223 protein-coding genes, 2 tRNA genes, 1 other RNA gene, 3 pseudogenes, 1 riboswitch and 1 other annotated feature (1 of these 231 running past the window's edge) are annotated in these 226,683 nt (G+C 53.6%); of the genes and pseudogenes, 112 read left to right on the top strand and 117 right to left on the bottom strand.

Translation table 11 applies throughout. The annotated features are described in order from the left end of the window. The 9 genes from miaB to JGC47_RS05555 form a co-directional block, all read left to right on the top strand. A protein-coding gene (gene miaB / locus JGC47_RS05595; protein WP_013035942.1) for a tRNA (N6-isopentenyl adenosine(37)-C2)-methylthiotransferase MiaB crosses the window boundary here: on the top strand, positions 1-1,248 show its 3' portion. The gene continues 177 nt to the left of window position 1, outside the view; only the last 1,248 of its 1,425 coding nucleotides appear in the window; its start codon lies beyond the left edge, outside the window; the stop codon is at positions 1,246-1,248. Positions 1,249-1,506: 258 nt separating this feature from the next. Beyond that, positions 1,507-2,556, top strand: a complete 1,050-nt coding sequence (locus JGC47_RS05590; protein ID WP_004156638.1) for a PhoH family protein — start codon at positions 1,507-1,509, stop codon at positions 2,554-2,556. Beyond that, positions 2,553-3,020 carry an rRNA maturation RNase YbeY gene (ybeY, locus tag JGC47_RS05585; protein WP_004156637.1) on the top strand — a complete coding sequence of 156 codons (468 nt, stop codon included), beginning with the start codon at positions 2,553-2,555 and terminating at the stop codon, positions 3,018-3,020. The genes JGC47_RS05590 and ybeY overlap by 4 nt, the downstream gene beginning before the upstream one ends. A 142-nt stretch (positions 3,021-3,162) precedes the next feature. Further along, positions 3,163-4,041 (top strand): CNNM family magnesium/cobalt transport protein CorC, encoded by an 879-nt coding sequence (gene corC, locus JGC47_RS05580; protein ID WP_004156636.1) that lies wholly within the window; start codon positions 3,163-3,165, stop codon positions 4,039-4,041. 8 nt (positions 4,042-4,049) lie between these two features. Continuing rightward, positions 4,050-5,579 (top strand): apolipoprotein N-acyltransferase, encoded by a 1,530-nt coding sequence (gene lnt / locus JGC47_RS05575; protein WP_004156635.1) that lies wholly within the window; start codon positions 4,050-4,052, stop codon positions 5,577-5,579. Between the two features lie 446 nt (positions 5,580-6,025). Continuing rightward, positions 6,026-6,955 carry an amino acid ABC transporter substrate-binding protein gene (locus JGC47_RS05570; protein WP_004156634.1) on the top strand — a complete coding sequence of 310 codons (930 nt, stop codon included), beginning with the start codon at positions 6,026-6,028 and terminating at the stop codon, positions 6,953-6,955. Positions 6,956-7,248: 293 nt separating this feature from the next. Next, positions 7,249-7,986 (top strand): amino acid ABC transporter permease, encoded by a 738-nt coding sequence (locus JGC47_RS05565; protein WP_004156632.1) that lies wholly within the window; start codon positions 7,249-7,251, stop codon positions 7,984-7,986. Then, positions 7,986-8,663 (top strand): glutamate/aspartate ABC transporter permease GltK, encoded by a 678-nt coding sequence (gene gltK / locus JGC47_RS05560; protein ID WP_004156631.1) that lies wholly within the window; start codon positions 7,986-7,988, stop codon positions 8,661-8,663. The genes JGC47_RS05565 and gltK overlap by 1 nt, the downstream gene beginning before the upstream one ends. Beyond that, a complete protein-coding gene (locus tag JGC47_RS05555; RefSeq protein WP_004156630.1) occupies positions 8,664-9,389 on the top strand; it encodes an amino acid ABC transporter ATP-binding protein in 726 nt (241 codons plus the stop codon). It begins immediately after the preceding gene. Positions 9,390-9,558: 169 nt separating this feature from the next. On the opposite strand, the gene JGC47_RS05550 is transcribed toward JGC47_RS05555, so the two are convergent. Then, positions 9,559-10,041: a zinc ribbon-containing protein gene (locus JGC47_RS05550; RefSeq protein ID WP_004164103.1), complete on the bottom strand. Its 483-nt coding sequence runs from the start codon at positions 10,039-10,041 to the stop codon at positions 9,559-9,561. A 216-nt stretch (positions 10,042-10,257) separates the two neighbouring features. On the opposite strand from JGC47_RS05550, the gene leuS reads away from it, so the two are divergent. From leuS to lipA, 13 genes are all read left to right on the top strand, one after another. Continuing rightward, positions 10,258-12,840 (top strand): leucine--tRNA ligase, encoded by a 2,583-nt coding sequence (leuS, locus tag JGC47_RS05545; protein WP_004156628.1) that lies wholly within the window; start codon positions 10,258-10,260, stop codon positions 12,838-12,840. A gap of 14 nt (positions 12,841-12,854) precedes the next feature. Continuing rightward, positions 12,855-13,454 carry an LPS assembly lipoprotein LptE gene (lptE, locus tag JGC47_RS05540; protein WP_004156626.1) on the top strand — a complete coding sequence of 200 codons (600 nt, stop codon included), beginning with the start codon at positions 12,855-12,857 and terminating at the stop codon, positions 13,452-13,454. Further along, on the top strand, positions 13,451-14,482 hold the full coding sequence (holA, locus tag JGC47_RS05535) for a DNA polymerase III subunit delta (protein ID WP_004156625.1): 1,032 nt from the start codon (positions 13,451-13,453) through the stop codon (positions 14,480-14,482). The genes lptE and holA overlap by 4 nt, the downstream gene beginning before the upstream one ends. Further along, entirely contained in the window at positions 14,475-15,155 is a 681-nt protein-coding gene (gene nadD / locus JGC47_RS05530; RefSeq protein WP_004156624.1) for a nicotinate-nucleotide adenylyltransferase, read from the top strand. The genes holA and nadD overlap by 8 nt, the downstream gene beginning before the upstream one ends. 110 nt (positions 15,156-15,265) lie before the next feature. Continuing rightward, positions 15,266-15,583, top strand: coding sequence for a ribosome silencing factor (rsfS, locus tag JGC47_RS05525; protein ID WP_004156623.1), 318 nt, complete (start codon positions 15,266-15,268; stop codon positions 15,581-15,583). 3 nt (positions 15,584-15,586) lie between these two features. Beyond that, positions 15,587-16,057: a 23S rRNA (pseudouridine(1915)-N(3))-methyltransferase RlmH gene (gene rlmH, locus JGC47_RS05520; protein WP_004156622.1), complete on the top strand. Its 471-nt coding sequence runs from the start codon at positions 15,587-15,589 to the stop codon at positions 16,055-16,057. 34 nt (positions 16,058-16,091) lie between these two features. Then, positions 16,092-17,996 (top strand): peptidoglycan DD-transpeptidase MrdA, encoded by a 1,905-nt coding sequence (gene mrdA / locus JGC47_RS05515; RefSeq protein ID WP_004156621.1) that lies wholly within the window; start codon positions 16,092-16,094, stop codon positions 17,994-17,996. A gap of 6 nt (positions 17,997-18,002) precedes the next feature. After that, a complete protein-coding gene (gene mrdB / locus JGC47_RS05510; RefSeq protein ID WP_004156620.1) occupies positions 18,003-19,115 on the top strand; it encodes a peptidoglycan glycosyltransferase MrdB in 1,113 nt (370 codons plus the stop codon). 11 nt (positions 19,116-19,126) lie between these two features. After that, positions 19,127-20,239 (top strand): endolytic peptidoglycan transglycosylase RlpA, encoded by a 1,113-nt coding sequence (gene rlpA, locus JGC47_RS05505; protein ID WP_004156619.1) that lies wholly within the window; start codon positions 19,127-19,129, stop codon positions 20,237-20,239. Between the two features lie 98 nt (positions 20,240-20,337). Further along, positions 20,338-21,552 (top strand): D-alanyl-D-alanine carboxypeptidase DacA, encoded by a 1,215-nt coding sequence (gene dacA / locus JGC47_RS05500; RefSeq protein ID WP_013035939.1) that lies wholly within the window; start codon positions 20,338-20,340, stop codon positions 21,550-21,552. A gap of 166 nt (positions 21,553-21,718) precedes the next feature. Further along, positions 21,719-21,982, top strand: a complete 264-nt coding sequence (gene ybeD / locus JGC47_RS05495; protein ID WP_004156617.1) for a DUF493 family protein YbeD — start codon at positions 21,719-21,721, stop codon at positions 21,980-21,982. Positions 21,983-22,062: 80 nt separating this feature from the next. Beyond that, complete coding sequence (lipB, locus tag JGC47_RS05490) at positions 22,063-22,716, top strand: lipoyl(octanoyl) transferase LipB (protein ID WP_013035938.1); 654 nt, start codon at positions 22,063-22,065, stop codon at positions 22,714-22,716. 196 nt (positions 22,717-22,912) lie between these two features. Beyond that, positions 22,913-23,878, top strand: a complete 966-nt coding sequence (gene lipA, locus JGC47_RS05485) for a lipoyl synthase (protein ID WP_004156615.1) — start codon at positions 22,913-22,915, stop codon at positions 23,876-23,878. 72 nt (positions 23,879-23,950) lie between these two features. Here lipA and tatE read toward each other — a convergent pair whose 3' ends face one another. The 10 genes from tatE to ltnD form a co-directional block, all read right to left on the bottom strand. Continuing rightward, entirely contained in the window at positions 23,951-24,139 is a 189-nt protein-coding gene (tatE, locus tag JGC47_RS05480) for a twin-arginine translocase subunit TatE (protein WP_004161917.1), read from the bottom strand. 104 nt (positions 24,140-24,243) lie between these two features. Then, on the bottom strand, positions 24,244-25,032 hold the full coding sequence (locus tag JGC47_RS05475; protein ID WP_004156613.1) for a deaminated glutathione amidase: 789 nt from the start codon (positions 25,030-25,032) through the stop codon (positions 24,244-24,246). A gap of 443 nt (positions 25,033-25,475) precedes the next feature. After that, the gene (gene cspE / locus JGC47_RS05470) at positions 25,476-25,685 is read right to left on the bottom strand and encodes a transcription antiterminator/RNA stability regulator CspE (RefSeq protein ID WP_004156612.1); all 210 of its coding nucleotides are present in this window, start codon (positions 25,683-25,685) and stop codon (positions 25,476-25,478) included. Positions 25,686-25,835: 150 nt separating this feature from the next. After that, the gene (gene pagP, locus JGC47_RS05465) at positions 25,836-26,405 is read right to left on the bottom strand and encodes a lipid IV(A) palmitoyltransferase PagP (protein WP_013035937.1); all 570 of its coding nucleotides are present in this window, start codon (positions 26,403-26,405) and stop codon (positions 25,836-25,838) included. 1,065 nt (positions 26,406-27,470) lie between these two features. Then, complete coding sequence (locus tag JGC47_RS05460) at positions 27,471-27,629, bottom strand: GntT/GntP/DsdX family permease (protein ID WP_274597123.1); 159 nt, start codon at positions 27,627-27,629, stop codon at positions 27,471-27,473. Positions 27,630-27,790: 161 nt separating this feature from the next. After that, the gene (locus JGC47_RS05455) at positions 27,791-27,958 is read right to left on the bottom strand and encodes a hypothetical protein (RefSeq protein WP_229023891.1); all 168 of its coding nucleotides are present in this window, start codon (positions 27,956-27,958) and stop codon (positions 27,791-27,793) included. A 198-nt stretch (positions 27,959-28,156) separates the two neighbouring features. Further along, positions 28,157-28,933 carry an HPr family phosphocarrier protein gene (locus JGC47_RS05450; RefSeq protein WP_004156603.1) on the bottom strand — a complete coding sequence of 259 codons (777 nt, stop codon included), beginning with the start codon at positions 28,931-28,933 and terminating at the stop codon, positions 28,157-28,159. 2 nt (positions 28,934-28,935) lie between these two features. After that, positions 28,936-29,559, bottom strand: a complete 624-nt coding sequence (otnC, locus tag JGC47_RS05445; RefSeq protein ID WP_004156600.1) for a 3-oxo-tetronate 4-phosphate decarboxylase — start codon at positions 29,557-29,559, stop codon at positions 28,936-28,938. Beyond that, a complete protein-coding gene (gene otnK, locus JGC47_RS05440) occupies positions 29,556-30,818 on the bottom strand; it encodes a 3-oxo-tetronate kinase (RefSeq protein WP_004156599.1) in 1,263 nt (420 codons plus the stop codon). The genes otnC and otnK overlap by 4 nt, the downstream gene beginning before the upstream one ends. Beyond that, the gene (gene ltnD / locus JGC47_RS05435) at positions 30,818-31,732 is read right to left on the bottom strand and encodes an L-threonate dehydrogenase (protein ID WP_004156598.1); all 915 of its coding nucleotides are present in this window, start codon (positions 31,730-31,732) and stop codon (positions 30,818-30,820) included. Before ltnD ends, otnK begins: the two co-directional genes overlap by 1 nt. 305 nt (positions 31,733-32,037) lie before the next feature. On the opposite strand from ltnD, the gene ygbI reads away from it, so the two are divergent. Together ygbI and JGC47_RS05425 are read left to right on the top strand one after the other, a co-directional pair. Then, positions 32,038-32,799, top strand: coding sequence for a DNA-binding transcriptional repressor YgbI (ygbI, locus tag JGC47_RS05430; RefSeq protein WP_004156597.1), 762 nt, complete (start codon positions 32,038-32,040; stop codon positions 32,797-32,799). Positions 32,800-32,968: 169 nt separating this feature from the next. Continuing rightward, the gene (locus JGC47_RS05425) at positions 32,969-33,217 is read left to right on the top strand and encodes a hypothetical protein (RefSeq protein WP_004156596.1); all 249 of its coding nucleotides are present in this window, start codon (positions 32,969-32,971) and stop codon (positions 33,215-33,217) included. Positions 33,218-33,405: 188 nt separating this feature from the next. On the opposite strand, the gene JGC47_RS05420 is transcribed toward JGC47_RS05425, so the two are convergent. Further along, the gene (locus tag JGC47_RS05420; RefSeq protein WP_004156593.1) at positions 33,406-34,506 is read right to left on the bottom strand and encodes a hypothetical protein; all 1,101 of its coding nucleotides are present in this window, start codon (positions 34,504-34,506) and stop codon (positions 33,406-33,408) included. 1,238 nt (positions 34,507-35,744) lie between these two features. On the opposite strand from JGC47_RS05420, the gene JGC47_RS05415 reads away from it, so the two are divergent. From JGC47_RS05415 to JGC47_RS05405, 3 genes are all read left to right on the top strand, one after another. Further along, positions 35,745-37,169: a cytochrome ubiquinol oxidase subunit I gene (locus JGC47_RS05415; protein WP_004156589.1), complete on the top strand. Its 1,425-nt coding sequence runs from the start codon at positions 35,745-35,747 to the stop codon at positions 37,167-37,169. A 1-nt stretch (position 37,170) separates the two neighbouring features. After that, entirely contained in the window at positions 37,171-38,178 is a 1,008-nt protein-coding gene (gene cydB, locus JGC47_RS05410) for a cytochrome d ubiquinol oxidase subunit II (RefSeq protein WP_004156588.1), read from the top strand. A gap of 191 nt (positions 38,179-38,369) precedes the next feature. Then, positions 38,370-38,624, top strand: a complete 255-nt coding sequence (locus tag JGC47_RS05405) for a glycine zipper domain-containing protein (protein ID WP_004156587.1) — start codon at positions 38,370-38,372, stop codon at positions 38,622-38,624. Between the two features lie 138 nt (positions 38,625-38,762). Here JGC47_RS05405 and arnF read toward each other — a convergent pair whose 3' ends face one another. From arnF to arnB, 7 genes are read right to left on the bottom strand one after another with little or no spacing between them, the layout of a single operon-like run. Continuing rightward, entirely contained in the window at positions 38,763-39,146 is a 384-nt protein-coding gene (arnF, locus tag JGC47_RS05400; protein WP_004156586.1) for a 4-amino-4-deoxy-L-arabinose-phosphoundecaprenol flippase subunit ArnF, read from the bottom strand. Beyond that, the gene (gene arnE / locus JGC47_RS05395; protein ID WP_004156584.1) at positions 39,146-39,481 is read right to left on the bottom strand and encodes a 4-amino-4-deoxy-L-arabinose-phosphoundecaprenol flippase subunit ArnE; all 336 of its coding nucleotides are present in this window, start codon (positions 39,479-39,481) and stop codon (positions 39,146-39,148) included. Before arnE ends, arnF begins: the two co-directional genes overlap by 1 nt. Beyond that, a complete protein-coding gene (gene arnT / locus JGC47_RS05390; protein ID WP_004156583.1) occupies positions 39,469-41,130 on the bottom strand; it encodes a lipid IV(A) 4-amino-4-deoxy-L-arabinosyltransferase in 1,662 nt (553 codons plus the stop codon). Before arnT ends, arnE begins: the two co-directional genes overlap by 13 nt. 10 nt (positions 41,131-41,140) lie before the next feature. Continuing rightward, positions 41,141-42,031 carry a 4-deoxy-4-formamido-L-arabinose-phosphoundecaprenol deformylase gene (gene arnD / locus JGC47_RS05385; RefSeq protein ID WP_004156582.1) on the bottom strand — a complete coding sequence of 297 codons (891 nt, stop codon included), beginning with the start codon at positions 42,029-42,031 and terminating at the stop codon, positions 41,141-41,143. After that, positions 42,028-44,010 carry a bifunctional UDP-4-amino-4-deoxy-L-arabinose formyltransferase/UDP-glucuronic acid oxidase ArnA gene (arnA, locus tag JGC47_RS05380; protein WP_004156581.1) on the bottom strand — a complete coding sequence of 661 codons (1,983 nt, stop codon included), beginning with the start codon at positions 44,008-44,010 and terminating at the stop codon, positions 42,028-42,030. The genes arnD and arnA overlap by 4 nt, the downstream gene beginning before the upstream one ends. Beyond that, complete coding sequence (arnC, locus tag JGC47_RS05375; protein ID WP_024015194.1) at positions 44,007-44,984, bottom strand: undecaprenyl-phosphate 4-deoxy-4-formamido-L-arabinose transferase; 978 nt, start codon at positions 44,982-44,984, stop codon at positions 44,007-44,009. The genes arnA and arnC overlap by 4 nt, the downstream gene beginning before the upstream one ends. 1 nt (position 44,985) lies before the next feature. Beyond that, a complete protein-coding gene (arnB, locus tag JGC47_RS05370) occupies positions 44,986-46,125 on the bottom strand; it encodes a UDP-4-amino-4-deoxy-L-arabinose aminotransferase (RefSeq protein ID WP_004156580.1) in 1,140 nt (379 codons plus the stop codon). 585 nt (positions 46,126-46,710) lie between these two features. Between arnB and JGC47_RS05365 the strand changes: the two genes are divergently transcribed. Continuing rightward, a complete protein-coding gene (locus JGC47_RS05365) occupies positions 46,711-47,178 on the top strand; it encodes a PNPOx family protein (RefSeq protein ID WP_004156578.1) in 468 nt (155 codons plus the stop codon). 43 nt (positions 47,179-47,221) lie between these two features. On the opposite strand, the gene JGC47_RS05360 is transcribed toward JGC47_RS05365, so the two are convergent. Together JGC47_RS05360 and pqqU are read right to left on the bottom strand one after the other, a co-directional pair. After that, a complete protein-coding gene (locus JGC47_RS05360) occupies positions 47,222-49,603 on the bottom strand; it encodes a glucose/quinate/shikimate family membrane-bound PQQ-dependent dehydrogenase (protein WP_004156572.1) in 2,382 nt (793 codons plus the stop codon). A gap of 166 nt (positions 49,604-49,769) precedes the next feature. Next, positions 49,770-51,911, bottom strand: a complete 2,142-nt coding sequence (pqqU, locus tag JGC47_RS05355; protein ID WP_004161914.1) for a TonB-dependent receptor PqqU — start codon at positions 51,909-51,911, stop codon at positions 49,770-49,772. A gap of 443 nt (positions 51,912-52,354) precedes the next feature. Here pqqU and JGC47_RS05350 point away from each other — a divergent pair, with 443 nt between their 5' ends. Next, entirely contained in the window at positions 52,355-52,729 is a 375-nt protein-coding gene (locus JGC47_RS05350) for a hypothetical protein (RefSeq protein WP_004156568.1), read from the top strand. A gap of 271 nt (positions 52,730-53,000) precedes the next feature. Continuing rightward, complete coding sequence (locus JGC47_RS05345; protein WP_004156566.1) at positions 53,001-54,470, top strand: leucine-rich repeat domain-containing protein; 1,470 nt, start codon at positions 53,001-53,003, stop codon at positions 54,468-54,470. Positions 54,471-55,048: 578 nt separating this feature from the next. Here the strand turns inward: JGC47_RS05345 and JGC47_RS05340 are convergent. The 10 genes from JGC47_RS05340 to ymcF form a co-directional block, all read right to left on the bottom strand. Further along, positions 55,049-56,632, bottom strand: a complete 1,584-nt coding sequence (locus JGC47_RS05340; protein WP_004156540.1) for an ABC transporter ATP-binding protein — start codon at positions 56,630-56,632, stop codon at positions 55,049-55,051. Between the two features lie 2 nt (positions 56,633-56,634). Then, positions 56,635-57,444, bottom strand: a complete 810-nt coding sequence (locus JGC47_RS05335; protein WP_004156539.1) for an ABC transporter permease — start codon at positions 57,442-57,444, stop codon at positions 56,635-56,637. Positions 57,445-57,513: 69 nt separating this feature from the next. After that, on the bottom strand, positions 57,514-58,503 hold the full coding sequence (locus tag JGC47_RS05330) for an ABC transporter permease (protein WP_004156538.1): 990 nt from the start codon (positions 58,501-58,503) through the stop codon (positions 57,514-57,516). A gap of 6 nt (positions 58,504-58,509) precedes the next feature. Next, complete coding sequence (locus JGC47_RS05325) at positions 58,510-60,054, bottom strand: ABC transporter substrate-binding protein (protein ID WP_004156537.1); 1,545 nt, start codon at positions 60,052-60,054, stop codon at positions 58,510-58,512. 54 nt (positions 60,055-60,108) lie between these two features. Beyond that, positions 60,109-61,011: a homocysteine S-methyltransferase family protein gene (locus tag JGC47_RS05320; RefSeq protein ID WP_004156536.1), complete on the bottom strand. Its 903-nt coding sequence runs from the start codon at positions 61,009-61,011 to the stop codon at positions 60,109-60,111. Positions 61,012-61,142: 131 nt separating this feature from the next. Then, positions 61,143-61,499, bottom strand: a complete 357-nt coding sequence (locus tag JGC47_RS05315) for a hypothetical protein (protein WP_004156512.1) — start codon at positions 61,497-61,499, stop codon at positions 61,143-61,145. A 256-nt stretch (positions 61,500-61,755) separates the two neighbouring features. Beyond that, a complete protein-coding gene (locus JGC47_RS05310) occupies positions 61,756-62,193 on the bottom strand; it encodes an RcnB family protein (RefSeq protein ID WP_004156510.1) in 438 nt (145 codons plus the stop codon). Between the two features lie 170 nt (positions 62,194-62,363). Further along, positions 62,364-62,795, bottom strand: a complete 432-nt coding sequence (locus tag JGC47_RS05305; protein WP_004156507.1) for an OsmC family protein — start codon at positions 62,793-62,795, stop codon at positions 62,364-62,366. Positions 62,796-62,965: 170 nt separating this feature from the next. Beyond that, complete coding sequence (locus tag JGC47_RS05300; RefSeq protein WP_013035926.1) at positions 62,966-63,199, bottom strand: hypothetical protein; 234 nt, start codon at positions 63,197-63,199, stop codon at positions 62,966-62,968. A 26-nt stretch (positions 63,200-63,225) separates the two neighbouring features. Beyond that, the gene (gene ymcF / locus JGC47_RS18085; protein WP_479684354.1) at positions 63,226-63,309 is read right to left on the bottom strand and encodes a cold shock small protein YmcF; all 84 of its coding nucleotides are present in this window, start codon (positions 63,307-63,309) and stop codon (positions 63,226-63,228) included. A gap of 405 nt (positions 63,310-63,714) precedes the next feature. Between ymcF and JGC47_RS05295 the strand changes: the two genes are divergently transcribed. Further along, positions 63,715-63,788, top strand: a tRNA-Gly gene (locus JGC47_RS05295). A gap of 29 nt (positions 63,789-63,817) precedes the next feature. On the opposite strand, the gene JGC47_RS05290 is transcribed toward JGC47_RS05295, so the two are convergent. Together JGC47_RS05290 and JGC47_RS17550 are read right to left on the bottom strand one after the other, a co-directional pair. Continuing rightward, positions 63,818-64,114 carry a hypothetical protein gene (locus JGC47_RS05290; protein ID WP_004156501.1) on the bottom strand — a complete coding sequence of 99 codons (297 nt, stop codon included), beginning with the start codon at positions 64,112-64,114 and terminating at the stop codon, positions 63,818-63,820. Positions 64,115-64,343: 229 nt separating this feature from the next. Further along, entirely contained in the window at positions 64,344-64,505 is a 162-nt protein-coding gene (locus JGC47_RS17550) for a YnfU family zinc-binding protein (protein WP_024015191.1), read from the bottom strand. Positions 64,506-64,741: 236 nt separating this feature from the next. On the opposite strand from JGC47_RS17550, the gene JGC47_RS05285 reads away from it, so the two are divergent. Next, positions 64,742-65,047: a hypothetical protein gene (locus JGC47_RS05285; RefSeq protein ID WP_004156497.1), complete on the top strand. Its 306-nt coding sequence runs from the start codon at positions 64,742-64,744 to the stop codon at positions 65,045-65,047. Positions 65,048-65,168: 121 nt separating this feature from the next. Here JGC47_RS05285 and JGC47_RS17545 read toward each other — a convergent pair whose 3' ends face one another. Further along, positions 65,169-65,429, bottom strand: a complete 261-nt coding sequence (locus tag JGC47_RS17545) for a hypothetical protein (RefSeq protein ID WP_004156494.1) — start codon at positions 65,427-65,429, stop codon at positions 65,169-65,171. Between the two features lie 1,570 nt (positions 65,430-66,999). Between JGC47_RS17545 and JGC47_RS17860 the strand changes: the two are divergent. Then, positions 67,000-67,338 (top strand): annotated as a pseudogene (locus tag JGC47_RS17860) (tyrosine-type recombinase/integrase); the annotation flags it as partial. A 25-nt stretch (positions 67,339-67,363) separates the two neighbouring features. Here JGC47_RS17860 and JGC47_RS05275 read toward each other — a convergent pair. Further along, a tRNA-Arg gene (locus JGC47_RS05275) sits at positions 67,364-67,440 on the bottom strand. Positions 67,441-67,621: 181 nt separating this feature from the next. Here JGC47_RS05275 and folD point away from each other — a divergent pair. The 3 genes from folD to adhP all read left to right on the top strand — a co-directional run bounded on the left by folD (position 67,622) and on the right by adhP (position 69,911). Further along, positions 67,622-68,488 carry a bifunctional methylenetetrahydrofolate dehydrogenase/methenyltetrahydrofolate cyclohydrolase FolD gene (folD, locus tag JGC47_RS05270; RefSeq protein ID WP_004156475.1) on the top strand — a complete coding sequence of 289 codons (867 nt, stop codon included), beginning with the start codon at positions 67,622-67,624 and terminating at the stop codon, positions 68,486-68,488. Next, positions 68,488-68,700 carry a ribosome-associated protein YbcJ gene (gene ybcJ, locus JGC47_RS05265; protein WP_004156474.1) on the top strand — a complete coding sequence of 71 codons (213 nt, stop codon included), beginning with the start codon at positions 68,488-68,490 and terminating at the stop codon, positions 68,698-68,700. The genes folD and ybcJ overlap by 1 nt, the downstream gene beginning before the upstream one ends. 194 nt (positions 68,701-68,894) lie before the next feature. Continuing rightward, the gene (gene adhP, locus JGC47_RS05260) at positions 68,895-69,911 is read left to right on the top strand and encodes an alcohol dehydrogenase AdhP (RefSeq protein WP_004156473.1); all 1,017 of its coding nucleotides are present in this window, start codon (positions 68,895-68,897) and stop codon (positions 69,909-69,911) included. Between the two features lie 77 nt (positions 69,912-69,988). Here the strand turns inward: adhP and cysS are convergent, their stop codons facing one another. Then, the gene (gene cysS, locus JGC47_RS05255) at positions 69,989-71,377 is read right to left on the bottom strand and encodes a cysteine--tRNA ligase (RefSeq protein WP_013035922.1); all 1,389 of its coding nucleotides are present in this window, start codon (positions 71,375-71,377) and stop codon (positions 69,989-69,991) included. A 235-nt stretch (positions 71,378-71,612) separates the two neighbouring features. Between cysS and ppiB the strand changes: the two genes are divergently transcribed. The 4 genes from ppiB (at position 71,613) to purK (ending at position 74,544) form a co-directional block, all read left to right on the top strand. Continuing rightward, on the top strand, positions 71,613-72,107 hold the full coding sequence (gene ppiB / locus JGC47_RS05250; RefSeq protein WP_004156470.1) for a peptidylprolyl isomerase B: 495 nt from the start codon (positions 71,613-71,615) through the stop codon (positions 72,105-72,107). Next, on the top strand, positions 72,107-72,823 hold the full coding sequence (lpxH, locus tag JGC47_RS05245; protein ID WP_004156469.1) for a UDP-2,3-diacylglucosamine diphosphatase: 717 nt from the start codon (positions 72,107-72,109) through the stop codon (positions 72,821-72,823). The genes ppiB and lpxH overlap by 1 nt, the downstream gene beginning before the upstream one ends. Positions 72,824-72,970: 147 nt before the next feature. Continuing rightward, positions 72,971-73,480, top strand: a complete 510-nt coding sequence (gene purE, locus JGC47_RS05240; RefSeq protein ID WP_004156468.1) for a 5-(carboxyamino)imidazole ribonucleotide mutase — start codon at positions 72,971-72,973, stop codon at positions 73,478-73,480. Beyond that, complete coding sequence (gene purK / locus JGC47_RS05235) at positions 73,477-74,544, top strand: 5-(carboxyamino)imidazole ribonucleotide synthase (RefSeq protein ID WP_004156467.1); 1,068 nt, start codon at positions 73,477-73,479, stop codon at positions 74,542-74,544. The genes purE and purK overlap by 4 nt, the downstream gene beginning before the upstream one ends. 53 nt (positions 74,545-74,597) lie before the next feature. Here the strand turns inward: purK and ybbP are convergent, their stop codons facing one another. Both ybbP and ybbA read right to left on the bottom strand, forming a co-directional pair. After that, the gene (ybbP, locus tag JGC47_RS05230) at positions 74,598-77,015 is read right to left on the bottom strand and encodes a putative ABC transporter permease subunit YbbP (protein WP_004156466.1); all 2,418 of its coding nucleotides are present in this window, start codon (positions 77,013-77,015) and stop codon (positions 74,598-74,600) included. After that, positions 77,012-77,698, bottom strand: coding sequence for a putative ABC transporter ATP-binding protein YbbA (gene ybbA, locus JGC47_RS05225; protein ID WP_013034851.1), 687 nt, complete (start codon positions 77,696-77,698; stop codon positions 77,012-77,014). Before ybbA ends, ybbP begins: the two co-directional genes overlap by 4 nt. On the opposite strand from ybbA, the gene tesA reads away from it, so the two are divergent. The 3 genes from tesA (at position 77,666) to JGC47_RS05210 (ending at position 80,034) form a co-directional block, all read left to right on the top strand. Beyond that, positions 77,666-78,319: a multifunctional acyl-CoA thioesterase I/protease I/lysophospholipase L1 gene (gene tesA / locus JGC47_RS05220; RefSeq protein WP_169799817.1), complete on the top strand. Its 654-nt coding sequence runs from the start codon at positions 77,666-77,668 to the stop codon at positions 78,317-78,319. The two genes, ybbA and tesA, sit on opposite strands and share 33 nt — an antisense overlap. An 840-nt stretch (positions 78,320-79,159) precedes the next feature. Next, positions 79,160-79,582 (top strand): hypothetical protein, encoded by a 423-nt coding sequence (locus JGC47_RS05215; protein ID WP_004164057.1) that lies wholly within the window; start codon positions 79,160-79,162, stop codon positions 79,580-79,582. Beyond that, a complete protein-coding gene (locus JGC47_RS05210; protein ID WP_127133420.1) occupies positions 79,537-80,034 on the top strand; it encodes a colicin-like pore-forming protein in 498 nt (165 codons plus the stop codon). The genes JGC47_RS05215 and JGC47_RS05210 overlap by 46 nt, the downstream gene beginning before the upstream one ends. A gap of 255 nt (positions 80,035-80,289) precedes the next feature. Here the strand turns inward: JGC47_RS05210 and cui are convergent, their stop codons facing one another. Continuing rightward, positions 80,290-80,826, bottom strand: a complete 537-nt coding sequence (cui, locus tag JGC47_RS05200; RefSeq protein ID WP_013035918.1) for a colicin immunity protein Cui — start codon at positions 80,824-80,826, stop codon at positions 80,290-80,292. A 637-nt stretch (positions 80,827-81,463) separates the two neighbouring features. Here cui and JGC47_RS05195 point away from each other — a divergent pair. From JGC47_RS05195 to JGC47_RS05180, 4 genes are all read left to right on the top strand, one after another. Continuing rightward, complete coding sequence (locus tag JGC47_RS05195) at positions 81,464-82,237, top strand: SDR family oxidoreductase (RefSeq protein ID WP_004156460.1); 774 nt, start codon at positions 81,464-81,466, stop codon at positions 82,235-82,237. A 69-nt stretch (positions 82,238-82,306) separates the two neighbouring features. Continuing rightward, positions 82,307-83,164, top strand: a complete 858-nt coding sequence (locus JGC47_RS05190) for a co-chaperone YbbN (protein ID WP_004156459.1) — start codon at positions 82,307-82,309, stop codon at positions 83,162-83,164. Positions 83,165-83,296: 132 nt separating this feature from the next. Continuing rightward, positions 83,297-84,211 (top strand): SPFH domain-containing protein, encoded by a 915-nt coding sequence (locus JGC47_RS05185; RefSeq protein WP_004156457.1) that lies wholly within the window; start codon positions 83,297-83,299, stop codon positions 84,209-84,211. Next, positions 84,211-84,663 carry an NfeD family protein gene (locus tag JGC47_RS05180; protein ID WP_004156454.1) on the top strand — a complete coding sequence of 151 codons (453 nt, stop codon included), beginning with the start codon at positions 84,211-84,213 and terminating at the stop codon, positions 84,661-84,663. The genes JGC47_RS05185 and JGC47_RS05180 overlap by 1 nt, the downstream gene beginning before the upstream one ends. Here the strand turns inward: JGC47_RS05180 and cueR are convergent. After that, positions 84,660-85,070 (bottom strand): Cu(I)-responsive transcriptional regulator, encoded by a 411-nt coding sequence (cueR, locus tag JGC47_RS05175; RefSeq protein ID WP_004156452.1) that lies wholly within the window; start codon positions 85,068-85,070, stop codon positions 84,660-84,662. The two genes, JGC47_RS05180 and cueR, sit on opposite strands and share 4 nt — an antisense overlap. Positions 85,071-85,165: 95 nt before the next feature. Between cueR and copA the strand changes: the two genes are divergently transcribed. The 3 genes from copA (at position 85,166) to ybaK (ending at position 89,217) form a co-directional block, all read left to right on the top strand. Then, a complete protein-coding gene (copA, locus tag JGC47_RS05170; RefSeq protein WP_004156450.1) occupies positions 85,166-87,673 on the top strand; it encodes a copper-exporting P-type ATPase CopA in 2,508 nt (835 codons plus the stop codon). A gap of 80 nt (positions 87,674-87,753) precedes the next feature. After that, a complete protein-coding gene (locus JGC47_RS05165; protein ID WP_004156448.1) occupies positions 87,754-88,557 on the top strand; it encodes a TraB/GumN family protein in 804 nt (267 codons plus the stop codon). A gap of 177 nt (positions 88,558-88,734) precedes the next feature. After that, entirely contained in the window at positions 88,735-89,217 is a 483-nt protein-coding gene (ybaK, locus tag JGC47_RS05160) for a Cys-tRNA(Pro)/Cys-tRNA(Cys) deacylase YbaK (protein ID WP_004156439.1), read from the top strand. A 70-nt stretch (positions 89,218-89,287) separates the two neighbouring features. Here the strand turns inward: ybaK and JGC47_RS05155 are convergent, their stop codons facing one another. Then, positions 89,288-90,154, bottom strand: coding sequence for a LysR family transcriptional regulator (locus tag JGC47_RS05155; protein ID WP_004156432.1), 867 nt, complete (start codon positions 90,152-90,154; stop codon positions 89,288-89,290). Positions 90,155-90,243: 89 nt separating this feature from the next. Between JGC47_RS05155 and JGC47_RS05150 the strand changes: the two genes are divergently transcribed. Continuing rightward, positions 90,244-90,693 carry a multidrug/biocide efflux PACE transporter gene (locus tag JGC47_RS05150; protein WP_004156431.1) on the top strand — a complete coding sequence of 150 codons (450 nt, stop codon included), beginning with the start codon at positions 90,244-90,246 and terminating at the stop codon, positions 90,691-90,693. Positions 90,694-90,812: 119 nt separating this feature from the next. Here the strand turns inward: JGC47_RS05150 and ushA are convergent, their stop codons facing one another. After that, a complete protein-coding gene (gene ushA / locus JGC47_RS05145) occupies positions 90,813-92,516 on the bottom strand; it encodes a bifunctional UDP-sugar hydrolase/5'-nucleotidase UshA (RefSeq protein WP_004156423.1) in 1,704 nt (567 codons plus the stop codon). Between the two features lie 167 nt (positions 92,517-92,683). Between ushA and JGC47_RS05140 the strand changes: the two genes are divergently transcribed. After that, positions 92,684-93,883, top strand: a complete 1,200-nt coding sequence (locus tag JGC47_RS05140; RefSeq protein ID WP_004156420.1) for an MFS transporter — start codon at positions 92,684-92,686, stop codon at positions 93,881-93,883. 287 nt (positions 93,884-94,170) lie between these two features. After that, positions 94,171-95,856, top strand: a complete 1,686-nt coding sequence (gene ybaL, locus JGC47_RS05135; RefSeq protein ID WP_004156419.1) for a YbaL family putative K(+) efflux transporter — start codon at positions 94,171-94,173, stop codon at positions 95,854-95,856. Positions 95,857-96,048: 192 nt separating this feature from the next. On the opposite strand, the gene JGC47_RS05130 is transcribed toward ybaL, so the two are convergent. From JGC47_RS05130 to JGC47_RS05095, 8 genes are all read right to left on the bottom strand, one after another. Beyond that, positions 96,049-96,591, bottom strand: a complete 543-nt coding sequence (locus JGC47_RS05130; RefSeq protein ID WP_013035916.1) for a hypothetical protein — start codon at positions 96,589-96,591, stop codon at positions 96,049-96,051. 226 nt (positions 96,592-96,817) lie between these two features. Next, positions 96,818-98,122, bottom strand: a complete 1,305-nt coding sequence (locus tag JGC47_RS05125) for an inosine/guanosine kinase (RefSeq protein ID WP_004156409.1) — start codon at positions 98,120-98,122, stop codon at positions 96,818-96,820. A gap of 97 nt (positions 98,123-98,219) precedes the next feature. After that, the gene (gene hemH, locus JGC47_RS05120; protein WP_004156400.1) at positions 98,220-99,179 is read right to left on the bottom strand and encodes a ferrochelatase; all 960 of its coding nucleotides are present in this window, start codon (positions 99,177-99,179) and stop codon (positions 98,220-98,222) included. Between the two features lie 117 nt (positions 99,180-99,296). Beyond that, entirely contained in the window at positions 99,297-99,941 is a 645-nt protein-coding gene (adk, locus tag JGC47_RS05115; RefSeq protein WP_004156392.1) for an adenylate kinase, read from the bottom strand. Positions 99,942-100,034: 93 nt separating this feature from the next. Then, positions 100,035-100,937, bottom strand: coding sequence for a DMT family transporter (locus JGC47_RS05110; protein ID WP_004156390.1), 903 nt, complete (start codon positions 100,935-100,937; stop codon positions 100,035-100,037). Then, positions 100,934-101,809, bottom strand: a complete 876-nt coding sequence (locus tag JGC47_RS05105) for a DUF6024 family protein (protein ID WP_004156388.1) — start codon at positions 101,807-101,809, stop codon at positions 100,934-100,936. Before JGC47_RS05105 ends, JGC47_RS05110 begins: the two co-directional genes overlap by 4 nt. Then, positions 101,809-102,207 carry an NUDIX hydrolase gene (locus JGC47_RS05100; RefSeq protein ID WP_004156386.1) on the bottom strand — a complete coding sequence of 133 codons (399 nt, stop codon included), beginning with the start codon at positions 102,205-102,207 and terminating at the stop codon, positions 101,809-101,811. The genes JGC47_RS05105 and JGC47_RS05100 overlap by 1 nt, the downstream gene beginning before the upstream one ends. 52 nt (positions 102,208-102,259) lie before the next feature. Further along, positions 102,260-102,964 carry a hypothetical protein gene (locus JGC47_RS05095; RefSeq protein WP_004156383.1) on the bottom strand — a complete coding sequence of 235 codons (705 nt, stop codon included), beginning with the start codon at positions 102,962-102,964 and terminating at the stop codon, positions 102,260-102,262. A gap of 205 nt (positions 102,965-103,169) precedes the next feature. On the opposite strand from JGC47_RS05095, the gene JGC47_RS05090 reads away from it, so the two are divergent. Beyond that, positions 103,170-104,045 carry a LysR family transcriptional regulator gene (locus JGC47_RS05090; protein ID WP_004156381.1) on the top strand — a complete coding sequence of 292 codons (876 nt, stop codon included), beginning with the start codon at positions 103,170-103,172 and terminating at the stop codon, positions 104,043-104,045. Between the two features lie 306 nt (positions 104,046-104,351). Here JGC47_RS05090 and htpG read toward each other — a convergent pair whose 3' ends face one another. From htpG to JGC47_RS05060, 6 genes are all read right to left on the bottom strand, one after another. Next, positions 104,352-106,220 (bottom strand): molecular chaperone HtpG, encoded by a 1,869-nt coding sequence (htpG, locus tag JGC47_RS05085; RefSeq protein ID WP_173340353.1) that lies wholly within the window; start codon positions 106,218-106,220, stop codon positions 104,352-104,354. A gap of 105 nt (positions 106,221-106,325) precedes the next feature. Then, positions 106,326-106,931 (bottom strand): recombination mediator RecR, encoded by a 606-nt coding sequence (recR, locus tag JGC47_RS05080; protein ID WP_004156377.1) that lies wholly within the window; start codon positions 106,929-106,931, stop codon positions 106,326-106,328. After that, entirely contained in the window at positions 106,931-107,260 is a 330-nt protein-coding gene (locus JGC47_RS05075; protein WP_004156376.1) for a YbaB/EbfC family nucleoid-associated protein, read from the bottom strand. The genes recR and JGC47_RS05075 overlap by 1 nt, the downstream gene beginning before the upstream one ends. Before the next feature lie 55 nt (positions 107,261-107,315). Continuing rightward, positions 107,316-109,247 carry a DNA polymerase III subunit gamma/tau gene (dnaX, locus tag JGC47_RS05070; RefSeq protein ID WP_004156374.1) on the bottom strand — a complete coding sequence of 644 codons (1,932 nt, stop codon included), beginning with the start codon at positions 109,245-109,247 and terminating at the stop codon, positions 107,316-107,318. Continuing rightward, positions 107,916-107,977 (bottom strand) — a sequence feature (DnaX frameshifting element). It overlaps the preceding gene by 62 nt. 226 nt (positions 109,248-109,473) lie before the next feature. Beyond that, positions 109,474-110,025, bottom strand: coding sequence for an adenine phosphoribosyltransferase (gene apt / locus JGC47_RS05065; protein ID WP_004156372.1), 552 nt, complete (start codon positions 110,023-110,025; stop codon positions 109,474-109,476). 160 nt (positions 110,026-110,185) lie between these two features. Beyond that, entirely contained in the window at positions 110,186-110,557 is a 372-nt protein-coding gene (locus JGC47_RS05060; protein WP_013035915.1) for a DUF454 family protein, read from the bottom strand. Between the two features lie 67 nt (positions 110,558-110,624). Here JGC47_RS05060 and priC point away from each other — a divergent pair, with 67 nt between their 5' ends. From priC to rsmS, 3 genes are all read left to right on the top strand, one after another. Continuing rightward, positions 110,625-111,161 (top strand): primosomal replication protein PriC, encoded by a 537-nt coding sequence (priC, locus tag JGC47_RS05055; protein ID WP_004156369.1) that lies wholly within the window; start codon positions 110,625-110,627, stop codon positions 111,159-111,161. 170 nt (positions 111,162-111,331) lie between these two features. Continuing rightward, the gene (locus JGC47_RS05050; RefSeq protein ID WP_004156367.1) at positions 111,332-111,577 is read left to right on the top strand and encodes a GlsB/YeaQ/YmgE family stress response membrane protein; all 246 of its coding nucleotides are present in this window, start codon (positions 111,332-111,334) and stop codon (positions 111,575-111,577) included. A 38-nt stretch (positions 111,578-111,615) separates the two neighbouring features. Continuing rightward, positions 111,616-111,765: a pleiotropic regulatory protein RsmS gene (gene rsmS / locus JGC47_RS05045; RefSeq protein WP_004156365.1), complete on the top strand. Its 150-nt coding sequence runs from the start codon at positions 111,616-111,618 to the stop codon at positions 111,763-111,765. Positions 111,766-111,772: 7 nt separating this feature from the next. Here the strand turns inward: rsmS and acrR are convergent, their stop codons facing one another. After that, the gene (acrR, locus tag JGC47_RS05040; RefSeq protein ID WP_004156362.1) at positions 111,773-112,411 is read right to left on the bottom strand and encodes a multidrug efflux transporter transcriptional repressor AcrR; all 639 of its coding nucleotides are present in this window, start codon (positions 112,409-112,411) and stop codon (positions 111,773-111,775) included. Between the two features lie 133 nt (positions 112,412-112,544). Between acrR and JGC47_RS05035 the strand changes: the two genes are divergently transcribed. The 7 genes and pseudogenes from JGC47_RS05035 to JGC47_RS05005 all read left to right on the top strand — a co-directional run bounded on the left by JGC47_RS05035 (position 112,545) and on the right by JGC47_RS05005 (position 119,362). Continuing rightward, on the top strand, positions 112,545-113,738 hold the full coding sequence (locus JGC47_RS05035; RefSeq protein ID WP_004156355.1) for an efflux RND transporter periplasmic adaptor subunit: 1,194 nt from the start codon (positions 112,545-112,547) through the stop codon (positions 113,736-113,738). Positions 113,739-113,754: 16 nt separating this feature from the next. Beyond that, positions 113,755-116,900, top strand: a pseudogene (acrB, locus tag JGC47_RS05030) (multidrug efflux RND transporter permease subunit AcrB). 147 nt (positions 116,901-117,047) lie between these two features. Further along, a complete protein-coding gene (locus JGC47_RS05025) occupies positions 117,048-117,329 on the top strand; it encodes a type B 50S ribosomal protein L31 (RefSeq protein ID WP_004156350.1) in 282 nt (93 codons plus the stop codon). Further along, the gene (gene ykgO, locus JGC47_RS05020) at positions 117,317-117,463 is read left to right on the top strand and encodes a type B 50S ribosomal protein L36 (protein WP_004156349.1); all 147 of its coding nucleotides are present in this window, start codon (positions 117,317-117,319) and stop codon (positions 117,461-117,463) included. Before JGC47_RS05025 ends, ykgO begins: the two co-directional genes overlap by 13 nt. A gap of 771 nt (positions 117,464-118,234) precedes the next feature. Continuing rightward, positions 118,235-118,588, top strand: a complete 354-nt coding sequence (locus JGC47_RS05015; protein ID WP_004156342.1) for a hypothetical protein — start codon at positions 118,235-118,237, stop codon at positions 118,586-118,588. Positions 118,589-118,734: 146 nt separating this feature from the next. After that, on the top strand, positions 118,735-119,124 hold the full coding sequence (gene tomB, locus JGC47_RS05010) for an Hha toxicity modulator TomB (protein WP_013035913.1): 390 nt from the start codon (positions 118,735-118,737) through the stop codon (positions 119,122-119,124). 19 nt (positions 119,125-119,143) lie between these two features. Further along, positions 119,144-119,362, top strand: coding sequence for an HHA domain-containing protein (locus JGC47_RS05005; RefSeq protein WP_004156337.1), 219 nt, complete (start codon positions 119,144-119,146; stop codon positions 119,360-119,362). Between the two features lie 69 nt (positions 119,363-119,431). Here JGC47_RS05005 and ffs read toward each other — a convergent pair. After that, positions 119,432-119,528, bottom strand: an RNA gene (gene ffs / locus JGC47_RS05000) — signal recognition particle sRNA small type. 133 nt (positions 119,529-119,661) lie between these two features. Between ffs and JGC47_RS04995 the strand changes: the two genes are divergently transcribed. Next, entirely contained in the window at positions 119,662-119,979 is a 318-nt protein-coding gene (locus JGC47_RS04995; protein ID WP_004156334.1) for an MGMT family protein, read from the top strand. A 22-nt stretch (positions 119,980-120,001) separates the two neighbouring features. Here JGC47_RS04995 and JGC47_RS04990 read toward each other — a convergent pair whose 3' ends face one another. Continuing rightward, a complete protein-coding gene (locus JGC47_RS04990; protein ID WP_004156333.1) occupies positions 120,002-120,559 on the bottom strand; it encodes a YbaY family lipoprotein in 558 nt (185 codons plus the stop codon). 224 nt (positions 120,560-120,783) lie between these two features. Here JGC47_RS04990 and tesB point away from each other — a divergent pair, with 224 nt between their 5' ends. After that, positions 120,784-121,644, top strand: a complete 861-nt coding sequence (gene tesB / locus JGC47_RS04985) for an acyl-CoA thioesterase II (protein WP_004156324.1) — start codon at positions 120,784-120,786, stop codon at positions 121,642-121,644. A gap of 74 nt (positions 121,645-121,718) precedes the next feature. Here the strand turns inward: tesB and amtB are convergent, their stop codons facing one another. The 5 genes from amtB to JGC47_RS04960 form a co-directional block, all read right to left on the bottom strand. Beyond that, positions 121,719-123,020, bottom strand: coding sequence for an ammonium transporter AmtB (gene amtB, locus JGC47_RS04980; protein WP_004172214.1), 1,302 nt, complete (start codon positions 123,018-123,020; stop codon positions 121,719-121,721). A gap of 17 nt (positions 123,021-123,037) precedes the next feature. Further along, positions 123,038-123,376, bottom strand: coding sequence for a P-II family nitrogen regulator (glnK, locus tag JGC47_RS04975; protein ID WP_004156319.1), 339 nt, complete (start codon positions 123,374-123,376; stop codon positions 123,038-123,040). A gap of 277 nt (positions 123,377-123,653) precedes the next feature. Continuing rightward, entirely contained in the window at positions 123,654-125,408 is a 1,755-nt protein-coding gene (locus tag JGC47_RS04970) for a SmdB family multidrug efflux ABC transporter permease/ATP-binding protein (RefSeq protein WP_004156318.1), read from the bottom strand. Beyond that, complete coding sequence (locus JGC47_RS04965) at positions 125,401-127,170, bottom strand: SmdA family multidrug ABC transporter permease/ATP-binding protein (protein WP_004156317.1); 1,770 nt, start codon at positions 127,168-127,170, stop codon at positions 125,401-125,403. Before JGC47_RS04965 ends, JGC47_RS04970 begins: the two co-directional genes overlap by 8 nt. Positions 127,171-127,215: 45 nt before the next feature. Further along, the gene (locus tag JGC47_RS04960) at positions 127,216-127,689 is read right to left on the bottom strand and encodes an Lrp/AsnC family transcriptional regulator (protein WP_004156316.1); all 474 of its coding nucleotides are present in this window, start codon (positions 127,687-127,689) and stop codon (positions 127,216-127,218) included. A 106-nt stretch (positions 127,690-127,795) separates the two neighbouring features. Here JGC47_RS04960 and JGC47_RS04955 point away from each other — a divergent pair, with 106 nt between their 5' ends. Then, positions 127,796-128,722: a DMT family transporter gene (locus tag JGC47_RS04955; protein ID WP_013035911.1), complete on the top strand. Its 927-nt coding sequence runs from the start codon at positions 127,796-127,798 to the stop codon at positions 128,720-128,722. 81 nt (positions 128,723-128,803) lie between these two features. Continuing rightward, positions 128,804-129,499: a 7-cyano-7-deazaguanine synthase QueC gene (queC, locus tag JGC47_RS04950; protein ID WP_004156314.1), complete on the top strand. Its 696-nt coding sequence runs from the start codon at positions 128,804-128,806 to the stop codon at positions 129,497-129,499. Positions 129,500-129,518: 19 nt separating this feature from the next. On the opposite strand, the gene JGC47_RS04945 is transcribed toward queC, so the two are convergent. The 6 genes from JGC47_RS04945 to clpX (JGC47_RS04920) all read right to left on the bottom strand — a co-directional run bounded on the left by JGC47_RS04945 (position 129,519) and on the right by clpX (JGC47_RS04920) (position 136,891). Then, positions 129,519-129,923, bottom strand: coding sequence for an acyl-CoA thioesterase (locus tag JGC47_RS04945; protein WP_004156313.1), 405 nt, complete (start codon positions 129,921-129,923; stop codon positions 129,519-129,521). Between the two features lie 104 nt (positions 129,924-130,027). Then, a complete protein-coding gene (locus tag JGC47_RS04940) occupies positions 130,028-130,360 on the bottom strand; it encodes a helix-hairpin-helix domain-containing protein (RefSeq protein ID WP_004156312.1) in 333 nt (110 codons plus the stop codon). 140 nt (positions 130,361-130,500) lie between these two features. Next, positions 130,501-132,372, bottom strand: a complete 1,872-nt coding sequence (ppiD, locus tag JGC47_RS04935; protein ID WP_004156310.1) for a peptidylprolyl isomerase — start codon at positions 132,370-132,372, stop codon at positions 130,501-130,503. 221 nt (positions 132,373-132,593) lie between these two features. Continuing rightward, positions 132,594-132,866 (bottom strand): nucleoid-associated protein HU-beta, encoded by a 273-nt coding sequence (hupB, locus tag JGC47_RS04930; RefSeq protein WP_004156308.1) that lies wholly within the window; start codon positions 132,864-132,866, stop codon positions 132,594-132,596. Positions 132,867-133,074: 208 nt separating this feature from the next. Further along, entirely contained in the window at positions 133,075-135,429 is a 2,355-nt protein-coding gene (gene lon / locus JGC47_RS04925) for an endopeptidase La (RefSeq protein ID WP_004156306.1), read from the bottom strand. A gap of 187 nt (positions 135,430-135,616) precedes the next feature. Then, positions 135,617-136,891, bottom strand: coding sequence for an ATP-dependent protease ATP-binding subunit ClpX (gene clpX / locus JGC47_RS04920; protein ID WP_004156305.1), 1,275 nt, complete (start codon positions 136,889-136,891; stop codon positions 135,617-135,619). 313 nt (positions 136,892-137,204) lie between these two features. Between clpX (JGC47_RS04920) and JGC47_RS04915 the strand changes: the two genes are divergently transcribed. Next, a complete protein-coding gene (locus JGC47_RS04915) occupies positions 137,205-137,801 on the top strand; it encodes an ATP-dependent Clp protease proteolytic subunit (RefSeq protein WP_004156303.1) in 597 nt (198 codons plus the stop codon). A 72-nt stretch (positions 137,802-137,873) separates the two neighbouring features. On the opposite strand, the gene clpX (JGC47_RS04910) is transcribed toward JGC47_RS04915, so the two are convergent. The 4 genes from clpX (JGC47_RS04910) to bolA form a co-directional block, all read right to left on the bottom strand. Next, entirely contained in the window at positions 137,874-139,148 is a 1,275-nt protein-coding gene (gene clpX, locus JGC47_RS04910; RefSeq protein ID WP_004156300.1) for an ATP-dependent protease ATP-binding subunit ClpX, read from the bottom strand. Positions 139,149-139,244: 96 nt separating this feature from the next. Then, the gene (clpP, locus tag JGC47_RS04905; protein ID WP_004156298.1) at positions 139,245-139,868 is read right to left on the bottom strand and encodes an ATP-dependent Clp endopeptidase proteolytic subunit ClpP; all 624 of its coding nucleotides are present in this window, start codon (positions 139,866-139,868) and stop codon (positions 139,245-139,247) included. Between the two features lie 335 nt (positions 139,869-140,203). Continuing rightward, positions 140,204-141,508, bottom strand: coding sequence for a trigger factor (gene tig / locus JGC47_RS04900; protein WP_004156296.1), 1,305 nt, complete (start codon positions 141,506-141,508; stop codon positions 140,204-140,206). A 347-nt stretch (positions 141,509-141,855) separates the two neighbouring features. Further along, complete coding sequence (gene bolA / locus JGC47_RS04895) at positions 141,856-142,170, bottom strand: transcriptional regulator BolA (protein ID WP_004156294.1); 315 nt, start codon at positions 142,168-142,170, stop codon at positions 141,856-141,858. 264 nt (positions 142,171-142,434) lie between these two features. On the opposite strand from bolA, the gene JGC47_RS04890 reads away from it, so the two are divergent. The 8 genes from JGC47_RS04890 to JGC47_RS04855 all read left to right on the top strand — a co-directional run bounded on the left by JGC47_RS04890 (position 142,435) and on the right by JGC47_RS04855 (position 151,329). Further along, positions 142,435-143,013: a lipoprotein gene (locus JGC47_RS04890; protein WP_004156292.1), complete on the top strand. Its 579-nt coding sequence runs from the start codon at positions 142,435-142,437 to the stop codon at positions 143,011-143,013. A 44-nt stretch (positions 143,014-143,057) separates the two neighbouring features. Continuing rightward, complete coding sequence (gene ampG / locus JGC47_RS04885) at positions 143,058-144,545, top strand: muropeptide MFS transporter AmpG (protein WP_004156291.1); 1,488 nt, start codon at positions 143,058-143,060, stop codon at positions 144,543-144,545. A gap of 523 nt (positions 144,546-145,068) precedes the next feature. Continuing rightward, a complete protein-coding gene (cyoA, locus tag JGC47_RS04880; RefSeq protein ID WP_004164042.1) occupies positions 145,069-146,007 on the top strand; it encodes a cytochrome o ubiquinol oxidase subunit II in 939 nt (312 codons plus the stop codon). Positions 146,008-146,011: 4 nt separating this feature from the next. Further along, positions 146,012-148,003, top strand: a complete 1,992-nt coding sequence (gene cyoB / locus JGC47_RS04875; protein WP_004156289.1) for a cytochrome o ubiquinol oxidase subunit I — start codon at positions 146,012-146,014, stop codon at positions 148,001-148,003. Then, positions 147,993-148,607 carry a cytochrome o ubiquinol oxidase subunit III gene (locus JGC47_RS04870; protein ID WP_004156288.1) on the top strand — a complete coding sequence of 205 codons (615 nt, stop codon included), beginning with the start codon at positions 147,993-147,995 and terminating at the stop codon, positions 148,605-148,607. Before cyoB ends, JGC47_RS04870 begins: the two co-directional genes overlap by 11 nt. After that, positions 148,607-148,936: a cytochrome o ubiquinol oxidase subunit IV gene (locus tag JGC47_RS04865; RefSeq protein WP_004156287.1), complete on the top strand. Its 330-nt coding sequence runs from the start codon at positions 148,607-148,609 to the stop codon at positions 148,934-148,936. The genes JGC47_RS04870 and JGC47_RS04865 overlap by 1 nt, the downstream gene beginning before the upstream one ends. A 13-nt stretch (positions 148,937-148,949) precedes the next feature. Beyond that, positions 148,950-149,837: a heme o synthase gene (cyoE, locus tag JGC47_RS04860; RefSeq protein WP_004156286.1), complete on the top strand. Its 888-nt coding sequence runs from the start codon at positions 148,950-148,952 to the stop codon at positions 149,835-149,837. A gap of 130 nt (positions 149,838-149,967) precedes the next feature. Then, on the top strand, positions 149,968-151,329 hold the full coding sequence (locus tag JGC47_RS04855; protein ID WP_004156285.1) for an MFS transporter: 1,362 nt from the start codon (positions 149,968-149,970) through the stop codon (positions 151,327-151,329). A gap of 76 nt (positions 151,330-151,405) precedes the next feature. On the opposite strand, the gene JGC47_RS04850 is transcribed toward JGC47_RS04855, so the two are convergent. Beyond that, positions 151,406-151,897: a YajQ family cyclic di-GMP-binding protein gene (locus JGC47_RS04850; protein WP_004156283.1), complete on the bottom strand. Its 492-nt coding sequence runs from the start codon at positions 151,895-151,897 to the stop codon at positions 151,406-151,408. A 137-nt stretch (positions 151,898-152,034) separates the two neighbouring features. On the opposite strand from JGC47_RS04850, the gene panE reads away from it, so the two are divergent. Both panE and yajL read left to right on the top strand, forming a co-directional pair. Next, positions 152,035-152,955: a 2-dehydropantoate 2-reductase gene (gene panE, locus JGC47_RS04845; protein ID WP_004156279.1), complete on the top strand. Its 921-nt coding sequence runs from the start codon at positions 152,035-152,037 to the stop codon at positions 152,953-152,955. Further along, positions 152,909-153,505 carry a protein deglycase YajL gene (gene yajL, locus JGC47_RS04840; RefSeq protein ID WP_004156277.1) on the top strand — a complete coding sequence of 199 codons (597 nt, stop codon included), beginning with the start codon at positions 152,909-152,911 and terminating at the stop codon, positions 153,503-153,505. Before panE ends, yajL begins: the two co-directional genes overlap by 47 nt. A 140-nt stretch (positions 153,506-153,645) precedes the next feature. On the opposite strand, the gene thiI is transcribed toward yajL, so the two are convergent. Then, positions 153,646-155,094 carry a tRNA uracil 4-sulfurtransferase ThiI gene (gene thiI, locus JGC47_RS04835; protein ID WP_004156274.1) on the bottom strand — a complete coding sequence of 483 codons (1,449 nt, stop codon included), beginning with the start codon at positions 155,092-155,094 and terminating at the stop codon, positions 153,646-153,648. A 252-nt stretch (positions 155,095-155,346) separates the two neighbouring features. On the opposite strand from thiI, the gene xseB reads away from it, so the two are divergent. Genes xseB through dxs form a run of 3 tightly spaced genes read left to right on the top strand, consistent with a single transcriptional unit; the run spans position 155,347 to position 158,372 of the window. Beyond that, positions 155,347-155,589 carry an exodeoxyribonuclease VII small subunit gene (xseB, locus tag JGC47_RS04830; RefSeq protein ID WP_004156273.1) on the top strand — a complete coding sequence of 81 codons (243 nt, stop codon included), beginning with the start codon at positions 155,347-155,349 and terminating at the stop codon, positions 155,587-155,589. Further along, entirely contained in the window at positions 155,589-156,488 is a 900-nt protein-coding gene (gene ispA / locus JGC47_RS04825) for a (2E,6E)-farnesyl diphosphate synthase (RefSeq protein WP_004156272.1), read from the top strand. The genes xseB and ispA overlap by 1 nt, the downstream gene beginning before the upstream one ends. 18 nt (positions 156,489-156,506) lie before the next feature. Then, positions 156,507-158,372, top strand: a complete 1,866-nt coding sequence (dxs, locus tag JGC47_RS04820) for a 1-deoxy-D-xylulose-5-phosphate synthase (RefSeq protein ID WP_004156270.1) — start codon at positions 156,507-156,509, stop codon at positions 158,370-158,372. A 67-nt stretch (positions 158,373-158,439) separates the two neighbouring features. On the opposite strand, the gene pgpA is transcribed toward dxs, so the two are convergent. From pgpA to nrdR, 6 genes are all read right to left on the bottom strand, one after another. Then, entirely contained in the window at positions 158,440-158,919 is a 480-nt protein-coding gene (gene pgpA, locus JGC47_RS04815; RefSeq protein WP_013034849.1) for a phosphatidylglycerophosphatase A, read from the bottom strand. Positions 158,920-158,923: 4 nt separating this feature from the next. Then, positions 158,924-159,901, bottom strand: coding sequence for a thiamine-phosphate kinase (thiL, locus tag JGC47_RS04810; RefSeq protein ID WP_004156268.1), 978 nt, complete (start codon positions 159,899-159,901; stop codon positions 158,924-158,926). A 50-nt stretch (positions 159,902-159,951) separates the two neighbouring features. Beyond that, entirely contained in the window at positions 159,952-160,371 is a 420-nt protein-coding gene (gene nusB, locus JGC47_RS04805) for a transcription antitermination factor NusB (RefSeq protein WP_004156267.1), read from the bottom strand. 15 nt (positions 160,372-160,386) lie between these two features. Then, complete coding sequence (gene ribH / locus JGC47_RS04800; protein ID WP_004156266.1) at positions 160,387-160,857, bottom strand: 6,7-dimethyl-8-ribityllumazine synthase; 471 nt, start codon at positions 160,855-160,857, stop codon at positions 160,387-160,389. An 87-nt stretch (positions 160,858-160,944) separates the two neighbouring features. After that, positions 160,945-162,048, bottom strand: coding sequence for a bifunctional diaminohydroxyphosphoribosylaminopyrimidine deaminase/5-amino-6-(5-phosphoribosylamino)uracil reductase RibD (gene ribD, locus JGC47_RS04795; RefSeq protein WP_004156265.1), 1,104 nt, complete (start codon positions 162,046-162,048; stop codon positions 160,945-160,947). Positions 162,049-162,052: 4 nt separating this feature from the next. Continuing rightward, positions 162,053-162,502, bottom strand: a complete 450-nt coding sequence (nrdR, locus tag JGC47_RS04790; protein ID WP_004156263.1) for a transcriptional regulator NrdR — start codon at positions 162,500-162,502, stop codon at positions 162,053-162,055. A 170-nt stretch (positions 162,503-162,672) separates the two neighbouring features. Between nrdR and lysM the strand changes: the two genes are divergently transcribed. Together lysM and JGC47_RS04780 are read left to right on the top strand one after the other, a co-directional pair. Beyond that, the gene (lysM, locus tag JGC47_RS04785; RefSeq protein ID WP_004156260.1) at positions 162,673-163,116 is read left to right on the top strand and encodes a peptidoglycan-binding protein LysM; all 444 of its coding nucleotides are present in this window, start codon (positions 162,673-162,675) and stop codon (positions 163,114-163,116) included. 23 nt (positions 163,117-163,139) lie between these two features. Further along, the gene (locus tag JGC47_RS04780; protein WP_004156259.1) at positions 163,140-163,703 is read left to right on the top strand and encodes a SadB/YajI family lipoprotein; all 564 of its coding nucleotides are present in this window, start codon (positions 163,140-163,142) and stop codon (positions 163,701-163,703) included. Between the two features lie 44 nt (positions 163,704-163,747). On the opposite strand, the gene secF is transcribed toward JGC47_RS04780, so the two are convergent. From secF to tgt, 4 genes are read right to left on the bottom strand one after another with little or no spacing between them, the layout of a single operon-like run. Further along, positions 163,748-164,716: a protein translocase subunit SecF gene (secF, locus tag JGC47_RS04775; protein WP_004156257.1), complete on the bottom strand. Its 969-nt coding sequence runs from the start codon at positions 164,714-164,716 to the stop codon at positions 163,748-163,750. Positions 164,717-164,726: 10 nt separating this feature from the next. Beyond that, entirely contained in the window at positions 164,727-166,574 is a 1,848-nt protein-coding gene (gene secD, locus JGC47_RS04770; protein ID WP_004156255.1) for a protein translocase subunit SecD, read from the bottom strand. Positions 166,575-166,601: 27 nt separating this feature from the next. After that, complete coding sequence (yajC, locus tag JGC47_RS04765) at positions 166,602-166,931, bottom strand: preprotein translocase subunit YajC (RefSeq protein WP_004156253.1); 330 nt, start codon at positions 166,929-166,931, stop codon at positions 166,602-166,604. Between the two features lie 17 nt (positions 166,932-166,948). Continuing rightward, on the bottom strand, positions 166,949-168,079 hold the full coding sequence (gene tgt, locus JGC47_RS04760) for a tRNA guanosine(34) transglycosylase Tgt (protein WP_004156251.1): 1,131 nt from the start codon (positions 168,077-168,079) through the stop codon (positions 166,949-166,951). A 322-nt stretch (positions 168,080-168,401) separates the two neighbouring features. Here tgt and JGC47_RS04755 point away from each other — a divergent pair, with 322 nt between their 5' ends. The 3 genes and pseudogenes from JGC47_RS04755 (at position 168,402) to JGC47_RS04745 (ending at position 171,085) form a co-directional block, all read left to right on the top strand. After that, a complete protein-coding gene (locus tag JGC47_RS04755; RefSeq protein ID WP_004156250.1) occupies positions 168,402-168,767 on the top strand; it encodes a GtrA family protein in 366 nt (121 codons plus the stop codon). Next, positions 168,764-169,692: pseudogene (locus JGC47_RS04750) on the top strand (glycosyltransferase family 2 protein). Before JGC47_RS04755 ends, JGC47_RS04750 begins: the two are co-directional and overlap by 4 nt. Continuing rightward, a complete protein-coding gene (locus tag JGC47_RS04745; RefSeq protein ID WP_013035910.1) occupies positions 169,682-171,085 on the top strand; it encodes a glucosyltransferase domain-containing protein in 1,404 nt (467 codons plus the stop codon). Before JGC47_RS04750 ends, JGC47_RS04745 begins: the two are co-directional and overlap by 11 nt. 160 nt (positions 171,086-171,245) lie before the next feature. Here the strand turns inward: JGC47_RS04745 and queA are convergent, their stop codons facing one another. Then, positions 171,246-172,316: a tRNA preQ1(34) S-adenosylmethionine ribosyltransferase-isomerase QueA gene (queA, locus tag JGC47_RS04740; protein ID WP_004156246.1), complete on the bottom strand. Its 1,071-nt coding sequence runs from the start codon at positions 172,314-172,316 to the stop codon at positions 171,246-171,248. A 103-nt stretch (positions 172,317-172,419) separates the two neighbouring features. On the opposite strand from queA, the gene JGC47_RS04735 reads away from it, so the two are divergent. Together JGC47_RS04735 and JGC47_RS04730 are read left to right on the top strand one after the other, a co-directional pair. Then, the gene (locus JGC47_RS04735; RefSeq protein ID WP_004156245.1) at positions 172,420-173,001 is read left to right on the top strand and encodes an ACP phosphodiesterase; all 582 of its coding nucleotides are present in this window, start codon (positions 172,420-172,422) and stop codon (positions 172,999-173,001) included. Positions 173,002-173,190: 189 nt separating this feature from the next. Next, positions 173,191-173,793, top strand: a complete 603-nt coding sequence (locus JGC47_RS04730) for a peroxiredoxin C (protein WP_004156242.1) — start codon at positions 173,191-173,193, stop codon at positions 173,791-173,793. A 621-nt stretch (positions 173,794-174,414) separates the two neighbouring features. Here JGC47_RS04730 and proY read toward each other — a convergent pair. From proY to phoB, 6 genes are all read right to left on the bottom strand, one after another. Beyond that, positions 174,415-175,767 carry a proline-specific permease ProY gene (proY, locus tag JGC47_RS04725; RefSeq protein ID WP_004156238.1) on the bottom strand — a complete coding sequence of 451 codons (1,353 nt, stop codon included), beginning with the start codon at positions 175,765-175,767 and terminating at the stop codon, positions 174,415-174,417. 56 nt (positions 175,768-175,823) lie between these two features. After that, positions 175,824-177,143: a branched-chain amino acid transporter carrier protein BrnQ gene (brnQ, locus tag JGC47_RS04720; RefSeq protein ID WP_013035909.1), complete on the bottom strand. Its 1,320-nt coding sequence runs from the start codon at positions 177,141-177,143 to the stop codon at positions 175,824-175,826. A 503-nt stretch (positions 177,144-177,646) separates the two neighbouring features. Continuing rightward, the gene (locus tag JGC47_RS04715; protein ID WP_004156230.1) at positions 177,647-178,747 is read right to left on the bottom strand and encodes a cobalamin-independent methionine synthase II family protein; all 1,101 of its coding nucleotides are present in this window, start codon (positions 178,745-178,747) and stop codon (positions 177,647-177,649) included. 269 nt (positions 178,748-179,016) lie between these two features. Continuing rightward, on the bottom strand, positions 179,017-179,940 hold the full coding sequence (locus tag JGC47_RS04710; protein ID WP_004156223.1) for a PstS family phosphate ABC transporter substrate-binding protein: 924 nt from the start codon (positions 179,938-179,940) through the stop codon (positions 179,017-179,019). Between the two features lie 18 nt (positions 179,941-179,958). Further along, positions 179,959-181,272, bottom strand: a complete 1,314-nt coding sequence (phoR, locus tag JGC47_RS04705; protein ID WP_004156221.1) for a phosphate regulon sensor histidine kinase PhoR — start codon at positions 181,270-181,272, stop codon at positions 179,959-179,961. Between the two features lie 22 nt (positions 181,273-181,294). Continuing rightward, on the bottom strand, positions 181,295-181,984 hold the full coding sequence (phoB, locus tag JGC47_RS04700) for a phosphate response regulator transcription factor PhoB (RefSeq protein ID WP_004156219.1): 690 nt from the start codon (positions 181,982-181,984) through the stop codon (positions 181,295-181,297). Between the two features lie 174 nt (positions 181,985-182,158). Here phoB and sbcD point away from each other — a divergent pair, with 174 nt between their 5' ends. Both sbcD and JGC47_RS04690 read left to right on the top strand, forming a co-directional pair. Then, a complete protein-coding gene (sbcD, locus tag JGC47_RS04695; protein WP_004156216.1) occupies positions 182,159-183,382 on the top strand; it encodes an exonuclease subunit SbcD in 1,224 nt (407 codons plus the stop codon). After that, positions 183,379-186,741, top strand: coding sequence for an AAA family ATPase (locus JGC47_RS04690; RefSeq protein ID WP_004156215.1), 3,363 nt, complete (start codon positions 183,379-183,381; stop codon positions 186,739-186,741). Before sbcD ends, JGC47_RS04690 begins: the two co-directional genes overlap by 4 nt. A 49-nt stretch (positions 186,742-186,790) precedes the next feature. Here JGC47_RS04690 and JGC47_RS04685 read toward each other — a convergent pair whose 3' ends face one another. Genes JGC47_RS04685 through JGC47_RS04675 form a run of 3 tightly spaced genes read right to left on the bottom strand, consistent with a single transcriptional unit; the run spans position 186,791 to position 188,482 of the window. After that, entirely contained in the window at positions 186,791-187,441 is a 651-nt protein-coding gene (locus JGC47_RS04685) for a DUF799 domain-containing protein (RefSeq protein ID WP_004156213.1), read from the bottom strand. Next, complete coding sequence (locus tag JGC47_RS04680) at positions 187,441-187,791, bottom strand: DUF4810 domain-containing protein (RefSeq protein ID WP_004156211.1); 351 nt, start codon at positions 187,789-187,791, stop codon at positions 187,441-187,443. Before JGC47_RS04680 ends, JGC47_RS04685 begins: the two co-directional genes overlap by 1 nt. A 16-nt stretch (positions 187,792-187,807) precedes the next feature. Further along, on the bottom strand, positions 187,808-188,482 hold the full coding sequence (locus JGC47_RS04675; RefSeq protein ID WP_004156209.1) for a CsgG/HfaB family protein: 675 nt from the start codon (positions 188,480-188,482) through the stop codon (positions 187,808-187,810). A 344-nt stretch (positions 188,483-188,826) separates the two neighbouring features. On the opposite strand from JGC47_RS04675, the gene JGC47_RS04670 reads away from it, so the two are divergent. After that, positions 188,827-189,183 carry a cell envelope integrity TolA C-terminal domain-containing protein gene (locus tag JGC47_RS04670; RefSeq protein ID WP_004156204.1) on the top strand — a complete coding sequence of 119 codons (357 nt, stop codon included), beginning with the start codon at positions 188,827-188,829 and terminating at the stop codon, positions 189,181-189,183. Position 189,184: 1 nt separating this feature from the next. Here JGC47_RS04670 and qhpR read toward each other — a convergent pair whose 3' ends face one another. After that, positions 189,185-190,249 (bottom strand): AraC-like transcriptional regulator QhpR, encoded by a 1,065-nt coding sequence (gene qhpR / locus JGC47_RS04665; protein WP_371410429.1) that lies wholly within the window; start codon positions 190,247-190,249, stop codon positions 189,185-189,187. 157 nt (positions 190,250-190,406) lie between these two features. Next, positions 190,407-191,411 carry a phosphotransferase enzyme family protein gene (locus JGC47_RS04660; protein WP_004156200.1) on the bottom strand — a complete coding sequence of 335 codons (1,005 nt, stop codon included), beginning with the start codon at positions 191,409-191,411 and terminating at the stop codon, positions 190,407-190,409. A gap of 224 nt (positions 191,412-191,635) precedes the next feature. On the opposite strand from JGC47_RS04660, the gene eat reads away from it, so the two are divergent. Next, positions 191,636-193,000 (top strand): ethanolamine permease, encoded by a 1,365-nt coding sequence (gene eat, locus JGC47_RS04655; RefSeq protein WP_004156198.1) that lies wholly within the window; start codon positions 191,636-191,638, stop codon positions 192,998-193,000. Between the two features lie 171 nt (positions 193,001-193,171). Beyond that, positions 193,172-194,083, top strand: coding sequence for a recombination-associated protein RdgC (rdgC, locus tag JGC47_RS04650; RefSeq protein WP_004156196.1), 912 nt, complete (start codon positions 193,172-193,174; stop codon positions 194,081-194,083). A 99-nt stretch (positions 194,084-194,182) separates the two neighbouring features. Here the strand turns inward: rdgC and ppnP are convergent, their stop codons facing one another. The 7 genes from ppnP to aroL form a co-directional block, all read right to left on the bottom strand. After that, positions 194,183-194,473 carry a pyrimidine/purine nucleoside phosphorylase gene (ppnP, locus tag JGC47_RS04645; protein WP_004156192.1) on the bottom strand — a complete coding sequence of 97 codons (291 nt, stop codon included), beginning with the start codon at positions 194,471-194,473 and terminating at the stop codon, positions 194,183-194,185. An 80-nt stretch (positions 194,474-194,553) separates the two neighbouring features. Then, positions 194,554-195,306: an AroM family protein gene (locus JGC47_RS04640; protein ID WP_004156190.1), complete on the bottom strand. Its 753-nt coding sequence runs from the start codon at positions 195,304-195,306 to the stop codon at positions 194,554-194,556. Then, positions 195,236-196,165: a DUF1177 domain-containing protein gene (locus JGC47_RS04635; protein WP_004164031.1), complete on the bottom strand. Its 930-nt coding sequence runs from the start codon at positions 196,163-196,165 to the stop codon at positions 195,236-195,238. The genes JGC47_RS04640 and JGC47_RS04635 overlap by 71 nt, the downstream gene beginning before the upstream one ends. A gap of 19 nt (positions 196,166-196,184) precedes the next feature. After that, positions 196,185-197,744, bottom strand: a complete 1,560-nt coding sequence (locus JGC47_RS04630; protein WP_004156186.1) for an OPT/YSL family transporter — start codon at positions 197,742-197,744, stop codon at positions 196,185-196,187. A 192-nt stretch (positions 197,745-197,936) separates the two neighbouring features. Beyond that, positions 197,937-198,728: an IclR family transcriptional regulator gene (locus tag JGC47_RS04625; RefSeq protein ID WP_004156184.1), complete on the bottom strand. Its 792-nt coding sequence runs from the start codon at positions 198,726-198,728 to the stop codon at positions 197,937-197,939. A 295-nt stretch (positions 198,729-199,023) separates the two neighbouring features. Next, positions 199,024-199,215, bottom strand: coding sequence for a YaiA family protein (locus JGC47_RS04620; protein ID WP_004156183.1), 192 nt, complete (start codon positions 199,213-199,215; stop codon positions 199,024-199,026). A gap of 144 nt (positions 199,216-199,359) precedes the next feature. Continuing rightward, complete coding sequence (gene aroL / locus JGC47_RS04615; protein ID WP_004156180.1) at positions 199,360-199,884, bottom strand: shikimate kinase AroL; 525 nt, start codon at positions 199,882-199,884, stop codon at positions 199,360-199,362. Positions 199,885-200,189: 305 nt separating this feature from the next. Between aroL and JGC47_RS04610 the strand changes: the two genes are divergently transcribed. Beyond that, on the top strand, positions 200,190-200,891 hold the full coding sequence (locus JGC47_RS04610; RefSeq protein ID WP_004156177.1) for a DUF2076 domain-containing protein: 702 nt from the start codon (positions 200,190-200,192) through the stop codon (positions 200,889-200,891). Between the two features lie 42 nt (positions 200,892-200,933). On the opposite strand, the gene JGC47_RS04605 is transcribed toward JGC47_RS04610, so the two are convergent. Next, the gene (locus JGC47_RS04605; RefSeq protein ID WP_004156173.1) at positions 200,934-201,383 is read right to left on the bottom strand and encodes a YaiI/YqxD family protein; all 450 of its coding nucleotides are present in this window, start codon (positions 201,381-201,383) and stop codon (positions 200,934-200,936) included. Positions 201,384-201,611: 228 nt separating this feature from the next. Here JGC47_RS04605 and proC point away from each other — a divergent pair, with 228 nt between their 5' ends. After that, positions 201,612-202,424 carry a pyrroline-5-carboxylate reductase gene (gene proC / locus JGC47_RS04600; protein ID WP_004156171.1) on the top strand — a complete coding sequence of 271 codons (813 nt, stop codon included), beginning with the start codon at positions 201,612-201,614 and terminating at the stop codon, positions 202,422-202,424. 35 nt (positions 202,425-202,459) lie between these two features. Here the strand turns inward: proC and lpxO are convergent, their stop codons facing one another. Both lpxO and JGC47_RS04590 read right to left on the bottom strand, forming a co-directional pair. Beyond that, entirely contained in the window at positions 202,460-203,371 is a 912-nt protein-coding gene (gene lpxO, locus JGC47_RS04595) for a lipid A hydroxylase LpxO (RefSeq protein ID WP_004156169.1), read from the bottom strand. 173 nt (positions 203,372-203,544) lie between these two features. Further along, positions 203,545-203,850, bottom strand: a complete 306-nt coding sequence (locus JGC47_RS04590; RefSeq protein ID WP_004156166.1) for a PsiF family protein — start codon at positions 203,848-203,850, stop codon at positions 203,545-203,547. A gap of 662 nt (positions 203,851-204,512) precedes the next feature. Between JGC47_RS04590 and JGC47_RS04585 the strand changes: the two genes are divergently transcribed. Further along, positions 204,513-207,593, top strand: coding sequence for a beta-galactosidase (locus tag JGC47_RS04585; protein WP_004156162.1), 3,081 nt, complete (start codon positions 204,513-204,515; stop codon positions 207,591-207,593). A gap of 143 nt (positions 207,594-207,736) precedes the next feature. Here the strand turns inward: JGC47_RS04585 and cspE (JGC47_RS04580) are convergent, their stop codons facing one another. Beyond that, entirely contained in the window at positions 207,737-207,949 is a 213-nt protein-coding gene (cspE, locus tag JGC47_RS04580; protein ID WP_004156160.1) for a transcription antiterminator/RNA stability regulator CspE, read from the bottom strand. A gap of 554 nt (positions 207,950-208,503) precedes the next feature. On the opposite strand from cspE (JGC47_RS04580), the gene JGC47_RS04575 reads away from it, so the two are divergent. Further along, a complete protein-coding gene (locus tag JGC47_RS04575) occupies positions 208,504-208,749 on the top strand; it encodes a biofilm development regulator YmgB/AriR family protein (protein WP_004156158.1) in 246 nt (81 codons plus the stop codon). 96 nt (positions 208,750-208,845) lie between these two features. On the opposite strand, the gene JGC47_RS04570 is transcribed toward JGC47_RS04575, so the two are convergent. After that, positions 208,846-209,142 (bottom strand): I78 family peptidase inhibitor, encoded by a 297-nt coding sequence (locus JGC47_RS04570; RefSeq protein WP_004156157.1) that lies wholly within the window; start codon positions 209,140-209,142, stop codon positions 208,846-208,848. A gap of 180 nt (positions 209,143-209,322) precedes the next feature. Between JGC47_RS04570 and JGC47_RS04565 the strand changes: the two genes are divergently transcribed. The 6 genes from JGC47_RS04565 to JGC47_RS04540 all read left to right on the top strand — a co-directional run bounded on the left by JGC47_RS04565 (position 209,323) and on the right by JGC47_RS04540 (position 215,089). Further along, on the top strand, positions 209,323-209,979 hold the full coding sequence (locus JGC47_RS04565) for a CPBP family intramembrane glutamic endopeptidase (protein WP_013035903.1): 657 nt from the start codon (positions 209,323-209,325) through the stop codon (positions 209,977-209,979). Positions 209,980-210,121: 142 nt separating this feature from the next. After that, positions 210,122-211,690 (top strand): ABC transporter substrate-binding protein, encoded by a 1,569-nt coding sequence (locus JGC47_RS04560; protein ID WP_004156155.1) that lies wholly within the window; start codon positions 210,122-210,124, stop codon positions 211,688-211,690. Continuing rightward, a complete protein-coding gene (locus JGC47_RS04555; RefSeq protein ID WP_004156153.1) occupies positions 211,690-212,745 on the top strand; it encodes an ABC transporter permease in 1,056 nt (351 codons plus the stop codon). The genes JGC47_RS04560 and JGC47_RS04555 overlap by 1 nt, the downstream gene beginning before the upstream one ends. Beyond that, entirely contained in the window at positions 212,742-213,593 is an 852-nt protein-coding gene (locus JGC47_RS04550) for an ABC transporter permease (RefSeq protein WP_004156151.1), read from the top strand. The genes JGC47_RS04555 and JGC47_RS04550 overlap by 4 nt, the downstream gene beginning before the upstream one ends. Beyond that, positions 213,583-214,431, top strand: coding sequence for an ABC transporter ATP-binding protein (locus tag JGC47_RS04545; protein WP_013035902.1), 849 nt, complete (start codon positions 213,583-213,585; stop codon positions 214,429-214,431). Before JGC47_RS04550 ends, JGC47_RS04545 begins: the two co-directional genes overlap by 11 nt. Next, complete coding sequence (locus tag JGC47_RS04540) at positions 214,424-215,089, top strand: ABC transporter ATP-binding protein (RefSeq protein WP_004156146.1); 666 nt, start codon at positions 214,424-214,426, stop codon at positions 215,087-215,089. Before JGC47_RS04545 ends, JGC47_RS04540 begins: the two co-directional genes overlap by 8 nt. A gap of 524 nt (positions 215,090-215,613) precedes the next feature. On the opposite strand, the gene JGC47_RS04535 is transcribed toward JGC47_RS04540, so the two are convergent. Beyond that, entirely contained in the window at positions 215,614-215,808 is a 195-nt protein-coding gene (locus tag JGC47_RS04535; RefSeq protein ID WP_004156145.1) for a hypothetical protein, read from the bottom strand. A 356-nt stretch (positions 215,809-216,164) separates the two neighbouring features. On the opposite strand from JGC47_RS04535, the gene JGC47_RS04530 reads away from it, so the two are divergent. The 3 genes from JGC47_RS04530 (at position 216,165) to JGC47_RS04520 (ending at position 217,772) form a co-directional block, all read left to right on the top strand. Further along, complete coding sequence (locus JGC47_RS04530) at positions 216,165-216,368, top strand: KTSC domain-containing protein (RefSeq protein WP_013035901.1); 204 nt, start codon at positions 216,165-216,167, stop codon at positions 216,366-216,368. Between the two features lie 25 nt (positions 216,369-216,393). Then, positions 216,394-216,660, top strand: coding sequence for a hypothetical protein (locus tag JGC47_RS04525; RefSeq protein WP_004156144.1), 267 nt, complete (start codon positions 216,394-216,396; stop codon positions 216,658-216,660). A 95-nt stretch (positions 216,661-216,755) separates the two neighbouring features. Then, on the top strand, positions 216,756-217,772 hold the full coding sequence (locus tag JGC47_RS04520; RefSeq protein WP_004161851.1) for an acyltransferase: 1,017 nt from the start codon (positions 216,756-216,758) through the stop codon (positions 217,770-217,772). A gap of 75 nt (positions 217,773-217,847) precedes the next feature. Here the strand turns inward: JGC47_RS04520 and JGC47_RS04515 are convergent, their stop codons facing one another. Further along, on the bottom strand, positions 217,848-218,078 hold the full coding sequence (locus JGC47_RS04515; protein ID WP_004156142.1) for a hypothetical protein: 231 nt from the start codon (positions 218,076-218,078) through the stop codon (positions 217,848-217,850). A 75-nt stretch (positions 218,079-218,153) separates the two neighbouring features. Continuing rightward, the gene (locus JGC47_RS04510; RefSeq protein WP_004156140.1) at positions 218,154-218,741 is read right to left on the bottom strand and encodes a class I SAM-dependent methyltransferase; all 588 of its coding nucleotides are present in this window, start codon (positions 218,739-218,741) and stop codon (positions 218,154-218,156) included. Between the two features lie 249 nt (positions 218,742-218,990). Between JGC47_RS04510 and JGC47_RS04505 the strand changes: the two genes are divergently transcribed. Further along, on the top strand, positions 218,991-219,182 hold the full coding sequence (locus JGC47_RS04505; protein WP_004156136.1) for a hypothetical protein: 192 nt from the start codon (positions 218,991-218,993) through the stop codon (positions 219,180-219,182). On the opposite strand, the gene iraP is transcribed toward JGC47_RS04505, so the two are convergent. After that, a complete protein-coding gene (gene iraP, locus JGC47_RS04500) occupies positions 219,179-219,472 on the bottom strand; it encodes an anti-adapter protein IraP (RefSeq protein WP_004156133.1) in 294 nt (97 codons plus the stop codon). The two genes, JGC47_RS04505 and iraP, sit on opposite strands and share 4 nt — an antisense overlap. A 303-nt stretch (positions 219,473-219,775) precedes the next feature. Here iraP and JGC47_RS04495 point away from each other — a divergent pair, with 303 nt between their 5' ends. Continuing rightward, positions 219,776-219,973 (top strand): hypothetical protein, encoded by a 198-nt coding sequence (locus JGC47_RS04495; RefSeq protein WP_004156131.1) that lies wholly within the window; start codon positions 219,776-219,778, stop codon positions 219,971-219,973. A 1-nt stretch (position 219,974) separates the two neighbouring features. Next, complete coding sequence (locus tag JGC47_RS04490; RefSeq protein WP_004156130.1) at positions 219,975-220,757, top strand: hypothetical protein; 783 nt, start codon at positions 219,975-219,977, stop codon at positions 220,755-220,757. Here JGC47_RS04490 and crcB read toward each other — a convergent pair. Then, a complete protein-coding gene (crcB, locus tag JGC47_RS04485; protein WP_004156125.1) occupies positions 220,743-221,120 on the bottom strand; it encodes a fluoride efflux transporter CrcB in 378 nt (125 codons plus the stop codon). The two genes, JGC47_RS04490 and crcB, sit on opposite strands and share 15 nt — an antisense overlap. Positions 221,121-221,202: 82 nt before the next feature. After that, positions 221,203-221,273: riboswitch (Fluoride riboswitch) on the bottom strand. Between the two features lie 87 nt (positions 221,274-221,360). On the opposite strand from crcB, the gene JGC47_RS04480 reads away from it, so the two are divergent. Continuing rightward, on the top strand, positions 221,361-221,789 hold the full coding sequence (locus JGC47_RS04480) for a YbaN family protein (protein WP_004156123.1): 429 nt from the start codon (positions 221,361-221,363) through the stop codon (positions 221,787-221,789). Positions 221,790-222,144: 355 nt separating this feature from the next. On the opposite strand, the gene proA is transcribed toward JGC47_RS04480, so the two are convergent. After that, complete coding sequence (proA, locus tag JGC47_RS04475; protein WP_004156121.1) at positions 222,145-223,398, bottom strand: glutamate-5-semialdehyde dehydrogenase; 1,254 nt, start codon at positions 223,396-223,398, stop codon at positions 222,145-222,147. Positions 223,399-223,407: 9 nt separating this feature from the next. Then, on the bottom strand, positions 223,408-224,511 hold the full coding sequence (gene proB / locus JGC47_RS04470; protein WP_004156119.1) for a glutamate 5-kinase: 1,104 nt from the start codon (positions 224,509-224,511) through the stop codon (positions 223,408-223,410). Positions 224,512-224,806: 295 nt separating this feature from the next. Between proB and JGC47_RS04465 the strand changes: the two genes are divergently transcribed. After that, complete coding sequence (locus tag JGC47_RS04465) at positions 224,807-225,961, top strand: porin OmpC (RefSeq protein ID WP_004156115.1); 1,155 nt, start codon at positions 224,807-224,809, stop codon at positions 225,959-225,961. The last annotated feature ends 722 nt before the right edge of the window (positions 225,962-226,683 follow it).

The raw sequence follows: 226,683 nt of genomic DNA, 5'->3' as shown, positions 1-226,683 counted from the left end.
TTCGGCCTGCTCGGGCGCTGGAAAAAGCTGAAAGAGGCTAACCCCAATCTGATTATCGGCGTTGGCGGCTGTGTCGCCTCTCAGGAAGGTGCGAAAATTCGACAACGCGCCAGTTGTGTAGATATCGTATTCGGTCCACAAACTTTACACCGTCTGCCGGAAATGATTAACAGCGTGCGCGGCAGCAAAAGCCCGGTGGTTGACGTCAGCTTCCCGGAAATTGAAAAATTTGATCGTATGCCGGAACCCCGTGCCGATGGACCGACGGCGTTTGTCTCGATTATGGAAGGCTGCAACAAATACTGCACTTTCTGCGTGGTGCCTTATACGCGCGGTGAAGAGGTCAGCCGCCCCGCAGACGACATTCTGTTCGAGGTCGCCCAGCTGGCAGCACAGGGCGTGCGCGAAGTTAATTTGCTCGGGCAGAACGTCAACGCATATCGCGGAGCAACCTACGACGGCGGTATCTGTTCGTTTGCCGAGCTGCTGCGCCTGGTGGCCGCCATTGACGGTATTGATCGCATCCGTTTTACCACCAGCCACCCGATTGAATTCACGGACGATATCATTGAGGTATATCGGGATACGCCAGAACTGGTCAGTTATTTGCACCTTCCGGTACAAAGTGGCGCCGATCGCATCCTGACCCTGATGAAACGTGCACACACCGCGCTGGAATATAAGGCTATCATTCGTAAGCTATTAGCGGCGCGCCCGGATATTCAAATCAGTTCTGATTTTATCATTGGTTTCCCTGGTGAAACCCAGGCGGACTTTGAACAAACGATGAAGCTGGTAGGCGAAATCAACTTTGATACCAGTTACAGCTTCATCTATTCTGCCCGTCCGGGAACCCCGGCAGCCGAGCTGCCAGACGATGTTTCGGAGGATGAGAAAAAACAGCGCCTGTATGTTCTGCAAGACCGCATCAGCCAGCAGGCTATGGCCTGGAGCCGCCGTAAACTCGGTACCGTTCAGCGTATTCTGGTCGAAGGCACGTCGCGTAAAAACGTGATGGAACTCTCCGGCCGTACAGAGTGTAATCGCGTGGTCAACTTTGAAGCAACGCCAGATCATATTGGTAAGTTCGTCGATGTAAAAATCACCGATGTCTACGCCAACTCGCTACGCGGCGTGTTACTGCGTGGCGAACACCAGATGGGCCTGCGTACCCTGGAGACTCCTGCTTCGGTGATTGCGCGTACCCGTAAAGAGGATGAGCTGGGCGTGTCGACCTGGCTTCCCTGACTTACTCAGAATGACTCGCGCTGGGGAAGGCGTCAAAGCTGGGCTTATGCAGCCAGACAATCGGATAAATGCGGCGAGTGTTCATGTCTCGCCGCATGATTTCATGACACGACACTTGCTTTCTGAAGAGCGCGCCCAAATATCTCACCAAACGTTTGCAGCTTTGCGCTCACTGATTTACCTTCCTCATGGCTCTGGCATTAGCCCGGACTGACATTTATTTTCTCAACCTGGCCCTGTGTGACCCCAAGGATTAGTTTGAATATTGAAACTCGTGAAATAACTCTGGAACCCATCGACAATGCGCGGCTGATGAGCCTGTGCGGCCCGTTTGATGACAATATCAAACAGCTGGAGCGCCGTCTGGGCATAGAGATTAACCGTCGCGATAACGCCTTTAAGCTGGTGGGCCGTGCGTTGTGCGTGCATGCAGCCGTGGATATTCTGCGCCATCTGTACGTCGATACGTCACCGGTACGCGGCAACATCCCGGATATTGACCCGGAACAAATTCACCTGGCTATCAAAGAAAGCCGGGTGCTGGAACAGACCGCCGAAAGCGTGCCGGAATTCGGCAAAGCGATACATATCAAAACCAAACGTGGGGTGATCAAACCACGCACGCCTAACCAGGCACAGTATCTGGCGAATATCCTCGACCATGACATCACCTTTGGCATTGGTCCGGCAGGTACCGGGAAAACCTATCTGGCCGTCGCCGCTGCGGTGGACGCGCTGGAGCGCCAGGAAGTGCGGCGTATTCTGTTGACTCGTCCCGCTGTTGAAGCCGGTGAAAAGCTTGGCTTTCTGCCGGGTGACCTCAGCCAGAAAGTCGACCCCTATTTGCGCCCGCTGTATGACGCGCTGTTCGAGATGCTCGGCTTTGAGCGGGTTGAGAAGCTGATGGAGCGTAACGTCATCGAAGTTGCACCGCTGGCTTATATGCGGGGCCGCACGCTAAATGATGCGTTTATCATCCTGGATGAAAGTCAGAACACCACCATTGAGCAGATGAAAATGTTCCTGACGCGAATTGGCTTTAACTCTAAAGCGGTAGTAACTGGTGACGTAACGCAAATTGACCTGCCGCGCAACCTGAAATCCGGGCTACGCCACGCGATTGAGGTGCTATCTGATGTCCCTGATTTGAGCTTTAATTTCTTCCACAGTGAAGACGTGGTGCGCCATCCTGTTGTGGCTCGTATTGTTGTTGCCTATGAAGCCTGGGAGGCTGCAGACCAAAAGCGGCGCGATGCACAGGCAGCAGAACGTAAACGTGAAGCCCTGACAGCCCAGGAGAATAAATGACTCAGGTAATTCTGGACCTGCAGCTAGCCTGCGAAAGCCAGCAGGGCCTGCCAACTGAAGCCGACTTCCAACGCTGGCTGGAAGCGGTACTGCCACAGTTCCAGTCGGAGAGCGAAGTGACCATTCGGCTGGTGGATGAAGCAGAAAGCCATCACCTGAACCACACATATCGCGGCAAAGAAAAGCCGACCAATGTGCTCTCTTTCCCGTTTGAAGCCCCGCCAGGCATTGAGCTGCCGCTGCTGGGTGACCTGATAATCTGTCGCCAGGTTGTCGAGCACGAAGCCGCCGAACAGGAAAAGGCGCTGGAAGCCCACTGGGCACACATGGTTATTCATGGCAGCCTGCACCTGCTAGGCTATGATCACATCGTAGATGACGAAGCCGAAGAGATGGAATCGCTGGAGACAGAGATAATGCTTGCTCTTGGTTATCCCGATCCGTACATTTCGGAGAAAGAGTAAGTCGTCTTTCAAGACGATTGGCACAGTTTCCCTGCCTTAGCGGGGATAATCCGTACCCGGCTGGGCCACCAGCCAACACGCCTGCCATGGCCCCTGTCGCGGCAGCCGATCCCATTAGAAGAGAGACAAACACAAAAACGCCATGAGCGATGACCATTCACAAAACAACGACAGTCCCGCCAGTAAAAAGGGATTTTTTACCCTATTCCTCAACCAGCTTTTCCACGGCGAGCCAAAGAACCGTGACGACCTGCTGGAGCTTATCCGCGACTCGGAACAGAATGACCTGATCGACCCGGATACCAGGGACATGCTCGAAGGGGTGATGGATATTGCCGATCAGCGTGTACGCGACATTATGATCCCGCGCTCTCAGATGGTAACGCTAAAGCGCAACCAGACGTTGGAAGAGTGTCTGGGGGTGATCATTGAGTCTGCCCACTCGCGCTTCCCGGTTATCAGTGAAGACAAGGACCATGTTGAAGGCATCCTGATGGCTAAAGATTTGCTGCCGTTTATGAGCAGTGGGTCAGCACCCTTCAGTATCGAAAAAGTGCTGCGCTCTGCCGTGGTAGTCCCTGAAAGCAAACGCGTTGACCGCATGTTGAAAGAGTTCCGTTCACAGCGCTATCATATGGCCATTGTGATTGATGAATTCGGCGGCGTTTCCGGGCTGGTCACTATTGAAGATATTCTTGAGCTGATCGTCGGCGAGATTGAAGATGAATATGACGACATTGAGGATCGCGATATTCGTCAGCTGAGCCGTCATACCTACACTATTCGTGCACTGACGCCCATCGAGGACTTTAACGAAGTTTTCGCTACCCACTTTAGCGATGATGAGGTGGATACCATCGGCGGTCTGGTGATGCAGGGCTTTGGCCATCTGCCCGCCCGTGGTGAAAGTGTTGAGATAGATGGTTACCAGTTTAAAGTAGCGATGGCTGATAGCCGGCGCATTATACAGGTTCACGTCAGAATACCGGAAAACTCGCCGCAACCGACTCTGGAAGAATAAAACACGCTATGGCAACGGCCTCTATCTACCAGCGTCAGCAGGTTCGCCTGCTTTTAGCGCTGATTACGGGTGCCATCGGCACCCTTAGCTTCTCCCCTTACGACGTCTGGCCAGCCGCTCTGGTTTCATTGTTTGGCTTACAGGCTCTGACGCTGAACCGTACCACCCGACAAGCCTGCGCCATCGGCTTTACGTGGGGTTTTGGACTGTTCGGTAGCGGAATTAACTGGGTCTATGTCAGCATCGCCACTTTTGGTGGCATGCCGGGTACCATTAACGTCTTTCTCGTCGTGCTGCTGGCGGCTTATCTGTCGCTGTATACCCTGTTGTTTGCGGGGTTGCTCAACCGCCTGTGTCCGAAGAGTTCGCTGCTGCGGCTTACGCTTGCTGCCCCGGCACTCTGGCAGCTTACGGAATTTTTGCGTGGCTGGGTACTGACCGGATTCCCGTGGTTACAGTTTGGCTACAGCCAGATTGATGGTCCGCTGAAGGGCCTGGCACCCCTGCTGGGGGTGGAGGGGATCACCTTCCTGCTGATGATCATTGCCGGACTGGCAGTCTATGCCGTACTGCTGCGTCACCTTGTCGCCGCAGTGGCTGCCCTGGCGCTACTGTGGCTGCCGTGGCCATTACGAACCATTGACTGGTACCAACCGCTGCGAGCGGTAGACGTAGCTTTGGTGCAGGGTAACATTGAGCAATCGCTAAAATGGGATCCCAATCAGCTAATTACTACCCTGAAAACTTACACCAGGCTCAGTCGCCCTTATGTGGGTAAAACACCGCTTATCATCTGGCCGGAATCCGCCGTTCCCGATTTGGAAACCAACCAGCAGCCATTCCTGAAAACAATAGATCAACAGCTGCGCGCGTCCGGCAGCAGTCTGGTGACCGGCATTGTTGATTCCCGCCTCGAGAATAATCGTTACCACGATTACAACTCGATCATCGTGTTGGGTGGTGCGCAGCCTTATGACTACTTTAGCAGCAGTCGTTACCAGAAAAACCATCTGGTACCTTTTGGCGAGTTCGTGCCCTTAGAGACGCTGCTGCGCCCACTGGCCCCCTTCTTTGACCTGCCCATGTCATCCTTCAGCCGTGGTTCATACATTCAGCCCCAGCTTCAGGTCGCCGGTTACAAACTCACTGCCGCCATCTGCTATGAAATTGTGCTCGGCCAGCAGGTACGCGATAACTTCCGCCCAGATACCAACTTCTTGTTGACCCTCTCCAATGATGCCTGGTTCGGCCATTCGATTGGCCCGTGGCAACATCTGCAAATGGCACGCATGCGTGCGCTGGAACTAGGGCGCCCCTTGTTGCGCAGCACTAACAATGGTGTGACGGCAGTGGTTGACGCCAGTGGTAACATTGCGCAGATCATCCCTCAATTCAAACCCGCTGTATTGGCGGCGAAGGTCTCCCCAACCATCGGGTTGACGCCATACGCCCGTTTCGGTAACTGGGGGATATGGGTAGTAACAATGGGGTTTGCCGTCACTGGACTGTTATTTGCCAGACGCTCGCGTCGCGCCTGATCCTGTCTCAACGCGTTTGATGCGCTCGTCTGCCGCATTAAAGGCCACTTTATCCGCACAGGGCATAAGCCCTGTGCCACTTCTGTACCACCCCCTCCCTGAAAACCCGATCTGCATACCTGTTACCTGTTGCCACTGGCACGATGCTTGCTAATAACAATGTGTAGCTGGCGCTGCGCGGGCTGAACCGTCGAAGACATGGCGAACGCACCATTATAAGCACACGACTCGCACCCTGATGAAACATCGCCAGCGGGACTGCGCTAAATTGGTGCGGCTTGAGTCGCAAAAAAGAAACTTTTTTGTTTCATAACATTAACATTCAGCTATGTTGGTTGAGGATCACAGCGGTTTTAGTTCGAATTTCAAACAAATAATTGGATGCAAAATAAACACATCTCGTCGGCGTCGATATGCTGAGCGCCCAAACTGCAAAGGAGTTGAATATGAAATTTCGAAAACTGGGGCTTTGCCTGGCCCTGGCAGGCATCGCCTCCGGTATTGCTCATGCTGAGGATGCTAAAGCACCAGCAACCGCCGATGCGCAACAGCAAACTCACACTCTGGAAAAAATTGCTAAAAATGGCGTGATCGTGGTCGGCCACCGTGAATCGTCCGTCCCCTTCTCCTACTATGATAATCAGCAAAAAGTCGTCGGCTATTCTCAGGATTACTCTGATGCGATCGTCGCCGCTATCAAGAAGAAGCTGAACAAACCCGATCTCCAGGTAAAAATGCTGCCTGTTACCTCACAAAACCGTATTCCGCTGTTACAAAACGGAACCTACGACTTCGAATGCGGCTCCACCACCAACAATATTGAACGCCAGAAACAGGCAAGCTTTTCAAACAGTATTTTTGTGGTCGGTACCCGTTTGCTGGTTAAAAAAGGCAGCGCGATCAAAGACTTCGCGGACCTGAAAGGAAAAACAGTGGTCGTCACTTCTGGCACCACCTCTGAAATCCTGCTGAACAAACTGAATGATGAACAGAAAATGGGCATGCGTATCGTCAGTGCTAAAGATCATGGCGACTCCTTCCGTACGCTGGAAAGTGGCCGTGCTGTCGCATTTATGATGGACGATGCCCTGTTAGCGGGGGAACGCGCTAAAGCGAAAAAACCGTCTGAGTGGGAAATTCTCGGTACGCCTCAGTCCCGTGAGGCCTATGGCTGTATGCTGCGCAAAGGCGATAGCGAATTCAAAAAGCTGATGGATGACACCATCGTGCAGGCACAAACCTCTGGCGAAGCAGCTAAGTGGTTTGACAAATGGTTCAAACAGCCTGTCCCGCCGAAAAATATGACCATGGACTTCGATCTGTCAGATGACATGAAAGCGCTGTTCAAAACGCCGAACGATAAGGCAATGAATTAATAAAACTAACGCCCAAAATAACTGGCGAGGCAAAACGCCTGCATCCTGCAGATGCCTGCATCACCTTCTGCACGTTAAGTATGGCGGGTCAAGGGCAGTAACTCGCCCTACGATTGTTGAAGCCAGGCTCGGACAGACACAGTTCGGCCGATATCGCTAAAGCCATACGGCCGGGCGAAGATGCAAACCGGTCGTTCCCCGGTGCGCATAAATACCCAAAACAAAATGGGTATGGGAGCCTCTCATCGATCTTCAGGGTAGCAGCCGCTACCCTTTTTTTACCGGAGTGTGTTATGTCTATCGATTGGAACTGGGGAATATTTCTGCAAGAGGCCCCGTTCGGTAATACCAGCTACCTCGGGTGGTTATGGTCGGGCTTTCAGGTCACTATTGCCGTCTCGGTCTGCGCCTGGATCATCGCCCTGTGCGTCGGCTCGTTTTTCGGTATCTTACGAACTGTACCGGGACGGCTATTTTCATCTCTCGGTACCTGTTACGTTGAGCTGTTCCGCAACGTGCCGCTTATTGTTCAATTCTTTATCTGGTATCTGGTGGTGCCGGAACTGCTGCCGGAAGCTATCGGCACGTGGTTTAAATCGGAAATTGACCCGAACATCCAGTTTTTTACCTGTTCGGTGCTCTGCCTGGGCCTGTTTACTGCCGCCCGTGTCTGCGAGCAGGTGCGTGCCGCCATTCAGTCCCTTCCCAGCGGGCAGAAAAACGCTGGTCTGGCGATGGGGCTGACGCTGCCACAAACTTATCGTTACGTCCTGCTGCCCAATGCTTATCGGGTTATTGTGCCGCCGATGACCTCCGAAATGCTCAATCTGGTGAAAAACTCGGCGATTGCTTCCACCATCGGCCTGGTTGATATGGCCGCTCAGGCGGGCAAACTGCTGGACTATTCCGCTCATGCCTACGAATCCTTTACCGCAATTACCTTAGCCTATGTTGCCATCAACGCGGTGATTATGCTGCTGATGGGGCTGGTTGAACGTAAAGTCCGCCTGCCCGGCACGGGAGGAAAATAATGTACCAATTCGACTGGAGCACTATCGTTCCCAATCTGCCGTGGCTGTGGAATGGTATGGTCATCACCCTGAAAATTACCTTTACGGCGATAGTTTTCGGCATCATCTGGGGCACTTTGCTGGCGGTTATGCGCCTGTCTTCATTCAAACCGTTGAGCTGGTTCGCCAAAATCTACGTCAACCTGTTCCGCTCGGTGCCGCTGGTGATGGTCCTGCTATGGTTCTACCTGGTCGTACCGGGTTTCCTGCAGCAGGTGCTGGGGCTTTCGCCCAAAACCGATATTCGTCTTATCTCGGCCATGGTGGCTTTCTCACTGTTTGAAGCCGCCTACTACTCTGAAATTATTCGCGCCGGTATCCTCAGTATTGCGCGCGGACAGGGCAACGCGGCGCTGGCGCTCGGGATGACTCAGTGGCAGTCAATGCAACTGATCATCCTGCCACAGGCGTTCCGGGCCATGGTGCCACTGCTGCTGACGCAAGGTATCGTCCTGTTCCAGGACACTTCCCTGGTGTATGTCCTGAGCCTTGCCGACTTCTTCCGAACCGCTGATACCATTGGCGTCAATAACGGTACTGAGATTGAGATGGTGCTGTTTGCCGGTGCGGTTTACTTTGTTATCAGCCTTAGCGCGTCGCTGTTGGTCAGCTATCTAAAGAAAAAAAGGACTGTTTAAATGATTACCCTGAAAAATGTTTCTAAGTGGTATGGTCACTTTCAGGTCCTGACCGACTGCACCACAGAAGTTAACAAAGGTGAAGTTGTGGTGGTTTGCGGTCCTTCCGGCTCCGGAAAATCGACGCTGATCAAAACGGTCAACGGCCTGGAGCCGGTTCAGCAGGGTGTTATTGAAGTTAACGGCACGACGGTTAACGACAAAAAAACCAATCTGGCACAGCTACGTTCGAAAGTAGGCATGGTTTTCCAGCATTTCGAACTGTTCCCGCATTTGTCGATAGTCGATAATCTGACGCTGGCACAGGTGAAGGTATTAAAGCGCGATAAGCAAGAAGCGCGCACAAAGGGGCTGAAACTGCTGGATCGCGTCGGCCTTGCTGCCCATGCCAACAAGTTTCCCGGCCAGCTTTCCGGCGGCCAGCAGCAACGCGTGGCTATTGCCCGCGCTCTCTGTATGGATCCTGTCGCCATGCTGTTCGACGAGCCAACGTCTGCTCTTGACCCGGAAATGATCAACGAAGTGCTGGACGTGATGGTGGAGCTGGCCAACGAAGGCATGACGATGATGGTGGTGACCCACGAAATGGGCTTTGCGCGTAAGGTGGCTAACCGGGTTATCTTTATGGATGAGGGTAAGATCATTGAAGATTCACCGAAGGATGACTTCTTCAATAATCCACAGTCAGAACGGGCAAAGGATTTCCTGGCGAAAATCCTGCATTAATTCCGCTGACAGCAGGGTGAGTCCGCAGCATCACTCACCTTAAAGCCTTATAGTGCAGCCAGAGTAACCCGTGAGGGGAGGGGTCAACAGCAGCCTGTGCGGAGGACGTCTTTGCACAGGCTGAGCGGTTAAACCATAAGATATTGGCAGAGCTGGAACGCGCTGAAAACTAAGGTTCAAATGGCTGACGCGTAAAGCGATGCTGGCCGCACTGCGGGCAACGTGTCAACACTTCCGGGGTGTAAATGGCCCGGGTAAACTGACATTGTTCGCAGACTAAATTTCCCAGCCCTACCACCTCTCCGCTGTGATAGACCCCGTGATGATTCAGGTCCTGAAACACTTCGCGCCACTCAAGCTGGCTTTTGTCGGTAATGTCTGCCAGCTCCTTCCACAAACTCTGACGGATCACGCGCATAAACACGCTTTCACCCAGCTCCTGCCGCTGTTCTGTATAGCTACGGGCGAACTCTTCCAGGTCGCGGCGCACGGCATGCGTCACGTCATCAATTTCACTTCGGGTTAATTCACCCCGGTTGAGCATACGCTGACGCGCACTTTCAACCAGAGCATCAATATCACGCTCACCGCGCTCCAGACGCGCCGTCAGCGAAGACACCAGCTCACGATAATACTGAGCGACCTTGTTCATTGACACTCCTTTATTGATAACGAAAGCGTATTTACTCATTCTAGTGCCTGTGAAAGATTTTCCGTTATTTTGCAGTCATAATTGCCAGCGCGCTTCCAGCTTACAGAGAAATGCCGTTCGGCTGGCCGCTTCCTGTTGTTGCGTCGGGGACGGATCGGCTATGCTATGCGGATCTGATCGAACACAAAAAATTGATACCAAGGACCACTGGCTACCATGCAAGAGCAATATCGCCCGGAAGAGATAGAATCCCACGTCCAGCAGCACTGGGACGACAAGCAAACGTTCAAAGTCATCGAGGAAGAAGGTAAAGAGAAGTACTACTGCCTCTCCATGCTGCCCTATCCTTCCGGACGCTTACATATGGGCCACGTGCGTAACTACACCATTGGCGACGTGATCTCCCGTTATCAGCGTATGCTGGGTAAAAATGTACTGCAGCCAATCGGTTGGGACGCTTTCGGCCTGCCGGCTGAAGGCGCGGCGGTGAAAAACAATACCGCGCCGGCCCCCTGGACCTATGCCAATATTGACTACATGAAGAACCAGCTGAAACTGCTGGGCTTCGGCTACGACTGGCATCGTGAGCTGGCAACCTGCCAGCCGGAGTACTATCGCTGGGAACAGTGGTTCTTCACTAAACTGTATGAAAAAGGCCTGGTCTACAAAAAGACCTCTGCGGTGAACTGGTGCCCGCATGACATGACCGTACTGGCTAATGAACAGGTTATTGACGGCTGCTGCTGGCGCTGCGACTCCAAAGTTGAGCGCAAAGAGATCCCCCAGTGGTTTGTCAAAATCACCGACTATGCTGACGAATTGCTCAATGACCTCGACAAGCTGGAAAGCTGGCCTGAACAGGTGAAAACCATGCAGCGTAACTGGATTGGTCGCTCCGAAGGTGTGGAAATTGAGTTCAGCGTTATTGACAGCGAAGAGAAGCTGGGCGTCTATACCACCCGTCCCGACACCTTTATGGGCGTTACCTATCTGGCAGTAGCGGCGGGTCATCCGCTGGCTTCTCAGGCGGCGATGACCAATCCGGCGCTGGCGGACTTTATTGCCGAATGCCGTAACACCAAAGTTGCCGAGGCAGATATGGCAACGATGGAAAAGAAAGGCATGGCGACCGGCCTGTTTGCAACACATCCGCTGACGGGCGAAAAAGTGCCGGTGTGGGTGGCAAACTTTGTGCTGATGGAATACGGCACCGGTGCGGTTATGGCCGTACCGGGCCACGACCAGCGTGACTGGGAGTTTGCCAGCAAATACCGTCTGCCAATCAAAGCGGTTATTCTTGCCGCTGATGGCAGCGTACCGGATCTGAGCGCCTCGGCGATGACGGAAAAAGGCACGCTGTTTAACTCTGGGGAATTTGACGGTTTGTCTCACGAAGCGGGCTTTGAGGCCATTGCCACCAAGCTTGCGGACAAAGGCGTTGGCGAGCGCAAGGTGAATTATCGCCTGCGCGACTGGGGCGTGTCGCGCCAGCGCTACTGGGGTGCCCCCATCCCTATGGTCACGCTGGAGGATGGCTCCGTGATGCCAACTCCTGAGGACCAGCTACCGGTTGTCCTGCCGGAAGATGTGGTAATGGATGGCATTACCAGCCCGATTAAAGCCGATGCCGAATGGGCGAAAACCATCGTCAACGGCCAGCCAGCGCTGCGTGAAACCGATACCTTCGACACCTTTATGGAGTCTTCCTGGTATTACGCACGTTACACCTGCCCGGATTATGACAATGGTATGCTTGATCCGGCTGCGGCTAACTACTGGCTGCCGGTAGATCAGTATGTCGGCGGCATTGAACACGCTATCATGCACCTACTCTATTTCCGCTTCTTCCACAAGCTGCTGCGTGATGCGGGCCTGGTCAATTCTGACGAACCCGCGAAACGTCTGCTGTGTCAGGGCATGGTACTGGCAGATGCGTTCTACTTCACCGGCAGTAACGGCGAGCGCAACTGGGTGTCACCGACGGACGTCAGCGTTGAACGTGACGAAAAAGGGCGCATTACTAAAGCCACCGATAACGATGGCCACGAGCTGGTTTATGCCGGTATGAGTAAAATGTCGAAGTCGAAAAACAACGGCATCGATCCCCAGGTGATGGTAGAACGCTATGGTGCCGATACCGTGCGTCTGTTTATGATGTTCGCTTCCCCTGCTGAAATGACCCTGGAGTGGCAGGAGTCTGGCGTGGAGGGAGCCAACCGCTTCCTGAAGCGCGTGTGGAGACTGGCCTTCGAACATACGGAAAAAGGCACCGTCGCCGCTCTTGACGTTGATGCGCTTAACGATGACCAGAAGGCGCTGCGTCGCGATCTGCATAAAACAATCAGCAAAGTATCCGATGATATCGGCCGCCGCCAGACCTTCAATACCGCGATTGCGGCGATTATGGAGCTGATGAACAAGCTGGCGCGTGCGCCACAGGAAAGTGGGCAGGACCGTGCGCTGATGCAGGAAGCCCTGCTAGCAGTGGTTCGCATGCTGAATCCGTTTACCCCGCATGTCAGCTTTGTGCTGTGGCAGGCGCTGGGCGGCATGGGAGACATTGACAACGCTCCGTGGCCACAGGCGGATGAGGCGGCAATGGTGGAGGATTCTCTGCTGGTTGTGGTTCAGGTAAACGGTAAAGTACGCGGGAAAATAACCGTAGCCGCTAACGCGACACAGGAACAGGTGCAGGCTCGCGCTGCGCAGGAGCATCTGGTGGCCAAGTATCTTAATGGCGTCACCATTCGTAAAGTGATTTATGTACCGGGCAAGCTGCTTAACCTGGTTGTTGGTTGATGTCAGGAGGAATTGTGCGACATCCGATAGTCTCTCTGTTAGTCAGCATGGCGGTGTTGATCACCGCCGGATGTGGATACCATCTGCGCGGCACCACCTCGGTGCCGTCGGAAATGAAAACGCTGATTGTGGATACCTCAGATCCTTATGGCCCGCTAACGCGCGAGGTGCGTGAGCAACTGAGGCTGAACAACGTGACCATTATCGACAAGCCAGGACTGCGTACGGACGTGCCTTCGCTGCGCCTGCAGGGGGAAACCCTCAGTCGGGATACCGCCTCGATTTTCCGGGACGGTAAGACAGCGGAATATTCGATGATGATGACGCTGCGCGCTCAGGTGCTGCTACCGCAAAAAGGCATCTATCCCATCAGCGCCACCGCGTATCGTTCATTCTTTGACAATCCCCAGGCCGCACTGGCAAAAGACTCCGAGCAGGAGATTATCGTGAATGAGATGCGCACCCAGGCGGTAGAGAAGCTGGTACGTCAGCTGTTAACCGTTCATGCTGCAGAAACCAACCCGGCTATTAATACGCTTGACCATAAGCCATCGGCCGTCGATCGCTTACCCGCCGATGCAAGCACTGTTTCGGACAACTCCTACACCCGATGATCAGGATTTACCCGGAGCAACTCGGCGCGCAGCTTCGTGAAGGGCTGCGCGCCTGCTATTTATTGAGCGGCAATGAACCTTTGCTGTTGCAGGAAGCACAGGATGCTATCCGCGCAGCAGCCCAACAGCAGGGGTATACCGAACACGTTAGCGTGGCGCTGGAGATCGGGACCGACTGGCAGGAAATTTTCTCCGCCTGTCAGGCATTGAGCCTGTTCGCCAGCCGCCAGACGTTACTGCTCACTTTGCCTGAAAATGGCCCGAATGCCGCGATGAGTGAACAGCTGCTAACCCTTTCTACCCTGCTGCACAGCGATATCCTGCTGATTCTGCGCGCAACCCGACTGACTAAAGCACAGGAAAACAGCGCCTGGTATAAAGCTTTCAGCGCCAATGCGGTAGCGGTTCCCTGTCAGACACCCGAACACGGTCAGCTGCCCCGCTGGGTGACTATGCGGGCGAAGAAGCTTAACCTGACGCTGGATGATGCCGCAAATCAGCTGCTGTGTTACTGCTACGAGGGTAATCTGCTGGCGCTTTCTCAGGCGCTGGAACGGCTTTCGCTGATGTGGCCAGACGGCAAGCTGACGCTGCCACGCGTCGAGCAGGCGGTTAACGATGCGGCACATTTTACGCCGTTCCACTGGGTGGATGCTTTGCTGGCAGGCAAAAGCAAACGTGCGCTGCATATTCTGCGGCAGATGCGTGCTGAAGACAGTGAGCCGGTGATCCTGCTGCGCACCCTGCAACGCGACCTGCTGCTGCTGCTGACGTTACAGCGGCAGATGGCATATACCCCGCTGCGCACCCTGTACGATCGGCATCGCGTGTGGCAAAACCGCCGGGCGCTATTCGCTGAGGCCCTGCAACGCCTCACCGCCACACGGTTGGCGAAAGCGATAACGCTGCTGACCCAAACCGAGCTGACGTTGAAGCAGGATTATGGCCAGACTGTCTGGGCGGAGCTGGAAACGCTGACGCTGATGTTGAGTCTCCCCACTTTCCCGGCGAGTTTCTGTGATGCGTGACAACAATGCGCTACACGCGCTGTTTGGCGGCACCTTTGATCCGATTCATTACGGGCATCTGCGTCCGGTAGAAGCAATGGCCACCGTAGCAGGCCTGCAAAAGGTCACGCTGCTTCCCAACAACGTACCGCCACATCGTCCACAGCCGGAAGCAACGGCGGCACAAAGGGCAGAGATGGTCAGGCTGGCGATTGCCGGTAACCCGCTGTTTGACCTTGATCTGCGTGAAATGCAGCGTGAAACGCCCTCTTACACTATCGACACGCTGGCTGCTGTGCGCGCCGAACGCGGGGAGCATCAGCCGCTGGCCTTTATTATTGGCCAGGATTCGCTGCTAACCTTAGACCAATGGCACCGTTGGCAGGATATTCTGTCGCTGTGCCATCTGCTGGTTTGCCAACGTCCTGGATATTGCAGCGCGATGGAAACCAAGAAGTTGCAGCGCTGGCTGGACAGCCATCAAACGCATTCCCCCGGGGATCTGCAACGCAATCCGGCGGGCAAAGTGTTCCTGGCGCACACCCCGCTGGTGGCGATTTCCGCCACAGAGATCCGTGCGCGGCATCATCGGGGGGAATCCGATGCCGGCCTGCTGCCCCCGGCGGTCAGCGCATATATCGATCGCGAGCGTTTATATCGCAACCCACAGCGGCATGATATACTGCGCCGCTAATTTTCTGGGGCAACATCCGCCCTTTTAATACACAATGTTATGGTTATCATTTTGGCTCGCGCCGCAAATATGAGATAACCCCGCAGACTTAAATCCCAAGGGGGAACCTTTTGCAAGGTCAAGCACTCCAAGACTTCGTTGTTGATAAAATAGACGATCTAAAAGGCCAGGACATCGTCACTATCGATGTCCGCGGCAAATCCAGCATCACCGACTGTATGATTATCTGCACCGGTACCTCTACGCGTCACGTCGTGTCAATTGCCGAACATGTGGTTCAGGCAGCTCGTCTTGCCGGTTTGCGCCCGTTTAACGTTGATGGCCGTGCTGCAGCTGACTGGGTCGTCGTTGATCTGGGGGAAGTGATCGTTCATGTGATGCAGGAAGAGAGCCGGCAGTTGTACGAACTGGAAAAGCTCTGGAGTTAAGCCGTGAAGCTGCAACTGGTTGCCGTCGGCAGCAAAATGCCCGACTGGGTACAAACAGGCTTTATGGCGTATCTGCGTCGCTTTCCGAAGGATATGCCCTTCGAGCTGGTCGAAATTCCCGCCGGCAAGCGCGGTAAGAATGCGGATATTAAACGCATCCTTGAGAAAGAAGGCGAAATGATGCTGGCAGCGGCCGGCAAAGGTAACCGCATCGTCACGCTGGATATACCCGGCCAGCCGTGGGAAACACCGCAGCTTGCCAGCCAGCTTGAACGCTGGAAGCAGGATGGCCGTGATGTCAGCCTGTTTATTGGTGGCCCGGAAGGACTGTCACCCGCCTGCAAGGCAGCGGCGGAACAAAGCTGGTCACTCTCAGCGCTAACCCTGCCCCATCCGCTGGTTCGCGTGTTGGTTGCAGAGAGTTTATATCGTGCATGGAGCATTACTGCGAATCACCCTTATCACCGAGAGTAACGGATAAGGTCAACCGGACAGACATAAGCAGCGGATGAAATTACAACGTAACTCCTTTCGTGACTATACTGCCGAGCAGACGCTGTTTGTTCGCCGGGCGCTGATCGCCTTTTTTGGCATTTTACTGCTATCCGGTATTCTGGTGGTCAATCTCTACCACCTGCAAATTATCCGCTTTGACGACTACAGTACGCGTTCTAATGCCAACCGCATCAAACTGGTTCCTGTGGCCCCCAGCAGGGGGATCATCTTTGACCGCAACGGGATCCCGCTGGCGCTGAACCGCACCATTTATCAGCTCGAACTGGTCCCGGAAAAAGTCGACAATCTGCAAGAAACCCTGCAACAGCTTAAGCCGGTTGTCGATCTGACCGATGAAGACCTGGACGCTTTTCAAAAGGAACGCAGACGGTCGCGTCGCTTCACCTCAATTGCGCTGAAAACCAGCCTGAGTGAAGTTCAGGTAGCCCGCTTTGCGGTCAACCAGTATCGCTTCCCCGGCGTGGAAGTGAAGGGCTACCAGCGTCGTTTTTACCCTTACGGTTCCGCCCTGACTCATGTACTGGGTTACGTGTCGAAAATTAACGACCGCGACGTCGAACGCCTGGATAAAGTGGGAGATTGGCCAAATTACGCGGCAACCCATGACATAGGCAAACTGGGTATCGAACGTTATTACGAAGATGTCCTGCATGGCAAAACCGGCTACGAAGAAGTAGAGGTTAACAACCGTGGGCGGGTTATCCGCCAGCTGCATGAGCAAGAACCCCAGGCCGGGCGAGACATCCATCTGACTATTGACCTCAAGCTGCAGCAGTATATAGAAACCCTGCTGGCGGGCAGCCGTGCTGCCGTGGTGGTAACCGACCCGCGTAATGGCGAAGTGCTGGCGATGGTTTCTATGCCCAGCTACGACCCCAATCCCTTCGTCGGCGGTATCTCAAGCAGGCAATACAACCTTTTGATCAATGATGAAAACCGCCCGCTGATTAACCGTACTACCCAAGGGGCTTACCCTCCGGCCTCAACGGTGAAACCTTATATTGCCGTCTCCGCCCTCACCGCCGGGGTGATTAACCGCAATACCAGCCTGTTCGACCCCGGTTGGTGGCAACTTCCGGGTTCAGAAAAGCGCTTTCGTGACTGGAAACACTGGGGGCACGGCCGCCTTAACGTGACAAAATCGTTGGAAGAATCTGCGGATACGTTTTTCTACCAGGTTGCCTATGATATGGGAATCGACCGCCTGAGTGAATGGATGGGCAAATTTGGCTACGGACAGCTTTCCGGCATCGATCTGACGGAAGAAACGCCCGGGATTATGCCAACGCGCCAATGGAAGATGAAACGATTTAAGAAACCCTGGTATCAGGGAGATACCATCCCGGTTGGCATTGGGCAAGGGTACTGGACTGCCACCCCTGTGCAGATGAATAAGGCGCTGATCGCCCTGATTAACAACGGCGTCATCAAAACCCCTCACCTGATGATGGATACCATGCAGGGAACAAGTAAATTGCCGTGGCGTCAGACGCAAAGCACTCCGGTGGCTGATGTGCATAGCGGGTATTGGGAAATAGCGAAAGACGGAATGTATGGCGTGGCGAATCGCCCTAACGGCACTGCGCGCAAGAGCTTTGCGGATGCACCGTACAAAATTGCCGCCAAGTCGGGTACGGCGCAGGTGTTTGGCTTGAAAGCCAATGAAACCTATAACGCGCACAAACTGACTGAGCGCCTGCGTGACCATAAATTGATGACCGCTTTTGCCCCCTACGACCAGCCGCGCGTAGCGGTCACCATGATCCTTGAGAACGGCGGAGCGGGTCCGGCAGTCGGCACTATCATGCGCCAGATCCTCGACCATATAATTCTTGGCGACAACAATACCAACCTGCCTGTCGCGGCGCCAACGCCGCCGGGCTACGAGGGTGAATAACCGGTTATGAGCAGTAGCCATCAGAAAAAAACAATCTGGGCCCGTATCCATATTGATCCGCTATTTTGTCTTATTATCGCCGCGCTGCTGGTCTACAGCGCGCTGGTGATGTGGAGTGCCAGCGGGCAGGATCCGGGCATGATGGAGCGTAAACTCGCTCAGATTTGCATGGGGGTTATCGTGATGCTGGTGATGGCGCAGATCCCGCCCCGCGTTTATGAAGGCTGGGCGCCCTATCTGTACATCCTGTGCGTTGTGCTGCTGATTGCGGTTGACACCTTTGGCCAAATCAGCAAGGGCGCACAGCGCTGGCTGGATCTCGGCGTGGTGCGGTTTCAACCATCGGAGATAGCTAAAATTGCCGTGCCGCTAATGGTGGCGCGCTTTATCAACCGCGACGTTTGCCCGCCAACGCTAAAAAATACCGCTATTGCCCTGATCCTGATCTTCCTGCCAACACTGCTGGTAGCGGCACAGCCTGACCTGGGGACCTCCATTCTCATTGCCGCTTCCGGTCTGTTTGTGCTGTTCCTGTCGGGAATGAGTTGGAAACTGATTGCGGTAGCGGTGTTGCTGGTGGCGGCGTTTATCCCTGTTTTGTGGTTCTTCCTGATGCATGACTATCAGCGTGACCGTGTGATGATGCTGCTGGACCCGGAAAGCGATCCGCTCGGAGCCGGTTATCATATTATCCAGTCCAAAATTGCTATTGGTTCCGGCGGGCTGCGCGGCAAAGGCTGGCTGCACGGGACTCAGTCTCAACTTGAGTTTTTGCCTGAACGCCATACAGACTTCATCTTCGCCGTGCTGGCTGAAGAATTAGGATTGGTCGGAGTGCTGGTTCTGCTGATACTCTACGTCATGCTGATTTTGCGCGGCCTGGTGATGGCCGCACGCGCGCAGACTACCTTCGGTCGCGTGATGGCGGGGGGAATGATGCTGATCTTCTTTGTCTATGTTTTTGTGAACATTGGCATGGTAAGCGGCATCCTGCCGGTGGTCGGGGTACCGCTGCCGCTGGTCAGTTACGGGGGGTCCGCGCTTATCGTTCTGATGGCCGGATTTGGTATCATTATGTCGATTCATACCCATCGAAAATTGTTGTCAAAGAGCGTTTAAGAGGCATTAACATGCGTAAGGATTGGCTTGGTATCGCGCTGGCATCAGCATTGCTGACTGCCTGTAGCACTGACAACGACCAGCAGGCGCCGGTCACACAGCAGCAACCGGCCTATAACGGCCCTGTGGTAGAGATCGGCGGTGCTGAACCGCAATATGAACCGGTTAACCCGGCGACCGCACAGGATTATACGGTCAACGGTACTGGCTACAAAATTGTCAAAGACCCGTCAAACTTCAGCCAGACTGGCATCGCCACCTCGTACGGTGACGAGAAGGCTGGCAACCAGACGGCCACGGGTGAACGGTTTGATGCCAATGCGATGACCGCAGCGCACCCGACACTGCCGTTACCCAGCTACGTGCGCGTCACTAATCTGGCCAACGGCCGTATGATTGTTGTCCGCGTCAATGACCGGGGGCCTTACACGCCGGGACGCATTATCGATCTGTCGCGGGCAGCGGCTGATCGGCTGAATACCTCTAATAATACCCGGGTACGTATCGACTATATCAGCGTCGCGGCGGACGGATCGCTGTCAGGCCCTGGAACCATCGGTACGACGGTGGCGAAACAGAGCTACGCTCTGCCATCGCGCCCGGATATTGGCGGCGGCATCCCTGGCAACGGCGGCGGCGTGGCGGTATCTGCGCCGACGGTGCAACCGGCGCAAGGCTCCAGCCCACAGCAAGAGGCGCATCCGCTGGACAACGCAACGCTTAGCAATAGTGACGACGCGATGGGTGCACCGGTCCGCAGCAGCGGCTTCCTGGGTGCCGCGCAGCCGTTACAACGCGGCGTACTTGAAAGCAGCGAGCCTGAAGTCACTGCATCTGCGCCCACCTCCGCTGCGGCCAAAGCGCCTGCTGCCGCATCCACAGCTGCCGGCGGTAACTATGTGGTGCAGGTCGGTGCACTCAACAACCCAGAAAACGCCCGTCAAATGGCGACCAGTCTCGGCAAGCGCTTTGGCGTTGCCGGGACGGTAGAAAGCCGTGGCAACATTTATCGCGTACAGCTGGGCCGTTTCAGCTCACGTCAGCAGGCGGCTGTACTACAGCAGCGGCTGGCGAATGAAGCGCAGCAACAATCGTTTATCACCGTCGCACCTGGCGCAATGTAATTCTTGCGGTCTGCCAGATTAAGCAGGCCGAAAATGAATGATTTTGCTATAGTGAGTCACTTTTATTAACCTGGCCAATGGATGTTATCGTCCTTAACATGAACAATCTGAACTCGTCCCGACTGCTTAAACGCCTGACTGCAGGCATGCTGATTGCTCTCAGCCTCAACGTTGTCGCCTATGCCGACGATGTCAACATCAAAACCATGATCCCGGGCGTGCCAGAAATTGACGCGGAAGCCTATATTCTGATCGATTACAACTCAGGGAAAGTGCTGGCAGAAAAGAATGCTGATGCGCGCCGCGACCCGGCAAGCCTGACGAAAATGATGACCAGCTATGTCATCGGCCAGGCGATAAAGGCGGGTAAAATTCACCAGGATGATAGGGTTACCGTGGGTAAAGATGCCTGGGCAACCGGCAACCCGGTATTCAAAGGTTCCTCCCTGATGTTTCTTAAGCCGGGCGACCGCGTGCCGGTTTCTCAGTTGACGCGCGGGATAGTATTGCAATCAGGCAACGATGCCTGTGTGGCAATGGCCGATTATGTTGCCGGCAGCCAGGATACGTTTGTTGGACTAATGAACAACTACGTAAAGGCCCTGGGCCTGCAAAACACGCATTTCCAGACGGTGCATGGCCTGGATGCCGAAGGTCAGTACAGCTCTGCGCGCGATATGGCGCTGATTGGCCGCGCACTGATCCGTGATGTGCCTGATGAATATGCGGTCTATCATGAGAAAGAGTTTACCTTTAACAATATTCGCCAGATGAACCGAAACGGTCTGCTTTGGGACACCAACCTTAACGTTGACGGCATCAAAACTGGCCACACAGAGTCTGCGGGCTATAACCTCGTTGCCTCTGCGACTGAAGGCCAGCAGATGCGCCTGATCTCGACGGTGATGGGTGGCCATACTTATAAAGGTCGCGAAACCGAAAGCAAAAAGCTGCTGACCTGGGGCTTCCGTTTCTTTGAAACCGTGGCACCGCTCAAGGCTGGTAAAGAGTTCGCTTCAGAACCGGTATGGTTTGGCAACAGCGACCGCGTTCAACTGGGTGTTGAAAAAGACGTTTACCTCACCATCCCGCGCGGCCGGATGAAGGATCTGAAAGCCAGCTATACGCTAAGCAACACCGAACTGCATGCACCCTTGCAGAAAAATCAGGTCATTGGCACCATCAACTTCCAGCTGGACGGCAAAACCATTGAACAGCATCCGCTGGTGATTTTGAATGATATGCCTGAAGGCGGTTTCTTTGGTCGTATCGTTGACTACATCAAGCTCATGTTCCATCACTGGTTTGGTTAATCCGCTGCGCTTTGAAGGACCGATCGGCGATCGGTCCCTGGCGCATCGTCAGCGTACATCGCTTGAAATTCATTGCCAGTATCCCCATATTGTCAGCTATCTACCCAGTCTTTTATTTGTAAACTCCCGCTGTGGCGGGAGCCTTAGTGGTGTCACCGGAGTCTAAATGAAAACCAATCTCAAAGAACTGCTCGAATTCCCTACGTCTTTTACCTATAAAGTGATGGGACTGGCACAGCCTGAGCTGGTCGATCAGGTGGTTGAAGTGGTGCAACGTCATGCCCCGGGTGATTACTCTCCAGAGGTCAAGCCCAGTAGCAAAGGCAACTATCATTCTGTATCCATCACCGTTACCGCAACGCATATCGAACAGGTGGAAACCCTTTATGAAGAATTGGGTAACATCGAAATTGTACGAATGGTGCTGTAAGCAATGATATGGGGCAAGCTGGTTCTTGCCCTGCACCAGCGATATACTGCCTGCCTCTTTATCCAACCGGACTGCCCGTTTTGTCGCCAGATACTCTGATTATCCGCCAGCTGGGCCTGCAGCCCTGGGCGCCCGTTTCCCTTGCCATGCACCAGTTTACCGACCAGCGTAATGATCAAACACCAGATGAAGTCTGGTTGGTGGAACATCTTCCGGTGTTCACCCAGGGACAGGCGGGAAAAAGCGAACACCTGCTCATGCCCGGCGATATTCCGGTGATGCAGAGCGACCGGGGCGGCCAGGTCACCTACCACGGGCCGGGTCAGCAGGTGATGTATGTGATGATCAATCTGAAACGGCGAAAAATGGGCGTGCGTCAGTTGGTTTCAGCAATCGAGCAGACGGTCATCGACACGCTGGCGGCTTTTTGCGTGAACGCCACCGCGCGCGCCGATGCGCCAGGCGTCTATGTGGATGAAAAAAAAATCTGCTCGCTTGGCCTGCGCATCCGCCAGGGCTGTTCGTTTCATGGCCTGGCGCTCAACGTCAATATGGATCTAACGCCGTTCGGTCGTATCAATCCCTGTGGTTATGCCGGCCTGAAGATGACCCAGCTGGCGCAGCAACAGCCAGATGTAACGCTGACTGAAGTACAGCCGGTATTAATTGCCAACTTTACCCGACAGCTGGCAATTAGCGACATTTATTGGAGCGAAAGCACCCAACTGCCGTAATCTGAGAAAACGCTGAAGCGGCTTTACAATTCTGCAACGCTTTCTCGCAAGGTCAGGCTGAATCTGCTGCGATGAGGTGATATAATTTACGCGCTTCATCAAATAAAGTTGAAAATCACCAACACATTGAGTGTTTTACGGCTGCGTTATTCTGAAACCAGTGGCTGTCGCATTCCAACCTGGAACCAGCAAGAATATGAGTAAACCGATCGTGATGGAACGCGGTGTCAAATACCGCGATGCAGACAAAATGGCGTTGATTCCGGTGAAAACCGTGGCGACTGAACGTAAGGAAATTTTACGTAAGCCTGAATGGATGAAAATCAAGCTGCCCGCCGACTCCAGCCGTATCCAGGGAATCAAAGCTGCGATGCGGAAAAATGGTCTGCACTCCGTTTGCGAAGAGGCTTCCTGCCCTAACCTTGCTGAGTGTTTTAACCACGGTACGGCCACTTTTATGATCCTTGGGGCCATTTGCACCCGGCGTTGCCCGTTTTGCGACGTAGCACACGGTCGGCCGATGGCACCGGACGCCAGCGAGCCGGGTAAACTGGCACAGACTATCGCCGATATGGCCTTGCGCTATGTGGTTATTACCTCGGTGGACCGTGATGACCTGCGCGATGGCGGCGCTCAACACTTTGCTGACTGTATCAGCGCTATTCGGGAAAAAAACCCGTCGATCAAAATCGAAACGCTGGTGCCGGATTTCCGTGGGCGTATGGATCGCGCACTGGAGATACTCACCGCCACGCCGCCGGATGTGTTTAACCACAATTTGGAAAACGTTCCACGCGTCTACCGCCAGGTGCGACCCGGCGCGAATTACGACTGGTCGCTGAAGCTGCTGGAGCGCTTTAAAGAAGCTCACCCGGAAATCCCCACAAAATCAGGTTTGATGGTTGGACTGGGTGAAACCAATGCTGAGATCGTTGAAGTGATGCGCGATCTGCGCCGCCACGGCGTTACCATGCTGACCCTTGGCCAGTATCTTCAGCCCAGCCGCCACCATTTGCCGGTTCAACGCTATGTCAGCCCAGCGGAATTTGACGAAATGAAAGCAGCGGCCGTAGACATGGGCTTTACCCATGCGGCATGCGGGCCGTTTGTGCGCTCATCATATCATGCCGATATGCAGGCTAAAGGGCTGGAAGTAAAATAACGCCGCTGGCGAAAAAAAACGGATGACTTTTCAGTCATCCGTTTTTTTTACTGCCCAGTGACTCTTTATCAGCTACCTGCCCGGTTTTTTTTCGTCTGAGCCGGTGTGGCGTGCGCCGCCGTCATCGTCATTCATTGCCTTTTTAAAGCCTTTAATCGCCGATCCCAGATCCCCACCAAGAGTGCGCAATTTTTTTGTGCCAAATAACAGGACAATTAACGCACCGACGATCAATAATTTAGCAAGACTGATACCTTCCATTTTCTACCTTCTGTAAGCAAACCGACCGTCAATACGGTCTCAAAACACAGGTATTTACACTCGCTAAAGAAAGCAATTCAAGCCGGTGCTGTAACAAAATATGTTTATAACAGCTGCGGTGGAGCAAAGCGCCTGTTTGCCAGAACCGGTAGAGCGCGGCGGGCTTCGGCGATCCGCTGCGCATCGATTTCGGCCACCACCAGCGCCGGCCCCTCCGCAGCCTGAGCAACAATGACCCCGAGCGGATCAACCACCATGCTGTTACCGATATTACGCGGACCGCATTCCCCTGCCGCTGCAACATAACAGGTGTTTTCAAGCGCGCGCGCGCTGACCATAACCTGCCAGTGCATCTCTTTAAGCGGCCCTCTGACCCAGGCAGAAGGCAGCACCAGCAGGTCAGCGCCGTCCAACACCAGTCGCCGTGCCAGTTCCGGGAAACGGATGTCATAGCAGATCATCAGTCCGACGTTGATCCCATCGACATCCACCAGCGGCGGTATGCCATCGCCCGCAGTCACGCTGCGCGATTCTTGCAAAGTAAATGCATCATAAAGATGCAACTTATCGTAGCGGGCTATAATCCTGCCCTGGCGAATGACAACCAGCGCGTTGACAACACGCCCGTCACCATCCGGCACATGCACGGTGAACACGGTCGTCAGGGTATCAGACAGGCTGCCAGCCAATAGCAACCGCAGAAACGGCCCGTCGACAGATTGTGCGGCTTTTATACCCCATTCCGGGTCGGCAATATCACGAGCTGACACCGCCTCCGGCAATACCAGTAAGCGAGCACCTTGCTGATGCGCCTGATCCATCAAACCGAGGCAGATATCGGCATTTTCCTGCCACTCGCGTTTAACCGCGAACTGGCCTAAAGCCACTTTCACTATGAATTTCTCCTGACGCCGCGATTTGCTGGCTCTCCGCAGCGCGAGTTAAGGAGCGCACGGAGAAGTTTATGACCAGCATATAAGCTGCTTAACAGCATAGCAGCGAGGATGAGCAAAGCAAAATCTCAGTTTCTGTGGCTCATCTTTGCGCCACCACATCCCCTGCCTGCTGTCACTTAATTTAATGTTTCCTTAATATTATCACATTAGACTGGCTATCTTTTGGTCGAACAGGATTAATAAGATGATCTGGCTGCCGCGCACCCGAAACGAATGTCTTGCCACGGTGATAACAGGTGTTGCAACGGGTATCTGGCTGGTGCAGTTTTTTAGCCGTTAGTGATTCAGGGCGGATAGGTTAGCGTCAGGCCACCCCGGTCACCGAATCGCAGATAAAAAAAACCCGCCATCAGGCGGGTTTTAAAATTCTATCTGATAACTTAAATAGCGGCAACGTTAGCAGCAGATGGGCCTTTGGCACCGTTGGTGATTTCGAACTCTACGCGCTGACCTTCAGCCAGAGTTTTGAAACCGTTGCTCTGGATGGCAGAGAAGTGTACGAACACATCTTTGCTACCATCTTCAGGAGTAATGAAACCGAATCCTTTGGACTCATTAAACCACTTAACGCTACCTTTAATCTTAGACATCAATATTACCTTTACATGAAAAATGGACACTAAACTGTGTCGCTAGTTAGTACAGCAATTGCGGAGGCTTTTGTCCAGTCGCCGACGAAGAAAAAGTGATAAATATCGTTTTTTTTTTTCATACCTTATCTTCTCGCCAGCCTATCCCGATCAGAACTGCCAGCGCAGCCAGGCGAAATAGACGTTACCGTTGTTATAAGTTCCTGGAATATATGTCATTTGAAAATTTGCAGCCCCATAACCTATTGAAGCTAAGGGTAACAGCAACGGAATGGGAATATAATTCCAGTTATCGCGCATCGTCACCCCGGCGGTATAGCCCAGCCCGAAATGAAAATCGGGATCGTTTAACGGACGCCAGGTCTTTTCCCAGCCGTAACCGCCAATTGGCTCCCATTTGTTAAAGGAGTCCTTAAATGCCATCAGATAGATACCGTTCCAGTTGCCCTTTTCGTCATAACGTGACATGCCGCCGCCGGCTCCCCAGGGACGTTCATTGTATCTGTCGATTTTGTCTGCATCGTAAGTCCAGCGGTTATGCCAGGTGAGGGCAGGCATATACAGGTCAAAGGTTTGCGGTTCGTTCCACGTCTGGCTAACACTATTGCTGAAGCTATGCCAGCTTGTGGAAATTCCGTGCACCAAAGTGGCCGCATGAGCACTCTTCAGCCCCAGACAGTTGAGCAGCATCAGTAAGTACAGGACGGATTTGAGTTTCATTGTGGTTTTACAGCTCCCTGGAAAATGTGTGACACAGCACACAAAAAGGCCGCGCATGTCGGGCCATGTTATTTCTCAATTATAAAAAAGTGGCCTAAACGCACCTTGAACAGTCGATTAGCCTGACTTATCAGTAACCTCTATCAACTAATCATTATGATTTCGTTAGATAAGTCAAATCCGTAACACCTCGTCCCTGCGGATTCTAAACCAACGAAAAAAAGTTTCCAGCGGACAGCATGTTTATGCTCTTTTTGCGCCATCACTCCTCGCTCGTATTAGTTGATCTGGATCATTAAAACCCATGATTTTTATGTAATCCAGCGCCAAAAAGCGCGTTGAGAATACATTTTTTATTAATAAATCGCTAATTAACATCATGTTGCGTGAATAGCGCCCCTGGCTTTTTTAGTAAATTTTATTTATGGATCTCTGTATAAAATTTGTTAAGATATTTCTGAAGAAATCGTTTGCATGGTAAGCAAGGGGGATGAAGATGCTAAGGTGCAGCAGATGTGGTTGTCGCAGATTTATTTTCACAAAGCGCGGTGACCGATACGGTGAACATCACGGCGCTATCTGCGCTGCCTGTCATAAATGCATGAATGTCGCTGACCTTTCAGTTCGCTCACCGGCTATAAGGGCAGCCTGTGGAAAAACAGATATCCACAATGCCGCCGAGCGCTGTTACAGCGTCAAACTGCAACATTCATGATGTAACAAGCATGCGCATACCGCTGCTTCAGTTCCTCAGGCAGCAACGTTTAGCGCTTTAGCATCGTGAACCGTTAACTCTGCAGAAGGGTAGATCGGGGCCGGACTACGGATGACAAGACGGGGATCCCGTTTCAGTTTTAGAAAATAAGTCAGACACGCCGATGTTAGTCAGTAGATTTGAAATCAAACCTTCGCCATAATCCACCGTCATCTTCAGTTCGTTGCCTCACTCAGTGTTAAATCCGCCAAGACTTTTTCAAGTAAGTGCATGACAGGATTAGATTTACTCCCCGTAATTTATTCTTTGCTTTTGATAATCACTCTCCCGCGGTAAAGTCAAAAGCCATCTTATGTAAATCCGGTGAATGCCATCACCGGGGTCAGCACGGTCCGGGTTCTAAGCCCGTCAGCGGCGGACTGGTCAGGAAAGCGGGTAACCAGCCAAAACTCCGCATCGTTCATATGTGGCAGCCCCCGGCCGCCAAAACAAGCGGATAGCGTAACCAGTACCAGCAGCCAGTCACTCAGGCCACTGACCGCCTGAGTGACTGGCTGCTGGTTGTCAATCTCGCCACGACATCACAAAAGACGGGAATGCTTAAGTTAAGCGCCGCAACGCTTTGTTTTCACCGAGGCGCTGTGCCAGTACTTCCGCCCCGCCGGAAAACTCAATGATTGCTCCCGCCAACGCACCCAACGTAATACCAGTGGTGACCGATCCCAGCCCCCGGCAACGTTCGCCTGCAGGTTATTATCAGCCGGAATGCCGGTGCCATCGCGACCAGCAGGCTAACCACCAGCAAAGCAACAAACGGATGCACTTTGGCTTTAATCACCAGCAGCAATATCGGTACGCTGCCTACGGCAGCGCTTAACAACAGGGCCTTAGTCGTTTAATTGACCTCACAGGATTTTATTGTTTTGCACGCCTGAGGCGCATTCACAGCCGGCTTCGCGCTGTTGTGGTCCGATCACGGCCGCAACAACCCGCGCCACGAGCCGTAGCCCGCCGCGTTGATCGAGAGAGGTTGTGTTTAATTAAAAGCGGTTAGCCAGCCTAACCCAGCCAGCGTGGTGGTGCGCGGAAAATATTCGCAGCCAATCCAGCCCTGATAACCGCTGCTGTCGAGCAGTTCAAACAGCCAGGGAAAATTAACTTCACCTTCATCCGGCTCATGGCGGTCCGGCACTGAGGCAATCTGGATATGTTGATAACGACCGATGTAGTTAACGATCAGATGGCTCAGGTTACCGTCCACCAGCTGCGCGTGATACAGATCGAGCTGAATGAAAACCCCTGGCCGGTCTATGCGCTTTACCATCTCCAGCACCTGATACTGGCTGGAGTAAAGATAGTCAGGTTTGGTTTCGGGATTGAGTGCTTCGAGTAAAATGCGGATATCGTGCCGGGCAAAACGTTCAGCGGCGTAGCGCACATTGTCGATGAAGGTTCGACAATAAGCTTCGCGATCTGCGTCTTTTGGCACCACCCCTGCCATAATGTGTACCTGGTGGCTTTCAAGCGCAAGCGCATATTCCAGTGCGCGGTCGATATCACGTCGGGCTTCAGCTTCACGACCGGGAATAGCGGAAACGCCCCACTCTCCGGCAGCTGTGTCACCAGGTGCGGTATTAAATAACACCAGTTCCAGCTGATGACGGGTTAACGCCTGCTTTAATTCTGCGAGCTGATAGTCGTAGGGAAAGAGGAATTCCACAGCGCGAAACCCGGCTTTTGCCGCAGCTTCGAAACGTTGCAGGAACGGGATTTCGGTAAACAGGGTCGATAAATTGGCAGCAAACTTAGGCATATTCAGCTCCTTAATTCGGCCACTTCGTCAGCGTTAAGGTAGCGTATCGGGCGGTCGCCCAGGGTAAATATCAGCCGGGCTGTCTCTTCCAGCTCTTCGGCATTATCCGCCGCTTCACGCAGAGTTTCCCCCACCACCACCGGGCCGTGATTGGCCAGTAGAAACGCCTTATGATGAGGTGCTAACTGCGCCAGATCTTCGGCCAGTCGCACGTCGCCAGGGCGGTAATAAGGCACCACAGGCACCGCGCCAACGCGCATCACCACATACGGCGTGAAGGGACGAATACAGTTTTCAGCATCCAGCCCTTGCAGACAGGAAAGTGCCGTTAAATACAGACAGTGCAGATGCACAATCGCCCCGCAGTCAGGTTTATTCGAATATATGGCGCGATGGAAGCTAATCTCTTTTGAAGGTATGTCCCCGGAGATCCATTCCCCTCGCGCCGTCACTTTTGATAAACGCTGCGCCTTAAGCTCCCCGAGGCAACAACCGGTTGGCGTCGCCAGCAGCGTGCCATCGGCAAGACGCATCGACAGATTACCAGCCGAACCGGTGGCATAACCGCGCCGGAAAAAAGAGGCCCCCAGCTGAATCATCTCTTCGCGCGCGTGCTGTTCCGTCATACTGAAAACTCCCTCTGTGCTTGTGCAAAGAAATCTTCGCCGCCAAAATTCCCGGACTTCAGCGCCAGTGATACCGGCTGCTGTACCGCACGTACCCAAGGTACGCCGGGTGAGATAGCCGGGCCGATATAAAAAGCGTCTATCGCCAGCGACTGTGTTACCACGCCTGAGGTCTCGCCCCCGGCGACGATGAAGCGCTGCCAGCCACGCTGCTGTAGCTCGCGTGCTACGGCGGCAAACAGCTGTTCGACCGCGTCGCTGCTGCGCTTTGCACCGAAACGCTGCTGAACAGATCGCAGCCGGTCCGGTCCGGCGGTGGCATAAAGCAGGGGTGCCAGCACATCTTCCTTATGCTGTACGACCCAGTCACAAAGCTCCCTGACATAAGCCTCATGCTGATGTAGGGCGCGTTCAACATCGATACGTTGCGCGGCCGCCTGCTGACGATAGCGCGCCACCTGGCGCTGCGTCATCTCTGAGCACGAGCCTGAAATCACCACGGCATATTGCCCTTGCGGCGCACCTGCCGCCTGCGTATGGCAGCGGTCTGGTGCACCTCTCTGCCACCAACGCGCCAGGCCAATGGCCAGGCCGGATCCCCCGGTCAGCAGCCGCATATCGCTTAGCGCTTCGCCCTGAGTTAACAGATGCTGCTCGTGCAGTGCATCCAGCACTACATAGTTTATGCCCTGCTCAGCCAGCGCACCCAGCGCCGCCCGCACCGCCTCCGCTCCCCGGTCGATGGTCTGGCTGCAGATCAAGCCAGCTTTGCCGCTGGCCTGGGCTTCTATCAGGCGTAACAGGCTGTTTTCGGTCATGGGCGTTAGCGGATGATGGCGCATACCCGAATCACCCAGCAGCTGATCCTTTACAAACAGATGGCCCTGGTAAACGGTACGACCGTTAACGGGTAACGCCGGGGAAAGCACAGTCTGAGATTCGCCGAGTGCTTGCAGCAACGCATCGGTTACCGGGCCAATATTGCCTTTGGCGCTACTGTCGAATGTCGAGCAGTATTTAAAGTAGAAGCGCTCACAGCCGTGCTGTTGCAACCAAACCAGCGCCTGCAGCGAATCGTTTACCGCTTTTTCAGGCGGGCATGAACGGGATTTCAGGCTGACCACCAGCGCATCCGCGCTAATCTGACGAGCTTCAGCAGGCACACCGTTAAACTGCACGGTGGACATGCCGTTTTGCACCAGAAAACTGGCAATGTCCGTTGCTCCGGTAAAATCATCCGCAATCACTCCCAGACGCATTATTCAGACTCCGGTTGGGTTGGCAGAGAGATACCGCTGAAAATTTTGATGGCCGCGCTGTCATCTTCGCGACCACAGCCCGCATTGCTGGCAGAGGTGGAAATATTTAACGCAGTGGATGCCAGCGGCGGCGGAAAGCGCCGCTCTCTGGCCGTGTTGATCATCAGTCCGGGGTCTTTGACAAAAATATCAACCGCTGACGTTGGCGAGCCGTCACCATCGACAACGTGACGCGTGCGGTTTTCGAACATCCAGGCGTTCCCCGCTGCGGTTATTACCCCCTCAAACAAAGTAGCAAGGGGGATACCGGCTCGGGCAGCCAGCGCTGTCGCTTCTGCACCAGCAGCGATATGCACACCGGCCGGTAACGGGTGGATCATCTTCACCGTTGCACCCTGGCCAGTTTCACTGCCGATACGGTAGACTTTAGACGCAACCGCAGCCAGCATCGGCTGCAGCTGTGCAAAAGCCCGGTCACTGCCTGATGCCATCAGCGTCATCTCGCCTTTTGCCGCTTTCACTGCTCTGCCAGACACCGGATCATCCGTCACAATCAGCTGATGCGCTGTCAGCTGCTGTTCAATGTGCTGTGCATCCTGTGAAGACAAGATAGCAGAGACCATCACTGCCGTACCCGATGTTAATCGTGCGGCATGACCACTTTCTGCAAACAGGATCTGCTTGACCTGAGCCGCATTAACCATTAGCCGCAACACCGCATACGGGTCGGTGGCAACAGTATCGGCACGAGTATCTGCCCCTTGCTCCCCGCTGTCGCGCTGGGTTTGCAAAGCCTGCTGATGAAGTTCTACACCCCAAATTTCAAGGCCCGCGTTAAAAACAGATTGCGCTGCCCCCATGGCCACTGAGCCAGGGCCAATCGCACAGGCATACAATGAAGTTGCTTTAGACACAGGCCCCCATATTAATTCTGGTGATTATTTGTTGTAATATGTTAGCTGCAGCGACCGCATCCGCTTTTATTAGTGATAAACTTCACATCAGATAACACAGGCAAGGGTTATTTCACAAAAATCAACAACAACAAGAATGGTGTTCTTCACTTTTTTTTCTGTTGATATTCAAAGAGATAATGCTTGTGCACACGCGATTGGGCCGCGATCCCCTGCTCTTAAAATAGCTGAAAATTTTGGTGCACAGCGCCGGGCCGCTCTTTACACTTTGGCTGAGATTCTCTGTCAAACCCTCAGGAGTAGTCATGATCCCGGTTGAACGTCATCAACAAATAGTCGCGCTGGTGCAGCTGCGTGGCGTGGTAAGTATTGCTGAGTTATCCGAACGGCTGGCCGTCTCTCATATGACGATCCGTCGCGATCTGCAAAAACTGGAAGAACAGGGAGCCGTACTGCTGGTTTCCGGCGGGGTGCGCTCAACCGAGCGGCTCTCCAGCGAACCTTCGTACCTGGATAAAACCAGCATGTACAGTCTGCAGAAACAGGCAATTGGTGCTGCCGCCGCACGCAATATACCGCATAACAGCTGTATTTACCTGGATGCCGGCACCACCACGCTGGCGCTGGCTCGTGAACTGGGAATACGAGACGATCTGCTGATCGTGACCAATGATTTCGTCATCGCCAACCTGCTGATTGACAGCAGCCAGTGTCGAATGATCCATACAGGTGGCAAATTATGTCGAAACAATCGCTCCTGCGTTGGGGAAGCGGCGGCTCAGACAATACGCGGACTTTCGTTAGATATTGCGTTCATTTCCGCTTCTTGCTGGGGCATGCGGGGCATATTCACCCCTGACGAAGAAAAAATTGCCATAAAGCGTACGGTAAGTGAAATCAGCAGTAAACGTGTACTGCTGGCCGACAGCTCAAAATACAATAAAATAGCCACCTTCCTCGCGCTGCCTCTCACCCGTTTTGACCACATCATTACCGATGCCCAACTGCCGGATAGCGCGCGGCAGGAACTGAGAACACACGATATTGAGGTCACGCTCGCCGGGTAACAGAGCGTATTTATCAAATAAAAATATTTTATCGACAGCGGTCACGATCTTCTATTTTTGTTACGCGCATTCTTAGAGAAGTGTGAGCTGAGTCGTTAAACTTATCAGAATGGTTATGGACTCACCTGCTGCCTTTTCCACTGAGACGCAAACGTGACCAGGAGTGATTATGAGCACTATAAATACCAGTATGGGTCGTTACTGTATCAAAGCGGATAATGCAGGCGACCATATCCAGGGATCGATTGCCATTAACGATGAAGGAGGTACTCAACTGACCCGGCAGGAATTCAGTGAGCACTACCTTGATGATGTTATTAATAATGTCGTCTTTCCGGTGACCGGCGGTAATCGTGTTATTGCAAACGCAATACGAGAGCAGATGATCAATGCGGGCTTCGCCCAATCGCATCGATAATGCAACTTATGGTAACAGGAGACGAACAATACGCCCCGCCCCATCTGGCTACAACAGATCAAAATACTCGCTGTAAGTCGATTTAACCGCCCCCTGGCAAAAAAGCAGTGGCACAAACGCCGTCAGCGGCACAAAGAAGTCAGGGCAGCCGTTTCGACAACAGAGATAACCAGCGTCAACAAACGATTTTAGGCTGTTTCTGTCGGTGGCTGCGGGTATTTCGTCGATTCAGTCAATGACTCTTGCACACGCATTGTGCTCATGTTGCCCGAATTTTGGCGTACCTGAAAAACCGGGGCAACCAGAAACAGCAGCATGCTGGCTGACATCGCGCAAACCAGCAAACTGAGCAGCCCTGGCCAGCCTTCTCCCGCTGTCATTCCTGTCATGATCAGCGAAAGCAGAAAAATGCCTGTCAGCGTGATACTTACTGGCCAGATATTGACGATACCCATATAACCTATGGCCATTCTTGTCGGCTTCGCTGCTAACTTTGCCGCCTGATTTGCGGCATCGATCTTCTGCTGAAGCGCCTGTAAATCAACACAGGGAGCGATAAAATCCTGAGCGGCCTGCGGATGGTGCAGCTCGGCGAAAATAAGGTCAGTGGCCGGGAATTTTTGCGGCCAGCGGTCGCTTTGGACACCATAACGGGTAAGCACCGGTAAGGTGATGCGCGGCCAGTGAACCGCCTGCAAATAACGGTCGTTGAGTACCACCCAACTTTGTCGGGTAGCCCCTTTAGTTACATGGTAAATCTTGAAGCGGTCGGCAGGTGGGTAATTTAACCCGGTAACTCTGGCAGTGATAAAGGGGATATGGCGCTGTCGGCAGTAGTTAACCCGGCTTTGTCCCTGCACCGCAAGCAGCAATGCCAGCGAAGAAATAAAATAATACGACGTGCCGTCAGCAGCGTGGTCTCCGGCAAGGTGTTCACGCAATTTCTCTTCACTGTTGCCAGTAAGGTGCTCTGGCCACCAGCGCCAGCTGCGGCCAATTACCCGTTCAACCGGCACCTGCCAGATGCCCGGAGGTGCGTTTTCAGACGGCAAGGCGGCAAACGGAAGAATTTTACTAAAGAAGGTTAAAGCATCATCCGGGCCGTTCCATTCACCGCCGGCCTCCAGGCCGTGCAAATTTCCCGTCAGCTCCCCCCAGCCCTGTTTTCCCAGCACATCGATCTGATATTTTGTATCTGCCAACCGCTTGCCCAGCTGAAGTATATCGGCAGGGATAGCCGTCAAATCCAGAAATGGTGCAGGACTGGTTTCGCTGTGTTCACTTTGCATGCTGAGTTTGTCCTGAAGAGAGGTTTTTATCTCAGAAAATTTGGCTTTAGTAAAAAATACCGAAATATCAATGCAATAATATATCTGGCAGCGGGCAGAATTAGCAATAACCGTTGTGAAAATCACCCAGTTATTCGGTCTTTGCGCATAAACGAGAATAAGTTAAGCACCGTACCGGGCCTGTGCTCTGCCACAGTCGCTAATGAGGCATATTCACCCGCTCATGCTGTTCGAGCAGAGAAAAACTTGTTTTAACCCCACCGCGGTAAAAACAGGGCAAATGCCCCTTTATTTGCAGCAAGATTGACCCGCGCTGGCCACCAGCAACGATCTACCGATCACCCCAGCTGCCAGTACCAGTGCGGGTAAACGTGCCTGGCGTATAGCCGCCGTCACGATCGCCATATTGCCCGGGCCGGGACTGCCCGTGCCAGACAACTAAGCAGCGTAAGCGAGTCACCCGTTATCTCAGGATCCATCACTATCAGGCGCAGTCACCGCACTAAGTTAAGGCAGTTATAAATCTGTAACTCACTGTGAGCCTCTGCGTTATGCCGTGCATGAATAGGTGATTTTTTGATTTCAAACAGGTAAAACCCAAAAAAATGTCTTTTTTTGTAAAAAAATAATTCTAAATAAATATTTTTGGGTATGAAAACCTTAACATTTACAGGCCAATTCTTAGCACCACCCGCGCGCCTGTAGAGTGAAATTACCAACCCCAGACGGAATGAGTGAGCGTGAATTTAGTAGGCAAACGCGTAACACCCCTACAACATCCTTGCTAAAAACCGTGCGATATCTCCGGCTTGTTATATCATTAAGACGTTAGTATCTTCTTTTAATAACTTTAATTTCCGTTGAACCTGTCAATGGCTGGAAATACTGAAGAATCATCATTTCAGGTAGCAGGGAAAGCAGCTTAACAGATGACACAAACCAGATGTTCAAAGGCCCGTAAAACACATAAATATTACATTAAAGCATCAAGATGGAATGTAATTTTAACATTACAGCACTAATATTTAACCTCGTCGCGAAACAATTACTCGTATTAATCGCTACTGTTATACCCCGAATCAATATTACTGTAGCTACTTCTTCATAAGCTTTGGTTTTAGGATCAACGCTTCGATGAGAAGTCCCATGTTAATGACCTCCCTGATGCTGAAAATGTCATATCTTTATTAACCGTGGGTAAAAAAATATAGGCAGTTTATGTTAGAACGAGGTAAGCAATGTTTGGATTAGATGCGTTTCATCTTGCCAGGATACAGTTCGGTTTTACTGTCGCCTTCCACATCCTCTTCCCGGCTATCACCATCGGCCTGGCCAGCTTCCTGGCCGTGCTGGAAGGACTGTGGCTGAAATCAAAAAACGAGGTATATCGTGACCTCTACCATTTCTGGTCGAAAATTTTCGCCGTCAACTTCGGTATGGGCGTGGTTTCCGGACTGGTGATGGCCTATCAGTTTGGCACCAACTGGGCCGGCTTTTCGCAGTTTGCCGGCAGCATAACCGGCCCACTGTTGACTTACGAAGTGCTTACAGCGTTCTTCCTTGAAGCAGGCTTCCTTGGCGTAATGCTGTTTGGCTGGAACCGTGTCAGCCGTGGCCTGCACTTCTTCGCCACCTGCATGGTGGCGATCGGCACCCTTATTTCTACGTTCTGGATCCTCGCTTCAAACAGCTGGATGCAAACCCCGCAGGGCTATGCTCTGCAAAACGGCATCGTCGTACCGACCGACTGGCTGGCAATTGTCTTCAACCCTTCATTCCCTTACCGCCTGTTGCATATGTCCGTTGCAGCGTTCCTGGTCACCGCATTCTTTGTCGGCGCATCCGCCGCCTGGCATTTGCTGCGTAAAAATGACACCCCGGCAGTACGTAAAATGCTGTCGATGGCGCTGTGGATGGCGCTGATCGTCTCGCCAATACAGGCAATGATCGGGGATGCGCATGGTCTGAATACGCTTGAGCACCAGCCAGCAAAAATTGCGGCGATTGAAGGACACTGGGAAAACCAGCCGGGAGAAGCCACCCCGCTTATCCTGTTCGGCCTGCCGGATATGAAGGAAGAGCGCACCCGGTACGCGCTGGAAATTCCCTACCTCGGTAGCCTGATCCTCACCCATAGCATTGACAAACAAATTCCGGCCCTGAAAAGCTTCCCGCCACAAGATCGCCCCAACTCCACCGTGGTGTTCTGGTCATTCCGCGTGATGGTCGCGCTGGGGATGTTGATGATCCTGGTCGGCGTGCTTAGCCTGTGGATGCGTCGTGGACAACGCCTTTATACGTCGCGTCCGTTCCTGTGGTTCGTGCTGCTAATGGGGCCATCGGGCCTGATTGCGCTGGTCGCAGGCTGGATCACTACCGAGATAGGCCGTCAGCCGTGGGTGATTTATGGCTTGCTGCGCACCCGTGATGCCGTATCGTTGCACAGCACCCTGCAGATGAGCATCAGCCTGATTGTCTTCCTGGTGGTCTATTTCTGCGTGTTTGGCATTGGTTATACCTACCTCGCTAACCTGATCAGGAAAGGCCCGCAGCAAGGTGAAGGCGGTCACACACCGGATGGCGGTCCAGGCACTTCCCATACTCCAGCACGCCCGCTGTCTGCAGTGCAGGAAAAATTAACGTCGCAGCAGGAGGATAAGTAAAGTGGGAATCGATCTCTCAGTTATCTGGTTTACTATCATCATCTTCGCCACCCTGATGTATATCATCATGGATGGCTTCGATCTCGGGATTGGTATCCTTTTTCCGTTTAACAAAGATCCGGTTGAGCGCGACATGATGGTCAACACCGTTGCCCCGGTATGGGACGGCAACGAAACCTGGCTTATCCTCGGCGGCGCTGGCCTGTTTGGTGCTTTCCCGTTAGCGTATGCGGTGATTACCGATGCACTGGCTGCCCCGCTGACGATTATGCTGATCGGCCTGATATTCCGTGGCGTGGCATTTGAATTTCGCTTCAAGGCCACCGAGGAGCATCGCCCTTTTTGGGATAAAGCGTTTATCGGCGGCTCTTTCGTTGCCACCTTCAGCCAGGGCGTGGTACTGGGTGCGGTGATTAACGGTCTGGAGGTCACTGGCCGCACCTACAGCGGCCCGGAACTGGTATGGCTGACGCCGTTTAACCTGTTCTGCGGCGTGGGGCTGGTGCTGGCTTATGCCCTGTTGGGTAGCACCTGGCTTATTATGAAAACGGAAAATGAGTTGCACCGCAAAATGACCGCGCTGACTAAGCCATTGCTGATCGCCCTGCTGGCGGTGATTGCCATCGTCAGCGTCTGGACACCGCTGGCGCACGCGGACATTATGCAACGCTGGTTCAGCCGCCCCAACCTGTTCTGGTTTATGCCGGTGCCGGTACTGGTGCTGGCGGCCGGCTGGGGGCTTTGGCGCGCGTTAAGCCGCCATGCGCACTACACGCCATTCCTGCTGACGCTGGCGCTGATGTTTCTTGGCTTTACCGGACTTGGCATTAGCATCTGGCCGAATATCATTCCGCCAGCCATCACTATCTGGGACGCTGCATCGCCGCCGCAGAGCCAGGGCTTTATGCTGGTCGGCGGCCTGCTGATCATTCCGGTGATCCTGGTGTACACCTTCTGGAGTTATTACGTTTTCCGCGGCAAAATCAAGGCGGACGCCGGTTATCACTGATATTCGCCAGGGCGAACCGCCGGGTTCGCCCTACTTCACCACCAGAAACCACCGCGGCGCCGTCAACCGCTTCAGCCAATAAAAACTGCCGCCTGGTCATATTTTTACACAAAAACGTTGCGGCAAAATTCGAGCGATGGTCTACGCTTACAGTTCTGATTGAGAGAAGTCATGCCATCAAAGGAGGCACAATGAGTCTGTTTGATAAAGCTAACGATAAAGCACAAGAAGCCGTCGGCAAAGGTCAGGAAGAGTTGGGCAAAGCCGTAGACTCGCCGGAGCATGAACTGAAAGGCAAAGTACGCCAGCACGCGGCAAAAGCCTCTTATGCTGTTGATGATGCGCTGGACTGCGTAAAAACGAAAACTCAGGATGCACCGCTGGTATCACTGGCTATCGCCGCCGGTGTCGGCTTCCTGGCAGCTAAGTTGCTGGGCCGCCGTTAAGTTTAATTTGCATGATGATAAGCGCCCTTTACGGGCGTTTTTTTATCTCTGTTTATCTCGCCCGCCGGGCTGGATCGGCAAACCTTCATTTTCGGCACCGCCTGCGCGGAACTGTTACTGCTATCCGGAAGCGTTCTGTCAGCGCGCTTTTGCCGCCGGCCAGCACAGCAACAGCAGCCCGCCAACGATCAGGCTTGCCCCAGCCAGCTTGCCCCAGAGAAAAGCTTCGTTGATGCCTGGCAGCCACAGTGCGGCCAGCCATACCAACAGATAGCTCACGCTGAGCAACGGATAAGCGCGGCCTAGCGGCATACGTTTCAGCGCCAGCAACCAGCACAGCATCGACAGCCCGTAGACCAGCAGTCCCAGCAACAGCGCCGCTGTTGGCACCGGCATATTGCCTGGCGCAGAAAGAAACTCCGGCAGCTGACTGATATCAGGCAGCTGCACCATTGCCCATTTCAATAACAGCTGTGCGAGGCTCACCAGCACAACGCTGGCTGACGCAAATAGTAGCCCCATCAGGTGTAGCTCCCCATTATGGCTACGCCAGCCACAATCAGTAGCACGCCGATCGCCTGGCGCAGTGAAAAGCTTTCACGCCATAGCCAGCGCGCGGCCAGGGTAACAAAAATGAAATTCAGGCTTAGCATCGGGTAGGCTACGCCAACCGGCACCGTCTGCAGTACCCGCAGCCACAGCAACATTGCCAGCCCCAGCAAAAAAATGCCGATCGCCAGCCATATCAGCATAACACGGCGACCACTACGCTGGTGGGTAGCCTGCTTCTGGCATAGCTGCCCCGCGCAACTGAGCAGACTGGCCAGGATAATCAGCAAAGTGTTCATGGTTGCCATGAGTAGTAAACCAGTCGCAGCCGGCCGCGCTGATACTTCTGATCTGGCACCGGGATGCGCTCATCAAGCTGGCTGTTTTCATCAGACAGCTTCATCACCAGCGATACGCTGCCCAGCCGGCGGTGCTCTTTCAGCCAGTTGGGAAAATCCTCACTGGCGATAAACCGCCCTTTTGCGTCGGGATAACTCAGGCCATATTTCAGTTCACCCTGCTGACTGAACAACAGGATATCGCTGCGTTGCAGCTCCCATGCCAGCGCAGAAGCCACGCCGACTTCATTACCCAGCACGTAACGACTATGTTGTAGCTTCTGATTTATCGCGGCGATAAATGACTGCGGCTGTTTGGAGTCAATTATCCGATCGGGGATGGCGGCCGCCATAACCCATGCCAGCGCCAACGGAGATAACGCAGCCAGCCGCCAGTATCTTGCGCCGTCTGCCAGGCTGACTAAGCCGGTTAGCGCCCACCACAGGAACGCGATCGCGGCCAGCAGCACCTTGAACAGCTCAGAACGTGCATAAAGCGGATGCTGAACCACTCCCCACGGGGCCAGCACCAGTACAACGGCCAGCAGCCCCAGTAAACCGAATAGCAGATTAATTATACCGTTGGCGCTTAACGCCCGGCCTTCTGTGCCGGCCACCTTAACGCCGTGATGTGCCAGCAGTATCGCCAGCGGAGCAAAACAGGGCAGAATATAGGTCGGCAGCTTGCCTTTCGCCAGGCTGAAAAACAGCACTGGCATCACCACCCAGCAAAGCAGATAAAACGAAGCGGGGCAGGTTCTGCGTTCCCGCCAAGCGCGCCGGAGCGCACCCGGCAGCAACCCCAGCCACGGCAGCGTTCCGGCCAGCAGCACCGGCAGATAGTACCAGAACGGAGCCTTATGCTGCGCATCGGGCTGCGCAAAGCGCTGAACGTGCTCCACCCAGAAGAAATAGTGCCAGAAGTCAGGTTCCTGGCGCGCAATACTGACAGCCCAGGGAGCAGAAATAATGGCCGCGCTCAGTATCGCCAGCGGCCCGAAAAGCAGCAGCTCTCGATAACGGCGCTGCCAGAGCATCCACGGCACTATCGCCACCAGCGGTACCGCCAGCGCCAGAAACCCTTTGGTCATCAGCCCCATGCCGCACGCCAGCCCCAGCAGCAGCCAGCCCGTGACCCGCTGAAGCCTGCTGCTGGTTTGCGCGGCAAGCCAGAAGCTGCACATTGCCGCCACCATCCACAGCGTGATTATCGGGTCAAGTACGGCGTAGGTGCCCACGCCATAGACCAACAAACAGGTAAGGAATACCACCGCCGAAAGCAGCGCGGTGGAACGCTGTTGCCACATACGCAGTGCCAGCCAGTAGACCAGCAGCGCGCTCAGGGTGATGGAGAAAATCGAGCCAGAACGCACGGCAAAATGACTTCTGCCAAACAGCCACTGGCCAAGGCTGTTAACCCAGTATCCGGCTACCGGCTTTTCGAAATAGCGCAGATCAAGGAAATGCGGCACAACCCAGTTGCCGCTCACCAACATTTCACGGCCGACCTCGGCATAGCGAAACTCATCCGGCTGCCATAGCGCCCGTAACTCCGGCGGGATCAAATAGAACAACGCATAGAACAGCGGTAATAAAAGCGCATAACGGGTGTATTTCATGCTCAATCACTCAGGTTAGCTGCTGGCAGCCCAACCAGCCTTCACGACCAGGGACATTCCCCCGTACAATTTTACCCACCGGAAGCTGTGCCACATCCTGCGGCAATAACTCGCTTAGCGGACAAAAACGGATACCCCGGCGACGCGCTTCGGTTAACAAATCTGCAAACATCTCGCTAAGAGCAATGCCTTCCACCTCGGCATGAATGGTGTATACCGGTACACCCTGGTGGCGGAGGATGTTGTCGAGGATAAAACCGTTGTAATCCGCCCGGCTTACGCCGCTGCCGATCACTTCGTCCCAGGTCGGCAGCGTGACCGGGATCTGTACCGTACCGAGTCGGCCATCGGGTAACTGCGGCCGAAACGGCCGGGTGCCACGGCAGTCGCTGTTGTACACAAAATTAAAAGGCTGCCTGGCGACCACTACCCGGCCATCGGCCCGCCAGCCGGCCGCGGCAGAACAGCTGACCGGTTGACCAGCGATCTGCGCCAGTGCTTCCACGCCACGCAGTATTTCGGCGCTCAGGCGCTCCGTCGGCCAAACTCCTGCCCAGGTTTGCCAGGCAAAATGATCCCAGGCATGCAGGCCAATCTCATGCTGTTGGCTGGTCGCACGGATCACTTCCGCCAGCCCCTGACCAATGCGCCGCCCCGGCCAGGCCGTCCCGGCCAGTAAAATGTCCCAGCCGTACAAAGAGACAGCATTTGAGCGCAGCATCTTCCACAGGAAACGCGGTTTTAATAGTCGCCACAAATGGCGGCCCATATTATCCGGCCCCACGCTGAAGAAGAAGCTGCCGCGGATTTGCTGGCGATGCAATATCGACAGCAGGCGCGGCACGCCGTCACGCGTACCTCGCCAGGTATCCACGTCGATACGCAGGCCGACATCGATCATTGGGCTGCGTCTCCTGGCTCAACGTTTTGCAGGAAGAAGTCGAGCGTGTCATCGATGGTTTTATCCATCGTCACTTTTGGCTGCCAGTTGAGCAGCCGTTTCGCATTACTGATTGAGGGTTTGCGGTGTTCAACATCCTGATAACCCTTGCCGTAATAACTGCTGCTTTCCACCTCACGGAAACCGGCAAAAGGCGGGAAACGGTTGCGTAACGGGTGGCGCTCAAAACTGGCCAGCAGCTGTTCAGCCAGTTGCCTGATGCTGGCTTCGTTATCCGCATTACCGATGTTGATAATCTGGCCATCGCAGTTGTGCTGCCTGTTTTCGATGATGCGGAACAGCGCTTCAATACCGTCGTGGATGTCGGTAAAGCAGCGTTTTTGCCCTCCTCCGTCAACCAGTTTGATCGGTGAGCCTTCCACCAGATTGAGGATCAGTTGGGTGATAGCGCGCGAACTGCCGATACGCGCCGCATTGAGATTATCCAGCCGGGGCCCCATCCAGTTAAACGGGCGGAACAGGGTGAAACGCAGCCCTTCTTTATCGCCGTAGGCCCAGATAACCCGGTCAAGCAGCTGCTTGGACACCGAGTAAATCCAGCGCTGTTTATTGATCGGCCCGACCACCAGATTAGAACTGTCTTCGTCAAAGGTCGCATCGGTACACATGCCGTAAACTTCTGATGTGGATGGGAAAATAATGCGCTTTTTGTATTTCACGCAGTCGCGGATGATCTTCAGGTTTTCTTCAAAATCCAGTTCAAAAACGCGCAGCGGGTTGCGGGTATATTCTATCGGCGTGGCAATGGCAACCAGCGGCAACACCACGTCGCATTTCTTGATGTGATATTTGATCCACTCTGAGTGAATGCTGATATCCCCTTCAACAAAGTGGAACCGCTCATGGCCGATAAAGCGGCTGATGGCATCCGAACCAATATCCAACCCGTAAACGTCAAAGTTATCGTCAAGCAGCAGGCGTTCGGTCAGGTGATTACCAATAAAGCCGTTCACTCCAAGGATCAGTACACGGGTACGCCGTTGTAACACGGCCGCCGGCTGATTATGCAGCCATGCGCCAGCCACCAGCCCAAGCGTCTGAGCCAGCTGGCTGCCCTGCATATAGACGCCGCTGTCGCTCTGCCCGGTGACGATCTCCAGCGCACCCTCGGCACAGGCCACCACCAGGGGTGCCACAGAAAGGATCGTACCCGGCCTGTTCGCTGGATAATCGTGACGCACTTTTGACTGCCAGACGATGAACTTACCGGAGCCGACAAAGCTGAATGCGCCAGGCCAGGGGTCGGTCACCGCACGCACCAGGTTATGAATACGCTGCGCCGGAAGCTGCCAGTCAATACGGCCATCTTCCGGGGTACGACGGCCAACATAGCTGGCCTGGCTTTCGTCCTGAGGATGGGCGACATCACTGCCAGTGCGAATGTCCGGCAGCGTATTGGCCAGCAGCTCCCCCGCCGCCGCACACATTTTATGATGCAGCGTCAGCGCATCGTCATGGTCAGCGATAGGGACTTTGCTCTGGGCAATGATTGCCCCGGCATCGGCACGCTTCACCATGTGATGCAGCGTGACGCCGGTTTCCCGTTCACCGTTGGCCAGTACCCAGTTGAGCGGCGCCCGACCGCGGTACTTCGGCAGCAATGAGGCATGCAGATTAAAGGCACCCCGGCTGGCACTGCTGATAATGGCGTCATTCAGCATATGGCGGTAGTGGAACGAGAAGATGACGTCCGGGGCCATACTGCGGATGCGGTCAATCCATAACGGGTGATTAACATCCTCTGGTGCATACACCGGAACGCCAAGCTGTGCGGCAGTGCGTGCGACCGAAGCAAAAAAGTGATTTTCTGCGGCATCGTCCGTATGAGTGAAAATAGCGGCAATCTGATAACCCGCCTGAGCCAGTGCGCGCAGCCCGGTGCAGCCAATATCATGGTAGGCAAATACCACAGCTTTCATGATTTCTGATCCTTTATAGCATCGGCGTTGCGGCTGACAACGCGCTGAATAAAATAACGCGGACGGGCGCGCACATCGTTATAGATGCGCCCGATATACTCGCCAAGCAGCCCCATGGCGACAAACTGTGCGCCGACAAATATAAACAGCACGGCAAACAGGACAAACACGCCATCCCCCGCCCACTGCGCGCCAAGGAACAAACGCAGTGCAATCAGTAACAGGGAAAAAGCGAACCCCAATATGGCGATGATGCTGCCGAATACGCTAAGCAGGCGTAGCGGCGAGGTCGTCAGACTGGTAATCAGGTCGTACATCAGGTTGATCAGGCGCATCAGGCTGTATTTGGAATCACCAAATTCTCGTTCAGCGTGCAGAACCGGGATTTCAGTGGTGCGGCGGGCAAAGGTATTTGCCAGAATCGGAATGAAGGTGCTGCGCTCATGGCAGTGCAGCATCGCATCGATAATATGGCGGCGGTAGGCGCGCAGCATGCAGCCATAATCCCCCATCGCTTTGCCGGTGGTACGCTGGATCAGATGATTCATCATCCGTGAGGCAAATTTGCGGAACCTGCTGTCCTGGCGGTTCTGCCGCACGGTTCCCACCACGTCATAGCCCTGTTGCGCAGTTGCCACCAGGCGCGGGATCTCCTCCGGGGGATTTTGTAAATCGGCATCTAGGGTAATCACCAGATCGCCGCTGGCATGGCTGAAGCCGGCCATGATCGCCGAGTGCTGGCCATAATTGCGGTTAAGCAGCACCGCCACGATATGGCTGCCAGGCGCTTCGGCCGCTGCCGCCAGCAGCGCAGCGGAGTCGTCGCTGCTGCCGTCATCCACCAGCAGGATTTCATAGTCCAGCGTCAGCTGCGCACAGGCGGCATCGGTGCGCCGCATCAGTTCTGGCAGGCTATGCTGCTCGTTATAAACCGGGATCACTACCGACACTTTTTTTATTTCTTGCTCTGTCATATCAGCCATCCGCCAGCTTGCGTAAGGCAGCGATAACGCGATCGCAGTCGCCATCGTTCATGCCAGGAAACAGCGGAATTGAGCAGATTCGATCCGAGTTCCATTCCGTCTCCGGCAGCGAGAGCTGCGGAAAACGTTCGCGATAATATTTCTGGGTGTGCACCGCACGGAAATGTAAGCCGCTGCCGATCCCCTGCTCTTTCAGTTGCTGCATCAACTCATCGCGGCTCAGCCCGCAAGACTCGCGGTCAACGCGCAGAATAAACAGATGCCAGGCATGCCGATGCGGCCAGACGGGGCGCGCCAGAGGGAGAAACGGCGTGTCCGTCAGTTCGTCCAGATAGCGCTGCGCTATCTGCTCACGACGGGCATTATGTGCCGCCAGCTTATCCAGCTGCGCCATCGCCATCGCCGCATTGATATCTGCCAGGTTGTATTTGAAGCCAGGGGTCAGCACTTCTGCCTGGGGCGCACGCCCATGCGTCTGGCGGTCAAACGCATCCACGCCCAGGCCATGAAACTTCAGGCTACGCACGCGATCCGCCAGCGCATCATCATCGGTCACTACCATTCCGCCTTCGGCGCAGCTGATGTTTTTAATCGCATGGAAGGAGAAAATAGCGGTGCCGCTGTCACCCACATGACGCCCACGGTAGTAAGTTCCCGCCGCATGAGCCGCATCGTCGATCACCGTGATACCGTGGCGCTTACCTAACGCATGGATCGCCTCAATATCTGCCGGAGCGCCGGCGTAATGCACCGGTATAATCGCCCGGGTGCGCGCGGTGATCGCCGCTTCAACCAGCTGCGGAGTGACCATTAAGGTGTCGCGGTCAACGTCGATCATCACCGGGGTTGCCCCCAGCAGCACAATCATATTCAGGGTTGATACCCAGGTCAGCGATGGCGTAATCACCTCATCACCTGGGCCAATTCCCAGGGCCATTAGCACCACATGCATGCCTGCGGTTGCCGAGCTAACGGCAATCGCGTGACGATTGCCGGTGAGTTGACAAAATGCCTGCTCAAGTTGCTGATTTTTTGGCCCGGTGGTTATCCAGCCGCTGCGCAGTACCTCTTCAACTGCGGCCAGCTCTTCTGCACCCATCGACGGGCGCGAGAAAGGCAAAAATTCCGACATTCATTAACCTTATTAACAGTTTATAGTGCTGAAGGAGAACGGATCACCCGTATTAACGTTGATGCGTACGGCAAACGGCAACATCGCGACGGCACAGGAGGAACACCCTCTGCGCATGGCGTTGCACAAACCGTGGCTATTCAGAATAATCCCCTGTGAATTAACGCAAATTGGTTAGCATCAATTCTATATATAGTCTAAATATAAATTGCTCAGGCCCGGGAAGGAGATTCTCCGTCAAACGATCTGTTGCAACGAGCGGGGTTAATAACGGTTTAACAACGGGAGATCGGATTTAGCAACTGTCTGCGGAGGTAATAGAAATATAAATAAAATTTATGTTAATGTCAGGTAAATAATAGAGAAAATAACCACTTAGATTGCAACTGTTGATCGGACGATAAATAACAAGGGGCCAAATGACTGGCGCTGTTAAGTCATAATCTGGCATTCTTGCCGGACGCGTCTGCCCCTGATGCGGCAGCGCAAGACGGCGAAAATTAAGATTAAACCGAGTAAAGCGCGGGGCAAAATAATACTTGCGCAAGTTACATTGGTCATTTCTGTATCAAGGAGAAACGATATATGACCGACGCCAGCACTCTGACTGCTGAACTCATGGCACTGCTCGACGGGTCGCTGCCTGCCAGCCATTTGCATCAGGCGATCCGCCTGTCGAGCGTGGGCGAAAATGGCTGGCCCTACGCGGCTCAACTCAGTCTGGGGGAGATTATTGCCCGCTCGCCCAGCGAATTGCTATTTGCCATCTGGCCGGGATCCACCACTACCGCCAACCTGAAGCGCAACGATAAAATCACGCTGGCACTGGTGCTGGATGGTGCCGTGCTGGAAATTCAGGCACAGGCGGCTTTACGGTCGGAGACATTAACGGCATTGAAACTGGCGGTATTCAGCGCTGAAGTGAAGCAGGTGCTGGCCCATCGCGCTCCTTATGCCACGGTATCAAGCGGCTTAACGTTTTGCCTGAAGGATGAAGCCGCTGCCTTTGCCCGCTGGCGCGAACAGATTAACGCGCTGCAAGCGCTGGCATAAAAAAAGGCGACCCAAACGGGTCGCCCTGATTGGCCGTCAGCGTTTACTGGCTGTCCGGCAGTGCGTAAGCCTTCACATAGTCGCCCAGCTTTGTGCCGAACGAACCGTGTCCGCCAGCATAAATCAGTACGTACTGCTTGCCGTTAACTTCATACGTCATTGGCGTTGCCTGACCACCCGCGGGCAAACGCGCTTCCCACAGCTGTTTGCCGTTAGAGACGTTAAACGCGCGCAGATAGTTATCGGCCGTTGCCGCAATAAAGAACAGGTTGCCTGCCGTGGCAACTGGCCCACCCAGCATTGGCATACCCATTTTAAACGGCAGCGGCAGCGGCGAGCTGTCGCGCACGGTGCCGATGCGTTTCTTCCACACGATATCGTTAGTCTTCAGGTCTACCGCAGAGATATAGCCCCATGAAGGCTGCTTGCACGGTAATCCGATCGGAGACAGGAACGGATTCAGCATTACGCCGTACGGCAAACCGTACTGGGGCTGAATGCCTTTTTCGCTACCGGTGCCGCCTTTGTCATTCTCATCCGGCTCGCCAGGGTTGCCCGGCCCGCGCGGGATCAGACGGGAAACGAACGGCAGCGCCATAGGGTTGACAATGGCAACCTGACGATCGCCATCCACCGCGATGCCGCCCCACTCGAACATACCAAGGTTACCCGGGAACACCAGAGTGCCCTGCTCGGATGGCGGAGTGAACGGACCTTCGTAACGCAGCTGGTGGAACATCACCCGGCAAACAAGCTGATCGTAGAGCGTTGCGCCCCACATATCTTTGCCCGCCAGCTGTGCTTTCGGACGGTAGCTTAATTCGGAATAGGGCTGCGTTGGCGAAACACGATCGCCCTTCGCTGCCCCACCCGGCACCTGCATTTCCGGAGCCGGAACCACTGGCTGACCGTTGGTACGATTCAGCACAAAGATATCGCCGGTTTTGGTCGGAATATAAATCACCGGAACCTTGTGGCCATCTTTGCCATCAATATCCGCCAGCGTAGGCTGCGCCGGAACGTCCATGTCCCACAGATCGTGATGCACGGTTTGATAGAACCAGGCCAACTTACCGCTGGTCGCATTCAGCGCCAGCACGCCGGTAGCAAAGCGCTCCATTTCCGGGGTGCGGTGGCCGCCCCAGATATCAGGCGTCGACACGCCCATCGGCAGATAAACCAGATCCAGTTTGGCATCGTAAGCTGCCGGCGCCCATGAGTTCGGTGAATTCGGCGTGTATTTCTGCTCATCCTGCGGCAGCAAATTGGGATCCTTTGCGCCGCTATCAAATGCCCACAGCAGTTTGCCGGTGTTGACATCGAAACCACGCACCACGCCGGACGGCTGTTTAGTGGAGTAGTTATCGGTGACCGCGCCCGCCATCACAATACTGGTGGCGGTGACAATCGGTGGTGACGTTGGCTCATAAGAACCTACTTTTGCGTAAGGCATATTGCTTTGCAGATCCAACCGACCGTTATCGCCAAATTCCTTACACAGGGCGCCGCTTTCAGCGTCCAGCGCGTACATACTGCCGTCATTTACCGGCAGCAGAATACGCCGCGAGCAAAGAGCAGGCTGCGTTCCGGCTGGAGTGGCCGCCGCCTGCGGCGTCTGGTAATAAGAGACGCCGCGACAGGTCACATGCTGGAAGGTCGGGTTCGGCTTCAGCCTGGGATCGAACATCCATTTCTTCTTACCGCTGGCCGCATCCAGCGCAAACAGCTGTTGATGCGCGGTGCACAGGTAGAGCGCATTGCCGATTTTGATCGGCGTGGCCTCATTGGTGATCTCCCCCGGATCGCTTGGGGATTTCAGGTCACCGGTACTAAAGGTCCAGGCCTCCTGCAGTTCGCCCACGTTTTTATCGTTAATCTGCTTCAGCGGGGAGTAGCGCGTACCGCCCTGGGTTCGGCCATAGGCCGGCCAGTCGCCCGGCGCCACGCCGTCCGCCGCAGACAACGATGCCGCCTGTTGTGAACTAAGCGTACCGTTTATTTCCTGCGGGTCGTTAAACACCGAGTAAGCCAGCACCGCCACAACCAAGACCAGCACGGCAGATAGCGCGACGCGTGGCAAAGCCCCTTTGGCATTTAACTCACGCCAGATAAACGGCAACGCCAGCCATAATCCCAGGAAGAAGGTGACGTCCAGACGCGGAGTCAGCGCCCAGAAGTCAGAACCCACTTCCCACAGCGACCAGACGGTGGTACCCAGCAGGAACAGGGCGTACAACAACAGCGCAGCCCCCCGGCGGCGATGCAGCAGAAATGCGGTGATCATCATAACCACACCAGCGATGATGTAGTAGAGAGAACCGCCCAGTTTAGCCAACCAGATACCGCCAGCTAACAGATATAAGCCACTCAGTGCGGCGAATATAACCGTTAGCAGGATCAGTATTCTTGATGCTTTACTATGCATAGTTTGAACCTTACCCAATTTAAAAGTCATCGTTGAAGCCTAAAGCGTCTTGCTAAAATCCGCGTTTATGCTTACTTATCCATCCCGTCTTGTTGCGACGGTACTAAAGCAAGTGTCCCTGGCAGCCACTTGCCGGATCCGTTGCCGGGCCTGGCCCGGCGAAAATTCAAAACTGATAGCTGATGGTGGCACCACCGCCCCAGTTACGCCCCGGTGCCGGTTCGAGGTAGCGGCTGTTGCCTTCGTTGACGATCACCGACCCGATGTACCGACGGTCGAACAGGTTATCGACGCGGCTAAACAGATCCAGAGACCATTTGTTCCAGTTGAAGCGATAGCCGCCATTCAGGCTGGCAACGGTATAAGACGGGGCCTGGGCATCGTTAGCGTCATTGGCCTGAATGTTGCTCATATAGCGAATGTCCGCCCCGGCGTGCCAGCCGCTTTCCGGGGCATACTGCAGCGAGGCGTATGCCATATTGCGCGCAATACCCGGCAGACGGTGGCCCGCCGGGGTGCAGATGCGCTTTACATTACAGGTTTCATTGCGGTAGCGGGCATCCAGCAACGTCCAGGCAAGCTTCACCCGCCAGTCCGAAGCAAACTGCTGGTCGAAGCCCAGCTCCAGCCCACGGCGGCGCGTTTCCCCGGCGTTTTTGTAAACGCTGCGGCCATTTTCATTGTCATCTGCCACCAGCTCATTATCGCTATCGGTCTGGAACAGCGCTGCGGTTAGCAGGCCATAACCGATGCGGGTTTTGCTACCCAACTCTATGTTATCGCTGCTGGCCGGTTTTAATCCCAGATTTAGCCCGGTAATGCTGCCGTTAACCGAACGATAGGACAGCTCGTTAATCGTCGGGGTTTCGAAGCCGCGACCGGCGGAGAGATAAACATTCCATGCGTCACTGACCGCATAATTCAGCGCCCCCATCGGCAACAGCCGATGGTAACGCGCGCTGCCGCTGTCGTCGCCGTTTTTCGCAGTGATGTAGTCGTCGGTTGAATCAAAACTGACGGTGCTGTAGCGCAGCCCGGCATCCAGCGTTAACTTCGGCGTCAACCGCCAGCTGGTTTGCAGATAAGGGTCCAGGTTCCACAGGGTGTTTTTTTCATTACGCCGCTGCGCGCCCTTCTCACCGAAAGTCGCAACGCCACTTACCAGACTGTAGTTCTGGAAGCCCTGGCGGTGCTCGGTCATGGTTTCATAGTCAATTCCGCCGGTCAGCGTTACCGGCACCGCAGCCAGCTGACCCTCGTGCTGCCAGCGTGTATCAATGCCCTGATATTTCCGCTCCAGCACGATCACCCCGCCCGAATGAGCAGGTTTCAGCTGCGGCGGTTGCGGAATCGACTGATACTGGGTGGTGTGGCGCTCGCCGTGCCAGGTGGTCAGCGTCAACCGATCGCTATCGCTGAACGCGCGCTGGTAGCGCAGACCAAGCTGCGTTTGATCGAGGCTTTTACGGGTATTGAACGTATCGCCGCGTGGCGACTGTCGCGGATTGGCAAGGTACTCTTCTGCGCTCAACCCACCGGGATCGCTGGCGTCAACCGATACGCTGTTGAACATCAGCGTCAGGGTACTGACGTCATCCACCCGTACGCCGAGCTTGCCGTTACCGAGATCCTTCTGCGTGCCGCTGTGATCGCGGTAGCCGTGGGTGGTAAAGCGCGATGCGGAGAGGGTGTAATTGACGTCCCCTTTCTCGCTGCCATCCCCGGTCGCGCCGCTGACCTTAAGACTGTTACGCCACGAGCCGAAGCTGCCAAAGTAAGTCCCTGCTTCCAGCGTAGCAGGCTGGCTGCCGGAGAGGGTATCAATATTGACCACGCCACCGGAGGCATTGCCATACAGTGCGGAGTAAGGCCCGCGCAGCACTTCTGCTTTGCCCAGCGAGTTGATATCGATATTTGACGTCTGTCCCTGACCATCCGGCATAGTGGCGGGAATGCCGTCAACATACAGCCGCACGCCGCGCACGCCGTACATTGAACGGCTGCCGAAACCGCGCACCGACAGCTGCAGATCCTGCGCATAGTTCTGGCGATTTTGGATTTGCAGCCCTGGTACGCTGGCTAAGTTTTCAGAGAGGTTAACCTGTGCGCTGGCGCGGCGCAGATCGTCACCATCGACCACGCTGACCGCAGCGGGCGTATCCAGTTCGGACAGCCCGCCACGCTGTTTGATCACCATCAGGGACGGTTCCTGTCCCTGAACGCCGCCAGCATCAGCTTGCGCATAGCTGAAAGCAGCGGGTATCAGCAATAAAGACGTCAGAAACAGCGCTAAGAATTTATTATTCACTGGAATGATTCGATAAGTCTGATTAGTACCCCGGAGGGCTTATCTGGTGCAGCCTGGTAAGCTCCACTCGTCCCCTGTGATCGACCTGAGCATGCCAGGATAAATCGCAAAAAAGTACAAAACTGATGCAGCATTTTGCATCGACAACCGCCAAAATTGTGCTTCTCAATTCACGGCGAAAACACCCGGAAGCCTGTGATACAGGGGTTTTCTCCCTCAATTAGTGTGATCGAGATCGCAATATGCCGGTGATTGTAGCACTCATCAACAGACTTGCGAACTGGTGATAACACCTAAGCTGAATTGATTCAGTAAATGATTATCGCCAGACGGATGTGATAACTGAAGCCATCAACCTGCGCGGAACACAGCAGTAATAATGGCCTGATCAAGGTGTGACAGTGGGCTATAATTACCCCGACATAAAACCAACAGGATGCCGTATGTACCGTTCAGGACTTTGGTCAAAGCCAGATTGCTCGCCACGGCCTTACGTAATGGGCTTATTGCTGTCCGCGCTGTTGCTCAGTGCCTGCTCCTCTAACGAGCAGGGCCAAATGTGCGTGGGCAAGGTTGAAACACTGAGTGGTCAATCGCTGGGAACGTTGCAGGGCAGGATTATAGACCGTTTCAGCTCATTTTCAGTCAACCTGCCGTCGCTGAAACTTGACAGCGGCCCCTTGCACTCCAATGACCGTCAGCTCTATATCCCCATGGCGGTGACAGAGGATGGCTGGCTGACACAACGTATTTCTGACCACCGTTTCGCCCTGATTAATGCGCCAAAAGACCAGGCTATCACCCTCACCTGTCCATAACTGCAGTGCGCCTGCATCAGGCAGTCACATCGTGGTCAAAACGGCTAAGGTGCCGGGAGTATTAATTAATACCAGCCGTTATGTTGCTGACAAAGATATTTAATAAACGGAGCAGGAAAGAACATAATTTAATTTCCTGTCAATAAATTCTAACGCCTTTACAGGTGAATTTCACTTGTTTCAGCTGATTTTAATCTTATATATTTGCCGGGAGGTATTTATCCACCTCATCATAAAGAAAAACGTCAATCACTATAAATAAGGAATATTTATGTCAGTTCATACCAAAGGCGTACTTCATACTTTTGCAGCGGAAAGCATGATCTATTTTGAAGATAAAAATCTCGAATCCGCCATTAAAACCACCTTAAATCTGGCGGAAAGTGAAGGTGTTTCGACTCTCAATATATTGAACCTGACGCATCTCAGAGCTTTGGATAAAGACATCTCTGATTTATCAGGTTTAGAGTATGCAGAGAACCTGCAATTAGTTACCTTCACTGGAAATGATATTACCTCTCTGGAACCTTTGAAAAATCTTAACCATCTCTATAGCGTTGGTTTTGCCTATAACTCCAATCTCAAAATGGAGGAGATTCTTAAGCTGGAACATATCACCGAGCTTGATTTATCGGGTAATGAGTACTCAGACGAAGAGTTCGACCAGCTTGAGAAGTATTCGGAACTCACCGTTCTCTGGCTTAACTCGTGCCAGCTTAACTCAATTTCATTTATGTCCGGGATGAATAAACTCGTTCAGCTGCAGATCCAAAATAATAATCTGACGAATATTGATGCGTTAAACAGTAGCAGGCTGATTGGTATTTGGGCGACGAATAACCGCATCGTCTCCCTGAAAAACGTGGCAAACCTGTCAGGGCTGAAAAGACTCTGGATTGATAACAACCAGTTAATTTCCCTCGACTGGCTGGATAAAATGGAAAATGTTTCACATGTTTACGCCAGTAATAATAAGATCGAAAAAGCCGTCATTTCAGGCCATCAATACATTTATTTACTCCAGCTGGATGAGAGTAATATCACTGAAATTGAATTGACTAACTTACCCTCGCTGATGCAGATTAGCCTGAACTACAACAGGCTTGCCTCTTTCAGCCAGGCAGCTAACCTTCCTGCGCTACAATCAGTGAGTTTAATTGAAAATACCGAGTTGACCAATATTGAAGGCATCAGTGCGGCACCGAAACTGGTGCGATTGGTTTTGCAGGGCTGCCCTGGCATCACTGACTTCTCACCGGTTTCATCCCCGGAGCAACTTGTGCAGCTGTTTTGCAATAATACCGGCATCACCGATGAACAGATCAGAGATATAGGATTTAAGAGCAAACTGATCCTGTTAGCCGTTGCCGGGGGTAAACTCAGCAATATAGATTTTATTTCTCAATTCCCGGCTATTAAGCAGTTGGCTTTGATGGACAACCGCATCTCTGATATCAGTCAACTCGGTGATAACATCTCTCGCTATTCCGCAACCGATCAAAAAATCACTCTGGATGATGTCGCCATAGGGGAGAAAACGGAGATCTCGCTGAAAGGCAGATATTCACAGCGCGTTGAAAATATTGAATGGCTGACAGAGGGCAGCATCTCCACGGATGGGGATAAGCAATTTCTGACCTGGGCTGAAAGCGGTGACAATAAACTGAACTTCTCCTGGCAGGATAACAACAGCACGGAGATTTCTTTTAGCGGAACGTTTAGTCAGACCGTACATAAATAAACGTGTCTGCTGCAAAGTGGTGGCATTAAATTTACTGCGGTAAGAAAAATTTCGGCCTGCAATAACAGAACGGCAAAGTGCGTTGCAGGGAACGGTCGGGTAACACGATATCAGTGGTTACCCGACATCCTTACTATAAGAACAGGATCACACTCCCACACCAATGCGCAGAGATCCCGCTTTATCACTGCGTGAATAAGCACTACTATCCTGGTCAGGTTATTTACCCGTTACGCATACGCAGCCCGTTGGCACAGCTGAATATTTGACAGAGATCGTTAATGCCAGCGATGCCGTTAACCTGAACATGCCCGAAATGCAACCGGAACTCTTAGCGTGCATACAGTGAGCACGCCGTCAGTGGGCATACTGACAGAACCAGTAAGATAAAACATCGTCAGGATGCAGCCCCTGAATGTCAGCCGACTGGAGAGCAAAATTAGCCGGACACAAACCCATGCCGTTAATCGATAAAAGCACAAAGCCAGCGCATATCTCCATTGAGCAGCGCGACGCGGGTCATCGGTTATTAATGGCAAAACTTTATCTGCCAGCAACTTTTCTCAGGGACTTTTCATTCAGGCGTCTGCGCTCACTTCCTGCAACCAGCCGGGGCGCATTTGCGGTACTGCTGCCAGCAGTCGGGCGGTATAGTCGTCAAGCGGAGCACTGAATACCTGATCCAACCCTCCCTGGCGCACAACGTTGCCGTGACGTAACACCATCACTTCATCCGCCACTGCCCTGACGACATGCAAATCATGGGTGATAAACAGTAGCGAAACGCCGGTTTCCTGCTGCAATTTTTTCAGCAAGGCCAGCACCTCGCGCCCGACCAGCGGATCGAGCGCCGAAGTAGGTTCATCACAGACAATTAGCTGCGGCTGCACCGCCAGCGCACGGGCAATGCAGACGCGCTGTTTTTGCCCACCGGAGAGCGCATGAGGATAACGGTCGGCCAGCAACGGAGAAAGCCCCACCTTCACCAGTAGCTGATCAACTTGCGTATGACGTTGTGGCGCAGATAGCCCGGTCAGACACACCATCGCCCGTTCAATTTGCAGCCGGATGGTGAGCCGCGGATTAAGCGCGGTATCGGGGTGCTGGTGGATCATCTGCACACTTTGCAGCTGCTGGCGCGTGCGCTGACGGAGCGTGGCGGGCAGCGGCCGTTGGTTAAAATGAATCTCCCCGTGCGATGGCGTGACAAGACCACATACCGCGCGCCCGAGCGTTGATTTTCCTGCACCGGACTCACCGATCAACGCCAGCGTACGCCCACGGCCAATGGTCAGTGACACCGCATGCAGAACCTTATCGCCGTCATATTCAACGCTGACCTGCCGGGCAATAAGTAACGGCGATGTCGCGCTACGCGGCTTATGGGGTTCACCATGGCTGTGCAGCAGTTGGCGGGTGTAATCCTGCTGCGGCTGCGCCAGCAGCGCCTCAGTGGCGCCCGCTTCCACCTGGCGCCCACGGCGTAACACCATGATGCGCTGGCTAAGCTGGGCGACGACCGCCAAATCATGGCTGATATAGAGTGCGGCGACACCGGTCAGTTTGATGACCTGCTGAATAGCCCTCAATACTTCCAGCTGGGTAGTCACGTCCAGCGCGGTAGTGGGTTCGTCGAAAATAATCAGTTCAGGCCCGGCGCAAATTGCCATAGCTATCATGGCGCGCTGTAGCTGTCCACCAGAAACCTGATGCGGATAACGGTGGAAGAAAGCCTCAGGCTGCGGCAGCTGTAGCTGGGAAAAAATTTCAATGGCGCGACGAATAGCCGTACGGCGATCCCATACCTGATGACGAATGGCGCTTTCAATCACCTGCTCGCCAATTTTTTTCGCCGGATTAAAGGCCGCATTGGCGGACTGCGCCACATAGGCAATTTTCGCGCCGCGTACCTTACGCCATTGACGCTCTGACAGCGCGGTCAGTTCACGCCCGGAAAGGTAGATCTGCCCCCCGCTTAGCGTCATGCCGTGTCGACAGTGACCGAGTATGGCCTGACCTATGGTAGATTTGCCCGCCCCGGACTCGCCAATCAGCCCCAATACCTCGCCCTTACGCAGAGTTAAAGAGATGTCATCGACCAGTACTGCGCTACCCGCAGTAACCCGCAGTTTTTCAACGCTTAACAATGGTTGCTCGCTCATATTTACTCCCGCCAGCTACGAGTATGCTGGCTTAACAGCCAGTCGGCCACGCTGTTTAACACCAGCGCCAGCAGGGCAATCGCCGCGCCGGGGATCAGAGCGGCCCATACGCCAAACAGAATGCCGTCTTTGTTATCACGCGCCAGTCCTCCCCAGTCGGCAGCAGGCGGCTGAATGCCCAGCCCGAGGAACGATAGCGCCGACAGGAACAGCAGGATAAAGATAAAGCGTAATGCGAATTCTGCGACCAGCGTGGTGTAAGCATTCGGCAAGATCTCACGCCACAAAACCCAGCTCAGCCGTTCACCACGCAGGCGGGCCACTTCAATAAACTCCTGTGCGGCAATATCCAGAGCCAGAGAACGCGCCACGCGCAACACGCGGGTGGACTCAAGAATGCCCAGTACGGCAATAATCATCGGCATGGTTTTCGGCAGCATCGCCAACACCACCAGAGCCAGGATCAGCGTTGGGATCGCCATCAGCACATCGTTAACCCTGGATATCAGCTGGTCAACCCAGCCACGGGCGTAACCGGCCAGAAAACCCAGGAAGATACCGATGACAAACGCTAACAGCGTTGCCAGCGCGCTGACGCTCAGTGAGATGCGAGTCCCCCAGATCAGGCGAGAAAGCAGGTCGCGGCCAAGATTATCCGTCCCCAGCCAGTTTTGTGGCGTCATACTGCTCCATGCACTGCCGACTATCTGGTCCGGCGCATAAGGCGACAGCCACGGGGCCAGCAGCGCCACCAAAATGAACAGACTCAGCCCGATGGCTCCGGGGAGTACAGCAACTTTCAGTCTCAACATCTACAACAATTCCTGGTAGCATCCTGGCTGCCTGTAAAAGGTCACCAGGATATAAAACAGTGCCGTCGGTTAGCGGCCGTGACGCAGACGCGGGTTAGCCAACAGGGCAACCACATCCGCCAGAAGGTTCAGCAGAATATAGATTCCTGCCAACAGCAGCGCGCAATCCTGAATCACCGGGATATCACGTTTGCTAATGCTGTCCACCATATACTGGCCCAGGCCTGGATAGACAAAGACATTTTCGACAATCACCACGCCCACCATAAGCCAGGCAAGGTTCAGCACAATAACATTGATTATCGGCCCCCACGCGTTTGGCAACACATGTCGGAACAGGATCGCCGATGGCGACAGGCCCTTCATTAACGCGGTATCAACCCAGGCAGCATTCTGCGCAGTGACCAGTGCAGCGCGCGTCATATTGCTCATATGCCCGAGAATAGCGAAGATCAGCGTGACACAAGGCAGGGCAATGGCCTGCAGACGATCGACAAGCGGCATATCATCAGCGATGCTGCTGTTACTGGGCAACCAGAAAAGCGTGATGGAGAAAACCAGAATCAGCAGATAACCGGAGAAAAATTCCGGCAACGAAACGGCAGCCCGTGTAAACAGGTTAAGCAGTCGGTCAATCCACCGGCCCTGGTAGCGCGCGGAAATGAATCCTGTCACCAGCGCAAGCGGCACGGCGACCATTGCGGTAAAACTGGCCAGAGACAGCGTGTTCGCCAGCCGGTCCAGCAAGACCGGAGCAATGGCTTCACGGCTGGTGAAACTCTGGCCAAAATCGCCGTGCACTACGCCACCCAGCCAGGAGAGATAGCGGCTAAGCGCCGGCTGATCCAGCCCCAGCTGCTGATTAAGCGCCGCCACCGCTTGCGGTGTTGCCGATTGCCCCAGAATCGCGGTTGCTGCGTTGCCTGGCAGCAGCTGAATACCGATAAAAATGAGCATTGAAACCACCAGCAGCATGGCCACCCCAGCCAGCAGCCGCAAACTAATCAATTTTAACAGGGGAAAGTGTCCTTTCCCCCGACTATCACGAAATAGGCTCATGGAAAATTACGCAAACCACACTTTTTCCGCTGCACGGTTACCGCTCATCGTAAAGCCCGGAATGGCAACGAAGCCACGGATTTTACTGCTGGCCGCATCCAGTGCATCGGCGTAGAGCGGGATGATTTCGCTGCCCTTCTCCACCAGCATCACCTGAATATCATGGTATATCTGGCGGCGTTTCTGTTCATCCTGTTCAGCGCGCGCAGCTTTGACCAGCTGATCGAATGCCGGCTCTTTCCACTGCGACTCGTTCCACGGGGCGTTGCTGGTGAATACCAGCGACAGCAGTGCATCCGCCGTCGGGCGCAGTGCCCAGTTGGAGGAAACAAAGGGCTTCTTCATCCAGACGTTATCCCAGAAAGCATCATCCGGCACGCGTTCAACCTTCAGCGGAATACCAGCTTTTGCGGCAGAGTTTTGGTACAGCTGACCGGCATCCACCGCGCCCGGGAAGCCAGCCTCGGCAACCGACAGCACCAGTGGCCCGCCAAAACCGCTTTTCTGCCAGTGGAATTTGGCTTTTTCCGGGTCATAAGGACGCTGCGGAATGTCCTTAGCGAAATAGGGGCTGGACGGAAAAATCGGGTTGTCATTGGCTACGCTGCCATAACCACTAAGAACGGTGTTTATGATCTGCTGACGATCGATGGCATATTTCAGCGCGAGACGCCCGTCGAGGGTGTTAAATGGTGCTGCATTAGCAAGACCAGGGAAGGTGAAAATCTGACTGTCACGCGAACGCAACAGCTGGATGGCTGGCATCCGTTTTAGCCGATCGACAATACGTGGGTTAACGCGGTTTATCAGATGTGCAGAACCACTGGCCAGCGCGGCAACACGAGCCGTGGAGTCATTCATCGCCAGCGTTTCAACAGAATCAACATGACCGCGAGCCGGGTTCCAGTGATTAGGGTTACGCTTCACCAGGGTCCGCACTCCGGGCTTGAAGTTTTCGAGAATAAAGGCACCGGTACCAATGCCTTTATCGAAGCTTTCGTGTTCGGCGGTGATAGCAAAATGCACATCGCTTAACAGCGCAATAAACTCAACATTTGGCTCTTTCAGCTTGATGACAACCTGGTTTGGCGTAGCGGCTTCCAGCGATATCACCGGCTCCAGATAGCCCTTGACCGAGGAGCTGGATTTCTCGTCACGATGATGATTAAGCGAATAAACTACATCTTTGGCAGTCAACGTGCGGCCATCATGGAATTGTACGCCCTGACGGATATTGAGCAGCCAGGTTTTACTGCCGTCCCGGGCTTCCCAGCTTTCCGCCAACGAAGGGACGATCTTGCCCTGCTCATCAATTTCTACCAGGCAGTTAAACAACTGCGAACCGACGAAGTACATGTAGGATTCAAACCAGAATGCCGGGTCCAGACGATCGGTACTGGACGCATTGTCGATGCCTACAATCAGGTGGCCGCCTTTTTTGGCGGTTTCCGGCGTAGTTTCAGCCGCCCAAAGTGGGGATAAAGGCCAGCCGCAGCAGGCAGCAGCAACAGAAAGTGCACCGGTGGTTTTAATAAAGTTGCGACGATTCATGATGTTGTTTTCCTGTTTTTATTTTTTTCCGCAATGCGGTTGGGGCACTGGTGTTTATTTAAACGCGCTGGCCAGGCACCGGATGTGTTCAGGTCCAATACCACAACATCCGCCGACCAGAGTAGCACCTGCCGCTACCCACTCGCGCGCCCAGCGCAAATAGCCTTCCGGATGAGTATCCTGCCGTAAGTCGCTCAGACCTTCATTTGCTCCGCCTCCGTTGCTGCCGTGCTCGAACGCATTGGCGTAAACGCCAATTCCTGCCTCAGAGCCAAGCCGACGCAAAGTTGCGGCCGCCTGCTGCACTGCCGATAGCATGACTTCCGGATTGCTGCAGTTGAACAGAATATGGGTTGCGCCTGACTCCACCGCCAGCTCAACGGCTGCAGAAACGCTTTCACCCGAACGCAACGTACTGTCGCGTCGCGTTTTATCAGGGTCATCCTCCAGGCTGAACGACAGCCATAAAGGATGAGGCTGATCCGCTACCGCCTGGTGAATAGCGACCGCTTCTGCCAGTGAACTGATGGTTTCACCCAGCCAGATGTCTACGTAAGGGGCTTGTGCCGCTACCAGTAGGCGATAGATCTTCAGTGCCTGTTGCGCATCAAACAGATCGGGCCGATATGAACCCAACGCCGGAGGCAGGCTGCCTGCCACCTGCACCGGATGCGTGGCGGCATTGGCAGCCTGGCGCGCCAACTGACCGGCCAGCGCGGCCAGATACTCACCGTCAGCGTGGAAACGCGCTTGACCAATGTGGAAAGGGACAACTGCATAGCTGTTGGTAGTGATGGTGCCCGCTCCGGCAGAGATAAAGCTATCGTGAACCTCACGTACCCTTTGCGGAGCCTCATACAGCGCCAACGCAGACCATTCTGGCTGGCGAAAAGGGGCCCCTGCTCTGGCCAGTTCACGCCCCATTCCACCGTCCAGGATCTTTATCTGCTGCGTCATTGGCCTTTTCCTTAGAGAATATTCTTATGTACATGCTACATAAGGTGATGGCTACATGTCCAGACGTCTATAAGGTTAAATACAGGATAGTTTGGTTCGGGCGGGAAGTGAGCGGGTACCCCCAGCAGGCTTCAGAAAAGGAGTTTTGCCAACCCCAGCCCGAGGGCAAGCAACCCGAGCTGATATGTGGCAAACCACTTGGAGTGGGCGGCCAGGGACTGGTGAAGCTCGCTACGCAGGCTCTCCATTTTACTGTCAAGCCGGAAGACATCTTCTTTGGTGACGTAATTAGACTTGTTTACCCCCACATCGATCTTCAGGGTACCGACATCCTCCTTCAGCTTACTTACATCGTTTTTCAACCGGTCGACACCGACTTTGAGCGCGCCAACATCCGTTTTAGGCATCCCTGTGTCTGTTTTCAACATCGCCACATCGGCTTGTAACAGGCCAACATGCCCTGTCAGTCTATCCATGCGGTTTTCCATGTTCTGTCCTTAGTCAGGTTTATGTTAGCAAGCTGTTCATTCAGTCCGATGTGGTCATCATAATTGAGCAAATGCCGGGGCAACAAGCCTGACGCTGACGATAATATGCGGCATATGCCGAAGAAATGAGATGTAACAGCATGCAACATAACAGGCTGAAAATAATAATAATGGCGCGAGTAAGACCAATTCTTCAGCGGAATAACCTGTAGAAAAATGGGATAAGCCGATGGCGCAGAGCATCGGCTGAAGAGGATCAGTGGTAGCCTGACCCTGACAAATTACCGACGATGATCGCCGTAATCAGCCCCGTTGCAGCCGCAATCAGCACATAATTGCCGTCTATATAAGCCCAGTGCGCACCGCGCGGTGGCTCGTCCAGTCCACGGTCGCGCCAGTCGTCAACGCGGTAGTCGCCGCCACGGTAGCGCCGGGGAGCCGGCTGACCACGGCGAAAATCATCGCCGAGCCAGGTGAAATGATTACGTTGTTCCGGGCCTTCACGACTGCCGTAACCACGATCGATGTGGCCAGGGTCGGCACGACGGTCGTCGCCACGATTATCGTGCTCACCCTGCCGCTGGTGCCAGGAGCGATCCGGGCCATCGCCCGGACCTTGTGCATGCGAAAGGTGTGTAAAAAAAGCGCCTGCTGTGAAAATGACAATTATTGCTGACAGTGTTGTTTTTTTCATTTTGATATCCTCATTTAGCATACGGCCTGAAAACTGCCGCTGCCTGAATATCAGGGAAAGCACAACACTACCCAATCTCTCCAACTCCTAAAGCAGAAGGATTAGTGCGTTTTTTTCACATCCTTAACAGTTTCCTGACTTAACCAGAACATCATCATCTTCAACCGGAGTTAATTTTCCAGCTGGTAGTCAAGGCTAATTTCAGTATTAAGCAGTTTAGAGATTGGGCATCCTGCTTTCGCCTGCTGGATGATCCCGTCAAAGGTGGATTTTTCAATCCCCGGTAATGCAATCTTGCTCTGCAGCGCCACTTTGGTAATGGAAAAACCACCATCCACTTTGTCCAGCGAAACATCGGCGGTGGTATCAATACTTTCAGGCGTATGCCCGGCTTCACCCAGCATTAGCGAAAGCGCCATCGAAAAACAGGCTGCGTGCGCAGCGCCGATCAACTCTTCCGGGTTGGTTCCCGGTTTACCTTCAAAACGAGTATTGAATCCGTACGGCTGCTGGCTTAGCGCACCACTTTCGGTGGAAACCGTGCCTTTACCCTGCTTAATGTTGCCTTCCCAGTGTGCCTGTCCTTTCTTATGAATGGTCATTGTTGTTCTCCGGTTGTTTAACATCAGCTACCATTATAGCCGCTGTATTGGAGTGCGCTGACCAGCGGGCCATTAAACGACCTGCTAATGCCGGAAACCGAGTAATAAGGTGCAAGCGCTGATGGCTGCATCACCTCGATATCAGCAGGCGTAAGGTTTGAGAGACCGGCTTAAAACCGCATTTTGCCCGCAAAACACCGGGACTGCTGTAAAGCCATATACTGGATATGATAGACTTCGCCTTCCCCTTTAATGACCAACACAAGGTGAAATGGCGTGAATAAAAGAGCAATTGCCCCCGGACTTATCTTTTTAGCTGCGATGGCGTTTTTGTTCTGGTTTATCGCATCTGGCGCGGCAATGCCGGGGAACTGAGAGGCGAAACTGAGGAGGATATCTACCATCGGCAACAAGCCGACGGCAATGATTATCAGCTGGCAAATGCCTTATAACTGACCATCATTTGAGCTTTACAGAAAATGCAGTTGGCACCGTGAGGATTTTTGGCAGTGATGTTAAAGACTGAGAAGCGGTACTGACATCCTTGACAAGACGGGCACTGATATTTGATATTTTGGATAATAAACCTGCTTAATTTTTTATAGTATGGAAATTCAGACTAACACGATTTCGCCTATGTGTCAGTTTTATTCACCTTGCGCCAATTCAGCATGACGTGAAAATCCGCCGGGTCGAAAACCGCATACTCTCATGTCGTCAATAAGAAACGTTAACTATGCTGGTAACGGGCTTCAGGGCGGCTCAATTCAGGACCCACATCTCTTCTTGATAAGAAAAAATGATTTGGCTGATCGGAACACGCTGCTGGCCAGCTGGGGAAGTGCGAACGGCATAAGCGATTTAGCTCTGCCATAATTAAACAATTGTTTTATAAGTGTGTTATACTGCGCCACGCCAGGCGGCCATCGTATAATGGTATTACCTCAGCTTCCCAAGCTGATGACGCGGGTTCGATTCCCGCTGGCCGCTCCAAGACTGCTCTTTCACGTCCAATATATTGCTCAGCTTTGGCTGGCCGCGTAGCTCTTGACCTTGCCGTTAAGTAATCTTATGGTCAGCGTCCTTCCCTGCGTAGTGCTCATTGCTTTTGCCTGGCTCCAGGTCCACATTAAAATAGTTTGCCCCTGCGGAAAGGGCGTTTCTGAAGATGGTTGACCAAATAAAGCTATCAGATCCTGCCTGGACGTAACGTCATATTTTATTTGCGCCAGTTTTGTATCATCAAAATTCTGCCCGACCGAAGCCGTACATGCACTTAACAACCCCCAAACCAGGCACAGCATGATTTTTTTATACATATTCGGCCTCTATGGTGATCGGTTTATTCCTAAGCTGACTAAACTACAGCAAAAAACGAACTCAGGGTAGCCTCCAGTTTTACATCAACTATCATAGAGTTATCATGGCATCGTGCCGCTGGCGCGAGATATCATTTCTCCACTATGCGGTTTCTTGCCCTGAAAAGGCTGACCAGATAGGTGAAGTTTTTAGCGCCACGCATTAACCCCTGTTTATCAGTAGCAGGTTTTAGCTGTGTATAACGAAAAGGGATTTACACTGCGGGCAAATTAAGGTCTGTTTTTTAGATATTTTAATGGTTGATTGCTTTGAAGTTTTATCGCAGACAGGGCACCTTGCATCATTTGTGGTTTTGCCAATTTTAGCCAGCGCAAGATTGAAAAGAGACATGATATTCGACCTCATTGGTGAACGAGATGCACCATAACACGATTGCTGTTTTTTTACCCAAAGAAACGAAGTTCGAGGGAGATAAAGTATTACCTCTGTGGATCCGCCACATGATTTCAAGCCCCGTTACGTTTTCCAGCAGCGGCGAGGTAGTAATGACAGTCAATAGCTGTGGCAGGCGAAATGAACAGCATTGGTTATAATACTCCTACCTTAACACCGATTGCAGGTGATCTATGCTGTGGCTCGAACAAGGTCTCTATCTGAGAGTACAGGAAATGGAAAACGGCCCGCGTCCACTTCCATTGCAGAGTGGATTTAGTAGCAACACAGCCTATCGTGCGTTGGGCTGCTTTAACCCTTCAGAAACATCTGATGCTTACTACATTCTTTCGAACGACCGTGACGAAATTTGGTTTATCTGTAACCGTCATCTGCGCACCGTGTGCTTAATCAATGAGAGTAACGACTTCAGGCTTCCGATCGTTGCAACATCACCCATTTTCAATGCTGCTCAAAATGGCGCCAGTAAACCTAACTGATTAATTTCTGGCGCACAATGCGCCAGATATGGCTTAAGTCTAAAGCGCAGAGCATTGCCGGGAAGGCTCCGAAGGCCATTACACCGACCGCTCGTCAGCGTGATCCTGCCGACCTGGCCCGCTACCTCATATCGGCTTCAGGCATGATTTCCACTAAAACCAGCGGACATTTTTTAACCTTACAGGCTTGCGAGTAAGCCAGGGAGCATACGGAACAGAGATCCTTCGCCTCAGAATGATATTGATATTCCATAAAGTAACGGAACTTTCCCCCGCAAGAATCTGTTCGCCAGAAACGTTGAGGCTCAAAAATCTCATCAAGTTGCCTGAATGTCAGGGCTGAAGGGTTATGAAACCCAACTCTTACGCGATATGTTGTCATGGCACGATTATTTTCTCATGCAGTGCCATACGCAACACGTTGTTAATACTCACTGAGATAGGAAAAACCTTCATTATTGTCCGCCCCGGAAAAACTGGGGAATGCCGGATAGTCTCGCCCCTGGTGGCAACGATGCCGCTCTGAAACAAAAACAGAAAGATATGGAAAAGCTTCCAGGCGCCAGCCTTCAGAAGCAATAAAAAGAGCACTCTCAATTGATGTATGAAAGCCTCAATTTCAACTCCTCCCGGGTACCGGGTTATACCATTATGATTGCTTACACGTTTTTTTAAATCATAACTCCTGACTATTGGTTAAGGATAAAGACTCAAGCGGTACCTATTTCGCCAACCACAAAGTCAAACTCAGTGAAAAAACGGCAATACTCCAGCAACTTACTCGTTATTATGACATTAGCCTGAGTCACCAGTTTTATATTATTTAATGATTGTTTTATTATCAACATTTCTGCAAAGGCTTTTGTCACTCTGTTTAATACATTTTCTTCAAAATTAATAATAACTTTTCACTAAGACTTATCTTTGCCCTGGCCTTGCCAAAATTCTGCCTGTCTGTTTCTTATTGCAAGACGGGACACGACAAAAAATGGTAACGGTGATGGAATGAGGAATGGGCAAGGTGGAAGAATCAAAAGGAACGTATTTTTACCAGGCGACCTGAAATATCTCATCTGGAGAATGATTTTCGGTTACTGCCGGATGAAATAAGCGATCGGCCTGGCGGTATCACTAATCTGACTGGCTAAGCAGCGGTTTTGTCAGGTCAGCAAGCATTGGATACGCGAGGTAAGCCGGTAACAACAACAGCAAGCCGCTTTCTCGATTACGATTTGCCTTTCTGCTTATCAAGGTTACTTACGCCAGCATTCATAAACTCAAAACCATGATGATAAATAACCGCAGTGATGTTGTCAGACAAGCTGTTCCGGCCATCGGTTAGTCCTTACTGGCAGGTGATATATCTGTTATCAGATCCGGGCGGCAACAAATGCTAACGCAATAGTAAGAGAATGATAAACAGGGTGAGCGATAAATATCTGTCATCCTTATTTCGAGATAAACTCCCTGAATTGACAACCTGTGAATTAGAGAAATTTTCCCTTAAGAGCGATGATATTTTGTAGAAGTGTATCGAATCAGACGATATGTCATACACAAAAATTAATTATGCTACAACATTTAATATTGATATGTCACAAAGGGATTCGGGGATTATTTTTAGTGACAAGCTTCATGTTTATTTCGCAAATGGTTTACCAGTAAGCCTGTCGGGGAAGTTAACACTTCCCACGGTTTATGTGGGTTAAGAATAAGCTAAGGCAGATCACTGCTTTATAACTGAATATTGTTGACAACTGGTTGAGTTATAAGCTGGTAAAGCACTCATTCGGATTGAGGCGCGACGAAGCGTTTATACAGCAGCGATAACGGTTGAGGAGCTAACGAGACATTTTGTACGCTAACCAGGTTAACATTATTCGCCGATTTAGGGGGGGGCCTCCCTCAACGTTGCCTCTGCGTAAATTACAGGCATATTAGCGCACTATCATTTTGTGCACACCGCGGCATCTGAACGCAATGATGGGACGACAACGGCTGCCGCCAGAAAGATGCGTGTTGACATTAAAACTGCATGGTGCGCAGCGCTAAAACGTGCAGGCATTGAAAACTTCAGGATTCATGACTGGAGGCACACCTGGGCGAGCTGGTTAGCTCAGACAGGCATATCGCTTTCTGCATTGCAGGAAATGGGGGTAGGAAAGTTGGAAACGGTACAGTAGTTTGCACATCTTGCACCGAATTACTTAACGGAACATGCGTGCAAAATTGACGCGATATTGAAGGTAAGGACACTAATACGACACCCGGAATTAATCAGGCCGGACTAATAATAGCGTAAATCATTGATTTAATTGGTACGCCCTACAGGATTCGAACCTGTGACCTACGGCTTAGAAGGCCGGTGCTCTATCCAACTGAGCTAAGGGCGCATAGTAGATGCGTCGGATTATACGGCCAGAGTCTGCTGAGTCAACGATTTTACTGCCGCCAGACATTCAATGCCGAAGTAATGAACAATATCCTGCCAATCTGTGCCTGACAGCATCGCCAGCTTCTGACAAAATAGGCACAATTCGCGATATAACTTAACACAGATGGATCCCCTCTCTGATGGTAGCAAAAATTATTGATGGTAAAACGATTGCGCAGCAGGTACGCAATGAGGTTGCCGGGTTAGTTCAGCAGCGAGTGGCCGCCGGGAAACGAGCCCCTGGCCTGGCGGTGGTTCTGGTTGGTGATAATCCGGCTTCACAGATTTATGTCGGCAGTAAACGTCGTGCCTGTGAGGAGGTTGGGTTCCTTTCGCGCTCGTACGATCTACCCGCCACTACCAGCGAAGCGCAGTTGCTGGATCTGATTGCAGAACTGAACAACGACGGGGAAATTGACGGTATTCTGGTACAGCTGCCGCTGCCTGCCGGTATCGACAATACCAAAGTGCTGGAGCATATCTCCCCTGCCAAGGATGTTGATGGCTTCCATCCTTACAACGTAGGCCGCCTGTGCCAGCGTGCTCCAACGCTGCGCCCCTGCACGCCGCGCGGCATCGTTACGTTGCTGGAGCGTTATCAGATTGATACCTTCGGTCTGAATGCCGTGGTGGTGGGTGCCTCCAATATCGTTGGTCGCCCGATGAGCATGGAGCTGTTGCTCGCCGGTTGCACCACTACCGTCACTCATCGCTTTACGAAGGATCTGCGTCAGCATATTGAAAACGCCGATCTGTTGGTGGTCGCTGTCGGCAAGCCCGGTTTTATTCCCGGCGACTGGATCAAGCCAGGCGCGATCGTCATCGATGTCGGGATTAACCGCCTGGAAAACGGTAAAGTGGTTGGCGATGTCGATTTTGACCAGGCGTCAGAACGTGCGGCCTGGATTACCCCGGTACCGGGCGGCGTCGGTCCGATGACCGTTGCTACTCTGATCCAAAACACCCTACAGGCCTGTGAAAGCAACGACGATGGAGTATCAGCATAATGGCAACTTTCTCTCTGGGCGATCATTCCCATGTCGATCTCTGTGACCTGTTGAAGCTGGAAGGCTGGGTAGAAAGTGGCGCAATGGCAAAATCGTTTATCGCCGACGGCTATGTGACCGTGAACGGTGAGGTAGAAACCCGCAAGCGCTGCAAAATTGTTGCAGGTCAGACGGTGGCTTTTGACGGCAACAGCGTGACCGTTAGCGCCTGATCCGATCATTCTCTGCGCAAGGCTGCCCTCTCACGGGCGGCTTTTTTATTGCCCGCAGCATGCTCAGTGTTTATCTCTTAACCATCTGATACGGCGCCCATGTCTATACTGTGGTGAGTTGACCTATATCAATATATGGCTGACCGCTGGCGCTAAGCTGGTGATGTTCACCTTATAAACTGAAGAGGTTCACGATGAAAGCTGCTGTCGTCACTCACGATCATCAGGTTGATGTGGTAGAGAAAACCCTCCGTGCGCTGCAGCATGGCGAAGCCCTGCTCACCATGGAGTGCTGTGGCGTGTGCCACACTGACCTGCACGTTAAAAACGGAGATTTCGGCGATAAAACCGGCGTTATCCTCGGGCATGAAGGGATTGGCGTAGTGAAATCTGTCGGCCCGGGCGTAACGTCCCTCAAGCCCGGCGACCGTGCCAGCGTGGCGTGGTTTTTCAAGGGCTGCGGCCACTGTGAATACTGCAACAGCGGCAATGAAACGCTGTGCCGGGAGGCGGTCAACGCCGGTTATACCGCCGATGGCGGCATGGCTGAAGAGTGTATCGTGGCGGCGGATTATGCCGTGAAGGTGCCTGACGGTCTCGATCCTGCAATCGCCAGCAGCATCACCTGTGCCGGTGTCACTACCTATAAGGCCGTCAAAATCTCCGGCATTTCCCCCGGTAAGTGGCTGGTTGTCTATGGCCTCGGCGGTCTGGGTAATCTGGCGCTGCAATACGCAAAAAACGTGTTCAATGCCAAAGTCATCGCCGTTGATATCAGCGATGACCAACTGAAGTTTGCCGAAGAGATGGGGGCCGATATGGTCATCAACTCACGTAATGAAGACGCGGCAAAGCTGATCCAACAGCGCACCGGTGGCGCACATGCCGCCGTGGTCACGGCGGTGGCGAAAGCGGCGTTTAACTCTGCGGTGGATGCGATGCGCGCCGGTGGCCGTATTGTGGCGGTGGGCCTGCCGCCGGAATCGATGAGCCTGAATATCCCGCGCCTGGTGCTGGACGGCATCCAGGTCGTGGGTTCGCTGGTCGGCACGCGTGAGGATTTAGCTGAAGCCTTCCAGTTCGCCGCTGAGGGCAAGGTTGTACCAAAAGTAACGCGCCGCCCGCTACAGGATATCAATGCGATCTTCCACGAAATGGAGAGCGGTAAAATCGTGGGCCGCATGGTGATTGATTTTAACAGCACCCATTAAGCCTGCCGCGCAGCGCAGATTGCAGATCAAAAAAAGCCCCGGCACCTGGCCGGGGCTTTTCGCAGAGTAATGTCAGATCATTTGCGACGCCAGCGAGTGCCGCCGGCACCGTCTTCCAGCACAATGCCCATCTCGTTAAGACGGTCGCGCGCCACGTCGGCCTGTGCCCAGTTTTTCTCTTTACGCGCATCAATACGCATCTGGATCAGCGCTTCAATCTGCGCCACTTCTTCATCGTTGACGTTGGCACCACTTTGCAGGAACTGCTCCGGGTCCTGCTCCAGCAGGCCCAACACGCCGCCCAGCACGCGCAGGCGCGCCGCCAGTCCATCTACCGCCGCCGGATTTTCCGCTTTCATCCGGTTGACTTCACGCGCCAGATCAAACAGCGCTGAATAGGCTTCCGGGGTATTGAAGTCGTCATCCATCGCCGCACGGAAGCGCGCCTCAAACTCTTCGCCTCCGGCCGGGGTGGCACCGGTATCGGTATTACGCAGCGCAATATACAGGCGCTCCAGCGCCGAACGCGCCTGGTTAAGGTTATCTTCACCGTAATTTAGCTGGCTGCGATAGTGGCCGGACATCAGGAAGTAGCGCACGGTTTCCGCATCGTAGTGCTCCAGCACGTCGCGCACGGTAAAGAAGTTGTTCAGCGATTTCGACATTTTCTCACGATCAACCATCACCATGCCGGAGTGCATCCAGTAATTTACATACGGGCCATCGTGGGCGCTGGTGGACTGGGCGATCTCGTTTTCATGGTGCGGGAACATCAGATCAGAACCGCCACCGTGAATATCGAAGTGCTCACCCAGCTGTTTGCAATTCATCGCCGAGCACTCAATATGCCAGCCCGGTCGGCCGTTGCCCCACGGGGAAGCCCAGCCGGGTTCATCGGCTTTGGACATTTTCCACAGCACAAAGTCCATTGGGTTGCGCTTCACATCGGCGGTGACCTCAACGCGCGCGCCGGCCTGGAGCTGGTCCAGATCCTGACGCGACAGCGAACCGTACTGCAGATCGCTGTCGACGGAGAACATCACATCGCCATTGCTGGCAACGTAGGCGTGTTCACGGGCAATCAGCTTTTCCACCAGTTCGATAATCTCTGCAATATGGCGCGTGGCGCGTGGCTCAAGATCCGGCGGCAGTATGTTCAGCGCGGCGAAATCCTTATGCATCTCACCGATCATACGCTGGGTCAGCTGTTCGATAGACTCGCCGTTCTCGTGCGCACGTTTGATAATTTTGTCATCTATATCGGTGATATTACGCACATAGTTCAGCTGATAGCCGCTGTAGCGCAGATAGCGCGCCACCACATCAAAAGCGGCAAAGGTTCTGCCGTGGCCGATATGACACAGGTCGTAAACGGTAATGCCACACACGTACATACCGATTTTTCCGGCATGAATGGGTTTAAATTCCTCTTTTTGACGACTCAGGGTGTTATAAATCTTTAGCATCGAGACATTCCGTTTAAGCGTGTGCGGGTTAGCGATAATTAAGTGTGTATAATATTCTGACGTATTTTTTCGTGCAGCGCTACGCAAAGCAGGGTTCGCCCTGGCGCCGTTATGCAGCATTGCTGACGAGCCATCACAATTTGTGATATAAAAGCCGTCTGCCGCCAGGGGAAGACATTATGTCTGCATTTCCGGCGCCCACAGTTAAATACTTCAACCCCGACAGGACGAAAAAATGGTTACTTTCCAGACTAATCATGGCGATATCGTCATCAAAACTTTTGATGATAAAGCACCGGCTACCGTAAAAAACTTCCTTGAATACTGCCGCGAAGGCTTTTACGACAACACCATCTTTCACCGTGTGATCAACGGTTTTATGATCCAGGGCGGTGGTTTCGAACCGGGCATGAAGCAGAAAGACACCAAAGATGAGATCCGCAACGAAGCCAGCAACGGCCTGAAAAATACCAAAGGTACTCTGGCCATGGCGCGTACTCAGGCGCCGCACTCTGCAACCGCCCAGTTCTTCATCAACGTAGCGGACAACGACTTCCTCAACTTCCGTGACGAAAGCCTTCAGGGCTGGGGCTACTGCGTGTTCGCTGAAGTGGTTGAAGGGATGGACGTGGTGGAAAAAATCAAAGCCGTCTCTACCGGCCGCAGCGGCATGCACCAGGATGTGCCAAAAGATGACGTGATCATTCAGAAAGTGACCGTCAGCGAATAATGTCGCACACGCTGTTTATCGCAGATCTCCATCTGTGTTGTGAGGAACCGGCAATCACTGCCGGTTTTCTGCAATTTTTGCAGCGTGAAGCCCGGCACGCCGATGCGCTGTACATTCTTGGCGACCTGTTTGAAGCCTGGATTGGCGACGACGATCCCAATCCGCTGCACGCCCGGATCGCCCATGCCCTGCATCAGCTCGACATCCCCTGCTACTTTATTCACGGAAATCGCGACTTTCTGCTGGGCAAGCGCTTTGCCCGCTCGGCCGCAATGACGCTGCTGCCGGAAGAACAGGTGCTGGAGCTGTACGGCAAGCGCCTGCTGATCATGCACGGGGACACGCTGTGCACCGACGATATCGGCTACCAGCGTTTTCGCCAAAAAGTGCAGCAGCGCTGGCTGCAAAAGCTGTTCCTTGCCCTGCCGCTGTTTATGCGCCAGCGTATTGCGTTAACAATGCGCGCCGGCAGTAAACAGGCTAACAGCAGTAAGGATAGGGCGATCATGGACGTTAACCCGCAGGCGGTGACGGAAGCGATGCATCGTTATAACACGCCGCTGCTGATCCACGGCCACACGCATCGTCCGGCGGTGCACCAGCTTGAAGTGAACGGCCAGCCGGCGCAGCGCCTGGTGCTGGGGGCCTGGCACCAGCAAGGCTCAATGATCAAAGTCAGTGCTGACGAGATAAGATTGATTTCCTTGCCGTTGTGATGCGAAAACAGGCGTAATATGGCGCTGTTGCGCGCCACGCAACCGTTTTCCTTGCCGCGCAGTCGTGATATTCTCTCTGCCCTTCCCACCCGGTAGCCCCTTCATGGCCAGCGGGTGACGTTATACAATCACAGGAGTCAGATCCGCATGTCATCCAACGCCGCACCGGCCCGCATTGCTATTGTTATGGGTTCCAAAAGTGACTGGGCCACCATGCAGTTTGCCGCGGAAATCCTCATCAGCCTGGACGTTCCGTTTCACTGCGAAGTGGTATCAGCCCACCGCACGCCGGATAAGCTGTTCAGCTTTGCCGAACAGGCCGTGGATAATGGTTATCAGGTGATTATTGCCGGTGCAGGCGGGGCGGCGCACCTGCCGGGAATGCTGGCAGCAAAAACGCGGGTGCCGGTGCTCGGCGTCCCGGTACAAAGCGCCGCGCTGAGCGGGGTTGACAGCCTGTACTCCATTGTGCAGATGCCACGCGGCATCCCGGTAGGCACGCTGGCGATTGGTAAAGCCGGGGCCGCCAACGCTGCCCTGCTGGCGGCACAAATTCTCGCGCTGCACGACAGCGGCCTGGCGCTGCGCCTGACGGACTGGCGACAGGCTCAGACGGATGAGGTGCTGAACCATCCGGACCCGCGGGAGGAAGCATGAAACCGGTCTGCGTATTAGGTAACGGTCAGCTCGGCCGCATGCTGCGCCAGGCCGGTGAGCCACTGGGCATTGCCGTTTATCCGGTCGGCCTCGACGCCGAACCACAGGCACTGCCGATCGCGCAAAGCGTGATCACCGCCGAAATCGAACGCTGGCCGGAAACCGCCCTGACGCGTGAACTTGCCGATCATTACGCCTTTGTTAACCGCGATATCTTCCCGCTGCTGGCGGATCGGCTGACGCAGAAACAGCTGCTTGACCGCCTCGGCCTGGCAACGGCACCGTGGCAGCTCTTATCCGCTGCCGACCAGTGGGCACAGGTGTTCACCACCCTCGGTGAACTGGCGATCGTGAAGCGCCGTACCGGCGGCTACGACGGGCGCGGCCAGTGGCGTCTGCGCGCCAGCGAGACCGCGACGCTGCCCGACGCATGCTACGGTGAGTGCATCGTCGAACAGGGCATCAACTTCCTGGGCGAGATGTCGCTGGTCGGCGCGCGCGGCGATGACGGCAGTACGGTGTTCTACCCGCTGACCCATAACCTGCACCAGAACGGCATTCTGCGTACCAGCGTGATGCTGCCTGACGTCGATGCGCAGCACCAGCAGCAGGCGGAACGCATGCTGTCGGCGATCATGCACGATCTGAACTATGTTGGGGTGATGGCGATGGAATGCTTTGTGGTGCCGGAAGGTTTGCTGATCAATGAGCTGGCGCCCCGCGTGCACAACAGCGGTCACTGGACGCAGAACGGCGCATCCATCAGCCAGTTTGAACTGCATCTGCGCGCCATTCTCAACCTGCCGCTGCCCACACCGGTGGTCAATACCCCGGCGGTGATGGTCAACCTGATTGGTACCGACCTCAATACGGCGTGGCTCAGTGAGCCGCTGGTGCATCTGCACTGGTATAATAAAGAGGTGCGCGCCGGGCGTAAGGTCGGCCACCTGAATCTGGCAGATGCCAGCACGCTGGCACTTAGCACCGCGCTGAATGCCCTGGTTCCGCTGCTGCCTGTGGAATATGCCAGCGGTATTGCCTGGGCCGTGGATAAACTCGCTTAAGCAATTAGTGCGGCGGGATGAATTGCGGCCCGCCGTATCACCTCGCAGCGCCGTTAGCATGACTCATATCCCCGGAACAACGCCCTGCCTTTCAGCAGACGCACGCCCAGCCAGCCGCCGCACAGTGACAGCAGCAGCGCAGCGGTTAACGGCAGCGCCAGCCACAGCACAAAGTCCGGCTGCCACGGGAAGTTAAACACCTTGCGCTGTAATCCCCACAGCGCCGCTTCAGCCCCGATGGTCGCCGCCACGCCCGCTACCACGCCAAGCAGCGCAAATTCGCTCCACAGCGTGGCACGCAGCAGCTTCTTGCTGGCACCCAGCGTGCGGTAAACCACCAGCTCCTGTCGCCGCTGGCGCATCCCGACCTGGATCTGTGCCAGCAACAGCAGCACGCCACAGGCGGTAACCAGTATTACCATGATCTCCAGCGCCTGGCTAACCTGGGCCAGCACCTGGCCTATCTGGCGTAAAATGGTGCCGATATCCAGCAGGCTTAAGCCAGGAAACTGGCGGTTTAGCTGCGCCAGCAGCGCGTCCTTGTCATTGAGGCGGAAGCTGGTCAGCCAGGTCTGCGGCTGGTCGTCGAGCGCGCCAGGTGGGAAAATAATGAAGAAGTTTGGCCTGAGGCTTTCCCAGTCCACCTTACGCAGACTGCTGATTTTAGCGCTGAACTGCCGGGTATCCCCGGTAAAGGTTAACGTATCGCCCAGCTTTACCCCCAGCCGCTCTGCCAGCCCCTGCTCGATCGAGACTTCCCCGGTTTTCGGCGGCCCGCTGCCGGCGGTCAACGGATTGTGCTGCGGCAAATCTTTAAGCCAGGTCAGATTCAGCTCGCGGTTAAGTGATTCGTCCAGCGAGGGATCCGCTGGCTGCTGGTTAATCCCGGTCAGTCGTGCGCGCACTAGCGGATAGAAGGTTTCCGGCTGCACCTGGTGCTGTTGCAGGAAAGACGTCACCTGAGGCACCTGCCGGGCGGTGATATTCAGCAGGAAATAGTTAGGGCTGTCCGGCGGCAGCTGCTGCTGCCACCTGTCGAGCAGATCGCCGCGCATCACCAGCAACAGCGCCAGCAGCATAAACGACAGCGAAAACGCTGCCAGCTGGCTAAGGGTGGTCCACGGCTGGCGCAGCAGGCGGTTGACCGCCAGACGGAACGCCAGGTTGCGCAGCGTCAGACGCCGGAGCAGCAGCAGCCCGCCCCAGCCGATGGCCCCCAGCAGTAGCGACAGCAGCACAATGCCCGCCATCAGCGCCCACAGCAGCTTGCTGCCCCCCACCAGCAGGGCCAGCAGGCCGATCACCACCACCAGCACGGCAGGCAGATAAAACTTAAGCGGCCAGATATTCGCCACCGCGTCACGGCGCAGTACGCGCAGCGGTTGAGTCGCCAGCAGCAGACGATAAGGCCGCAAACCCACCAACAGCGAAATAGTTAATAAGGATCCCAGCGCCCACAGCCACGGCCAGCCGCTGGCGGCCGGTAACTCCCCTGGTAAAACCGGGCGCAGCATACCTAGCAGCAAGGTTTCAAAACCGAGGCCAATGGCGCTACCGGCCAGCGCGGCCAGCAGCAACACCGCCAGCCACTGGCCGATTATCAACTTTTGCAGGGCGTGGCGATCCGCGCCAAGGGTTTTCAACACCGCAACCAGATCGTAACGGCTGCGGCAGTAGTGGTTCATCGCCACCGTCACTGCGGCAATCGCCAGCATCAGCGTCAGCAGCGCCGACAGCAGCAGGAACTGTTGAGCGCGCTGCATCGATTTACCCAGCGCGTCCTCTGAGTTATCCATACTGATCCAGCGCTGTTCGGGGGTAAGACGTGCGGCAATGTAACGGTCATATCGTGCCAGCTGCGCCGGCGTTCCGGAGAATTTATAGCGCCAGGTCACCCGGCTGCCGGGCTGGACGGCACCGGTTTTAGCCACGTCGGCGAGATTCATCAGCAAACGCGGCGCAATCTGGAACGGATTAAAGCCCGCATCCGGCTCCTGGATCACTTCCCCACTGATACGCAGCGTGGTATCGCCGACATCAAGGTTATCTCCGGCTTTACGGTCAAGCAGATCCAACAGGCGCGGCGCGGCCAGCACCGTGCCCGCTGCCGGTTTTAAGCCGACAGGCGCGGTGGACAGCTGGCCAAACATCGGGTAGAGGCTATCCACCGCCTTTACCGCGGCCAGCTGCGGCGTATCACCGGCAAAGGCCATGGTCATAAAGGTTAGCTGTCGCCCAACCTGTAGCCCTTCGGACCTGGCCTTATCTAACCATTCACCCGGCACCTCTTTGCCGCTGCGCAGAGTGCGATCGCCGGCCATAAAGTCACGGCTTTGCTGCGTCAGCCCTTTCTCCATACGGTCACTGAGCGATCCGAGCGCCAGCACGCAAGCCACCGCCAGCGTCAGCGCCAGCCAGACGATCAGCAGCGAGGGGGATTTCCACTCGCGACAGAACCAGCGCCAGATCATGTTTCCTCCCACAGCTTGCCGTCACGCAAACGCAAGCGCCGACCGCAGCGTGCGGCCAGCCGATCATCGTGGGTCACGAGGATCAGGGTGGTGGCGTAATCCCGGTTCATGCTGAATAACAGATCGACGATACGCTCGCCGGTTTTGCGGTCCAGATTGCCGGTCGGTTCATCAGCAAACAGCAGCGCCGGACGGCCATGAAAGGCGCGCGCCAGCGCCACGCGCTGCTGTTCACCGCCGGAAAGCTGGGCGGGCAGATGATTAAGGCGTTCGCCAAGGCCGAGCTGGGCCAACAGCGTTGCCGCCTGCTCGCGGCTCTGCCTGTCGCTCATACCGCGCAGCAGCGCCGGTAGCTGCACGTTCTCCTGAGCGTTAAGGGTGGGCACCAGCATAAACGACTGGAAGACGAAGCCGACATTCTGCGCCCGTAGCTCAGCCCGCTGCTCCTCATCCATCTGATGCAGCGGCTGGCCGAGCATCATCACTTCTCCCGCACTGCCGTCATCCAGTCCCGCCAGAATCCCCAGCAGGGTTGACTTGCCCGATCCCGACTCACCGATCAGAGCAATGGTTTCAGCCGGTTTGACAACCAGCTCAACTCCGGTAAGGATTGAAAGCTGATGCTCACCCTGACCGACGGACTTACTAAGATGATGAACCTCAAGAATGTTTTCCGCTGGCATTACCCGTTCCTGTTTTTAATGGCTTTTATGACGCTGCGCGCAACGGCGGCGGATACGCTGCTGGTGCTGGGCGACAGCCTGAGCGCCGGTTACCGCATGTCCGCCAGTGCCGCGTGGCCTGCGTTACTCAATGAGAAATGGCAAAAATCCCCCGCTATCATTAACGGTAGCATAAGCGGCGATACTACGGCGCAGGGGCTGGCCCGGCTTCCGGCACTGCTGAAGCAACATCAGCCGCGCTGGGTACTGATTGAGCTGGGGGGCAACGATGGTTTACGTGGGTTCCCTCCGCAGCAGGTCGAGCAGGATCTGAGTCAGGCGATTGCTCAAATCCAGGCGGCAAAGGCGCAGCCGCTATTGATGCAGGTGCGGCTGCCCGCCAACTATGGCAAACGCTATACCGCGTCATTTGCCGCTATCTACCCCAAACTGGCCGGTCAGTTTGCCATCCCGCTGGTTCCTTTCTTCATGGAGCAGGTCTATCTGAAGCCAGGATGGATGCAGGACGACGGCATCCACCCCAATCCGGCGGCCCAGCCCTTTATTGCTGAACTGCTGGCAAAACAGCTGGCTCCCTTAGTTAAGCAGGAATTACCGGATGCTGCGGGGAATGATGGGTAAAGTTATGCAAAACTACTAAAATAATTAATTAACCCGGAACAAGTCAGCCTGGCGACGACCACAGGACCCCCCAGGTGGTAATAATGTCTCATTTTATGAAAATTAATTACCCAGGAAAATAAAGATAATCAAAAATCGACGTTGATAAACTTTATGTAAATGCAATCACACAGATTTATTTTCAGCTATCGAAACGTAAGCAGACAAAGAAAGGGTATTGAAAAAAAGATTAATCTTAACTGCATGCTTATAATTAAAAATGATTTTACAACCGTAATCATCGCCAGGACTCGGGTAACCTTTTTCCCCCTGTTAAACATGAGCAGGGGGATTTTTAACGACCATGACCTCACTGAATATTTCGTTGTGAAGTAATATAAACTCCAGAAGCCACCTGAAGAAATATATCAAAATTTGCAGTAATAATTACAAATCCTGTACATCCATACCCAGAACGTTGCAAGACACTCTCTGGCGACCTCTCTGCTTCGTCCACTATGTCTTCAGGTGTAGTCGCTTCCTGTAAAACTAATACTCAGGGTTCTGTCCGGGAACAGGACTAAGAAGTCAGACGTACCTATTTTAAATTCACTTGAAATAAGGTGCTTGTATTTTTTATATTTACTCAATTCAATGTCGGTGTTAACCCAGCGTTGATATATGGCAGTTGATGATGTAACCAGAAATACACCTATATACAGCATGTGGTTGACAGTTTACTTATCAGTCATCCGTTAGCAAGAGGAAGCTGTAAGTCTCTACGCCTGTTTTCAGGCTGATTAACCATCTAAAGAAGGAGAAAGAATATGGCTGGATTCAACTACGGTGGAGGCCCTGGAGATGGCACAGGGTGGAGCTCAGAGAGAGGAAACGAACCGAGCCCTGGCGGTGGTAGCCACGGAAACGCAGGTAACAGTAAAACAGGTGGATCACCGGGTAAAAAAAAGCACTAAGCCGGATCTATCCCGGTCTGATGGAGATGAGATAGCCCGCTCATACGGACTCGATCCGAAAATATTCAGCGAGTATTTTATCAATAGTTATGGAGAAGTCATTGGCATATGTCCCGATGTAGGCGGTGACGCTTTTGGTGTTAACCTCGGCCCGGCACCAGCAGAATTTTCAGCCATCAGCGTCCCTAACCGTCTTAATAGCATTAACAATGGAAAACCGTTCGGCCCAGTAATTCGCATTCGTAGCGACCTTCCGACGAAAGAGTGGCTGCACTCAATAAAATTGTTGCTGATAATGCTCCCAAAGTAATAAAAGGCCATGCTGGTCAAAGGATCCGTGATGCAAGAAAAGCGATGCGCGAAGCTCAGCCGGAACTTGAACTAATTAGTAAAACTAAAAAAATGCACCGTGAATTTCTTGGTAAAGCAGGTGAAATAATCACTGATGCAGGTGGGAAAATCAGTGAAAGATTGGGAGAAGGTTATCACCAGGTAGCAAAAGAGATTGCTGATAACATCAAAAACTTCCAGGGAAAAAAAATCCGAAGTTTCGACGAAGCCATAGCATCATTAAACAAAATTACCGCTAATCCAGCCATGAAATTTAATTCATCCGACAAGGCAGTTATTGTTAATGCATGGAAGCAGGTAAACGCGAAAGACATGGCCGAAAAATTAGGTAACCTGAGCAAGGCATTTAAAGTGTCAGAGATAATTCTGAAGGTTGAAAAAATCCGCGAGAAAAGTGTTGAAGGCATTTAAACCGGTAACTGGAGTCCATTGCTACTGGAGGTAGAGTCCTGGGTATTGAGCGGCTTAGCGGCATCTTTGGCGATGGGGGTTTTTGCCTTTGTGATGATCCCTTTTGCCGCGTACTTAGGCGTTTCTGCAACAGTGGTATCCCTAATCGGGGTGATCGGGATTGCGTCTGTGGCATCCTTGATTGATGATAAATTAGTCGAGAAGATCAACAACGAAGTAATTCGGCCTGTGCATTAATCCAGACAAAGGACGGTTTCACCGTCCTTTTTTGAATACTCTATAAGTCAAGAAAGGAATAGCGAGTAATATAAAAGTAAGCAGGAGCATGAATGAATGCAGGCCGGAATAAAAAATCAGTAATAAATACTCATTCCCCGATACTATCTTGAGAGCTCTGCTTGAAGTAGTTAATTCGTGATTGCATATTAAAACCACATAGAAAATCACAAAGTAAAAAATGGGAAAAATAAGAACAACCCTTATAAATAATCTTTTATCCTTTTTGATGTCTTGTTTTATATATTTAGCAGAACAAACAAACCAGATTATACCTAAAAAAGGGGCTGATTTGCAATATACATCCATAACCTTGCTCAATAAGGGGCTGCTTTGGGAAATAATAGCCGGAAGATTTTCGGTGCTGGCAGCTATAGCTTTAAGCACTGGTGATGCAGGATCATTCAGATAAACTGATAAAATAATCCAAAATGGAATCATACCGATAAGCAGAAAAAAATAAAACATTTTATTTTTTGAGTTATCGCGTTCTTTGACATTTTTTATCTCACGCATTTTCCCCTCAGCTCATTACTTACACATCCATTGCACTTTTTTGTGATATGCTCGATAAAATCGTGCAATTAGACAGTACAGCAAAGCTTTCCCTTCACTTTGTTTACGACGGAGTTTTTTGGCTAAGCTCCATAAGCACTTCCCGCCTGTAAAAATATATTTAAAATCATTGCACGGCAATCACAAAATCAGCTTCAGTGGAATAATCCCGGTAATGACAGGGATATTTTTCGAATTCAGAACCACTAATTATTTTTTAGAATAACCTTTGGTTGAACCAGGGTATAATATTGTCAGACTGTCCGCGATCGGGCGACGATCTGAATACTGTCAGCGAAATAGTGCTTCTTAACCATCCCCAGTAAGCACACTATGTCACATTGCATGAATCATGCGTAAAACAGCCTTGTCTGCCAGTCAATTAATCCTCTGCGCGGCAAAACCTGAGTGCATTCTGGTTTGATCGACCGGAGTGAGTTAAGAAAATATAACGACTAAAAATTTACTTTCAATGCCGAGCGCACATCAGGTAATGATGGCGATAGAATGTTAACTCACACCTACAAAAATCCCAACAAAATCAGCTAAACTAACCATTAATAATGAATTCCCAGATGTATCAAGAGTGCAAAAAGTTATGCAAAAAAGTATCGTGATCACCGGCTGTTCCAGCGGGATTGGCCTGGTCGCCGCTAATGACCTGCTGCGCCGTGGCTACCATGTGATTGCCGCCTGCCGTAAACCGCAAGACGTGGAGAGGATGAACCAGCTGGGGTTCAGCGGCGTGCTGCTGGATCTTGATGATGCCGCCAGCGTAGCGCACGCGGCGGATGAAATTATAGCGTTATGTGAAGGCTGCCTGTTCGGTCTGTTTAATAATGGCGGTTTCGGGCTGTATGGTCCGCTGCAATCGATATCTCGTCAGCAGCTGGAACAGCAGTTCGCCACCAATCTGTTCGGCAGCCACCAGCTCACCATTCTGTTGCTGCCTGCTCTGCTGGCTTCCGGCAATGGGCGCATCATTAATACCAGTTCGGTGATGGGGCTGATCTCCACGCCGAAACGCGGTGCCTACGCCGCCAGCAAATTCGCGCTGGAAGCCTGGTCCGACGCCTTACGCATGGAGCTGCACGGCAGCGGAGTGCGCGTTAGCCTGATAGAGCCAGGCCCGATAAGCACCCGTTTTAGCAATAATGTTCAGCAGTCGCAGCAGGATAAGCCGGTTAAGAACCCGGGCATTGCCGCACGCTTTACACTGCCGCCGGAAGCAATTTTGCCCAGGCTGCACCATGCACTGGAAAGCCGCCATCCGCGCCTGCGCTATCCTGTGACCATGGTCACATATGGCATCAGCCTGTTACGCCGTTTGCTGCCAGGCTGGATAATGGATCGTATTTTACGCCAGAATTAAGCGCCGGGCCTTGAAGCGCTACCTGCCGCCCCAATACAGTACTAAACTTAGGTAAAAAGAGACGAATTGATGTCATCACAAGCGCAGATTGTCGAGATTAATGAAACTAACCTGCACCAGACGCTGGAACAGTCGATGCAGGTTCCCGTGCTGTTCTATTTCTGGTCAGAGCGCAGCCAACACTGCCAGCAGCTGACACCGCTGCTGGATCGTCTGGCACAGGAGTACGCCGGTCAGTTTATTCTGGCAAGGCTGGATTGTGATGCCGAACCGGCCGTGGCACAGCAGTTTGGTCTGCGGTCAATCCCGACCGTTTACCTGTTCCAGAACGGTCAGCCGGTGGACGGCTTCCAGGGTCCGCAACCGGAAGAAGCGGTACGCGCCCTGCTGGAAAAAGTGCTGCCGAAAGAAGAAGAGCTGAAGGCGCAGCGGGCCATGCAGCTGATGGACGAAGGCAAACAGATTGAAGCCCTGCCGCTGCTGAAAGACGCCTGGGCGCTAAGCAAACAGCGCAGCGATATCGGTTTTCTGCTGGTGGAGGTTTTAATTGGCCTGAACCGCAGTGAAGAGGCAGAGGCGGTGCTTAGCGTGGTGCCGTTGCAGGATCAGGACACGCGTTATCAGGGGCTGGTGGCACAGATTGATCTGCTGAAACAGGCGGCGGATACCCCGGAAATTCAGCAGCTGCAGCAGCAAATTGAGGCTGAACCTGATAATGCCGAACTGGCCACCCAGCTGGCTCTGCAATTTCATCAGGTCGGGCGCAATGAAGAAGCGCTGGAGCTGCTGTTCGGCCATCTGAAACAAGACCTTACTGCTGCCGATGGTCAGGCGCGCAAAATGCTCCAGGAGATCCTTGCCGCGCTCGGTACCGGAGATGCGCTGGCAGCCAAATATCGCCGTCAGCTCTATTCCCTGCTCTACTAACAGCGGAACAGGAACGGAAGGGTCTGCTAAGCTTTACCCGGGACGAACTGCCGTTCAGGTTCGTCCGTCTACGCGGCCGCGATGGAAAGCGACCGCTCATCAATAGTGAATAACAATTTGGAGGTTATTTTTATGCTGACTGTTATCCCCGTCATTATCGTGCTGGCCCTGATCATCGTCTGGTCAGGCATCAAAATTGTGCCTCAGGGTTTTCAGTGGACGGTTGAACGATTTGGCCGTTACACCACAACCCTGCAGCCTGGCCTGAACCTGGTGGTTCCGTTTATGGACCGCGTCGGCCGCAAAATCAATATGATGGAGCAGGTGCTGGACATCCCTTCTCAGGAGATCATCTCCAAAGATAACGCCAGCGTCACTATTGATGCCGTGTGCTTTATTCAAGTGGTCGACCCGGCGCGGGCCGCCTATGAAGTCAGCAATCTGCAACAGGCAATCATTAACCTGACCATGACCAATATGCGTACCGTTCTGGGGTCGATGGAACTGGACGAAATGCTGTCTCAGCGCGATAACATCAATACCCGCCTGTTGCAGATCCTCGATGAAGCCACTAACCCGTGGGGCATCAAAATCACCCGTATTGAGATCCGTGACGTGCGTCCCCCGGCGGAACTGATCGCATCAATGAATGCGCAGATGAAAGCCGAGCGAACTAAACGTGCTGATATTCTTGAGGCCGAAGGCGTACGTCAGGCAGCAATTCTCCGCGCCGAAGGTGACAAACAGTCACAGATCCTGAAAGCCGAAGGCGAACGCCAGTCGGCATTTCTCGCCGCTGAAGCGCGTGAACGCAGTGCGGAAGCAGAAGCTCAGGCGACTAAAATGGTTTCTGAAGCGATTGCCGCTGGCGATATTCAGGCCATCAACTACTTCGTGGCGCAAAAATATACCGATGCGCTGCAGCATATTGGCTCTTCCACCAACAGCAAAGTGGTGATGATGCCGCTGGAGGCCAGTAGCCTGCTAGGCTCGATCGCCGGCATCGGCGAACTGTTAGGTGAAAGCAAACTGGAGCGTAAACGCTAATGCTTGACCCGCTGTTAGCAAACCCGTGGTGGTTATGGCTGACGCTCGGCGGCCTGCTGCTGGCAGCTGAAATGCTTGGCACCAGCGGCTATCTGCTGTGGAGCGGCATCGCTGCCGTGTTGGTCAGCCTGCTGGTGTGGCTGGTGCCCTTGCCGTGGGAGTGGCAGGGGATGAGCTTCGCCATACTGACCATTCTTTCCGCGTTGTGGTGGTATCGCTGGCTGAAAGGCCGTCAACAGCGCCATCCGCCCTCCACGCTTAACCAGCGCGGTAAGCAGCTCATTGGCCGCCAGCTAACGCTGGATGCCGCGCTGGTAAACGGTTTCGGCCATGTCCGAATCGGTGACGGCAACTGGCGCGTGCAGGCCGATGAAGATTTACCGGCAGGCACGCGGATTATCGTGGTGGCGGTAGAAGGGATTACGCTGCGCGTGGTGGCGCGCAGCATTTAACCGGCTTTACTGCCGTGACAGCAGCCAGTCAGATGCTCAATGATCGGGCAATCGGCCCTGTCATCGCCAGGGCAGCTGGCAGCCAGCTCAAGCAGCTTCTGGCGCATCAGCTGGAGTTCGCTGATATGTGACTCGATCTCCGCCGCTTTCTCCAGCGTGCGCGCCTTGACATCAGCGCTATGGCGCGCCGGGTCGTTGAACAAACTGACCATTTCCCGGCACTGCTCCAGATTAAAGCCCACCTGGCGCGCCTGGCGCAGCAGCGTCAGTTCTTCCAGGTGCTTCGCGCTGTAGCTGCGATAGCCGTTTTCCGTACGTAACGGCGGCGTCACCAGCCCTTTTTCTTCGTAAAAGCGGATTGCTTTGCTGGTCAATCCGGTCTTTTTTGCCACGTCGCCGATGTTCATGGTTTCCCCTTGACGTTCCCCTTGATGGAAGGTTTAAGCTTTATAACTAATGTAAAAACAGTTCTGGGTCAAACCGGATCGCCAGGAGAGATACTATGTCGCAAGTCACCCTACTGACGCTGGACGGATTGTCCTGCGGGCACTGCGTAAAACGGGTAAAAGAGGCGTTGGAGCAGCGCGCCGACGTGGAGCAGGCGGAAGTCAGTATCACCGAAGCACGCGTGAGCGGAAGCGCCAGCGCCGGGGCGCTGATCGCCACGGTTGCCGGGGCGGGCTATCACGCCAGCCTGGCTGAAACGTTCGCGCGCCCAAAGACTGACCCGCTGACAGACTCAGACATTCAGCCGGAAGCGCTGACAGCGGCCACCAGCGAGCTTCCGGCGCAACAGAGTGAATGCCTCCAGTTACTGATTGATGGTATGAGCTGCGCCAGCTGCGTAGGCCGCGTCCGGAATGCGTTGCACAATGTGCCCGGCGTCAGCCAGGCACGCGTCAACCTTGCAGAACGCAGCGCGCTGGTGCTGGGCTGCGCGTTACCCACCGCATTAATCGAAGCGGTGAGCCGCGCCGGATATCACGCGGAAATCGTTGAAGACGAGGCGAAAAGGCGCGAAAAACAGCAGAAAAGCGGGCTGGCGGCGGTAAAACGCTTCCGCTGGCAAGCAACGCTGGCGTTGGCACTGGGTGTTCCGCTGATGATTTGGGGGATGGCCGGTGACAATATGATGCTCACCGCAGCCAATCGCGACGGCTGGCTGGTGGCAGGAGTTATGACCCTGCTGGTGATGATTGTTGCCGGCGGCCATTTCTACCGCAGCGCCTGGAAAAGCCTGTTAAATCGTAGTGCCACGATGGATACGCTGGTAGCACTGGGTACTGCAGCCGCCTGGCTCTACTCCATCACGGTAAATCTCTGGCCTGAGCTGTTCCCGATGGCGGCACGCCATCTCTATTATGAAGCCAGCGCGATGATTATCGGCCTGATCAATCTGGGACATATGCTTGAGCAGCGCGCCCGTCAGCGCTCATCACGGGCGCTGGAAAGTCTGCTGGATCTCACCCCGCCCACCGCACGCGTCGTAACCAAAGATGGCGTACAACTTCGCTCACTTAGCGAGGTACAGCCGGGGATGACGCTACGCGTGATGACCGGCGATCGTGTGCCGGTTGACGGCACTGTCGTGCAGGGAGAGGCCTGGCTGGATGAAGCCATGCTCACCGGTGAAGCCATCCCGCAGCACAAAGCACCGGGCGATACCCTGCATGCCGGAACCCTGTTGCAGGACGGTAGCGTACTGTTGCGTGCCGGGGCCGTCGGCAAAAACACCACCCTGGCGCGCATCATCCAGCTGGTGCGTCAGGCCCAGAGTAGCAAGCCGGAAATCGGCCAGCTGGCGGATAAAATTTCTGCGGTCTTTGTCCCGGTAGTGGTGGCGGTCGCGCTACTGAGCGCTGCCGTTTGGTATCTGTTCGGCCCGGCGCCTCAACTGGTTTACACCCTGGTGGTAGCCACTACCGTGCTGATTATTGCCTGCCCCTGTGCGTTGGGCCTCGCCACACCGATGTCGATTATTGCCGGCGTGGGGCGGGCCGCCGAATCCGGCGTGCTGGTGCGTGATGCCGATGCGCTGCAACGCGCAAGCACCCTGGACACGCTGGTTTTTGATAAAACCGGCACGCTGACCGAAGGCACGCCGCGCGTGGTCGAGGTTATGCTGTTTAACCAGGCCGATCGCCAGACGGTGCTGCAGCAGGCGGCGGCTCTGGAACAGGGTGCCAGCCATCCGCTGGCGCGCGCTATCGTCGCCCATGCCGGGCTGGCTACGCTGCCGGACGTTGAGCAATTTCGTACCATAGCGGGCAAAGGCGTGAGCGGCGTTTTCGACGGTAGCGCTCTGCTGCTGGGTAACGCGGCGCTGATGGCGCAGCAGCAGATTGCCACCGATGCCGTCTCAATGCAGATGTCACGGCTGGCAGCAAAGGGCGCCACACCGGTACTGCTGGCGGTGGATGGCCAGATCGTCGCCCTGTTTGCCATTCGCGATGCGCTGCGCAAAGAGAGCGTCAGCGCGTTGCAACGCCTGCACCAGCAGGGTTACCGCCTGGTGATGCTGACCGGTGATAATGAAATAACCGCCCATGCCATCGCCCGCGAGGCAGGAATCGAGCGCGTGATTGCCGGGGTGTTGCCTGAGGGCAAAGCCGCAGCTATCAGCGCCCTGCAACGGCAGGGGCACCGGGTAGCGATGATTGGCGATGGCATCAACGATGCCCCGGCGCTGGCCCAGGCCGATGTGGGGATTGCCCTCGGCGGCGGCAGCGATGTGGCGATTGAAACGGCAGCGATGACGCTGATGCGCCCGGACCTCAATGTTCTGGTGGATGGTTTAGCCATCGCCAAAGCCACGCTGCGCAATATGAAACAGAATCTGCTGGGTGCTTTTATTTATAATGCCTGCGGCATTCCGCTTGCTGCCGGCGTGCTCTATCCGCTGACCGGAACGCTGCTCAGCCCGGTCGTCGCGGCGGCGGCGATGGCGCTGTCTTCAATAACCGTTGTGAGCAATGCCAATCGCCTGATCCGCTATCGCCCACCGACGTGACAGATGGCTTTGCGGTTATTTCTGTCAGCCAGCCACCGTTCACGTTAGCATGAGGGAAATAAGCGCAAGAGGTGAAGCATATGAAGACACTGGTGCACAGACTGCAGAAGCTGTGGCGCAGTCTGGGCGCGGTAAGCTATCGTTACCCGGCTGTGGACATCGCTGTGGGGTCGCGTCAGCTACATCTGGTGGGCAGTATTCATATGGGCACGGGCAATATGATGCCGCTGCCGGCGCTCCTGATGGATCGGTTACAGCGCGCCGATGCGCTTATCGTTGAAGCGGACATTTCCGCTGGCGCTTCCCCCTTCAACAGAGGTGAAGAGTGCGCGCCGCTGGCGCAACGGCTCCCGCTGCAACAGCTGCAACAGCTGCAACGCCTGTGTGGAGAGCTGGGCGTCGATCCTCTGCGGGTTGATACTCTGCCCGCCTGGCAGATTGCGCTAATGCTGCAGGCGCAACAGGCGCAGCGGCTCGGGCTGCGTGCCGATTGCGGTATTGACTTGCAGCTGCTGCAGGCCGCGCATGCCCAGTCAATAAGGGTGATCGAACTGGAAGGGGCAGAAGCCCAGCTGACGCTGCTGCAATCCCTGGCGGATAACGGCCTTGCGTTACTGGAGGATACGCTGAAACACTGGCACACCAATGCCCGCCTGCTGCAAACGATGGTAAGTTGGTGGCTGGAAGCCCCGCCGGGCAGCATGAGAAAACTTGAATTGCCCGGCACGTTCAGCAGTGGCCTCAATGATTTGCTGATGACCCAGCGTAACCTGCAGTGGTGCCGGCTTATACAGCAGCTGCCGCCGGGCCGCTACGTGGTCGCGGTTGGCGCGCTGCATCTTTATGGTGAGGGTAACCTTCCCGGCCTGCTAAGCGGCGGCTAAAAAAAAGGCCAATATCGCTATCGGCCATTAAATATGGACATCATTATGATTTTAGTTATCGTTTAAGCATTAAGCTGAAACGGGTGTCGATTGTCGCTTAAAGCGACATCATTCACCACTTATTTATTCATCAATCGTTGATACTGTTAAGCAGCACAACACGGAAGGTCTGTACTTATGACACCTGCGGTAAAACTCCTTGAAAAACAGAAGGTCGCCTTTACGCTGCACTCATACGAGCATGACAGCGGCGAAAGCCATTTCGGCGACGAAGCGGTGCGCAAGTTAAATCTTGATGCCGCCCAGGTGTATAAAACCCTGCTGGTGGCGCTGAATGGTAATAACCAAACCCTGGCTGTCGCGGTAACTCCGGTAGACGCACAGCTGGACTTGAAGCAGGTGGCTAAGGCGTTGACAGCAAAAAAAGTGGAGATGGCCGATCCGCAGTTTGCTCAGCGCAGCAGCGGTTATCTGCTGGGTGGCATCAGCCCCATCGGTCAGAAGAAGCGCCTGCCAACGGTGATCGATACGGGCGCGCAGCATTTTGCCACCATTTACGTTTCAGGCGGCCGACGCGGACTGGATATCGAGCTGGCACCACAGGATCTGGCACAGCTGCTCGGTGCGCGCTTTGCCGATATCGCCGTAGGCAAAAAATAATGCGGGCTGCTGTGCAAAAACATCACGCGCTTTTGAACAGCAGCCCGATGCATAAAAGGTATAAAGGCAATTAATCAGGGCGCTGGGCTATAAGCCGATCGATCATCCACTGCCCCGCCGGGCCGGGTGGTGAACGCCTTGAGCTAGCCACAACAACCTGAATATTTTGCGGCCAGCCCGCCACCGGCAATTCGCGCAGCAGCTGATGACCAAACTGCGCGGTAAGCCAGCGCGGTAAAATACTCCAGCCAAAACCCTGTTCCGCCATCTCCAGTAAGAGCGGATATGACGGCGCCAGCCACACTTTCCCGGGGGGTGCCGGCGTTTGCTCAACCCAGGTGTTTAACCGCAGCTGGCGGAGCTGGCTCAGTTCAGCTTCACTGACCTGCTGCTGGTGCGCCAGCGGATGATCCCGATGCAGATAAATGGCCATCTGCGCCTTCACCTGCAGGTGCTGTACATGGATGTCCGGCGGGTAGTGCTGCTGCGCACGCAACACGCCGACATGCGCCCGGCCACTCTGCAGCAAATCGATCACATCTTCATCTTCCGCAATCATGCACTCGAACTCAATATCCGGGTAACGGCTGGCAAAACGTTGCAGCAGCAATGCATGGTGGTCGGCCTGCCAGAAGTCGGTGATAGCCAGCCGCAGACAGGGTTCTACTTCACCTGCCAGGCGCACTGCCAGCCTGTCCAGCTGCGCCGAGGCGCTCAGGATCTCTTTCACCTGCGCCAGCGCACGCTGACCGTTTTCGGTCAATAACGGGGTACGGGCGGTGCGGTCGAACAGGGAAAAACCCAGATCGCTTTCAAGATTCGCCACGGCGGTACTGATAGTGGACTGGCTTTTACGCAGCGCGCGCGCCGCTGCGGAGAACGAGCCACTTTCCACAGTCTGCACAAAAGCTTGCAGAGATTCAGGTGAATAACGCACTTGTATATCGCTTTTATCGATGGATAGTCATTTTATCTTAGCAAAAAAATGGTGGAAAATAGTGCAATGAAGACAAAGAGGAGGACTATATGTCTGGCCGTACGCTAAAAGAACGTTTTTACCATGCTGCAGGCTTTGAATTACTGGCTATTGTGCTGGTGTCACCGCTGGCCGCCTGGGCAATGAATAAACCGCTGTTTCAGATGGGCCTGTTGGCGATCGTGCTGTCGACGGTAGCGATGATATGGAACATGGTCTACAACGCTGGCTTTGACCGGTTGTGGCCGCGCGACAAGATACAGCGCGGGCTGAAGTTGCGCATACTGCACGCGCTGGGATTTGAGGGCGGCTTTATCGCTATCGGCCTGCCGATAGCCGCCTCGATGCTGGGTATCACCTTGTGGCAGGCATTTCTGATTGAAGTCGCTTTCTTTCTGTTCTTCCTGCCATATACGGTGGTTTATAACTGGTTGTATGACAAAATCCGCGAACGGATGACTGGCTCACCGCGGCAGCAGGCGCTGAATAAGCAGGTTTAACGGCGGGCCAATCCGCTGGACGTGCCAGCAGCCGGCTCAATCTGTTCATTCAGGGCGGCCCTTTATTTCGAACCGCCCGTCTCGCTATCGATGCAGTGCGGTGCTGGTCTTACCAGATGCTAAGGCTTTGTTACCGACGCGTTATCGCTCGCCGCTGTCTTTGCTGCCGTCTTCAGGTAAACAATTTCTCCGCCAGGCTGATAGTTTGCCGCATCGAGCGGAGAATGGCTCTGGATGTACTGTTTCAGAACTTCAGCATCGACAAAACCGGTGTTCACGTAGCCGGGTAGCTTATCCAACGGCGGATAGCCGTCACCGCCGGTGGCGTTAAAACTCAGCATCGCCATTCGGTAGGTTTTATCCGCTAACAGCGGCTTACCGTGAATTTTGATATGACTGACCCCGGAACCGTCGGCAACCAGACTGACGCCGTAAAACTGTGCATACGCACCGGAGTCCACCTGTTTATTGGCGACGACCGCAAGGTACTTCTCAATTTCGCTGCCTTTCATATCAACCCGGGCCACGGTATTACCAAATGGCTGCACCTTCAACACGTCTTTATAGGTGATGGCCCCCGCTTCAATCGAATCACGCACCCCGCCGCCGCTCATTAACGCAAAGTCGGCATGAGTCCGCTCTGTCAGTCCAGCCAGGATCAGGCGTGCCATATTGGTCTGTACAAAACGCACTTTACTGCGGTCGCCCTCAAGGTGAGCGTTGACGCTGCCAATTTTTACGCCAAGCTGCGCTTCACCCTTTTTCTGGAATGGCGTCAGCAGTTTTTGTACCCCTGGGTTTTTGGCAATTTCAGCCGTATAGTTCACCCACTGGGTGCTGCCGTCAGCATTCTTAACCTTATGCTTCAGATTGATCGGTATCAGCTGATAATTCACCAGCGTCAGCTTGCCATTACGCAAGGTGAAGTCGGCACGGCCAATATATTTGCCCCACTCATGGGCCTGCACGATCCAGGTGCCGTTTTGACGGTCCGGCGTACAGGGGCTGCCCGGCACGTAATCCACCTGTTTCAGGTTTTCTTTGGCCATACATACCGGGTCCTGCGAATGTCCACCAACGATCATATCCAGGTAGCCTGCAGGCAGTGCGCGCGCCATTTCCACATCGCCCGGCGCGTTAGACCCGTGCTGGCCGTTGTTATAGTGACCCATATGCGTTGCGGCGATGATCACGTCCGGTTTTTCGTGTGCACGCAGCTCTTCGACCACCGCTTTGGCTTCCGTGGCTGGTTTATGGAACAGGACATCCTCGAAATATTCCGGATTGCCGATCTTCGCCGTATCATCGGTCGTCAGTCCGATGACGGCAATTTTCAGGCCCATGCGGTTGAAAAGCGCGTAAGGCTGGAACAGACGTTTGCCGGTGCTTTTCTGATAGATATTGGCCGAGAGCAGAGGGAACTTCGCCCACCTCTGCTGCTGGCGCAGTACCGAAAGCGGGTTATCAAACTCATGATTGCCAATCGCCATCGCATCGTAGCCAATCATATTCATTGCGCGAAAATCCGGTTCCGCATCCTGCAGATCGGACTCCGGTACGCCGGTATTGATATCCCCTCCCGAGAGGATCAGCGTTGCCCCGCCATGAGTCTGCACCTCGTTACGGATCTGATCCATCATGGTTTTCTGGGCTGCCAGACCATATTCATCATGTGCATTGGGCCAAAAACGGCCGTGGTGGTCGTTGGTATGCAGCACGGTGAATTTGTAAGTCCGGTCTTTTTCCCACGCCTGTGCCACCAACGGCGTGCTGCATAGCGCTACCGCCAGCACTCCGGCAAGACTCGTTTTGAAAATTGCCACTCGCTTCTCCTTGTTAAATCCCCGAAATGTGAAAATTATTTGTTTTTATGACGTCCGGCTGATTATGCCGCAGGAATGCTACTAAAAGGTAATCGCTCTGCCTTATATTGTTGCAAATTGGCGGGTGACAGGCGCTTAACAACCCTAACTTAATGACAGGTACGATAATGACAGGCGTCCATACTCCCCTTCCGCCAGAGATACCGGTGAAGCGTACCGCTTTTGGCGTGCTCAGTGCGATAAGCGTTGCCCATTTGCTCAACGATATGATTCAGTCGCTGATTCTGGCGATCTATCCCCTGCTGCGGGAAGATTTTTCACTGAACTTTGTGCAGATTGGTTTAATCACCCTGACTTATCAACTGACTGCTTCACTGCTTCAGCCGCTGATTGGTCAGTTCACCGATAAACATCCGCAGCCGTGGTCGCTGCCTGTCGGGATGGGCTTTACGCTCTGCGGCGTGATACTGCTGGCGCTGGCCAATCATTATGCGATGATTTTGTTAGCGGCAGCGCTGGTCGGTAGCGGCTCATCGGTGTTTCACCCGGAATCTTCGCGGGTGGCTCGTATGGCCTCCGGCGGGCGTCATGGCCTGGCGCAATCTCTGTTTCAGGTCGGCGGCAATCTTGGTACATCGCTCGGCCCACTGCTGGCTGCGCTGATTATTGCCCCATATGGTCGAGGCAACCTTGCCTGGTTCTCGCTGGCGGCGCTGCTGGCTATTGTGGTATTGCTGCAGATTGGTCGCTGGTATCAAACCCAGCATATCACCGCCAAACACCCTGCTTCCGCAGCCATCCCCGCGTTATCACGCCGTCAGGTAGCGTACGCGATGGCCATTCTGCTGGTGCTGGTGTTCTCCAAATACTTCTATCTCACCAGTCTGAGCAGCTTCTATACCTTCTACTTAATGCATAAATTCGGCCTGTCGATACAGAATGCGCAGTTACATCTGTTTGTCTTTCTGTTTGCCGTCGCGGCTGGGACCATCATTGGCGGCCCGGTAGGCGACAAAATCGGCCGTAAGCGAGTGATTTGGGTATCCATTCTCGGCGTGGCTCCTTTTACCCTGCTGCTGCCTTATGCCAACTTATGGTGGACGGGAGTCCTGTCGGTGGTGATTGGCCTGGTACTGGCTTCGGCTTTTTCTGCCATTCTGGTCTATGCCCAGGAACTGATGCCTGGTCGTATTGGCTTGGTTTCCGGTCTTTTTTTCGGCTTTTCCTTCGGTATGGGCGGGCTGGGTGCCGCCTTACTTGGCGTGATAGCCGATCGCCACAGCATTGAGCTGGTCTATCAAATCTGCGCTTACCTGCCATTTCTCGGAATTCTCGCAGCTTTCCTGCCTGATACCCGCCACAAATAGTCAATTAAGGGTGTTAATGACTGTGATTAGCACCGCGCAGCCTACCTGAAACGTCTGGATCACCCGTTGATAAGTGGGATAAATCACACTCTTCGACGAATTTATCTGAATAATTGATATTTTTTGTCATTATCACTAATAATGACAAGCACCCGCCCGCAATATGCCATACACTTAAAAACAACGTTCAGACCCATTTACGCTCCGTTTAATTCGGGTACAGGAAAACAGCAGATTATTCCTGAGCCACCCGATGCATAGCGAGTGTGCCATTAAAGGAGACAGGCATGCACCACACCACCCCGCTTATCACCACCATTGTGGGAGGCCTGGTACTTGCCTTCCTGTTTGGTATGCTGGCCAATCGCCTGCGCATCTCTCCTCTGGTCGGCTATCTGCTGGCCGGCGTGCTGGCCGGGCCTTTTACGCCGGGTTTTGTTGCTGATACCAATCTGGCACCGGAACTGGCCGAGCTGGGCGTGATACTGCTGATGTTCGGGGTTGGTTTGCACTTCTCATTGAAAGACCTGATGGCAGTCAAGTCGATCGCTATTCCCGGTGCCGTGGCGCAAATCGCCGTTGCCACCTTGCTGGGCATGGGGCTGTCGTGGGGGATGGGATGGCCAACGATGACCGGCCTGGTGTTTGGTCTTTGTCTTTCAACCGCCAGTACAGTGGTGTTACTGCGCGCGTTGGAAGAGCGACAGTTAATAGACAGTAAACGCGGACAGATTGCTATCGGCTGGCTGATTGTTGAGGATCTGGTAATGGTGCTGGCGCTGGTGCTACTGCCTGCCGTTGCCGGACTGTTTGAAGAGGGTAATGCCAGCATCACGATGGTGCTGTTCGACCTGCTGATCACCATCGGCAAAGTGGTGGCGTTTATGGTGCTGATGATGGTGGTGGGGCGACGCGTGGTGCCGTGGATCCTCGCCCGCAGCGCTGCAACCGGCTCTCGCGAGCTGTTTACCCTGTCGGTGCTGGCCCTGGCATTGGGCATTGCCTTTGGCGCGGTGGAGTTCTTTGATGTCTCCTTTGCCCTTGGCGCTTTCTTCGCCGGAATGGTGCTCAACGAGTCTGAGTTGAGCCATCGTGCCGCACACGATACGCTCCCGCTGCGCGATGCCTTTGCAGTACTGTTCTTTGTCTCGGTGGGGATGCTGTTTGACCCAATGATCCTGATCCAGCAGCCGCTGGCGGTGCTGGGCGCGCTGTCGATTATCGTTTTGGGCAAATCGCTGGTTGCGCTGCTTCTGGTGCGCTTATGTGGTCACTCCAGACGCACGGCCCTGACCATCTCCGTTAGTCTGGCGCAGATTGGTGAATTTGCCTTTATTCTCGCCGGGCTGGGGATATCGCTCAACCTGCTGCCAGCAAGTGGTCGTAATCTGGTGCTGGCGGGTGCCATTCTGTCGATTATGCTTAATCCCATCCTGTTTTCGCTGTTAGAGCGCTATCTGGTTAAAACGGAAAATCTGGAAGAGCAAACGTCGAAAGAGACGGAGGAAGACGAGAAGCAAATTCCTGTCGATCTCTGTCATCATGCGATTATTGTTGGCTTCGGCCGCGTAGGCAGCCTGCTGGGCAGCCAGCTGATGGCGGCCGACATTCCTGTCGTGGTGGTGGAGAACAGCCGTGCACGGGTTGAAGCTTTGCGTGAACGGGGCATCACCGCAGTGCTCGGCAACGCGGCGCGCGGCGATATTATGGATCTGGCACGTCTTGACTGCGCCCGTTGGCTGCTGCTGACCATCCCTAACGGCTACGAGTCTGGTGAGATCGTTACCGCCGCACGAGAAAAACGCCCAAACATAGAAATTATCGCCCGCGCCCACTACGACGACGAGGTTAAATATATTGAGGAGCGCGGTGCCGATCGGGTGGTCATGGGCGAACGCGAGATCGCCAATAGCATGCTAAATATTATATTACTGCCGCTGCCGGACGAAAAACCGTCCGCGTGCCCGATTTAACGTAACGGCGTGCGGTTAAGGGGCTGAACGGTAAACCGGCCTGGCCCCGATAAATATCGTTCAGAATAAATGGCAAGTCTTCGGCCATTCACGCCACCCGACCTTTTCTCTGATCATCAGCAAATTCTCATTTGAGGGAATGGCCCCCACTTCAGAACTTGCTGGTTTTATTTAATTTACGTGAAAAGTCCGTTAATCAAGCTGCAATAAACTTCCACACAGAACAGAATGTGAATTCGGGCGTTTGGGGCCGAACGCTTTTTCCTTTTCTGCTTCTGCTGCTTGAATTCTTTTCTTTAGTTCATTTCTGAATCTATCGATCGAATATTTCTTTTGCATTGTGATTTTTATTTCTGTATCAGAATACGATTTACCTGCACAAAACATTAAATGCCGGGTTGCTGCATCTTTTTGATGACAATCCATTCTATCAAGCCACACCAATACATCAGACGAAGGTTCAGGGGCTATTGACATTAAAAAGATATTTTTTAGAATTCCAGTTTTTCTTTCTAATACTTTACTGCCGCTATTTAGCAGGATTAAATATACGTGACTTATCTGATCGGAGATTTCATGCGGTTGTGATTTTTCCTCTGAATTCTCGACGTTATTCAGACAGCTTCGCAGATTCGAAAACGTGACCTTCCCTTTTAGCGTTGAATCGCTGTTTAATTTCTGAATAAGATCATTACAACTTGGTGAAAGTCGCGAATATTCCGTAAAAAGACCCATAATAGCTCCTTTATAGGCTATTGTGTGGTTCCACTAGGAAAAAACTTATGTTAAATGAATTAAATTGATTATCCAAGTCAGAAAACGACTTTATCCCTCGCCTGCCTTATTGAGATAATGCACAGTAACTTTAGCGTGGGACGAGACATTTGAAGCTGGCTGATTGTTGTTTTGAAAGGGAGTAGAGTACAGGAGGCTGTCAGTTTCCTGTACATACAGATGCGGCTTAGCGTTCCCAATACGACTCTTCCAGACTGTCTTCCCGCTCGGGCAGAGCACGCGTCAGACGTGGGGAGTGCTGGTTCAGCACCTGATAACTGACGCGGTTGGCATATTTACATACCTGCGCAAGCGACGAATAGGTCAGATAGCTGCGTGCGTGTTTACTGGAGTTAGGCACGTTAGCGCGGTGGAAATTATTCGCCGTGATATCATGCAGCAGCGCCGCCAGCGCGCCATCGCCAGCCCCGTTGGTGTTCTTGATCTTTTCCGGCCCGCCCATATACGGGGCAATGTGGGAAAAAATTCGCAGCGGATGACGACAGTCCTGATAGCGCATTGCCCGGCTGAATTCATAACGGTTAAATTCGGGGATTGCACCCGGTAAGAGCGGATGCTGGGTGGCACGTTTAGCCGAATCTTCGGTAAATGCAGCCATATACAGCCCGTCCGGGCCAGCTGTACACAATACCAGATCGACCCAGTCAAGGGCCATGTTCGCTGCCTGAAGCGGATCGCGCTGGCCGGTAAGCTCAAAAGCTTCTTCCTCATTCATCGCCACCACCGAAACATGATCGCGAATGAAATCACGCCAGAACTGCGGATTATCCGCAATCACATATTTGGTGCCCAGCGTCAGCACCACCGGCACGTTATGCTTTTTCGCCCATTCAATCGCCTGCATGGTGGCTAACGGCATCGGCTCGCCCGGGTTGCAACGCACCAGATAAGAAGTCAGTACCAGCGCTGAAGCGCCGGCAATCACCTCTTCAGGAATGCTTTGCGGGCGAAGCTGATTCATCATGCCCGGGCTGATGGCAAAAGTGCGTTCACCGTTTGCATTAATCAGCGTAAAACAACGACCGATAGCGCCATCAACCCCCTGTAAATAGTTCAGGTCGGTACGACTGGAGGTGTTGCACAAATAGCGGTAGGCGTAGCCTCCAATCTGCACGTTGCTACACATCACTCCAAGCAGCACCGAGCGGTCATCCGCCAGTACCGAGTAGTTATGCAGAGTATTACCAATGGTGCCGCCGGCAAACTGGTGGCGGATCAGATTATTGCGCTGCAGTTCACCGTACAGCGCTTCAGCCACATCATCTGCAATAACCAGCGAATGACCGATACTTAGCCCGTAACGGCTGAAAAATTCGTCATCCACTTTTGCTTCAATATCGACCAGGATCTGATCGATACCGACGATCCAGCTTCTGGCAGCCTCGTTCTCAGGCTGTGCCGATTGCAGCAGCGGATCGCGCGCGCTGACGGGAAAGTAATGTTTGGATTTACGTTGACCGGGGAATTTCATGATTGCGCGTTGCTGGCAAGGGGACAGGGCGCAATGATAACACAATTGCGCCCGGTGAGGATTGTCTCTGACCAGAGGCAACCCTGGACGATGGCAATTAGCGGTACTGATTCACCAGTTCAAGCATCATGGTAATGTGGGCTTCATCATCATTCAGCGCCGGAATGTATTCAAAGCGTGTGCCGCCAGCATGCAGGAAGATTTCACGGTTTTCTCCGTTGATTTCTTCCAGGGTTTCCAGGCAGTCAGCAGCGAAACCGGGGCTCATAATCTGCACATGCTTAACGCCCTTGCCAGGCAAAGCCTTCATGGTTTCATCGGTGTACGGCATCAGCCAGGGTTCACGGCCAAAACGCGACTGGAAAGTCAACATGGCTTCGTTGCTGCCCAGCCCCAGAGACGCTTTCAGTGCGTCAAAGGTTTCATAGCAGCGCTGGGGATAATCATCGCCTTCGTTGGCAAAGCGCTGTGGAATACCGTGGAATGACGTCACTAACAGATCCGGCTTGCCGTGCTGCGCAAATGATCGCTCTACTGAAGCTTTCAATGCGGCAATGTACGCCGGATGTTGTGCATAGTCGCGAATAAAATGGACCGACGGCAGGCTACGGTAACCGGCAAACACCTCGGTAATACCATCCCATACTGCCGCGACGGTGGAACAGGAAAATTGCGGGTAAAGCGGCAGAACAATAAGCCGGGTGACACCTTCTGCCATCAGGCTGTCGATGGCACTCTTGAGGCTGGGGTTACCGTAGCTCATGCCAAGCGCCACGGGCATATCCAGTCTTGCTGCCAGGGCGCTGCGCTGTCGCTGGCTGTAAACCATCAGCGGCGACCCTTCATCCATCCACACCGAGGCGTAGAGTTTTGACACGCGCGGCGAGCGGATTGGCAGAATACCGAAATTAAGCAGTGGCCACCATAGCCAGCGTGGCGCATCAACCACGCGCTTGTCGCTGAGGAACTGCTTCAGATAACGTTTCACGGCTGGAGTGGTTGGGGCATCAGGCGTGCCTAAATTCACCAGCAGCACGCCAGGTTTATCTTGCCTCATTGCTATTCCTTGAATTAGTGACAGGGTCAGTGATGTAAACCTGACCTATTTTAGCGGAAAAAGGCGGGAGTGGAACCGATTGGTGCAATTGAGCCAGGATAAACCCGGCTCACCGCTTTACCCGAGAATTTTTGCCAGTTCGGCGCTGACTTCTGTCACATGACGCGTACCATCGATTTTGTGGTAGGCCGTATTACCTGCCGCAGCTTCTTTGCTGTAATAAGCAATCAGCGGAGCCGTCATCTGATGATATTCCACCAGGCGTTTACGCACGGTTTCTTCCTGGTCGTCCTTGCGCGTGCTGAGCTCTTCGCCGGTCACATCATCTTTGCCTGCCACTTTCGGCGGGTTGAAGGTAACATGGTATACCCGACCCGACGACACATGCACCCGACGGCCGACGATACGCTCAACGATCAGTGCGTCCGGCACATCAAATTCCAGCACGTTGTCGACCTTGATACCCGCTTCCTTCATCGCATCAGCCTGGGGAATGGTGCGCGGGAAACCGTCCAGCAGGAAACCCTTACGGCAGTCTTCCTGAGCGATACGCTCTTTGACCAGTGCGATAACCAATTCGTCGGTAACCAACTTACCGGCGTCCATAATCTCTTTAGCTTTCTGACCCAGCTCCGAACCGGCTTTAACCGCGGCGCGCAGCATATCACCCGTAGAGATTTGCGGAATACCGTATTTCTCCATAATGAACTGAGCCTGAGTCCCCTTTCCTGCACCCGGAGCCCCGAGCAGAATAATACGCATTGCGTAAATCCCCTTGCGAATTGCTTAAATGAACACATTATCTGAGGGCACGAACATATCATCATGCCCCGTTTTTCACAAGGAAGGGCACGGTTATGCCATATCGGCGCAGCGCGATGCAGACTCCTTTTGACGGGCGTATAGCGACTGTGTCATCACCGTGATGATAATGATCGCACCGCCAATAACTGCCTGAACTGTGGGCACTTCACCCAAGAACAAATACATCCATAGTGGCGCTAACGCGGTTTCCAGCAGTAAGAACAGTCCGGCATTAGCAGGCGAGACAAAACGTGTTGATAAGGTAATTAACCCCATCGCCAGCGGCATGATCAGGGTGCCTTCAGCAATGACCCATCCCAGCTGTGCTGCCGACAGCATTTTCAGACTGATGACCACATCGGAACCTGACCCAAGGACGATCAATACCGAAGCCAGCAGCGCTCCCAGCGATGGCAGCCCGGCCGTTCCGCCGCTTACGCGCGAAGTAAAAATAAACGCCAGCGCCATCGATACTGCCGTAGCCAGCGCATAAAGATTGGCCACGCCGTTGTGACCCATGCTGTTCCCGGACATAACGATACTCACGCCAACAATGCCTGCCAGTGCAGCCAGCATCACGCTGCGATCGATCGCCACTTTAAACAACAGACGGCTCATCAGCGCCGAAATAAACGGCGTACCGGAGATGATAACCAGTACAGTTGCCACGTTGCCACGGTTCAGTGCATTAACGAAACAGGCGGAAGCGATGCAGAAAAACAGCGTCGAAAGCAAATTATCTCTGTTCAGCCACGGCTGCCCCAGCGTTGAACGGCTTTGACGCCAGAAGACCCAGATCAGCAGGCAAATGGTCCACATGCAGATCCCGCGCAGGGTGACAATCAGCCATGAGTTATTGATTCCCATCAGACGAATGAATACCGCATCGGTGCTCAGGATAACGCCGCCCGCCATGCCAATCAGATTGCCATTTACTGCCATGGAACCTTTCATTTTCCCTCCCATAATGCAATCAAATCTTGCTCTACCTGTTTGGTCATATCCACCCGCTGACTGCCATCGCCACGCACCCAACACGACAATCGCACCGTGTTGGTATGGGGGAAATAAGTGGCACCGGCTTTCTTAACCTGCTGTTGCCGTGTGGCGCTTAGCGTGGGTACAGGGAAGCAGCAGAATGGCAAGTCCGGTGCGCTGATAGAGCAAAAGTCCATCCCCGCTGCATCCTTGATTTCAACCGGCCGAACCTGGGCAACATTAAAGGGCTGCCAGCTGTGACTGCGCACATTGTCGAGCGCTTCTTCCAGCGGCTTGTCTGAAGAGGTGGACTCTTCAAACAGGCGTAATTCGCTACGCATCAGCGTGCTGAAGTGTTCAGAGCGTAAAGCAACGATCGCCAGCCCAACGGTCAATGAAGCGTGTTTATGCAAGGGGGCGACAAACACCGAACTCTCTGCGATCAGCTCGGCGTGGCGATTAGTGGCGAAACTGTGAGACGCATCAACAACCCCTTTCCCTTTGCAATCTTGCAGACTGTTAACTTCCCCCGTGTAAGGGCTAACGTGGGTAATAATCGGTACGCTGCCCGGCACGCTGGCATGCGCTGAAGATGAGTTAAACAGTTCACTGATGGGTTTGTAATGCGCATGCTTCGCCAGGCATAAAGAGGTTTCCTGCTTGTAGAACAGGTGTGAAAGGATCACTAACCCAACGCGCACCGACTGGACGAAAAACAGATCGTAATCATGTAGTCGGTATACCCGTGTAAGCTCTTCACGAAGTTCGTCTTTTAGCATATTGACTCGCTTATAAAACCGATCGCCGTGCACCTGCTGCAACTGCGGGGAAAGGGAGGAGGCATCCATCAGTTGATCAACTCTTGCTGGAATAACAGTGGCATAACGTTATTGCGAAAAATCGACCCGACCGCAATTTCACAGGGCGGTTTGCGATAATTTACCCATGTAATCTCTTCAATTTCATTGCCGGCGCGCGGCTGGCCAATAATTTCGACAAAATAAACGTGGTTCTCGATGGCCTGTGCTTCGAATTCAGCGCGACCATGAAACAGCCCAAAAGGTCGGAAACTTTTGATTTGCACACCCAGCTCTTCATCTAATTCTCGCTTGAGGCAGCTCAGATGATCTTCCCCTGCCAACGGTTTGCCACCGGGAGAAATAAAAATCGCGGTGCCCCGTTTACGGGTAAGTAACAGCGAGCGCTGATGAATAATAATGGCAGCGCATTTAACAATTGTTTTCATCTCAACTCCGAAAGACGTAATCCGCAGATTACGTCACGATTTTCGTACAGCCTCAGGCTGCGGCGCTGTTGTTCAAAACGGGAGGATTAAGCGTTTCGCCAGCAAGGAAATTCACAATATTATGTGCCAGAGGCGCTTTTTCTCTCAGATAAGCCAGCACGACATCATCTGAAGGCGTAGAGAAACTGTCGGCAAAGATGCTGATCCCCTCAAGGGATTTCGTCGAGATACCCAGCTGCAACAGACGATATTTCACGTCATCTGCCGACTGCGCAAACTCATAGACCGGCGACTGATAGTTGATGTCATATTGTGCCATCATCTCCATCAGGAAGGTTTTTGCCACCAGTCGCTGCTCCGGGAACTCCATTTGATAATGTGTAATGCCATCGTTGATGGTATTGATATCGTTGCGGCGGCAGAAATCGACCAGATGCGCATGAATGGCCAGTTTTTCGCCGAGCAGCACCAAATTTTTGCGATATTTGAGAATATCCTGTTCCAGCGCTTCGATGGCAATAGAGCGAAAAGCTCCGCTAATGTCGGCAACGGTATGACCCACGACCAGATCGCCAAAGCGATTCTTCATTTCTTCAACACGGTGCGACAAAATACCGCGATGCAGTGAGCATCCGCTATTACCCGACCACAGGTGGACAGGAATGCCCTGTAACATAAGATAACAAGCGGCCAGGGTGCTATCCCGACCACCGGTAAACATAACGAGTTGCGGCTTAACAGAATACTGATTTGTCATTTCCTTTCCTTCGCATAGCTGTTGAGTTTTAACGAGGTCTGACAAGGGGAAAATTCGTCTGTGTTAAGTGAGATTCCATCAGTTGATTCAGGCTGTTCGCTACCAGTACATTCCCCGGAACCTGTGCCAGACTAGTGAATTTTGGCTGGACTTAAAAATGATATAAACAGACACTTAATGTGAATTTTTCTAACAAGGTACGATAATGTCTAACCTTCCCTCACTGCGCGCATTACACTATTTCCATCAGGCTGCGCTGCGGCAGAGTTTTAGCCGCGCGGCACAATCGCTGAACGTAACGCACAGTGCCGTCAGTCATCAAATCAAACAGTTAGAAGAGTGGCTGGGAAAACCTTTATTTCTGCGGACTAAGGGCCGGGTGCAATTAACGGCAGACGGTGAGCGGCTTCAAGCGTGCTGTGTGCAAAGCTTTCGCAGTATAGAAGCGACCTGTGACAAAATTCGCGTGTGCGATCTTCACAGCCTGACGATATCGTGCGCCCCGAGTTTTCTGGCGCAATGGCTTATTCCGCGTATCAACCGCTTCACCTCACGTCATAGCGAAATCGCCCTGACTTTCCAGACCCACGTCGATCTGGAGAAGGTGCGGAGTGAGCATACCGACGTACTGATCCTCAGTCAGGAGCAGCCAGTACAGAAGGACATTGCCGCCACGCTGATTACCGTCGACTATATTGGCCCGGTATGTTCCCCAGCGTTCAGTAGCCGCTTCAGCTACGAGACCGATTTCTCTACCTTACCGCTGCTGCATGCCGATACCAAACTCAACGCCTGGTCCGAATGGGCGAAAAAAACCGGAGCGCGCGGTGATTTCTGGGCTGGAAATCATTTCGACAATCTGACTCTGGCGATTCAGGCGGCGCGTAACGGCATGGGGATTATCATGACGCCGCAGATCCTGGTGAAAAAAGAGATCTTCGACGGTTCACTGATTGCACCCCTGGGTTTTGCCGAGGTGGATCGCGCTACCTGGATGATGATAAAAGCGTCACGCAAGGCGGATAAGGGGATTGAATTATTTCGCAGCTGGCTATTAGAAGAAGCTTCGATGATGGAGTAGCAGGGCATCGCTCAGGACGGTCAACGACACTGAATGACAGTTCGGCATCATCGCAATGCCGCTGGCAAGGATCTGCCAAATCACAGTACATCTTAAGACATTCATCTAACAGAACTTACACGCGTAACCGGCTGTTACTCTTCAGGTGGTTGATTTTTCTAATAAAATAGTTATGCGAAATGACGTGATGATATTAAATAGTGAGAAAGGGAGTGCAAAGCAGGAATGAAGGAAAAGCTGATTAATGACTCACCGGCAGAATTTCTGCCGGTGAGTCAACAGCCCTGTTACAGAATACTGTGCGGATTATCCCAGCAGCAGCTGGTTCATCCGGCGGATAAACTGATTCGGATCTTCCAGCGTGCCTTTTTCGGCAAACAGCGCCTGGTCCAGCAGCAGCTCGATCCACTCGGCAAAGCGTGCCTCATCCTGAGTATCGGCAGCGCGTTTCACTAACGGATGTTCGGGATTCAGCTCAAACAGATATTTTACTTCCGGCACATCCTGGCCCGCAGCGGCAAACAGTTTTGCCATCTGGGTAGTCATTTCGTTAGCTTCGGTGGTAACGATTGCCGGCGTATCGGTCAGGCGGTGCGTCAGACGCACTTCTTTCACTCGCTCACCCAGCAGGCTTTTCACCCGCTCAACAAACGGCTCCAGCGCTTTCCCGGCCTCTTTCTGTTCTTCGGTTTGCTCGTCCGCCAGCTTGCTTAGCGCGTCATCCGCCTTGCTGACTGACTGGAATGTTTTTCCGTCGAACTCGGTAAGATAGCTCATCATCCATTCGTCAATGCGGTCCGAAAGCAGCAGAACCTCGATGCCTTTCTTGCGGAACAGCTCCAGATGCGGGCTGCTTTTCGCGGCAGCGTAGCTATCGGCTGTGATGTAGTAAATCTTCTCCTGGCCTTCCACCATGCGGCTGACGTAATCTTCCAGCGATACGGTTTGCGCCGCCCCTTCGAAGCTGGTAGTGGCGAAACGCAACAGTTTGGCGATGGTCTCGGCGTTGCCGCTGTCTTCTGCCGGGCCTTCCTTCAGCACCAGACCGAACTGCTGCCAGAATTTCTGATATTTCTCTTCATCATCCTTCGCCACCCTCTCCAGCATCTGCAGTGAACGCTTGGTCAGCGCCCCGCGCAGCGTCTGGGTGATGCGGCTGTCCTGCAAAATTTCACGCGACACGTTGAGCGGCAGATCGTTAGAGTCAATCAGTCCTTTGACGAAGCGCAGATAGTTCGGCATGAACTGTTCAGCATCGTCCATGATAAACACGCGCTGCACGTACAGTTTCAAACCATGTTTGTGATCGCGGTTCCACATGTCCCACGGTGCCTGGGCCGGGATATACAGCAGGCTGGTGTACTCCTGCTTGCCTTCTACCCGGTTATGGCTCCAGGTAAGCGGGTCGGTAAAGTCGTGGGCAACGTGCTTATAAAACTCTTTGTATTCGTCTTCGCTGATATCAGACTTGTTACGCGTCCACAGCGCCTGCGCTTTGTTGATCTTTTCCCAGGTGGTGGTGTCGTCTTCTTCGTTATGAGTTTCGATCTCCACCGGCAGGGCAATATGGTCAGAGTATTTACTGATAATGCTGCGAACGCGCCACGCATCAAGGAACTCATCTTCACCTTCACGCAAATGCAGAGTGATTTCGGTCCCGCGATCGCTTTTCTCAATGTCGGCAATGGTATAATCGCCTTCACCGGCAGATTGCCAGAATACCCCTTCATCGGCAGCAGCGCCCGCGGCACGGGTACGCACGGAAACGTTATCCGCAACGATAAACGCCGAGTAGAAACCCACGCCGAACTGGCCGATGAGCTGGCTGTCTTTGGCCTGATCAGATCCCAGGGATTCAAGGAAGGATTTCGTACCGGACTTGGCAATGGTGCCCAGGTTTTCAATGACTTCGTCGCGACGCATCCCAATGCCATTATCGCTTAGCGTCAGGGTGCGTTTTTCCTTGTCGACCGCCACCCGCACGCGCAGATCGCCATCCCCCTCGTACAGTTCCGGGGTGGATAACGCCTTGAAGCGCAACTTATCAGCGGCATCGGAGGCGTTTGAGATCAGTTCGCGCAGGAAGATTTCTTTGTTTGAATAGAGCGAGTGAATCATCAGGTGCAGAAGCTGTTTTACCTCTGACTGGAAGCCACGTGTCTCTTGTCCTTTCATGGTCATTGCTACCTCAATGAAAACAGGTTGATGAACGTTGAGGTAAAGATGGGGATGTAAAAATGGATTTCAAGACGGCACGAAGAGTTCGTGCCATTTAATTGCTCAAAATTTGAACTTTTGACGCCCGACCAGTGAATGCGACAGCGTGGTGCCATCGACCATTTCCAGCTCTCCGCCCACCGGAACACCATGCGCAATGCGGCTGGCGTCCACGCCGTACTGTTCACACAGGCTGGCAATGTAGTTAGCGGTTGCCTCACCTTCCACCGTCGGATTGGTGGCGAGGATCACTTCCTGAATCGATTCCTTTTCCAGCCGCTGCTCCAGCCGGTCAAGGCCGATGTCATCTGGCCCGATACCATCCAGCGGCGACAGATGCCCCATCAGTACAAAGTAACGGCCAGCGAACTGCCCGGTTTGCTCAATGGCGTGGATGTCTGCCGGGCTTTCCACTACGCAAATCAGCCCATTTTGCCGACGCCGTGGATTAGCGCAAATGGTGCAAATGTCCTGTTCAGTGAAGGTCCGACAGTCGGCACAGTGTCCGATCTCCGACATCGCCCGCGTCAAAGCCTGAGCCAGGCGCATCCCGCCGCTACGATCGCGCTGTAACAGCTGAAAAGCCATGCGTTGAGCCGACTTAGGCCCAACGCCCGGCAGGCAGCGCAGCGACTCCATTAATGTTTCGAGGAGGGGGCTGGTTTGCATCAGAACGGCATCTTGAAACCAGGTGGCAGAGACATACCGTTTGATACCGTTGCCATTTTTTCTTTCTGTGCTTCAGCAATACGGCGGGCCGCATCATTAAAGGCCGCCGCCACTAAATCTTCCAGCATATCTTTGTCGTCTTCCAGCAGGCTAGGATCGACCTCAACCCGGCGACAGCTGTGGGAGCCGTTAATCGTGACCTTCACCAAACCGGCCCCGGACTCGCCGGTGACTTCCATCGCGGCGATCTCTTCCTGCACCTGCGCCATTTTATCCTGCATCTGCTGGGCCTGTTTCATCAGGTTACCCAATCCGGCTTTACCAAACATACGTTCTCTCTCTTTAGCTCAGGCCACATCATCTCTGTCAGAGCGATGCGGCGGTTTAAACAGGTCGGATACTGTCTTCGTCTACTTCGGCACCGAATAACCGGCACAGCGTCTGAATATGCGTATCCGTAATAATCGACTGACGCGCCTGCGCCAGCTTCTCCTGGTAAATCTTTTGCCGCCACTCCAGTGGCGTTAGCTCCGCAGAATTATCATCCTCTATCACGGTTAATTCAATAGGGCGTCCGGCTGCTTCACTCAAGGCTTCCTTCAGCGCTTTTTGCGCTGAGGGGGAATTAAGATGACGCTGGGCAGAGCGTAGATGCAGACAGATGCCGTTATCGATGGTCTCTTTCCAGGCATTTAACGCCAGCTGTTGCACCAGTTTCGGCAAGGTGAGCGCAGCGATTTCAGCCGCCCAGGCATCGCGTTCCAGCGATTCCGCCACCAGCTTAACGACCAGCTCCGGGTGCTTTTCATACTCCAACGCATTGCGCAACGCTTTGGGCGTTGCGCGCGGTTCCGTTTTCACTGCCGTAGGGTTTTGCGCTTTCCAGCGATAGGCTTCTTGTTTTATGGGAGCCACTTCGCCCGCGGTCTGCTGCTGACGCCGCTGCCCGCGCTCGCTGAATGCTGCCAGCCGCTCCAGTGATGAACTTGCCGGCCGCGCACTCTGCGCTGCCGGCTCACTCTTTTTTGACTTGCTCGCCCCCTGATGGCGCATTAACTGCGTTCGCGCCTGCAGGAGCTGGCTGGTGGCGTCCGATACCCCCTGAGACGATGGCACCTGCGGTGACGGCGGTGCCACCGCTTCGCTGCGCGTTTCACTCTGAGCGGATGCTTGCGCTGGCAAAGCAGCGGGCGTCATCGCCGGTCGCGCTATCGGTTCGGCAATCACCGCCTTAGGGTGGAAAGCCAGCGCACGCAGTAGCGTCATTTCAACACCCATGCGGCGGTCCGGCGCCAGCGATAGCTCTTTGCGCCCCATCAGCAACGTCTGGTAATAGAGTTGCACATCGGCGGGCGGCAGCACCCGGGCCAGTTCGCGCAGCCGCTGGGCTACAGCAGCCATGTCTTCACTCAACGCAGAAGGCAGCAGCTGGATCATCGCCACACGATGCAGCAGCGTGAGCATTTCTACCAGCAGGGCTTCCCACTCGACCCCACGCGTGGCCGCCTGGTTGACCAGCGCCATCACCTGCGCCCCATCGGCGTGAACCAGCGCTTCAATCAGCGCCAGCGGCTGTTCATCATCAAGCATCCCGAGCATGTCGTTGACGGTGGCAGTCGTGACCTGCCCCTGCCCCATCGCGATCGCCTGATCGGTAAGGCTCAGTGCATCACGCATGCTGCCATCAGCCGCGCGCGCCAGCAGCTGAAGAGCACGGCTTTCCGCGCTAATAGTCTCTGCGTGAAGAACATGCTGCAACTGACCACGGATTTGTTCCTGATCCAGCGCTTTAAGATGAAATTGCAGACAGCGTGATAAAATGGTGACCGGCAGCTTCTGCGGATCCGTGGTGGCCAACAGAAATTTAACGTGTTCCGGCGGTTCTTCAAGGGTTTTCAACAGCGCGTTAAAGCTGTGACGCGAAAGCATATGCACTTCATCGATCAGATAGACCTTAAAACGCCCGCGCGCCGGCGCATATTGTACGTTATCCAGTAGATCGCGGGTGTCTTCCACCTTAGTGCGTGAAGCAGCATCGATTTCAATCAGATCGACAAAGCGGCCCTGTTCAATTTCGCGGCAATTATCGCACTGCCCACAGGGGGTGGCAGTGATACCGGTTTCGCAGTTAAGTCCCTTCGCCAACAGGCGGGCAATGGTGGTTTTCCCAACGCCACGGGTGCCGGAAAACAGATAAGCGTGATGGATGCGGCCAAGGGACAAACCATTAGCCAGCGCGGTCAGCACATGTTGCTGTCCGACAACCTCGGTAAACGCTTGTGGACGCCACTTGCGGGCCAGTACCTGATAGCTCATTAAGACTTCATCATCGAGTGGAATAGGGTGTATTAGGGTTGTGGTAAACCAGTCCAGGCAACTATAACAGTTTATCGCCGTTGTCGTCTTATCGCTGTCACTTTATCACGCCCGGGCTGCGATTGGCCGGCAGAAGTCAGTCATTTTGACCGGGAAAAGAGAAGGATAACGGCAGCCGCCGGAAGGTGGAAAAAGACCGGGCCAGACAAGGCTGACCCTATCCCGGTTAGTGGCCAGGGAAGTTCACCAGGCTATAACTTTCAATGCCCTGTGCTTGCAGGCGAGCTTCGCCACTGAGGTCAAACAAGTTAATAACAAAAGCCGCATCCTTGACGCTGCCGCCTGCACGGCGGATCAGCTTCGCGGTCGCTTCAATGGTGCCGCCGGTTGCCAGCAAATCATCCACTACCAGCACTACGTCGCCCGGCTGGATCGCATCGCAATGCAGCTCCAGCGTATCGGTGCCGTACTCCAGCGCATAATCTTCGGCAAAGGTTTTACGTGGCAGTTTGCCCGGTTTACGCACGGGGACAAAACCGACTCCCAGTCCCAGAGCGACCGGCGCGCCAAACAGAAAACCCCGCGCTTCAGTGCCCACTACCTTGGTGATACCTGCATGACGATAGCGTTCTACTAACAGTTCAATGCTTAGCGCAAACGCTTTCGGGTCTTCCAGCAGGCTGGTGACATCACGGAAGAGGATGCCCGGTTTAGGATAATCCGGGATGCTTTTGATGCTGTTTTTTAGAAATTCAAGCTGCTGCGCAGTCGCGGTCATAATCTTGTGCCCGGTAAAAACAAATCTGACTCACGCAGCTTCATCTCACGCGGCAATCGCCGATGCGTGAAATTCAAACGTCGAGGGGAAGCCGCGTACGAAAACGACCAAATCTATGCAAAGCGCCGGCCAATTGCAACCGTATTCAGCAAAATCAGGGTTATTCATCTCCTGTATCATGCACCGGCAGTCGGATGATAAAAATAATCAGCGGGATGAGAATGGCGAGTAACAGGAGTCGGAGCCAAAAAATGTTGATCATCCACAGTGATAAAGCAAAGGTGAGCAAAATAAACAGGATTGCCTTGCCCTTAGCGCCCGGAGGCATGGCGTGGTGCTGCTGCCAGTAGCGCAGATAACGCCCAAACACCGAACGATGCAACAGCCAATCGTGAAAGCGCGGCGACGATCGGGCAAAGCACCACGCTGCCAGCAGTAAAAAAGGCGTGGTGGGCAGCAGTGGCAGGATAACGCCGATAGTGGCTAATATCATGGCTAACCAACCCAAAGTCATCAGAATGTAACGTCGCATGGCAAGCCCGCATAATTCAGAGTTAAATTCAGGTTATCATACCGGGATTAACGCCGGGGAGAAGCCAATGAAGAGCGTAGTTTTGTTGCAACAACTGGAAATTCAGCTCGAAAAGCTGGCGCTGGCCGTCGAGCCTCATGCCAATAAGCGTACGACACAGGCACGCTTCGACCATCAGTTGTTTCATTGCCACACCACCCGACTTGGCGATTATTTGCTGGAAGTACGCCAAACGCTGGCACAGTTAGCGCAAAGCGTGCGTGATAACCGCACTGAAAGCGTAGCGTGGATGGCCGAACGGGTGGTTTTACAAATGAGCGCGCTACAGCGTGAAGTCGCCACGCAAAAAATGCGCAGCAGCGAGCGCCGCCCGGCCCCAGTCAAAGAGAATTTGTACGAGAAGCTGGCGGAACATCAGGACTTTGAGCGCCGCCTGCGCGCCATGATCGGCGATCGTGAAAGCCTGTTAGCGCAGCAGGAAACGCTGATCCGGCAGCAGCACTTACAACGCGAACTGGCGGCGCTGGAAGGACGTTTGCAGCGTTGTCTGCAAGCTTTAAAACGAATTGAGCGCGCCATTGAAAACCGTGAACGTGGGTTATAATATAACCGAATAAGTCGCGTTGCAGGCAAAACGAAATGGTGTTTTGCACAGTACTGGCGCTGCCTCAAAGGGGGAAGGCCCGGGCGAAGTCGAGTAATACGCTGCCAACGTTCCTGCCGCCTGAAGTATGACGGCTATTAGCCTTTTATGACTGGAGCAGCGGTAATATTATGGGTCTGCTTACCTGGATTGTCATCGGCCTGCTGGTGGGTATTGTGGCCTGGCGCCTGTTCCCCGCCCGGGCCAGTGGGCTGGTCAGCTCGCTGGTACTTGCCGCCATCGGTGCGTTGATCGGCGGATATATCAGTAGTTACTTCGAATACGGTTCTCTGAGCGTTTTCGACACACATGCCCTGCTAATGGCGCTGGTCGGTGCGCTGATCATGGCCGGCGTGGGCAGAATTCTGCGCATCTAAAGCTTCAGCTTATGCAGTACATCTGATAAGGAGACCTTATGTCGCTGGAAACTGCGCCAGAAGAAATCAAACTAGCCGTTGATTTGATTATGTTACTTGAGGAAAATCAGCTTGACCCGGCAACCGTGCTGGCAGCCCTGGCTATTGTACAACGGGATTTTGAACAAAAGGTCATCGCATTGGCATAATTCGCCATCAGGCCGGTTTGCGCAAGGTTACGCTGTAGTTCAACATATCAATTAAGGTAGCCACCAGTTGCGCAGCATCTTCGGCCAGATCAAAGCTTTCCGGCATAAATAGCCAGTTTTCCATGATGCCGCTCACATAGCCGCGCATCACCACCGCGGCGCGTCGGGTATCCAGGTTTTCCGGAAGTTGCTTTGCTGCAATACACTCTTTCAGCACCTCTTCTATCTTTTCATAACATTCAAGATAGAGGTTTTGCTGCATCAGTTGCAGGGTGGTCATTTCACCCACGAACTCACATTTATGGTAAATGATTTCCATAAGCGCACGTCTTCTTGGGTCGGTGGCAGTCGCTTCAAACACATACAGAAGCATCGCACGCATCACGGAAAGTGGATCCTCCGGGTATTTTGATTGATACTCAAGTTCCAGTGCAGTCAAACCAGATTCGGACTGAGTCCAGATTTCATTGAGCAAATCGGTTTTATTTTTAAAATGCCAGTAGATTGCACCTCGCGTCACGCCTGCGCCTGCGGCAATGTCCGCCAGTGACGTATTAGCAACGCCATGTTCAGAAAAACGCTTGATAGCCGCATCTATAATGTGATTGCGCGTTTCCTGCGCTTGTTGTTTGGTATTTCGTGCCATAGCGGTATGATTTACAACGCTTCAGACTTACATACATTTGCGAATGTATGTACTATAGCACGACTAAAATTTAAACGCAGCAGTGGGTTTGTAATCCATTGAACAATCGATATCGGACATTCGAGGTTTATTTATGAACAAAAACAGAGGGTTAACGCCTCTGGCGGCCGTTCTGATGCTTTCAGGGAGCTTAGCGCTGACTGCGTGTGATAAAAAAGATCCACAGCAGACTGAACAGCAGCAGGCGCCAGAAGTAGGCATCATAACGTTAAAAAGTACCCCGCTTAAAATCACTACCGACCTGCCAGGTCGTACCTCGTCGTTCCGAGTCGCAGAAGTTCGCCCACAGGTTTCAGGCATTATTTTGAAACGCAACTTCGTTGAGGGTAGCGATATCAAGGCAGGTGAGTCTTTATATCAAATCGATCCGGCCACTTATCAGGCCGCATATGATAGCGCTAAGGGCGATCTGGCACAGGCACAGGCCAATGCGCAAATTGCTGCTACGACCGTAAGACGCTACAAACCCCTGATGGGGACTAAGTATATCAGCCAGCAGGACTACGACACGGCTGTCGCTACCCAGAGCCAGACGGCGGCTGCCGTTGTGGCGTCACGGGCAGCGGTAGAGTCAGCTCGTATTAATCTTGCCTATACCAAAGTAACCTCGCCGATCGATGGCCGAATTGGTAAATCTTCCGTAACCGAAGGGGCGTTGGTCACCAGCGCGCAAACTACCGCGCTGGCAAGCGTACAGCAGCTGGATCCTGTCTATGTTGACGTAACGCAGCCCAGCGAAGATTTTATGCGCCTGCGTGAAGAGCTGGCTTCCGGGAAGTTGCAGCAAATTAACGGAAAAGCTGAAGTTAAACTGCTGTTGCAGAGCGGTAGTGAATACGCTCAGAGCGGAGTATTAGAATTCTCTGATGTTACCGTTGATGAAACCACCGGTTCTATCACTCTGCGTGCCATCTTCCCCAACCCGGATCATCACCTGCTGCCGGGCATGTTTGTCCGTGCACGTCTGGATGAAGGCACCAACCCGAACGCGCTGTTAGTCCCTCAGCAAGGCGTAACGCGCACGCCAACCGGCCAGGCAACTGCTATGGTGGTCGGCCCGGATAACAAAGTTGAATCACGTAATCTGACCGCCGATCGGGCAATAGGTGATAAGTGGCTGGTGACTGAAGGTCTTAACGCCGGCGACCGCGTGATTATTACTGGTCTGCAGCGGGTGAAACCAGGTGCAACGGTGACACCACAGGAAGTCAGCGACGATGGCGCCAAAACTACGACTCAGGCGCAGTCTGAGAAACCGAAGTCTTAACAGGAGCCGCTGATACATGGCTAAGTTTTTTATCGATCGCCCTATTTTCGCCTGGGTTATCGCCATCATTGTTATGTTGGCGGGTACGCTGTCGATCCTGAAACTGCCGATTGAGCAATATCCTAACGTTGCTCCGCCGGCCATTGAGATCACGGCGACCTACCCGGGCGCCGATGCGAAAACCCTGCAGGACTCCGTCACCCAGGTTATCGAACAAAATATGAATGGCATCGACGGCCTGATGTATATGGGTTCCAGCAGCGACTCGTCAGGCACGCTGCAGCTTACCCTGACATTCGAGTCCGGTACTGATGCCGATATCGCTCAGGTGCAGGTGCAGAATAAGCTGCAGCTGGCAACGCCGCTGCTGCCCCAGGAAGTCCAGCAACAGGGGATCAGCGTACAGAAATCCTCCAGCAGCTTTCTGATGGTCGCCGGTTTCATTAATGACAGCGGCACCATGACGCAGAATGATATCTCCGACTACGTTGGATCTAATATCAAAGATCCGCTCAGTCGTGTCTCCGGCGTGGGGGATACCCAGCTGTTCGGGGCGCAATATGCGATGCGTATCTGGATGGACCCGCACAAGCTTAACAACTACCAGCTTACCCCGGTAGACGTTATTAGCGCGATTAACACGCAGAACGCCCAGGTAGCGGCGGGCCAACTCGGTGGTTCACCGCCGGTTAAAGGCCAACAGCTGAATGCCTCGATCATCGCGCAGACCCGTCTGACCTCGACGGAAGAGTTCGGTAAAATCCTGCTGAAAGTGAATGCTGACGGTTCACGCGTACGCCTGAGCGATGTGGCGCATATTGAGCTGGGCGGTGAAAATTACGAGGTTATTGCTCGCTATAACGGGCAACCTGCCTCGGGTTTGGGTATCAAGCTGGCTACCGGAGCAAACGCACTGGATACCGCGGCGGCAGTGAAAGCGGAGTTAGTTAAGCTGGAGCCGTTCTTCCCCTCAGGGCTGAAGGTGGTTTACCCGTATGACACCACGCCATTCGTCAAAATTTCGATCAATGAAGTGGTTAAAACTCTGGTAGAAGCTATCGTGCTGGTGTTCCTGGTGATGTATCTGTTCTTGCAGAACTTCCGCGCCACCCTGATCCCAACGATTGCGGTGCCGGTCGTATTGCTGGGTACTTTCGCCATAATCAGCGCTTTCGGGTACTCAATCAATACCTTGACGATGTTCGGGATGGTGCTGGCTATTGGCCTGCTGGTCGATGACGCCATCGTAGTGGTGGAAAACGTCGAGCGTGTCATGGCCGAAGAGGGCCTGTCGCCAAAAGAAGCCACGCGCAAGTCGATGGATCAGATCCAGGGTGCGCTGGTCGGCATCGCTCTGGTGCTGTCAGCGGTATTTATCCCGATGGCCTTCTTCGGTGGTTCTACCGGCGTTATCTACCGCCAGTTCTCGATTACCATCGTTTCGGCGATGGTGCTGTCGGTCATTGTTGCACTGATTCTGACCCCGGCACTCTGTGCCACTATGTTGAAGCCCATAAATAAAGGCGATCATGGCAAAACCACCGGTTTCTTTGGCTGGTTTAACCGACTGTTTGACAAAAGCACCCATCACTATACCGACAGCGTCGGCCATATTGTGCGCAGTACCGGTCGTTACCTGGTGATTTATCTGCTGATTGTGGTGGGTATGGCATTCCTGTTCCTGCGTCTGCCAACCTCCTTCCTACCGGAGGAGGACCAGGGGGTATTTCTGACCATGGCACAGCTGCCTGCTGGCGCAACCCAGGAACGTACCCAGAAAGTGCTCGACCAGGTAACGGATTACTACCTGAATAAAGAAAAGACGAACGTCAACTCGGTGTTTACCGTTAACGGCTTCGGCTTTGCCGGGCGCGGGCAAAATACCGGGCTGGCTTTTGTCAGTCTGAAGCCCTGGGATGAACGTTCTGGTGCCGAAAACAAAGTCCCGGCCATTACCGGTCGGGCAATGGGCGCACTTTCGGCGATCAAAGATGCGATGGTGATCCCGTTTAACCTGCCGGCTATTGTTGAACTTGGAACCGCCACCGGTTTTGACTTCCAGCTTATCGATCAGGGCGCCCTGGGCCATGAAAAACTCACCGCGGCACGCAACCAGCTGTTGGGGATGATTGCTCAGCATTCAGATACGCTGGTTGGTGTGCGTCCAAACGGGTTGGAAGACACCCCACAGTACAAACTGACTATCGACCAGGAGAAAGCTCAGGCATTGGGGGTTTCGCTGTCTGATATCAACACGACGCTCGCTGCCGCCTGGGGGGATCATACGTCAATGACTTCATTGACCGTGGCCGTGTGAAGAAAGTGTACGTGATGGGTGGTGCTCCATACCGCATGCTGCCAACTGACATTGGTAACTGGTATGTTCGCGCTACCAACGGCGAAATGGTGTCGTTTAACGCCTTTGCTTCCGCACAATGGGTTTACGGTTCACCACGTCTGGAACGCTATAACGGTCTTCCTTCGATGGAACTACTGGGCCAGCCGGCGGCGGGTAAAAGCTCCGGTGAAGCGATGAACCTGATGCAAGAGCTGGCGTCTAAGTTGCCAACCGGTATCGGCTATGACTGGACCGGCATGTCTTACCAGGAACGACTATCGGGTAATCAGGCTCCGGCACTGTATGCAATTTCATTGATTGTGGTGTTCCTGTGTCTGGCTGCGTTGTACGAAAGCTGGTCCATCCCCTTTGCCGTTATGCTGGTCGTACCGCTTGGGGTTATCGGCGCATTAATTTTCACCACTCTGCGTGGACTGAGTAATGATGTCTACTTTGTGGTAGGGCTGCTAACCACCATCGGGCTGTCGGCGAAAAACGCCATCCTGATTGTCGAGTTTGCTAAAGACCTGATGGAGAAAGAAGGAAAAGGCCTGGTGGAGGCAACGCTGGAGGCGGTGCGAATGCGTTTACGCCCAATCCTGATGACCTCACTGGCATTTATCCTCGGCGTGCTGCCGTTGGCGATCAGTAGCGGTGCCGGTTCCGGCGCTCAGAACGCCGTAGGTACCGGCGTGATGGGCGGCATGGTAACCGCTACGGTGCTGGCGATATTCTTCGTACCGGTGTTCTTCGTGGTAGTGCGCCGCCGCTTCAGTAAAAACAAAGATGATATTGAACACAGCCATCCTGTGGACAAACACTAATCGACAACCGTCGTGAGGAAGTAAGAGGCCGCCAGGGTTAACTGCGCGGCCTTTTTTTTGCCTTGAATATCCCCTTTGAGTGGTTGCAATTCAGGGATTGGCGATGCATACTTTTGGTTATATTATAACATATCAATTGAGGGAGTAATGAAACCGGAAATCCATCCTGTTTACCGCAAGGTCGTGTTCCATGACACAACGGCTGATGCTTATTTTGTTGCAGGTTCCACCACGACAACTGAACGAACCGTCCAGCTTGAAGGTGAAGCTATGCCCTGTATGCCGCTGGATGCTTCCTCCGCTTCGCACGTTTACTATACCGGCAAGCAGAAAAATTTTGCCAAAGAGAGCAGTGCTGCGCGCTTCAATCAGAGATTGAACCGTTTTCCTGACGCAATGAAAATAAGGACAATATTATGCAGGTTCTGAGCTCACTGGCGTCGGCCAAAAAACGCCACAAGGATTGCAAAGTCGTTCGCCGTCACGGCCGCGTATTTGTGATCTGCAAAAGCAATCCGCGTTTCAAAGCCGTACAGGGCAGAGGCGGCAAAAAGAAGCGTTGACTGTGAGCGTCCCGGCGCACAGGAACGTGCCTCACAGCTTCAAATCAAGGATAGCGCCAGCTGTCCTTTTTAATTTGCCTTATCGCGGTTTTTACAGGTTCGGGCGACTCAAAGCCACTGCACGGCCAGTAGCCCATCGCGACCTTAGAAACGGGAACAGTCTTTTTCAGTTCCCGGCCAGTGCGAAAGCCAGCGACCTGACAGTGTGGAACCGACAGGCTGGCCAAACCACTTAACGTATGGCACTAGCCTCGCCAGGCTTTAACAGTGATGATTTGATGTCGTCACTGCCACCCCACCGGGGCCTTTATGCGCCAGTTAAACTGACCAGCTGGTGCAGGGCTGGTGCCAGGCAGCTGTTGACCTGTGATAATTACCTGACGGATCGTCGTACCAACCAACTTATTGTTAGCAAAATAATGACCCTGTGATGCAAGGCCGGGCCGTTGCCCCCCACGACCGGAGATAAAAGGGTCACTCAGTCAGAATCACCTTTGAAAGGCGTTATAATATAACAATAAAATAACCCAGGCACGTTGGCAGGATAAACGATGAAATGTATCTATTTATTACGCCAAATTTCTCTTCCAACATCGACCTCTATATATAAATAAAACTCAACCGGCCCCTTATACCTGTTATGTAGGGAATACGGACAGGGGAATATTTAACCACCACATCATTGTGATAAGCTATACTGCAATTAACGGGTCGCCGGTTTAGCCATGTCTGGCAACTATCCTGGGTAAAAAATATCTCCGCGAGGAAAAAATGCACAAAACTTTACCAGTAAAGTACAGCCAAACTGATGTCGATCCGCTTGAATTAATGTCAGAAATCCGACAGTCAATTCCTAAAATAGAGACTGACCTGGTGGGTTCCCTTGAGTGGTATTCATCCGATGCGCGATATGTTCCCAACACTATCAGAATTATTTCTCTGGAACATTTAGGGCAATCGCGTTATAAAATGAACTATAGCTTTAGCTGGAACTTGTTCAATGCCTGTTTAGATATTGATGCGGTTGAAACAACCAATCAGTCGGTCAACTTTAGCTATAGTCCGAACGAACTGATTTTCGACTTTGTTGATAACCATCGCCAAACAACGTCAGACGAATTGTAATATTTAGTCATCACCGATACAGATAATTCATACCAGGTTATATTTGTACAGATGTTCATAGTCGCGTCGTAATTACCAATTCCAGGCACACTGAGTTTACAAGTGCGGCTTAATGGCATGTTTCGCGAGCTATGGAGGGAAAAATGATGGACGAATACTCACCGAAAAGGCATGATATTGCGCAGCTGAAATTCTTATGTGAAAACCTGTATGATGAAAGTCTGGCTACGTTAGGCGACAGCCATCATGGCTGGGTTAACGACCCCACCTCAACGAGCAATCTTCAGCTTAACGACCTGATAGAGCACATTGCAGCATTCACAATGAATTACAAAATCAAGCATATCGAAGACAGCGATCTGATAAGTCAAATTGATGAGTATCTGGACGACACCTTTATGCTTTTCAGCAATTACGGTGTCAACAATCTTGACTTACAACGCTGGCAAAAATCAGCGAAGCGATTGTTTAACATTTTTGCTAAAGAATGCGTAATGAGCCAGATCCAGTCCAGCCATTCATTTAGCAGCCCATAACTCTTTTTACGGTTTAATAATGACTGACAAACTTCTAACGAAAACTGACTACCTGATGCGCCTCAGGCGTTGTCGTTCAATCGATACACTTGAACGCGTGATTGAAAAGAACAAGTACGAATTATCTGATGATGAACTGGCTGTATTTTATTCAGCCGCCGATCACCGTCTTGCTGAACTAACCATGAATAAGCTGTACGACAAAGTACCGGTCGCTGTCTGGAAGTTTGTCCGTTAAAAACGTAAAAGGTGTTGAGAAGCAGAATAAAGAAGGCAAAGAGCTGGCTAAGGCAGAATTGGGTGGGGGCCCTGCCAGCTACATCCCGGCACACGCGTCGTCTGTTACGGCTGCTTCCTTCCGGACCTGACCGAGTTCACAAATTAGCGTTGCGGGAGAACCAACAGGGCCCCCATTGAACGCCCTGATTAATCAGAGCGCAGGCATTATCAATGATGCCCTTACCAATTGCAAGCTACCTCCTGATAACCGTTGTTTTCTTGCTCAATTTGCAATTTTATTCCCCGCCATGGAGCATCATGAGTTTGAAATCTGACAACTTCCAACAACGAATCTGGCAAATCATCGCCGCCATTCCTCATGGCTCGGTGGTAACATACGGTGACGTCGCCCTGCTGGCCGGTTCACCCCGCGCTGCTCGCCAGGTCGGTGGGGTACTGAAAAGATTGCCTGAAGGCAGTAAACTTCCCTGGCATCGGGTAATAAATCGTAAAGGGGAAATCTCGTTGGCTGGGGATGTTTTTGTCAGGCAGCGCCTGGCGCTGTTGAGCGAAAACATAGAAGTTTCTCTGGAGGGGAAAATCTGTCTGCAGCGCTACCGCTGGCAACGTTTGTAACGCCCCTTGCGGGGCGCTGTCATTAAAGCGATGTCGCAGCCGGAACGCTGGATGATGGGGTAATCTGAGTAGGTGACGTTAAAGGTACAGTGTTAGCCGCTCCACTTTGCGTCGGGATGGCGACTGAGGGGACCGGAACCAGCGTCAAATCCTGGCGCGTGCCGCCGCTGGTGACCACCTGCTTCACCGTATCGGTAATAAACAGCAACTTGCCATCTACCATCACTGCCGCACTTAACAGAATGCGCGCATTTGGCTTAATGTCTGCGGGATTGAACGGCAGGGTAAAGCGGAAAGGTGCCTGTGCCCCTTCTGTGCGCACTACCCGCTGCGCCAGGATTTTAGACGGTGCGTCAGCCAATGAGGCATCAGAAAGGGTGACCGTCAGTACCGCGTTGGGCGGCAGAGCGACTTTTTGACGGATCCATGCCGTACCGCTAACATTAGGCATTCTCAGCGTCGATGACTGCCCGGTGACCTGAGATCCCAGTGTAGGAGTTGGCACATTTGTGCTTTTATCGGCACAACCCGAGATTGCAACGGCCAGCGCTGCGCCACTTAATACTTGCCAGATTTTCATTAATCATTTCTCCTTAAACTCAGTGCTTACGGCAAAACATTGCCACTGATTGGCCAATTTTGACTACTTTGGTGAGTTTAATACTGGCACAAGTTGCTGATTTTTTCCTGTATATCGCTATTTTCATATTCAGGCCGTATTTGAACAGGTCGTACAACCGGTCGTTGAGACCATCTGGTCAGATTTCGCACACTGCAGTCATAAAACATATTGAGGAACCGGGTATGAGTCAGGCATTGCATAATCTGTTAATCCTGCTGGATCTGGAAAAGCTGGAAGAAGGCCTGTTTCGCGGACAGAGTGAAGATCTTGGTCTGCGACAGGTTTTTGGCGGCCAGGTGGTAGGCCAGGCGCTGTACGCCGCCAAACAAACGGTGCCGCAGGATCGCGTCACCCACTCATTTCACAGCTATTTTTTGCGTCCTGGCGACAGTCAGAAAACCATTATCTATGATGTGGAAAATTTGCGTGACGGGCAAAGTCTTAGCGCCCGCCGGGTGAAGGCAGTGCAAAATGGTCAGCCGATCTTTTATATGACCGCCTCATTCCAGGGCTATGAGAGTGGTTTTGAGCACCAAAAAACGATGCCCGAGGTCCCGGGGCCTGATGCACTGCCATCCGAGTCAGATATTATCCGCAAAATGGTGCAGCTTATCCCCGAAAAAGCCCGTAATAAGTTCTTAGCCGAGAGACCGTTTGAAATCCGCCCGGTTGAGTTCCATAATCCGTTGCAAGGCCACGTCAGTAAGCCGCTGCGCTATAGCTGGATACGCGCGAACGGCCCCCTGCCCCCCGACAAACGTATCCATCAATATTTGCTGGGCTATGCTTCAGATTACAATCTCCTTCCCGTAGCGCTGCAGCCACACGGTAAGGGGTTTCTTGAACCAGGCATGCAGGTTGCCACCATCGACCATTCGATGTGGTTCCACCGTTCGTTCGATCTCAATGAATGGCTGCTTTACAGCGTTGAAAGCACTTCCGCCTCTGGCGCCCGCGGCTTTGTGCACGGTGAGTTCTACAATCAGCAGGGCAGTTTGGTGGCTTCCACCGTCCAGGAAGGCGTCATACGTCAGAACTCTTGATGCCATGGTCGCATAAAAAAAGCGGGCCTTGAATGGCCCGCTTGATCGGTGACTTTCGCTTTTCATGCCAAAGACTAATTGTTATAAGCATTCTCGCCGTGGCTGTTGACATCCAAACCTTCGCGTTCCTGCTCTTCCGGAACACGCAGTCCGACGACTATATCCGCCACTTTGAAGCCGACGAAAGCCACCACCGCAGTCCAGACGATAGTCAGCCCAACGCTGAACAGTTGTACCCAGACCTGATGGCTCATGGTCACACCTTCGGCATAGCCCGTTCCGCCCAGTGAAGACGACGCGAAGACACCGGTCAGGATGCAACCAACGATGCCGCACACGCCGTGCACGCCGAACACATCACAGGGGTCATCAACACGCAGCCATTTTTTCAAGATGGTTACCCCCCACAGGCCAGCCAGCCCGCCGATCACACCAATAATTAACGCGCCACCAACCCCGACGTATCCACATGCAGGAGTAATGGCAACCAGGCCAGCGATAGCACCGGAACTGACGCCCAGCAGTGATGGCTTACCGCGCAGCGCCCACTCGCCGAAGGTCCAGCTTAGCATCGCACCAGCGGTCGCGATAACCGTGTTGAGGAAAGCAAGAGCGGCAATTTCATTAGCCGCGCTGGCGGAGCCGGCGTTAAAGCCAAACCAGCCAAAGTAAAGGATTGCCGTTCCGGTAAAGACCATCGGCAGATTATGCGGTTTAAAGGCTTCTTTGCCGAAGCCGGCACGTTTACCCACCAGATAAGCCCCGACCAAACCGGCAACGGCGGCGTTGATATGAACCACAGTCCCCCCGGCAAAATCCAGCGCGCCATCCTGAGCGAGGAAACCGCCGGCCCACACCATATGGGCAATGGGCAGGTAGGCAAAGGTCAACCAGATAACCACGAAGATCAGCACCGCAGAGAAACGGATCCGCTCAGCTACAGCGCCGACAATCAAACCGACGGTGATACAGGCAAAGGACGCCTGGAAAGCGATATGAATATACTGATAGAAAGACCCCATCAGCGCCCCAGGTGCGATATTTTTTAGCATCGCCCAGTTAAAGCTACCAAAGAATGCGTTGCCCTCGCTGAAGGCCAGAGAATAACCGTAGACCATCCACAATACGCACACCAACGCAAAAGTCATGGCAACCTGAGTCAGCATTGACAGCACGTTCTTGGCACGGATCAGACCGCCATAAAAAAGTGCAATGCCAGGAATAGTCATGAACAGTACCAGAGCAGTACAGATCATCATAAAGGCGTTATCCGCTTTGTCGGCGACTGCGGGTGCGGCAGCCATAGCCAGCGACGGTAAAAAGGTGGCCCCGGCGAGGCAGAAGTTAGCAATTTTTTTCATTTTATCCCATTCCATCTATTCTTAGCCCCGGATTACAGTGCGGCTTCGTCAGTTTCACCGGTACGGATACGGATGATGCGCTGCAGTTCTGCAACGAAAATCTTCCCGTCACCTATTTTTCCGGTGTAGGCCGCCTTGCTGATAACATCCACAACCTCATCAAGCTGGTCGTCCGCAATAGCGATATCAATTTTTACTTTTGGCAGGAAGTTCACGCTGTATTCGGCACCGCGATACAGCTCCGCATGCCCTTTCTGACGGCCAAAGCCTTTGACTTCAGTGACGGTGAGTCCCTGAATGCCGATAGACGACAGCGCTTCGCGCACGTCTTCCAGCTTGAACGGTTTGATTACCACGGTAACCAGCTTCATACGATCCCCCAGGGTTAAAATATGGCTGTGTCAGCAACATACATTTATTAAGCAAAGGCTGTGCCATATTTAATAAAATGAAGATTTCATGTAATCAGTCAATGTCGGGCTGAAAACTGGCTAAGACTGCATTTGGACGAAAATGAGGAATGGGTGAAAGGGGCAAGAGAAATGCACCAAAATAGTTCATAGCGCACTAAAATGATGCATTCCTTCTACCGACGGCGGTTTTCTCGCCTGAATTTGGTGCAGCAGCGTAATTATTACTGCCGGACTCTTATGACACCGCAAGCTGCACGCCTGCCAGCTGCAACCGATACATCTGCCAGTAGCGTCCGCGGGCTGCCAAAAGCTGCTGATGATTGCCGCGTTCAACCACCTGTCCGCGATGCAGCACCAGGATGGTATCCGCTTCGGTGATCGTCGATAGTCGATGGGCGATGACGACCAGCGTAGTGCGCTGACGAACCGCACGCAGCGCTTGCTGGACCGTTTGCTCGGTACCGGAGTCGATATTCGCCGTAGCTTCATCGAGGATAAGTATTTTAGGCGTCGAGATCAGCACTCGGGCCAGTGCTAACAGCTGCTTCTGTCCAACTGAAAGAGAGTTACCCTGCTCCCCCAATCGGGTATGAATACCCTCAGGCATGGAGCGCGCAAGCGCCGCCAGCTGCACCGTCTCCAGCACATCCCAAACCACATCCTCTCTGATCTCTCTTCCTAAAGTGATATTGGCGAAAAACGTATCAGCCAGTACCACCGGGTCCTGCTGAACCATTGCCACGCTGTTGCGTAGTGCGGCATGGCTGAGTGAGGAAAGCGGTCTGTTATCAAGCAGGATTTCACCGTCGCTCAACGGGTAGTAGCCCATCAGCAGGCTGGCAAGCGTGCTTTTACCGCTGCCGGTGTGCCCTACCAGCGCAACGAAATGCCGCGGCGGCACCGACAAATTGATATCCGTCAGCACCGGACGACCGCCGCGATAAGCAAACGTCAGGTCGCGAATGTCGATGCTGCCCCCACTGAGCGGCTGGATATCATTACCATAAGGCTGGTGGGGCGCATCCATCAGCTCGAAAATTCGCTCACCTGCCACCACCGCCTGTTGCAGCATCGATTGTTGGGTGGTCAGTTCAATCAGAGGCTCGTTGAGCCGGCCAAGATAGCTGATAAAGGCGTAAAGCACGCCGACTTCAATGGTTCCTGCAGATGAAAAACCATAAAGCATCATCAGCCCGCAGAGGATCAGCGCGGAAAACAGGCTGAGCAGCGGCCGCAGCAGGAAGCCGTCCAGGCGTAACGTCTGCATGCGCGCCAGATAGTGCGAGCGGCTGGCCTCGCCCATACGTTCGCCAAAACGGGCCTGCTGACGAAACTGCTGGATCACACTCATGCCGCTAATCACTTCATTAAAACCATTATTGATTTCGGCCAGATAACTGCGCACCCGACGCACAACAGGCGTGCTGCAACGCTGATATATCAGCATCACAGTTAGCACTGCCGGAAAAATGGCCACTGCCACCAGCGCCATGCGCCAGTCCAGACTGAACATTGCCACCAGCATCGCACCGACCAGCGCAGCACTGCGCAGCACGGTAGCTACCACGGTGACATACAGATCGCGCACCACTTCTGTATCGTTGGTTACCCGCGAGATAATTTGCCCGACCGGTTGATTGTCAAAAGCGCTTAACGGTTGGCGCAAAGCGGCATCCATAACCTCGGTGCGTAAACGCTGTACCACGCCAACCGCGGCCTGGTTAAACCGCAGCGCCTGCCAGTAATGTAGTATAGCGGCCAGCAGCTGTAGCAACAGGTAGCTGGTTATCAGCCCAGCCGCCAGCCCCAAAGGCATACGATGTTTCGCCACCAATTGGTCGATAAAAAAGCTGATCAGCACCGGCCCGAGCACTTCTGCCGCTGCGGCAATCCACAACATCAATACGGCCAGGCCAAGTGATTTCCGCCACGGCGCACCGTAGTAAAGCAGCCGCTTGATCGTCGGCCATAGCCGGGTGTTATTAGCCATGTGGCACTCCCTGTACGATGTTATCTTCATCTAACGCCGCTTCCAGCTGCTGATAGCGATACATTTCACCATACCAGCCTTCAGTGGCAAGCAGCTGTTCATGGTCACCGCGCTGGACTGCTGCACCATGCTGCAATACCAGAATTTCACTGGCTTCGGACAATGCCGAAAGACGATGAGCGCTGATAATCACCGTGCGTCCTTCTCCCCAGCGCCGCAAATTGTGTAAAATGTGCTGTTCAGTACGACCGTCCACCGCAGAAAGGGCATCATCCAGCAGCAGAATTTCTGTATTCAGCAGCAGCGCACGCGCGATGGAAATACGCTGTTTTTGCCCGCCGGAAAGCATTACCCCGCGTTCACCGACTTCCGTCTGGTAGCCCTGTGGCAAGCGCAGTATATCTTCGTGCACGTTAGCCAGTTGCGCCGCATACTCAATCTCGCTCTGCGTGGCAGCAGGACGACCTAAAGCAATATTGTTTGCCACGCTGTCAGAGAACAGGAACGGGGTTTGGCTTACCACCGCTAACCTGCTGCGCCAGGCGTCAAGACGCAACTGCGGCAGTGGGATGGCATGATAACGAATATCCCCTTGTTCAATATCAAAATGGCGCTGGATCAGACTGAGTAAAGTACTTTTCCCCGATCCGGTGGGGCCACACAGCCCCAGCATTTGCCCGGGTTTAATATTCACATTGAGGTTACGAAGCGCAGGCTGCTGCACACCAGGATAACTAAACTGCCGAATGGCAATTTGCAGCACCCCTCGCCCTTCCGGCAGCGACTTTTTACCATCGGCGACCACCGGCGCTTCGGACAACAGTGAGCGGATACGGCTCCAGGCAGCGCTGCCGCGTTCGACTATATTCAGCATCCATGCCAGCGCCAGCATTGGCCAAATCATCAAACCGAGATACATAACAAAACTGGTTAGCTGCCCAAGCGTCATCGAGCCATGCCAAACCATCCAACTTCCCCCACCAATAGCCAACAGGTTTGACAGGGCAATGGCGATATAGATAGTGGGGTCGAATCGTGCATCAATGCGCGCCACGCGCAGGTTTTTTTCCCCGGTATCCTGAGCAATGGCAGCGAACTGACCCGACTGATGGTCCTCTAAACCAAATGCCTTGATCATCCGGATACTGCTCAAACTTTCCTGGGTTTGGTCATTGAGTGATGAGAACGCGGCCTGTGCGCTTTTAAAACGATGATGTAACTGGTTACCATAATGTTTGGTCACCATTGCCATGATCGGCATCGGCAGCAGGGCCAACAGGGTGAGCTGCCAGCTGATTTGGCTGCTCATCACCACCAGTACCACTATGCCCATCACCAGAGAATCCACCAGTGTCAAAACGCCCTCTCCGGCGGCGAAGACGACCCGGTCAACATCATTGGTGGCCCGCGCAATCAGATCGCCAGTGCGGTGGCGCAAATAAAATTCAGGATGCTGACGGCTTAGCTGACGGTAAAAATCTTCGCGCAGTTCAACCGCCAGATGGTAAGAGGCACCAAATAACAGTATGCGCCAGACATAGCGCAGCAGATAGACGATTATCGCGGTGATGATCATCGCACCAATCCACATCATCAGCTGCCCGGTGCTCATGGCCTCATGGCTAACGCCGTCAACGATTTTGCCTACAACATAAGGTGGCAATAGCTGAAGTACAGCAGTGACGACCAGCAGTAGCACCGCACCGAGATATCGGCGCCATTCTCGCAAGAAAAACCAGCTCAGTTGGCTAAAAAGTCGCACTGGAACATCCTGAATATTGGCTGGATAAGTTAACGGCAGTCCCTGTCAGGGGGCAACCGGTAAAGCGGTAGTGCATTTTATTTCTTCCATGGCAAAACCAGAGGTCACATCAAGCAAGCCGGGAATGCTGTTTACCAGCTTTTTATAGAAGCCATCGTAGCTTTTCATATCGGTGACCTGTACCCGCAACAGGTAATCATATTCTCCCGCCATGCGGTAAAAACCCATCACTTCCGGCATCGCCTGTACCACAGTGACAAATTGATTGTACCAGTCACTGCTGTGTTGATGTGTTTTGATTAACACAAAGGCAGTGAGATCCAGACCGAGCTTTTCACCATTCAACAGCGCCACCCGGGCGCGAATATAGCCCTCATCCTCAAGCCTTTTCAAACGCTTCCAACATGGTGTTGTTGTCAGGTTTACGGCATCCGCCAGTATCTGAAGTGACAGGGTACAATCCTGTTGAAGCAGGTTCAAAAGCATACGGTCTTTTTTATCCAGCGCTGTTGGTAGCAAAATTTTCTCCCTGGTTGGGTAAATGCAGCAATATTATAGCAACATTTTCTCCTGGCATTGCGTTAATCTGCTGCTCTCATTTTTTTTGAATTCAGCGATGACCGGGATGAACACCAAAATTTTCCGTAAACTTATGATAACTGGACTATTTATTGCCGTCTCTCTGACCTGGGGAACCACCTGGATGGCGATGAAAATTGCCGTGGCCAGCGTACCGCCGATTTCCGCTACCGGGCTACGCTTTCTTTGCGCCGCACCGCTGCTTTTATTGTTGGCGCGTTATCAAAAAGCCCCATTGCTATTCCCCGCTGGTCAACGCGGCTTCCAGCTGTGCGTAACGCTTTTCTATTTTGCAATCCCGTTCACCCTGATGATTTACGGCGAACGCTATACCTCCTCCAGCCTGGCCGCCATTATCTTTGCCACAATGCCGGCGGCCGTTCTCGCGGCATCACTGTTTTTTTTACAGGAAAAAACAACGCTGCAACAGCTGCTTGGCCTTGGCATCAGTACCGGCGCACTGGGCACCATACTGTGGCATGAAACGCAGTCCAGCGCAGAAAGCCAGCTGCAGGGAATTCTGGCACTGGTCGCGGCGGTGCTGATCCATGCGGTGATGTACGTACAGTGTAAAAAACGCTGTGCGGGTATCTCTGTACTGAGCTACAACGCCCTACCCTGCATGGGCGCCGGGATAATTTTGACATTAGCCGGGCTGAGTGAAACACCCGATTACCAGGCTTTTACGCCACAGGCGCTGCTGGCGATAGTTTATCTTGGCGTAGTCGCTGGAGTGGGCGGCATTCTGGCCTACTTTGCTCTGCAGCAGGCGGCCAGGCCCTTCCAGGCATCGCTGGTATTTCTGGTGTTCCCGCTGATTGCCGTGGCGCTCGAAAGCAAATTGAACGGCGTCAGCATCAGCCACCAGTCACTGATGCTGTTATTGCCGTTCCTGCTGGGAATTATGCTGACACTGTATCGTGGAACACGCCAATCTGCTGCGGCCAAAGCGCAACGGGTCCTTGAACGTTAAGCATTATCGAAGACCCGGGGATACCTTTATTTGCCGCCAGGCATTACCATAGCCCCCGGAAGATAATCGGGGAGATGAAATATGAAGCGTGCAGTGGTTGTATTCAGCGGTGGACAGGACTCAACTACCTGTTTGATTCAGGCTTTACAACAGTATGACGAGGTGCACTGCGTCACCTTTGACTATGGCCAGCGCCACCGCGCTGAAATCGATGTTGCCCGACAGCTGTCAACGTTGCTGGGTGTTCGGGCGCACAAAGTGCTCGATGTCACCATGCTAAACGAACTGGCCGTCAGCAGCCTGACGCGTGATAACATTCCGGTTCCGGCTTACAATCCCGCAGCCAGTGGCCTGCCCAGCACCTTCGTCCCCGGTCGCAACCTCGTATTTTTTACCTTCGCCTCAATCTATGCTTATCAGATTGAAGCACAGGCGATCGTTACCGGTGCCTGTGAAACTGACTTCTCTGGTTACCCTGACTGCCGCAATGAATTTGTCAACGCGCTGAACCAGGCGATTAATCTGGGTATGGCTCGTGAGCTGCGCATTGAAACTCCGCTAATGTGGCTGAATAAAGCGGAAACATGGGCACTGGCCGACTACTGGCACCAGCTGCCGCTGATACGCCATCAGACACTAACCTGCTATAACGGCATCATCGGGGACGGCTGTGGCGATTGTGCCGCCTGCCATCTGCGCGCCCGCGGTTTGAGTGAATATCAGCAAAACCCTGCTGCGGTGACGCTGGAGTTGAAGCGCAAAACCGGGCTGGTCTAAAAACCTGGGCGGATGTTGATCAGCCCCCTGAGGCTAATCCGGCCAGATGTGCTTTCAACTCCCCTTCCAGCGGCTGTGCTTTTTGCGTTTTGCTATCGACGCAGACAAAGGTCAATAAGGCATCTGCGATCTCTATTCCGTCCGGCTGTAATGAAACCCGCTGTGCAACGGTGCCGCTTTTGCCGCCAAACTTCACCAGCTGGCAATCAACATCCAGCACGTCGCCCATCTTTGCCGGGCTGCGGTAGTTGATATTAATATTAACCACGACCAGCGCCAGCCCCCTCTCGCTCATCCAGCGGTAGGATCCCCCCTCTTCCAACCATGCCCAGCGGGCTTCCTCAAGAAACTCCAGATAGCGCGCGTTATTGACATGCTGGAAGACATCAAGGTGATAGCCACGCACTTTTATAACGGTTCGCATAACGATGTTCTCCACGCTGAAAGGCCACACAAACTGGTATGACCTTCAGAGATTAGCAGTCATCAATCCGATTTACAGCGCAAATGGCCGACTCAGGATGTGGATCACAGTTTGAGGTGCGCCAGATTTCGCTCCACCAACGTGTTGCCGAGACCGGGAACCTCCTTTAATTGATCTACCCCAGTAAAAGGGCCATATTTCTCGCGGTAGCTGATTATAGATTCAGCTTTCTTCAGACCGACGCCGCTCATCGCCGCCGCCAGCTCCTGCGCGCTGGCGCTATTGATACTGACCTGCGCCCCGGCTGCGCCCTTTCCTTCCGCCATTGTTTTGCCCCCGGTGACGCCCCCTTCTGGCGCGCTGGTAGTCGCTAAAGAGGGCATCGTCAGCCCGATAGCCAGGGCAAAGGTGATCGCCTTTAATCGATGATTCATCATGCTGTTTTTCCTCCATGTGTTTGACAGCTCGGCAAGCCTACGCCCGCAGCGGCAATGCGGCAAACACCCTGTGTCAGAAATGGAAAAGGCCGCATAAGCGGCCTTTAATGTTGCAATCTGTTGCAGAAAATTTACGAGGCTTATTGCGCCTGGGCCGCAGCACCGTATTTGATTTTCGCTTCTTTACGCAGATTACTGAGCATAGCTGCAAAAGCAAGCTGGGCGTTATTCTGGGTAATGCCCTGCACCAACGCCTGTTTTTGCGCTTGTGGCATCTCGCCTTTTTGCACTTTGTCGAGCGCAATCAGCACCACATTACCCTGAGCATCTTCACTGATGCCGTAGGACGACTTACCTTGCGATGGCAGTGGCAGTGAGAATGCAGCCTGAGATAATGCATCCTGGCCGGTACGCGTCAGCGTCTGTTGAGCGGCAAATCGGAGATTGGCTGCTTTCAACGCATCGTCACCTTTACCTGCTTTCAGTTCGGCCAACAGTTTGTCTGCCTGAGCTTTCGCCTGCTGTAACCCTTTCTGCTGTTTCAGCGTGTCGGTAATTTGCGCTGTCACGTCCTGTAACGCTTTTACCGCTTCGGGTTTGTGCTCGCTAATACGCAGAACGAACGCGCGATCGCCATCCACGGTAATCACGTCGGAGTTGCTGCCCGGCGCTGCGTTTTCACCTAACAATGCACCGTTAAAGATAGCGTCCTGCACCGCTTTGAACTTCAGCTCGGCTGGTATATTGTCGTGGCCAAACCAGCCTGTTTCAACGGCTTTGACTCCGGCAGCCTGCTCTGCGCTCGCCAGTGATTCATTGTCATTACTGGCTGCATCGCTGACTTTCTGTTGCAGTTTATAGAAAGCAACAACCGCTTTTTCCTGCTTCAGCTTATTGGCGATATCATCATGAACTTCGCTTAACGCTTTGACTTTCTCCGGCTGAGTATCATCGAGGCGCGCAACGATAAAACCGACGGAAGAGGTGATCACCCCGGACAACTGGCCTTTCTCTTTCAGGGCAGCCCTTTTCAGCTCGTCCGGGGTCGTCTCCGGTTCCAGCCAACCCATATCGCCGCCGTTGCGGGCCGAAATCGGATCGGCGGATTTCTCTTTTGCCAGCCTGGCAAAATCACCGCCTTTCTTCAGAACATCCAGAACTGACCGAGCTTCGGCTTCGGTTTTAGTTTGGATAATGCTGTAGCGGTTACGCTGTGGCTGGGTGTAATCACCCTGGTGCTTTTCATACCAGCTCTGGATGTCACTTTCACTTACCGGCTGCTGCATGGTCGCCGCGTCCATTTTGATGTAGCTAACGCGGAACTGCTCAGAGGACATCAGGCTGCTCTGATGTTGCTGGTAGTAGTTGGCGATCTCTTCCTGAGTCACATTCTGCTTAGCGGCCAGGGCATTGACGTTAATGGTCACTTCGCGCACCAGACGCTGCTGCGCCACCAGTGCCGCTAATGAATCTGCCTCATTGCCTAGAACAAAGTCAGTTCCTGTCACAGATTCAATAAGCTGCTGAGTGGTAAGCTGCTTACGCAACGCTTCTGCGTACTGGTCAGCAGTGAAGCCCATATTATTGATAATACTAATGTATTTTGCATTATCAAATTTACCGGCCGTCTGGAATGCGGGCTGAGTGAAGATCGCCTGTTTGATCTGATCGTCACTGATAGTCAGGCCAATGTCTTTTGCATACTGCGTGAGCAGCATTTCATCAATCAGTTGAGAAAGGGCCTGCTGACGCATCTGCTGCATGTAGCCATCATTACCCGCCAGAACAGAAAATTGTTCGCCCAACATCTGTTGCTGGCGAGCACGTTCGCTGCTGAAGGCACGTTCAAACTGCGCCCGGCTGATTTCCTGCCCGTTGACTTTGGCGGCGTAATCACCGCTGCCGCCGGTCAGGTAGCCACCTACTCCGGTAAGGACAAAGGACAGGATGATCAGACCCAATATAATTTTGAGCGCGACATGGTTTGACGCCGCGCGTAAATTGTCCATCATGGTGTGACAACACTCCGCTGTAATGTGAATGTAAAACTTGCGCTGTCGTCCCGCATTCACGAGGACGTGCTTAGCCTGTGAGACAACCGTTGTACGCGTTCGTCATTGCAAGATGAAAAAAGGCACATCAATCTACTGATGTGCCCCGTATGTTACATGAGAACGCTTTGGCGATCCTCAATCCACCGCAGAAATCTGCTGCTGCGGTGATTCAACGCACTTTAGTTTACGGCGTCCTTTAACGCTTTACCGGCACGGAAGCCCGGTACTTTTCCTGCTGCAATGGTAATTTCTTTACCCGTCTGTGGGTTGCGGCCAACGCGTTCAGCACGTTCGCGTACCGAGAAAGTACCGAAACCAACCAGCGCCACTTCGTCGCCGGCCTGCAAAGATTCTGTTACAGAACCGATAAAAGCATCCAATACACGTCCCGCTGCGGCTTTAGAAATATCAGCTTCTGCAGCAATTTTGTCGATCAACTGTGACTTATTCACTCACTCATCCCCTGTTTTATTGTTTGTACCTGAACGGGCGTTCGTCAGACTCGCGCATGCAGTTCTTTTTTATGGCTGTTGAGCCGTGGCAATCCGTAATCCTTGCCATCATTGACCTGACAGCACCCTAACTTAGCGGCCGATAAAAAGGCTGGCAAGCAACAATTTACTTACCAGCCTTAGTTTATTGTGAGTTTGCCTTAAATCGCTATTTTACCGAGGCAACCTGCATGCCATAAGGTGCATTTTGCAGCGCCAGGGCTAATACCTCTTCAATACGCTTCACCGGGTGAATATCCAGATCTGCAATCACGTTTTCCGGGATCTCTTCCAGGTCGCGCTTGTTTTCGTCCGGGATCAACACCGTTTTAATTCCACCACGGTGAGCGGCCAGCAGTTTCTCTTTTAGTCCACCAATTGGCAGGACCTGACCACGTAGCGTGATCTCACCGGTCATGGCTACATCAGCGCGCACCGGGTTACCGGTAAGACAAGAAACCAACGCGGTACACATGGCAATACCTGCACTTGGACCATCCTTTGGTGTTGCCCCTTCAGGCACATGCACATGGATGTCGCGTTTCTCGTAGAAGTCGCCATTAATACCGAGCTTTTCTGCTCTGGCGCGTACTACGGTCAATGCAGCCTGAATCGATTCCTGCATCACTTCGCCCAGCGAACCGGTGTAGGTCAGTTTTCCTTTACCCGGAACGCAAGCCGTTTCGATGGTTAACAGATCGCCACCCACTTCAGTCCATGCCAGACCAGTAACCTGACCAACGCGGTTTTCGCTGTCAGCGCGGCCATAGTCATAACGCTGTACGCCGAGATAGTCCTTCAGATTATCAGCGTTGATTTCGATATGCTTAACAGACTTGTCCATCAGCAAGGTTTTTACCGCTTTGCGGCACAGCTTGGACAGTTCACGTTCAAGACTACGCACGCCAGCTTCGCGCGTGTAATAACGAATAATACCCACAATGGCGCTATCGTCGACGATGAGCTCATGTTCTTTCAGGGCATTGCGCTCAATCTGCTTCGACAGCAGATGCTTTTTGGCGATATTGAGTTTTTCGTCTTCGGTATAACCGGAAAGGCGGATCACTTCCATACGGTCCAGCAACGGAGCCGGAATGTTCATCGAATTCGATGTTGCAACAAACATCACGTCGGAAAGATCGTAATCCACTTCCAGATAATGGTCGTTGAAAGCAATGTTTTGTTCCGGGTCGAGCACTTCCAGCAGTGCCGAGGCTGGATCGCCACGCATATCGGATGACATTTTGTCTATTTCATCCAGCAGGAACAGTGGGTTTTTTACCCCGACTTTGGCCATTTTCTGGATCAGTTTGCCCGGCATAGAACCGATATAGGTTCGACGATGACCGCGAATTTCAGCTTCATCACGCACCCCACCCAGCGCCATGCGCACGTATTTGCGACCGGTTGCCTTCGCTATAGACTGTCCCAGTGAGGTTTTACCCACGCCCGGAGGCCCGACCAGGCAGAGGATCGGACCTTTGATTTTGCTAACGCGGCTCTGCACGGCTAAATATTCAAGAATACGATCTTTAACGCGTTCCAGGCCGAAGTGGTCAGTATCCAGCGTTTCCTGCGCTTTCTGCAGGTCTTTTTTCACCTTGCTACGCGCATTCCACGGTACCTGTACCATCCAGTCGATGTAGCCACGCACTACCGTTGCTTCAGCAGACATCGGTGACATCATTTTCAGCTTCTGCAGTTCGGCTTCGGTTTTTTCACGCGCTTCTTTCGGCATTCTGGCCGCGTCGATTTTGCGTTTCAGCGCTTCGTTTTCGTCCGGTGCATCGTCCATCTCGCCCAGTTCTTTCTGAATCGCTTTCATTTGCTCATTCAGATAGTACTCACGCTGGCTTTTTTCCATCTGCTTTTTAACGCGATTGCGGATCCGTTTCTCCACCTGTAACAGGTCGATTTCCGATTCCATCATCGCCATCAGGTATTCCAGACGTTCATCCACGTCTGACATTTCCAGCACTGACTGTTTATCAGACAGCTTTAACGGCATATGAGCGGCAACGGTATCGGCAAGACGCGCAGCGTCATCAATGCTGTTAAGGGAAGTGAGCACCTCCGGCGGGATCTTTTTATTCAGTTTGATATAGCCCTCAAACTGATTGATCGCCGTGCGCACCAGCACTTCTTGCTCGCGCTCTTCAATTTCCGGAGACGTCAGATATTCAGCTTTGGCCGTAAAGTGGTCGCCATTATCCGATAAGGCGGAAATGCGCGCACGCTGTAGCCCTTCAACCAGCACTTTTACCGTGCCATCCGGCAGCTTAAGCATCTGCAAAATAGAGGCAACGGTGCCAACTGAGAAGAGGTCGTTAATACCAGGTTCATCCGTTGAAGCTTCTTTCTGAGCGACCAGCATGATCTTTTTGTCATGATCCATGGCGGCTTCAAGGCAGCGAATTGATTTTTCACGACCGACAAACAACGGAATGACCATGTGCGGATAAACCACTACGTCACGCAACGGCAACACAGGGATTTCAATGCGTTCAGAACGCTCAGGATTCATAGAGCTCTCTCTTAGTTTAATTTCCGCCAGGGTAAGGGGAACCGCACCATCAAAAGAGTGCAGTTTAACCCACAGGTATCTGAGTATATGGGGATGAATGGAATAGATTCAATGTTGCGAGAGGAGAAAAGTACCAGGGGGATGCATTTCCCCCCCGGACCTTAACTCACTGGATTAATTTGGTTATTTATTCACCAGACACCTGCTGAACGTCCGATTTACCATAAATTAGCAGCGGCTGGCTTTCACCGGAGATGACCGACTCGTCGATGACCACTTTTTCCACGTCATCCACCGACGGCAGATCGTACATGGTGTCCAGCAGTGCGCCCTCCACGATTGAGCGCAGCCCGCGCGCACCGGTTTTACGCAGCATCGCCTTGTTGGCAATGGCTTTCAGCGCTTCTTCCCGGAATTCCAGCTCTACTCCTTCAAGATTAAACAGCGCCTGGTACTGTTTGGTCAGCGCGTTTTTCGGCTCGCACAGGATCTGTATCAGCGCTTCCTCGCTTAGCTCGCTTAGCGTTGCCACCACCGGCAGTCGGCCGATAAATTCCGGGATCAGACCGAATTTAATCAGGTCCTCAGGCTCCACCTGGGCCAGCAGCTCGCCTTCTGTCGCTTTCTCTGACTTGCCTTTTACCGACGCGCTAAAGCCAATGCCGATGCCGCTGTCCACGCGCTGTGAGACGACCTTGTCCAGCCCGGCAAACGCACCGCCGCAGATAAACAGGATCTTCGAGGTGTCCACCTGCAGAAACTCCTGCTGCGGATGCTTGCGCCCGCCCTGTGGCGGAACCGCTGCCACCGTCCCTTCAATCAGCTTCAGCAGCGCCTGCTGCACGCCTTCGCCCGACACGTCACGGGTAATTGACGGGTTGTCCGACTTGCGCGAAATCTTGTCGATTTCGTCAATGTACACGATGCCGCGCTGAGCCTTTTGCACGTCGTAGTCGCACTTCTGCAGCAGCTTCTGAATGATGTTTTCCACATCTTCACCGACGTAGCCCGCTTCGGTCAGCGTGGTGGCGTCCGCCATGGTGAACGGCACGTCCAGCAGCCGTGCCATCGTTTCGGCCAGCAGGGTTTTACCGCTACCCGTTGGGCCAATCAGCAAAATATTGCTTTTGCCCAGCTCAATACCGTTACTGGTGTCGCCGTTACGCAGACGTTTATAGTGGTTGTAAACCGCTACCGACAGCACCTTCTTGGCGCGTTCCTGGCCAACAACATAGTCGTCAAGATGGTGGCGGATTTCATGCGGCGTGGGCAACGAACTGCGCTCGCGGTGCGGCGCAATCTCTTTGATCTCTTCACGAATGATGTCGTTACATAAGTCCACGCATTCATCGCAGATGTAGACTGACGGGCCGGCAATCAGCTTGCGCACTTCGTGCTGGCTTTTGCCGCAGAAAGAGCAGTACAGCAGCTTCCCTGAACCGTCTTTACGCTTCTCTGTCATCAGTTAGCCTCATAGCAGGTTCACCACAGATCCGAAGTGATCTGTCGCAATTCACACCATTGTTAAACATTAATATAGCCCATTTTGCTGCTTAGTAGTGAGAACAACGCCGGTCTCCACTTTATACAGGGGGCAGAAAGCACATTTAGCATGCGCTACGGCTGAATCGGCCTAAATAAGAAAAACCTCATCAGAAGATCATCTAAAATGCTGTTCTGAATGATGAATAAGAGATGATATCAGGGTTGATTCAGCTGCTAACTGGATTATGCTAAACTCTGGTCACTTTACATTTATCAGATGGAGTTTAAGCATGTCTGAAGAGCCAGAGAAAAAAGAAGAAAACGGCCAGGAAGAGAAGAATTCAGCGCTGGCAGTGAATAAACTGCTGCAGTCACGCTCTGTTATCATATCAGGTGAGATTAATCAGGCGCTCGCCGAGAAAGTTACCGCTCAGTTGCTGGTCCTGCAGGAGATGGGCGACGAGCCGATCAAGCTGTTTATCAACAGCCAGGGGGGCCATGTTGAAGCCGGTGATACCATTCATGACATGATCAAATTTGTGAAACCGAAAGTGCTGGTTATCGGCACCGGTTGGGTAGCCAGCGCCGGTATCACTATTTTCCTTGCGGCTGATAAAGAAAATCGTTACACGCTGCCTAATACCCGCTTTATGATCCATCAGCCGCTGGGCGGCGTTCGTGGCAAGGTTTCAGATATTGAAATTGAAGCGAAAGAACTGCTGCGGGCGCGTGAACGTATCAATCAGTTGATCAGTAAAGCGACGGGGCAGCCACTTGAGAAGGTGGAAAAGGACACCGACAGCAACTACTGGATGAGCCCGGAGCAGGCCATTGACTACGGGATTGCCACCCACGTCATCAGCCAGTGGGATGAGCTAAAAGCCTGATACGCTTCAGCCCGATATAAAGACGGCCCGCTTCTGTTACTGCGGGCCGTTTTTATTGAAACAACATATGGATTACTCTCCAGATGCCTGCTGGGTATCTCCCTTGCTGTAAATCAGCAGCGGCTGGCTTTCACCGGAGATGACCGACTCGTCGATGACCACTTTTTCCACGTCATCCACCGACGGCAGATCGTACATGGTGTCCAGCAGTGCGCCCTCCACGATTGAGCGCAGCCCGCGCGCACCGGTTTTACGCAGCATCGCCTTGTTGGCAATGGCTTTCAGCGCTTCTTCCCGGAATTCCAGCTCTACCCCTTCCAGATTAAACAGCGCCTGGTACTGTTTGGTCAGCGCGTTTTTCGGCTCGCGCAGGATCTGTATCAGCGCTTCCTCGCTTAGCTCGCTTAGCGTTGCCACCACCGGCAGTCGGCCGATAAATTCCGGGATCAGACCGAATTTAATCAGGTCCTCAGGCTCCACCTGGGCCAGCAGCTCGCCTTCTGTCGCTTTCTCTGACTTGCCTTTTACCGACGCGCTAAAGCCGATGCCGATGCCGCTGTCCACGCGCTGTGAGACGACCTTGTCCAGCCCGGCAAACGCACCGCCGCAGATAAACAGGATCTTCGAGGTGTCCACCTGCAGAAACTCCTGCTGCGGATGCTTGCGCCCGCCCTGTGGCGGAACCGCTGCCACCGTCCCTTCAATCAGCTTCAGCAGCGCCTGCTGCACGCCTTCGCCCGACACGTCACGGGTAATTGACGGGTTATCCGACTTGCGCGAAATCTTGTCGATTTCGTCAATGTACACGATGCCGCGCTGAGCCTTTTGCACGTCGTAGTCGCACTTCTGCAGCAGCTTCTGAATGATGTTTTCCACATCTTCACCGACGTAGCCCGCTTCGGTCAGCGTGGTGGCGTCCGCCATGGTGAACGGCACGTCCAGCAGCCGTGCCATCGTTTCGGCCAGCAGGGTTTTACCGCTACCCGTTGGGCCAATCAGCAAAATATTGCTTTTGCCCAGCTCAATACCGTTACTGGTATCGCCGTTACGCAAACGTTTATAGTGGTTGTAAACCGCTACCGACAGCACCTTCTTGGCGCGTTCCTGGCCAACAACATAGTCGTCAAGATGGTGGCGGATTTCATGCGGCGTGGGCAACGAACTGCGCTCGCGGTGCGGCGCAATCTCTTTGATCTCTTCACGAATGATGTCGTTACATAAGTCCACGCATTCATCGCAGACATATACTGACGGGCCGGCAATCAGCTTACGCACTTCATGCTGGCTTTTGCCGCAAAAAGAGCAGTACAGCAGCTTCCCTGAACCGTCTTTGCGTTTATCGGTCATTTACTTCCCTCTCTTTATCGCGCCTATCTTCCCCCGGGGGGAGTTAAGCAGGCCGTCACCTCGGCAGGCAACGGCTGTCTGTCACAACTTGCATAATTAGTTACGCTGGGATAGTACAGAATCCACCAAACCATACTCGACGGATTCACTGGCCGACAGGAAGCGATCGCGATTGGTATCACGCTCGATGTTTTCAATTGTCTGCCCGGTGTGTTTTGCCATCAGCTCATTCATCATCTGCTTCGTTTTGATAATTTCACGCGCATGGATATCGATATCTGACGCTTGCCCCTGGAAACCGCCCAGCGGCTGGTGGATCATCACGCGCGAATTAGGCAAACAGTAGCGCTTTCCTTTCGCACCCGCTGTCAGCAGAAAAGCTCCCATAGAACAGGCCTGCCCCATACAGATGGTGCTGACATCCGGCTTAATGAACTGCATGGTATCGTAAATCGACATTCCTGCAGTGATCACGCCACCGGGGGAATTGATATAAAGATGAATATCCTTTTCTGGATTCTCCGCTTCCAGGAACAACATTTGCGCGACAATCAGGTTGGCCATGTGGTCTTCAACCTGACCAGTCAGAAAAATAATGCGCTCTTTAAGCAGGCGCGAGTAGATGTCGTACGAACGCTCTCCGCGAGAGGTTTGTTCGACCACCATCGGCACCAAGGCCATATGAGGTGCAGTTAATTCACGTTCGCCACTGTATGACATTACCATCTCCTGGACATATTTCATTAGGCAACACTCTGTAGCGATTCTACTTGAGAGCGATCAGGAACACTATGATTACTGGCCTGACAACCCGACGCCATCCGGACAACGAATTGGGCCTGATGATTTCATTGTAACCATTTGGGGATCTTCCCCTGCTATTTCAAGCATAACAACGTTTTTATCAACTGCTAACCAGGAAAAGCAGCTTAGCGGATAATTTGCGGAGTAAATGAGCAATTAACTGTCAAAAGTGCTCGCTGGCCGTGCTATAGACAAGCAAAAGCCCGCAACCGGATAGTTGCGGGCTTTTATCATCACCAGAAAGTCTGAGATCAGGCCGTCGCGGTCTGGTTCATTAGTTCCTGGAAATTTGTCGCTTTTTCGGTCACTTTCGCTTTTTCCAACACGGCTTCAACAGCCTGCTCTTCAAGCGCGACGTTACGCATATTGTTCATCAGCTCGGTGTTTTTGCTGTAGAACTCGATCACTTCTGACGGATCTTCATATGCGGAAGCCATCTCTTCGATCAGCGCTTTAACGCGGTCTTCGTCAGCTTTAAGCTCGTGGGTACGAATCACTTCGCCCAGCAGCAGGCCAACCACGACACGACGCTTAGCCTGCTCTTCGAACAGCTCACGAGGTAGTTCAAGAGCCTGTTTCTCATCACCACCGAAGCGCTGTGCTGCCTGACGTTTGAGAACATCGATCTCACCGTCAACCAGAGCCGCAGGAACGTCGATGTCATTGGCTTTCACCAGCCCATCGATTGCCTGAGTCTTCACGCGGTTACGTACGGCACCTTTCAGTTCACGCTGCATGTTCTTACGCACTTCTGCACGCAGACCATCCAGAGAACCCGCTTCAACGCCGAAACGCTTGATGAACTCTTCAGTGAGCTCTGGCAGTTCGCGTTCTTCAACTTTCTTCAGCACGATGTCAAACTTCGCTGCTTTACCTTTCAGATTTTCAGCGTGGTAATCTTCCGGGAAGTTAACGTCGATGGTGAACGTTTCCCCTGCTTTGTGACCGACAACGCCTTCTTCAAAGCCTGGGATCATGCGACCCTGGCCCATCGCCAGCACAAAGTCGGACGCTTTGCCGCCTTCGAACTCTTCACCGTCTACGGAGCCGGTAAAGTCGATGGTAGCGCGGTCTTCAGCAGTCGCTGCTGCATCGGTTTCTTTCCAGGTGGCCTGCTGCTTGCGCAGCGTATCCAGCATGGTATCAACGTCAGCTTCTGTCACTTCCACAACCGGTTTTTCAACTTCGATGGCATCCAGCCCCTGCAGCTCGACTTCAGGGTAAACTTCAAACTCGGCAGAGAAAGTGAAGTCTTCACCGATTTTATATTCGCCTGGCACATACTGAGGCGCGCCAGCCGGATTAATTTTTTCTTTGATGATCGCATCAACAAAGTTGCGCTGCATCAGATCGCCCAGAACGTCCTGGCGAACGGATGCACCGTAACGCTGCGCCACAACGGTCATCGGCACTTTACCTTTACGGAAACCGTCGATACGTACTTTCTTAGCTACGCTGACCAGCTCATTTTTCACCGCGTTTTCGATCACATCTTTATCAACGGTAATCGTTACGCGACGGCCCAGGCCCTGAGTTGTTTCTACTGAAACTTGCATCTTATTACCTCAAAAAATCACGTGCTCGGTCAACTTCAGACGCACCCTGTCTTTATTCTCAAGGTGCATCTAACAACCGGGACGGCTTCTGATGCCAGAACCACATTCCCTGTTAACAAAAGCGTCCCGAAGACATAGCGGAAAAATAGACGCAGCATTATAGCGGCAACATCCTGACGAGTCGAGGCATCACGATGACTCGAACCGCGCAACTTCTTACATTTTTGTCATCAAAACGTAATATTTCGCTACCGACCATTGTATTTAAGCTTAATCAACAAAAGGCCACCTCAAAAACAGGTGGCCAGACTGATGATAACGTTCTTCGTCAACGCGTTTAGCGTATGTTAAGACAGGATGCCGGCACCACGGCAGTTGGGCGATGCCGGCACCGTATCCTGCAATGCTTCCCACTCTTTTAGCGTGTAACTGTGCAGGGCCAGCGCGTGCACGCTGCCTGCCAGTTCTTCAGCCAACACGGCGTAAATAGCACGGTGCCGGGAAAGCAGACGATGATCGTTAAAGCTTTCGCTAACGATAACCACCTTAAAATGACTTTCCGCCCCCGCAGGCACGTTGTGACGATAGCTTTCGTCTTGCACCTCAAGATGCACCGGAGAAAACGCCGTACGTAACTTATCTTCTATTTCTTCACGGACCATAACAGGACTCCTCTGATGCAGCGATCAACTCTCTATCCCTGTAAATCGTAGTCGTTTTCAGATAAAACTGACTATATGTAACACGTTTAATCAGCGCACGGCGAAAAGTGAATGAATCCGTTGCAACATAGCGCCGGTATTGGAGTCAAACCGCCGATGGCAGCGCAATGAATTTACGCGCTACAGGGGTTCCTCTGCTGGCAGGCAATGATATGATGGCCGCAGTTTTATCAGCAATACTTTTCACGCAATCGAGAAAAAAGCATGTTAAAAAAAATCATCTTCCCTCTGCTGGCTGTATTTGTTCTGGCTGGCTGTGCAAGTAACAGCAATACGCTTGATGTTTCACCGAAAATTCAGTTGCCACAGCGTGATCCCGCCCTTATGGCTACCACTGTCAGCATTAATGGTGCCGACAGGCGCAGCGATCAGGCACTGGCCAAAGTCAATCGCGATGGTCAGTTGGTGACGCTTACGCCTTCACGCGATCTGCGTTTCCTGCTGCAGGAAACCCTGGAAAAACAGATGACAGCACGCGGTTATATGGTCGGGCCTGCCGGTGCGGTTGACCTGCAAATCGTCGTGAATAACCTTTATGCCGACGTTACACAGGGCAACGTCCGTTACAGCATTACCACTAAAGCGGATATTTCAATCATCGCCACCGCCAAAAATGGCAGTAAGCAGGTGAAGAACTATCGTCAGACTAACAGCGTTGAAGGCGCGTTTTCCGCAACCAACGACAAAATCACTCAGGTTGTTAACAACGCCTTAGGCGATGTGATAGCCGATATGGCACAGGACACCAGCGTGACTGAATTTATTAAACAAAACGCGCGTTAATCCTCTCCGGCCCGGCAGGAAGCCGGGCCTGATTTAAGGTTCGTATGTCCAATCAATATTTGCAGATTTTTACGCGGCGTAACAGCGCCCTTCTGTTATTACTCGGTTTTTCTTCCGGCCTTCCGCTGGCTCTGACTTCAGGCACATTGCAGGCATGGATGGCAGTCGAGAATGTCGACATCAGAACTATCGGCTTCTTTTCCCTGGTCGGCCAGGCATACGTCTTCAAGTTTATCTGGTCACCGTTGATGGATCGTTACACGTTGCCGTTTCTGGGCCGCAGGCGTGGCTGGTTGCTTGTTACACAACTATTATTAACGGCCGGTATTGCGCTGATGGGCTTTATGCAGCCGTCTCACGATTTGACCTTACTGGCGTCGCTGGCTGTGCTGATAGCATTCTGTTCGGCATCTCAGGATATTGTATTTGATGCGTGGAAAACTGACGTACTTACGGTGGCAGAACGAGGTAGCGGTGCAGCAATAAGCGTTCTGGGATACCGCCTGGCGATGTTGGTTTCCGGGGGGCTGGCGTTATGGTTGGCCGATCGTTTTCTTGGCTGGCAGGCAATCTGGTGGCTGATGGCCGCGATGATGCTGCCCGGAATTATCGCCACACTGCTGGCGAGAGAACCAGAAGATGCCATGGCGCGGCCGCGTTCGCTGGAGGAGGCTGTATTTGCCCCGCTGGGCGACTTCTTCCATCGTAATAATGCCTGGCTGATCCTGTCGCTGATTGTGCTGTACAAGCTGGGTGACGCTTTCGCGGCCAGCCTGAATACCATTTTTCTTATCCGCGGCGTTGGATTTAATGCAGGTGACGTCGGACTGGTCAACAAAACTCTGGGGCTGGTGGCGACAATTATTGGTGCTCTGGCTGGCGGGTTGTTAATGCAACGCCTTAGCCTGTTTCGTGCGCTGATGCTGTTTGGCATTTTGCAGGCGGTTTCCAATCTTGGCTACTGGCTGCTGTCGGTGACCGACAAAAACCTGTTCAATATGGCTACCGCCGTTGCCGTCGAAAATCTGTGTGGCGGTATGGGTACTGCCGCCTTTGTGGCGTTGTTAATGACCTTATGCAACCGATCGTATTCCGCCACGCAGTTTGCCCTGCTTTCTGCACTTTCTGCGGTTGGGCGCGTTTATGTTGGGCCGGTCGCAGGCTGGTTTGTTCAAAGTTGGGGTTGGTCGACCTTTTATGCTTTCACCGTGGTGGCAGCATTACCGGGCCTGCTATTGCTGGCGGGATGTAAATCTACGCTGGAATATGCGCAAAATCATGGCGATTTTCCGCCGCGTAGCACCTGGCTATCGGGCTATCGCTGGGCGCTGCGCGCACTGCTATGCGGTAGCGTGCTGCTCGCTGGCTGGCTACTGTTACTGGTGCTGGAAGCGTTGGGATGGTTAGCGGTTAGCGGATTTAGCAACGTGCTATTTGAAATCGGCATTTTATTGCTGCTGGGTGCCATCGTCCTGGGTACGTCGCTGGATTACTTTACAACACGCAAAAATCGTGATTCGTCAATAACATAGTGTAAAACCTTCTGTAAAAGCGATGGCTAAGCCAGCCATTGCCGGGGGCTGGCTTAACCAATTGGCTTTATTGCGTTCAGAGTCAATCACGTTCAGATATCACCTTGACGCCCACTCTTAACTTATTGGCAGAATTTATTTTTGAGCAATTTTTGCGGTTTTTTTTCCAGTCGGTGTATCATTAATCATCTTACTTTGCATTATAAATGACCGATTAGTTATCGGTTAAGGTTAAATATAAACGCCAACATGATAAATTTATGTTAAATAATTGGTGCATTATTTGACTGGTTATAGCTGATACAATTTTTGCAAGGTTATTTAAATCAGATTTTGTTATATTAGCGCCAACCCTTTGCCAGCATTCATATTTTGTCACCTCCGGCAACAGTTGTGACAGCGTTTGCAAAAGGAGTCAACGCGCTGCTGACACAACCTGTTGCAGGTTTACAGTACAGAAACCTTCCCGTAAAATGCCGCCACACTTAAACGACAATAGAGCCCTTGTCATTGAGGTCGTTAAATGAGACTCAGTAAATACAATAAAAGTTTGGGGATTTTGTCATTAATCGCAAGCATGGTTTTGCTAAGTGGTTGTGATAGTGCGTTATTGAATCCCAAAGGACAGATTGCATTGGAACAACGCTCGCTGATTCTGACGGCTTTCGGCCTGATGATGATCGTTGTTATTCCAGCAGTCTTGATGGCCGTAGTGTTTGCCTGGAAGTATCGGGCTTCTAACGCTAACGCGAAATACAGCCCAAACTGGTCACACTCGAATAAAGTGGAAGCCGTAGTATGGACTGTACCCATCTTAATCATTGTTTTCCTTGGCATTCTGACGTGGAAATCAACCCACGCTCTGGAACCAAGTAAGCCACTGGCATCTGATGCTAAACCTGTCGAGATCGAAGTCGTGTCACTTGACTGGAAATGGTTGTTCATTTACCCGGAACAGGGTATTGCCACCGTTAACCAGATTGCTTTCCCGGCTAACCGCCCTGTGAGCTTCAAGATTACCTCGAACTCCGTCATGAACTCCTTCTTTATCCCAACCCTCGGTAGCCAGATTTACGCTATGGCGGGCATTCAGACGAAACTGCATCTCATTGCGAATGAAGCCGGAACCTTCGACGGTATCTCTTCCAGCTTCAGTGGTAGCGGATTCTCTGGTATGAAATTTAAAGCGATTGCTACTCCTGACGAAGCAACTTTTGACCAGTGGGTTGCAAAAGCAAAACAGTCTCCAGATACCCTCATGACAATGGATGATTTTACCAAGCTGGCTGCGCCCAGCGAAAATCACCCGGTGGAATTCTTCTCAAGTGTGAAACCTGAACTGTTCAAAGATATCATTGGCCAGTTCCAGATGAACCACGGCGGAAGCATGGAAATGTCTCACGGTAAAGGCCATGAAGGCATGGATATGAGCAACACCGCTCACGCGGGAGCCGAGGAATAATACGATGTTAGGAAAATTAACCCTGGATGCCATCCCTTACCACGAACCCATTATCGTGGTAACGGTTGCTGCCATCATTCTAGGCGGTCTTGCCATCGCCGCAGCGCTGACTTACTTCGGCAAATGGAAATACCTGTGGGCCGAGTGGCTAACGTCAGTTGACCACAAAAGACTCGGCATCATGTACATCATCATGGCATTTGTCATGCTGCTGCGCGGCTTTGCCGATGCAATATTGATGCGTAGTCAGCAGGTGCTTGCCTCTGCGGGCGAAGCCGGATTTCTGCCTCCTCACCACTACGACCAGATCTTCACCGCCCACGGCGTGATCATGATCTTTTTCGTAGCGATGCCGTTTGTCGTTGGTCTGATGAACATTGCTGTTCCGTTGCAGATTGGCGCACGCGACGTGGCCTTCCCGTTCCTGAACAACCTCAGCTTCTGGTTCACCGCTGTCGGTGTGGTGCTGGTTAACCTTTCACTGGGCGTGGGCGAGTTCGCGCAAACCGGTTGGCTGGCTTATCCGCCACTGTCCGGGGCAGAATACAGTCCGGGGGTCGGCGTCGACTACTGGATATGGAGCCTGCAACTTTCCGGGATTGGTACCACCCTGACAGGTATTAACTTCTTCGTGACCATTATGAAGATGCGTGCACCTGGCATGACCATGTTCAAAATGCCGGTATTCACCTGGGCTTCCCTGTGTACCAACGTGCTGATCATCGCCTCATTCCCGGTTCTGACCGTGACCCTGGCGCTGCTGACCCTCGACCGTTATCTTGGTTTCCATTTCTTTACCAATGATATGGGCGGCAACATGATGATGTACGTCAACCTGATTTGGGTTTGGGGTCATCCGGAAGTGTACATTCTGGTTCTGCCGGTGTTCGGTGTGTTCTCTGAAGTGGTTGCTACTTTCTCTAAAAAGCGTCTGTTTGGTTACACCTCACTGGTTTGGGCAACGGTGGTGATTACCATCCTGTCCTTTATCGTGTGGCTGCACCACTTCTTCACCATGGGTGCGGGAGCGAACGTTAACGCCTTCTTCGGTATTATGACGATGATCATTGCCATTCCGACCGGTGTTAAAATCTTCAACTGGCTGTTCACCATGTACCAGGGGCGCATTCAGATGCACTCTGCGATGCTGTGGACCGTTGGCTTTCTGGTCACCTTCTCAGTAGGTGGTATGACCGGGGTTCTGCTGGCCGTGCCGGGTGCTGACTTCGTGCTGCACAACAGCCTGTTCCTGATTGCTCACTTCCACAACGTGATTATCGGTGGTGTGGTGTTCGGTTGCTTTGCCGGTGTGACCTACTGGTTCCCGAAAGCATTCGGCTTCACGCTGAATGAAACTTGGGGTATCCGTGCATTCTGGTTCTGGATCATCGGCTTCTTCGTCGCCTTTATGCCGCTGTACGTACTGGGCTTTATGGGTATGACGCGTCGTCTTAGCCAGGATATCGACCCGCAGTTCCATCCTATGCTGGTCGTTGCAGCATGCGGTGCCGCTTTAATCGCCTGTGGTGTTGCTTGTCAGGTGATTCAGTTCTATGTATCGGTACGTGACCGTGAACAGAACCGTGACCTGACCGGTGACCCGTGGGGTGCACGTACTCTGGAGTGGGCAACCTCTTCACCACCGCCGTTTTATAACTTTGCCATTGTTCCTGAAGTGCACGAACGTGATGCGTTCTGGGAAATGAAGGAAAAAGGTGAAGCTTACAAACGCCCGGCTCACTATGCTGAAATTCACATGCCGAAAAACAGCGGTGCTGGTGTGGTAATCGCTTTCTTCAGCCTGATCTTCGGTTTTGCGGCAATCTGGCACATCTGGTGGCTGGTAGGCCTGTCATTCCTCGGCATGATTGTGTCCTGGATCGTCAAGAGCTTTGACGAAGACGTGGATTACTACGTTCCTGTTGCCGAGATCGAAAAAATCGAGAATCAGCACTTTGACGAAATTAGCAAAGCAGGACTGAAAAATGTCGACTGAAACTCTGACTAAACACCACGACGCCCATGCGGAGCATGGGCATCACGATGCAGGAGCCAACAAAGTATTCGGCTTCTGGATCTACCTGATGAGCGACTGCATTATTTTCGCAACGCTGTTTGCCACCTATGGTGTTATGGTAAACAACACGGCAGGTGGCCCGGCAGGTAAAGATATTTTTGAACTGCCGTTCGTACTGGTAGAAACCGCCCTGCTTCTGTTGAGCTCCATAACCTATGGTTTTGCCGTCATCAACATGAACAAAGGCCATAAAGGGGCGGTCATTGGCTGGCTGGCATTGACCTTCCTGTTTGGTCTGGGCTTCATCGGCATGGAAATCTATGAATTCCATCACCTGATTGCCGAAGGCTTCGGTCCTGACCGCAGCGGTTTCCTTTCCGGCTTCTTTACGCTGGTGGGTACTCACGGCCTGCATGTAACCTCCGGGTTGATTTGGATGCTGGTGCTGATGTACCAGGTGGCTAAACGGGGTCTGAACGACACTAACCGTACGCGTATTATGTGTCTGAGCCTGTTCTGGCACTTCCTGGACGTGGTGTGGATCTGCGTATTCACCATTGTTTACCTGATGGGGGTGATGTAATGAGCCATCCTGCAACTGAACATGGCGCTTCTCATGGTAGCGTGAAGTCTTATATGATCGGCTTCATCCTGTCGATCATTTTGACCGGTATCCCATTCTGGATGGTCATGGACGGTGGTGCTTCTAAAGCCACTATCCTCGCTGTCGTTCTGGTGTGTGCAGTTGTCCAGGTGCTGGTGCATCTGGTTTACTTCCTGCACCTGGACAGTAAGTCTGAAGGGGGCTGGAACCTGATTGCTATCGTGTTTGCAGCACTTATCATCCTGATTGTTGTTGTTGGCTCGTTGTGGATCATGTGGAACCTCAACTACAACATGATGAGCCATTAACCGAGCTACTGTGATGATTAAGCAATACCTGCAATTGACAAAACCAGGAATTATCTTCGGGAATTTAATTTCTGTAATCGGGGGATTCCTGCTGGCTTCTAAAGGCAGCATTGACTATTCCCTGTTTCTCGCCACTTTAGTCGGTGTATCTCTGGTGGTCGCATCGGGTTGTGTTTACAACAACTTCATCGACCGCGACATCGACAAAAAAATGGAGAGAACCAAGAATCGGGTGCTGGTTAAAGGCCTCATCTCTCCGAAATTAAGCCTGGTTTATGCAACCGTGTTGGGTATTGCTGGCTTCGCGCTGTTGTATTTCGGAGCAAACCCGCTGGCGATGTGGCTGGCGGTGATGGGGTTTGTGGTTTATGTCGGCATTTACAGCCTGTACATGAAACGCAACTCCGTCTATGGCACGCTGATTGGTAGCCTCTCTGGAGCCGCACCGCCGGTTATTGGCTACTGTGCCGTTTCCGGTCAGTTCGATGCGGGCGCATTGATCCTGCTGGCTATCTTTAGCCTGTGGCAGATGCCGCATTCTTATGCGATTGCTATCTTCCGCTTCAAAGATTACCAGGCAGCCAACATTCCGGTTCTGCCGGTGGTAAAAGGTATTTCGGTAGCCAAAAACCATATCACTGTGTATATCATCGCGTTTATGGTTGCCACGCTGATGCTGACTTTAGTGGGTTATGCTGGCTACAAATATCTGGTAGTAGCGTCTGCGGTTAGCGTCTGGTGGTTGGGAATGGCGCTTTCAGGTTATAAAACCCAGAATGACCGTGTCTGGGCGCGTAAACTGTTCGTGTTTTCCATCGTGGCCATTACCGCGCTAAGCGTCATGATGTCGGTTGATTTTATGACGCCAGCCTCAAAAGACCTGCTCACTTACGTTGGTTAACAGCAGGCCATATCACTGCTAAGGGCGCGATTTCGCGCCCTTTCTTCTTGTCATAAATGCTTAAAAATTAATATTTTACCCACCCTGCCCTGACACATAAAATAGAAAGACTAAAAGCATTGAGGTAGTCATGAACGATAATAAAATGACTTCAGTTGAGCTGCGCGCAACCTGGGGTTTGGGGACGGTTTTTTCCCTGCGCATGCTGGGAATGTTTATGGTTTTACCCGTCCTGACCACTTATGGCATGGCATTACAGGGAGCAAGTGAAACACTCATTGGACTGGCCATCGGCATATATGGTTTAGCCCAGGCAGTATTCCAAATCCCTTTCGGGCTTCTTTCCGATCGTATTGGACGTAAGCCACTGATTATCGGTGGCCTGTTGATCTTTGCCATCGGTAGCGTCATCGCGGCGATGACAACCTCCATCTGGGGAGTGATCCTTGGGCGCGCGTTGCAGGGTTCAGGTGCCATTGCCGCCGCCGTAATGGCCCTGCTGTCCGACCTGACTCGTGAGCAGAACCGAACTAAAGCGATGGCGTTTATCGGTATCAGCTTCGGCATTACCTTCGCCATTGCCATGGTACTGGGGCCAGTAGTCACTAACGCGCTTGGCCTGCATGCGCTGTTCTGGATGATCGCCCTGCTCGCGGTTTGCGGTATCGTCATTACGCTGCTGATTGTCCCCTCGGCGTCAACCCATATCCTTAATCGGGAATCGGGGATCGTGAAGGGCAGCATTGGTGATGTTCTTGCCAATGGCCGCCTTGTAAAGTTAAATATTGGCATTCTCTGTCTGCATATTCTGCTGATGTCGAGCTTTGTGGCCCTGCCCGGCCAGTTTGAACAAGCCGGATTCCCCGCCAGTGGGCACTGGAAGATTTATCTTTGTACCATGCTGGTTGCTTTCGCTGCCGTGCTGCCATTTATTATCTACGCAGAAGTTAAACGCCGGATGAAACGGGTGTTTGTTGGCTGTGTCGCCCTGATGCTGGTCGCTGAAATCATCTTGTGGGGATCGGGTAATCATTTCTGGACGCTGGTGCTGGGCGTTCAGCTGTTCTTTATTGGTTTTAACCTGATGGAGGCGATACTGCCGTCACTGGTCAGTAAAGAGTCGCCTCCGGGTTATAAGGGGACAGCAATGGGCCTGTATTCAACCAGCCAGTTTGTCGGTGTGGCAATTGGTGGCAGCATGGGCGGGTGGGTGTTTGACCACCTCGATGCGCAGAGTGTATTCCTGCTTGGTGCACTGATAGCAGTAGGCTGGCTGTTGCTGAGCCTGAGCATGAAGGAACCGCCCTACGTCAGCAGTCTGCGCCTAACGCTTGAACATTGCGGCCTGGATAAATCGAGCCTGGAACAGCGGCTGAAAGCACATAATGGCGTGTCAGAGGTATTTATCGTGCCTGAAGAGCAGAGTGCCTACGTCAAAATTGACAGCAAGGTTACCAGCCGCGCCGAGCTTGAGAAACTGATTGCGGGTTAACCACGCTCTTTCTGCAAAAAACATCCTGACATACGCACATTATGTCAGGATGAGTGCGGTAGCCAACTCAACAACATTAATCGCGGAAGTTCTTAAACTGGAACGGCTGCCCTAATTCGCCCTTACGCACCAGCGCCATCGCACCTTGCAGATCGTCGCGTGATTTACCGGTAACGCGAACTTCATCTCCCTGAATCTGCGACTGCACTTTCAGCTTGCTGTCTTTAATCAGCTTAACCAGCTTTTTAGCGATATCCGTTTCGATGCCTTTCTTCATTTTAGCATCCACGCTCCAGCTTTTACCGCTATGCTCAATCTGTTCCGGAACCTCCAGTGCTCCACCTTCTATCCCACGTTTCAATAGCTTTTCACGCAGAATATCCACCAGCTGCTTCACCTGAAAATCCGATTCACTGGAGACCTTGATCGACTCATTTTTTTCATTCAGTTCGAAACTGGCCTGAACACCACGAAAATCGAAGCGGGTGGATATTTCACGATTAGCATTGTCTACCGCGTTACGCACTTCCTGCATATCAATTTCAGAAACAATATCGAAAGATGGCATGATCTATTCTCCTGATACTAAAGTGACAGGCATAATACCTGCTTGCCGCTGGTAAATAAAACCATCGGCGCTGAAAGCTATAATAACAGGCAGGCATGCGCGAAGCTGGTCAAGCAACCCGCATGTGGGGAGGAACAATGAAAATTACCGTACTTGGATGTGGCGCCCTGGGGCAGATCTGGCTGGCTGCGCTTGAACGGCAGGGGCATGAAGTTCAGGGCTGGCTGCGGGTACCGCAGCCATATTGTTCGGTGAATGTCATCGACCTGCATGGCGGAAACATCAATAAGACCTTTATCGCTAATGACCCGGTATTTCTCGCCGAAAGTGAGTTATTGATCGTTACGCTGAAAGCGTGGCAAGTCTCTGAGTCAGTGAGAAATCTGCAATTTATTTTGCCTGAACGCTGCCCAATTCTGCTGCTGCATAACGGTATGGGGACGCTTGACGAGTTGAAAAACCTGCGTCAGCCATTATTACGCGGCGTCACGACCCACGCAGCAAAACGGGATGGCACGGTAATTATTCATGTCGCCTCGGGGATTACCCATATTGGCCCCACCACCACCGGGGACGCGGAACTGAGCGATCTGGCAGAGGTTTTGCACCGCGCTTTACCGGATGTGGCCTGGCACAATAACGTGGCTTCCGCCGCATGGCAAAAACTGGCGGTAAACTGCATCATCAACCCGTTGACGGTATTCTATAACTGTACCAACGGCGAGCTGGCTGAATACCGTCAGGAGATTGAATCCCTGAGCGATGAAGTGGCAGCAGTGATGGAGCGTGAAGGTCAGCATATATCGCGTGAATGGCTGATCGATTATGTGCTTGAAGTGATTAGCACCACCGCCGCTAATACCTCCTCAATGCTGCAGGATGTTCGGGCGCAGCGCCGCACCGAAATCGACTATATCAACGGCTATGTTATTCGGCGCGCACGCGCACAGGGGTTGAGCACGCCCAATAACAGCCGACTTTTTGAATTCATCAAGCGAAAGGAACATGATTATGACCGAGAAACCATCGGTTCTGGTTTGCCTGGCACCTGGGAGTGAAGAAACCGAGGCCGTCACCACCATCGATTTACTGGTGCGCGCCGGGCTGAAAGTCGTCACCGCCAGCGTTGCTGACGATGGTAACTGTGAGATTATCTGTTCACGCGGAGTTCGGCTGTTGGCCGATGCGCCGCTGGTGGAAGTCGCCGATGACGATTTTGCCGCCCTCGTTCTGCCTGGTGGCCTGAAAGGAGCGGAATGCTTCCACGACAGCCCGCTGCTGGTGGAAACCATACGTCACTTCAATCAGTCAGGGCGCATCGTTGCCGCAATCTGCGCCGCCGCCGCCGCCGTACTGATACCGCATAATCTGTTCCCGGTGGGAAATATGACCGGCTATCCGGGGTTAAAAGAGAAAATTCCGCAAGAGAAATGGATGGATAAACGCGTGGTATGGGATCGCCGGGTCAATCTGCTCACCAGTCAGGGGCCAGGGACTGCAATCGATTTTGCCCTGAAGCTCATTGACCTGCTGCTTGGAAAAGAAGCGGCGCGTGAAGTAGCCGCGCAACTGGTGGTGGCTGCCGGGATTTACGATTACCGCGACTGATTTTGGCGGGGTTTGCTGCCGGACGGCGTCGGCAGCATAGCCCGTTCGCGTCCGGCCAGTACGCAGTCGCCGCAGCGTACAAAAGTACCTGAAGATGACGAGCACTGCCCGGGCACGAGATGGCAAGTAAGCAGGATAGCCTAGGGACGGTACACTTTCACGTTCTTAAAGCCCTGTTCGTGCAAATACAGCGCCTGCAAGCGGCTCATCACGCCGCGTTCACAGTACAGTAGCCAGCTTTTGCTCTGGTCGAGGTCGCCAAATTGCGTTGCCAGCTTATAGAATGGTAACGATTTCACCAGCACGCCATCCAGCTCCAGTGGACGCGCTTCCTGCTCGTCGGCCGAACGAATGTCCAGTATCACATCCTGGTCTGAAAACGAGGCAACGGTCTCGACTTCTACCACTTCCTCTTCGGTCTTCTCGGCGATTTCACGAATATCAACGTTGGTTGCCTCCGTAACCACCCGGTCAAGGATGGCGAAATCGAAGTGCTGCTCTTCCTGCTCGATCTTCGCCTTTACCGCTTTGACCGTCGGGCTTTTTGAAATAACGCCGCAGTATTCCGGCATGGTACGCGCAAAATCTTCCGTGCCGATTTCACGTGCCAGCTTGATAATGTGCTCTTTATCATGGGAAATCAGCGGACGCAGGATCAGCGTATCGCTGGCATTATCGATCAGGCGCAGATTTGTCAGCGTCTGGCTGGAGACCTGGCCCAGCGCTTCACCGGTTACCAGTGCCTGTACGCCGTAGCGCTCGGCAATTTGTGAAGCCGCACGCACCATCATACGCTTCAGCACCACGCCCATCTGGCCATCATCCACTTTTTCCAGGATCTCACCGACCACTGGCTCAAAGTTGATCGCCACAAAGCGCACGCGATGGGTACTGCCATAACGCTTCCACAAATAGTGCGCAACCTGGCGCACGCCGATCTCATGGGCCGCGCCGCCGAGATTAAAGAAGCAATAGTGCACGCGGCAGCCACGGCGCATCAGCATATAGCTGGAAACGCCTGAGTCAAAACCACCGGAAATCAGCGACAGAACATCTTCCTGTGTGCCGATAGGATAACCGCCGATGCCTTCATAACGGGCGGTGACCAGAATCAGGCGATCGTCGTCGATCTCCAGATTGACCGTTACCTGTGGGCGGTTGAGTTGCACCTGAGCGCTGGCAACATGCTGATTAAGGCCACCGCCAACGTAGCGTTCCACATCCTGTGAACTGAACTCATGCTTGCCTCGGCGCTTCACACGCACGCAGAAAGTCTTGCCTTCAATACGTTCGCGGTTCATTTCGAGAGTTTGCTCAAAAATATGATGCACGTCGGTGTAAGCGCGATCTTCCACTGCCAGCACATGATGTATGCCCGGAATGCGCGTCAGCTCTGCCACAATAGCAGCACGCTGGCTTTCGTCTTTGGCACGCACTTCGATATTGTCCCAGTGGCGTACCACAGCGAGGGTTTCATCAAAGGGCTTGAGAACGTTGCGAATATTACCGGTCAGGATTTTAATAAAACGCAGCCGTACCGACTGGCTTTTGATCGTAATTTCAGGGAATAACTTAATGATAAACTTCATGGCGGCATGTATTCGTTGGGCAATTAAGTGCTGATGAAGGATCACTTAACTGTTAAAATCAGAGTATCGCAAACTGGCCTGCGCCCTTTGCATCCGCGGCGAGTATACCACCTTTGTCTGGCGGCTGCTGCTTCATCTGCCGCCAATACGTTCGTCCCTGCCAACATTAAATTTGCAGGGGATGTTTTGCTAATCATTTAGAGTCGGCTACCATGGGCATTCGCTGATGAACATGCACAGTCAGGATTAGATATGCCGAAAAAAATTCAACAGCCTGTCAGTTTCGAAACCTCCCTGCAACAGCTGGAGCACATCGTCAGCCGCCTTGAAAGCGGCGATCTTGCGCTTGAAGAAGCGCTGACTGAATTTGAGCGCGGCGTGCAGCTGGCGCGAGCCGGGCAACAAACGCTGCAACAGGCAGAGCAACGGGTACAAATTTTACTGAGCGAAGACAAAAACGCCGATCTGACGCCTTTCACGCCGGAAAATGAATAATGGATTTTAACTTATTACTCATCAGTCACTATCAGCGGGTGAACGCAGCGCTTCAGGGGTTTATTTCACAACTGCCTTTTCAGAGTTCTCCTCTGGTAAACGCGATGGAGTATGGCGCACTATTGGGCGGTAAACGCCTACGCCCTTTCCTGGTATATGCTACGGGCGACATGCTGCGGGCGGACGATGCCGCGCTGGATGCACCGGCGGCAGCAATCGAGTGTATCCATGCATACTCTCTCATCCATGACGATTTGCCCGCTATGGATAATGACAGCCTTCGTCGCGGCCAGCCCACCTGCCATATTAAGTTTGGTGAGGAGTCCGCCATTCTGGCAGGAGATGCGCTGCAGACGCTGGCCTTCTCAATTCTTGCTGACGCCCCAATGCCCGGCGTGATGGCAGAAAGCCGTATTGCTATGCTGTCTGAACTGGCTCAGGCCAGCGGAGTGGCTGGCATGTGCGGCGGTCAGGCATTGGATCTTGCCGCGGAAGGCAAAAAAGTGACTTTGAACGAACTTGAGCAGATCCACAGGCATAAGACCGGCGCGCTGATCCGCTCTGCGGTAAGGCTTGGCGCCCTGACGGCGGGAGAAAGCGGCCGTGCTGCCCTACCAGCCCTCGACCGATTTGCCAATGCCATCGGCCTGGCATTCCAGGTACAGGATGACATTCTGGATGTGACGGGTGATACCGAAGTGCTGGGAAAACAGCAGGGTGCCGATCAACAATTGGGCAAAAGTACCTACCCGGCATTAATGGGACTGGACAATGCACGGATAAAAGCATGGGATCTCTGTCAAGAATCCCTCGACGCGTTAGACACGCTTGCTGCACAGTCATACAACACGACCGCGCTGCGGGCGCTGGCAAGCTTTGTCATTGAACGCGATAAATAACCTCCAAATGAGTCACTGATGAGTTTTGAATCTGCAAAATACCCGACGCTTGCTCAGGCAAGTACGGTGCAAGAATTACGTTTGCTGCCCAAAGAGAGCCTGCCAGCACTTTGTAACGAATTGCGGCAGTATTTGCTCGGCAGCGTAAGCCGCTCCAGCGGTCATTTTGCTTCCGGACTGGGCGTCGTGGAACTCACCGTTGCCCTGCACTACGTCTATAACACGCCATTTGATCATCTGGTATGGGATGTTGGCCACCAGGCCTACCCGCATAAAATTCTGACCGGGCGACGTGACCGCATAGGCACTATTCGTCAGAAAAAGGGGCTGCATCCGTTCCCGTGGCGTGAGGAAAGTGAATACGACGTGCTCAATGTAGGACATTCATCAACCTCGATCAGTGCCGGGCTTGGCCTGGCGGTTGCCGCCGGTAAAGAAGCGCAAGGCCGCCGTACCGCCTGCGTTATCGGCGATGGCGCGATCACCGCGGGGATGGCGTTTGAAGCGATGAATCACGCCGGAGATATAAAGGCCGATCTGCTGGTCGTGCTGAATGACAATGAAATGTCGATCTCTGAAAACGTTGGTGCGTTAAATAACCGACTTGCCCAGATTTTGTCTGGTAAAACCTACTCGCGTTTGCGTGAAAGCGGCAAAAAGGTCCTTGATGGCCTGCCGCCAATCAAAGAACTGATTAAACGCACCGAAGAGCACCTGAAAGGAATGGTGGTGCCGGGCACGCTTTTTGAAGAGCTGGGCTTCAATTACATCGGTCCGGTAGACGGTCACGATGTTTTGGCGCTGGTGCATACGCTGCGCAATATGCGGGCGCTGAAAGGCCCGCAGTTCCTGCATGTCATGACGAAAAAGGGCAAGGGCTACGCCCCGGCAGAAAAAGACCCGATCAGCTGGCATGCGGTCCCTAAGTTTGACCCGGCCAGCGGCCTGTTGCCAAAAAGCGCTGACGGTCTGCCAAGCTATTCCAAAATTTTCGGACAGTGGTTAAGTGAAACCGCCGCCGTTGATGACAGGCTGATGGCGGTGACGCCAGCCATGCGTGAAGGCTCCGGGATGGTCAGTTTCTCACGCGATTATCCCCGGCAATATTTCGATGTGGCGATTGCCGAACAGCATGCGGTGACCTTCGCCGCCGGGCTGGCCATCGGCGGCTATAAGCCGGTGGTGGCAATCTACTCGACTTTCCTGCAGCGCGCCTACGATCAGCTGATCCATGATGTCGCCATTCAAAAGCTGTCGGTGCTGTTTGCCATCGACCGTGGCGGCATCGTCGGCGCTGACGGGCAGACTCACCAGGGAGCATTTGATATAGCTTTCCTGCGCTGCATCCCCAACATCGTTATTATGACGCCAAGTGATGAAAATGAATGTCGTCAGATGCTGTATACCGGCTATCACCATGAAGGTGGGCCAAGTGCGGTACGCTACCCGCGGGGTAATGGCACCGGTGCGCCGCTTGAAGCACTGGCCTCGTTGCCGTTAGGCAAAGGCGTCATCAAGCGTCGGGGAGAACAACTGGCGATCCTCAATTTTGGCACGCTGTTACCCCAGGCGGCAGCGGCTGCGGAAGCTATCAATGCCACTCTGGTGGATATGCGTTTTGTCAAACCGCTCGATGAGGCGCTGGTGCTGGAGCTGGCGTCACAGCACCAGGCACTGGTCACCCTTGAAGAGGGTGCTGTTAAAGGCGGTGCCGGCAGCGGCGTTAACGAACTGTTGATGGCGAAACGTAAACCGGTTCCGGTGCTGAATATCGGCTTGCCGGATGAGTTTATCCCCCAGGGGACTCAGGAAGAGATCCGCAGCGATTATCAACTGGATGCCGACGGCATCAAGCAGCAGATCGCCAACTGGCTGGCTCAATAACAGAAAACCGGCTCCTTTCGGGGAGCCGGCTTTCTGTCTGTCAGGGGGAACCCGCTATACCCGGAAACTAAAGCGGCCAGTTATGCCCGGCGCAGTAAAGAATAACGGCAGATATAATTCCTGCGATAATATCATCCACCATAATGCCCATGCCGCCATGCACGTTGCGATCGAACCAGCGGATCGGCCAGGGTTTCCAGATATCCAGCACGCGAAACAGCAAAAATCCTGCCAGCACCCACTGCCAGCTGTTGACCGGGATGGCCATCAGCGTAATCCACATACCGATAAACTCATCCCAGACGATACTGCCGTGATCGTGCACGCCCATATCTTTCGCCGTACGATGGCAGAGATAAACCCCGATACTGATGCCCAGCAGCACCACTAACGAGTAGAGGTCCTGTGGCAGAAAGCTCATCAGATACCAGAATGGGATCGCCGCCAGCGATCCCGCCGTGCCTGGCATCCAGGGGCTTAAACCGCTGCCGAACCCGGTGGCCAGTAAATGCCACGGGTTGCGCATTTTCAGGCGGCTTTTAGCCATATCCTTAGCGCTGTGCAAAGTGATCAAACCCCTTAAGGTTGTTGTCTACCGGCTGGTCGTTTTGCCACAGCGTGAGTCCGTCAGACTGCGGTGCAATCTGGCCGATGCAGGTATAGGGCACGCCGTGATATCCCAGCGCCACGTCCAGCGCGCCACGGTTGATCTCTGGTACCGTGAAGCACAGCTCGTAATCCTCACCGCCGCTTAGCGCCCAGCTTAACGCCTGCTGCGCAGCAAAGTGCTGCTGGATAACTGCTGACAGCGGCAGCGCATCAAGATTTACACGGGCACCACAGGCGCTGGCCTGCAGGATATGGCCAAGGTCAGAGATAAGTCCATCGGACAGGTCGATGGCGGAGCTGGCCAGATCACGCAGCGCCTGCCCCTGTAGAACACGCGGCATCGGGCGTAAATGGCGCTTGATGAGGGCTTCATGAGCCACCGGATCGTTGATTTTCACCCGATGCTGCAACAGTTCAAGGCCCGCGGCGCTGTCACCCAGCGTACCGGTAACATAAATCCAGTCGCCAATGCGTGCGCCGCTGCGCTTCAGCGCTCTGCCCTGCGGCACCATCCCGTGAACACCCAACGTCATGCTGAGCGGGCCGCGTGTGGTATCGCCGCCGATCAGCTGCATATGATAGTAATCCAACAGTTCAAACAGGCTGTCGCTGAACGCCTTTAACCAGCTTTCGTTAACTTCAGGCAGCGTTAAAGCCAGCGTCAGCCACGCCGGATCTGCGCCCATTGCCGCCAGGTCACTGAGGTTTACGGCCAGCGCTTTATAGGCGAGATCGCCAGGATGGATATCACGGAGGAAATGCACGCCTTCAACCAGCGTGTCGGTACTGATCGCCAGCGTCTGTTTTTCCGGCACGCTGAGTAGCGCACAGTCGTCACCGATGCCTTGTTCCACATCGCGACGGGAGCATGACGCACGGTTAAAATAGCGCGCAATCAGTTCAAATTCGCCACATGCCATAATGCATTCCGGGAGTCAAAAATGAGGCCGGGTTGAGCGGCCTCTGAGGATTATTTGCGGTTAGGGCGGATCTGCGGAGCGGCTTTGTCCAGCACGCCGTTGACAAATTTATGACTGTCTTCAGCACCGAACACTTTTGCCAGCTCGATCCCCTCATTAATAGCCACCTTGTAAGGCACGTCGGAACGCTTGCTGAGTTCAAACAGTGAAATACGCAGGATGGCCTTTTCCACCTGGCCCAGCTCTTCAAGCTGACGCGACAGGAACGGTTTCATCAGGTCGTCGAGGTATGCACTGTGAGTTGCAACGCCGCCGACCAGCTCACGGAAATAGGTAATATCGACGTCTTTAACGTCCTGTTCCGCCAGAAACTGGTATTCAACATCCGCGATGTCATTTTTAGATATCTGCCAGGAGTAGAGTGCCTGAACAGCACATTCACGGGCGCGGCGACGAGCAGCAGGTTTCACGAAATTCCCCTTAAATCAGGCTTTAATGGCTTTCAATACGTTAATCATTTCCAGAGCGGTCAGGGCTGCTTCAGCCCCCTTGTTGCCCGCTTTGGTTCCGGCGCGTTCAATGGCCTGTTCGATGTTTTCCGTCGTCAGCACGCCAAAGGCAACCGGGATATCGCTTTGCATGGCAACGCTGGCCAGGCCAGAACTGGCTTCACCAGCCACGAATTCAAAGTGGGCAGTACCGCCACGGATCACGGTACCCAGTGCCACAACCGCATCATGCTTGCCGGTTTTAGCCAGCGCACGAGCAGTTACGGGCAGCTCGTAAGCACCCGGAACCCAAACCACGGTGATATTCTCATCTTTAACCTGACCAATACGCTTCAGGGCATCGATGGCACCGCTTAGCAGGCTGTCGTTGATAAAATTGTTGAAACGCGCAATAACCAGAGCAACGCGCGCATCAGGAGTCGCAACAGCAGCTTCAATAACGTTCATAATCTTCCTTCCAGGGTTCTGTTTGGCCCCGCAGGGGGGCGGATTCTATCATACTCTTTGCAAGCCTGCTTGTTTTTGCGCAAGCCGTCATGACGGGGTCAAAGTGAGCCTGATATCTGGCCCTACCTGACGAATATCGCTAAAGGTGAAGACCGGTACTGAAGCCAGCATTTCCAGCCCTGGCAGCTGGCACAGGCCGCGCCCGGCATCGCCTAACAGCTTGGGGGCCAGATAGACGATCAGTTCATCAACCACGCCAGCCTGGAGTAATGCGCCGGCAAATTGCGCTCCGGCTTCCACCCAGAGGCTGTTAATCTGTTTTCTGCCCAGCAGCATCAGCATCGCAACCAGATCGAGGCGATCCTGATAACGCGGTACCATCAGCTGACTGACGTTATCCGGCCAGTCCAGATCATCCCCGGCGGTACGCGCCAGCCAGGTTTCCCCCGGCTGACTAATCAGCCGGTGCCGTGGAGTAACGCGGTTCTGGCTGTCAACGATGACTCGCACAGGCTGGCGCAGCAAATCGACCGGATAGTCTGCTAAACTGGCGCGATCCAGTTCATCGTGACGTACGGTCAGCGCCGGATTATCTGCCAGCACGGTGGCGCTGGTACTGAGAATAGCCGAGCTTTGCGCACGCAGTCTTTGCACATCGCGTCTTGCTTCAGGAGAGGTAATCCACTGGCTTTCCCCGCTGGCCATCGCCGTGCGCCCATCGAGGGAGGCTCCAAGCTTAAGCTGTACCCAGGGAAAACCGGTACGCATGCGTTTCAGAAAGCCCCGGTTCAGCGCCTCCGCTTCCGGCATCATCAGCCCGTGGCTGACCTCAATACCCGCCTGCTGCAAACGATATAGCCCGCGTCCGGCGACCTGTGGGTTCGGGTCCTGCATTGCGGTGACGACCCGCTTGACGCCGGCTGCAATCAGCGCCTCGCAGCACGGCGGCGTGCGGCCATGATGGCTACACGGCTCCAGCGTCACATAGGCGGTAGCCCCACGCGATTTCTCACCTGCCATGCGTAGCGCGTGTACTTCAGCGTGCGGCTCGCCGGCGCGCATATGGTAACCTTCACCAACGATCTGGTCATCACGCACCAGCACACAACCTACATTCGGATTCGGCGTGGTGGTAAAGCGGCCACGGCGCGCCAGTTCCAGCGCCCGGGCCATATAAGCTTCATCGCACATGTCGTCAGTCCTGTAAGCGGGCGATCTCTTCGCCGAATTCGCGGATATCTTCGAAACTGCGATATACCGATGCAAAGCGGATGTAGGCGACTTTATCCAGCTTTTTCAGCTCATCCATCACCAGGCTACCGATTAATTTGCTGGCCACTTCGCGTTCACCGGTGGCACGCAGCTGGCTTTTAAGATGGCTGAGGGCATTTTCCACCGCGTCCGAGCTAACCGGACGCTTCTCCAGCGCCTTCATCAATCCGCTGCGCAGCTTGTCTTCATTAAAGGGTTCACGCACATCATTGCTTTTGACCACCCGTGGCATCACCAGTTCTGCCACTTCAAAGGTAGTAAAGCGTTCATGACAAACAAGACACTGACGGCGTCGGCGCACGGAAGTGCCCTCACCCACCAACCGAGAGTCGATCACTTTAGTATCCACGGTGGAACAAAATGGGCAATGCATAAGTCTGTCCTGATTCTTCAGCAGAGGGTCACCAGTGTACCCTGAAGTGTTTAACAACTAAATCATTCACGCGGGCTGGCTTTAGCCGGTGTGGAGCTTCTCGCTACAATTGTGAAAAAAAGTCTATGCTTTGTATACCCCATCCGGGGGTTCACTTAAAGGAGTCAAAAATGGGACTGTTTGATTTTGTTAAAGATGCAGGGGAAAAAATCCTGGAAGCGTTTGCCGGAAATGCACACGCACAGGGTACCGCCATTGAAGATAGTCTGAAAAAGCAGGGTATCCCGGGCGCTGAAAAAGTAAAAATTGAAGTCAACGGCGACAAAGCCGTGGTCACCGGCGACGGTCTGACCCAGGAAGAAAAAGAGAAAATCCTGGTCGCAGCAGGCAATGTGAAAGGCATCAGCAGCGTTGATGACAAAGTCACCACCAGCGCCCCTGCCGCCAATGAGTCTGAATACTACACGGTTAAATCAGGTGATACGCTGAGCGCCATTTCTCAATCCGTTTATGGCGATGCCAGTCAGTACAACAAAATCTTCGAGGCTAACAAGCCAATGCTAAGCCATCCGGATAAAATTTATCCAGGTCAGAAGCTGCGTATTCCTCACTAAGACGTTACTAACAGGGAGGGAGCGTGGTTAAAACCCTGACAGTCGTTCTGCCATTTCCCCTGCTGCTGCTTTTGGCCGGTTGTTCATCTTCTCTGCCCGGCCAGCAGACACAACAGCTTCACCGGGAGGTGGGCAAGTTGAATCAGGAGCTAAGCCTGCTCACTCTTCAGGCCACCGCGCTTGAACTCCAGGCCAGACTCAACCAGAACTCCCTGAAGGGTGCCTGGTTAGTTCCCGCCGCCAGAACCCCGGTGGTATTGCAAAGTCAGGCCGGTGAAGTACGCCTGTGGTTAAGCCTCCTTCCCCGGCAAGACGAGGGGACAGGTGCATTACTGCACCTGAGTTCTTCTGGCTCTGCGCAGCTTCCGGCGCTGGCCGGCCAGCTGGAATGGGGTAGCCTTGATGACAGCAGCGGCAGACCGCTGAGGGCCGAAAGTCACAGCGAAAGGTTTCAGGTTGTTCCCGCCATGCTGCCACGCAGTGAAGCCACCGTCCGGCTGAATTTGCGTGGTTTTGCGCCCGAAAAACTCGGTTACGTGCGTGTTCATGGCCTGACTCTGAATAACTCCTCATCTTCTGCACCCTAAAAAAACGGCCACCCTGAGGTGGCCGTTATTCTGACTGCCATTTTTTAAGGCAGAATCGAAGGCTGATCTGCGCCCTCTTTTTCCACTTTCTGTGGGATCATGTGTTCGCGTTTCATGCCCAACTTCAGCGCCAGAGCGGAAGAGACATAAATTGACGAGATAGTACCGATGGTAATACCGATCAGCATGGTCAGTGAGAAGCCTTTCAACAGCGCACCGCCAAAGATGAACAGAATCAGCACCATCGCCAGCGTCGTTACCGAAGTAATGATGGTTCGGCTTAACGTCTGCGTCAGCGAGACATTGGTAATATCGTAAGAAGAACCGCGGCGGATCTTGCGGAAATTCTCGCGAATTCGGTCCGATACCACAATCTTATCGTTCAGCGAGTAGCCGATGACCGACATCAGCGAGGCGACAATGGTCAGATCTATCTCTATCTGGAACAGAGAAAGCAAGCCCATGGTGATCACCACGTCATGTGCCAGCGCCAGCACAGTTCCCAGCGCCAAACGCCATTCGAAACGAAAGCCGATATAAAAGAGAATCGCAATCAGCGCCGACAGCAGAGCCATGCCCCCCGCCTGAGCCAGATCGCTACCCACGCTGGGTCCAACGAACTCAATACGCTTGACGGTGGCGTTCTGCCCGGTTGCTTCATTAACAATGCCCAGTACCTTACTGCCCAGCGCTTCACCCGCGTTGCCTTCAGCGGGTGCCATACGCACCATCACATCACGGCTACTGCCAAAGTTTTGCACCTGCGGTTCAGCAAAACCGGCTTTCTGCAGGCTGCCACGCATCATATCCAGATCGGCTGGCTGCTCAAGATTAATCTCAATCACCGTTCCACCGGTGAAATCAAGCCCCCAGTTGAAGCCTCGCACACCGATAATGGCTACTGCTATTATCAGCAGTATTCCAGAGATGATGAACGCCAGCTTATCCCAGTGCATAAAGTCGTAAACTTTACGCCCGTGATTCATTTGTTCAACACTATGTTCCTGTGCCACAACGCACTCCTCAGATAGACAACTTGTTAATGCGTTTGCCGCCATACATCAGGTTGACGATGGCACGGGTGCCGATAATCGCGGTAAACATGGAAGTTGCCACACCAATCGCAGTCGTGATGGCAAACCCTTTAATCGAGCCGGTGCCCACTGCGTACAGAATGATAACTTTGATCAGCGTGGTCACGTTGGCATCAACGATACTGGAAAACGCACCTTTGTAACCCTCATGGATCGCCTGCTGTACGGAACGTCCGTTGCGCAGCTCCTCTTTGATACGCTCGTTAATCAGTACGTTAGCATCGACCGCCACCGCCAGCGTCAGCACGATACCGGCAATACCGGGCATCGTCAGCGTAGCGCCCGGAAGCAGCGACATAATACCGACGATCAGCACCAGGTTAGCCAGCAGTGCGCTGGTCGCCACCAGGCCGAATTTCTTGTACCACACCACCATGAAGACGATAGATGCGATCAGCCCCCACAGGCAGGCTTCCAGACCCTGAGTGATGTTCTGCGCACCCATGGTTGGACCAATAGTACGCTCTTCCACAATCTGAATAGGCGCAATCAGCGCACCGGCGCGCAGCAACAGCGAAAGCTGACGGGCTTCGTTCGGGTTATTAATGCCGGTAATACGGAAGCTGTTACCCAGACGCGACTGGATATTGGCAACGTTAATCACCTCTTCATGCTTCTCCAGAATCGCCCGGCCGTTAGCGTCTTTCTTACCACTGTCTTTGTACTCAACAAACAGGGTTGCCATCGCCTTGCCGACGCTGTCCTTGGTGAAGTTGGACATGATATTACCGCCAGCGCTGTCCAGGGAGATATTCACCTGTGGCTGATTGTATTCATCGTTGCTGGAGGTGGAGTCGGTAATGTGGTCACCGGTGAGGATCACGCGCTTGTACAGCACCACCGGCTGTCCCTCACGCGTGTCTTTCACTTCTGAGTCACCCGGTACGCGGCCGTTAGCGGCTGCGGTAGCGTCGACGCTGGTATTCACCAGACGGAACTCCAGCGTGGCCGTCGCACCAAGGATCTCTTTCGCACGAGCCGTATCCTGGATACCCGGTAATTCAACCACAATTCGATCGGCGCCCTGACGCTGAACCAGAGGCTCCGCAACGCCCAGCTGATTTACACGGTTACGCAGAATATTAATGTTCTGCTGTACCGCATATTCGCGGGCTTCACGCATGCGTTCATCGCTCATGACCGCCGTCAGGGCATTACTGCCGCTGCTGTTGATAACCATATCGCGGTGACGGGTGGTCAGATAGCTGACAGCTTCATCACGCGTTTTATCATCTCGAAAACGAATTTCCAGGCCGTAATTGCCGGTTTTACGCACGTTAACGTAAGGAACGCTCTTTTCACGCAGATCGCTGCGCAGATTGTCGATGTTTTGATCCTGAAGTTTACCCAGCGCAGTGTCCATATCCACCTCCATCAGGAAGTGAACACCACCGCGCAGATCGAGACCGAGCTTCATCGGCTCTGCGGATAATGTGGCTAACCAGGCGGGCGTCGCCGGGGCCAGATTGAGCGCCACCACATAATCGTCGCCAAGGACTTTGATTATCGCTTCGCGCGCGCGCAGCTGCACGTCAGTGTTAGCGAAACGCGCCAGAATCGCCCCCTTTTCCAGGGCGACGGATTTACTCTGTATATTGTCTTGTTTTAACGCGCTTTGGATCTGAACCAGCGTTTGCTCACTGGCCGCGCTTCCGCGCGCACCAGTGACCTGAACAGCCGGATCCTCACCATAAAGGTTGGGCAGTGCATACAGCAGACCGACGAGTAATACGACGATCAGCATGATGTACTTCCACAAAGGATAACGGTTTAACACGGCAGTTCCCTTAGGGAAATTAAAAAATTAAAGCGCCTTCATCGTACCTTTCGGCAGAACGGCAGCAACGAAGTCACGTTTGACCACAACTTCAGTGGTATCGTTAAGTGCAATAGCCACATAGCCGGTATCAGCTACTTTGGTCACGCGCCCTACCAGCCCACCGGTGGTCAGAACCTCGTCCCCCTTAGCAATTGAATCCATCAGTTTCTTGTGCTCTTTCGCACGTTTCTGCTGAGGACGCAGGATCATAAAGTAGAAAATCAAACCAAACACCACCAGCATGATCACCAGAGAATACGGACTACTCTGAGAAGGAGCTGCGGCAGCCACGGCATCAGAAGTGTTGAAGTTCATTAAATTTCCCTCATTGTTTAATTATCGGACGTTAATGGCGGAACCGCCGTCCCCGTCCTTTGGTAGAATTCGCTAACAAAGTGCTCTAATTTACCTTCTTCGATAGCCTGGCGTAAACCTGCCATTAAGCGCTGATAATAGCGCAGATTATGAATGGTATTCAGACGTGCACCCAAAATTTCATTGCAGCGGTCAAGATGATACAGATAAGCACGGCTGTAGTTGCGGCAAGTGTAACAATCACACTCGGCATCGAGCGGAGAGGTGTCATCTTTGTACTTCGCATTACGGATTTTCACCACGCCGTCGGTGACAAACAGGTGCCCGTTACGCGCATTACGCGTGGGCATCACACAGTCGAACATATCAATGCCGCGACGAACGCCTTCCACTAAATCCTGAGGCTTGCCGACGCCCATCAGGTAGCGGGGCTTATCCTGTGGTAGCTGCGGACAAACGTGCTCCAAAATACGGTGCATATCTTCCTTAGGCTCACCGACCGCCAGGCCGCCCACAGCGTACCCATCAAAGCCGATCTCTACCAGTCCTTTAACCGACACATCTCGTAAATCTTCGTAAACGCTGCCCTGAATAATGCCAAATAACGCGTTTTTGTTGCCGAGGGAGTCAAACCTGTCGCGGCTGCGCTGCGCCCAGCGCAGCGACATTTCCATTGAACGCCTGGCGTAATCCCAGTCGGCCGGGTACGGCGTGCATTCGTCGAAAATCATCACAATGTCGGAGCCGAGGTCGTACTGAATTTCCATCGACTTTTCCGGGTCGAGGAAAATCGCATCACCGTTAATCGGATTACGGAAATGTACCCCTTTCTCAGTAATTTTGCGGATATCACCCAGGCTGAACACCTGGAAACCGCCTGAGTCGGTCAGGATAGGTCCTTTCCACTGCATAAAGTCATGCAGGTCGCCGTGCAGTTTCATGATCTCCTGTCCCGGGCGCAACCATAAATGGAAGGTATTGCCGAGAATAATCTGAGCGCCGGTGTCCTGCACTTCTTCCGGGGTCATGCCCTTTACCGTGCCGTAGGTGCCTACTGGCATAAATGCCGGTGTTTCTACTACGCCACGCTCAAAAACCAAACGGCCACGGCGCGCGCGCCCGTCAGTTGTGTCTAATTCGAACTTCACATTGCCTCCACCAGAAATACAGTCTGATGTTCAGTAAAAAGGAACGCATTCTAACAACCCATGAAGCCGCTATACAAGCCAGCTGCGCAGTGAGTAATAAGTACCGCCAACTTTCCACCCTGTGCTGCCAGTTTATGTTGTAGTTCTGGCACAAAAGGGCCATCACGCTACCTGACTGGTTCGGGTGTCCCAAATGTTATCTTTATGTCACCTGTTCAACATGTAACCTGTACATTTTGGAATTTCATATCTGTTCTCACTACAAACTCTTGCGATTGGCATCATGTAATGACATGATCGGATAATTCAAATTTTAAGATCGATGTTGATGATTAAACTATTCTTAAGGTATTCGCTGGTCGGCATTGTCAACACCCTCATCCACTGGGTTATATTTTCAGCACTTTATTTAAATGGTTGCCACCAATGGGTATCAAACCTTTCCGCATTTTGTGTCGCAGTCACCTTCTCGTTTTTTGCAAATGCCAAATGGACCTTTAACTCCGAAGCAACCACGGTGAGATATACGCTGTATGTCCTGTTTATGGGGACAATGGCTGCCGCAGTGGGTTGGTACGCTGATTATTTATCCATGAACCCGATTATCACTTTGGTGGCGTTTTCGTTCGTCAGCCTGCTTTGTGGGTTCATTTACTCTAAACTCATCATATTTAGTAAAAAGAAATGAAAATATCTCTGGTTGTTCCCGTCTTCAATGAAGAAGACACCATAAACATTTTTTATAATGCTGTACGTCAACATTTGAACGACTATGAAATTGAAATCGTTTTTATCAACGATGGTAGCCATGACAACACAGAGTCAATCATTAAAAAGCTCGCCGATTCAGATCGTCTGGTAAAGGCAATCAGCTTCTCACGGAATTTTGGTAAAGAGCCAGCGCTGTTCGCGGGACTTGAAAATGCAACTGGTGATGCCGTAATACCCATTGACGTCGACCTGCAGGATCCTATAGAGGTTATCCCGCAGCTAATAACCAAGTGGTTGAGCGGCGCAGACGTTGTTTTGGCGAAACGGGCAGACAGAAGCACTGACAGCCGCTTTAAAAGAAAAACAGCCGAATGGTTTTACAAAATCCACAATAAGATCAGTTCACCAAAAATTGAAGAAAACGTGGGAGACTTTCGACTTCTGTCACGTGCAACTGTCGATATTATCAGACAACTACCAGAGCGGAACCTTTTTATGAAGGGCATCCTCAGTTGGGTCGGTGGCCGTGTGGAAATTGTGGAATATACCCGGGCTGAAAGGATAGCCGGCTCATCCAAATTTATTGGCTGGAAATTGTGGAACCTTGCCGTAGAGGGCATCACGTCCTTCTCGACGCTGCCACTCCGCATCTGGACATATTTAGGTCTTATCGTTGCTTCAGTATCATTCGTCTATGCCATATTTATGATTGTAGACAAACTCCTTTTTGGTAACCCAGTTCCGGGTTATCCATCAATCATGACAGCCATACTCTTTCTGGGGGGATTCAGCTTATTGGTATAGGGGTACTGGGGGAATACGTCGGCAGAATATACGTAGAAACAAAACAAAGACCAAGATATATCATTAAAGATCTTTCAGGTGACAAAGATGACAAATAGCCATATATTCTCAAAAAAAATCAACGACTTCAGTAAAATTAAAGCATTAGTCTTGATGACATCTGTCAGTTTCTTTTTGATGTTTCTCGGAACGTCAAGGACAATGTTTTCTGTATACATGCCCGATGATTATCTGTTAGCTAGCCAAACAATGCCTTTATCATTTTACTTAAATCAAGGTCGCTTTGTTCAGGCATTGATAACATTTTTTTTCAATGATTCAGGCATTAACATTATCTCTTCAAGCCCTGTATTTACGCCTCTTTTCCTTCTTGCCACATCATTAACTGCTAGCGCTGTGATTATAAACCTTATTCCAAAAGGCGCATCATTATTGGTTGCTTGCTTGTGCTCAGCCGTAATAGTTACTCACCCAGTGTTCAGTATGATGGCAGTGTATCATCTTGCTACGGTATGCTTTTCCATCTGCATGATGTGCATCCTTGGTGCTATTCATTACATGAACAAATTCCTTGAGAAAAAGGAATTGCAGTACGCTTTAAAAACCGCTTTGCTAATTGTACTGATCTGTGGAAACTACCAGCCAGCATTCATCATCCTGGCTGGATATGTAGTTGCCAGGACGTTTATTTTTCAAAAGAAAATATTTTCCCTTTCAGCGCTTGTAAGCTTTAGCCCCTTGATTTTAGGTTTTATTTTGTATGCTATCTTTTTCAAGGCGACTAAAAACATTTTAGGTGTAGTAGACTGGGATTCCAGAGCAAGCCTGGTCAGTGATATACCGCATAGATTGAGTGAAATTTCAAACTTTATTCCCAGCCTCTTTTTTAAAAGTTATTGGGTAATCCCCTCTCAATACAGCTTGATGATGTCAGTGTGCCTGGTTTTATTTTTGGTCACCTATCTCATCAAACAAAGGGATTTACCTTTATCTATTTACACCATTCCATTTTTCAATCTTTTTTTAACAATAGCACCAGTAGCAATATTGTATCAGTGGGACCCGACTCCACGAGCTATATTTTCAATAGCTTTCTTTTATGGTTCTTGTTTTGCTTTATTTTATAACGATCGTTTTGAAAAATTTAAAGTCATCTTATTATCAGTCATATCACTATTAGGCTTGCTTTCGTCCAACCATTATCTCTATACAACAGAAATGTCTCAGAAAAAGGATAAGTTGGTTGTCTACGAGGCCTACAGCATAATTAAAAACGACAGTTTAGAAGATAAAAAAATAGCATTTGTCAACAAAAATGCCTTAGATATTGCTGACTGGGCTGTGAACGGAGCTTTCTTTTTCTTGACAAATGATAATTTCCAACTAACCCCGGCATCACCCCAGCAAAGAGAACTTTGTGATAAAGAATCGAGAAAAACAACCAGCATTATTCACCCAGACAAACGTGAAGCCGTGCTTTGTTTGCGCTAGTAAGGCGTAAGATATTGATTGATAGATGACAAGTACAGGCCACAACGGTGGCCTGTACCTGTCCAGACCGACTAAACTGTTACAAAGACCCTGAACGTGGACAGCTGCAAAGACAAGGCTGAATGGAATTTCTTTTAAATGTGCCATCCGGCGAAAGTATTTACCGCCCCGGGATCTCGGCAAACGCCTGAGGATTTCGGGTAATGAACATTGCATCGCCGTAGCTGAAGAAACGGTATCGTTGCGCAACCGCCTGCTGGTAAGCGTGCATGGTATGCTGATAACCGGCAAAGGCGGAAACTAACATAATCAGCGTCGATTCCGGCAGATGGAAATTGGTCACCAACGCATCAATCACCTGATAATGATAGCCAGGGTAAATAAAGATTTTAGTATCGCCAAAGAAAGGGGCAATCAGGGCATTTTCGGCCGCCTGTGCTGCGCTCTCTAATGAACGCACTGAAGTCGTCCCAACCGCTATAACCCGCTTACCACGCGCCTTACAGGCCAGCACCGCATCGACGACATCCTGCGGCACTTCAGCATATTCTGCATGCATAATATGGTCTTCAATGGTATCGACGCGCACCGGCTGGAACGTCCCGGCACCAACGTGCAGGGTAACAAAAACCGTTTCAATGCCTTTTTCGCGCAGCGCTTCCAGCAGCGGCTCGTCGAAATGCAGGCCTGCCGTGGGTGCCGCTACCGCACCCGGTTTCTGACTGTACACCGTCTGGTAAAGCTCGCGGTCGGCATCTTCGTCCGGACGATCGATATAAGGAGGCAACGGCATATGGCCAATGCTGTTCAGAATATCCAGCACCGGACGCGCATCGTTAAATTCAATCTCAAACAGCGTATCGTGGCGCGCCACCATGATGGCCTGCACACTTTCATCATCGCCCAGCAGCAGCTCGCTGCCTGGCTTGGGAGCTTTCGATGAACGCACATGCGCCAGCACGCGCTTCTCATCAAGCATACGTTCAACCAGCACCTCAATTTTTCCACCGCTGGCCTTACGGCCAAAAATACGCGCCGGGATCACCCGGGTATTGTTGAAGACCAGCAGATCGCCGGGATTGAGTTGGTGCAACAAATCGGTGAATACACCATGAGTTAACGCGCCGTCAGGGCCGTTCAGCGAAAGTAAACGGCACCCGCTGCGCTGAGCCTGCGGGTAATGGGCTATCAAAGATTCGGGTAACTCAAAAGTAAAATCGGCAACGCGCATGGTCATTCACAGTCCGGGAAATCAGGGCGCACATTCTAGCTGAAAACTGAGCATAGCAAAACAATCTGCGTGATATCGATGTTGTCTGCGGTAGAATAACGCGATGAACTATCTTGCCCACCTCCATCTGGCCCATCTCGCTAACAGTTCGCTGCTCGGCAATCTTATGGCCGATTACGTACGCGGTGATCCCCGGCATCAGTGGCCAACACGCATTGCCGATGGCATCAACCTGCACCGACGCATTGATGCTCTGACGGATGCACTACCGCAAGTACGCCTGGCTCGCCAGCTTTTTCGTAGCGAAACCCGCCGGGTAGCACCGATTACGCTTGATGTTATCTGGGATCATTTTCTAACGCATCACTGGAATAAGCTGGTGCCGGATATCTCCCTGCCGGCCTTTTTGGCGCATGCCAGAAACGAGATTGAGCCCGATCTGTCAACGACGCCGCCGCGCTTTCAGACGCTTAACGCCTGGCTTTGGCGTGAACGCTGGATAGAGCGTTATGCCGATCCGGCTTTTTTATCGGTTGTGTTACAGGGGATGGCCAGCCGCCGACCTAAACTGTCGGCTCTGACTGGCAGTTATCAAGATTTCACCGATAACTATCAACAGCTTGAGGATCTGTTCTGGCAGCTATACCCGCCGTTGATGGTGCAGGCCGCCCGCTGCGAGTTATGATCGGTAGCTACGCTTTATCCTTTTGCAAAAACAGGCTATCGTATGTGGCTGTTTTATGCTTAACCTTAATTTCGATAGGTACACCCTATCTGAACAATCGGCGTATTACGCTGGTTCCTTGCCGGATGCCGCTCGTATAATGCTGGCGTCTTACTTCCCCTCATCCAATGACTTCAACAGGAGTGAATAATGGTCCTGGTAACTCGTCCAGCCCCAGATTTTACTGCCGCAGCTGTGCTGGGCAACGGTGAAATCGTAGAAAACTTCAACTTTAAAAAACACACCGCTGGTAAAGCCACCGTTGTGTTCTTTTGGCCAATGGACTTCACCTTCGTATGCCCTTCCGAGCTGATCGCTTTTGATAAGCGCTATGCAGAGTTCCAGAAACGTGGTGTCGAAGTTGTTGGCGTCTCCTTTGACTCAGAGTTCGTGCACAACGCATGGCGTAAAACTCCGATCGATAAAGGCGGCATCGGCGAAGTGAAATATGCCATGGTTGCTGACATCAAACGTGAAATTCAGAAAGCCTGGGGCATTGAGCACCCGGAAGCGGGTGTTGCTCTGCGTGGGTCATTCCTGATCGACCAGGCCGGCGTGGTTCGCCACCAGGTGGTTAACGATCTGCCGCTGGGTCGTAACGTTGACGAAATGCTGCGCATGGTTGACGCGCTGCAGTTCCACGAAGAGCACGGCGATGTGTGCCCGGCTCAGTGGGAAAAAGGCAAAGAAGGTATGGGCGCATCTCCTGACGGCGTTGCCAAATACCTGTCTGAGAACGCCGCCAAACTGTAACAGCTCAGTACCGTTCGGTAAAAAGCTCGCTGCTGCGAGCTTTTTTTTGTCTGCAGATCCTGCACCGCCTTTTCGCCCACTCCTGTCGACGATATTTTATCATGACGGAAGATATCGTATTTCCCACGCCAGGGCGCCCCACATGAAGCACATCGTGCCGTTAACTTTCGCCAGAAAGTACACCCGCCAACCGACGGTGAACGCCGGGAAGTGGCAGCCGGTACCGGGGCGGGACTGAGCCAGCTGGCTAACGGCAGATGGAAAGCATACGGTGATGTTTACACCGCAGCCTGGCTGAAAGGTCGCCCCGGGGCAGCAAAATCACCAATATGGTGTATTTAGTGATGGCTGCCCGTCAGATAAAGTGCGTTATCCGCCTTTTTTCACAGGGTAAAGCCTCGATGAGATACGTCAGCTGTCGCCGCCAACCGCCAGCCATTCACTGCGGGTTACCGGGCTGAACGTGGCAGGCTGCCAGCTAACGGCCGTCGGTAGCTCTGTCTTTACGACAGCATGATGAAACGTATTAAGCTGAATATCGCCACGTCATTGCCGATCCGCCCTGCTACTCATACAAAAAAAAGGGCAAACCCAGGGTTCGCCCTTTTCAGTGAATCCCTGTTAGCGACTTGTGCGTTTCACCCACTGCCAGCTCACCAACAGCAGCACGATCCAGGCGAAACCGGCATACAGCGATATGCGCGTATCAGGGAAATAGCCGATCAGGCCGATAATAAAGGCGAGGAAGCAAATGCCGATAGCCGAAGTCACGGCACCTCCGGGCTGGGCGAACTTCAGCGCCTTTAGCCGATCTGCCGTCAGCGTGCGGCGGAAGGCAATCTGGGAGAACAGGATCATTATCCACACCCAGACGGTGGCGAACGTCGCCAGCGAGGCGATGACCAGAAACACTTTTTCCGGCATCAAATAGTTAAGATAGACGGCAACCAGCATCGCCAACATCATCGCCAGTACCGTTACCCAGGGAATACCTTTCTCCGATACGGTGGTAAAGACTTTCGGCGCGTGGCCCTGCTCTGCCATGCCGTACAGCATACGGCCCACGCCAAACACATCGCTGTTAATCGCCGACAGCGAGGCGGTAATCACCACGAAGTTAAGCACCGCTGCCGCTGCCGCAATACCCATATGCTGGAAAGTCAGTACAAACGGGCTGCCGTTAGTCCCGACCTGATTCCAGGGATAGATCGACATGATGACAAACAGCGTGCCAACATAGAACACCAGAATACGCAGCGGCACGGTATTAATTGCACGCGGGATCGATACGGCGGGGTCCTTCGCTTCACCGGCGGTAATACCGATAATTTCGATCCCGCCAAAGGCGAACATCACCATTTGCAGCGACAGTACCACCCCAATCCAGCCATTGGGTATGAAGCCACCGTGGGTCCACAAATTGCTGATACCGGTCGCCTGACCGCCGTTACCGATACCCCAGAAAATAATGCCGATACCCGCGACAATCATCACAATGATGGTGGCAACTTTAAACAGCGACAGCCAGAATTCGACCTCGCCGAACACCTTCACCGTGGCGAGATTGATCGCGCCAATCACCAGCACCACGCTGAGTACCCATGTCCAGTGCGGCACATCAGGGAACCAGACGCTCATATAAATACCGAATGCGGTAACATCGGCGATAGCGACAATCAGGATTTCAAAACAGTAGGTCCAGCCGGTGATATAGCCGGCCAGCGGTCCGAGATAATCTTGCGCGTAGCGGGAAAAGGAGCTGGCCTGGGGGTTATTGACGGACATTTCACCGAGCGCACGCATAATGATATACGCTGCCACACCGCCAATAATATAGGCAAGCAGCACGCCCGGACCGGCCATTCTGATCGCATCGGCCGAACCGTAAAACAGCCCGGTGCCAATTGCTGAACCCAACGCCATAAAACGAATATGGCGCGTACTCAATCCCTTTTTCAGAGTCATTTTTGTCATTTTTTTTCCACCTGGCGACCCCTTACCGCCAGGTGGTAAGGGGAGATTTTACAACGCTATTGCTGATGCACGGCAACCGGGCGACCAGAAACGCGATCGTAAATGGTCACCAGAGCCAGCATCACCAGTGAAGGCGGCAACCACGCCAGCCCCTGATCGGCCAGCGGCAGATTTTGGGTAAACGCGGGGAGCAGCGCCTTTAAAGAGGTGGTTTTGATTGCGTCGACCATACCAAACAGCAGGCTGACCAGCATGACTGGCGCAACAATCCTTGTGCTTTTCTTCCACCAGCTCAAAGTGAAGCTTAACAGCACCAGCACGATACAAGGCGGGTAAATCGCGGTTAATACAGGAATAGAGATCTGGATAAGATGGCTAAGACCAAGGTTGGAAACCACCATAGAAAACGCGCCCAGAATAAACACCAGCTGGCGATAGCTGAGAGGCAAATAGTGCTCAAAAAACTCCGCACAGGCACAGGTCAGACCCACGGCGGTCACAATACAGGCGACAAAAATCAGTGAAGCCAGGAAGAAGCTGCCCATAGCGCCGAAAGTGTGCTGCACATAGGCATGCAGGATGGCTGCACCGTTAGCGCTTTGATCGACAATCGTCGCACTGTCAGCACCGAGTTTAAACAGCGCCAGATAGACCAGCGTCAGGCCAACCCCGGCAATCAATCCGGCAATCACCGTGTAGCGGGTCAGCAGTTTTGCTTCGCTAATGCCGCGCGAGCGGGCGGCATTGACAATGACGATGCCGAACACCAGCGCCCCAAGAGTATCCATTGTCAGATAACCATTGATAAAGCCATTGGAGAACGCCGCACGCTGATACTCCTCGGTTGCAGGCGCAATACCGCCAGCAGGCCACAGCAGCGCCGCCAGGCCCAGCAGGGTCAGGGCAAAAATCTTTAGCGGGGCGAGGATGTGGCCGACAGTATCCAGAAGTTTACCGGGATAAAGCGAGACGCCAATCACCAGGGCAAAGTAGACCAGGCTGTAGATAAATAGCGGTAATGCCCCCTCACCGGTCAGCGGGGCAATGCCCACTTCAAACGAAACGGTGGCGGTACGTGGCGTAGCAAACAGCGGCCCAACGGCCAGATAGCAAACGGTTGCCAGCACCACGCCAGCCACTTTGCCAATCGGCGAACTCAGGGCGTCAATCCCACCCCCCACGCGCGCCAGTGCAATCACGGAGATAACCGGCAGGCCAACGGCCGTAATCAGAAAGCCCAAAGCCGCAAGCCAGACATGCTCTCCGGCCTGAATGCCTACCATTGGTGGGAAGATGATGTTCCCTGCGCCAACAAACAGGGCAAAAGTCATAAAGCCCAGTGCCAGAATATCTTTTGAAGTTAAACGATGCGTCATAAGAAACGTGTTGCCTGTGGTGGTGTTAAAAGTCGTGTTATCAGCGCTGCTCGCCATACTTCACCTTGCAGTAATCAACCCCCGCCATCTGAAACGACCAGGCTTAAGAATCAATGAACTAGCACAATTCTGCACGATGAATAATTTTTACAGCCAATCACCCTGGATGCTCTAAATACGCTACTAAATCAAATCGATGCAGTCGAAAACACTGATTACATCGCGACGGGTAGTGAATATGAGCTGATTATTTTGTATTCAGGGGGATGACGAGAAACGGGGTTAAGTAGACCGTTTATAGCGGTAAAAGGCAATACGGGATCGAGAAAGCAGATGAATATACCGTAAAAAATCAGCCAACCAGTGTATATGCTTAGATGAGGACAGAATTGCGTTACATGATTTGTATTTTTTTTCGTCTGCGCCGCGTTAATTTTGGCGACAGACCGAAAAAGCAGCACAAAAGGCGCACAGATCCGCGCCTGATGCACACAATGCGTTTTTTACCAGACGCGGTTAGCAACATCCACCACCAGGCGCAGCTTGGCCCACTGCTGCTCTTCCGTCAGGCTGTTACCCTCTTCGGTAGAGGCAAAGCCACACTGCGGGCTAAGGCAAATCTGGTCCATGCTGACGAACTGCGCGGCCTCACGCAGACGTTTTTCGATGGTTGCCGCCGCTTCCAGCTCTCCGCTCTTAGTGGTGATCAGGCCCAGCACCACCTGCTGTTTGCCTTTTTTGATAAAGCGCAGCGGCTCGAAGCCGCCCGAACGCTCATTATCATATTCAAGAAAGAAGGCATCAACGTTGACTCCGCCAAACAGCAATTCCGCGACCGGTTCATAGCCACCTTCGGAGATCCAGGTTGAGCGGAAATTGCCCCGGCAAACATGCAGGCCGATCTGCAAATCGTCCGGCTTGCCTGCAATGGCTTTATTCAACACCCGCGCGTAGGTACGGGCCAGCTCTTCCGGGTTGTCACCGCGCTCACGTATCTGCTGCTGCTGGTCGTCAGAACAGAGATAAGCCCAAACGGTATCATCCAGTTGCAGATAGCGACAACCTGCTTGGTAGAATGCCCGGATTGCATCGCGCCAGGTTTGTGCAAGGTCGTCGAAATAGACGTCCAGATCCGGATAAATCTGCGCATCAATGACCTTACGCCCGCCACGGAAATGCAGCACGCTGGGGCTGGGAATGGTCATTTTTGCCACGGCATCCCCGCTGATGCTTTGCAGAAAGCGGAAATCCTCTAACATCGGGTGATGGCTGAAACCCAGTTTGCCGGTAACCTTCACGCCACGCGCTTTTGTCTGCACGCCGTTAAACTGAATGCCCTGCTCTGCTTCGTAGCGCTCTACGCCATCCAGCCCGTCAAAGAAGTCGAAGTGCCACCAGGCGCGACGGAACTCCCCATCGGTCACCACCTGCAGGCCGCTGGCTCGCTGGCTGGCAACCACTTTACGGATCTCTTCATCTTCAATGCTGCGTAACGCAGCCGCGTCAATTTCACCGGCGGCAAACTGCTGGCGCGCCTGCTTAATTGCTGCAGGGCGCAGAAAGCTGCCAACCACTTCAGCGCGATAAGGTACGGATGTTGTCATGTCAGCTCACTCCTGGCCTGCACGCGGGCGGATCATTGCGCCGCGCAATAGTTACGGTGGGTTATTTTAGACTTCTGGACGTCTAAATATCCGTTTCTCACAGTGTCATGAGGATCCCCATCTCGCAAACGACAAAATTTCATGGTGACTGAGAAAAATTCATTATGCTGAAAAAGACCGGGGACGTTCGGTAACGAACGGCGTTGCATTTGACTCAAAGCCCTTCTTTGGCGGCTCTGCAACCTCATCACTGCTGCAAACTGATGTCATTATTGCGCCATCATCGCCAGCGCCTGCTCCCTTTGCGCTTCAGATAGGGGCAGATAGCCAGCCTGACTGACCAACGCCTGGCCAGCGCCCGATAACGCCAGGCGGAGAAACGCGGCGGTAAGCGGCTCCAGAGGTTTGTCCGGCGCTTTATTGACATAGATGTAAAGCGGACGCGCATAGGGATAACGGCCGCTGCGGATATTTTCAGCCGTGGGGCTGATCCAGTTATTCTCATCTCGCGCCAACGGCAGCACTTTAACGCCGCTAAGATGAAATCCGGCGCTGGCATAGCCAATGCCGTTGAGCGAACCGGCAACCGCCTGCACCACCGCCGCAGAGCCAGGATATTCGCCAACATCACGGCGTAAATCACCGTTGCACAACGCCTGCTGTTTGAAAAACCCCCACGTACCAGAGGCAGAATTACGGCCAAAGCGCTGGATGCCGCGCTGCGCCCAGCCGGGCTGAGTCAGCTGCAGATCCCCCCAGCTATGGGGGGAAAGCGCTCCTCCGCAAAGCCGCGTGACGGAGAAAATAGCATCCAGCTGGCGGGCATTCAGTCCGGCTAACGGATTATCCTGATTTACCACCACCACCAACGCATCAATAGCCACCGGCACCGCCAGCGGCGGATAACCATAACGATCTGCAAACAGCTGGCGTTCTGCTGCCTGCATCGGCCTGCTCATCGCGCCCAGTTGCGCAGCCCCGGCCGCCAGCGCCGTGGGGGCCGTAGACGATCCCGACGCCTGGATCTGTACATTCACGCCGGGATACTGCTGGCTGAAGTGATCTCCCCATAGCGCCATCAGGTTGCCAAGCGTATCGGAGCCGACGCTGTTCAAATTACCCGCCAGCATGCCCTCTTTGGCCTTAGCCGCTATGCAGATCAGCAGCAACGCCAGCGCGATGAGATTTTTCATGGTGAGAGTTCCGTGTGATTAAGGCCGCATGCAGCCGCCCGGTTCAGCACCCACAATCATCCTGAGCGGCAGCTGAAAGCTGAAACAGGTTTCAGCTGCCGGCGCGCTGCTGATATTCAGCCGCGCATTATGGTGGCTGAGCGCATGTTTTACGATAGCCAGCCCCAGCCCGCTTCCCCCGGTCTGTCTGGATCGTGCCTTATCAACGCGATAGAAACGTTCAGTCAGACGCGGTAAGTGCTCTGGCGCGATGCCCGGACCGTTATCTGCGACCTTGAACTCGGCTCCCCGGTCGCTGCGTTGCCAGCTGACCACAATCCTTGTGCCGTCGGGGGTATGATTCACCGCATTATAAACCAGGTTGGAGATGGCGCTGCGCAGCTGTTCATCATTGCCATATACGCGTAGATTCGGGTCGCTGTTGAACTGGATTTGATGACGCCCCTGACTGAGCGATTCCGTTTCACGCTGCAAACCCTGCAGCATCATTGGGACATCAACAATTTCATGCAGGTCGTGCGCCGGAGCCGCCTCAATGCGCGACAGCGTCAGCAGCTGACCCACCAGGCTATCCATGCGTTTCGCCTGTTCCTGCATGGTTTGCAGCGCTTTAGCCCGCAGGCGACCTTCCAGCACCGGGTCATTCATCATCTCCAGATACCCCTGCAACACGGTTAATGGCGTGCGCAGCTCGTGGCTCACATTGGCAAAGAAGTTGCGGCGCGCCCCTTCCAGCTGGTGCATTTGCGTCACATCGCGCGCCACCAGCAGCCACTGCCCTTCGCTGTAGGGCATAATGCGAAACTCCAGATGGCGCTGGCTGTTCAAAACCAGCGTCAGCGGATGCGCGAAATCACGCTGGCGCAAATAGCGGGTAAATTCGGGGTAACGCAGCAGGTTGAGAATGTTCTGACCATTATCTTCCGGCCAGCGCAGCCCCAACAGCTGTTGAGCCAGCCCGTTACACCAGAAAATCGTGCCCTCGTCGGTGGTCAACACCAGCGCATCCGGCAGCGATTCTGCTCCGCTGCGAAAGCGTTTAATCAGATGGCCAAGTTCCCGGCGGCGGCGGCGGTTGCGCGCCTGCATCTGATACAGGCCGTAGAACAGAGGCTCCCAGCTGCCGCGTCCGCTGGGCGGGTTGATGCTGCGGTCCACCCACAGCCAGTGCGACAGGCGCAGAAGATTGTTGAAGTGAAAAACCAGCACGCAGAGCGCGGAAGCCAGCAACAGCCAGGGCAACCCGCCCACGATGAGTCCGATAATCAGCGCCGGCAGGCTGGCAAGCAGCAGCTCAAACAGTAATCTCTTCCAGGAGAGGCGTTCCAACACGATTCAGACTCCGTGCGAGCGATCAATAACGTGCAGAGAAACGATAACCTGTTCCGCGAACCGTCTGCACCATACGATCGTGCCCGCTCAGTTCCAGCGCTTTGCGCAGACGGCGAATATGAACGTCGACGGTACGGTCTTCGACATAAACGTTAGTTCCCCATATGTGGTTTAGCAACTGCTCACGACTGTATACGCGCTCCGTATGCGTCATAAAGAAGTGCAGCAGTTTGTATTCGGTTGGCCCCATATCCAGCGGCTGGGTGCCTGACATCACGCGGTGAGACGACGGATCGAGAGTCAGCCCCTGTATCTCAATCACCTCTTCTACCGCCATCGGAGCAATGCGCCGCATCACGGCTTTAATCCGTGCCACCAGCTCCTTCGGGGAGAAAGGTTTGGTGATGTAATCATCAGCGCCGACTTCCAGGCCACGCACGCGATCTTCTTCTTCGCCGCGGGCGGTCAGCATCATCACCGGAATGTCGCGCGTCATCGCTTCACGCTTCAGGTGTTTAATAAACTGGATGCCGGAGCCACCGGGCAGCATCCAGTCCAGCAGAATCAAATCTGGCCAGGGTTCAATCAGCAAACTGAGCGCGCTGTCATAATCCGCGGCTTCTATCGGTTGATAGTCATTTTGTTCCAGAACGAAACACAACATCTCACGGATTGGGGCTTCATCTTCGACCACAAGAATGCGCTTTGCCATTATTGCTCCTGCTGCGGTGACAGATTGTCACGGGATATGCCGCGCCATTATGCGTCAGTTTTATGACAATTTTATGAAAAAAGCACCCTCAGGAAAGGAGAGGCAACGAATTAAATATCCGTGCGGCTTTAGGTTTATAATCACCGCTTCGCGTTCTGCCATGAAGGGAGCACCATGCGCATCATTCATACGGCCGACTGGCATCTCGGCCAGTTTTTCTACACCAAAAGCCGGGCGGCCGAGCATCAGGCTTTTCTCGACTGGCTGCTGGAACAGGCAGAAGCGCAGCAGGCCGATGCGATTATCGTTGCGGGCGATATCTTCGATACCGGCACCCCGCCGAGTTACGCCCGTGAGCTATACAACCGCTTTGTGGTCAAGTTGCAGCCAACCCGCTGCCAGCTGGTGGTGCTGGGCGGCAATCACGATTCGGTCGCCACGCTGAATGAGTCGCGTGAGCTGCTGGCCTGTTTGAATACCCGGGTGATTGCCGCAGCCTGTGACGATATCCGTCAGCAGGTGCTGGTGCTGAACCGCCGCGACGGCCAGCCGGGCGCCCTGCTGTGCGCCATTCCGTTTTTACGTCCGCGTGATATTTTGCGCAGCCAGAGCGGGCAGTCGGGGCGTGAAAAACAGCAGAGCCTGCTGGAAGCCATCAGCGAACACTATCAGCGCTGCTGGCAGCAAGCGCTGGCGCAGCGCGATGCTCTCGGTTTAGCGCTACCGATTATCGCGACCGGTCATCTGACCACGATGGGCGTGACCAAAAGCGACGCGGTACGCGATATCTATATCGGCACGCTGGACGCCTTCCCGGCCGACTGCTTTCCCCCGGCGGACTATATCGCCCTTGGCCATATCCACCGCGCCCAGCGCATCGCTGACAGCGAGCATATCCGCTACAGCGGCTCGCCGATCCCACTCAGTTTTGACGAACTGGGCAAGGCTAAAAGCGTGATGCGCGTTGATTTCAGTGCAGGCAAGCTTAGCGAGGTGACCGCGCTGCCGATCCCGCTGTTTCAGCCGATGCAGATGATCAAAGGCTCACTGGAACAGATTGAGCAGCAGCTGGCACTGCTGGTGCCTGATGCACAGGGCAAAACCACCTGGCTGGATATTGAAATCGTTACCGATGCTTACCTTAGCGACCATCAGCGCCGCATACAGGAACTGACCGCCGCGCTGCCGGTGGAAGTGGTACTGCTGCGCCGCAGCCGCGAACAGCGTGAGCAGGTGATAGCACGCCAGAATAATGAAACCCTGAGTGAACTGAGCGTTGAAGAGGTGTTTGCACGGCGGCTGGGATCAGAACCGGAACAGCCGGAGCGGCTGGAACGCGTGCGCGCGCTGTTTGCGCAGACGCTGGAAGCGGTGCGCCATGAGGAGCAGCCATCATGAAAATTCTTACCCTGCGCTTTAAAAACCTTAACTCGCTGAAGGGCGAATGGAAAATCGATTTCACCGCAGAACCCTTTGCCAGCAATGGCCTGTTTGCCATCACCGGGCCGACCGGCTCAGGGAAAACCACCCTGCTCGATGCCATCTGCCTTGCCCTTTACCACGAGACGCCGCGCCTGAAAAGCATCACCCAGTCACAGAACGACCTGATGACGCGCGATACTGCCGAATGTCTCGCGGAGGTGGAATTTGAGGTAAAAGGCGTTGCCTGGCGCGCATTCTGGAGTCAGAACCGCGCACGCGGTGCCGTTGACGGCAAGCTGCAGGCGCCGCGCGTCGAGCTGGCGCGCTGCGCAGATAATCATATCGTCGCCGATAAGGCGAAAGAGAAGCAGGATGTTATCACCAGCCTGACCGGGCTGAACTTCGAGCGTTTTACCAAATCGATGATGCTGTCACAGGGGCAGTTTGCCGCTTTCCTCAATGCCAAAGCGAGCGATCGCGCCGAGCTGCTGGAAGAGCTGACCGGCACCGAGATCTACGGCCGCCTGTCGTCGGCGGTATTCGAGCGCCACAAAGAGGCGAAAGCGGCGCTGGACGGGCTGCGCGCCCAGGCTGCGGCGATGGATCTGCTGGGCGAGGAGCAGCAGCAAAACCTGGCTGGCCAGCTGGCACAGCTGATTGCCGATGAGCAGGCACTCACTTCACAGCAGCAAAGCCAGCAGCAGACGTTACAGGAACTGCAACAGCTGGACAGATTACAGCAGCAGCAGCAGCAGCTTTCCCGCCAGCGCCAGCAGTTGGATGAACAGCTACAGCAGGCCCGGCAGCAGCTTGCTGCGGCAGATCTTCAGCAGCAGCAGGCGCTGAAGAACCACGAGGATCACCAACTGCTTCGCCAACAGCAGGAAACGCTGATGACCGAGCAGGTCATTCCTCTGGATCACCAGCTCACCACGCTGGGCGAACAGTCTGAGCAGCTGGCCCGCGAGCGAAGTGAGCACCAACAATCGCTAACTGCTCGCCTGCAGGAAAGCGCTAAAATTCAGCAACTTCAGCAGGACAGGCAGGCGCAGCAGCAGCAGCTTAATCAGTGGCGCGAAGCACATCCCCATTTTTCCCATTACGGCGAATATCTGCCGTTGTGGCGTGAACGTTTCAGCCAGCAGCAGCAAAGTGAGCAGTCACTTTCAGCACTAAGTCAACGGCTGAAGGCCCGGCAGCAAAAGGTGCAGCAGCAGGAACAGGCTCTTCAGCAGCTTAGCCAGCAGGCTGCGCCGCTGCAGCAGCAGCTTGGATCGGCGCAGCAGAACCTTAACCAGGCGCAACAGGCGCTGGCCGCCTTACAGCAGCAGCACTCACCGGAGAGCCTGCACAACGCGCTGGGGCAGTTCAGCCAGCTGCGCCCGCAACGCCTGCTGTTGGCTACGCTGCTGCCGCAGTGGCAGCAGCTTAGTGAACGGCGCAGTCGGCTAAAGCAGGAACGCCAGGCGTTAGCGCATCAGATACAGCAAAGCAGTGAGCAGTTACAAACCCTGCGCGCCCGCTGGGCGGAGAAACGCCAGCATGAGCAGGACCTTGACAAGCGCTGCAGGCTGGAGCAGCGCATTGCCGACCTGGAGCAGCAGCGCGCCCTGCTGGAGCCGGGGCAGCCCTGCCCGCTGTGCGGGTCAGAAAATCATCCGGCGATTGCCGAATATCAGGCGCTGGAGCCATCAGAAAATCAGCAACGGCTCAACGCCCTGAGGGAAGAGGTCCGGGTGCTCGGCGAACAGGGCAGCGCCTGTAGCGCACGGCTAAAGCAGCAGCAGCAACAGCAGCAGTGCCAGCAGCAGGACGACCTCGACCTTGCCCGTCAGGCATCGGATTTGCAACAGCAGTGGCACAGCGCCGCCGCCCTGCTGGCGCTGGAATTCACTCCCGATCAGCAGCAGCAGTGCCGCGACTGGCTGGCACAGCAGGAGCAGCAGGAGAACCAGCTTCAGCAGCAGCTCAACCGCCTGGAGCAGGCGATGCGCCACCGCCAGCAGCAGCAGGAGGCGCTGTATCAGCAGCAGCAGGCGTGGCAGCAGCTTGAACGGCAAACCGCCCTGCACCAGCAGGAGATAACGGCGGCACGCCACAACCTGAGCGAGCTGGAGCAGCAGCTGGAGCAGGATCGGCAGCGGGCGCGGCAGCTGCGTAGCGAACTGGCGGCAAGCCTCGCGCAGCTGAAGCTTCAGCTGCCGGAGGACGGTGATTATCCAGGCTGGCTGCAAACCCGTGAGCAACAGTGGCAACAGTGGCAGCAGAACGCCAGCGAGCTGGCAGCGTTGTTGCCCGAACTGGCGGCGCTCGGCAGCCGTCAGCAGGCGCTGGAGGAGGAGCGGGTGCAGCAGCAGGCGCGTCTTGACGTGCTGGATGCCCGCAGCCAGCAACAGCAGCAAATCCTGAGCGAACGCCAGCAGCAGCGCCAGCGGCTGTTTGGCGATGCGCTGGTCGCCACCGTCAGGCAGCGGCTGAACAGCGAGTCAGAACAGCATTTGCAAACCTTGCGCCAGTATGAACAACAGTGGCAAATGCAGCAGGATCGAATAAATACTCTGACCGGGCAGCATAAATCACTTAGTGAACAGTTGATTACCCTACAGTCACGCTTTGATGAGGCGACAACCCGCAGCGGCCAGCCGGAAAACCTGACGGCGCAGCAGCAGGCGCTGCAGGCCAGTCTGCAGGCGCTCAGTGTGCAATTGCGTGAACTGGCCAGCCAGCAGGGGCAGCTGCGCCAGCAGCTCGAACACGATGCCGCCCGCCGTTCACAGCAGCAGGCGCTGCTGGTGCAGGTGGCGGCCAATGAACAGCAGGTGGAAGACTGGAGCTATCTCCACGATCTGATTGGCTCCAAAGACGGCAGTAAGTTCCGCCGCTTTGCCCAGGGATTAACCCTCGATCATCTGGTGTGGCTGGCGAATAACCAGCTAAGCCGCCTGCACGATCGCTATCAGCTGCAACGTAAACCGCAAGAAGAAGCGTTGGAATTAGAGGTGATCGACACCTGGCAGGGCGAGACCCGGCGCGATACGCGCACGCTGTCCGGCGGCGAGAGTTTTCTCGTCAGCCTGGCGCTGGCGCTGGCGCTTTCAGATTTAGTCAGCCATAAAACCCGCATTGAATCGCTGTTTCTTGATGAAGGCTTCGGCACCCTGGATGCCGAAACGCTGGACAGCGCGCTGGATGCGCTGGATGCGCTTAACGCCAGCGGCAAAACCATCGGGGTGATTAGCCACGTCGAGGCAATGAAAGAGCGGATTGCGGTGCAGATCAGGTTGAGGAAGGTTAACGGCCTGGGTTACAGCAGGCTGGAGCTGCCCGTCGGTTAATCACAGGGCGACCTGTTCAATGACCGGTCGCCCCATAACAGCACACGGGTTACCTGGTCGTTTTCAACCTGGCACGCGGCCCCGGCAGGATACTGCCGTCAGCGCCGTCTGCGGTGAGAATGTTAGTTGCGGTAATCACTGCAATATCGTGACTCTTGTCGGTGATATTACTGGAGATCTGTTTAATTGCCGCCGTGACCAGCATCGCCATAATGCCGTTGTTATTGCTGTTATCAGCGTCAGAGGCAAAGCCCGCTCCGGACCAGATCTGCTTACCGCTACGTAAATCAACCAGACGCGCCGTGGCGCCGACCTGAGTCACGCTGTCAATCAGCATGAATTTTGTGCCATATTCAAGCACATCCACATACAGCGCGGCATCGGCGTTAAAAATCTCGTGCAGTTTCGCGCTACTGACCGCCTGTGCATCTGACGCGCTGGAGAGGCCGTTTTGCTCGAAGGTTTTTTCTACCACCGCTACCGGGAAAACATAGTAACCGGATTCGGCCAACGGCGTGGTCACTACGGACACCAGGCTGTGGGCAGCATTAATATCCGGGCTGCTGTTTTTCGCCGGCAGAACCACAATCGAGGCGGGTTTGCTGGCGCGGAATGCGCTGTAATCATACGGGGCTTTTTTACTGGCGCAGCCACTTAATACCAGTACAGAGGCGAGTGCAACAATAGTTGATATTTTCATTATTTCTTCGCCTTATTGCGCATCAGGTAATCCATATAGGCCGCAGATTCCGGGAACAGTGTTTTCTCCGTATTAAACTGTTGCAACGCCAGATCGGGACGGCTGGTATCTGCATATAACAGACCGAGCTGTGCATGCAGCCCAGGGGGAACCGGCTTATTTTTCGCCTTAGCCTGTTCCACGATGGCATTCAGTGAATCTATCTGCTGCTGCGGTGATTTATCATGCTGGTAATAGCCGTAAAGCGTGGACTGATAATCGCCCCAGTAATAGGTGGTTTCTTTTTTGCCAGCGCAGGCGGCCATTAGCAAGGCAGCTGTCGCTACGCTAATTATTTTAATCGCTTTCATTTTTACTCTCTGTTTATTATTTTACCGGACGCCATGCGCCAGATTCGATACCATTAACGAGGTGATTGACCGCTTCACGCACGGCTAAATCCATCACTTTCCCGTTCAGCGTGGAGTCATAGCTGGCGCTGCCGCCAAAGCCAATAATTTCACGGTTAGACAGGCTGTACTCACCGGCCCCCTGCACGGAATAAACCACTTCTGAGGTGGCAACATCCACCACGTTCAGGTTTACTTTGGCATAAGCAACCTGAGACTTACCACGGCCGAGAATGCCCCATAACTGCTGGTCTCCAACCTCCTTACGACCGAATTCGGTAATATCACCGGTAATGACGAAGTTAGCCCCTTTAATTGACTGTTGGCTACGCTTGTACTGCGCTTCGGCTTTCAGTTCGTCAAGGTTGGCACGGTCAAGCACGTTAAAGCGGCCGGTTTGCTGCAAATGCGTGATAAGAATGGTTTTCGACTGGTTACCCAGACGGTCAACGCCGTCTGAGAAAATACCGTTCATATAGGCAGAACGATTATCAAATTTCCCAACGGCAATCGGGCTTTTCACCCCTTGATATTGTGGCTGGGTTGCGGCCGCGACCTGGGGCGCAGCAACAGAACGAGAGGATTCAGTAGCACAGCCGGTGAGAAGTGATGAGCTTAATACAGCTAAAGCAACAAGACATGTGGATTTCATTTCTTATTCCTGTGTGTGTTTTTATATTCAAAAGACAGAGAAAAATACCGAATCAGGACTCAGTACATGAATGACAATCGGTTAAAAAGCATAACGTATTTCGAGGCTGGAATTTAGCACATGATAATTTCAAAAAAAACTAAAAGCTTATTTTAATTAACCTGTTTTACCGCTAAAAATGCCGCCAGACAAATATCAATCAAACTTAAGTTAAATCAGAGGTAAATCTGAAAAACATACGCTGCGCGAGGTTTTCAAAAATTAACAGCGTATTATATTCAGATGTAAACTTAAGCAAAGCAGTATCAGTCGTTCATTTAACTCAAGTCAGGAGAATAACAGATATGTTCAAACGCTTTTTCATTTCGGCACTGTTCAGTATTGCCGGGCTGCTGACAGCTTGTCAATCAACCAGCAATACAGCACCGTCATGCGCTGACCACGCGTCTGCTGACCTGTGTCTTTATCTGACGACCATGAAACAGCGAATACAGGATAATTTTGACCATGCAGAGGATTATCACGGCCAACGTTGTGCAGTTAGCCTGAAATATGGTGCCCACCGGCGTTATCAGGTATTGAGCACGCAAGGGGATGAGCCGCTATGCCTGAAAGCCTGGAGCACGGTCGCTAATGCAGGCGCTATGCCGCCCCCACCACCGGAGATGGCCAACGGCGTACTGATCGATTTAAGACCTTAGCTTATCCCCGGCGCTCTTCCTGACGCCACTGGCGCGGGCTGATGCTAAACCAGCGACGAAAAGCGCGGGAAAAGGCACTGACTTCCGAGTACCCCAGCAGCAACGCCATTTCAGAAATGGGCAGCTGGTGCTGCTGTAAGTAGTATTTCGCCATCTCGCAGCGCACGTTGTCCACCAGCGAGGTAAAACTGAGCCCTTCTTCCCGCAAACGGCGCTGCAGCGACCAGCTGGTCAGTCCCATTTTTTCCGCCACTTCTTCCAGTAACGGTTCTCCCTGCAACAGCGCCTGATGAACCTGTACCCTGGCCAGGTCGACAATTTTCTGCTGAACGCAACCGCTGTTGAGGCGACGTATCGCATCCTGCATCACGCCTAACAGCAGCGGATCGCTGTCTGGCATAGCGCGTGCCATATCGCGTTTGGGAATAACCAGCGAGTTAAACGGCTGGTCAAACCAGACCGGGGCATCAAACACTTTACAGTGCTCGTGCCACTGTGAAGGGCGTGGATGTTCGAAATGCACCTCGCGCGGGGCCCAGTTCCTCCCGGCAACGTGACGGATGAGATTTAAAAACATGCCCAGCGTCAGCTCCGCGTCCTGGCGGCGGCAGAGGATGGCGCCGTGGCGCACCTGATAATCCAGACGCCAGCAGTCCCCTTTATCCACAAGGCGCGTTAAGGTATCGTGCTGATGCCAGGGGAAAGCGCTGGCGACATTATGCAGGGCCTGCTCCAGCGTTGGGCTGCACAAACCGATGTAGCCAATCAGGCCCAGCGATTGCGGTTTAAACTGCCTGCCGTAGTGCAAACCGAAATTATCGCAATCTGAATCGCGAGCCGCCTCTTCCATCACCCGACAGTAGTTAATCAAACCCAGGCTGAGCGTTGGCTGCGCCAGCAGTTCCGGGTCGATGCCGCTGACGCCAAAAATACGGTCAACGTCGCCACCACTGTCACTGATAAAATCGCTAAGCCCACTGGCGGCAGCGGCCAGCACGCCACGATTACAGACTCCGCCGCCGTTGATAACATGGCTGACTTCTGCCCTGGCCTGCTTACTTTGCATCATGGTGATTGCCTCATACTGCAATGGATAGGCTAATCACAGCAAATTTCGTACCAGCTACAGCGGCAGACAAAATGGTCGTTTTAACGTCGATTAAGCGGATAATAAGCACCGCAGCAGCGCAGGATTGCCCGGCAACGGTGCAGTCAGTCTGGTGCTAGGCGCCAACCGGCAGCTGTTGCGTCTCCAGATAGCGACGGCACAGGCGAACAGAATGATCCGCCCACTGCGGCCCAAGGCTTTGCGCCATTTCGGTTTCTGCATGCGAGCCAACCCACGCCAGCAGCTGGATGCGGCGCTGAATAAGCAGCGTTGGCACCTTCTCCATTTCGTCGTCGCTGATATGCGCGACCTGCTCATAACCGCGCAACCAGTGATCAATCCACTCGGCGGCGCGCGGGTGATGTTCAACGAAGCTTACCGCCGCCGCCAGATCGTGCAGGTACCAGCCGAACCCGCAATCATCAAAATCGATTACCCGGGTTTCACCCTTGTGCAGCAGCAGGTTGGTAAGGCGCAGATCGGCATGGATCAGCCCATAGTTGCGCGCATCCTTGCCGAAATCAGCCAGCGTCGATTCCACCCGCTTAATCGTTTGTTCAACAATCGCCCGATCCGCAACGCGCAGATTCGGCGCATCGCGCCAGTCGCCCCAGTGGCTTTGCGGACTGACCATGGTGTGATGGTCCCAGGTGATGCGCCGGAAGCCAGCCGGGCGCTGCCAGCTTCGGCTATGCTGATGCAGACGGGCGGTGATATTCCCCAGCTGCTGAAACGCACGCGGATCGACGTCCGTTCCCGGCATATCGCCCTCAACCCAGTGGAACAGCACCGCATGCCGCACCGATCCATCCTCTAACATCAGGCTTTGCACCCTCTGCCCTTCTCTGTCTGGCACCGCCTGAGGCACTTCAATGCCGCTTTCGCGCAGCGCATCCAGCCAGTGCAGCTCACTCTCAATGTCGGCACGCTGATGGTAATCTGCCCGGTGCAGGCGTAGCGCGTAGCTTGTCCTTCTCGTCTGTAGCAAAAAAGTGGCATTTTCCGAGCGGCACAGCAGGCTGAGCCTGCCCTGCACGAACGCCGGATAGCGTGCCATGGCCAGTTCAGCCAGACGCAGCAGCGCGGCATTATTCAGGGTGTCATATTGTTTGGCGGTCATAGTCTGGCTCCGGGATCGGTATTGGGCTGTGCTGACAGCATCCGATCGTCTTCCCTTTTCAGCTTGACCGCAGACAACTCAATGTTGACCGCAGCAAGCAGCTGGCGCTTTTTTTGCTTGTCAGTTGACCGCAGAACGCAAAATTGTTCGCGCCCGTGTCAAGTTTCCACCGGCGGGCAACTGCATTATCAAAAAACCACAATATGGGGATACGGGGACAGAATATGACAACAACATTAAAACCGACGCTGGGCACCCTACATTTATGGGGCATTGCAGTAGGACTGGTGATTTCCGGTGAATATTTTGGCTGGAGCTACGGCTGGGGCGTAGCGGGAACGCTGGGATTCCTGATGACCACGCTGATGATCGCCACCATGTATACCTGCTTTATCTTCAGCTTTACCGAGCTGACTAGCGCCATTCCTCATGCTGGTGGCCCGTTTGCCTACAGCCGCCGGGCGTTCGGTGAGACCGGTGGACTGATCGCCGGTATGGCAACCTTAATAGAATTTGTCTTCGCTCCGCCGGCCATCGCCATGGCGATCGGCGCCTATCTCAACGTGCAGTATCCTGAACTCAATCCCAGGTATGCCGCAGTAGGTGCTTACCTGGTGTTTATGTCGCTAAATATTCTTGGCGTGAAGCTGGCCGCGATGTTTGAACTGGTGGTGACCATTCTGGCGGTGCTGGAACTGTTGGTGTTTATGGGCGTGGTTGCCCCCGGATTCAGTATGGCTAACTTCGCGGCCCACGGCTGGGCGGGGGGAGAACATTTCGGCATGCCGGCGCTTTCCGGTATTTTCGCCGCCATCCCGTTCGCCATCTGGTTCTTCCTCGCGATTGAGGGCGCAGCCATGGCGGCTGAAGAAGCGAAAGATGCGAAACGCACCATTCCGCGCGCTTATATTGCCGGTATTCTGACGCTGGTGGTGCTGGCGATTGGCGTAATGTTGCTGGCAGGCGGTGCCGGCGACTGGCGCACCCTGTCCAACATCAATGACCCGCTGCCCCGGGCAATGAAAATGATCGTCGGCGAACACTCCAACTGGATGCATATGCTGGTGTGGATTGGCCTGTTTGGACTGATTGCCAGCTTTCATGGCATTATTCTTGGCTATTCACGTCAGTTCTTCGCCCTGTCGCGCGCTGGTTATCTGCCCGCTGGCCTGGCGAAGCTGTCACGCTTCCAGACGCCGCATCGCGCCATTATCGCCGGTGGGGTGATTGGTATTGCGGCTATCTTCAGCGACGGCTGGATTAACCTGCAGGGAATGACGTTGACGGCGGCAATGATCACCATGGCGGTGTTTGGTGCCATCGTGATGTATATCATGAGCATGCTGAGTCTGTTCCGCCTGCGCCGCAGCGCCCCTGAGCTGGAGCGCACCTTCCGGGCGCCGGGGTACCCGATTGTCCCGGCGATTGCACTGCTGCTGGCGACGGTTTTCCTAATGGCCATGCTGTGGTTTAACCCGCTGATTGCCGCCATCTTTGCCGTACTGATGCTGGCAGGCTATTTGTGGTTCCTGCTGACGAAAAATCAGCGTGATAACGCCCCGCACGATGCGATGCTGCAAGGCGAATAAACATGATGCTGCGGGCTGTTCCACCCCGCTTATCCTCTGCGCGCCGGCGCTAAAAACGCAACCCGATCGGCCAGGTTGCGGAAAGGCAATGAAACCCCGCCAGCGATTCGCTATCATGCGCGCTGACTTTGAACTCGCGCGCCTTTTGCGCGCCCGGAGAGGGAATGCAGCATGCTGTGGTTTAAAAATTTGATGGTTTATCGCCTGAATCGCGACATTCCGCTGGTGGCAGACGAAATGGAAAAACAGCTCGATGCTTTCTCCTTCACCCCCTGCGGCAGCCAGGATATGGCCAAAACAGGCTGGGTTTCGCCGCTGGGCGCACGCGGCGAAGATCTGACCCATGTCACCAACGGCCAGATCCTGATCTGCGCACGTAAAGAAGAGAAGATGTTGCCTTCACCGGTGGTTAAGCAGGCTCTGGAAGCCAAAATCAGCAAACTGGAAGCCGAACAGTCGCGCAAACTGAAGAAAACCGAGAAAGACTCGCTTAAAGACGAAGTGCTGCACAGCCTGCTGCCGCGTGCCTTCAGTCGTTTCAGCCAGACGTATATCTGGATCGATACCGTGAATAACCTGATTATGGTTGACTGCGCCAGCGCGAAAAAAGCTGAGGACACGCTGGCCCTGCTGCGTAAAAGCCTGGGTTCACTGCCGGTGGTACCGTTGACGCTGGAAAGCCCGATTGAGCTGACGCTGACCGAATGGGTGCGCTCCGGGGAGCTACCGGCCGGCTTCGCCCTGATGGATGAAGCCGAGCTGAAAGCCCTTCTGGAAGATGGCGGTGTGATCCGCTGTAAAAAGCAGGACCTGGTGTGTGATGAAATTGCTAACCATATCGAAGCCGGCAAGCTGGTAACCAAACTGGCTGTTGACTGGCAGGAACGTATCCAGATGATCCTGTCCGACGATGGCTCGATCAAGCGCCTGAAGTTCGCTGATATTCTGCGCGAGCAGAACGATGATATCGACAGGGAAGATGTCGCCGGACGTTTCGACGCTGATTTTGTCCTGATGACCGGCGAACTGGCCGCGTTGATTAGCAATACCGTAGAAGCGTTAGGTGGGGAAGCACAACGGTAGTTGCTGGCAGGGCTAAAAATAAATTAACGGCATCCCTGAGCGTGGCATATCACGCAAGCATGGGGGATGCCGTGGATGTTTCAGCCGCCGGGCTGTTGATCAGTCCTTCAGATAGCGGCACAGATACGCAGTAGGTTCAGCCACCTGCAGATGAAACTCGCTGTGGTCCGGCACGTTAAAGACCTCACCCGCCTGATAACGTTTCCATTCGGTTTCTCCCTGCAGTAATACATTAAGCGTACCGCTCACCACGGTCATCTCTTCTGCCTGTGCGGTAGCAAATGTGTACTCGCCTTCCGTCATCACCCCTACGCTGGCGCGCCCGGCGCTCGCGCTTTCAAAACCAATCGACTTCACTTTACCGTCGAAATACTCACTAACGTTGAGCATAGCAATTCCTTGTTATCATGGAAAAAAGTAAGCGGGCAATATCGAAGCAGTGTTAATCGGCTGCACGCTCTGTGAGAAACTTAAAGCAACAGCTCTGCTGCCAGCCTGGCGACGATCTCGCCCGACAGCAGTATCGGGATAGCTAATTGTCTGCTTAGCATATCACGATGCTGGCAGTGATAACCGAAGCAGTCGAGCACCACCACATCCGCTCCACGATCCTGCAGCGACCGCCCCGCATCCAACAGGGCTTCATCACTGCTCAGATAGGGGCTGGCTACAGCAAAACAGGGCGGGCGGGGCAGATTCTTCCACTTGCCGGCCTGTTGTTGAATTTGTCCGGCCACCGGCACCACAATGCCAACGTTGTGTTCACCAACCATCGCTGCAATCAGCGGCGGGATCATGCGGTCCGGCTCCAGCAGCAGCGCCCTGTTAGTGTAAAGGCGCCCAAATTCGCCGGTACATAACAACAGGATAGTCTCAAAACCGCGATCCTCCAGCTGCAAAATGCGCTTTCGCAGACCGTTCTCTACTTTATCTGACGCCAGCAAAACCTGACTGCCATCGCTAAGCCTTGATACCAGCACCTTGTCTCCGTCATGCGCACCGAACTGTTGTGCAATTTGCTGGCGATTAAGGCCATCCAGAAGACCCGCATGGGCTATCTTTTCCGCTGGCAGATACTGCAGCAGCAGCGGCAAAATGTCGCTACGCGGCGACTGCCCGATGGTCAGAGTAACCAGCGTTGGATTCACCGGGCTATTGCCTTTTACTGAGGTGGCTAAGGCTACCGTACAGGGACTGCAGGCGCGCGAACTCATTGGGATCATAGAATGCGCAACGGCCGTAACCAAACTCTTTTGCCACTTCCACAACGAATTTCACGGCCAACGCAATATCAACTTCGTGGCTCGCTCCGGTTGCACAACCCGGAACAACCGATTCGCTACAGATCGCCACGCCCACCACTGGCACATCGGTAGCCGTGGCGGGCTGCATGATACTGTTCAGGTGATACACGCCATTACCATACGGCGTAATATCCTGGGTGGTGACAGGAAAGGTCACGGCCGGACGCCCGCTGGTGGTTTCCAGGATACGCAGCAAATCTTCCGATACGCGCAAAATGTACCCCTGCTTAACCGTGGGCGACAGCGCAACCCCCTGATGACTGAGGATGCGATTGCCTTTGGTGGCATCGACAGAAAGGATGGCATCCATGCACGGCACCACTTCATGTTCGTTCATGGTGACGTCATCCGCTGGCGAATCCATAAAGTCCACGGGGTGATGTGCACGCGTAGGGGCGTGCGGGCAAATATGGGTCGTGATGATAACGTCACCGGCCAGTATATCGCCCTTGCGTTGCATCTCTGCCAGCTTCAGCGCGCAGCTAACGGCGGCAATGGCGCCATCGGCATCAGAAACCAGCCCAATACGCGCCGGACGTGCGCCTATCCCCCCCAGCCGACCGATAATACCCAGCGTAGGGGCATTACCTCCCTGACTTCGCCCGTGGCTGCCGGGCAATATGACACGGATAAAGTCGGTGTAACCCTTCGTCCCGCTCACGCGCCTGGTCGTCACGTCAACTGCCGAATAACCGGCAAACAATTTGACCACATCTGCGCCAATGACGCGGGCATTATCGAGCAATTCAAACACCTGCAAAGTTTGATGCAAACTCATTTGTCTCTGTTTCCCTTGGCTATTTTTTGGCACCGCTGGTGAAAAGGGAGCTGAAGAAGCTGTAAAGTGCATCGCCGGCAATAAACCCGGCTGCCATCACTTCAACCGGCGTGCGCCCACGCTCGCCCCAGAGGCGCGAAACGATCAGTCGGAGAATAATGCCGCTGACGACGGCCCAGCCCGCCATCGCATTGAAAATGAGTAATCCGGTCGCTAACAGCACGCCGAGCTGACGTTTCGGCCCGCCGATCAGCTGGATTAGCGCCCCGGGGATCGCCCACAATAGCAGACTGTGCGCAATCCCCGCTTCGCCACTGGCCTGAATGGTCCTGGCATAGACGCGTGCTACCGGTGGGATCAGATCCTGACTGAATAAGCTGGTATGAGCGAACCACACTACCGGAATCGACACCACAAAGGCGATCAGCGCAGCAAACAGCTGAATGCGACGCCCCCACAGCTCCTGGCGAAGATCCCGCCCGTTGCCGCGTAACACAAATCCGGCTTTAAGGTCATAACCCATATCGGCAAATGCCGGGCCGGTGGCGGCGGTAAACCCGCTCAGTACGCAGAGCGCCAGCGGCGGAAAACCGATCAGAATACCGATAATCAAGCTGATCAGTGCCACGGCAAACGCCGGGAACCAGCCGGAGTGCATGGCGGCTATCCCCACCAGCAGCTCGTGAACAAATGCGGCGAAAGCGGCGTAAACCACAAAGGCCAGCAGCATGGGCAGTGACATCTCTACCCACAGCCCGGTGCCAAACGCCAGCAGCGCGGCGATCATCAGGAAACCCACTGACCCCAGGCCAAGGGCTTTGCGCACTTCGCTGTCCGGGCGGGTAAAACGAGTGCTATCGTTTTTCTTATTGCGGACAACCTGCACAACCTGAATGAGTGCGACCAGCCCGGCCCCCACCATGATTCCATGAGGAATATAGTTAGCATTGATATCGACGCCTGCAAGCGGCTGCGCATAGGCGCGCAGCAGCAAGCCGATGCCGAACATGCTTAGCGCCCAGATATTGCCAATAAATGCCGTACCAAATGCGGCCATGGGAATTTTCAGCATCGAGCCAATAACGCCGCCCACAACGCCGGTCAACAGTAGCCAGGCATGGCTACCGCCCCGATCGCAAGCTGTGATCGCTTCTGCGGTAGCAACGCCCGGTGGCCAGGCATTGCTGGCAGGAAATACCCGGGTATCAAACAGACGATATAGCAGATAAGCGTCCAGCAGCATTGCTGCACAGACGCCAATAAACATCGGCAGCACCAGCTGCGGCATTGCCATGACCCAGGGAACGGCAATCGGCATCAGCAGGCTGTTAGCTGCCCCAAAAGTAGCAGCTGATATGGCTGTTTGGGCCAGATTTTGCGTATCGACAGAGCGATAACGCCGGAACGCCTGTAAAGGTATTCGCGCCAGCAACATCGCCAGCAGTGCGCCAATAATAGATGTATTCGGCGTCACGCCCAGCGTTGTTAATAATTGCACGCCAATAATGGCACCCAGTACAGAAAGTACAAGCAGCATCACCAGGATGCCAATATCCTTAAACGCATTTTCTTGCTGCATATTTTCTCCTTAAATATCCCGATTAAATTCCTTTTTATTCGCATATAACAGAGCATCCCCCTGATATATCAAGGGGATATTCTGTATACAGATATTCAGCCTCTTACGGGCTTTTTTAGATATTAATGTTGAAAATAGTACTGCAATTGCCCTGGTGAGGCGTACTTCATAACCGTTACGGATATGAAGTGATTACTGCATGATGGGGAATATTTCAGCCTCCTGCCATGTCCGGTCGCCGTATTGCCCGGCCAGCTTACGCGTTACGCTTTGTAACGCATCCAGCGTAGCGGGCGAATAAGGCTGTTCTGCTGATTGTGATGGAAATGACAGGCACAGCGCCACAACTTCCCCCAGATGCTTATTCGCAACGGTGGTCGACAGAGAACTGATGCCTTGCAGCATTTCATTGCGGGCCAGCGCCCATCCCTGCTGACGAATGCGACTCAGTTCCACTAACAGCTGCTCCAGCGTCTGGGGTGAGTTGGGCACGCCAGCTTTCCAGACTCCCTGATACAGTTTACGCACGTAATCGTCGCTGTGTCGCGCAAGCAGCGCCCGCCCTACCGACGTTTGGGCTGCTGCCATACGGCTGCCGGGAGGCGTCACCAACTGCATCACCATCCGCCCCTGAAACATGCGCATAACCATAATCTCGCGCCCGTCCAGCACCGAAATATACCCCGTACTACTGGATTCCGCCGCCAGTCTGACCATCATTGGTGAAGCACAATCCATCAGGGGCGTGGAAAGATATTGACTGGCCAGCGTCAGCAACATCCGTCCCAGGCGAAAACAGCGGCTTCCGGGGTCGCGCTCCAGCAAACCTTCACTTTCCATTATCGACAGCAGGCGGGAAACCGTGCTTTTGGGCAGGCCCAGCGCTTCGACAACCGCAGAGAAGGTCAACCCGGGCTGACCATGATTAAGATCGCTTCGATTAAACAATTTAAGTATTGCGACAGAATTTTCCAGTGTGGTCATATTAAATGTTCCACTATTAGGAACAAATGTTCCTTTTCTCAGTGAGTTAAAACTAAAGACAGTCTGCTGCCAGGTCAAGGAATAATTTTCGCGTTCGGTGGAGGACAGAAAGGAATAATCAGGTGAAATGCACAGTTAATAATTTAATATTCTTGCCATCAAAATTAATGGTGAGACGTTAGGTGGGAAAACGGGCACCTTGAAGAGAAATACTCTGTTGTGAAAAATAAAAATACCGTTAATAAATCTTGCACAAAAGTTAACATAAATATCATGGCGTCCCTGCCACGGTTTATTATTCTTTGGATTTGTCCTCATAACGATCTTTTGCGTCCAGCGCTTCCTGCTCGCTTTCATGCTCGCTGATCAGCGAGTCGGGTTTTGGATGATCGGCGCGTAATTCATACCAGGTAACGGATTTTTCGGCCGTACCTTTTTCTACAGGTACAACGAAGGCTTCACGTGGGTATGGCGGTCTGCCTGGCATAATGATCCCCCTTTTAAGTGTCTGTATTTATACGTGGCCAGTGGCCAAACAGGTTAAGTATAGACAAGCACAGCGTTTTATCTGCCGGAATGGCGAAAAAATAGCAGTGTAAACCGCACCACAGGGCGAAGGTACAGCAGGGGATCAGCTGGCGCGGGCGAGTGAAAGAACGTTAACTATCTGATTAACTATGGCATCGGTCGATGGTATAGCGTCGATAATATGGTGAGCAGCCTGCTGATATAGAGCATCGCGTGCCGCCAGCACTTCAACCATCTCTTCGGCAATGGGTCGTCCGGTTAAGGTCGGGCGCTGTTCAGCCTGCGGATAGGCCTCAAGGCGAGCCGCCAACACCAAAGCATCGGCATTCAGGTAAATCACTCTGCCGTGCTCGCGCATGTACAGACGATTTTCTTCTGCCAGCACCATCCCGCCCCCGGTGGCAATAACTTTCCTTGCCGCGGTCACCGCCTTCAGGGATTCGGTTTCGCGCCGACGAAATCCACACCAGCCTTCGACTGCCACAATATCGGCAACAGTTTGCTGACTGGTATGCTGCAGGAAGTGGTCGGTATCACAAAAGTCATATCCTAATGCCAAAGCCAGCGCCTGGCCCACGGTGGTTTTTCCGCAGCCGCGTGCGCCAATCAGATAAATGGGTAATGACATGTCAGGCGTTTCCTTAAGCGAATGCCGCCAACGTTAATCGCGTAGCAGAGGGGCAAGAAACAATCTAGTGGGCGGCATAATAGCGGACATTTTCCAGCAGAACCAGCAGTAACGTTTTATTTACAGCCTGACTGAGTCATGCCGGCCTTAATCTCAGATTTTACGGCTAAAATAGCGTGATAATTATTCGTTTGTGCTGGTTGAAAACACGCATTATCACCGCAACATTTTCTTACTTCAGGAGCATTTACTTTACTGGCGGTATTGACACTATGGTATCCATCGCACGTTTCGGAGAAATCTCTATGCAGAACCAAGAGCAACAATTAATCGAAGGTCTGTTCAGCCGCCTGAAACAAGCTGAATCTCAGTCCGCCCCGCGTGACAGCGCAGCAGAAACACTCATTCAGCAACAGCTACGGCAGCAACCCGGCGCGCCCTACTATATGGCACAAACCATCCTGATTCAGGACGCGGCATTGAAACAGCTGAACGGCCGTATCGGCGAGCTGGAAGCACGGCTGACGCAGATGCAGCAACAGCAACCGCAGCAGAGCAGCGGCGGCTTTCTCTCCGGGTTATTCGGTGGCGGCAGTCGTTCTCAACCGCAGCAGCAACCCCCTGCTGCCTCATCAGCCTGGGGCGCTCCGTCCGCGCAGCCCTCTCTGCAGCAGCCCCCTGCTGCTGCTGCAACTTCTGCTGGCCGGGGCTTTCTCGGTGGTGCCCTGCAAACGGCAGCCGGTGTCGCCGGCGGGGTGGTGTTGGCAGATATGCTGACCAGCATGTTCCATCGTTCTCAACCGGAAGAGATCGTCAACATCATTAATGAGCCGGCGATGCCGGAGACAGACTTTAATAACAATCTTGATACCTTCAACGGCGCAGACAATGCCTCGTTTCTGAACCAGGATAGTGGGCAGCAGGATTACGCAAACAGTAGCGATAATGACAGCTTTGCCAACGATGGGTTCGACAGCAGCGACTTTGACGACGACAGCTTCGTGTAAGGCTAACCCGCACCTCTCCCGCACGGCGGGGGAGGTGTCTCATTATTTCCGCTGCTGCTGTAGCCACTTGTCCAGTTCATTAGCAAACTGCTGACGGTCACGCTGGTTCAGCGCCGGTGGTCCACCCGTTTGTACCCCGCTGGCACGCATCGTGTCCATGAAATCGCGCATCGTCAGTCGTTCGCGGATTGTTGCGGCGCTGTAGCGCTCACCGCGTGGATTCAACGCTATCGCACCTTTTTCCATCACCTCTGCCGCCAGCGGTATGTCGGCGGTGATCACCAGATCGCCGCTTTGTGCACGCTGCACAATTTCGTTGTCCGCCACGTCAAAACCGGCCGCTACCCGCAGGGTTCGCAGAAACTTCGATGGCGGAACGCTGAGGGACTGATTAGCGACCAGCGTGACCATCACCTGCTCACGATCGGCGGCACGGTATAGCACCTCTTTGATAACTTTAGGGCACGCATCGGCATCCACCCAGATTGGCATCCATATTTCCTTTTTCAGAGAGTCATGAATAATGGCGATCTTCCCATTCTTTGGCCGAATGGCAAACTTAATCCGATCCGCATGTTCCTGTTCCCAGCCTGATGCCAGCCCTGCTAAGCCATACAGCGGGTGAATGGCCTGCTTTTGGGGTTTAAGCATCACGGCAGCTGGGTTAAGGTGAAGGGATGGCAGCTGTTAGCTACCCACCATAATACAAACAGGGATAACATGATGGAAAAGAAAATTGGTTTTATTGGCTGCGGCAACATGTCCAAAGCCATTATTGCTGGCCTGGTTTCGGCCGGACAGTTTAAAGCAGAAAATATCTGGGTCTTTGACCATAAACCCGCCACTAATCAGGCCATGCAGCAGCAGTACGGCATTACTCCGGCAGAAAGCGCCCGCCAGCTGGCGGAACAGGCGGATATTCTGTTTGGCGCGGTCAAGCCAAACAGGATCCTGTCCGTGCTGAAGGATGTGGCCGGCAGCCTCAACAAAGAGACGCTGGTGGTCTCCATCGCAGCGGGCATCACCCTGGATTCACTGGCATCCGTGCTTGGCCATGACCGTAAAATCGTGCGCGTTATGCCAAATACCCCGGCCCTGGTCAACGAAGGCATGAGTTCGGTTACCCCGAACGTGCTGGTCACCCAAGAAGAAGCGGATGAAGTGGTAAACATTTTTAGCGGTTTTGGCAAAGCAGCGCTGGTACCGGAATACCTGATCCACGCGGTCGTTGGCGTAAGCGGCTCCGCGCCGGCCTATGTGTTTATGTTTATCGAAGCGATGGCAGATGCGGCAGTGCTGGGCGGAATGCCTCGTGAGCAGGCGTATCAGTTTGCAGCGCAATCGGTAAAAGGTGCCGCGCAGATGGTACTGGAAACCGGTAAACATCCGGCTGAACTCAAGGATATGGTGTGCTCGCCGGGCGGTACTACCATTGAAGCGGTAAAAGTTCTGGAGCAGAAAGGCTTACGTTCAGCGGTGATCGAAGCCATACAGCAGTGTATGAATAAATCAGAACAGATGAGCAAGCAGTAAATCCTGTGCCGCCGCCTGCCGGGCGGCGTCTGCTATTACTGGATAACGCTGGGTATGACAATCAGCGCAAAAATTAATACAATCAGCGAATGCTTAACCCAGTAGTATAAAGTGCGGTTACGCTTTTTTAAGTTCTGCCCGACATCCCTGATGCGATTAACGTATTTAAAAATACGATTAATTGCCCCTGTCCGGTCATTGTCATCGTTGGGTGAACTGGCGGCAGACATTAATTTCGCGCCTACCCAGTGATTGACCGCCTGGGCCCAGCGCCACTTCATCGGCCGTTCAATATCGCAAAACAGAATTATTCGCGTCTGTTGAGTCGCATTTTGCGCCCAGTGGACGTAGGTTTCATCAAAGAGGGTCGCTTCACCGTCGCGCCAGCTATGGCGCTGACCGTCAACTTCAATGAAGCAGTCATCATCATTGGGGGTTTGCAGCCCCAGATGGTAGCGCACCGATCCTGCATAGGGATCGCGATGCTTACCCAAATGACTTCCAGCCGGAAGCTCGGCAAACATCGCCGCCCTGACTGAGGGGATCTGGCTAAGTAGCGCGCTGGTTATCGGGCACAGCGCTTTGGCTGAGGGATGCGCATCGCCATACCATTTCAGGTAAAAACGTTTCCAGCCGCGTTTAAAGAAGGTATTAAAACCCGCATCATTATGCGATTGCGACGCTTTAATATGATCCTGCAAGCGCACGGCCTCTTTACGGATCGCCTGCCAGTTATCGGTCAATTTGGCGAGTTCCGGGAACTCTGTGCTGTCGAAGAATGCCTGTTTCGGCGGTAGCCTGGACAGCCCGGTCATAAACATATTGACCGGAGCCATAAAAGTCGAATGATCGAACAGCTGGCGCGAGAATTTCTGTTTTTCCACGCCTCTGGAATGCGCGTAGATCACGCTGATAATAAAGATACCGACAATAATTAACGCCACCATACAACCTGCCCTGTCGTGGTAAATAACACACGCCAAAACGGTTTATGGCATGTTCAGAGAAAAAGGGGCAATACATTTTTCAGAAATTGCGATTGGACTTAACTCGCCGTGCCGGTAACCGGCCGCACTACCCATGACAGATTGCATTAGTGGACCACATGGCCCACTGTGATTCAGACTTTTTTCAGGCAGCTGCTCATAAAGGTTTTACGCGCGTCCCCCTTCAGCATTTTTTCACCTGCCTGAGAGTTACACGTCTTCATCTTTTCCTGCTGCGGAGTTATTGCTTCGGTCTTGCTGTCTTTCTTCAGACAGTTGCTCATAAAGGTTTTGCGGTCATCGCCTTTGAGCGACTTCTCACCCGCCTGCTGATTACAGACGGTCATCTTATGCTGCTGGGCGGTTTTCTCTGCGGCTCCGGCATAGCCTGCTGCCGTCAGCGACAGCAGAGCAGCCGTGATCATTAACTTAGCTTTCATTCGTATCCCTCCGGTAAACGTTATAAGTACCTACAGAAGTGTGGCACAGATTTGTTTTTCAGCGAGTCGAAAGTGAGATCCAGCCAGCGTGCGTTAAAATGGGGCGACAGCGCGCAAGGGCATATACGCGCCCTTAAGGCCACAGGAATGCCGCACTAATTTGACCGGTATGAAGGACGGGAACGTAGCATAGCAGGATGCGGAGATCGGGACGGAGATCCACAGGGCCATTTTCTGGCCCCGCCAGACAATATTTAGCCCCCCTGCTGCATGAAACCACCGCGTGGGCCGCCCAGGCCGCCACCCGGAAGTGGCAACGGGCAACTGCTTAACGTTGCCACCAACGCAATAATACCGATCGCTTTAATGAAGCCCGTGATAATCATCTTCGCAACAACGTGAATAACCCTACGCGCCGATACTAAGCGGCGTTCGTGCCGCTCACAATGCAGAATCTCCTGATTACGGCGCTTTTTACCTCCGGTAACCCTGCTTTGCGCTTTGCTGTTATTTTGCCGGGTTAAACCGGTGACAACGCGCTGTTTTACCCATTATCTTTATTCGCCAATGTTGCGATAGCCATCACATCCTGATCTCTTTTGTCTTTGTTCCAAGCGGTTCCAGCTTCAGTCTGAATATATAACCCTTATTAGGTACAAAAGATGGCCAGTCGTGATCCACTCACCTTGCAGCAGCTATTATCCCAGCGCCACTGGGAAAACCCGGCACTGACCCAGCTTAACCGGCTGCCGACCCATACGCCGCTTGCCAGCTGGCGCAGTGAAGATGCTGCGCGCAGCGATCTGCCCAGCCCGAGTATCCGAGAGCTGGACGGAGAATGGGGCTTTAACTATTTCCACCGTCCGCAAGCGGTGCCGGATGAATGGTTGTATCACGATCTGCCCCAGGTCGGCAGCATAGCAGTTCCGTCCAACTGGCAGCTGGCGGGTTATGATGCTCCCATTTATACCAACGTGCAGTACCCGATACCGGTGGCCCCGCCACGCGTTCCTGAGGATAATCCGACCGGTTGTTATTCGCTCAACTTTCGTTGCCCACCCGACTGGCTGCAAAGCGGCCAGACGCGAATCATCTTCGACGGGGTTAACCCGGCCTTTTACCTGTGGTGCAACGGCGAGTTTATTGGTTACTCCCAGGACAGCCGGCTGCCGGCCGAATTCGACCTCAGCCACAGCCTGCGGGCGGAAGAAAACCGCATTGCCGTGATGGTACTGCGCTGGTGCGATGGCAGCTATCTGGAAGACCAGGATATGTGGCGCATGAGCGGAATTTTCCGCAGTGTCAGCCTGCTGCATAAACCGGTGGTGAGGCTGAATGACATTCAGACAGATACCCGGCTAAGCCCTGAGTTACGCAGTGCACGGCTTCAGGTAATGGCGTTATGTTCACTGCCTGATGCCAGCGCCTGGCGGCTTGAGGTGAAGTTGTGGCACGAAGATACGCTGATTGCACAGCAGCAGCAGCCGTTTGGCACGCCGGTGGTTGACGAGCGCGGCAGCTACCTCGACCGTACGCGGCTGTCCCTGCATATCGACCAGCCCCTGCTGTGGAGCGCCGAAACTCCGCATCTTTACCGTGCGGTGGTTACCCTGCTGGATGCTGATGGCAGATTAGTTGAAGCAGAAGCCTGTGACGTTGGCTTTCGACAGATTGAGGTGAGCGGCGGGTTGCTGAAACTCAACGGCAAAGCGCTGTTGATCCGTGGCACCAACCGCCATGAGCACCACCCGCATCGCGGTCAGGTGATGGATGAGCCTGCGATGGTCACCGATATTCTGCTGATGAAACAGCATAACTTCAACGCCGTGCGCTGCTCTCATTACCCGAATCATCCGTTGTGGTACCGACTGTGCGACCGTTACGGGCTGTATGTGGTCGATGAAGCCAATATTGAAACGCACGGAATGCAACCGATGAACCGGCTGGCGGACGATCCAGTCTGGTTTCAAGCTTTCAGCGAACGGGTCATTCGCATGGTGCAACGCGATCGCAACCATGCCTGTATTATCATCTGGTCGCTGGGCAACGAATCTGGCCACGGCAGTACCCACGATGCGCTTTATCGCTGGGTCAAAAGTAACGATCCAGGCCGGCCGGTGCAGTACGAAGGCGGCGGAGCCGACTCCGCCGCCAGCGATATCATCTGCCCGATGTATGCGCGGGTCGATCAGGACCAACCTTTTGCGGCCGTGCCTAAATGGTCAATAAAAAAATGGATAGGCCTGCCGGAAGAGACCCGCCCGTTGATCCTCTGTGAATACGCCCATGCAATGGGCAACAGCCTTGGCGGTTTCGAACGTTACTGGCGGGCCTTTCGCCAGTTCCCCCGCCTGCAGGGAGGGTTTATCTGGGACTGGGCCGACCAAAGCCTGACGCGCCATGATGCCGATGGCAGCAGCTGGCAAGCCTATGGCGGTGACTTTGGCGACACGCCTAATGACCGTCAGTTCTGTATGAACGGGCTGCTCTTTGCCGACCGTAGTCCGCATCCGGCACTATTTGAAGCCCAACGCGCCCAACAGTTTTTCCAGTTTGCTCTGGTCAGTACCGCACCGATAATCGTCAGCATTACCAGTGAATACCTGTTTCGTCACAGCGACAACGAACAGCTATGCTGGCGTATTGAGCATCAGGGGAAAGGGGTTGCTGAAGGCCAAATTACCTTGGACCTGCCGCCGGAAGGCACTCTTTGCCTGACGCTGGGTGAACTGCCCTCGTTAACCGGCGAACTTTGGCTGCGGGTCTCGGTGATCCAGCCCACAGCCACCGCATGGTCAGCGGCCGGGCATCGCGTGGCGTGGGATGGCTGGCGGCTGCCGGCGGCGCTGGCTCTGCCACAACCTCAGATGACCGGTGAGCTGCCTCGTTTACATCAGCAGCCGCAGCTGATTGAGATCGTCCATGGTCAGCAGCGCTGGCATTTCTGCCGGCAAAGCGGTGAGCTGATACAGTGGCTGCAAGCAAATGAACCACAGTTGCTCTCCCCGCTGCGCGATCTGTTCGTGCGTGCCCCGCTGGATAACGATATCGGTATCAGTCAGGCCTCATGCATTGACCCAAACGCCTGGGTGGAGCGCTGGCAACGTGCGGGCTATTTCCAGCTTGAAAGCCGGCTGCTAAGCCTGCAGACGGATATCCTGAGCGACGGAGTGCAAATCCGCAGCGAACAGGCATGGCTGACAGGTACAGCGTTACGTTTCCTCAGTCGCAAATGCTACCGAATAAATCTTCAGGGTGAGGTGCTTGTTGAAATCGAAGTCGACATTGCCGCCGGGCAGCCGCCACCAGCGCGTATTGGCCTGCACTGCCAGCTGCGCGACGTGGCGCAGAATGCCAGCTGGCTGGGTCTTGGCCCACATGAAAACTACCCGGACCGACGGCTGGCGGCAGAGTTCTCACGCTGGCAGCTGCCGCTTGAAGCATTGAGCACGCCTTATGTTTTCCCAAGTGAAAACGGCCTGCGGGGCGGCACCAGAGAACTGATCTTTGGTCGCTGGCAGATCGGCGGTGATTTCCACTTTTCGCTTAGTCGCCACAGCGTTGAACAGCTGCGTCAGACTTCGCATCGCCATTTGCTGCGCGATGAACCGGGCTGCTGGCTGATCCTTGATGGGTACCATATGGGTGTGGGCGGTGATGACTCCTGGAGCCAAAGCGTCAATGAAGAATTTTTGCTTTCCGCCCGCCAGTATCGCTATCAATTAACCCTGGCGCGCCACTGAGTATTCCGCGCCCGCGTAAAAAACGCGCGCTGCCGTCTTAACGCCACCTGAAACGCAAAAAACCCGCCACAGGGCGGGTTTTTAGTTTCGCTTAACGCCGTTCAGGATAAAACCGGCACGGCGGTAACGAACGAGTTTCTATCTTACAGCGCAGTAACGTTAGCAGCTGCAGGGCCTTTCTGGCCATTTTCGATAGTGAACTCAACTTTCTGACCTTCTTCCAGCGTCTTGAAACCGCCGTTCTGGATTGCAGAGAAGTGTACAAACACGTCTTTGCTGCCGTCAGTTGGGGAGATGAAGCCGAAACCTTTATCAGGGCTGAACCATTTTACCAAACCAATCATTTTGTCAGACATAAGTTTTTTCCTTCGATAATGTAATAAGCCACGGGGGCACAGGGTTCGTCAACAGGGATTACAATGAGGCACTAAAGAAGGAAGTCAGGAAGAAGCTTAGGCTAACGCTTGAACTGAAGACTGCTTTACTAAAATTGCTCGCATACGTGGGTCTGTATCAAAACCGACGGGTGTATTTACTCATAACCCGGCGTTTAGTACAAGAGGGGATTAAATAGAACAGGCAATTTAATATTAACAACTTGATTTTTTGGGTTAAATAATTTTAGGTTTATTTCCACAGCCCGGATATCTTTGGCTGCCCATCGCGGAAAGACAACGATCGGGCCGTAAAAGATCGGCAGAAAATGCGGGGCGCCTCTGCAGGCCCGCATAGTTGCCTGATAAAAATATTTCTGTTGGTTACTGACAATCCCGCGTGCGGCACCTAAAGTAATAAAAATCTGGCTGTAAATTGTTCAGAAGTGTCGGGCTGTCTTGTCTTGCTGTCAGCCTGAATCGATGCTTTGGCCCTGTGGCCACGGCCACCAGTGGCGCATTTGAGGGGTTTCGCCATGAATCATCAGCTACAGGGCGCGGGACGCGCCATTACTGACTATTTTAACAGCCCATCATTCCACCCGGTGCAAGAGAGTGAACTGCTGGAGGCAATTATGGTGGAACTGATGCAGTCCGGAACGCCTGCCAGCACTAAAGCGATTATCGCCAAAGTAATTGCACGACTGGGAAGAGAACCAGACAAGTCATTACTACTGGACTGCCGCAAACTGCTGGCAGAGTTACTGAACGTGAAGGAATAGATGCCGCGAGCCGATGCAAAACAGGCTGCGGCTTGCAGATAACTTAAATTCTTGCGCATTAAGGAGATCGGCAATTGACAACTTCTCAGGCAATATTTATCCGCAATAGACCTGGCTGATGTTGCCCTGCTTATCCCCCATAAAATTGATGCGATTGAGATTGAAATCCATTGTCACGGCAGCATTATAAGGTATTGCGCGCACCGCATGTTCGAAGCGAAGAGTTTCTATGGCCTTCAGCGGCTTGCCGACGTACTGTTGATATTGCGAGGCGCCGCAACGGTCCATTTCAGGATCCACCATGGTGGAGGTCCGGCTTTGGTTATCCGCTGACTGGCAGCCTGCCAGCACCATCAATGCCAGCATTGCGGCTATTTTTCCATGATATTTCACTATTACTGCTCCTCTCTGGCTTTAAAAGTGGTAATTCGCAGTAATACTAGCAGATATCACTATGTTGACGTAGCCAAATTCCATACTCTTTGCCGGCTTGACGGGCTGGCCATGCCTGCTCGACAGCCCTGCATAGTCTTGTTAACATCCCCGCTCTCCTGCCCCCTTAAGAGCCTTACCATGGCACCAGCCAGTGACAAAGTTAGCCATACCCTGCTTTGCTGCGGCGTGTTTATGATTTGGTACACCATTGCGCAACTGGTTAACCTGCTGCCCCGGATCGATACGTTAAAAAGCCAGGGAATATTCATGCCGGTGCTCTGTCTGCTGGAGTTCGCCGCGCTGGTGCCTGTTTACCAGTGGTATACGCGCCGCTTTACGGATATCACCTCAGGTGAGCTGCGCGTGCGCCAGTTACTGCTATTCAGCGCCCTGCTGCTGGCAACAATCGCCAGCCAGTCGTTCTATTTGCAGCCGGAAAACTGGACCGCCAGCCAGACAGGTTACACCCGCCTGAGCCTGGTTGGATTCTGCCTGGCGGTGGTCATGCTGGCTCCGATATTTGAAGAAATTCTGTTTCGCGGTTTTGTCCTGCAGGGTTTTCTGTTGTGGGCACCACGCCACCGGTGGGGCTGCTCGATAATAACCTCCCTTATTTTTGCCATCCTGCACAGCCAGTACGATCATCTGCAAACCGTGATTTCGCTTGTGGTGCTGTCACTCCTGCTGTGCGCCGCTCGTTTTGTCTCCGGCGGCCTAAGGCTGCCGATGGCTCTGCACATGTTGAACAACTTTCTCGGCGTTGCCCCCATTATCTGGCAGAGTTTCAGCCGCTAGCCCGCTTGCTGCTACCGGGTTCAATTTTATAACTGTTTCACCGAACTTATAACTTTTCTGCATAACGATAGCCGATAATCTACTATTGTTCTCATTGGTTGTTCACTTACACTCGCGAAAAAACATAAGGTAAGGAAACGTCATGAAAATTGCAGTTCCGTCTGTTCTCGCTCTGACTATGACGGCATCTTTTGTTGCCAGTGCCACAACGCCTGCGGACACCCTGGTCATTGCCCAGTCAATTGATGATGTTAACAGTTTCGACCCGGCTGATGGCTTTGAACTCTCCTCGGTTCAGGCTTTTAGCAATCTCTATCAGCGCCTGGTTCAGTCCGATCCGCAAAATCCGACCGATCTGCAACCCACGCTGGCCACCCGCTGGCAGCCCGGTAGTGACAACCGCAGCATCACCTTTACCCTGCGCGATGGAGCCACATTCGCCTCCGGCAATCCCGTGCGCCCGGAAGATGTGATCTTCTCACTGTCGCGCGTTATCAAGCTGAACCTCGATCCTTCGTTTATTTTGGCACAGCTCGGCTGGACCAAAGATAATGTTGATGCGCGGTTGAAAAAGATCGACGACCAGCGAGTGCAAATTAGCTGGAGCGCCAACGTCAGCCCGACATACGTTCTCAGCCTGCTGGCTGCCCCTGTGTCATCCATCGTCGATGAAAAAACGGTGATGGCTAATGAAAAACAGGGCGATCTTGGCAACAGCTGGCTGTCCCTGCACTCCGCCGGCAGCGGCCCTTATCAGATCCGCAAATATATCCCGCACGAAGTGGCGCTGTTCAGCGCCAATCCCGGCTCTCCGGCCGGCGCACCAAAACTAAAAAACGTGCTGATCAAAAACGTGCCGGAACCGGCTGCGCGCCGTCTGTTGCTGGAACAGGGCGATGCCGATATTGCCCGTAATCTGGGTGCCGACCAGATGGCCTCGCTGAAGGATAAGCCCGGGGTGAAAACGCTCGCAGTGCCCATGGCTTCGTTGTATTACATTCAGTTCAATATCGACGCTAACCCGGTACTGAAAAACCCGGCACTGTGGGAAGCTTCGCGCTATCTTTTTGACTATAAAGGCATTGCCAACGACCTGCTAAAAGGACAATTCCAGGTTCATCAGTCGTTCCTGCCGCAAGGCTTCCTCGGCTCGCTGAACGATAATCCGTTCACCTACGATGCGGAAAAAGCGAAAGCGATACTGAAGAAAGCAGGCCTGAACAACGTAAGCTTCAAGCTGTCTACCAGCAATCAGCCGCCTTACCTGGACATCGCTCAGGCCCTGCAGGCCAGCTTTGCCAGGGGCGGTGTTAAGGTAGACATAGAGCCTGGTATCAGTTCCGAAGTGGCAACCCGGGTGAAATCTCACCAGTACCAGGCCACCCTGAACGCCTGGGGGGCCGACTATTTCGACCCAAATACTAACGCCGCCGCCTTTGCCTATAACCCGGAGGATGGCAGCAAAACCCTGGCCTGGCGCTCCAACTGGCATATTCCTGAATTGAACCAGCAGACGCTGGCCGCAACGGCGGAAAACGACAAGGCGAAGCGCGTCGAGCTGTACCAGAAAATGCAGCGTGAAGTGCAGCAAAACTCGCCGTATGTCATCGGTTTGCAGGCACGTAATCTGGTAGCGCTGCGCGATAACCTGAAGGGCTACGTGCAGGGCATCAACCCGGATATGGTTTATTACAGCCAGGTCACCAAGTAATGGCAGCATCTGCTCACCCTGCCGGGCCTTCCGCCCGGCTTTTCTGGCGGCGCAGCGGCGGAGTGCTAAGCGCGCTTATTTCACTGGTGGTGACCCTGTTCGGGCTGCTGCTTTTCACCTTTGCGCTGTCCCACCTTTCACCGGTTGACCCGGTGTTGCAAATTGCCGGCGATCACGCCAGTGAATCGACCTATGCCCAGGTGCGCGCCAGCCTCGGACTGGACCAACCGCTGCCGCTACAGTTCTGGCACTATGTACAACACCTGGTGCATGGCGATCTCGGTATTTCCAGCATCACCAATCAACCGGTAGCCAGCGACCTCGCGCGCACTTTCCCGGCCACCCTTGAGCTGGCCACCTGCGCCATGATTTCAGGCGCGCTGTTTGGGATCCTGCTGGCGCTGCTGGCAGCGTGGAAACCGGGCAGCCTGCTGGATAACGTGGCCCGGCTGATCTCGCTGCTCGGCTATTCGGTTCCGGTATTCTGGCTGGGGCTGCTCGGACTCCTGCTGTTCTATGCCGTCCTGCACTGGTCTGCCGGGCCGGGACGACTGGACGATATCTGGATCTATACGCTGGAGCCGAAAACCGGGCTGGTGCTGATCGACAGCTGGCTGTCCGGTGACAGGGAGATGTTGCGTAACGCCATCGCCCATCTGTGGTTACCGGTGCTGGTGCTGGGGCTGCTGTCGATGGCGACCATCACCCGGCTGCTGCGCGCCGCCTTGCTGGAAGAGAGCAGTAAAGAGTACGTCACTCTGGCCCGTGCCAAAGGGGCCAGCCGTGGGCGTATCCTGCTGCTGCATATTTTCCCTAACGTGCGCGGCACGCTGATCACCGTGCTGGCGCTTTCCTATGCTACGCTGCTGGAAGGATCGGTGCTGACTGAAACGGTGTTTGCCTGGCCGGGCGTAGGCCGCTATATGACCACCGCGCTGTTCGCATCGGACACCCCGGCCATTCTTGGCTCCACCCTGCTGATTGGCGGCTGTTTTATCGCCATTAACGCGCTGGCGGATGCGCTTACTTCCCTGACTGACCCGAGAACCCGATGACGCCATTTCTCCCCAATGCGGAAAGCGTTAAGCCACGCGTGCACCTTAATATCACGCTGACGATTGGCCTTAGCCTGATCGGCCTGCTGATTTTTGCCGCCCTGTTTGCCCCACTGCTGGCTCCGAACGATCCCAACGTGCAGGAGATGGCCGTTCGGCTGATGCCTCCTTCTGCCGACCACTGGCTGGGAACGGACGGCTTTGGCCGCGACTTACTGTCCAGAGTGATTTACGGCGCACGGCCCACGCTGCTGCTGGTGTCGTTAATTCTGGTACTGACCATTCCGGTCGGAATGCTGGTCGGCATCAGCGCCGGCTACCTTGGCGGCTGGAGCGAGCGGGTACTGATGCGCATCACCGATATTTTCCTGTCGCTGCCCAATCTGGTGATTGCACTGGCGCTGGTGGCGATGATGGGGCCAGGGCTGATGAATGGTGCGCTGGCGCTGGCGCTAACCAGCTGGCCGCCCTTTGCCCGCCAGGCGCGTGCCGAAACCCTGGCGCTGCGCCGCAGCGACTATCTTGCCGCCGCCCGTATGCAGGGTATTCACGGTCTGCGCCTGATGTTCGGCCATATTTTGCCGCTTTGTCTGCCAACGGCGGTAGTGCGCGCTGCGCTCGGCCTCGGCGGGATCATTCTCTCTGCTGCTGGCCTGGGGTTCCTCGGCATGGGCATTCAGCCGCCGACCGCCGAATGGGGTTCAATGGTCGCCGAAGGCAGCAAGGTGATTTTCGATCAATGGTGGGTCGCGGCCGTCCCCGGCGGTGCGATCCTGTTTGCCAGCCTGGCATTCAATCTGACAGGTGATGGCCTGCGTGACCGACTGGACACCCGAAATGACAACTGATTCTTCTGCGCTCATTGTGGCAGATGGCCTGACTATTCGTGCGGCCAACGCGGCGCTGCTGGTGAAAAATATCAGCTTTACCCTCGGTCGTGAGCGTGTGGCGCTGGTCGGGGAGTCCGGCTCAGGCAAATCGCTGACCGCGCGCGCGCTTATGGGCCTGCTGGCCCCCTCCTTGCAGGTAGAGGCCACCAGGCTTGATATCGCCGGGGAAAACGCCCTGCTCCTCAGTGAGCGCCGCTGGAGTCAGCTTCGCGGTAACCAGCTGGGCATGGTGATGCAGGACCCGAAATACGCCCTCAATCCGCTTCGCACTATCGGCTGGCAGGTCGCCGAGCCGTTAAAACTGCACGGCCGCTTTTCCCGCGCCGAGATAAAGGAAAAAGTGTGCGAGATGCTCAACGCAGTCGGGTTGCCGCAGCCTGCAACGCTGATGCAGCGCTATCCCCACCAGCTTTCAGGTGGGATGGGGCAGCGCGTAATGCTGGCAATGGCGCTGATCGCCGAACCGCGTTTTCTGATCGCCGATGAACCGACTTCCGCGCTGGACCACGCGATGCGCGACCAGGTGCTGGGGCTGATCCGACGTTTGGTGGATCAGCGCAATATGGGGCTGCTGCTGATCAGTCACGATCTGCAACAGGTTTCCGAGCACTGTGAACGGGTAATGGTGATGTATCAGGGCGAAGTGCTGGACCGACTGCCCGCAGCGGAATTACCCCGCGCCACCCATCCTTATACGCGCACGCTGTGGTCGTGCCGCCCGGGAAAAGCGACCCACGGCAAGCTGCTGCCGGTGCTGGATCGCGCCGCGCTGCTACAGGGAGACCGCGATGATTGAGTTAAGCCAATTAAGCGTTGCCCACAAGCAGGGCTACGAGCTGCGCAGCGTGGTGCATGATGTGTCGCTATCGGTCAGCCCCGGCGAGTGCTTTGGCCTGGTCGGCCCCTCCGGCTGCGGCAAATCGTCACTGCTGTGGGTGATGGCCGGTCTGAATGCGCACTGGCGTGGCGGCATGCGGCTGGCCGGGCATCAGCCTGTAGCGGGCCGGCCTTTTGCCGGGCAGCTACGGCGCGATGTACAGATGGTGTTTCAGGATCCGTATGCTTCACTGCACCCGCGTCACCGTCTGCGCCGCACCCTTGCTGAACCGCTGAAATTGATCGGCAGCGAGCGGATCAATGATCGGATCGATCGGGGTTTCCACCATGTCGGGTTGGATCCGGCGCTGGCGGATCGCTATCCGCATCAGCTCTCCGGCGGCCAGCGCCAGCGCGTGGCGATTGTGCGCGCTTTGCTGCTGGAGCCGAAAATTCTGTTGCTGGATGAGCCGACTTCCGCGCTGGACATGTCAGTGCAGGCAGAAATCCTTAATTTGCTTACCCGGCTGAAGCAACAGGATAATCTGACGATGGTGCTGGTCAGCCACGATCCTGATGTCATCGACCATATGTGCGAACGCGCAGTGTATATGGAACGGGGAAGACTGGTCGGTTAACGTCATGCTAACAGGGATGGCGCTTAAACAGCGGGTTCCCCGTTAAATCAGGCTGCCCCAGTGGCTCTTACGCCAGCCTGTCAACCCGAGGCGGACCCGGCGCTAACATACGTTAAATCCGGCATTTCTGCTTTCGCCACCTCCCCCTGTCGTCCTGATAACGCTCGTGGTTCAGGACTTATCAGGCCAATACTCCCCCCGTTATAATTGGGCAGTACTTTGCTACTTTAAGCAGGCATTCAGCCCGACAGTGCCGCCCTGAAAAATTAGCCACTGTGTGCTACAGCAGCCGCTGGTGGCGGAACAGAGGAATGCCGATGTCGTCTGCGGTCTTGTTGCCGACTTTTCATTACGGCCTCGCCAAAGTGTAAGCGATTCTGGCACAGGCGGGAATTAAGCCCGGCACGGATTTTTCTCTCATATGAAGGCATCGGGATTAGCCTGCCGGACTTCAACAGGGAATTTAAAAATTAGCGCCGGTCAGCTGCGCGCCAGGCTTGCAGCTGACCATGATGGTCGCCGGGTCAGGAAATCGCCGACTCAGAGGCCTGTTTATGCTTTTCACTCTCAAAATGGGTTTTAAACTGCTCATAGATGGAGATCATATTGGCAGCATCCCCCTGCAAAGGGCTAAGTTTACCCGCGCGAACCAGCTCAATAACCAGTTGCAGGGCGGCCTGTTTCGGGCTGGTAGAAGGGTGTGCAATTTCGTTTGGCATATCTTGTTCCGTTAACCGTTAAACCCGCACTTTAACAAGTTTGCCCGGCTGAAGTCACATTTTTTACAGGTGATAAGCGCCCGGTTAAACCTGTACAAAAAAATAAACTTGTACAGTTTTATCGCAGCGGATAAAGTCACTGCCGTAACGAATTATGCAGTTGCATGGCCTCAGGAAGTGTTGCCGGATTTCCCACTTCCCGAGGCAATTTTTTTGAGGAATCCCCTCCCTCCACCCGCCTCCCTTTGTTGTTTCATTTTGTGCTGTACCGCAAATTAATTGTTTTTTGACAAGGAAAAAACAGCGTCCTTACGTTATTTTTTTAGATTGCATTTCAAATAAAAAAGAAGAAGTGTATGAAGCAACAGCCTGTGGCATTATCCGCTATTCCTGGTGTCGGATATGATGTTGAAAAGCATCTTTCGGAGGTGGGAACCCTGTGCCATGGCACTTTACCCTTAAGCGGTGTTCCTCAGGCTGCCCGGCACTTTTTGATCGCCGCACGGTCCGGTGGACTCTTCTTTTACCAGCACATTAAACATCGTTATCATCAACTTTGATCGCAAGGATAATGGAGTGCACGATATGTCGTTAATCAAAAGGCTTTCTCACTCGTACGACGCTCTGATGCTCAGCGCGCTGTTGTTGGGCGTGTTCGGCTTCTCACCATCTTTAAGGGCAGAGATGGTCTCCATTCCTTTGTCACAGGAACAGGATGGTGGCGATGCAGGCCGCGCCTGCATATATGTCTGGCAGGGTTCTGCACAATATCGCGTGGTCGACGCTGGCCAATTATGCGCAGCGGAAATCACCGTCGATCATGATTCCGGTATTTCCGATACGAATATTTGACGGTAAGGCATCTGATTGGCGCAGAGATATGTTACTTTACAGGAATTGATCGCCTGCAGACGCCTCGCAGTGCTGCCCTCTGGCAAAGGAATTCGTTGTTGAAAACCCTCAATATTAAACTGTTAATGCCAATTGCCACCTATCTGGTGATCCTGCTACATACTGCTGCGGTGCCGTTCAATACCTTTCATGGTGCCTGGTCAGTAGCAGTTATGTATGACGCACTGGGGCGCATTTCCTTTCCGCTGTACTTACTGACTGCCGGCTATATTTCGCTCAATAAAAATGAGTCACTGCTCAGTACGTTAAAGACCCGGGTGCTGAACCTGCTGATACCGCTTGTCGCCTGGACGGCGGTTTACTTTATATATAACCACATGGTTAATAGTAGTACTACCCCCTTCAGCGTGCTGGAAACGCTCAGTACTCCTGCCTACCCACATTTATGGTTTATCTATACTCTGATCCTGCTGTATCTGATCACTCCGCTGCTGAATACCTTTATCCAGCACGGTAGCCAGCAGCGAATTCATTATATTATCGCCATCTGGTTTGCTCTGGCTTCCGTTTATATGCTGTTTGATAATTTCAAAGATAGCGTGCTGGAAAATCATCCTGAATCCGTGCCAAGTAATATTGATATGGTGGTTTATCTGTCCGGTTTTTATATTATTGGTGGCGTTGCGCGTCGCTATAAGCTGGCACCTAAAACCCCCATCGCCAGCGTGATATTTATACTGAGTGCGGTACTCACCGCGGTGATGTGCTATTCGTTATCAATCAGCATCAACCAGCCTAATGAGATTTTTTTGTTCTATTCGGCACCGACCATTGTCACGCTCGCGCTGGCCTGTTTTTTCATGCTGCTCAATGCGCGATTGCGGTTCACAAGGCGTTTGAGTTTGTCAATTCGCGGGCTAAACAGACTGAGTACAGGCATTTTCTTTATTCATATGCTGGTACTGGAAACACTACTGCGGCTGTGGCCGGTAAATTTTGACAACTACTACGCCATCCTGACCATTCCGGCGGTGGCGCTGTTGAGTTATGCGGTATCAGCTCTGCTGGTAGCGGCGCTACGGTTGGTTCCGGGGCTTAAACGAGTGGTATGACTGCAATGGCCGTTCAGAAGCATTCTGAACGGCCCTCGGCTCGCGCTAGCAAACACGTCAGTTACAGGCTGTGGCTCAGAACGTTGTTGCGGCAAACTTGTGCGGCTGATTAATCGCACGGCGCGCAATCCAGTAGAGTAAAATCCGTTCGTCATCATGGTCCTGATCGGCCATTGCCAGAAGCTTTAAACCAAGCGTGTCATTGTTTACTGGCTGCCCGGTAATACTGAGATCAACCACCGCCTTGCCGATTATAGTGCACACTTCTTCCTCACTCGAAATCGGTTCTTCTGTCAGACTACCCATTTTCCCCTCCTCTTTGCTCAAAGGTTAAGCATAGCAAACCTGCGCAGCTTGCCACATGGAGTAAGTAACAGCTTATTAACGAGCAGGGTTGACCCTGCTTAACTGCGTCAGCGAGTGCCCGCGATAAACCCACGCGGGGGGCAGGTTTGCCAACACGCGCGTTCGGTTCCAGGCAAAGTAAGTGGAAAGCAGCTTCTCGCACATTGCAGTGTACTGGAACTGGACAAATACCCCATTGGTGTGAAGCCTGTCGGCAGCACGCTGCAAAATACGATGGCGTAAAGCGTGCGGCAAGGTCAACAACGGTAAGCAGGAAAAAATAGCATCGAACTGTCCAGCAAGATTTTCCGCTGACTCAGGCACCACCTGCAAGCGCGCATCCCGATCCTGCATGGCGTTAAGGCCGGGATAAAAGCGTGGATTGGTCTCGAAAGTCAATAAACGGGCATCTGCACGCATACGCGCCAACAAATGGCGGGTTAACACCCCCTCCCCGGCCCCTAATTCGGCAACGCGCAGACAGTGCTGCCAATCCACCGCATCCGTCATGGTTTCACACAATGCACGCGATGAAGGGGCGACAGTCCCGGTATTGCGTGGATCGGCGATAAATTCCTGAAGGTAGCTGGCTTTGTTTTTCAACCAGGACAGTGTAGACAGCAAAATATTATCTCCCGATGAGTACGTCGTACTTCATCAGGCCACCAGTCGCTTGACAAGTTCGGTAAATCTGCCTGTCAGCAGTAAAAACCAAGATTAATCCTAAAAAAATCCAGTTCAGCACCTGACGCTTTGCTGCCCGACGTTGAGCGGCTGCCGGCCGGTCGCGTCGAATGGTGTGAAGCAGAACATCTTGTCATCCGGCTTGTCGCCTATACTGAAACAGACACCGTTCTGCCAAAGGAGTAAGCGATGTTAATTGGCTTCGTACTACTTGTCAGCGCCTGTGGAAATGATGCCTGCGACGCGCTTCCCGTATCGGAACATATTTATCCTACCCGGCACGCCTGTGAGCAGATGGCAGAACGCATTCATCAGCGCCGCCCCAAGGCAGTTCTGCTGTGTGGTGAGGTTTATCGCCCGGTCGATTCCTCCCCTCCTTAGGCATCTTCAGCTGGCGCGGCTTCATCGACATATCGCGTAACCGCCAGCAAACGATTCACATGGGTAAGCAATAAATCCACGTCGGTTTGCAGAAAATCCTCGCCCCCGCGTGATACGGCGAGGATGGCATTCTGGATGTTTTCAGCGATTGAAGGTGCCCCGTCTTTACCCACGGTAAGCAGCAGCGCAGCCAGCACCAGTGATTGCGCTTCAACCTGAGCCGTCAGCTCTTTGGTGTCCACATCCATTCTGGCAAGCTTCATCAGGATATCGATAACCAGCTGTTTCATTTCAAGATTTCCTCATAAAATTATTGTTATGAAATTACCATTCTGCCTGAGGCGGGTAAACAGGATTTCGCCTTATATCAGCAAAGCCGATTCTGCTGGTAAAGAGCGGTTTCATCGGCTTGTTTATTAAATGAATTTTCTCATTTCACTTTAACCCATCACCAATAAATCACCTGATTTACCGCCTCAAAATAAGATATTTCTCTGTAATGAAATTCACGTCAGGCTTCGCCCTGGCCCTCTTCGGGTAGCAGGAATGACTTTTTGCTGCCAGGCTTGGCTAAAAGCTATCGAGGAGTGGCTATGTTTCGTTTTTTTCTCACCCTGTTTTCCAGCCCCGAATCCTTACTACAGGTGATGAGCAGGCGCGCGATAGCCGAGTCGATAGAGGATGGCGAACGCATCCTGATTGATGAAGATGGCAGCGCCAGCGTCAATATTTACAGCCCGGAAGTCAGGGAAGATTTTGTCCGCCATGTCGCGATGCTAAGGAGAACATGACATGGGTACGGCAATATTTATGGTTTTGATGGTTTGCGGTTATTGGTATACCAGCCGTGACCTTTCCACCCGATTTAAAATAAAACGTTCATTTGGCTGGGATACGTATTTTCTTGTCGCGCTGTACGGCTGTATTTTTGTTTTACAGGGCGTTTTTGCCACGGGTATTATCTGGCTGCTGCTGCTGGCTGCATCCTCGGTATTTAACGCTGTTTCGCAGCTGGCAGACGGCCGGCACCATCAGTGGCAAACTGCGTTTATGAACTGGAGCTTTTTGGGGATCCAGGCACCGGTAGTGGTGATGCTGGTGCTGGCCATTGCCTTTTGTATCTATCGCACCAGCTGGTCGGGCAGCGCCCGCCTCGACAGCAATGGCAGGAAAAAACTGTATAAAAAACTCTCCCGCACCAACGGCGTCGAAGCCCTGCTGTTTCAGTGCATGGAGCATGGGCAGCTGGTTTTGATCACCCTTGAGTCGCAACATGTTTATATCGGGATGGTTCATGCAGCTTCTTACGAAAACATCAATACCGCTAATGTCGTTATTATCCCGATGTTAAGTGGCTGTCGCGACATTCATACGCAGAATTTGCATATTGAACATAACTACAGTCGCTGGTACGCCGAACATGGCATAAGCCTGGTATCGGAACCGACATCTGCCATGGCGTTTCGTAAAGTGATCATGCTTAAGCAAATTGAGAGTTTATCACTCTTCGATGCTGCCAGCGCCAGCGCATTGCCGCTGGGTAAATCCGCTTTACCCGGCTCAGAGAAGCAGTGACATCAGCCAGAAGCCGCCAATCGTCATTAGTAATGAACCTGCAACATGGGTAATGACAGAGATTATTGCCCAGAGATAGTTGCCGGTTTGGATCAGCGTGACAACTTCCAGCGAGAAAGTGGAAAAGGTGGTCATCCCGCCACACAGCCCGGTTGTTATTAGCAGTTTCCAGCTCGGATCGATCCCCGGATAGCGGGCAAACCACGCTACCGTAGCACCAATAATCAATCCACCGACCAGATTAACCAGCAGCGTGCCGGGCGGCAAATTTGGAAACCAGGCGTTGAGGCGAACGGCGAGCAACCAGCGGATGACGCAGCCAGCACAGCCGCCTGCCATCACGGCCAATAACTGTTTGAACATAAAATCCTCTGCGGAATTCGGGGAAGGTGCCGACAGGCAAACAAACGATAGCCTGAACCACTGCCCCAGATTGCAACAGTCAGCTTAATCAGGCGTCATCAGCCCGAAAAAATGGGCGGTTGGGAAAGGTGGAACACCATCACCCTGTGAGGCGTAAGATAATCAGCCGTAGTGAGTTTTGCAAGCGGCCACTCAAAGGCTAAGATAATAAAAACACCGCTGCCGCAGAATTGGGTAAATATGACCGGACGCCGCAACACACTGCTCCCCGCCTCCGCGCCAGAGGGCAACAGAAAAAAACTGATACGCTACTTGTTTCAGCTACTGGCCATCATCAGCCTGGCCCTGGCGGTCGCCGGATTCATTCTGCCAGGCTTGCCCTGCACCGAGTTTGTGCTGCTGGCGGCCTGGTTCGCCTCTCGCAGCTCTCCGTCTTTGCACCGCTGGATATTGCGCCACAGGCTGTTTGGCCCGCTGCTGACCAACTGGCAGCAGGGTATTTTGCCGCGCCGTGCCAAATGGGCCGCCACGCTGGCCATGAGTATTACCGCGCTGATTATGGTCATCTTCGTGACGCATAAGCCCGGCGTGGTGATTTCCATTTGTTGTATGACTGCGGTGCTGATTTGGTTATGGCGTCGTCCGGAAAAACTCTCTCCACCGGCGTAATGCTTCGAACCGTCTTACTCCCGCAAAGGGTTGATCCTCCGGTTATTGATCCTTATGACCAGCAAAACCTGTTCCAGTCGCCAGTTCGGTCAGAACGTTTCTGGTGCAAAAAAAGCCGCAGAAACCGGCCCGGTATAGGTTACGTCGCGCGGAAAACCGTCACACGTTTTCATGACTGTTACGGAATATAAAAAGCCGTCTGGTGAAACGCGAAGTCTCGCCGATGCGCTTTACATGCCGGGAGCCGGGGATATCGATTGTGAACTCGCCCGGAGGGGGCAGTACCCATGCCAGGAGCGATCCTGGCAAACGGCAAAGGCTGGGAAAGCGTTACTCTATGACCGCTTTCTGTCAGTTAACCCCGCACGGTATCGTCACCGAACGCCACCCATTTATAGGTAGTCAGCGCTTCCAGCCCCATCGGGCCACGAGCGTGCAGTTTCTGCGTACTGACCGCCACTTCAGCGCCTAAACCAAACTGTCCGCCGTCGGTGAAACGGGTGCTGGCGTTAACGTAAACCGCAGATGAGTCCACTTCATTGACGAAGCGCTCCGCATGCTTAATGGTGCGTGTCAGGATGGCATCGGAGTGCTGGGTGCCGTATTCGCGGATGTGCGCAATCGCTTCAGTGAGGTCATCCACCAGTTTAACGTTCAGATCCAGCGCCAGCCATTCGTCGCGGTACTGGGCATCGGTAACCGCGCTGACGCTGGCAGGACCCTGCTGCAACAGCGGCAGCGAGCGCACATCGGCGTGCAGGCTAACCCCCTCCTGCGCCATGCGCGCGCTGAGCGCTGGCAGGAAACTGTCGGCGATCGCCGCATCAATCAGCAGGGTTTCCAACGAGTTACAGGCGCTCGGCCGCTGCTTCTTGGCATTAACGATCACCTTTAGCGCCGCTTCCGGCTCAATACTGCGATCGACGTAAATATGGCAAACGCCAATACCACCGGTGATCACCGGTATGGTTGACTGCTCTCGGCACAGCTTGTGCAGTCCGGCACCACCACGCGGGATCAGCATATCGACATAACGATCGAGCTTCAGCAGCTGAGTCACCAACGCACGATCCGGGCTTTCAATCGCCTGCACCGCACCAGCCGGCACGCCGTACTGTTTCAACGCATCCTGAATAACGCGCACGGTGGCAGCATTAGTGCGGTAGGTCTCTTTGCCGCCGCGAAGGATCACCGCATTACCGGTTTTCAGGCACAGGCTGGCGACATCCACGGTAACGTTCGGGCGCGCCTCATAAATCACCCCGACCACGCCGAGCGGCACGCGACGGCGTTCAATGCGCAGTCCGCTATCGAGCTTACCGCCGTCAATCACCACTCCGACCGGATCGGGCAGGCGGCACACCTGACGAACGTCATTGGCGATGCCTTTCAGACGTTGCCGATCCAGCATCAGACGATCCTGTAGCGCCTCGCTCATGCCGTTTTGCCGCGCGTCGGCAAGATCCAGTTGGTTAGCCGCGAGGATCTCTGCGCTCTGCGCTTCCAGACGGTCGGCAATCGTCATCAGTAACTGATTTTTCTCTGCGGTGGAGAGCACCGCCAGCTGATAAGAGGCGGCCTTCGCGGCCTGGCCCATTTGTTCAAGCATCAACGTTCCTTAGCTAACGATCATATCGTCGCGATGAATAGCCACCGGACCATATTCATAACCTAAAATGTCACCGATCTGCTGGGAATGATGCCCGGCAATCATGCGCATCGCGTCGCTGTTGTAGCGCGATACGCCATGAGCCACATCGCGCCCCTGCAGGTTGCGGATGCGGATCACTTCTCCACGGGAGAAGTTACCGCTGATTTCGCGTATTCCTTTTGGCAGCAGCGAACTGCCGCGCTCAAGGATCGCCGACAGTGCGCCGTCATCAACCACCAGTTCCCCGGCCGGAGGTGCGCCGAAGATCCAACGTTTACGGTTTTCCAGCGGGGTTTCCAGCGCGTGGAAGCGTGTACCAACCGGGTTGCAAGCGATTGCATCGCCAATCACACCCGGACGGCTACCCGCCGCAATAATGGTATCGATGCCGGCACGGCAGGCAATATCCGCCGCCTGCAATTTGGTCGTCATACCTCCGGTGCCAAGGCCGGAAATGCTGTCACCGGCCAGCGCGCGCAGATCGTCATCAATCCCCCTGACGTCGCGGATCAGCTCCGCCTGCGGATTATGACGCGGATCGGCGGTGAACAGCCCCTGCTGATCGGTCAGCAGCAGCAGCTTATCGGCTCCGGCGAGGATCGCTGCCAGCGCCGACAGGTTGTCGTTATCGCCCACTTTGATCTCGGCGGTGGCAACCGCATCATTTTCATTGATCACCGGCACGATGTGGTTATCAAGCAGCGCACGTAAAGTATCGCGGGCATTGAGGAAGCGTTCTCTGTCTTCCAGGTCGGCACGCGTCAGCAGCATCTGGCCGATATGAATGCCGTAGATTGAGAACAGTTGTTCCCACAGCTGGATCAGTCGGCTTTGCCCCACCGCGGCCAACAGCTGCTTGGAAGCGATGGTCGGCGGCAGTTCCGGGTAACCAAGATGCTCGCGCCCGGCCGCCATCGCGCCCGAAGTGACAATGACAATCCGGTGCCCTGCCGCGTGCTGCTGGGCGCACTGACGCACCAGCTCAACGATGTGCGCCCGGTTCAGCCGACGTGAACCGCCGGTCAAAACGCTGGTCCCCAGTTTCACCACCAGGGTCTGGCTGCTGCTCATTATTTCCTGCCGTTTCGTAAAAAAGAGTACAAAGAAACGTTTTAGCAGGTGTCGTGCCCGAAGCCAACAGCCAGCGGGGGAAAAGGATGAAAAAGCCATTCCCTTTGCCAGTCGCGGCGAGCGCGATTAACAGCAAAGGTTTAAAACTGTAATAAATACTTCACCGATAAAGGGTAAAAAGTTGGTGCCTTGACACGAGGCTGACGGCCAACAATAGCCAAAATAGTTCGGACCGCATTATCGATACCCGAAGTATGGTGGCCATCTATTTTTTACTCTCTGGGTTGAAAGCAAAATGATGAATAAACGCACACTGGTAATCTTAATCACAGCTCTGACCTTAACCACCGCTGCGCATGCCGCAGAGATTTACAATCAAGACGGCAACAAACTGGACCTATACGGCAAAGTTAAAGCCATGCGCTATTTAAGCGATGCAGATAGCAATGCCAGCAATAACGCTGATAAATCCTATACCCGCATCGGCTTTAAAGGTCAGACATTGATTAATGACCAGCTGACCGGTTATGGCCAGTGGGAATATAACTTCAGCCTGAGCAATTCAGAAAGCAGTAGCGATGCGCAGTCGGGTAACAAAACCCGTCTGGGCTTTGCCGGCCTGAAGTTGAAGGATTATGGTTCTGTCGACTACGGCCGCAACTATGGCGTCATTTATGACGTTGAAGCCTTTACCGATATGATGCCGGAATTTGGCGCAACCGGTTATACCCGCACTGATACCTATATGCTCACCCGTGGTAACAGCATGCTGACCTGGCGTAACAGCGATTTTTTTGGCCTGGTCGACGGGCTGAAGATTGCCTTGCAATATCAGGGCAAAAACGAAGGTTCCGGCACCCGTGCCACCAACGTGTCTAACGGTGACGGCTACGGCGCGTCACTGTCTTATAAAATCGTCGAGGGCCTGACCATTAACGGCGCAATGTCTTCATCCAACCGTTTGAATGCCAATAGCGCCAGCTCCACTACCAGCCAGAAAATGGCCGCCTACGGTTCAGGTGGCAGAGCGGAAGCCTGGGCAACGGGTTTGAAATATGACGCTAACGGAGTCTATCTGGCGGGAACTTATGCTGAAACGCGTAACACTAACCCGTTTAGCGGCGCTTCTTATACCTTTGCCGGTAACTCGACGGCAACCGCCGTTTCGGGTTACGCGAACAAAGTACAGAACACCGAACTGGTTGCCCAGTATCAGTTTGATTCCGGCCTGCGTCCGTCGCTGGCTTACGTGCAAACCAAGGCTAAAGACATTGAGAACGGCATTGGCGATGCCGATCTGAGCAAATTTGTTGATGTCGCAGCCACTTACTACTTCAACAAAAACATGTCTGCCTTCGTCGACTACAAGGTTAACCTGCTGAGCGATAGCAATAAGCTGCATCTGAATACGGATGATATCGTTGCTGTTGGTTTGATGTATCAGTTCTGACTGGCCTGATGCGCTGACGGGGCATTGCCTTGTCAGCGTTGATTGACCGTATGCGCCCGGCGAGGAGCGTCTTGACAGGATGACGCGCCTTAACAGCCGTTCACTGACGCGATCGATCGGCCAGTCGGCTCTTGCCCCCTGCACATGACGACGATAACGTTCAGGCCCGATGTTGTCAGGCGGCAGCTCCCGATTAACCCCGCAGCAGCGCACCACCGTGACCGGCGCCGGAGAACCGGACGTTTTTACGCCCGGTATTACCGTCCGCATTTATCCCCATCCGCCGCTCGTTTTATGCCAGCTTATTGTCTGGTCCGGCCATCATTGTTCAGCGCGGTCTGAACCTGTGCACCCGGGCCATAGCAGCCGTTACATATATCGTTAATGCCCGCGACCGGCCAGGTTTTGTGCTGCTGGCAGGTTTATCATCGGCGATCTTCACGCAGCTTCGCCCGCCACACCCCGCTAAGCTGCTCAGGGCGCGGGTTGTGCAGAATATGAGGGTGTGATCCGAACCGTCATCAGTACAGCTGCTACAGAGATGGCAGCCTTTTGTCGCGGCGAAGCAATATGGCCTTCCTGTTAACAGCCGTAGCCATCAGAAGAGGAGATTATCATTGAGGTTATGCAGGTGGACCAGTGCTGCCGTCGGGTTAAAAGGGTACCGGGACCATACCAGGCAAACGGCGCAGACAAAACTGAATTTCAGGCATACAGCGCTG

It is taken from the genome of Erwinia amylovora, from assembly GCF_017161565.1.
Classification (GTDB): domain Bacteria; phylum Pseudomonadota; class Gammaproteobacteria; order Enterobacterales; family Enterobacteriaceae; genus Erwinia; species Erwinia amylovora.
Note: the sequence above shows the minus strand (reverse complement) of the source record. Positions and strands in the feature narration are given on the sequence as shown.

What these genes read in the sequence shown, in the direction of transcription:
- ybeY (WP_004156637.1), top strand. Translation starts at nt 2,553, where the DNA reads ATGACTCAGGTAATTCTGGACCTGCAGCTAGCCTGCGAAAGCCAGCAG.
- corC (WP_004156636.1), top strand. Translation starts at nt 3,163, where the DNA reads ATGAGCGATGACCATTCACAAAACAACGACAGTCCCGCCAGTAAAAAG.
- lnt (WP_004156635.1), top strand. Translation starts at nt 4,050, where the DNA reads ATGGCAACGGCCTCTATCTACCAGCGTCAGCAGGTTCGCCTGCTTTTA.
- JGC47_RS05570 (WP_004156634.1), top strand. Translation starts at nt 6,026, where the DNA reads ATGAAATTTCGAAAACTGGGGCTTTGCCTGGCCCTGGCAGGCATCGCC.
- JGC47_RS05565 (WP_004156632.1), top strand. Translation starts at nt 7,249, where the DNA reads ATGTCTATCGATTGGAACTGGGGAATATTTCTGCAAGAGGCCCCGTTC.
- gltK (WP_004156631.1), top strand. Translation starts at nt 7,986, where the DNA reads ATGTACCAATTCGACTGGAGCACTATCGTTCCCAATCTGCCGTGGCTG.
- JGC47_RS05555 (WP_004156630.1), top strand. Translation starts at nt 8,664, where the DNA reads ATGATTACCCTGAAAAATGTTTCTAAGTGGTATGGTCACTTTCAGGTC.
- JGC47_RS05550 (WP_004164103.1), bottom strand. Translation starts at nt 10,041, where the DNA reads ATGAACAAGGTCGCTCAGTATTATCGTGAGCTGGTGTCTTCGCTGACG.
- leuS (WP_004156628.1), top strand. Translation starts at nt 10,258, where the DNA reads ATGCAAGAGCAATATCGCCCGGAAGAGATAGAATCCCACGTCCAGCAG.
- holA (WP_004156625.1), top strand. Translation starts at nt 13,451, where the DNA reads ATGATCAGGATTTACCCGGAGCAACTCGGCGCGCAGCTTCGTGAAGGG.
- nadD (WP_004156624.1), top strand. Translation starts at nt 14,475, where the DNA reads ATGCGTGACAACAATGCGCTACACGCGCTGTTTGGCGGCACCTTTGAT.
- mrdA (WP_004156621.1), top strand. Translation starts at nt 16,092, where the DNA reads ATGAAATTACAACGTAACTCCTTTCGTGACTATACTGCCGAGCAGACG.
- mrdB (WP_004156620.1), top strand. Translation starts at nt 18,003, where the DNA reads ATGAGCAGTAGCCATCAGAAAAAAACAATCTGGGCCCGTATCCATATT.
- rlpA (WP_004156619.1), top strand. Translation starts at nt 19,127, where the DNA reads ATGCGTAAGGATTGGCTTGGTATCGCGCTGGCATCAGCATTGCTGACT.
- dacA (WP_013035939.1), top strand. Translation starts at nt 20,338, where the DNA reads ATGAACAATCTGAACTCGTCCCGACTGCTTAAACGCCTGACTGCAGGC.
- ybeD (WP_004156617.1), top strand. Translation starts at nt 21,719, where the DNA reads ATGAAAACCAATCTCAAAGAACTGCTCGAATTCCCTACGTCTTTTACC.
- lipA (WP_004156615.1), top strand. Translation starts at nt 22,913, where the DNA reads ATGAGTAAACCGATCGTGATGGAACGCGGTGTCAAATACCGCGATGCA.
- tatE (WP_004161917.1), bottom strand. Translation starts at nt 24,139, where the DNA reads ATGGAAGGTATCAGTCTTGCTAAATTATTGATCGTCGGTGCGTTAATT.
- cspE (WP_004156612.1), bottom strand. Translation starts at nt 25,685, where the DNA reads ATGTCTAAGATTAAAGGTAGCGTTAAGTGGTTTAATGAGTCCAAAGGA.
- pagP (WP_013035937.1), bottom strand. Translation starts at nt 26,405, where the DNA reads ATGAAACTCAAATCCGTCCTGTACTTACTGATGCTGCTCAACTGTCTG.
- JGC47_RS05450 (WP_004156603.1), bottom strand. Translation starts at nt 28,933, where the DNA reads ATGCCTAAGTTTGCTGCCAATTTATCGACCCTGTTTACCGAAATCCCG.
- otnC (WP_004156600.1), bottom strand. Translation starts at nt 29,559, where the DNA reads ATGACGGAACAGCACGCGCGCGAAGAGATGATTCAGCTGGGGGCCTCT.
- otnK (WP_004156599.1), bottom strand. Translation starts at nt 30,818, where the DNA reads ATGCGTCTGGGAGTGATTGCGGATGATTTTACCGGAGCAACGGACATT.
- ygbI (WP_004156597.1), top strand. Translation starts at nt 32,038, where the DNA reads ATGATCCCGGTTGAACGTCATCAACAAATAGTCGCGCTGGTGCAGCTG.
- JGC47_RS05425 (WP_004156596.1), top strand. Translation starts at nt 32,969, where the DNA reads ATGAGCACTATAAATACCAGTATGGGTCGTTACTGTATCAAAGCGGAT.
- JGC47_RS05420 (WP_004156593.1), bottom strand. Translation starts at nt 34,506, where the DNA reads ATGCAAAGTGAACACAGCGAAACCAGTCCTGCACCATTTCTGGATTTG.
- JGC47_RS05415 (WP_004156589.1), top strand. Translation starts at nt 35,745, where the DNA reads ATGTTTGGATTAGATGCGTTTCATCTTGCCAGGATACAGTTCGGTTTT.
- JGC47_RS05405 (WP_004156587.1), top strand. Translation starts at nt 38,370, where the DNA reads ATGAGTCTGTTTGATAAAGCTAACGATAAAGCACAAGAAGCCGTCGGC.
- arnF (WP_004156586.1), bottom strand. Translation starts at nt 39,146, where the DNA reads ATGGGGCTACTATTTGCGTCAGCCAGCGTTGTGCTGGTGAGCCTCGCA.
- arnE (WP_004156584.1), bottom strand. Translation starts at nt 39,481, where the DNA reads ATGGCAACCATGAACACTTTGCTGATTATCCTGGCCAGTCTGCTCAGT.
- arnT (WP_004156583.1), bottom strand. Translation starts at nt 41,130, where the DNA reads ATGAAATACACCCGTTATGCGCTTTTATTACCGCTGTTCTATGCGTTG.
- arnD (WP_004156582.1), bottom strand. Translation starts at nt 42,031, where the DNA reads ATGATCGATGTCGGCCTGCGTATCGACGTGGATACCTGGCGAGGTACG.
- arnA (WP_004156581.1), bottom strand. Translation starts at nt 44,010, where the DNA reads ATGAAAGCTGTGGTATTTGCCTACCATGATATTGGCTGCACCGGGCTG.
- arnC (WP_024015194.1), bottom strand. Translation starts at nt 44,984, where the DNA reads ATGACAGAGCAAGAAATAAAAAAAGTGTCGGTAGTGATCCCGGTTTAT.
- arnB (WP_004156580.1), bottom strand. Translation starts at nt 46,125, where the DNA reads ATGTCGGAATTTTTGCCTTTCTCGCGCCCGTCGATGGGTGCAGAAGAG.
- JGC47_RS05365 (WP_004156578.1), top strand. Translation starts at nt 46,711, where the DNA reads ATGACCGACGCCAGCACTCTGACTGCTGAACTCATGGCACTGCTCGAC.
- JGC47_RS05360 (WP_004156572.1), bottom strand. Translation starts at nt 49,603, where the DNA reads ATGCATAGTAAAGCATCAAGAATACTGATCCTGCTAACGGTTATATTC.
- JGC47_RS05350 (WP_004156568.1), top strand. Translation starts at nt 52,355, where the DNA reads ATGTACCGTTCAGGACTTTGGTCAAAGCCAGATTGCTCGCCACGGCCT.
- JGC47_RS05345 (WP_004156566.1), top strand. Translation starts at nt 53,001, where the DNA reads ATGTCAGTTCATACCAAAGGCGTACTTCATACTTTTGCAGCGGAAAGC.
- JGC47_RS05340 (WP_004156540.1), bottom strand. Translation starts at nt 56,632, where the DNA reads ATGAGCGAGCAACCATTGTTAAGCGTTGAAAAACTGCGGGTTACTGCG.
- JGC47_RS05335 (WP_004156539.1), bottom strand. Translation starts at nt 57,444, where the DNA reads ATGTTGAGACTGAAAGTTGCTGTACTCCCCGGAGCCATCGGGCTGAGT.
- JGC47_RS05330 (WP_004156538.1), bottom strand. Translation starts at nt 58,503, where the DNA reads ATGAGCCTATTTCGTGATAGTCGGGGGAAAGGACACTTTCCCCTGTTA.
- JGC47_RS05325 (WP_004156537.1), bottom strand. Translation starts at nt 60,054, where the DNA reads ATGAATCGTCGCAACTTTATTAAAACCACCGGTGCACTTTCTGTTGCT.
- JGC47_RS05320 (WP_004156536.1), bottom strand. Translation starts at nt 61,011, where the DNA reads ATGACGCAGCAGATAAAGATCCTGGACGGTGGAATGGGGCGTGAACTG.
- JGC47_RS05315 (WP_004156512.1), bottom strand. Translation starts at nt 61,499, where the DNA reads ATGGAAAACCGCATGGATAGACTGACAGGGCATGTTGGCCTGTTACAA.
- JGC47_RS05310 (WP_004156510.1), bottom strand. Translation starts at nt 62,193, where the DNA reads ATGAAAAAAACAACACTGTCAGCAATAATTGTCATTTTCACAGCAGGC.
- JGC47_RS05305 (WP_004156507.1), bottom strand. Translation starts at nt 62,795, where the DNA reads ATGACCATTCATAAGAAAGGACAGGCACACTGGGAAGGCAACATTAAG.
- JGC47_RS05300 (WP_013035926.1), bottom strand. Translation starts at nt 63,199, where the DNA reads ATGGTAGATATCCTCCTCAGTTTCGCCTCTCAGTTCCCCGGCATTGCC.
- JGC47_RS05290 (WP_004156501.1), bottom strand. Translation starts at nt 64,114, where the DNA reads ATGTATAAAAAAATCATGCTGTGCCTGGTTTGGGGGTTGTTAAGTGCA.
- JGC47_RS17550 (WP_024015191.1), bottom strand. Translation starts at nt 64,505, where the DNA reads ATGTCTCTTTTCAATCTTGCGCTGGCTAAAATTGGCAAAACCACAAAT.
- JGC47_RS05285 (WP_004156497.1), top strand. Translation starts at nt 64,742, where the DNA reads ATGCTGTGGCTCGAACAAGGTCTCTATCTGAGAGTACAGGAAATGGAA.
- JGC47_RS17545 (WP_004156494.1), bottom strand. Translation starts at nt 65,429, where the DNA reads ATGACAACATATCGCGTAAGAGTTGGGTTTCATAACCCTTCAGCCCTG.
- folD (WP_004156475.1), top strand. Translation starts at nt 67,622, where the DNA reads ATGGTAGCAAAAATTATTGATGGTAAAACGATTGCGCAGCAGGTACGC.
- ybcJ (WP_004156474.1), top strand. Translation starts at nt 68,488, where the DNA reads ATGGCAACTTTCTCTCTGGGCGATCATTCCCATGTCGATCTCTGTGAC.
- adhP (WP_004156473.1), top strand. Translation starts at nt 68,895, where the DNA reads ATGAAAGCTGCTGTCGTCACTCACGATCATCAGGTTGATGTGGTAGAG.
- cysS (WP_013035922.1), bottom strand. Translation starts at nt 71,377, where the DNA reads ATGCTAAAGATTTATAACACCCTGAGTCGTCAAAAAGAGGAATTTAAA.
- ppiB (WP_004156470.1), top strand. Translation starts at nt 71,613, where the DNA reads ATGGTTACTTTCCAGACTAATCATGGCGATATCGTCATCAAAACTTTT.
- lpxH (WP_004156469.1), top strand. Translation starts at nt 72,107, where the DNA reads ATGTCGCACACGCTGTTTATCGCAGATCTCCATCTGTGTTGTGAGGAA.
- purE (WP_004156468.1), top strand. Translation starts at nt 72,971, where the DNA reads ATGTCATCCAACGCCGCACCGGCCCGCATTGCTATTGTTATGGGTTCC.
- purK (WP_004156467.1), top strand. Translation starts at nt 73,477, where the DNA reads ATGAAACCGGTCTGCGTATTAGGTAACGGTCAGCTCGGCCGCATGCTG.
- ybbP (WP_004156466.1), bottom strand. Translation starts at nt 77,015, where the DNA reads ATGATCTGGCGCTGGTTCTGTCGCGAGTGGAAATCCCCCTCGCTGCTG.
- tesA (WP_169799817.1), top strand. Translation starts at nt 77,666, where the DNA reads ATGATGAACCTCAAGAATGTTTTCCGCTGGCATTACCCGTTCCTGTTT.
- ybbA (WP_013034851.1), bottom strand. Translation starts at nt 77,698, where the DNA reads ATGCCAGCGGAAAACATTCTTGAGGTTCATCATCTTAGTAAGTCCGTC.
- JGC47_RS05215 (WP_004164057.1), top strand. Translation starts at nt 79,160, where the DNA reads ATGGCACAGGGTGGAGCTCAGAGAGAGGAAACGAACCGAGCCCTGGCG.
- cui (WP_013035918.1), bottom strand. Translation starts at nt 80,826, where the DNA reads ATGCGTGAGATAAAAAATGTCAAAGAACGCGATAACTCAAAAAATAAA.
- JGC47_RS05195 (WP_004156460.1), top strand. Translation starts at nt 81,464, where the DNA reads ATGCAAAAAAGTATCGTGATCACCGGCTGTTCCAGCGGGATTGGCCTG.
- JGC47_RS05190 (WP_004156459.1), top strand. Translation starts at nt 82,307, where the DNA reads ATGTCATCACAAGCGCAGATTGTCGAGATTAATGAAACTAACCTGCAC.
- JGC47_RS05185 (WP_004156457.1), top strand. Translation starts at nt 83,297, where the DNA reads ATGCTGACTGTTATCCCCGTCATTATCGTGCTGGCCCTGATCATCGTC.
- JGC47_RS05180 (WP_004156454.1), top strand. Translation starts at nt 84,211, where the DNA reads ATGCTTGACCCGCTGTTAGCAAACCCGTGGTGGTTATGGCTGACGCTC.
- cueR (WP_004156452.1), bottom strand. Translation starts at nt 85,070, where the DNA reads ATGAACATCGGCGACGTGGCAAAAAAGACCGGATTGACCAGCAAAGCA.
- copA (WP_004156450.1), top strand. Translation starts at nt 85,166, where the DNA reads ATGTCGCAAGTCACCCTACTGACGCTGGACGGATTGTCCTGCGGGCAC.
- JGC47_RS05165 (WP_004156448.1), top strand. Translation starts at nt 87,754, where the DNA reads ATGAAGACACTGGTGCACAGACTGCAGAAGCTGTGGCGCAGTCTGGGC.
- ybaK (WP_004156439.1), top strand. Translation starts at nt 88,735, where the DNA reads ATGACACCTGCGGTAAAACTCCTTGAAAAACAGAAGGTCGCCTTTACG.
- JGC47_RS05150 (WP_004156431.1), top strand. Translation starts at nt 90,244, where the DNA reads ATGTCTGGCCGTACGCTAAAAGAACGTTTTTACCATGCTGCAGGCTTT.
- JGC47_RS05140 (WP_004156420.1), top strand. Translation starts at nt 92,684, where the DNA reads ATGACAGGCGTCCATACTCCCCTTCCGCCAGAGATACCGGTGAAGCGT.
- ybaL (WP_004156419.1), top strand. Translation starts at nt 94,171, where the DNA reads ATGCACCACACCACCCCGCTTATCACCACCATTGTGGGAGGCCTGGTA.
- JGC47_RS05130 (WP_013035916.1), bottom strand. Translation starts at nt 96,591, where the DNA reads ATGGGTCTTTTTACGGAATATTCGCGACTTTCACCAAGTTGTAATGAT.
- JGC47_RS05125 (WP_004156409.1), bottom strand. Translation starts at nt 98,122, where the DNA reads ATGAAATTCCCCGGTCAACGTAAATCCAAACATTACTTTCCCGTCAGC.
- hemH (WP_004156400.1), bottom strand. Translation starts at nt 99,179, where the DNA reads ATGAGGCAAGATAAACCTGGCGTGCTGCTGGTGAATTTAGGCACGCCT.
- adk (WP_004156392.1), bottom strand. Translation starts at nt 99,941, where the DNA reads ATGCGTATTATTCTGCTCGGGGCTCCGGGTGCAGGAAAGGGGACTCAG.
- JGC47_RS05110 (WP_004156390.1), bottom strand. Translation starts at nt 100,937, where the DNA reads ATGAAAGGTTCCATGGCAGTAAATGGCAATCTGATTGGCATGGCGGGC.
- JGC47_RS05105 (WP_004156388.1), bottom strand. Translation starts at nt 101,809, where the DNA reads ATGGATGCCTCCTCCCTTTCCCCGCAGTTGCAGCAGGTGCACGGCGAT.
- JGC47_RS05100 (WP_004156386.1), bottom strand. Translation starts at nt 102,207, where the DNA reads ATGAAAACAATTGTTAAATGCGCTGCCATTATTATTCATCAGCGCTCG.
- JGC47_RS05095 (WP_004156383.1), bottom strand. Translation starts at nt 102,964, where the DNA reads ATGACAAATCAGTATTCTGTTAAGCCGCAACTCGTTATGTTTACCGGT.
- JGC47_RS05090 (WP_004156381.1), top strand. Translation starts at nt 103,170, where the DNA reads ATGTCTAACCTTCCCTCACTGCGCGCATTACACTATTTCCATCAGGCT.
- htpG (WP_173340353.1), bottom strand. Translation starts at nt 106,220, where the DNA reads ATGAAAGGACAAGAGACACGTGGCTTCCAGTCAGAGGTAAAACAGCTT.
- recR (WP_004156377.1), bottom strand. Translation starts at nt 106,931, where the DNA reads ATGCAAACCAGCCCCCTCCTCGAAACATTAATGGAGTCGCTGCGCTGC.
- JGC47_RS05075 (WP_004156376.1), bottom strand. Translation starts at nt 107,260, where the DNA reads ATGTTTGGTAAAGCCGGATTGGGTAACCTGATGAAACAGGCCCAGCAG.
- dnaX (WP_004156374.1), bottom strand. Translation starts at nt 109,247, where the DNA reads ATGAGCTATCAGGTACTGGCCCGCAAGTGGCGTCCACAAGCGTTTACC.
- apt (WP_004156372.1), bottom strand. Translation starts at nt 110,025, where the DNA reads ATGACCGCGACTGCGCAGCAGCTTGAATTTCTAAAAAACAGCATCAAA.
- JGC47_RS05060 (WP_013035915.1), bottom strand. Translation starts at nt 110,557, where the DNA reads ATGCGACGTTACATTCTGATGACTTTGGGTTGGTTAGCCATGATATTA.
- priC (WP_004156369.1), top strand. Translation starts at nt 110,625, where the DNA reads ATGAAGAGCGTAGTTTTGTTGCAACAACTGGAAATTCAGCTCGAAAAG.
- JGC47_RS05050 (WP_004156367.1), top strand. Translation starts at nt 111,332, where the DNA reads ATGGGTCTGCTTACCTGGATTGTCATCGGCCTGCTGGTGGGTATTGTG.
- rsmS (WP_004156365.1), top strand. Translation starts at nt 111,616, where the DNA reads ATGTCGCTGGAAACTGCGCCAGAAGAAATCAAACTAGCCGTTGATTTG.
- acrR (WP_004156362.1), bottom strand. Translation starts at nt 112,411, where the DNA reads ATGGCACGAAATACCAAACAACAAGCGCAGGAAACGCGCAATCACATT.
- JGC47_RS05035 (WP_004156355.1), top strand. Translation starts at nt 112,545, where the DNA reads ATGAACAAAAACAGAGGGTTAACGCCTCTGGCGGCCGTTCTGATGCTT.
- JGC47_RS05025 (WP_004156350.1), top strand. Translation starts at nt 117,048, where the DNA reads ATGAAACCGGAAATCCATCCTGTTTACCGCAAGGTCGTGTTCCATGAC.
- ykgO (WP_004156349.1), top strand. Translation starts at nt 117,317, where the DNA reads ATGCAGGTTCTGAGCTCACTGGCGTCGGCCAAAAAACGCCACAAGGAT.
- JGC47_RS05015 (WP_004156342.1), top strand. Translation starts at nt 118,235, where the DNA reads ATGCACAAAACTTTACCAGTAAAGTACAGCCAAACTGATGTCGATCCG.
- tomB (WP_013035913.1), top strand. Translation starts at nt 118,735, where the DNA reads ATGGACGAATACTCACCGAAAAGGCATGATATTGCGCAGCTGAAATTC.
- JGC47_RS05005 (WP_004156337.1), top strand. Translation starts at nt 119,144, where the DNA reads ATGACTGACAAACTTCTAACGAAAACTGACTACCTGATGCGCCTCAGG.
- JGC47_RS04995 (WP_004156334.1), top strand. Translation starts at nt 119,662, where the DNA reads ATGAGTTTGAAATCTGACAACTTCCAACAACGAATCTGGCAAATCATC.
- JGC47_RS04990 (WP_004156333.1), bottom strand. Translation starts at nt 120,559, where the DNA reads ATGAAAATCTGGCAAGTATTAAGTGGCGCAGCGCTGGCCGTTGCAATC.
- tesB (WP_004156324.1), top strand. Translation starts at nt 120,784, where the DNA reads ATGAGTCAGGCATTGCATAATCTGTTAATCCTGCTGGATCTGGAAAAG.
- amtB (WP_004172214.1), bottom strand. Translation starts at nt 123,020, where the DNA reads ATGGAATGGGATAAAATGAAAAAAATTGCTAACTTCTGCCTCGCCGGG.
- glnK (WP_004156319.1), bottom strand. Translation starts at nt 123,376, where the DNA reads ATGAAGCTGGTTACCGTGGTAATCAAACCGTTCAAGCTGGAAGACGTG.
- JGC47_RS04970 (WP_004156318.1), bottom strand. Translation starts at nt 125,408, where the DNA reads ATGGCTAATAACACCCGGCTATGGCCGACGATCAAGCGGCTGCTTTAC.
- JGC47_RS04955 (WP_013035911.1), top strand. Translation starts at nt 127,796, where the DNA reads ATGAACACCAAAATTTTCCGTAAACTTATGATAACTGGACTATTTATT.
- queC (WP_004156314.1), top strand. Translation starts at nt 128,804, where the DNA reads ATGAAGCGTGCAGTGGTTGTATTCAGCGGTGGACAGGACTCAACTACC.
- JGC47_RS04945 (WP_004156313.1), bottom strand. Translation starts at nt 129,923, where the DNA reads ATGCGAACCGTTATAAAAGTGCGTGGCTATCACCTTGATGTCTTCCAG.
- JGC47_RS04940 (WP_004156312.1), bottom strand. Translation starts at nt 130,360, where the DNA reads ATGATGAATCATCGATTAAAGGCGATCACCTTTGCCCTGGCTATCGGG.
- ppiD (WP_004156310.1), bottom strand. Translation starts at nt 132,372, where the DNA reads ATGATGGACAATTTACGCGCGGCGTCAAACCATGTCGCGCTCAAAATT.
- lon (WP_004156306.1), bottom strand. Translation starts at nt 135,429, where the DNA reads ATGAATCCTGAGCGTTCTGAACGCATTGAAATCCCTGTGTTGCCGTTG.
- clpX (WP_004156305.1), bottom strand. Translation starts at nt 136,891, where the DNA reads ATGACAGAGAAGCGTAAAGACGGTTCAGGGAAGCTGCTGTACTGCTCT.
- JGC47_RS04915 (WP_004156303.1), top strand. Translation starts at nt 137,205, where the DNA reads ATGTCTGAAGAGCCAGAGAAAAAAGAAGAAAACGGCCAGGAAGAGAAG.
- clpX (WP_004156300.1), bottom strand. Translation starts at nt 139,148, where the DNA reads ATGACCGATAAACGCAAAGACGGTTCAGGGAAGCTGCTGTACTGCTCT.
- clpP (WP_004156298.1), bottom strand. Translation starts at nt 139,868, where the DNA reads ATGTCATACAGTGGCGAACGTGAATTAACTGCACCTCATATGGCCTTG.
- tig (WP_004156296.1), bottom strand. Translation starts at nt 141,508, where the DNA reads ATGCAAGTTTCAGTAGAAACAACTCAGGGCCTGGGCCGTCGCGTAACG.
- bolA (WP_004156294.1), bottom strand. Translation starts at nt 142,170, where the DNA reads ATGGTCCGTGAAGAAATAGAAGATAAGTTACGTACGGCGTTTTCTCCG.
- JGC47_RS04890 (WP_004156292.1), top strand. Translation starts at nt 142,435, where the DNA reads ATGTTAAAAAAAATCATCTTCCCTCTGCTGGCTGTATTTGTTCTGGCT.
- ampG (WP_004156291.1), top strand. Translation starts at nt 143,058, where the DNA reads ATGTCCAATCAATATTTGCAGATTTTTACGCGGCGTAACAGCGCCCTT.
- cyoA (WP_004164042.1), top strand. Translation starts at nt 145,069, where the DNA reads ATGAGACTCAGTAAATACAATAAAAGTTTGGGGATTTTGTCATTAATC.
- cyoB (WP_004156289.1), top strand. Translation starts at nt 146,012, where the DNA reads ATGTTAGGAAAATTAACCCTGGATGCCATCCCTTACCACGAACCCATT.
- JGC47_RS04870 (WP_004156288.1), top strand. Translation starts at nt 147,993, where the DNA reads ATGTCGACTGAAACTCTGACTAAACACCACGACGCCCATGCGGAGCAT.
- JGC47_RS04865 (WP_004156287.1), top strand. Translation starts at nt 148,607, where the DNA reads ATGAGCCATCCTGCAACTGAACATGGCGCTTCTCATGGTAGCGTGAAG.
- cyoE (WP_004156286.1), top strand. Translation starts at nt 148,950, where the DNA reads ATGATTAAGCAATACCTGCAATTGACAAAACCAGGAATTATCTTCGGG.
- JGC47_RS04855 (WP_004156285.1), top strand. Translation starts at nt 149,968, where the DNA reads ATGAACGATAATAAAATGACTTCAGTTGAGCTGCGCGCAACCTGGGGT.
- JGC47_RS04850 (WP_004156283.1), bottom strand. Translation starts at nt 151,897, where the DNA reads ATGCCATCTTTCGATATTGTTTCTGAAATTGATATGCAGGAAGTGCGT.
- panE (WP_004156279.1), top strand. Translation starts at nt 152,035, where the DNA reads ATGAAAATTACCGTACTTGGATGTGGCGCCCTGGGGCAGATCTGGCTG.
- yajL (WP_004156277.1), top strand. Translation starts at nt 152,909, where the DNA reads ATGACCGAGAAACCATCGGTTCTGGTTTGCCTGGCACCTGGGAGTGAA.
- thiI (WP_004156274.1), bottom strand. Translation starts at nt 155,094, where the DNA reads ATGAAGTTTATCATTAAGTTATTCCCTGAAATTACGATCAAAAGCCAG.
- xseB (WP_004156273.1), top strand. Translation starts at nt 155,347, where the DNA reads ATGCCGAAAAAAATTCAACAGCCTGTCAGTTTCGAAACCTCCCTGCAA.
- ispA (WP_004156272.1), top strand. Translation starts at nt 155,589, where the DNA reads ATGGATTTTAACTTATTACTCATCAGTCACTATCAGCGGGTGAACGCA.
- dxs (WP_004156270.1), top strand. Translation starts at nt 156,507, where the DNA reads ATGAGTTTTGAATCTGCAAAATACCCGACGCTTGCTCAGGCAAGTACG.
- pgpA (WP_013034849.1), bottom strand. Translation starts at nt 158,919, where the DNA reads ATGGCTAAAAGCCGCCTGAAAATGCGCAACCCGTGGCATTTACTGGCC.
- thiL (WP_004156268.1), bottom strand. Translation starts at nt 159,901, where the DNA reads ATGGCATGTGGCGAATTTGAACTGATTGCGCGCTATTTTAACCGTGCG.
- ribH (WP_004156266.1), bottom strand. Translation starts at nt 160,857, where the DNA reads ATGAACGTTATTGAAGCTGCTGTTGCGACTCCTGATGCGCGCGTTGCT.
- ribD (WP_004156265.1), bottom strand. Translation starts at nt 162,048, where the DNA reads ATGTGCGATGAAGCTTATATGGCCCGGGCGCTGGAACTGGCGCGCCGT.
- nrdR (WP_004156263.1), bottom strand. Translation starts at nt 162,502, where the DNA reads ATGCATTGCCCATTTTGTTCCACCGTGGATACTAAAGTGATCGACTCT.
- lysM (WP_004156260.1), top strand. Translation starts at nt 162,673, where the DNA reads ATGGGACTGTTTGATTTTGTTAAAGATGCAGGGGAAAAAATCCTGGAA.
- yajC (WP_004156253.1), bottom strand. Translation starts at nt 166,931, where the DNA reads ATGAACTTCAACACTTCTGATGCCGTGGCTGCCGCAGCTCCTTCTCAG.
- JGC47_RS04755 (WP_004156250.1), top strand. Translation starts at nt 168,402, where the DNA reads ATGTTGATGATTAAACTATTCTTAAGGTATTCGCTGGTCGGCATTGTC.
- JGC47_RS04745 (WP_013035910.1), top strand. Translation starts at nt 169,682, where the DNA reads ATGACAAATAGCCATATATTCTCAAAAAAAATCAACGACTTCAGTAAA.
- queA (WP_004156246.1), bottom strand. Translation starts at nt 172,316, where the DNA reads ATGCGCGTTGCCGATTTTACTTTTGAGTTACCCGAATCTTTGATAGCC.
- JGC47_RS04735 (WP_004156245.1), top strand. Translation starts at nt 172,420, where the DNA reads ATGAACTATCTTGCCCACCTCCATCTGGCCCATCTCGCTAACAGTTCG.
- JGC47_RS04730 (WP_004156242.1), top strand. Translation starts at nt 173,191, where the DNA reads ATGGTCCTGGTAACTCGTCCAGCCCCAGATTTTACTGCCGCAGCTGTG.
- proY (WP_004156238.1), bottom strand. Translation starts at nt 175,767, where the DNA reads ATGACAAAAATGACTCTGAAAAAGGGATTGAGTACGCGCCATATTCGT.
- brnQ (WP_013035909.1), bottom strand. Translation starts at nt 177,143, where the DNA reads ATGACGCATCGTTTAACTTCAAAAGATATTCTGGCACTGGGCTTTATG.
- JGC47_RS04715 (WP_004156230.1), bottom strand. Translation starts at nt 178,747, where the DNA reads ATGACAACATCCGTACCTTATCGCGCTGAAGTGGTTGGCAGCTTTCTG.
- JGC47_RS04710 (WP_004156223.1), bottom strand. Translation starts at nt 179,940, where the DNA reads ATGAAAAATCTCATCGCGCTGGCGTTGCTGCTGATCTGCATAGCGGCT.
- phoB (WP_004156219.1), bottom strand. Translation starts at nt 181,984, where the DNA reads ATGGCAAAGCGCATTCTTGTGGTCGAAGATGAAGCCCCAATCCGTGAG.
- sbcD (WP_004156216.1), top strand. Translation starts at nt 182,159, where the DNA reads ATGCGCATCATTCATACGGCCGACTGGCATCTCGGCCAGTTTTTCTAC.
- JGC47_RS04690 (WP_004156215.1), top strand. Translation starts at nt 183,379, where the DNA reads ATGAAAATTCTTACCCTGCGCTTTAAAAACCTTAACTCGCTGAAGGGC.
- JGC47_RS04685 (WP_004156213.1), bottom strand. Translation starts at nt 187,441, where the DNA reads ATGAAAATATCAACTATTGTTGCACTCGCCTCTGTACTGGTATTAAGT.
- JGC47_RS04680 (WP_004156211.1), bottom strand. Translation starts at nt 187,791, where the DNA reads ATGAAAGCGATTAAAATAATTAGCGTAGCGACAGCTGCCTTGCTAATG.
- JGC47_RS04675 (WP_004156209.1), bottom strand. Translation starts at nt 188,482, where the DNA reads ATGAAATCCACATGTCTTGTTGCTTTAGCTGTATTAAGCTCATCACTT.
- JGC47_RS04670 (WP_004156204.1), top strand. Translation starts at nt 188,827, where the DNA reads ATGTTCAAACGCTTTTTCATTTCGGCACTGTTCAGTATTGCCGGGCTG.
- qhpR (WP_371410429.1), bottom strand. Translation starts at nt 190,249, where the DNA reads ATGCAAAGTAAGCAGGCCAGGGCAGAAGTCAGCCATGTTATCAACGGC.
- JGC47_RS04660 (WP_004156200.1), bottom strand. Translation starts at nt 191,411, where the DNA reads ATGACCGCCAAACAATATGACACCCTGAATAATGCCGCGCTGCTGCGT.
- eat (WP_004156198.1), top strand. Translation starts at nt 191,636, where the DNA reads ATGACAACAACATTAAAACCGACGCTGGGCACCCTACATTTATGGGGC.
- rdgC (WP_004156196.1), top strand. Translation starts at nt 193,172, where the DNA reads ATGCTGTGGTTTAAAAATTTGATGGTTTATCGCCTGAATCGCGACATT.
- ppnP (WP_004156192.1), bottom strand. Translation starts at nt 194,473, where the DNA reads ATGCTCAACGTTAGTGAGTATTTCGACGGTAAAGTGAAGTCGATTGGT.
- JGC47_RS04640 (WP_004156190.1), bottom strand. Translation starts at nt 195,306, where the DNA reads ATGATCCCAATGAGTTCGCGCGCCTGCAGTCCCTGTACGGTAGCCTTA.
- JGC47_RS04635 (WP_004164031.1), bottom strand. Translation starts at nt 196,165, where the DNA reads ATGAGTTTGCATCAAACTTTGCAGGTGTTTGAATTGCTCGATAATGCC.
- JGC47_RS04630 (WP_004156186.1), bottom strand. Translation starts at nt 197,744, where the DNA reads ATGCAGCAAGAAAATGCGTTTAAGGATATTGGCATCCTGGTGATGCTG.
- JGC47_RS04625 (WP_004156184.1), bottom strand. Translation starts at nt 198,728, where the DNA reads ATGACCACACTGGAAAATTCTGTCGCAATACTTAAATTGTTTAATCGA.
- JGC47_RS04620 (WP_004156183.1), bottom strand. Translation starts at nt 199,215, where the DNA reads ATGCCAGGCAGACCGCCATACCCACGTGAAGCCTTCGTTGTACCTGTA.
- aroL (WP_004156180.1), bottom strand. Translation starts at nt 199,884, where the DNA reads ATGTCATTACCCATTTATCTGATTGGCGCACGCGGCTGCGGAAAAACC.
- JGC47_RS04610 (WP_004156177.1), top strand. Translation starts at nt 200,190, where the DNA reads ATGCAGAACCAAGAGCAACAATTAATCGAAGGTCTGTTCAGCCGCCTG.
- JGC47_RS04605 (WP_004156173.1), bottom strand. Translation starts at nt 201,383, where the DNA reads ATGCCAATCTGGGTGGATGCCGATGCGTGCCCTAAAGTTATCAAAGAG.
- proC (WP_004156171.1), top strand. Translation starts at nt 201,612, where the DNA reads ATGATGGAAAAGAAAATTGGTTTTATTGGCTGCGGCAACATGTCCAAA.
- lpxO (WP_004156169.1), bottom strand. Translation starts at nt 203,371, where the DNA reads ATGGTGGCGTTAATTATTGTCGGTATCTTTATTATCAGCGTGATCTAC.
- JGC47_RS04590 (WP_004156166.1), bottom strand. Translation starts at nt 203,850, where the DNA reads ATGAAAGCTAAGTTAATGATCACGGCTGCTCTGCTGTCGCTGACGGCA.
- JGC47_RS04585 (WP_004156162.1), top strand. Translation starts at nt 204,513, where the DNA reads ATGGCCAGTCGTGATCCACTCACCTTGCAGCAGCTATTATCCCAGCGC.
- cspE (WP_004156160.1), bottom strand. Translation starts at nt 207,949, where the DNA reads ATGTCTGACAAAATGATTGGTTTGGTAAAATGGTTCAGCCCTGATAAA.
- JGC47_RS04575 (WP_004156158.1), top strand. Translation starts at nt 208,504, where the DNA reads ATGAATCATCAGCTACAGGGCGCGGGACGCGCCATTACTGACTATTTT.
- JGC47_RS04565 (WP_013035903.1), top strand. Translation starts at nt 209,323, where the DNA reads ATGGCACCAGCCAGTGACAAAGTTAGCCATACCCTGCTTTGCTGCGGC.
- JGC47_RS04560 (WP_004156155.1), top strand. Translation starts at nt 210,122, where the DNA reads ATGAAAATTGCAGTTCCGTCTGTTCTCGCTCTGACTATGACGGCATCT.
- JGC47_RS04555 (WP_004156153.1), top strand. Translation starts at nt 211,690, where the DNA reads ATGGCAGCATCTGCTCACCCTGCCGGGCCTTCCGCCCGGCTTTTCTGG.
- JGC47_RS04550 (WP_004156151.1), top strand. Translation starts at nt 212,742, where the DNA reads ATGACGCCATTTCTCCCCAATGCGGAAAGCGTTAAGCCACGCGTGCAC.
- JGC47_RS04545 (WP_013035902.1), top strand. Translation starts at nt 213,583, where the DNA reads ATGACAACTGATTCTTCTGCGCTCATTGTGGCAGATGGCCTGACTATT.
- JGC47_RS04540 (WP_004156146.1), top strand. Translation starts at nt 214,424, where the DNA reads ATGATTGAGTTAAGCCAATTAAGCGTTGCCCACAAGCAGGGCTACGAG.
- JGC47_RS04535 (WP_004156145.1), bottom strand. Translation starts at nt 215,808, where the DNA reads ATGCCAAACGAAATTGCACACCCTTCTACCAGCCCGAAACAGGCCGCC.
- JGC47_RS04530 (WP_013035901.1), top strand. Translation starts at nt 216,165, where the DNA reads ATGAAGCAACAGCCTGTGGCATTATCCGCTATTCCTGGTGTCGGATAT.
- JGC47_RS04525 (WP_004156144.1), top strand. Translation starts at nt 216,394, where the DNA reads ATGTCGTTAATCAAAAGGCTTTCTCACTCGTACGACGCTCTGATGCTC.
- JGC47_RS04515 (WP_004156142.1), bottom strand. Translation starts at nt 218,078, where the DNA reads ATGGGTAGTCTGACAGAAGAACCGATTTCGAGTGAGGAAGAAGTGTGC.
- JGC47_RS04505 (WP_004156136.1), top strand. Translation starts at nt 218,991, where the DNA reads ATGTTAATTGGCTTCGTACTACTTGTCAGCGCCTGTGGAAATGATGCC.
- iraP (WP_004156133.1), bottom strand. Translation starts at nt 219,472, where the DNA reads ATGAAACAGCTGGTTATCGATATCCTGATGAAGCTTGCCAGAATGGAT.
- JGC47_RS04495 (WP_004156131.1), top strand. Translation starts at nt 219,776, where the DNA reads ATGTTTCGTTTTTTTCTCACCCTGTTTTCCAGCCCCGAATCCTTACTA.
- JGC47_RS04490 (WP_004156130.1), top strand. Translation starts at nt 219,975, where the DNA reads ATGGGTACGGCAATATTTATGGTTTTGATGGTTTGCGGTTATTGGTAT.
- crcB (WP_004156125.1), bottom strand. Translation starts at nt 221,120, where the DNA reads ATGTTCAAACAGTTATTGGCCGTGATGGCAGGCGGCTGTGCTGGCTGC.
- JGC47_RS04480 (WP_004156123.1), top strand. Translation starts at nt 221,361, where the DNA reads ATGACCGGACGCCGCAACACACTGCTCCCCGCCTCCGCGCCAGAGGGC.
- proA (WP_004156121.1), bottom strand. Translation starts at nt 223,398, where the DNA reads ATGCTTGAACAAATGGGCCAGGCCGCGAAGGCCGCCTCTTATCAGCTG.
- proB (WP_004156119.1), bottom strand. Translation starts at nt 224,511, where the DNA reads ATGAGCAGCAGCCAGACCCTGGTGGTGAAACTGGGGACCAGCGTTTTG.
- JGC47_RS04465 (WP_004156115.1), top strand. Translation starts at nt 224,807, where the DNA reads ATGATGAATAAACGCACACTGGTAATCTTAATCACAGCTCTGACCTTA.